This is a genomic window from Methylobacterium sp. E-045 (assembly GCF_022829685.1).
Taxonomy (GTDB): domain Bacteria; phylum Pseudomonadota; class Alphaproteobacteria; order Rhizobiales; family Beijerinckiaceae; genus Methylobacterium.
Genome location: NZ_JAKSYE010000054.1, coordinates 1 through 220,766, shown reverse-complemented (window position 1 = coordinate 220,766; position 220,766 = coordinate 1). Strand labels below are relative to the sequence as shown.

Annotated in this window: 225 protein-coding genes, 1 tRNA gene and 3 pseudogenes; 107 read left to right on the top strand and 122 right to left on the bottom strand. The window is 67.1% G+C overall.

What is annotated here, in order from left to right:
• The first annotated feature begins 100 nt into the window (after window positions 1-100).
• From MKK51_RS06905 to MKK51_RS06895, 3 genes are all read left to right on the top strand, one after another.
• Complete coding sequence (locus tag MKK51_RS06905; RefSeq protein ID WP_243975880.1) at window positions 101-850, top strand: electron transfer flavoprotein subunit beta/FixA family protein; 750 nt, start codon at window positions 101-103, stop codon at window positions 848-850.
• A gap of 126 nt (window positions 851-976) precedes the next feature.
• Window positions 977-1,927 carry an electron transfer flavoprotein subunit alpha/FixB family protein gene (locus MKK51_RS06900; protein WP_243975878.1) on the top strand — a complete coding sequence of 317 codons (951 nt, stop codon included), beginning with the start codon at window positions 977-979 and terminating at the stop codon, window positions 1,925-1,927.
• A 212-nt stretch (window positions 1,928-2,139) separates the two neighbouring features.
• Window positions 2,140-3,021, top strand: a complete 882-nt coding sequence (locus tag MKK51_RS06895; protein WP_018042661.1) for a 3-hydroxybutyryl-CoA dehydrogenase — start codon at window positions 2,140-2,142, stop codon at window positions 3,019-3,021.
• Between the two features lie 98 nt (window positions 3,022-3,119).
• On the opposite strand, the gene MKK51_RS06890 is transcribed toward MKK51_RS06895, so the two are convergent.
• The 4 genes from MKK51_RS06890 to upp form a co-directional block, all read right to left on the bottom strand.
• Window positions 3,120-4,619, bottom strand: coding sequence for a calcium-binding protein (locus tag MKK51_RS06890; protein ID WP_243975876.1), 1,500 nt, complete (start codon window positions 4,617-4,619; stop codon window positions 3,120-3,122).
• A 221-nt stretch (window positions 4,620-4,840) separates the two neighbouring features.
• Window positions 4,841-5,143 (bottom strand): hypothetical protein, encoded by a 303-nt coding sequence (locus MKK51_RS06885; RefSeq protein WP_243975874.1) that lies wholly within the window; start codon window positions 5,141-5,143, stop codon window positions 4,841-4,843.
• A gap of 170 nt (window positions 5,144-5,313) precedes the next feature.
• Window positions 5,314-6,330 (bottom strand): NAD(P)H-quinone oxidoreductase, encoded by a 1,017-nt coding sequence (locus MKK51_RS06880; protein ID WP_243975872.1) that lies wholly within the window; start codon window positions 6,328-6,330, stop codon window positions 5,314-5,316.
• Between the two features lie 85 nt (window positions 6,331-6,415).
• Window positions 6,416-7,078: a uracil phosphoribosyltransferase gene (gene upp, locus MKK51_RS06875; RefSeq protein WP_243975870.1), complete on the bottom strand. Its 663-nt coding sequence runs from the start codon at window positions 7,076-7,078 to the stop codon at window positions 6,416-6,418.
• Between the two features lie 215 nt (window positions 7,079-7,293).
• Between upp and MKK51_RS06870 the strand changes: the two genes are divergently transcribed.
• A complete protein-coding gene (locus MKK51_RS06870; RefSeq protein WP_243975868.1) occupies window positions 7,294-7,623 on the top strand; it encodes a hypothetical protein in 330 nt (109 codons plus the stop codon).
• A gap of 18 nt (window positions 7,624-7,641) precedes the next feature.
• Here MKK51_RS06870 and MKK51_RS06865 read toward each other — a convergent pair whose 3' ends face one another.
• Together MKK51_RS06865 and MKK51_RS06860 are read right to left on the bottom strand one after the other, a co-directional pair.
• Window positions 7,642-8,097 carry a DUF2852 domain-containing protein gene (locus MKK51_RS06865; RefSeq protein ID WP_243975866.1) on the bottom strand — a complete coding sequence of 152 codons (456 nt, stop codon included), beginning with the start codon at window positions 8,095-8,097 and terminating at the stop codon, window positions 7,642-7,644.
• Between the two features lie 83 nt (window positions 8,098-8,180).
• Window positions 8,181-8,813, bottom strand: coding sequence for a TetR/AcrR family transcriptional regulator (locus MKK51_RS06860; RefSeq protein ID WP_243975864.1), 633 nt, complete (start codon window positions 8,811-8,813; stop codon window positions 8,181-8,183).
• Between the two features lie 196 nt (window positions 8,814-9,009).
• Between MKK51_RS06860 and zigA the strand changes: the two genes are divergently transcribed.
• The gene (zigA, locus tag MKK51_RS06855; RefSeq protein WP_243975863.1) at window positions 9,010-10,230 is read left to right on the top strand and encodes a zinc metallochaperone GTPase ZigA; all 1,221 of its coding nucleotides are present in this window, start codon (window positions 9,010-9,012) and stop codon (window positions 10,228-10,230) included.
• Window positions 10,230-10,544 (top strand): hypothetical protein, encoded by a 315-nt coding sequence (locus MKK51_RS06850; RefSeq protein WP_243975861.1) that lies wholly within the window; start codon window positions 10,230-10,232, stop codon window positions 10,542-10,544. Before zigA ends, MKK51_RS06850 begins: the two co-directional genes overlap by 1 nt.
• Here MKK51_RS06850 and MKK51_RS06845 read toward each other — a convergent pair.
• The 3 genes from MKK51_RS06845 to MKK51_RS06835 all read right to left on the bottom strand — a co-directional run bounded on the left by MKK51_RS06845 (window position 10,534) and on the right by MKK51_RS06835 (window position 12,617).
• Window positions 10,534-10,725: a DUF1192 domain-containing protein gene (locus tag MKK51_RS06845; protein WP_243975859.1), complete on the bottom strand. Its 192-nt coding sequence runs from the start codon at window positions 10,723-10,725 to the stop codon at window positions 10,534-10,536. The genes MKK51_RS06850 and MKK51_RS06845 overlap by 11 nt on opposite strands.
• A 29-nt stretch (window positions 10,726-10,754) precedes the next feature.
• Window positions 10,755-11,669 carry an alpha/beta hydrolase gene (locus MKK51_RS06840; RefSeq protein ID WP_243975857.1) on the bottom strand — a complete coding sequence of 305 codons (915 nt, stop codon included), beginning with the start codon at window positions 11,667-11,669 and terminating at the stop codon, window positions 10,755-10,757.
• 81 nt (window positions 11,670-11,750) lie between these two features.
• Window positions 11,751-12,617, bottom strand: a complete 867-nt coding sequence (locus tag MKK51_RS06835; RefSeq protein WP_243975856.1) for a lytic transglycosylase domain-containing protein — start codon at window positions 12,615-12,617, stop codon at window positions 11,751-11,753.
• Between the two features lie 112 nt (window positions 12,618-12,729).
• Between MKK51_RS06835 and MKK51_RS06830 the strand changes: the two genes are divergently transcribed.
• The gene (locus MKK51_RS06830; protein ID WP_243975855.1) at window positions 12,730-14,358 is read left to right on the top strand and encodes an ABC transporter ATP-binding protein; all 1,629 of its coding nucleotides are present in this window, start codon (window positions 12,730-12,732) and stop codon (window positions 14,356-14,358) included.
• Window positions 14,359-14,372: 14 nt separating this feature from the next.
• Window positions 14,373-15,593 (top strand): phosphopentomutase, encoded by a 1,221-nt coding sequence (locus MKK51_RS06825; protein ID WP_243975854.1) that lies wholly within the window; start codon window positions 14,373-14,375, stop codon window positions 15,591-15,593.
• Between the two features lie 33 nt (window positions 15,594-15,626).
• Here the strand turns inward: MKK51_RS06825 and MKK51_RS06820 are convergent, their stop codons facing one another.
• The 7 genes from MKK51_RS06820 to MKK51_RS06790 form a co-directional block, all read right to left on the bottom strand.
• Window positions 15,627-16,052, bottom strand: a complete 426-nt coding sequence (locus MKK51_RS06820) for an acyl-CoA thioesterase (protein WP_243975853.1) — start codon at window positions 16,050-16,052, stop codon at window positions 15,627-15,629.
• 128 nt (window positions 16,053-16,180) lie between these two features.
• Entirely contained in the window at window positions 16,181-16,708 is a 528-nt protein-coding gene (locus MKK51_RS06815) for a hypothetical protein (RefSeq protein ID WP_243975852.1), read from the bottom strand.
• Between the two features lie 169 nt (window positions 16,709-16,877).
• A complete protein-coding gene (locus tag MKK51_RS06810; protein ID WP_243975851.1) occupies window positions 16,878-18,668 on the bottom strand; it encodes a pyrroloquinoline quinone-dependent dehydrogenase in 1,791 nt (596 codons plus the stop codon).
• 35 nt (window positions 18,669-18,703) lie between these two features.
• Window positions 18,704-19,264 (bottom strand): ankyrin repeat domain-containing protein, encoded by a 561-nt coding sequence (locus MKK51_RS06805; protein ID WP_243975953.1) that lies wholly within the window; start codon window positions 19,262-19,264, stop codon window positions 18,704-18,706.
• A gap of 14 nt (window positions 19,265-19,278) precedes the next feature.
• Window positions 19,279-20,349, bottom strand: a complete 1,071-nt coding sequence (locus tag MKK51_RS06800; protein WP_243975850.1) for an SDR family oxidoreductase — start codon at window positions 20,347-20,349, stop codon at window positions 19,279-19,281.
• 115 nt (window positions 20,350-20,464) lie between these two features.
• Window positions 20,465-21,295, bottom strand: coding sequence for a transglutaminase-like domain-containing protein (locus MKK51_RS06795; protein ID WP_243975848.1), 831 nt, complete (start codon window positions 21,293-21,295; stop codon window positions 20,465-20,467).
• Between the two features lie 220 nt (window positions 21,296-21,515).
• A complete protein-coding gene (locus tag MKK51_RS06790; protein WP_243975847.1) occupies window positions 21,516-22,016 on the bottom strand; it encodes a VOC family protein in 501 nt (166 codons plus the stop codon).
• 77 nt (window positions 22,017-22,093) lie between these two features.
• Here MKK51_RS06790 and uvrB point away from each other — a divergent pair, with 77 nt between their 5' ends.
• The 3 genes from uvrB to MKK51_RS06775 all read left to right on the top strand — a co-directional run bounded on the left by uvrB (window position 22,094) and on the right by MKK51_RS06775 (window position 25,962).
• Window positions 22,094-24,781, top strand: a complete 2,688-nt coding sequence (gene uvrB / locus MKK51_RS06785) for an excinuclease ABC subunit UvrB (RefSeq protein WP_243975845.1) — start codon at window positions 22,094-22,096, stop codon at window positions 24,779-24,781.
• Between the two features lie 105 nt (window positions 24,782-24,886).
• Window positions 24,887-25,186 carry a hypothetical protein gene (locus MKK51_RS06780; protein WP_243975843.1) on the top strand — a complete coding sequence of 100 codons (300 nt, stop codon included), beginning with the start codon at window positions 24,887-24,889 and terminating at the stop codon, window positions 25,184-25,186.
• A gap of 38 nt (window positions 25,187-25,224) precedes the next feature.
• The gene (locus tag MKK51_RS06775) at window positions 25,225-25,962 is read left to right on the top strand and encodes a YidB family protein (protein ID WP_243975841.1); all 738 of its coding nucleotides are present in this window, start codon (window positions 25,225-25,227) and stop codon (window positions 25,960-25,962) included.
• Window positions 25,963-25,969: 7 nt separating this feature from the next.
• Here the strand turns inward: MKK51_RS06775 and mutM are convergent, their stop codons facing one another.
• On the bottom strand, window positions 25,970-26,890 hold the full coding sequence (gene mutM / locus MKK51_RS06770) for a bifunctional DNA-formamidopyrimidine glycosylase/DNA-(apurinic or apyrimidinic site) lyase (protein ID WP_243975839.1): 921 nt from the start codon (window positions 26,888-26,890) through the stop codon (window positions 25,970-25,972).
• Between the two features lie 144 nt (window positions 26,891-27,034).
• Between mutM and ubiE the strand changes: the two genes are divergently transcribed.
• The 3 genes from ubiE (at window position 27,035) to MKK51_RS06755 (ending at window position 30,935) form a co-directional block, all read left to right on the top strand.
• Window positions 27,035-27,808 (top strand): bifunctional demethylmenaquinone methyltransferase/2-methoxy-6-polyprenyl-1,4-benzoquinol methylase UbiE, encoded by a 774-nt coding sequence (gene ubiE / locus MKK51_RS06765; protein WP_027174339.1) that lies wholly within the window; start codon window positions 27,035-27,037, stop codon window positions 27,806-27,808.
• A gap of 199 nt (window positions 27,809-28,007) precedes the next feature.
• Window positions 28,008-29,564 carry a 2-polyprenylphenol 6-hydroxylase gene (ubiB, locus tag MKK51_RS06760; RefSeq protein ID WP_243975837.1) on the top strand — a complete coding sequence of 519 codons (1,557 nt, stop codon included), beginning with the start codon at window positions 28,008-28,010 and terminating at the stop codon, window positions 29,562-29,564.
• A gap of 99 nt (window positions 29,565-29,663) precedes the next feature.
• Window positions 29,664-30,935 carry a phosphopantothenoylcysteine decarboxylase gene (locus MKK51_RS06755; protein WP_243975835.1) on the top strand — a complete coding sequence of 424 codons (1,272 nt, stop codon included), beginning with the start codon at window positions 29,664-29,666 and terminating at the stop codon, window positions 30,933-30,935.
• Window positions 30,936-31,430: 495 nt separating this feature from the next.
• Here the strand turns inward: MKK51_RS06755 and MKK51_RS06750 are convergent.
• Window positions 31,431-31,820, bottom strand: a pseudogene (locus MKK51_RS06750) (VOC family protein); the annotation flags it as partial.
• Between the two features lie 53 nt (window positions 31,821-31,873).
• On the bottom strand, window positions 31,874-32,506 hold the full coding sequence (locus tag MKK51_RS06745; protein WP_243975833.1) for a glutathione S-transferase family protein: 633 nt from the start codon (window positions 32,504-32,506) through the stop codon (window positions 31,874-31,876).
• A gap of 460 nt (window positions 32,507-32,966) precedes the next feature.
• On the opposite strand from MKK51_RS06745, the gene rpsT reads away from it, so the two are divergent.
• From rpsT to recF, 4 genes are all read left to right on the top strand, one after another.
• Window positions 32,967-33,233 carry a 30S ribosomal protein S20 gene (rpsT, locus tag MKK51_RS06740; protein ID WP_019907046.1) on the top strand — a complete coding sequence of 89 codons (267 nt, stop codon included), beginning with the start codon at window positions 32,967-32,969 and terminating at the stop codon, window positions 33,231-33,233.
• Between the two features lie 530 nt (window positions 33,234-33,763).
• Window positions 33,764-35,275, top strand: a complete 1,512-nt coding sequence (dnaA, locus tag MKK51_RS06735; RefSeq protein WP_243975952.1) for a chromosomal replication initiator protein DnaA — start codon at window positions 33,764-33,766, stop codon at window positions 35,273-35,275.
• A gap of 176 nt (window positions 35,276-35,451) precedes the next feature.
• Complete coding sequence (gene dnaN, locus MKK51_RS06730) at window positions 35,452-36,573, top strand: DNA polymerase III subunit beta (RefSeq protein WP_243975831.1); 1,122 nt, start codon at window positions 35,452-35,454, stop codon at window positions 36,571-36,573.
• Between the two features lie 38 nt (window positions 36,574-36,611).
• Entirely contained in the window at window positions 36,612-37,778 is a 1,167-nt protein-coding gene (gene recF, locus MKK51_RS06725; protein ID WP_409565633.1) for a DNA replication/repair protein RecF, read from the top strand.
• Between the two features lies 1 nt (window position 37,779).
• Here the strand turns inward: recF and MKK51_RS06720 are convergent, their stop codons facing one another.
• Window positions 37,780-38,406, bottom strand: coding sequence for a disulfide bond formation protein B (locus MKK51_RS06720; protein WP_243975828.1), 627 nt, complete (start codon window positions 38,404-38,406; stop codon window positions 37,780-37,782).
• 10 nt (window positions 38,407-38,416) lie between these two features.
• The gene (locus MKK51_RS06715) at window positions 38,417-38,572 is read right to left on the bottom strand and encodes a DUF5993 family protein (protein ID WP_243975827.1); all 156 of its coding nucleotides are present in this window, start codon (window positions 38,570-38,572) and stop codon (window positions 38,417-38,419) included.
• 142 nt (window positions 38,573-38,714) lie between these two features.
• On the opposite strand from MKK51_RS06715, the gene MKK51_RS06710 reads away from it, so the two are divergent.
• The 8 genes from MKK51_RS06710 (at window position 38,715) to MKK51_RS06675 (ending at window position 47,157) form a co-directional block, all read left to right on the top strand.
• Window positions 38,715-39,326, top strand: a complete 612-nt coding sequence (locus MKK51_RS06710) for a LysE family translocator (protein WP_243975826.1) — start codon at window positions 38,715-38,717, stop codon at window positions 39,324-39,326.
• Window positions 39,327-39,514: 188 nt separating this feature from the next.
• On the top strand, window positions 39,515-41,356 hold the full coding sequence (recQ, locus tag MKK51_RS06705) for a DNA helicase RecQ (RefSeq protein WP_243975825.1): 1,842 nt from the start codon (window positions 39,515-39,517) through the stop codon (window positions 41,354-41,356).
• A 213-nt stretch (window positions 41,357-41,569) separates the two neighbouring features.
• The gene (locus MKK51_RS06700; RefSeq protein ID WP_243975824.1) at window positions 41,570-42,781 is read left to right on the top strand and encodes a hydrolase; all 1,212 of its coding nucleotides are present in this window, start codon (window positions 41,570-41,572) and stop codon (window positions 42,779-42,781) included.
• Window positions 42,782-42,939: 158 nt separating this feature from the next.
• On the top strand, window positions 42,940-45,159 hold the full coding sequence (gene purL / locus MKK51_RS06695; protein ID WP_243975823.1) for a phosphoribosylformylglycinamidine synthase subunit PurL: 2,220 nt from the start codon (window positions 42,940-42,942) through the stop codon (window positions 45,157-45,159).
• Window positions 45,160-45,185: 26 nt separating this feature from the next.
• Window positions 45,186-45,422 (top strand): BolA family protein, encoded by a 237-nt coding sequence (locus MKK51_RS06690; protein ID WP_243975822.1) that lies wholly within the window; start codon window positions 45,186-45,188, stop codon window positions 45,420-45,422.
• Window positions 45,423-45,444: 22 nt separating this feature from the next.
• Window positions 45,445-45,951, top strand: coding sequence for a DUF29 domain-containing protein (locus MKK51_RS06685; RefSeq protein ID WP_243975821.1), 507 nt, complete (start codon window positions 45,445-45,447; stop codon window positions 45,949-45,951).
• Between the two features lie 27 nt (window positions 45,952-45,978).
• On the top strand, window positions 45,979-46,320 hold the full coding sequence (gene grxD, locus MKK51_RS06680) for a Grx4 family monothiol glutaredoxin (RefSeq protein ID WP_243975820.1): 342 nt from the start codon (window positions 45,979-45,981) through the stop codon (window positions 46,318-46,320).
• A 621-nt stretch (window positions 46,321-46,941) separates the two neighbouring features.
• The gene (locus tag MKK51_RS06675; protein WP_243975819.1) at window positions 46,942-47,157 is read left to right on the top strand and encodes a hypothetical protein; all 216 of its coding nucleotides are present in this window, start codon (window positions 46,942-46,944) and stop codon (window positions 47,155-47,157) included.
• 30 nt (window positions 47,158-47,187) lie between these two features.
• Here the strand turns inward: MKK51_RS06675 and MKK51_RS06670 are convergent, their stop codons facing one another.
• Entirely contained in the window at window positions 47,188-47,946 is a 759-nt protein-coding gene (locus MKK51_RS06670; protein ID WP_243975818.1) for a hypothetical protein, read from the bottom strand.
• 214 nt (window positions 47,947-48,160) lie between these two features.
• Here MKK51_RS06670 and MKK51_RS06665 point away from each other — a divergent pair, with 214 nt between their 5' ends.
• Entirely contained in the window at window positions 48,161-48,490 is a 330-nt protein-coding gene (locus tag MKK51_RS06665) for a porin (RefSeq protein ID WP_313898800.1), read from the top strand.
• Between the two features lie 4 nt (window positions 48,491-48,494).
• On the opposite strand, the gene MKK51_RS06660 is transcribed toward MKK51_RS06665, so the two are convergent.
• From MKK51_RS06660 to MKK51_RS06650, 3 genes are read right to left on the bottom strand one after another with little or no spacing between them, the layout of a single operon-like run.
• Window positions 48,495-48,983 (bottom strand): hypothetical protein, encoded by a 489-nt coding sequence (locus tag MKK51_RS06660; protein WP_243975817.1) that lies wholly within the window; start codon window positions 48,981-48,983, stop codon window positions 48,495-48,497.
• Window positions 48,967-49,395 (bottom strand): rod-binding protein, encoded by a 429-nt coding sequence (locus tag MKK51_RS06655; protein WP_243975816.1) that lies wholly within the window; start codon window positions 49,393-49,395, stop codon window positions 48,967-48,969. The genes MKK51_RS06660 and MKK51_RS06655 overlap by 17 nt, the downstream gene beginning before the upstream one ends.
• 40 nt (window positions 49,396-49,435) lie before the next feature.
• The gene (locus tag MKK51_RS06650) at window positions 49,436-50,578 is read right to left on the bottom strand and encodes a flagellar basal body P-ring protein FlgI (RefSeq protein WP_243975949.1); all 1,143 of its coding nucleotides are present in this window, start codon (window positions 50,576-50,578) and stop codon (window positions 49,436-49,438) included.
• Window positions 50,579-50,859: 281 nt separating this feature from the next.
• On the opposite strand from MKK51_RS06650, the gene MKK51_RS06645 reads away from it, so the two are divergent.
• Window positions 50,860-51,291, top strand: a complete 432-nt coding sequence (locus MKK51_RS06645) for a flagellar assembly protein FliX (protein ID WP_243975815.1) — start codon at window positions 50,860-50,862, stop codon at window positions 51,289-51,291.
• Between the two features lie 36 nt (window positions 51,292-51,327).
• On the opposite strand, the gene MKK51_RS06640 is transcribed toward MKK51_RS06645, so the two are convergent.
• Window positions 51,328-54,336, bottom strand: coding sequence for a PAS domain-containing protein (locus MKK51_RS06640; protein ID WP_243975948.1), 3,009 nt, complete (start codon window positions 54,334-54,336; stop codon window positions 51,328-51,330).
• A 478-nt stretch (window positions 54,337-54,814) separates the two neighbouring features.
• On the opposite strand from MKK51_RS06640, the gene dksA reads away from it, so the two are divergent.
• On the top strand, window positions 54,815-55,234 hold the full coding sequence (gene dksA / locus MKK51_RS06635) for an RNA polymerase-binding protein DksA (RefSeq protein WP_243975814.1): 420 nt from the start codon (window positions 54,815-54,817) through the stop codon (window positions 55,232-55,234).
• A gap of 196 nt (window positions 55,235-55,430) precedes the next feature.
• Window positions 55,431-55,607 carry a hypothetical protein gene (locus MKK51_RS06630; RefSeq protein ID WP_243975813.1) on the top strand — a complete coding sequence of 59 codons (177 nt, stop codon included), beginning with the start codon at window positions 55,431-55,433 and terminating at the stop codon, window positions 55,605-55,607.
• A 72-nt stretch (window positions 55,608-55,679) separates the two neighbouring features.
• Here MKK51_RS06630 and flgH read toward each other — a convergent pair whose 3' ends face one another.
• The 4 genes from flgH to flgF are packed head-to-tail and all read right to left on the bottom strand — an operon-like array spanning window position 55,680 to window position 59,132.
• Window positions 55,680-56,432, bottom strand: coding sequence for a flagellar basal body L-ring protein FlgH (flgH, locus tag MKK51_RS06625; protein ID WP_243975946.1), 753 nt, complete (start codon window positions 56,430-56,432; stop codon window positions 55,680-55,682).
• A gap of 50 nt (window positions 56,433-56,482) precedes the next feature.
• Complete coding sequence (gene flgA, locus MKK51_RS06620; RefSeq protein ID WP_243975812.1) at window positions 56,483-57,532, bottom strand: flagellar basal body P-ring formation chaperone FlgA; 1,050 nt, start codon at window positions 57,530-57,532, stop codon at window positions 56,483-56,485.
• A gap of 55 nt (window positions 57,533-57,587) precedes the next feature.
• Entirely contained in the window at window positions 57,588-58,379 is a 792-nt protein-coding gene (gene flgG / locus MKK51_RS06615; RefSeq protein ID WP_243975811.1) for a flagellar basal-body rod protein FlgG, read from the bottom strand.
• A 12-nt stretch (window positions 58,380-58,391) separates the two neighbouring features.
• Complete coding sequence (flgF, locus tag MKK51_RS06610) at window positions 58,392-59,132, bottom strand: flagellar basal-body rod protein FlgF (protein WP_243975809.1); 741 nt, start codon at window positions 59,130-59,132, stop codon at window positions 58,392-58,394.
• A gap of 272 nt (window positions 59,133-59,404) precedes the next feature.
• On the opposite strand from flgF, the gene fliL reads away from it, so the two are divergent.
• The 7 genes from fliL (at window position 59,405) to MKK51_RS27155 (ending at window position 65,204) form a co-directional block, all read left to right on the top strand.
• On the top strand, window positions 59,405-59,902 hold the full coding sequence (gene fliL, locus MKK51_RS06605; RefSeq protein WP_243975807.1) for a flagellar basal body-associated protein FliL: 498 nt from the start codon (window positions 59,405-59,407) through the stop codon (window positions 59,900-59,902).
• Window positions 59,903-59,925: 23 nt separating this feature from the next.
• On the top strand, window positions 59,926-61,143 hold the full coding sequence (gene fliM / locus MKK51_RS06600; protein ID WP_243975805.1) for a flagellar motor switch protein FliM: 1,218 nt from the start codon (window positions 59,926-59,928) through the stop codon (window positions 61,141-61,143).
• Window positions 61,144-61,150: 7 nt separating this feature from the next.
• Entirely contained in the window at window positions 61,151-61,669 is a 519-nt protein-coding gene (locus MKK51_RS06595; protein ID WP_243975803.1) for a DUF6468 domain-containing protein, read from the top strand.
• A complete protein-coding gene (locus MKK51_RS06590) occupies window positions 61,666-62,514 on the top strand; it encodes a MotE family protein (RefSeq protein ID WP_243975801.1) in 849 nt (282 codons plus the stop codon). Before MKK51_RS06595 ends, MKK51_RS06590 begins: the two co-directional genes overlap by 4 nt.
• A 156-nt stretch (window positions 62,515-62,670) precedes the next feature.
• Window positions 62,671-63,354, top strand: a complete 684-nt coding sequence (locus MKK51_RS06585; RefSeq protein ID WP_243975799.1) for an invasion associated locus B family protein — start codon at window positions 62,671-62,673, stop codon at window positions 63,352-63,354.
• 47 nt (window positions 63,355-63,401) lie between these two features.
• Window positions 63,402-63,776, top strand: coding sequence for a hypothetical protein (locus MKK51_RS06580; RefSeq protein ID WP_243975798.1), 375 nt, complete (start codon window positions 63,402-63,404; stop codon window positions 63,774-63,776).
• Window positions 63,777-64,004: 228 nt separating this feature from the next.
• Window positions 64,005-65,204, top strand: coding sequence for a calcium-binding protein (locus MKK51_RS27155; RefSeq protein WP_279601005.1), 1,200 nt, complete (start codon window positions 64,005-64,007; stop codon window positions 65,202-65,204).
• A 92-nt stretch (window positions 65,205-65,296) separates the two neighbouring features.
• On the opposite strand, the gene MKK51_RS06570 is transcribed toward MKK51_RS27155, so the two are convergent.
• The 3 genes from MKK51_RS06570 to MKK51_RS06565 all read right to left on the bottom strand — a co-directional run bounded on the left by MKK51_RS06570 (window position 65,297) and on the right by MKK51_RS06565 (window position 66,143).
• Window positions 65,297-65,509, bottom strand: a complete 213-nt coding sequence (locus MKK51_RS06570; RefSeq protein ID WP_243975796.1) for a hypothetical protein — start codon at window positions 65,507-65,509, stop codon at window positions 65,297-65,299.
• Window positions 65,509-65,634, bottom strand: coding sequence for a hypothetical protein (locus MKK51_RS27150; RefSeq protein WP_279601004.1), 126 nt, complete (start codon window positions 65,632-65,634; stop codon window positions 65,509-65,511). The genes MKK51_RS06570 and MKK51_RS27150 overlap by 1 nt, the downstream gene beginning before the upstream one ends.
• Before the next feature lie 65 nt (window positions 65,635-65,699).
• Window positions 65,700-66,143 (bottom strand): DMT family transporter, encoded by a 444-nt coding sequence (locus MKK51_RS06565; protein ID WP_243975795.1) that lies wholly within the window; start codon window positions 66,141-66,143, stop codon window positions 65,700-65,702.
• A 264-nt stretch (window positions 66,144-66,407) separates the two neighbouring features.
• On the opposite strand from MKK51_RS06565, the gene MKK51_RS06560 reads away from it, so the two are divergent.
• Both MKK51_RS06560 and MKK51_RS06555 read left to right on the top strand, forming a co-directional pair.
• Window positions 66,408-66,656, top strand: coding sequence for a hypothetical protein (locus MKK51_RS06560; RefSeq protein WP_243975794.1), 249 nt, complete (start codon window positions 66,408-66,410; stop codon window positions 66,654-66,656).
• 368 nt (window positions 66,657-67,024) lie between these two features.
• Window positions 67,025-70,411 carry a hypothetical protein gene (locus MKK51_RS06555; protein ID WP_243975793.1) on the top strand — a complete coding sequence of 1,129 codons (3,387 nt, stop codon included), beginning with the start codon at window positions 67,025-67,027 and terminating at the stop codon, window positions 70,409-70,411.
• A gap of 64 nt (window positions 70,412-70,475) precedes the next feature.
• Here MKK51_RS06555 and MKK51_RS06550 read toward each other — a convergent pair whose 3' ends face one another.
• Both MKK51_RS06550 and MKK51_RS06545 read right to left on the bottom strand, forming a co-directional pair.
• Entirely contained in the window at window positions 70,476-71,579 is a 1,104-nt protein-coding gene (locus tag MKK51_RS06550; protein WP_243975792.1) for an alkene reductase, read from the bottom strand.
• A gap of 228 nt (window positions 71,580-71,807) precedes the next feature.
• Window positions 71,808-72,692 carry an HpcH/HpaI aldolase/citrate lyase family protein gene (locus MKK51_RS06545; protein WP_243975791.1) on the bottom strand — a complete coding sequence of 295 codons (885 nt, stop codon included), beginning with the start codon at window positions 72,690-72,692 and terminating at the stop codon, window positions 71,808-71,810.
• Window positions 72,693-72,904: 212 nt separating this feature from the next.
• On the opposite strand from MKK51_RS06545, the gene MKK51_RS06540 reads away from it, so the two are divergent.
• Complete coding sequence (locus MKK51_RS06540; protein ID WP_243975790.1) at window positions 72,905-73,249, top strand: DUF167 family protein; 345 nt, start codon at window positions 72,905-72,907, stop codon at window positions 73,247-73,249.
• Between the two features lie 2 nt (window positions 73,250-73,251).
• On the opposite strand, the gene MKK51_RS06535 is transcribed toward MKK51_RS06540, so the two are convergent.
• From MKK51_RS06535 to MKK51_RS06515, 5 genes are all read right to left on the bottom strand, one after another.
• Window positions 73,252-73,623, bottom strand: a complete 372-nt coding sequence (locus tag MKK51_RS06535) for a tRNA-binding protein (RefSeq protein WP_243975789.1) — start codon at window positions 73,621-73,623, stop codon at window positions 73,252-73,254.
• A gap of 115 nt (window positions 73,624-73,738) precedes the next feature.
• Window positions 73,739-74,566 (bottom strand): FTR1 family protein, encoded by an 828-nt coding sequence (locus MKK51_RS06530; protein ID WP_243975786.1) that lies wholly within the window; start codon window positions 74,564-74,566, stop codon window positions 73,739-73,741.
• A 43-nt stretch (window positions 74,567-74,609) separates the two neighbouring features.
• Window positions 74,610-76,010, bottom strand: coding sequence for a 4Fe-4S binding protein (locus MKK51_RS06525; protein WP_243975785.1), 1,401 nt, complete (start codon window positions 76,008-76,010; stop codon window positions 74,610-74,612).
• Window positions 76,011-76,014: 4 nt separating this feature from the next.
• The gene (locus tag MKK51_RS06520; protein WP_243975783.1) at window positions 76,015-76,350 is read right to left on the bottom strand and encodes a cupredoxin domain-containing protein; all 336 of its coding nucleotides are present in this window, start codon (window positions 76,348-76,350) and stop codon (window positions 76,015-76,017) included.
• An 8-nt stretch (window positions 76,351-76,358) separates the two neighbouring features.
• Complete coding sequence (locus tag MKK51_RS06515) at window positions 76,359-76,922, bottom strand: iron transporter (RefSeq protein ID WP_243975780.1); 564 nt, start codon at window positions 76,920-76,922, stop codon at window positions 76,359-76,361.
• A 269-nt stretch (window positions 76,923-77,191) separates the two neighbouring features.
• On the opposite strand from MKK51_RS06515, the gene MKK51_RS06510 reads away from it, so the two are divergent.
• Together MKK51_RS06510 and MKK51_RS06505 are read left to right on the top strand one after the other, a co-directional pair.
• Entirely contained in the window at window positions 77,192-78,208 is a 1,017-nt protein-coding gene (locus MKK51_RS06510; RefSeq protein WP_243975778.1) for a DUF2336 domain-containing protein, read from the top strand.
• 97 nt (window positions 78,209-78,305) lie between these two features.
• Window positions 78,306-78,665, top strand: coding sequence for a hypothetical protein (locus MKK51_RS06505; protein ID WP_243975776.1), 360 nt, complete (start codon window positions 78,306-78,308; stop codon window positions 78,663-78,665).
• A gap of 29 nt (window positions 78,666-78,694) precedes the next feature.
• Here MKK51_RS06505 and MKK51_RS06500 read toward each other — a convergent pair whose 3' ends face one another.
• The 4 genes from MKK51_RS06500 to MKK51_RS06485 form a co-directional block, all read right to left on the bottom strand.
• Window positions 78,695-79,876 carry a glycosyltransferase gene (locus MKK51_RS06500; protein WP_243975944.1) on the bottom strand — a complete coding sequence of 394 codons (1,182 nt, stop codon included), beginning with the start codon at window positions 79,874-79,876 and terminating at the stop codon, window positions 78,695-78,697.
• Between the two features lie 145 nt (window positions 79,877-80,021).
• On the bottom strand, window positions 80,022-81,368 hold the full coding sequence (locus MKK51_RS06495) for an MATE family efflux transporter (protein WP_243975774.1): 1,347 nt from the start codon (window positions 81,366-81,368) through the stop codon (window positions 80,022-80,024).
• A gap of 218 nt (window positions 81,369-81,586) precedes the next feature.
• Complete coding sequence (locus MKK51_RS06490) at window positions 81,587-82,717, bottom strand: GGDEF domain-containing protein (RefSeq protein WP_243975772.1); 1,131 nt, start codon at window positions 82,715-82,717, stop codon at window positions 81,587-81,589.
• Window positions 82,718-83,305: 588 nt separating this feature from the next.
• Window positions 83,306-83,785, bottom strand: a complete 480-nt coding sequence (locus MKK51_RS06485; protein ID WP_243975771.1) for a gamma-butyrobetaine hydroxylase-like domain-containing protein — start codon at window positions 83,783-83,785, stop codon at window positions 83,306-83,308.
• 174 nt (window positions 83,786-83,959) lie between these two features.
• Here MKK51_RS06485 and moaA point away from each other — a divergent pair, with 174 nt between their 5' ends.
• Both moaA and MKK51_RS06475 read left to right on the top strand, forming a co-directional pair.
• The gene (moaA, locus tag MKK51_RS06480; RefSeq protein ID WP_243975769.1) at window positions 83,960-84,994 is read left to right on the top strand and encodes a GTP 3',8-cyclase MoaA; all 1,035 of its coding nucleotides are present in this window, start codon (window positions 83,960-83,962) and stop codon (window positions 84,992-84,994) included.
• 75 nt (window positions 84,995-85,069) lie between these two features.
• Window positions 85,070-85,936 carry an NAD(P)-dependent oxidoreductase gene (locus MKK51_RS06475; protein ID WP_243975942.1) on the top strand — a complete coding sequence of 289 codons (867 nt, stop codon included), beginning with the start codon at window positions 85,070-85,072 and terminating at the stop codon, window positions 85,934-85,936.
• Here MKK51_RS06475 and miaA read toward each other — a convergent pair.
• Window positions 85,914-86,867 (bottom strand): tRNA (adenosine(37)-N6)-dimethylallyltransferase MiaA, encoded by a 954-nt coding sequence (gene miaA / locus MKK51_RS06470; protein ID WP_243975767.1) that lies wholly within the window; start codon window positions 86,865-86,867, stop codon window positions 85,914-85,916. The two genes, MKK51_RS06475 and miaA, sit on opposite strands and share 23 nt — an antisense overlap.
• A gap of 18 nt (window positions 86,868-86,885) precedes the next feature.
• On the opposite strand from miaA, the gene serB reads away from it, so the two are divergent.
• Window positions 86,886-87,782 carry a phosphoserine phosphatase SerB gene (serB, locus tag MKK51_RS06465; protein ID WP_243975765.1) on the top strand — a complete coding sequence of 299 codons (897 nt, stop codon included), beginning with the start codon at window positions 86,886-86,888 and terminating at the stop codon, window positions 87,780-87,782.
• Window positions 87,783-87,842: 60 nt separating this feature from the next.
• On the opposite strand, the gene MKK51_RS06460 is transcribed toward serB, so the two are convergent.
• The 3 genes from MKK51_RS06460 to hflK all read right to left on the bottom strand — a co-directional run bounded on the left by MKK51_RS06460 (window position 87,843) and on the right by hflK (window position 91,571).
• Window positions 87,843-89,366 carry a Do family serine endopeptidase gene (locus MKK51_RS06460; RefSeq protein WP_243975763.1) on the bottom strand — a complete coding sequence of 508 codons (1,524 nt, stop codon included), beginning with the start codon at window positions 89,364-89,366 and terminating at the stop codon, window positions 87,843-87,845.
• Between the two features lie 82 nt (window positions 89,367-89,448).
• A complete protein-coding gene (gene hflC / locus MKK51_RS06455) occupies window positions 89,449-90,402 on the bottom strand; it encodes a protease modulator HflC (protein WP_243975760.1) in 954 nt (317 codons plus the stop codon).
• Window positions 90,399-91,571 (bottom strand): FtsH protease activity modulator HflK, encoded by a 1,173-nt coding sequence (gene hflK / locus MKK51_RS06450; protein ID WP_243975758.1) that lies wholly within the window; start codon window positions 91,569-91,571, stop codon window positions 90,399-90,401. Before hflK ends, hflC begins: the two co-directional genes overlap by 4 nt.
• 119 nt (window positions 91,572-91,690) lie before the next feature.
• Between hflK and MKK51_RS06445 the strand changes: the two genes are divergently transcribed.
• The gene (locus tag MKK51_RS06445) at window positions 91,691-91,906 is read left to right on the top strand and encodes a hypothetical protein (protein ID WP_243975756.1); all 216 of its coding nucleotides are present in this window, start codon (window positions 91,691-91,693) and stop codon (window positions 91,904-91,906) included.
• A gap of 226 nt (window positions 91,907-92,132) precedes the next feature.
• A complete protein-coding gene (locus MKK51_RS06440; protein WP_243975754.1) occupies window positions 92,133-92,828 on the top strand; it encodes a dihydrofolate reductase in 696 nt (231 codons plus the stop codon).
• Between the two features lie 7 nt (window positions 92,829-92,835).
• Here the strand turns inward: MKK51_RS06440 and MKK51_RS06435 are convergent, their stop codons facing one another.
• Window positions 92,836-93,630 carry a thymidylate synthase gene (locus MKK51_RS06435; protein ID WP_243975752.1) on the bottom strand — a complete coding sequence of 265 codons (795 nt, stop codon included), beginning with the start codon at window positions 93,628-93,630 and terminating at the stop codon, window positions 92,836-92,838.
• Window positions 93,631-93,686: 56 nt separating this feature from the next.
• A complete protein-coding gene (locus MKK51_RS06430) occupies window positions 93,687-94,538 on the bottom strand; it encodes a CPBP family intramembrane glutamic endopeptidase (protein WP_243975750.1) in 852 nt (283 codons plus the stop codon).
• Between the two features lie 272 nt (window positions 94,539-94,810).
• Here MKK51_RS06430 and MKK51_RS06425 point away from each other — a divergent pair, with 272 nt between their 5' ends.
• A complete protein-coding gene (locus MKK51_RS06425) occupies window positions 94,811-95,455 on the top strand; it encodes an SspB family protein (RefSeq protein WP_243975748.1) in 645 nt (214 codons plus the stop codon).
• Between the two features lie 72 nt (window positions 95,456-95,527).
• On the opposite strand, the gene MKK51_RS06420 is transcribed toward MKK51_RS06425, so the two are convergent.
• Window positions 95,528-96,922: a cytochrome P450 gene (locus MKK51_RS06420; RefSeq protein WP_243975746.1), complete on the bottom strand. Its 1,395-nt coding sequence runs from the start codon at window positions 96,920-96,922 to the stop codon at window positions 95,528-95,530.
• A gap of 138 nt (window positions 96,923-97,060) precedes the next feature.
• Here MKK51_RS06420 and fumC point away from each other — a divergent pair, with 138 nt between their 5' ends.
• From fumC to MKK51_RS06405, 3 genes are all read left to right on the top strand, one after another.
• Entirely contained in the window at window positions 97,061-98,485 is a 1,425-nt protein-coding gene (fumC, locus tag MKK51_RS06415) for a class II fumarate hydratase (protein ID WP_243975744.1), read from the top strand.
• 11 nt (window positions 98,486-98,496) lie between these two features.
• Window positions 98,497-98,688, top strand: coding sequence for a DUF4169 family protein (locus tag MKK51_RS06410; protein WP_018042562.1), 192 nt, complete (start codon window positions 98,497-98,499; stop codon window positions 98,686-98,688).
• 150 nt (window positions 98,689-98,838) lie between these two features.
• Window positions 98,839-99,054, top strand: coding sequence for a ribbon-helix-helix domain-containing protein (locus MKK51_RS06405; RefSeq protein ID WP_243975743.1), 216 nt, complete (start codon window positions 98,839-98,841; stop codon window positions 99,052-99,054).
• A 3-nt stretch (window positions 99,055-99,057) separates the two neighbouring features.
• On the opposite strand, the gene MKK51_RS06400 is transcribed toward MKK51_RS06405, so the two are convergent.
• The 4 genes from MKK51_RS06400 to MKK51_RS06385 all read right to left on the bottom strand — a co-directional run bounded on the left by MKK51_RS06400 (window position 99,058) and on the right by MKK51_RS06385 (window position 104,469).
• Window positions 99,058-100,443, bottom strand: a complete 1,386-nt coding sequence (locus tag MKK51_RS06400) for a heterodisulfide reductase-related iron-sulfur binding cluster (protein WP_243975742.1) — start codon at window positions 100,441-100,443, stop codon at window positions 99,058-99,060.
• A 197-nt stretch (window positions 100,444-100,640) separates the two neighbouring features.
• On the bottom strand, window positions 100,641-101,828 hold the full coding sequence (locus MKK51_RS06395) for an FAD-binding protein (protein ID WP_243975741.1): 1,188 nt from the start codon (window positions 101,826-101,828) through the stop codon (window positions 100,641-100,643).
• Between the two features lie 88 nt (window positions 101,829-101,916).
• Window positions 101,917-103,365: a lipopolysaccharide biosynthesis protein gene (locus MKK51_RS06390; RefSeq protein ID WP_243975740.1), complete on the bottom strand. Its 1,449-nt coding sequence runs from the start codon at window positions 103,363-103,365 to the stop codon at window positions 101,917-101,919.
• 102 nt (window positions 103,366-103,467) lie between these two features.
• Window positions 103,468-104,469 (bottom strand): magnesium transporter CorA family protein, encoded by a 1,002-nt coding sequence (locus tag MKK51_RS06385; protein ID WP_243975739.1) that lies wholly within the window; start codon window positions 104,467-104,469, stop codon window positions 103,468-103,470.
• Window positions 104,470-104,683: 214 nt separating this feature from the next.
• Here MKK51_RS06385 and groES point away from each other — a divergent pair, with 214 nt between their 5' ends.
• Together groES and groL are read left to right on the top strand one after the other, a co-directional pair.
• Window positions 104,684-104,971 carry a co-chaperone GroES gene (gene groES / locus MKK51_RS06380; protein ID WP_018042554.1) on the top strand — a complete coding sequence of 96 codons (288 nt, stop codon included), beginning with the start codon at window positions 104,684-104,686 and terminating at the stop codon, window positions 104,969-104,971.
• A 99-nt stretch (window positions 104,972-105,070) separates the two neighbouring features.
• Window positions 105,071-106,714, top strand: coding sequence for a chaperonin GroEL (gene groL / locus MKK51_RS06375; protein ID WP_243975738.1), 1,644 nt, complete (start codon window positions 105,071-105,073; stop codon window positions 106,712-106,714).
• 159 nt (window positions 106,715-106,873) lie between these two features.
• Here groL and MKK51_RS06370 read toward each other — a convergent pair whose 3' ends face one another.
• Complete coding sequence (locus MKK51_RS06370; protein ID WP_243975737.1) at window positions 106,874-107,599, bottom strand: hypothetical protein; 726 nt, start codon at window positions 107,597-107,599, stop codon at window positions 106,874-106,876.
• A 246-nt stretch (window positions 107,600-107,845) separates the two neighbouring features.
• On the opposite strand from MKK51_RS06370, the gene MKK51_RS06365 reads away from it, so the two are divergent.
• Together MKK51_RS06365 and MKK51_RS06360 are read left to right on the top strand one after the other, a co-directional pair.
• Complete coding sequence (locus MKK51_RS06365; RefSeq protein ID WP_409565629.1) at window positions 107,846-108,220, top strand: hypothetical protein; 375 nt, start codon at window positions 107,846-107,848, stop codon at window positions 108,218-108,220.
• Window positions 108,221-108,362: 142 nt separating this feature from the next.
• Window positions 108,363-110,480 (top strand): ABC transporter ATP-binding protein/permease, encoded by a 2,118-nt coding sequence (locus MKK51_RS06360; protein WP_243975736.1) that lies wholly within the window; start codon window positions 108,363-108,365, stop codon window positions 110,478-110,480.
• 10 nt (window positions 110,481-110,490) lie between these two features.
• Here the strand turns inward: MKK51_RS06360 and MKK51_RS06355 are convergent, their stop codons facing one another.
• The 3 genes from MKK51_RS06355 to MKK51_RS06345 all read right to left on the bottom strand — a co-directional run bounded on the left by MKK51_RS06355 (window position 110,491) and on the right by MKK51_RS06345 (window position 112,136).
• Window positions 110,491-111,207 (bottom strand): LrgB family protein, encoded by a 717-nt coding sequence (locus MKK51_RS06355; protein ID WP_243975734.1) that lies wholly within the window; start codon window positions 111,205-111,207, stop codon window positions 110,491-110,493.
• Complete coding sequence (locus tag MKK51_RS06350; protein WP_243975733.1) at window positions 111,204-111,599, bottom strand: CidA/LrgA family protein; 396 nt, start codon at window positions 111,597-111,599, stop codon at window positions 111,204-111,206. Before MKK51_RS06350 ends, MKK51_RS06355 begins: the two co-directional genes overlap by 4 nt.
• 69 nt (window positions 111,600-111,668) lie before the next feature.
• Window positions 111,669-112,136, bottom strand: a complete 468-nt coding sequence (locus MKK51_RS06345) for a TerB family tellurite resistance protein (RefSeq protein WP_243975732.1) — start codon at window positions 112,134-112,136, stop codon at window positions 111,669-111,671.
• Between the two features lie 202 nt (window positions 112,137-112,338).
• On the opposite strand from MKK51_RS06345, the gene MKK51_RS06340 reads away from it, so the two are divergent.
• The 10 genes from MKK51_RS06340 to MKK51_RS06300 all read left to right on the top strand — a co-directional run bounded on the left by MKK51_RS06340 (window position 112,339) and on the right by MKK51_RS06300 (window position 117,045).
• Window positions 112,339-112,414 (top strand) — tRNA-Thr (locus tag MKK51_RS06340).
• Between the two features lie 374 nt (window positions 112,415-112,788).
• Window positions 112,789-113,157 carry a hypothetical protein gene (locus MKK51_RS06335; RefSeq protein ID WP_243975731.1) on the top strand — a complete coding sequence of 123 codons (369 nt, stop codon included), beginning with the start codon at window positions 112,789-112,791 and terminating at the stop codon, window positions 113,155-113,157.
• A gap of 3 nt (window positions 113,158-113,160) precedes the next feature.
• On the top strand, window positions 113,161-113,628 hold the full coding sequence (locus tag MKK51_RS06330; RefSeq protein WP_243975730.1) for a hypothetical protein: 468 nt from the start codon (window positions 113,161-113,163) through the stop codon (window positions 113,626-113,628).
• A gap of 88 nt (window positions 113,629-113,716) precedes the next feature.
• A complete protein-coding gene (locus MKK51_RS06325; protein ID WP_243975729.1) occupies window positions 113,717-114,184 on the top strand; it encodes a hypothetical protein in 468 nt (155 codons plus the stop codon).
• Window positions 114,181-114,756, top strand: coding sequence for a J domain-containing protein (locus tag MKK51_RS06320; RefSeq protein ID WP_243975728.1), 576 nt, complete (start codon window positions 114,181-114,183; stop codon window positions 114,754-114,756). The genes MKK51_RS06325 and MKK51_RS06320 overlap by 4 nt, the downstream gene beginning before the upstream one ends.
• A 51-nt stretch (window positions 114,757-114,807) precedes the next feature.
• Window positions 114,808-115,248, top strand: a complete 441-nt coding sequence (locus MKK51_RS06315) for a hypothetical protein (protein ID WP_243975727.1) — start codon at window positions 114,808-114,810, stop codon at window positions 115,246-115,248.
• Window positions 115,249-115,267: 19 nt separating this feature from the next.
• Window positions 115,268-116,107 carry an ATP-grasp domain-containing protein gene (locus tag MKK51_RS06310; RefSeq protein ID WP_243975726.1) on the top strand — a complete coding sequence of 280 codons (840 nt, stop codon included), beginning with the start codon at window positions 115,268-115,270 and terminating at the stop codon, window positions 116,105-116,107.
• A complete protein-coding gene (locus MKK51_RS27145) occupies window positions 116,104-116,226 on the top strand; it encodes a hypothetical protein (protein ID WP_279601000.1) in 123 nt (40 codons plus the stop codon). The genes MKK51_RS06310 and MKK51_RS27145 overlap by 4 nt, the downstream gene beginning before the upstream one ends.
• Window positions 116,227-116,402: 176 nt before the next feature.
• Window positions 116,403-116,783, top strand: coding sequence for a hypothetical protein (locus MKK51_RS06305; protein WP_243975725.1), 381 nt, complete (start codon window positions 116,403-116,405; stop codon window positions 116,781-116,783).
• Between the two features lie 52 nt (window positions 116,784-116,835).
• On the top strand, window positions 116,836-117,045 hold the full coding sequence (locus MKK51_RS06300; RefSeq protein ID WP_243975724.1) for a hypothetical protein: 210 nt from the start codon (window positions 116,836-116,838) through the stop codon (window positions 117,043-117,045).
• 929 nt (window positions 117,046-117,974) lie between these two features.
• Here MKK51_RS06300 and MKK51_RS06295 read toward each other — a convergent pair.
• The 4 genes and pseudogenes from MKK51_RS06295 to MKK51_RS06280 form a co-directional block, all read right to left on the bottom strand.
• A pseudogene (locus tag MKK51_RS06295) lies at window positions 117,975-118,331 on the bottom strand (FkbM family methyltransferase); the annotation flags it as partial.
• Window positions 118,332-118,990: 659 nt separating this feature from the next.
• Window positions 118,991-119,206 carry a hypothetical protein gene (locus tag MKK51_RS06290; RefSeq protein ID WP_243975722.1) on the bottom strand — a complete coding sequence of 72 codons (216 nt, stop codon included), beginning with the start codon at window positions 119,204-119,206 and terminating at the stop codon, window positions 118,991-118,993.
• A gap of 178 nt (window positions 119,207-119,384) precedes the next feature.
• Window positions 119,385-119,615: a hypothetical protein gene (locus MKK51_RS06285; RefSeq protein ID WP_243975720.1), complete on the bottom strand. Its 231-nt coding sequence runs from the start codon at window positions 119,613-119,615 to the stop codon at window positions 119,385-119,387.
• 165 nt (window positions 119,616-119,780) lie between these two features.
• On the bottom strand, window positions 119,781-120,005 hold the full coding sequence (locus MKK51_RS06280) for a hypothetical protein (protein WP_243975718.1): 225 nt from the start codon (window positions 120,003-120,005) through the stop codon (window positions 119,781-119,783).
• Between the two features lie 600 nt (window positions 120,006-120,605).
• Here MKK51_RS06280 and MKK51_RS06275 point away from each other — a divergent pair.
• On the top strand, window positions 120,606-120,929 hold the full coding sequence (locus MKK51_RS06275; protein WP_243975716.1) for a hypothetical protein: 324 nt from the start codon (window positions 120,606-120,608) through the stop codon (window positions 120,927-120,929).
• A 172-nt stretch (window positions 120,930-121,101) separates the two neighbouring features.
• On the opposite strand, the gene MKK51_RS06270 is transcribed toward MKK51_RS06275, so the two are convergent.
• The 5 genes from MKK51_RS06270 to ptsP all read right to left on the bottom strand — a co-directional run bounded on the left by MKK51_RS06270 (window position 121,102) and on the right by ptsP (window position 129,495).
• Complete coding sequence (locus MKK51_RS06270) at window positions 121,102-122,334, bottom strand: diguanylate cyclase (protein WP_243975714.1); 1,233 nt, start codon at window positions 122,332-122,334, stop codon at window positions 121,102-121,104.
• A 152-nt stretch (window positions 122,335-122,486) separates the two neighbouring features.
• Complete coding sequence (locus tag MKK51_RS06265) at window positions 122,487-123,965, bottom strand: carbohydrate porin (protein WP_243975712.1); 1,479 nt, start codon at window positions 123,963-123,965, stop codon at window positions 122,487-122,489.
• A 151-nt stretch (window positions 123,966-124,116) separates the two neighbouring features.
• Window positions 124,117-125,832, bottom strand: coding sequence for a fructose-specific PTS transporter subunit EIIC (locus MKK51_RS06260; RefSeq protein WP_243975710.1), 1,716 nt, complete (start codon window positions 125,830-125,832; stop codon window positions 124,117-124,119).
• 154 nt (window positions 125,833-125,986) lie between these two features.
• The gene (gene pfkB / locus MKK51_RS06255) at window positions 125,987-126,958 is read right to left on the bottom strand and encodes a 1-phosphofructokinase (RefSeq protein ID WP_243975709.1); all 972 of its coding nucleotides are present in this window, start codon (window positions 126,956-126,958) and stop codon (window positions 125,987-125,989) included.
• On the bottom strand, window positions 126,955-129,495 hold the full coding sequence (ptsP, locus tag MKK51_RS06250) for a phosphoenolpyruvate--protein phosphotransferase (RefSeq protein WP_243975707.1): 2,541 nt from the start codon (window positions 129,493-129,495) through the stop codon (window positions 126,955-126,957). The genes pfkB and ptsP overlap by 4 nt, the downstream gene beginning before the upstream one ends.
• A gap of 165 nt (window positions 129,496-129,660) precedes the next feature.
• Between ptsP and MKK51_RS06245 the strand changes: the two genes are divergently transcribed.
• Window positions 129,661-130,644 (top strand): LacI family DNA-binding transcriptional regulator, encoded by a 984-nt coding sequence (locus MKK51_RS06245; RefSeq protein WP_243975705.1) that lies wholly within the window; start codon window positions 129,661-129,663, stop codon window positions 130,642-130,644.
• 142 nt (window positions 130,645-130,786) lie between these two features.
• Here MKK51_RS06245 and MKK51_RS06240 read toward each other — a convergent pair whose 3' ends face one another.
• From MKK51_RS06240 to MKK51_RS06215, 6 genes are all read right to left on the bottom strand, one after another.
• Complete coding sequence (locus MKK51_RS06240) at window positions 130,787-131,251, bottom strand: hypothetical protein (protein ID WP_243975704.1); 465 nt, start codon at window positions 131,249-131,251, stop codon at window positions 130,787-130,789.
• A 5-nt stretch (window positions 131,252-131,256) separates the two neighbouring features.
• Window positions 131,257-131,829 (bottom strand): NUDIX domain-containing protein, encoded by a 573-nt coding sequence (locus tag MKK51_RS06235; RefSeq protein WP_243975703.1) that lies wholly within the window; start codon window positions 131,827-131,829, stop codon window positions 131,257-131,259.
• Between the two features lie 110 nt (window positions 131,830-131,939).
• On the bottom strand, window positions 131,940-132,176 hold the full coding sequence (locus MKK51_RS06230; protein WP_243975702.1) for a sulfurtransferase TusA family protein: 237 nt from the start codon (window positions 132,174-132,176) through the stop codon (window positions 131,940-131,942).
• Window positions 132,177-132,254: 78 nt separating this feature from the next.
• Window positions 132,255-132,647, bottom strand: a complete 393-nt coding sequence (locus MKK51_RS06225; RefSeq protein ID WP_243975701.1) for a hypothetical protein — start codon at window positions 132,645-132,647, stop codon at window positions 132,255-132,257.
• Window positions 132,648-132,799: 152 nt separating this feature from the next.
• Window positions 132,800-134,167 carry a glutamate--cysteine ligase gene (locus MKK51_RS06220; RefSeq protein ID WP_243975700.1) on the bottom strand — a complete coding sequence of 456 codons (1,368 nt, stop codon included), beginning with the start codon at window positions 134,165-134,167 and terminating at the stop codon, window positions 132,800-132,802.
• A 130-nt stretch (window positions 134,168-134,297) separates the two neighbouring features.
• Window positions 134,298-135,050, bottom strand: coding sequence for a 16S rRNA (uracil(1498)-N(3))-methyltransferase (locus MKK51_RS06215; protein WP_243975699.1), 753 nt, complete (start codon window positions 135,048-135,050; stop codon window positions 134,298-134,300).
• 238 nt (window positions 135,051-135,288) lie between these two features.
• Here MKK51_RS06215 and MKK51_RS06210 point away from each other — a divergent pair, with 238 nt between their 5' ends.
• Both MKK51_RS06210 and ubiA read left to right on the top strand, forming a co-directional pair.
• Window positions 135,289-135,756, top strand: a complete 468-nt coding sequence (locus MKK51_RS06210) for a hypothetical protein (protein ID WP_243975698.1) — start codon at window positions 135,289-135,291, stop codon at window positions 135,754-135,756.
• A gap of 38 nt (window positions 135,757-135,794) precedes the next feature.
• Complete coding sequence (ubiA, locus tag MKK51_RS06205; protein WP_243975697.1) at window positions 135,795-136,751, top strand: 4-hydroxybenzoate octaprenyltransferase; 957 nt, start codon at window positions 135,795-135,797, stop codon at window positions 136,749-136,751.
• A 13-nt stretch (window positions 136,752-136,764) separates the two neighbouring features.
• Here ubiA and MKK51_RS06200 read toward each other — a convergent pair whose 3' ends face one another.
• Window positions 136,765-137,277 carry a DUF6101 family protein gene (locus tag MKK51_RS06200; RefSeq protein WP_243975696.1) on the bottom strand — a complete coding sequence of 171 codons (513 nt, stop codon included), beginning with the start codon at window positions 137,275-137,277 and terminating at the stop codon, window positions 136,765-136,767.
• Between the two features lie 322 nt (window positions 137,278-137,599).
• On the opposite strand from MKK51_RS06200, the gene MKK51_RS06195 reads away from it, so the two are divergent.
• On the top strand, window positions 137,600-138,427 hold the full coding sequence (locus MKK51_RS06195) for a 3'(2'),5'-bisphosphate nucleotidase CysQ (RefSeq protein WP_243975695.1): 828 nt from the start codon (window positions 137,600-137,602) through the stop codon (window positions 138,425-138,427).
• Between the two features lie 143 nt (window positions 138,428-138,570).
• On the opposite strand, the gene MKK51_RS06190 is transcribed toward MKK51_RS06195, so the two are convergent.
• The gene (locus tag MKK51_RS06190; RefSeq protein WP_243975693.1) at window positions 138,571-138,801 is read right to left on the bottom strand and encodes an AsnC family transcriptional regulator; all 231 of its coding nucleotides are present in this window, start codon (window positions 138,799-138,801) and stop codon (window positions 138,571-138,573) included.
• A gap of 202 nt (window positions 138,802-139,003) precedes the next feature.
• Entirely contained in the window at window positions 139,004-139,213 is a 210-nt protein-coding gene (locus MKK51_RS06185; protein ID WP_026175704.1) for a cold-shock protein, read from the bottom strand.
• Between the two features lie 325 nt (window positions 139,214-139,538).
• Between MKK51_RS06185 and MKK51_RS06180 the strand changes: the two genes are divergently transcribed.
• Window positions 139,539-139,928 carry a hypothetical protein gene (locus MKK51_RS06180; RefSeq protein ID WP_243975692.1) on the top strand — a complete coding sequence of 130 codons (390 nt, stop codon included), beginning with the start codon at window positions 139,539-139,541 and terminating at the stop codon, window positions 139,926-139,928.
• Between the two features lie 8 nt (window positions 139,929-139,936).
• Here MKK51_RS06180 and MKK51_RS06175 read toward each other — a convergent pair whose 3' ends face one another.
• Window positions 139,937-140,158 carry a hypothetical protein gene (locus tag MKK51_RS06175; RefSeq protein ID WP_243975691.1) on the bottom strand — a complete coding sequence of 74 codons (222 nt, stop codon included), beginning with the start codon at window positions 140,156-140,158 and terminating at the stop codon, window positions 139,937-139,939.
• A 197-nt stretch (window positions 140,159-140,355) separates the two neighbouring features.
• Here MKK51_RS06175 and MKK51_RS06170 point away from each other — a divergent pair, with 197 nt between their 5' ends.
• Window positions 140,356-140,934: a type 1 glutamine amidotransferase domain-containing protein gene (locus tag MKK51_RS06170; RefSeq protein ID WP_243975690.1), complete on the top strand. Its 579-nt coding sequence runs from the start codon at window positions 140,356-140,358 to the stop codon at window positions 140,932-140,934.
• Window positions 140,935-140,973: 39 nt separating this feature from the next.
• Here MKK51_RS06170 and MKK51_RS06165 read toward each other — a convergent pair whose 3' ends face one another.
• From MKK51_RS06165 to MKK51_RS06135, 7 genes are all read right to left on the bottom strand, one after another.
• Entirely contained in the window at window positions 140,974-142,632 is a 1,659-nt protein-coding gene (locus tag MKK51_RS06165; RefSeq protein ID WP_243975689.1) for a calcineurin-like phosphoesterase C-terminal domain-containing protein, read from the bottom strand.
• A 78-nt stretch (window positions 142,633-142,710) separates the two neighbouring features.
• Window positions 142,711-143,004 carry a hypothetical protein gene (locus MKK51_RS06160; protein WP_243975688.1) on the bottom strand — a complete coding sequence of 98 codons (294 nt, stop codon included), beginning with the start codon at window positions 143,002-143,004 and terminating at the stop codon, window positions 142,711-142,713.
• A 379-nt stretch (window positions 143,005-143,383) separates the two neighbouring features.
• A complete protein-coding gene (locus MKK51_RS06155) occupies window positions 143,384-144,232 on the bottom strand; it encodes an NAD(P)-dependent oxidoreductase (protein ID WP_243975687.1) in 849 nt (282 codons plus the stop codon).
• Between the two features lie 86 nt (window positions 144,233-144,318).
• Entirely contained in the window at window positions 144,319-145,521 is a 1,203-nt protein-coding gene (locus MKK51_RS06150) for a pyridoxal phosphate-dependent aminotransferase (protein ID WP_243975686.1), read from the bottom strand.
• Window positions 145,522-145,702: 181 nt separating this feature from the next.
• Window positions 145,703-147,103, bottom strand: coding sequence for a sulfate adenylyltransferase subunit CysN (gene cysN, locus MKK51_RS06145; protein WP_243975685.1), 1,401 nt, complete (start codon window positions 147,101-147,103; stop codon window positions 145,703-145,705).
• A 1-nt stretch (window position 147,104) separates the two neighbouring features.
• On the bottom strand, window positions 147,105-148,040 hold the full coding sequence (cysD, locus tag MKK51_RS06140; RefSeq protein WP_243975684.1) for a sulfate adenylyltransferase subunit CysD: 936 nt from the start codon (window positions 148,038-148,040) through the stop codon (window positions 147,105-147,107).
• Complete coding sequence (locus MKK51_RS06135) at window positions 148,037-148,834, bottom strand: phosphoadenylyl-sulfate reductase (protein ID WP_243975682.1); 798 nt, start codon at window positions 148,832-148,834, stop codon at window positions 148,037-148,039. Before MKK51_RS06135 ends, cysD begins: the two co-directional genes overlap by 4 nt.
• Window positions 148,835-149,084: 250 nt before the next feature.
• Here MKK51_RS06135 and MKK51_RS06130 point away from each other — a divergent pair, with 250 nt between their 5' ends.
• The 5 genes from MKK51_RS06130 (at window position 149,085) to MKK51_RS06110 (ending at window position 154,924) form a co-directional block, all read left to right on the top strand.
• Complete coding sequence (locus MKK51_RS06130) at window positions 149,085-149,591, top strand: Lrp/AsnC family transcriptional regulator (RefSeq protein WP_243975680.1); 507 nt, start codon at window positions 149,085-149,087, stop codon at window positions 149,589-149,591.
• Between the two features lie 107 nt (window positions 149,592-149,698).
• The gene (locus MKK51_RS06125; RefSeq protein WP_243975678.1) at window positions 149,699-151,468 is read left to right on the top strand and encodes a sulfite reductase flavoprotein subunit alpha; all 1,770 of its coding nucleotides are present in this window, start codon (window positions 149,699-149,701) and stop codon (window positions 151,466-151,468) included.
• Between the two features lie 174 nt (window positions 151,469-151,642).
• Window positions 151,643-153,436 (top strand): NADPH-dependent assimilatory sulfite reductase hemoprotein subunit, encoded by a 1,794-nt coding sequence (locus MKK51_RS06120; RefSeq protein WP_243975939.1) that lies wholly within the window; start codon window positions 151,643-151,645, stop codon window positions 153,434-153,436.
• Window positions 153,437-153,588: 152 nt separating this feature from the next.
• Window positions 153,589-153,786 (top strand): hypothetical protein, encoded by a 198-nt coding sequence (locus tag MKK51_RS06115; protein WP_243975677.1) that lies wholly within the window; start codon window positions 153,589-153,591, stop codon window positions 153,784-153,786.
• A 487-nt stretch (window positions 153,787-154,273) separates the two neighbouring features.
• The gene (locus MKK51_RS06110; RefSeq protein WP_243975676.1) at window positions 154,274-154,924 is read left to right on the top strand and encodes a TetR/AcrR family transcriptional regulator; all 651 of its coding nucleotides are present in this window, start codon (window positions 154,274-154,276) and stop codon (window positions 154,922-154,924) included.
• Window positions 154,925-154,966: 42 nt separating this feature from the next.
• Here the strand turns inward: MKK51_RS06110 and pyrF are convergent, their stop codons facing one another.
• Entirely contained in the window at window positions 154,967-155,677 is a 711-nt protein-coding gene (gene pyrF, locus MKK51_RS06105) for an orotidine-5'-phosphate decarboxylase (RefSeq protein ID WP_243975675.1), read from the bottom strand.
• A gap of 66 nt (window positions 155,678-155,743) precedes the next feature.
• Window positions 155,744-156,364 (bottom strand): uracil-DNA glycosylase family protein, encoded by a 621-nt coding sequence (locus MKK51_RS06100; protein WP_243975674.1) that lies wholly within the window; start codon window positions 156,362-156,364, stop codon window positions 155,744-155,746.
• Between the two features lie 149 nt (window positions 156,365-156,513).
• Between MKK51_RS06100 and MKK51_RS06095 the strand changes: the two genes are divergently transcribed.
• Window positions 156,514-157,335 (top strand): alpha/beta fold hydrolase, encoded by an 822-nt coding sequence (locus tag MKK51_RS06095; RefSeq protein WP_243975673.1) that lies wholly within the window; start codon window positions 156,514-156,516, stop codon window positions 157,333-157,335.
• Window positions 157,336-157,353: 18 nt separating this feature from the next.
• Here MKK51_RS06095 and MKK51_RS06090 read toward each other — a convergent pair whose 3' ends face one another.
• A complete protein-coding gene (locus tag MKK51_RS06090) occupies window positions 157,354-159,570 on the bottom strand; it encodes a xanthine dehydrogenase family protein molybdopterin-binding subunit (protein ID WP_243975938.1) in 2,217 nt (738 codons plus the stop codon).
• 77 nt (window positions 159,571-159,647) lie between these two features.
• Complete coding sequence (locus tag MKK51_RS06085) at window positions 159,648-160,103, bottom strand: (2Fe-2S)-binding protein (protein WP_243975672.1); 456 nt, start codon at window positions 160,101-160,103, stop codon at window positions 159,648-159,650.
• A gap of 259 nt (window positions 160,104-160,362) precedes the next feature.
• Here MKK51_RS06085 and MKK51_RS06080 point away from each other — a divergent pair, with 259 nt between their 5' ends.
• Entirely contained in the window at window positions 160,363-161,910 is a 1,548-nt protein-coding gene (locus tag MKK51_RS06080) for a sensor histidine kinase (protein ID WP_243975671.1), read from the top strand.
• An 80-nt stretch (window positions 161,911-161,990) separates the two neighbouring features.
• Here MKK51_RS06080 and cobT read toward each other — a convergent pair whose 3' ends face one another.
• Complete coding sequence (cobT, locus tag MKK51_RS06075) at window positions 161,991-163,040, bottom strand: nicotinate-nucleotide--dimethylbenzimidazole phosphoribosyltransferase (protein ID WP_243975670.1); 1,050 nt, start codon at window positions 163,038-163,040, stop codon at window positions 161,991-161,993.
• Between the two features lie 100 nt (window positions 163,041-163,140).
• Here cobT and cobS point away from each other — a divergent pair, with 100 nt between their 5' ends.
• The 4 genes from cobS (at window position 163,141) to MKK51_RS06055 (ending at window position 166,055) form a co-directional block, all read left to right on the top strand.
• The gene (gene cobS, locus MKK51_RS06070) at window positions 163,141-163,971 is read left to right on the top strand and encodes an adenosylcobinamide-GDP ribazoletransferase (RefSeq protein ID WP_243975668.1); all 831 of its coding nucleotides are present in this window, start codon (window positions 163,141-163,143) and stop codon (window positions 163,969-163,971) included.
• A gap of 53 nt (window positions 163,972-164,024) precedes the next feature.
• Complete coding sequence (locus MKK51_RS06065; RefSeq protein WP_243975666.1) at window positions 164,025-164,243, top strand: DUF1289 domain-containing protein; 219 nt, start codon at window positions 164,025-164,027, stop codon at window positions 164,241-164,243.
• Window positions 164,240-164,932, top strand: coding sequence for a TIGR02281 family clan AA aspartic protease (locus tag MKK51_RS06060; RefSeq protein WP_243975664.1), 693 nt, complete (start codon window positions 164,240-164,242; stop codon window positions 164,930-164,932). Before MKK51_RS06065 ends, MKK51_RS06060 begins: the two co-directional genes overlap by 4 nt.
• A 238-nt stretch (window positions 164,933-165,170) precedes the next feature.
• Window positions 165,171-166,055 carry an alpha/beta fold hydrolase gene (locus MKK51_RS06055; RefSeq protein WP_243975663.1) on the top strand — a complete coding sequence of 295 codons (885 nt, stop codon included), beginning with the start codon at window positions 165,171-165,173 and terminating at the stop codon, window positions 166,053-166,055.
• Window positions 166,056-166,242: 187 nt separating this feature from the next.
• Here the strand turns inward: MKK51_RS06055 and MKK51_RS06050 are convergent, their stop codons facing one another.
• The 3 genes from MKK51_RS06050 to pdxY are packed head-to-tail and all read right to left on the bottom strand — an operon-like array spanning window position 166,243 to window position 168,738.
• A complete protein-coding gene (locus MKK51_RS06050) occupies window positions 166,243-166,977 on the bottom strand; it encodes an NUDIX hydrolase (RefSeq protein ID WP_243975661.1) in 735 nt (244 codons plus the stop codon).
• Window positions 166,970-167,866, bottom strand: coding sequence for a PhzF family phenazine biosynthesis protein (locus tag MKK51_RS06045; protein WP_243975660.1), 897 nt, complete (start codon window positions 167,864-167,866; stop codon window positions 166,970-166,972). The genes MKK51_RS06050 and MKK51_RS06045 overlap by 8 nt, the downstream gene beginning before the upstream one ends.
• A 23-nt stretch (window positions 167,867-167,889) precedes the next feature.
• Window positions 167,890-168,738 (bottom strand): pyridoxal kinase PdxY, encoded by an 849-nt coding sequence (gene pdxY / locus MKK51_RS06040; RefSeq protein ID WP_243975659.1) that lies wholly within the window; start codon window positions 168,736-168,738, stop codon window positions 167,890-167,892.
• 168 nt (window positions 168,739-168,906) lie between these two features.
• Between pdxY and MKK51_RS06035 the strand changes: the two genes are divergently transcribed.
• The 4 genes from MKK51_RS06035 to MKK51_RS06020 all read left to right on the top strand — a co-directional run bounded on the left by MKK51_RS06035 (window position 168,907) and on the right by MKK51_RS06020 (window position 173,196).
• On the top strand, window positions 168,907-169,428 hold the full coding sequence (locus tag MKK51_RS06035) for a DedA family protein (protein WP_243975658.1): 522 nt from the start codon (window positions 168,907-168,909) through the stop codon (window positions 169,426-169,428).
• Between the two features lie 6 nt (window positions 169,429-169,434).
• Entirely contained in the window at window positions 169,435-170,250 is an 816-nt protein-coding gene (locus MKK51_RS06030) for a cobalamin-binding protein (protein WP_243975657.1), read from the top strand.
• Between the two features lie 50 nt (window positions 170,251-170,300).
• Complete coding sequence (locus MKK51_RS06025) at window positions 170,301-170,786, top strand: MmcB family DNA repair protein (protein ID WP_243975656.1); 486 nt, start codon at window positions 170,301-170,303, stop codon at window positions 170,784-170,786.
• Window positions 170,787-170,907: 121 nt separating this feature from the next.
• Complete coding sequence (locus tag MKK51_RS06020) at window positions 170,908-173,196, top strand: calcium-binding protein (protein ID WP_243975655.1); 2,289 nt, start codon at window positions 170,908-170,910, stop codon at window positions 173,194-173,196.
• Between the two features lie 24 nt (window positions 173,197-173,220).
• Here the strand turns inward: MKK51_RS06020 and MKK51_RS06015 are convergent, their stop codons facing one another.
• Window positions 173,221-174,087: an NAD(P)-dependent oxidoreductase gene (locus MKK51_RS06015; RefSeq protein WP_243975654.1), complete on the bottom strand. Its 867-nt coding sequence runs from the start codon at window positions 174,085-174,087 to the stop codon at window positions 173,221-173,223.
• Between the two features lie 26 nt (window positions 174,088-174,113).
• A complete protein-coding gene (locus tag MKK51_RS06010) occupies window positions 174,114-175,115 on the bottom strand; it encodes an alpha/beta fold hydrolase (protein ID WP_279600998.1) in 1,002 nt (333 codons plus the stop codon).
• Window positions 175,116-175,275: 160 nt separating this feature from the next.
• On the opposite strand from MKK51_RS06010, the gene MKK51_RS06005 reads away from it, so the two are divergent.
• Window positions 175,276-176,631 carry an MFS transporter gene (locus tag MKK51_RS06005; protein ID WP_243975936.1) on the top strand — a complete coding sequence of 452 codons (1,356 nt, stop codon included), beginning with the start codon at window positions 175,276-175,278 and terminating at the stop codon, window positions 176,629-176,631.
• 78 nt (window positions 176,632-176,709) lie between these two features.
• Entirely contained in the window at window positions 176,710-177,507 is a 798-nt protein-coding gene (locus MKK51_RS06000; protein ID WP_243975653.1) for an SDR family NAD(P)-dependent oxidoreductase, read from the top strand.
• Between the two features lie 84 nt (window positions 177,508-177,591).
• Here the strand turns inward: MKK51_RS06000 and MKK51_RS05995 are convergent, their stop codons facing one another.
• The gene (locus MKK51_RS05995) at window positions 177,592-177,924 is read right to left on the bottom strand and encodes an SWIB/MDM2 domain-containing protein (RefSeq protein WP_027174472.1); all 333 of its coding nucleotides are present in this window, start codon (window positions 177,922-177,924) and stop codon (window positions 177,592-177,594) included.
• 541 nt (window positions 177,925-178,465) lie between these two features.
• On the opposite strand from MKK51_RS05995, the gene MKK51_RS27140 reads away from it, so the two are divergent.
• The gene (locus MKK51_RS27140) at window positions 178,466-178,588 is read left to right on the top strand and encodes a hypothetical protein (RefSeq protein ID WP_279600997.1); all 123 of its coding nucleotides are present in this window, start codon (window positions 178,466-178,468) and stop codon (window positions 178,586-178,588) included.
• A gap of 144 nt (window positions 178,589-178,732) precedes the next feature.
• Here MKK51_RS27140 and MKK51_RS05990 read toward each other — a convergent pair whose 3' ends face one another.
• Complete coding sequence (locus MKK51_RS05990) at window positions 178,733-179,110, bottom strand: hypothetical protein (RefSeq protein WP_243975652.1); 378 nt, start codon at window positions 179,108-179,110, stop codon at window positions 178,733-178,735.
• Between the two features lie 664 nt (window positions 179,111-179,774).
• On the opposite strand from MKK51_RS05990, the gene MKK51_RS05985 reads away from it, so the two are divergent.
• From MKK51_RS05985 to MKK51_RS05975, 3 genes are all read left to right on the top strand, one after another.
• A complete protein-coding gene (locus MKK51_RS05985; RefSeq protein ID WP_313898799.1) occupies window positions 179,775-180,227 on the top strand; it encodes a PRC-barrel domain-containing protein in 453 nt (150 codons plus the stop codon).
• The gene (locus tag MKK51_RS05980) at window positions 180,224-181,555 is read left to right on the top strand and encodes an MFS transporter (RefSeq protein WP_243975650.1); all 1,332 of its coding nucleotides are present in this window, start codon (window positions 180,224-180,226) and stop codon (window positions 181,553-181,555) included. Before MKK51_RS05985 ends, MKK51_RS05980 begins: the two co-directional genes overlap by 4 nt.
• 200 nt (window positions 181,556-181,755) lie before the next feature.
• Complete coding sequence (locus tag MKK51_RS05975; protein ID WP_243975935.1) at window positions 181,756-183,519, top strand: ABC transporter ATP-binding protein; 1,764 nt, start codon at window positions 181,756-181,758, stop codon at window positions 183,517-183,519.
• Window positions 183,520-183,523: 4 nt separating this feature from the next.
• On the opposite strand, the gene MKK51_RS05970 is transcribed toward MKK51_RS05975, so the two are convergent.
• The 3 genes from MKK51_RS05970 to MKK51_RS05960 form a co-directional block, all read right to left on the bottom strand.
• Window positions 183,524-183,865, bottom strand: coding sequence for a response regulator (locus tag MKK51_RS05970; RefSeq protein WP_243975649.1), 342 nt, complete (start codon window positions 183,863-183,865; stop codon window positions 183,524-183,526).
• A gap of 207 nt (window positions 183,866-184,072) precedes the next feature.
• Window positions 184,073-185,548, bottom strand: a complete 1,476-nt coding sequence (locus tag MKK51_RS05965; protein ID WP_243975647.1) for a M48 family metalloprotease — start codon at window positions 185,546-185,548, stop codon at window positions 184,073-184,075.
• Window positions 185,549-185,553: 5 nt separating this feature from the next.
• Window positions 185,554-186,363, bottom strand: coding sequence for a DNA-binding protein (locus MKK51_RS05960; protein ID WP_279600996.1), 810 nt, complete (start codon window positions 186,361-186,363; stop codon window positions 185,554-185,556).
• Between the two features lie 315 nt (window positions 186,364-186,678).
• Here MKK51_RS05960 and MKK51_RS05955 point away from each other — a divergent pair, with 315 nt between their 5' ends.
• Window positions 186,679-187,692, top strand: a complete 1,014-nt coding sequence (locus MKK51_RS05955; protein ID WP_243975644.1) for a TerC family protein — start codon at window positions 186,679-186,681, stop codon at window positions 187,690-187,692.
• A gap of 63 nt (window positions 187,693-187,755) precedes the next feature.
• Here the strand turns inward: MKK51_RS05955 and MKK51_RS05950 are convergent, their stop codons facing one another.
• The 3 genes from MKK51_RS05950 to MKK51_RS05940 all read right to left on the bottom strand — a co-directional run bounded on the left by MKK51_RS05950 (window position 187,756) and on the right by MKK51_RS05940 (window position 189,758).
• Window positions 187,756-188,526 (bottom strand): N-acetylmuramoyl-L-alanine amidase, encoded by a 771-nt coding sequence (locus tag MKK51_RS05950; RefSeq protein WP_243975643.1) that lies wholly within the window; start codon window positions 188,524-188,526, stop codon window positions 187,756-187,758.
• A 22-nt stretch (window positions 188,527-188,548) separates the two neighbouring features.
• The gene (locus MKK51_RS05945) at window positions 188,549-189,274 is read right to left on the bottom strand and encodes a TerB family tellurite resistance protein (protein WP_243975642.1); all 726 of its coding nucleotides are present in this window, start codon (window positions 189,272-189,274) and stop codon (window positions 188,549-188,551) included.
• Window positions 189,275-189,488: 214 nt separating this feature from the next.
• Window positions 189,489-189,758 (bottom strand): hypothetical protein, encoded by a 270-nt coding sequence (locus tag MKK51_RS05940; protein ID WP_018042474.1) that lies wholly within the window; start codon window positions 189,756-189,758, stop codon window positions 189,489-189,491.
• A 220-nt stretch (window positions 189,759-189,978) separates the two neighbouring features.
• Here MKK51_RS05940 and MKK51_RS05935 point away from each other — a divergent pair, with 220 nt between their 5' ends.
• A complete protein-coding gene (locus tag MKK51_RS05935) occupies window positions 189,979-190,452 on the top strand; it encodes an urease accessory protein UreE (protein ID WP_313898798.1) in 474 nt (157 codons plus the stop codon).
• A 117-nt stretch (window positions 190,453-190,569) separates the two neighbouring features.
• Here the strand turns inward: MKK51_RS05935 and MKK51_RS05930 are convergent, their stop codons facing one another.
• From MKK51_RS05930 to MKK51_RS05910, 5 genes are all read right to left on the bottom strand, one after another.
• On the bottom strand, window positions 190,570-190,989 hold the full coding sequence (locus MKK51_RS05930) for an FKBP-type peptidyl-prolyl cis-trans isomerase (RefSeq protein ID WP_243975641.1): 420 nt from the start codon (window positions 190,987-190,989) through the stop codon (window positions 190,570-190,572).
• A 58-nt stretch (window positions 190,990-191,047) separates the two neighbouring features.
• The gene (locus MKK51_RS05925; RefSeq protein WP_243975640.1) at window positions 191,048-192,199 is read right to left on the bottom strand and encodes a GNAT family N-acetyltransferase; all 1,152 of its coding nucleotides are present in this window, start codon (window positions 192,197-192,199) and stop codon (window positions 191,048-191,050) included.
• A complete protein-coding gene (locus MKK51_RS05920; RefSeq protein ID WP_243975639.1) occupies window positions 192,196-193,560 on the bottom strand; it encodes a lipopolysaccharide biosynthesis protein in 1,365 nt (454 codons plus the stop codon). The genes MKK51_RS05925 and MKK51_RS05920 overlap by 4 nt, the downstream gene beginning before the upstream one ends.
• A 176-nt stretch (window positions 193,561-193,736) precedes the next feature.
• The gene (locus tag MKK51_RS05915; RefSeq protein ID WP_243975638.1) at window positions 193,737-194,687 is read right to left on the bottom strand and encodes an SGNH/GDSL hydrolase family protein; all 951 of its coding nucleotides are present in this window, start codon (window positions 194,685-194,687) and stop codon (window positions 193,737-193,739) included.
• On the bottom strand, window positions 194,657-195,745 hold the full coding sequence (locus MKK51_RS05910; protein ID WP_243975637.1) for an OpgC family protein: 1,089 nt from the start codon (window positions 195,743-195,745) through the stop codon (window positions 194,657-194,659). Before MKK51_RS05910 ends, MKK51_RS05915 begins: the two co-directional genes overlap by 31 nt.
• A 228-nt stretch (window positions 195,746-195,973) precedes the next feature.
• On the opposite strand from MKK51_RS05910, the gene MKK51_RS05905 reads away from it, so the two are divergent.
• Window positions 195,974-197,518, top strand: a complete 1,545-nt coding sequence (locus MKK51_RS05905; protein WP_243975635.1) for an ATPase domain-containing protein — start codon at window positions 195,974-195,976, stop codon at window positions 197,516-197,518.
• Window positions 197,505-198,545 (top strand): sensor histidine kinase, encoded by a 1,041-nt coding sequence (locus tag MKK51_RS05900; RefSeq protein ID WP_243975633.1) that lies wholly within the window; start codon window positions 197,505-197,507, stop codon window positions 198,543-198,545. The genes MKK51_RS05905 and MKK51_RS05900 overlap by 14 nt, the downstream gene beginning before the upstream one ends.
• Before the next feature lie 10 nt (window positions 198,546-198,555).
• On the opposite strand, the gene MKK51_RS05895 is transcribed toward MKK51_RS05900, so the two are convergent.
• From MKK51_RS05895 to tpiA, 9 genes are all read right to left on the bottom strand, one after another.
• The gene (locus tag MKK51_RS05895; RefSeq protein WP_243975632.1) at window positions 198,556-198,915 is read right to left on the bottom strand and encodes a hypothetical protein; all 360 of its coding nucleotides are present in this window, start codon (window positions 198,913-198,915) and stop codon (window positions 198,556-198,558) included.
• Between the two features lie 23 nt (window positions 198,916-198,938).
• Entirely contained in the window at window positions 198,939-200,537 is a 1,599-nt protein-coding gene (locus MKK51_RS05890) for a S10 family peptidase (protein ID WP_243975631.1), read from the bottom strand.
• 31 nt (window positions 200,538-200,568) lie between these two features.
• Window positions 200,569-201,021, bottom strand: coding sequence for a DNA polymerase III subunit chi (locus MKK51_RS05885; protein ID WP_243975630.1), 453 nt, complete (start codon window positions 201,019-201,021; stop codon window positions 200,569-200,571).
• Window positions 201,022-201,074: 53 nt separating this feature from the next.
• Window positions 201,075-202,244 (bottom strand): glutathionylspermidine synthase family protein, encoded by a 1,170-nt coding sequence (locus tag MKK51_RS05880; protein ID WP_243975629.1) that lies wholly within the window; start codon window positions 202,242-202,244, stop codon window positions 201,075-201,077.
• Window positions 202,244-202,882: a DUF1190 domain-containing protein gene (locus MKK51_RS05875; RefSeq protein ID WP_243975628.1), complete on the bottom strand. Its 639-nt coding sequence runs from the start codon at window positions 202,880-202,882 to the stop codon at window positions 202,244-202,246. The genes MKK51_RS05880 and MKK51_RS05875 overlap by 1 nt, the downstream gene beginning before the upstream one ends.
• A 120-nt stretch (window positions 202,883-203,002) precedes the next feature.
• Window positions 203,003-203,401 carry a DUF350 domain-containing protein gene (locus MKK51_RS05870; RefSeq protein ID WP_243975627.1) on the bottom strand — a complete coding sequence of 133 codons (399 nt, stop codon included), beginning with the start codon at window positions 203,399-203,401 and terminating at the stop codon, window positions 203,003-203,005.
• Window positions 203,402-203,416: 15 nt separating this feature from the next.
• Window positions 203,417-205,045 carry a CTP synthase gene (locus MKK51_RS05865; RefSeq protein ID WP_243975626.1) on the bottom strand — a complete coding sequence of 543 codons (1,629 nt, stop codon included), beginning with the start codon at window positions 205,043-205,045 and terminating at the stop codon, window positions 203,417-203,419.
• Window positions 205,046-205,204: 159 nt separating this feature from the next.
• Window positions 205,205-205,573, bottom strand: a complete 369-nt coding sequence (secG, locus tag MKK51_RS05860) for a preprotein translocase subunit SecG (protein ID WP_227440150.1) — start codon at window positions 205,571-205,573, stop codon at window positions 205,205-205,207.
• 152 nt (window positions 205,574-205,725) lie between these two features.
• Window positions 205,726-206,487: a triose-phosphate isomerase gene (gene tpiA / locus MKK51_RS05855; protein ID WP_243975625.1), complete on the bottom strand. Its 762-nt coding sequence runs from the start codon at window positions 206,485-206,487 to the stop codon at window positions 205,726-205,728.
• Window positions 206,488-206,681: 194 nt separating this feature from the next.
• On the opposite strand from tpiA, the gene MKK51_RS05850 reads away from it, so the two are divergent.
• The 8 genes from MKK51_RS05850 to glp all read left to right on the top strand — a co-directional run bounded on the left by MKK51_RS05850 (window position 206,682) and on the right by glp (window position 215,449).
• Window positions 206,682-208,583, top strand: a complete 1,902-nt coding sequence (locus tag MKK51_RS05850; RefSeq protein ID WP_243975624.1) for a peptidylprolyl isomerase — start codon at window positions 206,682-206,684, stop codon at window positions 208,581-208,583.
• Window positions 208,584-208,590: 7 nt separating this feature from the next.
• Window positions 208,591-210,111: an anthranilate synthase component I gene (trpE, locus tag MKK51_RS05845; protein ID WP_243975622.1), complete on the top strand. Its 1,521-nt coding sequence runs from the start codon at window positions 208,591-208,593 to the stop codon at window positions 210,109-210,111.
• Between the two features lie 98 nt (window positions 210,112-210,209).
• Entirely contained in the window at window positions 210,210-211,130 is a 921-nt protein-coding gene (locus tag MKK51_RS05840; RefSeq protein ID WP_243975620.1) for an alpha/beta hydrolase, read from the top strand.
• A gap of 76 nt (window positions 211,131-211,206) precedes the next feature.
• Entirely contained in the window at window positions 211,207-211,821 is a 615-nt protein-coding gene (locus tag MKK51_RS05835; RefSeq protein ID WP_243975618.1) for an anthranilate synthase component II, read from the top strand.
• A 37-nt stretch (window positions 211,822-211,858) separates the two neighbouring features.
• The gene (trpD, locus tag MKK51_RS05830) at window positions 211,859-212,872 is read left to right on the top strand and encodes an anthranilate phosphoribosyltransferase (RefSeq protein ID WP_243975616.1); all 1,014 of its coding nucleotides are present in this window, start codon (window positions 211,859-211,861) and stop codon (window positions 212,870-212,872) included.
• Between the two features lie 11 nt (window positions 212,873-212,883).
• Window positions 212,884-213,741, top strand: a complete 858-nt coding sequence (gene trpC, locus MKK51_RS05825; RefSeq protein WP_409565627.1) for an indole-3-glycerol phosphate synthase TrpC — start codon at window positions 212,884-212,886, stop codon at window positions 213,739-213,741.
• Entirely contained in the window at window positions 213,738-214,223 is a 486-nt protein-coding gene (gene moaC / locus MKK51_RS05820) for a cyclic pyranopterin monophosphate synthase MoaC (protein ID WP_243975615.1), read from the top strand. Before trpC ends, moaC begins: the two co-directional genes overlap by 4 nt.
• Window positions 214,220-215,449 (top strand): gephyrin-like molybdotransferase Glp, encoded by a 1,230-nt coding sequence (gene glp / locus MKK51_RS05815; protein WP_243975613.1) that lies wholly within the window; start codon window positions 214,220-214,222, stop codon window positions 215,447-215,449. Before moaC ends, glp begins: the two co-directional genes overlap by 4 nt.
• A 24-nt stretch (window positions 215,450-215,473) precedes the next feature.
• Here the strand turns inward: glp and MKK51_RS05810 are convergent, their stop codons facing one another.
• The 3 genes from MKK51_RS05810 to MKK51_RS05800 form a co-directional block, all read right to left on the bottom strand.
• Entirely contained in the window at window positions 215,474-216,169 is a 696-nt protein-coding gene (locus MKK51_RS05810; RefSeq protein ID WP_243975611.1) for an alpha/beta hydrolase, read from the bottom strand.
• Window positions 216,170-216,204: 35 nt separating this feature from the next.
• A complete protein-coding gene (locus tag MKK51_RS05805; RefSeq protein ID WP_243975609.1) occupies window positions 216,205-216,573 on the bottom strand; it encodes a YybH family protein in 369 nt (122 codons plus the stop codon).
• Between the two features lie 82 nt (window positions 216,574-216,655).
• The gene (locus MKK51_RS05800) at window positions 216,656-217,099 is read right to left on the bottom strand and encodes an OsmC family protein (protein WP_243975607.1); all 444 of its coding nucleotides are present in this window, start codon (window positions 217,097-217,099) and stop codon (window positions 216,656-216,658) included.
• Window positions 217,100-217,504: 405 nt separating this feature from the next.
• Here MKK51_RS05800 and MKK51_RS05795 point away from each other — a divergent pair, with 405 nt between their 5' ends.
• Window positions 217,505-217,948, top strand: coding sequence for a PAS domain-containing protein (locus MKK51_RS05795; RefSeq protein WP_243975605.1), 444 nt, complete (start codon window positions 217,505-217,507; stop codon window positions 217,946-217,948).
• A 125-nt stretch (window positions 217,949-218,073) separates the two neighbouring features.
• Entirely contained in the window at window positions 218,074-219,324 is a 1,251-nt protein-coding gene (frc, locus tag MKK51_RS05790) for a formyl-CoA transferase (RefSeq protein ID WP_243975603.1), read from the top strand.
• Window positions 219,325-220,104: 780 nt separating this feature from the next.
• On the opposite strand, the gene MKK51_RS05785 is transcribed toward frc, so the two are convergent.
• Together MKK51_RS05785 and MKK51_RS05780 are read right to left on the bottom strand one after the other, a co-directional pair.
• Window positions 220,105-220,422, bottom strand: coding sequence for a hypothetical protein (locus tag MKK51_RS05785; protein WP_243975601.1), 318 nt, complete (start codon window positions 220,420-220,422; stop codon window positions 220,105-220,107).
• 106 nt (window positions 220,423-220,528) lie between these two features.
• Window positions 220,529-220,766, bottom strand: a pseudogene (locus MKK51_RS05780) (oxalate/formate MFS antiporter); the annotation flags it as partial.

The window sequence follows — 220,766 nt, the reverse complement described above, 5'->3', positions numbered from 1 at the left end:
CTTCTTTCCAGGAGGGTGCCCGGACCTTCGACCGCGTCGAAGGCCCCTCGCGCGTTGCGCCGGCCCTTGCCAAGAAAATCATTGGAGGATTGTGACCGCCATGAAGGTTCTGGTGCCCGTCAAGCGGGTCGTCGACTACAACGTCAAGATCCGCGTCAAGGCCGACGGTTCTGGGGTTGAACTCGCCAACGTCAAGATGTCGATGAACCCCTTCGACGAGATCGCCGTCGAAGAGGCGATCCGTCTCAAGGAGAAGGGCAAGGCGACCGAGATCGTCGCCGTGTCCATCGGCCCGCAGCAGGCGCAGGAGACGTTGCGCACCGCCCTCGCCATGGGGGCCGACCGGGCGATCCTGGTCAAGACCGACGGTCTGGTGGAGCCGCTGGCGGTGGCCAAGATCCTGAAGGCCATCGTCGAGAAGGAGGCCCCCGGCCTCGTCATCCTCGGCAAGCAGGCCATCGACGACGATTCCAACCAGACCGGTCAGATGCTGGCCGCCCTGCTCGACTGGCCCCAGGGCACCTTCGCCTTCAAGGTCGAGTTCGGTGAGGGATCGATCGACGTCACCCGCGAGGTCGATGGTGGCCTGCAGACCGTCACCCTCGCCCTGCCGGCGATCGTGACCACGGACCTTCGCCTCAACGAGCCTCGCTACGCCTCGCTCCCCAACATCATGAAGGCGAAGAAGAAGCCCCTCGAGGAGCTCAGCCCCGATGCGCTCGGCGTCGACGTGACGCCCCGCGTCAAGGTCTTGAAGACCGTCGAGCCGGCCGGCCGCAAGGCGGGCATCAAGGTCGGCTCCGCGGCCGAACTCGTCCAGAAGCTGAAGGGCGAAGCCTCGGTCATCTGAGCGCCCGCCCCGTCCGCGCACCGGCCTTCGAAAGACGGCCGGTGCCGGTCCGACAATCACTTCGGCCGCAGCCCGGCGCGACGCCGCGACGGATGACAGGCCGCACAGCAACGAGGTTCGCACAGCATGGCCACTCTCCTTCTCATCGAGCACGATAACGGCGCCGTGCGCGACGCCAGCCTGAAGGCCCTCACCGCCGCCAAAGAGATCGGCGGTCCGATCCACGCCCTGGTGGCCGGCGCCGGAAGCCGTCCCGCGGCGGATGCCGCGGCGACCCTCGACGGGGTCGACAAGGTGCTGCTGGCCGAGGATGCCAGCTATGACCACGCCCTGGCGGAGCCGACCGCCGCGCTGATCGTTTCGCTCGCGGGCGAGTACGACGTGATCATCGCCGCGGCATCCACCACGGGCAAGAACGTGCTGCCGCGCGTGGCCGCTCTCCTCGACGTGGCGCAGATCTCGGACATCATGACCGTGATCTCGCCCGATACGTTCGACCGGCCGATCTATGCCGGCAACGCGATCCAGACCGTCCAGGCCGCCGAGGGCAAGAAGGTCATCACCGTCCGCATGGCGGCGTTCAAGGCCGCTGCCGCCGGGGGATCGACGGCTCCGGTAGAGCCGGTTTCGGCGAGCGCGCCCGCTGCGTCCAAGTCCACCTTCAAGGGCGAGGAGATCGCCCAGTCGGACCGGCCCGAACTGGCCGCTGCCAAGATCATCGTCTCGGGTGGCCGCTCGCTTGGCTCGTCGGACAAGTTCAAGGAGCTGATCGAGCCGCTGGCCGATGCCCTCGGCGCTGCGGTGGGCGCCTCGCGCGCTGCCGTCGATGCGGGCTACGCCCCCAACGACTGGCAGGTCGGCCAGACCGGCAAGGTCGTGGCGCCGGACCTCTATGTCGCGGTGGGCATCTCCGGCGCGATCCAGCATCTGGCCGGAATGAAGGATTCCAAGGTCATCGTCGCCATCAACAAGGACGAGGATGCCCCGATCTTCCAGGTGGCGGATTACGGCCTCGTCGGCGACCTGTTCCAGATCGTCCCCGAGCTTCAGGCCGAGATCACCAAAGCCAAGGGCTGATCCCGGGCCCCGGGAGACCCCGACAGGACTCCGCCGCCAGCGTCCGCGGCGGAGTACTTTTCCCATTTAAGCGCTTGCCCGGGCTGCACCTCAGCGAGAAAATGATCTAGGAATTTTGTGCGCCGCATTTCAATTGCGGTGCCAACGCCTCGATCGCTAGGCGGGCGTTCTGCGGCCGAACCGGCCGCGCCTCAGGGGTGCGAGTTCAAGCGATGGCCATCGAGATCAAGACCGTCGGAATCATCGGCGCCGGCCAGATGGGAAGCGGCATCGCGCACGTTTGTGCCATGGCTGGGCTGGACGTGAGGCTGAACGACCGCGATACCGCCCGTATCCATAGCGGGCTCGCGACGATCGACGGCAACCTGGCGCGCCAGGTCTCCAAGGGCACGATCACCGACGAGCAGCGGCGCAGCGGCGTCGCCCGCATTCTCGCCGCCGAGAGCTATGACGACCTCGCCCCCTGCGATCTCGTCATCGAGGCGGCGACGGAAGACGAGGCGACCAAGCGCCAGATCTTCACCGCCCTGTGCCCGTCTCTGAACCCGGATGCCATCGTGGCGACCAACACGTCGTCGATCTCGATCACGCGCCTCGCCGCCGCCACCGACCGGCCGGAACGCTTCATCGGCATCCATTTCATGAATCCCGTCCCGGTCATGCAGCTCGTGGAGCTGATCCGGGGCATCGCCACGGCGGACCCGACCTACGTCTCGGCCAAGGCGTTCATCGCCAAGCTCGGCAAGACCTCCACCATGTCGGAGGATTTCCCGGCCTTTATCGTCAACCGCATCCTGCTGCCGATGATCAACGAGGCGATCTACACCCTCTACGAGGGCGTCGGTTCGGTGGAGGCCATCGACACCGCCATGAAGCTCGGCGCCAACCATCCGATGGGGCCGCTGCAGCTCGCCGATTTCATCGGCCTCGATACCTGCCTGTCGGTGATGCAGGTGCTCTACGAAGGCCTGGCGGATTCGAAATACCGCCCCTGCCCGCTTCTCGTGAAATATGTCGAGGCCGGCTGGCTCGGCCGGAAGACCAAGCGCGGGTTCTACGATTACCGCGGCGAAGTTCCCGTTCCGACCCGCTGACGCCATCCGAACCGGAAAGGCGGGCGCTCGGACGTTTCCGCCTCCTGAACGACCCCCCAATCGGGGGATCGTCGAAGGGGCATCCTGGCGAAACTCCGTCAGACGAAGAAACTGGAATTGACCTCGCTCGCCGCGATGTAATCCAGAATGAGCGTGCCGCCGCCCGACAGGGTCAGGACGGCGTTGCCGTCGGAATTCTGGCTCAGGGAATAGGTCTGGCCGGACAGGTCGATGCGGTCGCCTTGGGATTGCTGGAAATCGTAGATCAGGTCGCGGCCGGATTCCGTTCTGAAGACGAAACGGTCAGCGCCCGCGCCGCCGGTGAGGTGATCGGTCCCCTTGCCTCCGACGAGAATGTCGTCACCGCCACGCGCGTTGATCCGGTCGTCGCCGCCCCCGCCCCGCATGACGTTGCTGGCTCCGTTGCCCCAGAGGAAATTGTCGAGGGTATTGCCGCTGACGTTGATGGCGTTCGGTCCCTGCAGGACCACATCCTCGATATGGCTCCCGGAAATGGCGAAGGAGACCTCGGTCAGAACCCGGTCATGCCCGTCATCTCGCCCCTCGACGGCGCGGTCGCCACGGTTGTCCACCGTGTAGATGTCGTCGCCGGCACCGCCCACCATCAGGTCGGCACCTTCCCCGCCGTTGATCGAATCGTTGCCCTCGCCGGATTTGAGCGTGTCGTTTCCCGCCATCCCGAAGATCGTATCGCTCCAGATCGTCCCGTGGAGGGTCTCGGATGCGGTGGTACCGTTGATCATGTTCAGGCCGTCATCGGTCAGCCGATAGATGGTGACGGCCTCGGGGTTGGCCTTCGACTGATACTCGGTCCAGTGCGCCGCGATCTTGTCCAGGCCGTTATCGACGACCTCCATCGGTCCGTTCTGATTGTGACTCGACACGACCGTGAAGCTATGGGGACCACCGTCCCACCAATGCAGCCGAACCACGTCGCCAGGCTGAAGCTCGGATTGCCAATCGGCATTCTCGGCGGTTCCGCGATAGGCGATGCGCCAATATCCGCCCTCGACGTTCTGGGAGGGCAGGCCGTAGGAATGGTTCGGTAGCGGGGCGCCGGCGGACGATGCGATCGTGTCGGCGATGAAGTAACAATCGTTGCCGTTGGGCACATCGTGCTCGGCAGCCGCCAATGCGCGTGCGGCCTTGACGATGTCGGAGGGGTTCACCACGCCGTCATAGGCATCCTGGCCCTTCAGTTCCCCCGGGACGGTCTGAAGACGAAGATCCTGGTATTGTCCGGCGGCGGTCTTCACCGCGATGTCGACATTCGCGTAGATGAGATTGCCGGCTTTCAGCGAATAATCGTCGAGTTGGCTCTGGTTGAAGATCGTATAGGTCTTGTCGGCTTCGAGAACTTTTCCATGGCGCAGCACGGTCGTGGCCGACGGCGCATCGGGATTCCAGTAGCTGAACGGCGTGTAGCCTGGCGTGGTCGCGTAGGAAATCTGGAGCTTGGTGAATTCGGATACGGCTTCCTTGCCGTATGCCTGTTCGAGCAGCGCTCGCAGGCCGATCGTGGCTCCAGGATCGCCGAAGAAGGGGACGGGCAGGCTAGCGGGCGTGTAGGTAATCATCGGCAGGTCTCGAAGGCATCGAACAGACGCCGAGAACTATGCGGATGAAATCCTAACGGAGATTGACTGCAACCAGCCGCATCGGCCGAGCCGAAACAGGTTTTTGGTCGCCGAATACCGATGTCGACGCCATCGGCATTGAGAAAGATGCCACGGTACCGCTCACGGGATGTATCCCCTGGCGCCACCGCGGCATGGTGTACCCTAAGCTTGGGTGACGCTTACTTCTGATTGCCGTTTGCCGCGGGCTTGGCGGGGGCCGGATAGGCCGGGTTCCCGGCCGGAACGTTACCCGTGTTCGAGGAGGACGTCCCATTGCCGGCGCCGGTGACCGAACCCGTCACCTCGCCCCGGGAGGCATCCTGGCTCTTGGACGCGTAATCCTTCGGCGAATTGGCACCCTGCCAGGTCATCAAGCCCGTGATGGCGATGGCCAAGAGGAAGAGGCTTCCGAGCAGCACGTATAGAACCGGCTTGCCTCTCTTGCCCTGACGTGCGTCCTGGCCTTCAAGTCGTTCTGCCATGGGTTACCTTTCGAAGCTCGGCCAGGGGCGGCCGTGATGTTCAATTCGAGACGCTGACGTCTCATCTGGTGAATTGAACGCGACGGCCGAGCCCCCTGTTCCGAGTCGATCGGCTTTGGTGGCGACATCTCACGGAAATGCCGCAAGACGACCCGCGGGGGACCGCCGGTTCAGCGCCCGGTCGTCAGCATGATCTTTCCGAGATGCGCGCTCGATTCCATCAGCGCATGAGCCTCGGACGCTTTGTCCAAGGGGAAGGTGGCGTGGATGATCGGCTTCATCCGGCCGTCGGCGAGGAGGGGCCAGATGTCCCGGCGCAGGCCCTCGGCGATGGCCGCCTTCTCCGCCTTGGGGCGTGCCCGCAGGGTCGCTCCGGTGAAGGTCAGGCGTTTCATCATGATCGGCGTCATGCTGAAGCTCTCGACCTTGTAGCCCTGCATGAAGGCGATCTGGACGAGGCGTCCCTCGATCGCCAGGGAGGCGAGATTACGGGCGAGGTAGGGGGCGCCCACCATGTCGAGGATGACGTCGACACCCTTGCCCTCGGTGAGACGCTTGATCTCCTCCGCGAAATCCGCGTCCCGGTAGTTGATCGCCACGTCGGCGCCGAGTTCCTCGCAGAACGCGCATTTCTCGGCCGAACCGGCGGTGGCGAAGACCCGCGCGCCGTGGAGCTTGGCCATCTGGATCGCCGTCGAGCCGATTCCGCTCGATCCGCCATGGACGAGGAAGCTTTCTCCGGGCTTGAGGCGTCCGCGCTCGATGACGTTGCTGTAGACGGTGAAATAGGTCTCCGGCAGGCCGGCCGCCTCGATCAGCGAGAGCGGGGCCGGGCGCGGCAGGCATTGCCCGGTCTCTGCCACGGCGAATTCCGCATAGCCGCCGCTGATCGTCAGGGCGCAGACTTCATCGCCGATGGCGAACCCCTCCGCCCCCTCACCGAGGGCCGCGATCCGTCCCGCAACTTCGAGGCCCGGGATTTCGGTAGCTCCCTTCGGCGGCGGATACTTGCCCTCGCGCTGCTGGATATCGGGCCGGTTCACGCCGGCCGACACCACTTCGATGAGCACCTGGCCAGGGGCGGGCTGGGGCAGCGGTACCGTCTCGAGGGTCAGGACATCCGGCCCACCTGCTTCCGCGAACCGGATCTGGCGCATGGTCTCGGGCAGGTCTGGGCTTGACGTCATCGCATCACATCTCCGGTTGGCGTGACCCGTCATGTGCGGCCGGAGGGCGGGTTGGCAAGGGAGGAGTTGATCGGTGAGGCGTCACTCAGCGTGTGCCGTACATCCGATCGCCGGCATCCCCGAGGCCGGGCACGATGTAGCCGTGGTCGTTGAGGTGACTGTCGATGGAGGCGGTCCAGACCGGCACGTCGGGATGCGTCGCCTGGAGTTTGGCGACGCCTTCCGGTGCGGCGAGAAGGCAGACGAAGCGCAGGTCGCGCGCTCCGCGCTGCTTCAGGAGGTCGATGGCAGCAATGGCGGAATTGGCCGTGGCCAGCATCGGGTCGAGGACGAGGACGGTGCGGTCGACGAGGTCGGAGGGCGCCTTGAAGTAATACTCGACCGCTTCCAGCGTCTCGGGGTCGCGATAGAGCCCGACATGGGCCACACGTGCCGAGGGCACCAGCGACAGCATGCCATCGAGGAAGCCGACGCCGGCGCGCAGGATCGGCGCCAGGACCAGCTTCTTGCCGGCGATCTGCGGTGCCTCCATCGCTTGTATCGGCGTCTCGATCGTCACCCGCTCGAGGGGAAGGTCGCGGGTGACCTCATAGGCGAGGAGCATTCCGATCTCGTTGAGGATTTGGCGGAAGCCCTTGGTGGACCGTTCCTTCTGACGGAGCAGGGTCAGCTTGTGCTGGACCAGGGGATGGTCGACCACCGTGACCGCCGCACGGCCCTCCGCGCCGAGACTGCCCGTATTGCCCATTGCCTTCCCTCCCCCGAGACCGGTCCGTCACGCCACGACCGGCACGGAACCGCCCCCATGCAGTTGCCGGACTAACGCCCTTATGGCCCCCCGGCGGATGAAAATCCGATAAAGACGCGTGACTTTAACGGGGGCGTGCAGGCGTCCCGGTCGTCGGCACGAAACAAATGGGGCTGTCCGGATCCTCGGTGAAACTTATCCGAAACGGCACGCCCATGAGCAAGTCTGCCCGGAACGATAGAATCCGCTACCGCGCCACATTCCTCACTTCGCTTGGGACATCCCTCGTCATGGTGGTGGGCATCTTCCTGTCGGAGATGCGGCTCTACGAGGGATATGACCACCGCCTGCCACGCTCCGAGACGTGGCGTGTCTCGCTGCGACTCCTCCGGACGGAACCCGGGGCCGTCAGCGTGACTACGCCGAACCTCGGCTTCATGCCTGCATTTCATCGCCTTGCCCCACCCGAAGAACCTTCAGGATTGGTCGATCTGCCGGACGAACGAAAAAGGGCTCCCGGCATCGTTGCCGGAAGCCCTCCGTGACCCCGGATGGGGGATCGGTCAGACGCTCTGCGTCGGACCCGTGTTGCCGCGCTTGGCCATGAACGCATCGAACTGCTCGCGGTCCTTGGCACGCTTCAGTTCTTCCACGAACTCGGCGAAGGCCTTGCTCTCTTCCTGCAGCGCCTTGCGCTGGGCGTCGAGGCGGTCGAGCTCCGATCGGCGGTAATCGTCGAAGGCGAGGTTGCCGGTGCCGCGCAGGTCAGCGGCCTCGAAGGCCTGGGCGAAGCGCGACTTGCGCATGCCCGCCTGCCAATCGGCCCCACGACCGACCATACCGCGCAGTTCGGACAGGGCCGGATAACCCGCCACCTTCCAGGCGATGTAGGCGGCCGCCAGCGGCCACCAATAGATGAACGCGACGACGACGGCGCCGATCTCGAACGAGCGGCGGGGAAACGGGCCGCTGCGGCAGGCTTTGCCGGTGGCCCAGGGAGAGGTCGAGGAAAAGCTCACGGCTCACAGCTCCAATGTTAATGTGAACCACATTTACTTGCTGATGCGACGTGGGGGTTTCAAGGGCCGTTTGTTCATGACCGTCAGGCCGAAGGTCGTGGGCGTCCGGCGCCATGGACGAGGGCGAGCACGCCCGCACGGAGCAGTTCGTACTTGTCGGGCATTCCCGGCCCCTTCGGGAGATGGGCCGATGCCGAGAGCGTGGCCAGCCCATGCGACAGCGCCCAGACTTCCAGGGCGACGAACCGCGGCTCGACCCCGCCGAATCCATCGGGAAAGGTGGATTTCAGCGCTTCGAGCAGAAGATCGAAGGGGCTCGGCCTCGGCGGAACGTCGGACGCCGCCATCGGGGCGCCCCGCGTCTCGAAGATCGCGGCATAATAGCCGGGTTCCTCTTCGGCGAAGGCGAGATAGGCCTCCCCCATCCGGGTGAAGCGCTCGAGAGGCGTCCCGCGCGAGGTCAGGGCGCGGGCAAGCCGCTCGGCGAGATCGGTGAAGCCACGGCCGGCCACCTCTTCCAGCAGAGCTTCGCGTCCCCGGAAATGGCGATAGAGCGCCGCCGGGGTCACACCGACGAGGCGCGCCGCATCCACCAGGGTGAAGCCGCCCACGCCGCGCTCGGCGATGAACCGGCGTGCCGCTTCGATCAGCGCCTCCTTGAGGTTGCCGTGATGGTAGCTGCGCCGGTCTCCCGGTCCTTCTCGCCAGGGTCGCACTGGATTCCATCCTCGGGCGATCGCCGGCCTACGGCTGCGCGTCTGCCGTGACTCCACCGGGATGCGCCCTCCCCTAACACGCCGAGCGCGCTTTTCGACCCTTCTCCGTCAACCGGTGGACAGAGATTTTCGAACGGCGATTGACAGGACCGACCTCATAAAATGTAATAGTATTACATTACATAACGGATGTCCGATGAGTCAGCGTGATCCCCGTCTCCCCGTTACTGTCCTTTCCGGCTTCCTCGGTGCCGGCAAGACGACCCTGCTGAACCATATCCTCAACAACCGCGAGGGACGCCGCGTCGCCGTGATCGTCAACGACATGAGCGAGGTGAATATCGACGCCGCCCTGATCCGCGACGGCGGCGCCAACCTCTCCCGCACCGACGAACGGCTGGTGGAGATGACCAATGGCTGCATCTGCTGCACGCTCCGGGACGACCTCCTGGCCGAGGTCCGGACGCTCTCGGAGGAGGGACGGTTCGATTATCTCCTGATCGAAGGCACCGGCATCGCCGAGCCCTTGCCGGTGGCGAGCACCTTCTCGTTCCGCGATGAGGACGGCGCGGCGCTCAATGACGTCGCCCGGCTCGACACCATGGTCACCGTCGTCGATGCGGTGAGCCTCCTGCGCGACTACGGGTCGGCGGCGTTCCTGCGTGACCGGGGTGAGATCGCGGGCGAGGACGATGCCCGGACCCTCGTCGACCTGCTGGTGGAGCAGATCGAGTTCGCCGATGTCGTCGTCATCAACAAGGCCGGTGATGTCGGTGCGGATCACCTCGCCCTGGTCCGCTCGGTGATACGCGGGCTCAACGCCGATGCCCGCATCGTCGAGGCCGCCTATGGCCGCGTCCCCCTCGATCAGGTCCTGCATACGCGCCTGTTCAGCGAGGAGAAGGCGCAGGAACACCCGCTTTGGTTCAAGGAGCTCTACGGCGCCGCGCAGCATGTGCCCGAGACCGAGGAATACGGGATCGGCTCGTTCGTCTACCGGGCCCGTCGTCCCTTCGCGCCCGCGGCTTTCGACGCCTTCACCAAGGCGACATGGCCGGGCCTGATCCGCGCGAAGGGGCATTTCTGGCTGGCGACGCGGCCGGACTGGGTCGGCGAATTCTCCCTCGCCGGTTCCATCGCGCGGGTGTCGCCGATGGGGGCGTGGTGGGCCTGCGTGCCGAAGGCCCGCTGGCCGGAGGATGCGGAATGGCGCATCCATCTGTCCCGGAACTGGAGCGAAGCCTGGGGCGACCGGCGCCAGGAACTGGTCTTCATCGGCACGGACCTTGATCGCGCGGCGATCACCGCCGCACTCGACGCTTGCCTGATCGGTTCCGAGGATGTGACGCGGTTCGATCCGGCGCCCTACCGCTCCCTGCCCGATCCGTTTCCCGCCTGGCAGCGTGCCGCCGCCTGATGGCGTTCTTTTCCCTGAAGGATGCCCGCGCCCGCTCGGCCGCGCGTTCGGCCGATGCGGCCAGGCTCAAGGGCGAGCTTCGCCTCGGCATGCGTCTTGGCGAGGATGACGTCCTCGCCGTCAACGAGATCGCCTGCGCCGAGCCTGGCTGTGCCGATCGCGAGACCATCGTTCTGGTGATGCGGGCGGGCGAGCCGACGCGAGCCTTGCGGATCGCGCGCGGGATGGATGCGATCGAGGCCGACGATATCGACCGGCTGGGGGCGGAGGAGGATTCCCTGAGGCGGGAGGGCGCGACGTCGCCTACAGCTTGAAGATCGAGGTGGCCCGGTCCATCGCGGTCATCTTGCCCGATTTCGCCGTCTCCAGCCGCTCGATCTCGGCCCGCAGCAGGGCAATCCGCGCGGCGATCTCGTCGAGGGAGAGAGTGTCGAGGCTCTCGCCGATCGTATGGGAGACCGGTCGCCTGGGCCGGTCGGTGTCGTCGTCGCGCATGGCGTATTCCCCTGTCGTCCGATGCTCGCCTAACGGTCCCACCGCGAGACGGAGCGAACGTGCTGCTGAGTGCCGGCATATTGCTTGAGGAAGGTCGTCGTCTCCGACAGTTCCGGCGCCTTCGAGCGGAAGGTGACCGAGAGGGCGAGCAGCGTGTCGGCGTGATCGAGGCCGGGATAGATCCGCTCCTGCACCGGAACGCGTACCGCGCGTAGCCGCGCCGCGAGGCTCTGCGTGTTGCTCGGGCGGACAATGGTGTCGTTGTCGCCCGTGGCGAGGAAGGCGGGCGGCGAATGAGGGCCGGCGAAGGTGATCGGCTGCGTCTCCGCCGGATCCGGGGCCTGTCCGAAGACGTCCCGCGACGTATCTTGGTCGAAAGGATGGAAGTCATACGGTCCGGACAGACCGGCGACGGCCCGGATCACCTTCGGGTCGACGCCGGCCTTGCGCAGGTAACGCGGATCGAGCCCGAGCATCAGGGCATTGTAGGCCCCGGCCGAGTGGCCGGCGAGCACGATGCGGCGCGGGTCGCCACCATATTCGGAAATGTTGTCGCGGACCCAGGCGACGGCGGCGGCGCCGTCATTGAGGAAGTCGGGGAACCGCACCTCCGGGTAGACCCGGTAATCGGGAATGACGGTGACGAAACCCTGTGCCGCCAGGGCCTGACCCACGAACTCATAATCGTCCTTTGTGCCGGATTTCCACGAGCCGCCATAGAAGAAGACCAGGACTGGCGCATCCGCCGCGCCGCCGGCGGGCGTGAACACATCGAGACGCTGGCGCGGATGGGTGCCGAAGGCGGCGCTCTTCTGGGCGAGCCGTCCGCCCTGGTCGCGTGGGCCGATGGCATCGAAGAGGGCGAGGGGCGAACAGGCCGTGACCCCGAAGGCGGCCAGGGCGAGGCAGGCGAGAGTGGCGAAGGCGGCGAAAGCGCGGGTCATGCATCTCTCAAACGGGGAACGAGAACCCGAATGACACGCGCCGCACGGCGGATTCATGACCGGAAGAAGGGTTTTTCGGATTCAGGTGCGCAGCACGATGCAGGCGCCCCCGACCTTGCGGATACGGCCGCACAGGATGTCACCCGCCGCCCGGCTTTCGGCCGGAATGCGGATCCGGTAGAAGGCGCGCGTGCCGCGGTTTCGCAGGCGCGTCCCGATGATCATCGGCCGGACCTCGCCGATCACGCCGGCATAGAGTTTCCGGGTGCGGGCGAAGCTCTGGAGGGCGAGGGACTTCGAGAAATTGCCCGCAAGCTGAATACCCCAGGGGGCGGCAGGCCCCTCGTTGCCGCCGAGGGCGAAGCGATCGCCGCGTGAGGGGATCCGCAACGCGGCGGTGACCTGGAGGCAGGTTTTCGGCGCTTCCGCCTTGGGGGCTTCGGTCTCTCCCTCCGCTCCGTCGACGGCGGCGCCTCCGCGCCAATCCTCCGCGGGCGCGCCCGTGATCGCCATCACATAGGCACGCGTCTCGGCGGGCAGGCCGCCCGTTCCGGCGAGCCAGCCCGAGACCCGGCCGGCGCCGCCGTTATAGGCAGCCGCCGCAAGGCCGAGATTGCCGAACTGGCGGTTGAGATCGGCCAGAAGATGCGCAGCGTGAGGAATGGCCTGTTCCGGGTCGAACGGGTCGGTCAGTCCGCGCTCCCGTGCCGTGCCCGGCATGAATTGCGCAACACCCTGCGCGCCTACAGGGCTCACGGCCGTGACGCGAAAACTGCTTTCCCGCCAGATCAGCCGCGTCAGGAACGGCACCGGCAGGCCGCGCACCTTCGCGGCATCCTCGATGAGGCGGCAGAGCGCCTGCTCCACGGTTTCCGTGGCCACCTCGGCCGAGGCCGGCGCGGCGGCCAGGAGACAACAGAGGAGGATCAGGCTGCGGAGAGATGTCACGGGGCGTTTGTACTGGGGTCTGGCGGCGGATCAATCACCGTTCGCCGATCCCACGGCGCCGCGCTATAAGAAGCGCGATCCCCGTCTCCGTGGACCCGGTACCATCGCCTCGATGACTGACACGCTGCTCGACGTACAGGACCTATCGGTCGCGTTCCGCTCGCAGGAGCGCGAGACCCTGGCGGTGGACCGCGTGAGCTTCACGCTTTGCAAGGGCGAGACGGTGGCCCTGGTGGGCGAGTCCGGATCGGGCAAGTCGGTGACGGCCCTGTCGATCCTGCGTCTTCTCGACGGCGGCGCCGTCCATCCCGGCGGTCGCATCCTGTTCAAGGGACGGGACATCCTGTCCCTGCCCGAGCCCGAATTGCGCAAGATCCGCGGCGCCGACATCACCATGGTGTTCCAGGAGCCGATGACCTCGCTCAATCCGCTGCACACGATCCAGCGGCAGATCGGCGAAGTTCTGGAGATCCATCGCGGCCTGTCCGGGCGCAAGGCTCGCGCCCGCATCCTCGAACTCCTCGAACTCGTCGGTGTCCGCGATGCCGAACGGCGCATGGGCGCCTATCCGCATGAACTGTCCGGTGGCCAGCGCCAGCGCGTCATGATCGCCATGGCGCTCGCCTGCGAACCGGATCTGCTGGTGGCTGACGAACCGACGACCGCCCTCGACGTCACCGTCCAGGCGCAGATCCTCACCCTGCTCGCCGACCTTCAGAAGCGCCTCGGCATGTCGATGCTGTTCATCACCCACGATCTCGGCATCGTGCAGCGCATCGCCTCGCGGGTCTGCGTGATGCTCGCCGGCCGCATCGTCGAAGCCGGCCCGGTGGCGGACATCTTCGCCCGCCCGAAACACGAGTATACTCAGCGCCTGCTCGCCTCCGAGCCGAAGGGTCGCGCGAACCCAGTGGCGGACGATGCCCCGCGCCTGCTGGAAGCCGGTCCGCTCAAAGTATGGTTCCCGGTCCGCGAAGGGCTCCTCCGCCGCACGACCTTCCACGTGAAGGCGGTGGACGGCGTGTCCCTCGCCGTCCGCGAGGGAGAGACGATCGGGATCGTCGGGGAATCCGGTTCGGGCAAGACCACTCTGGGCCTCGCGCTCCTGCGCCTCACCGGTTGCGAGGGGCCGATCGTCTTCCTCGGCCAGTCCATTGCCGGGCTCGGGCCTGGGGCGATGCGGCCCTTCCGCCGCGACATGCAGGTCGTCTTTCAGGATCCCTACGGTTCGCTCTCGCCGCGCATGACGGTGGCCGACATCGTCGCCGAGGGCCTCGTGGTGCAGGGAGCGGTGAAGTCGCGCACGGAGCGGCGTGCCGTGGTCGCCAAGGCGCTCACCGATGTGGGGCTCGATCCGGCCACCATGGACCGCTACCCGCACGAATTCTCCGGCGGCCAGCGCCAGCGCATCGCCATCGCCCGCGCCATGGTGCTGAAACCCCGCTTCGTCGTCCTCGACGAGCCGACCTCGGCCCTCGACCGGTCGGTACAGGCGCAGATCGTCACCCTGCTCCGCGACCTGCAGAAGGAGCGCAAGCTCGCCTATCTCTTCATCAGCCACGACCTCAAGGTGGTGCGCGCGTTGGCGAACTACGTCCTCGTCATGCAGAACGGCAAGGTGGTGGAGGAAGGGCCGGCGGAGGCGATCTTCGCCCGGCCGCAGACGGACTATACGAAGGCCCTGTTTGCCGCCGCCTTCGATCTAAACAGTGCCACCACCGAAGACGTGGTTCCGGCGTAGGCACGACGAGATCCATGGCGCGCGTCCTCCTCATCGTCCTCGATTCGGTCGGTATCGGCGGAGGGCCGGATGCCGCCCGCTACGGTGACGAGGGCTCGGACACGCTCGGCCACATCGCGGATTCCTGCGCTGCCGGGTCGGGGGACCGCGAGGGCCTAAGAAGCGGGGCGCTCGCGCTGCCAAACCTGACGCGCCTCGGCCTCGGCCTCGCCGCGGCAGGGGCGAGCGGCCGCATCCCACCCGGCCTCGAGCCCATGGGCCCGGTGCGCGGGGCCTACGGCCACGCCATCGAAACCGCGCCCGGCAAGGACACCCCCTCCGGACATTGGGAGATCGCCGGCGCGCCCGTCACCGAGGTATGGGGCTACTTTCCCGACACGGTGCCGGCCTTCCCCGCTGCCCTCACCCGGACACTCATCGAACGGGGCGGACTTCCCGGCCTCCTCGGGAATTGCCACGCCGCCGGCATGTCGATCATCGAGCGTCACGGGGCCGAACATGCCCGGACGGGCAAGCCGATCTGCTACACCTCGGCCGACAGCGTCTTCCAGATCGCCGCGCACGAGGAGACGTTCGGGCTCGACCGCCTCTACGAGCTGTGCCGCGTCGCCCGCGACATCTGCGATTTCTACCGCATCGGTCGGGTCATCGCCCGCCCCTTCGTCGGCTCCGATAAGGCCGGTTTCCGGCGCACCGCGAACCGCAAGGATTTCGCCACGCAGCCGCCGGGCGAGACGCTGCTCGACCGACTGAGCGATCAGGGGCGCTCCGTCGTCAGCGTCGGCAAGATCGGCGACATCTTCGCCCACCGCGCCACAGGCCGCGAGATCAAACCGGCCGGCAACGCCGCCTGCCTCGACGCGGCCCTCGCCGCGTTCCGCACCCTCCCCGACGGCGGCCTCGTCTTCTTGAACCTGGTGGATTTCGACACGGAATACGGCCACCGTCGCGACGTGCCCGGCTACGCCGCCGAGCTGGAGCGCTTCGACGCGCGCGTACCCGAGATCCATGCGGTGCTCGAGGAGGGCGATGTCTGCATCGTCACCGCCGACCATGGCAACGACCCGACGTGGCGAGGGACCGAGCATACCCGTGAGCAGGTGCCCATCCTCGCCTTCGGTCCCGGCGTCGCGGCGCGCGCACTCGGGCGAAGGGAGACCTTCGCGGATATCGGCGCCGCCATCGCCCGCCATCTCGGCGTCGGCGAAGTGAAGCGCGGTACGTCGTGGTGGTGAGACGTTCCCGCTCGATCCGGGCGGGACCGAACCTCACACCTCCCAGCTCTCCTCCACCTCCGGCGGGATCGGTCTCGGACGGCGGTCGCTGCCGATGGCGACGAAGGTGAAGAGACCTTCCGTCACCTTCATGGTGGTCTCGCCCTCGCGCTCTCGGCGCCAGACCTCGACCTGGATGCGAAGCGAGGTGCGGCCGACCTTTACGATCCAGGCATAGATGCTGACCTCATCGCCCACGATGACCGGGCGATGGAAGGTCATGGCATCCACCGAGATCGTGGCGCAGCGGCCCCGCGCCCGCCGCGCGGCCACGTTACCCGCCGCCAGATCCATCTGGCCCATCAGCCAGCCGCCGAAAATGTCCCCGGCCGGATTGGTGTCCGCGGGCATCGCGATGGTTCGCACCACGGGAGAGCCGCGGTCGGTGGGCTGTCGCGTCTCGGAAACATCGGTCGACATGGGGTGGTGCGGTCTCGCGTTATCGCTGGCTGGCCGATGCAGGCTGCACGCCGCCTGTGTCTTCCTGTCACATCCGGCATGCTGAGAACAGGTGAGCCGCTCGTGGAGTCGCAGGGGGCGTCATGGTGTCATTGCTGCACGGACTGCCGCATTCCGGTTTGCGTGGAAGAGGGCGGACGCCTGCGCAGCATCACCGCCCCGCCCACCAGCAGGGCGAGGCAAAGCAGGGCGTAGGGCAAGGCCAACAGCAGCAGAAAGAAGCCGGCGCTCGCCTCGCCACCGCCGGCGCCACCGGGATTCCGGTCGAAGAGCCAGCCCAGGACACCCGTGATCGCCAGGAGGACGATCCCGTTCATCAGGATCGCGCTTCCGACGGCGAGGCAGCCCCAGCCCATGCGTCGTCGCTCATCGGCCACGCGGGCAAGGAGGAGCGTCACGACGATCACCACGGTGGCCTGAAGACCGATGGCGAGGAAGGGCAGCACGTCTACAGCGGGTCCCGGCCAGGTTATGGCGGCATCCCGCATTCCAGGGGCGGGCCGGACCATCATACCGACGAGGGCGCTCAGCGCGGGAAAGATCACCCCGCCGATCGCCCAGCCCATGAACAGGCCGAAGACGCCGCTGATGATCCATCGCCGGGTGTTCGGAGTCATGCCATCGCTTCCTGCCGCTGGGCCAACACGCTTCGCCTGGTCGTCGACGACCGGACGCCTGTCGCACGCCGTCTCCTCGATCATGCCGATCCTCGAACCCCTACCACGGTGGTTCGCGACCTCGCAGGCCAAGCTTGCGGCGAACGAGGCCCGGAATGGCGGAAGACCGTCAGTCCGGTAGGGCGAACACCACGAGTGCATCTCCGGTGCCGAAGCCCGAGCCCTTGGTGAAGGAGGCTCCGCCGGCCGCCACGGCCACGTATTGCCGGCCATCCAGGGAATAGGTGATCGGCGGCCCGCCGATCCCGGCACCGCACTGGAACCGCCACAGCATCGACCCGGTCGCCGCGTCATGGGCATCGAGATGGCCGTCCTCTTCGCCGGAGAAGACCAGACCGCCCGCGGTGGCGAGGGTGCCGCCGGAGAGGCGGCTTCCCGCCTTCACCGACCATTTGATCGCCCCATCCTTCGCGAGGTCGACGGCCGTGAGCGTGCTGAAGGAGGGCTCTCCCTTCGCCTCGCTGGTCTCGGTGAAACGGATTTGCGGCCTGTCGCCGGCGGCCGGGACGGTCCTCACCGTGTAGGTCGTCGCCCCGTGCCGGACCTGGGCGTAGGCCATGCTGGTCGTTGGATCGAAGGCGACGGGATGCCAGGAGATCGCCCCGAGGGGGCCTGGGCTGACTACGGTTCCGGTCTCGGTGGGCGGTGCGTAGAGGTTCTTCTGCGTCGTGAGCGGCGCTGACCTGCCGAGGAGGGTCCCCGTCGCCCGGTCGTGGACGTAGAGCCAGCCGGTCTTGCTCGCCTCGGCGACCGCCTTCACCGGCCCTTCCGGTGTCGCGTAATCGAGAAGGAAGGGCGGGCTCGCGACGTCGTAGCCCCATTCGTCGTGCGGGACCTGCTGGTAGTACCAGCGCAGCTTGCCCGTCTTCACGTCCAGGGCGACGAGGCTCATCGTGTAGAGGTTGTCGCCCGGCCGCGAGAGGCCGAAATTCTGCGGCGCAGGATTGCCGGTGCCGACATAGATCAGGCCGAGATCGGCATCGTAGGCGGGGGTCATCCAGAGCGAGCCGCCGCCGACCTTCCAGGCTTCCTTATGCCGGGTTGCGGCCGCCTTCTCGGCGGCGATGTCGCGATTGAGCGGCACCCCGTCGGCGGTTTTCTCCACGAAGCCGCCTTCCCAGCCGTCCTCCTTGGTGACGTACCAGCGCCAGCGCTCCTCACCCGTGGCCGCATCGTAGGCGGCGAGCCAGCCGCGTCGGCCGTAGCCGCCCTCGATCCCGACCACGGCACCGCCGTCGAGGCCGCCCTTCTCGTCCTCCACGTGAAGGCCGTAGCCCGCCCCGGCCACCCCGACGATGACGAGTCCGTCGGCCACGAGGGGCGGCATCTTGAATCCGAGCCGGCTCGATCCCTGGATCGCGCCTGCGCCGAGCTTTCCGGCCAGATCGGAGGCGGTTTCCGACTCGCCCTCCTCCGGGCGGACCGCCTCATGGTCCCACAGGACCTTGCCGGTCTTCGCGTCGAGGGCGATCACCCGCCCGTCCATGGTCGCCTCGAACACCTTGCCGCCGGAGACCGCAACGCCGCGATTGGACGGCGGCCCGAAGATCTTCTCCGTCCGCGCCTTGTGGGTGTAGGTCCACAGGACGCGACCCGTCCGGGCGTCGAGGGCGGCGACGTGGTTCTGTGTGGTTGAGACGTACATCGCCCCGTCGACCACAACGGGCTCGGCCTGGAAGTAGCCGGTTATCCCGGTCTGGAAGATCCAGGCCGGGCGCAGCTTGGCGACGTTGGTCCGGTCGACCGTCACGAGCGGCGAGAAATGCCGGTTGGTATGGTCGCGGCCGAACATCGGCCATTCCTCGGCGTGGACACTCGGCGAGAGCGTCACCGCGCCGGCGAGCAGGGACAGGAACAGGGACAGGGACGAGACGCGCGCGATCGAGAGCCGAGATGCCATGCCACTTCGCCCCTGGTGAGTCATAAAAGCTCGGCTCAATCGATGACGAGCCGGGCGAGCCGCTCGGCGGCCTCGAGCTGAAACGGGGTATCCGCCGCATTCATGGAGCGGGCGAGATCGGCCGCGCTTTGCCCGTTCCCATCGCGCTTGGCCGGGTCGGCGCCCCGCGCCAGCAGTACGTCCACCATTTCGGTGCGGTTGAACATGGCGGCCGTCATCAGCGCCGTGCGCGTGCCGGTTCCGGTGCCGTCGACATCGGCGCCCCTCTCCAGAAGCAGTTCGACGATGGCCATGTCGCCCTTGAAGGCGGCACCGGCGAGAGGCGTCTGCCCCCTGTCGTTGGAGAGTTCGGGGTCGCCGCCGTTGTCTAGGATGAGGCGCGTGGTCTCGACCTGTCCATTATAGGCGGCCAGCATCAGGAGGCTGTCACCCTTGTCGTTGAGGAGGTTCGCCGGAAGCCCCTGCGCGAAGAGCTCGGCGAGTTCGTCCACATGTCCCACCCGTGCATACTGGAAGACCCGGCCGGCGAAGGCCAGGGTCTCCGAGTCGAGTTCGGGAAGCGCGGGGTTGGGCGAGGCCGGCGTTTCAGGTTGCATCGTCATCGTCTGTCTCACGGGATGACTTTATCGGCCCGCAGCCGGCCGAACAGGTCGAGGAAGCTATCATCGCTGGGCTGATAGTCGAGGAAGCCGAGGCGTCGGCTGCGCGCCATGTCGGTGACCACCTCGATCGGCCGGCCGAGATCCGCATCGGTGTGCCATGCGGAGGCGAGACGGTCGAGATCGGACTCGACCAACCCGTGGCGTTTCGCCAGATCCGCCCAGACCGGGCCGTCCTCGGCCATCTGCTCCTCGAGGGGCGTCGGCGCGCCGGGATAGGGAGCCGGCTCCAGGCCGAACCAATCCGCGATGCGGCCCCACATCCACGACCAGCGGAAGACGTCGCCATTCACCACGTTGAATGCCGTGTTCGCCGCGGCGGGATCGGTGGAGGCCCAGGCGAGATGCCGGGCGAGCAGCCTCGCATCCGTGACGTCGGTCAGTCCGTTCCATTGCTGGGGCGAACCCGGGAACAGGAACGGGCGCCCGGTCTCGCGGCACAGGGACGCGTAGACGGCCAGCGTCACACCCATGTTCATGGCGTTGCCCAGGGCATAACCGACGATCGTGTGCGGACGGTGCACGCTCCAGCTGAACCCCTGGCGCTCGGCCCCAGCGAACACCTCATCCTCCTGCACATAGTAGAAATTCTCCACCGGCAGTCGTTCTTGGTCCTCGCGGAACGGCGTCTGCGGCAGGGTGCCCTTTCCGTAGGCTTCGAACGGCCCGAGATAGTGTTTGAGCCCGGTCACCAGCGCCACGTGGCGCAGCGGAGCGGATCGAAGGGCATCGAGCAGGTTGCGGACCATGGTGCCGTTGACGCGGCAATTCTCGGCTTCGGTCGCCTGCCGCATCCAGGTGGTGATGAACACATGCGTCGGCGCGAGATCCGACAAAGCCTCCCGCAAGGAGGCCGGATCGGTCAAATCCGCGGTCACCGGGGTGACGCCCTCGATGGCGACGGGCCGGCGCGCCAGACCCAGGACGTTCCAGCCCTCCCCCACGAGGTGGCGGGCGAGATTGTTGCCGACGATACCGCTCGCACCGGCGATGAGCGCCGTACCCTTGAAACTGTCCGACATGCCGTCTCCGATAGCGGTGCATCCCCCGCGGCCTATGTGACGGATCGATCGGCCGGGACGGGTATGCGTCTATCCGAACGCGGGAGGCCGGATGTCGATCCAGCGCGGGTCCGTGTCAGGCGATGGGGGTCAGTTCGCCGGTCTCGCTGATCTCGTCGGTATGCACATCGAAGCTCGCGAGCAGGGCCGTGCTGAAGCTCGTGGAGATGGCGACATCGGTGGCGTCGCGGCCGCGTGCGATGAGGATGCGCCCGATGCGGCGCTTGTTGTTGCGGGCGTCGAAGGTGAACCAGCGCCCGTCCAGATAGACTTCGAGCCAGGCCGAGAAGTCTCCCGGGGGCACCACCGGCACGCCGATGTCCCCGAGATAGCCGGTGCAGTAGCGGGCCGGGATGTTCATGCAGCGGCAGAAGGCGACGGCGAGGTGGGTGAAGTCGCGGCAGACGCCGATCTTCTGGGTATAGGCTTCGTAGGCGGTGCGGGTGGCGTCGGCCTGCTGGTAATCGAACTTGATGTGCTGATGGACGAAATCGTGGATCGCCTGCACCCGTTTCCAGCCCTCGGGCGTCGTGCCGAAGAGGCCCCAGGCGATGTTCGAGAGCTTGTCCGTCTCGCAGTAGCGGCTACCGAGCAGGAACGGCATCACATCGTCCGGCAGGTCCTGCACCGCGTGCTGCTTCGCCTCTGGGACGACTTCGTCCAATTCCCCCGAATCCTCGATGGTGAAATCGGCCGAGACCGTGATCCGCCCTCCCGGCGCGAGGATGCGGGTACAAACGTTGCCGAACGGGTCGAGATAGCTGTGAGCGTCCACCGGCGGGTCGATCGTCATCGTCTCCGGCGTCAGCAGGTCATCCGCGCGCGAGGGGTGGACGTTGAGCATCAAGGTGATCGGCGTCGGGCCGAACGTGTCGTAGCCGATCGTGTAGCCGGTCCGGATTTTCATAAGGTCGCTCGCATCAGGCAATAGGACAGGTGGAATCGCTACTGGTCTCCACCCGCCGCCGACCCGCTCCCGTGCCCTTCGGCCTTGCTCGAGCGAGGGGCGTCGAGGCGGCGGCGGTCTGATGCCGTCATGCACGCCTCAGCCGCCCTCACCGAGGACGGCACCGTCTGACTCAGCAGGTAGCACACCGGAAGGTTGCCGCCTAACGGTTTGCCGCTCCTCAGGAATGCTCCACGGCCGAGCGGAGATCGGCGAGGTCGAGGCGGCGCGTGAACATGGCGAGACCGCCCTCCGCATCGCGCGGCCATTCCTCCTCCGGCCGGTCCCGATAGAGTTCGACTCCGTTCATGTCCGGATCCCGCAGGTAGAGCGCCTCGCTCACACCGTGGTCGCTGGCCCCGTCGAGGGCGATGCCGGCCCCGTCGAGGCGGCGCAGGGCATCGGCCAGGCTCGCTCGCGTCGGATAGAGCACGGCGAGGTGGAACAGGCCGGTCGTGCCAGGGGCCGGCGGGCCGCCGCCTTCGCTCTCCCAGGTATTGAGCCCGATATGGTGGTGGTAGTCACCGGCGGCGATGAAGGCGGCCTGGGTTCCGTAGCGGGCCTTCAGGGAGAAACCGAGCACCCCGCAATAGAAGGCCAGAGCCCGGTCCAAGCTCGCGACCTTGAGATGGACATGGCCGATCCGCGCCTGCGGATGAATCGGGTTCGATGAGTTCGTCATGATGGGTCTCGCTCCTGATCGTCGCGAAGCGATGGGCCGCCCTTTCCCCTTTCGTTCCGCGGGGCCATATTCCACCCATGCCTCCTGCGAACAAACCCCGCGTCTCCTCGGCGAAGGCTTCGAAGCCCGAGCTGAAACCGCTCGACGAGCATCTTGCGGCCCTGCTGAGCCCGGCGCTCAACCGCAACCGGCTGCCCGCCGTCGAGAATCCTGCGCCGCCGCTTGCGCCGAAGAAGCCCGGCCGGCCGAAGAAGGCCGCGTCGCCGCCCGCCGGCTTCAGCGAGGCGCCGCAGGCCGGGTTCACCCTGGGTGACGCCGCCGAGGTCGACCCGCGCCTTGCCCAGGCGTTAGGGATCACGCCGCCGGAAGACGGTCCTGCGCCCGCGGCGCTGGCGAACGAGGACGAAGGCTCGCTCGCCAGCGATGGCGTGTCCGCTACGGTGGATGCCCTGTCGCGCCTTCTCACCGAGGGCAACCCGCTGTTCCGGGACGGCAAGACCTGGGCGCCGCACCGCCCGGAGCGGCCGAAGAAATCCGAAGGAGGCTATGCCTTCACCTTGAAATCCGAGTTCGAACCGGCGGGCGACCAGCCCCGCGCCATCGCCGAACTGGTGGAGGGCGTGAACAAGGCCGAGCGCGATCAGGTGCTCCTCGGCGTCACCGGGTCCGGCAAGACCTTCACCATGGCCAAGATCATCGAGGCGACGCAGCGACCCGCTCTGATCCTGGCACCGAACAAGACCCTGGCAGCCCAGCTCTACGGCGAGTTCAAGAGCTTCTTCCCCGACAACGCGGTGGAGTATTTCGTCTCCTACTACGATTACTACCAGCCCGAGGCCTATGTGCCGCGCTCGGACACCTTCATCGAGAAGGAATCCTCGATCAACGAGCAGATCGACCGGATGCGCCACTCGGCGACCCGCGCTTTGCTGGAGCGCGACGACGTCATCATTGTCGCCTCGGTCTCCTGCATCTACGGCATCGGCTCGGTGGAGACCTATACCGCCATGTCGTTCACGGTGTCGCTGAACGAGCGGATCGAGCAGCGCCAACTGGTCGCCGACCTCGTGGCGCTCCAGTACAAGCGCATCCAGTCCGATTTCGCCCGCGGCACCTTCCGGGTGCGGGGCGACGTGATCGAACTCTGGCCGGCCCACTTGGAGGACCGCGGCTGGCGCATCGGCCTGTTCGGCGACGAGATCGAGTCGATCACCGAGTTCGATCCGCTCACGGGCAAGAAGATCAACGACCTCAAGTTCGTGAAGGTCTACGCCAATTCACACTACGTCACGCCTCGCCCGACCCTCCAGCAGGCCATCAAGGGCATCAAGACCGAACTCAAACTGCGCGTAGACGAGTTGACCAAGATGGGCCGTCTCATCGAGGCGCAGCGCATCGAGCAGCGCTGCACCTTCGACATCGAGATGATCGAGGCGACCGGCGCCTGCAACGGCATCGAGAATTATTCGCGCTATCTCACCGGCCGCAAGCCCGGCGAGCCGCCGCCGACCCTGTTCGAGTACCTGCCCGACAACGCCATCGTCTTCACCGACGAGAGCCACGTGACGGTTCCGCAGATCGGCGGCATGTACAAAGGCGACTTTCGCCGCAAGGCGACGCTGGCCGAATACGGCTTCCGCCTCCCCTCCTGCCTCGACAACCGCCCGCTGCGGTTCGAAGAATGGGACGCCATGCGACCGCAATCGGTCCACGTCTCGGCGACGCCGGCGAAATGGGAGATGGAGCAGACCGGCGGCGTCTTCGCCGAGCAGGTCATCCGCCCCACCGGCCTCGTCGACCCGGTGATCGAGATCCGCCCGGCCCGTTCTCAGGTGGACGACCTGCTGGGCGAAGTCCGCGAAGTGGCGCAGGCCGGATACCGCACCCTCGTGACGACGCTCACCAAGCGGATGGCCGAGGACCTCACGGAATACCTGCACGAGAACTCGGTCCGCGTGCGCTACATGCACTCGGACATCGATACCCTAGAGCGGATCGAGATCATCCGCGACCTGCGGCTCGGCGCCTTCGACGTGCTCATCGGCATCAACCTGCTGCGCGAGGGCCTCGACATCCCTGAATGCGCCCTCGTGGCCATTCTCGACGCCGACAAGGAAGGCTTCCTGCGCTCGGAGACGTCGCTGATCCAGACCATCGGTCGCGCGGCGCGTAACGCCGACGCGCGCTGCATCCTCTATGCGGACAACATCACCGGCTCCATGGAGCGGGCCATGGCGGAGACCGAACGCCGCCGGCAGAAGCAACTCGCCTACAACGAGGAGCACGGGATCACGCCGCAAAGCGTGAAGCGCGGAATCTCCGACATCCTCAGCAGCGTCTTCGAGGGCGACCACGTCAAGGTCGATACCGGGCTCGCGAAGGACGCCGTCACCATCGGCCACAACTTCAAGGCGGTCATCGCGGATCTCGAGAAGCGCATGCGGACAGCCGCCGCTGATCTCGACTTCGAGGAGGCGGCGCGCCTGCGCGACGAACTCAAACGCCTGCAGGCGACCGAACTTCTCCTCGCCGACGATCCGATGGCTCGGCAGGGTGACGTCGAGCGCGATGCCGGCAAGTACGGCGCGAAGCGGAGCCGTATCTCGAAGCCGAGTCTCGACAATATGGGCCCGGGCACCGACCGGGAATTGCCCGTGGGTGGCGAGGCGCCGGTCTGGGCCGAGCGGCCGAAGCCGCGCTCCACGCAGGGGCTCGGTGGCCAGAAGCCGAAATACAAGGGCGGCGGCGGGCGCAAGCGCGACTGAAACCGGTATCGGCACCGGAACCCCCGGCATAGGCTCGGGCTTGGTGAGGCATGCGATGGCGCCCATCACCGGACGCCTTCTCGTCTCGAACCGACGGAGCACTCTATGCGCAAGGAACCTCTTATCCGGGCCAGCCTGCTCCTTGCTGCCGGCATTCTCGTGGCGCAGACCTTGCCGGCCCAGGCAATCTCCGATCGTCGCGACCAGCCCACGCCGGCCGACGTGCCTTCGGAAACCCGATCGGGCGACACCTCCGGCTCGCGGCCGGTCGGGGATGTGAAGCCGCCGAGCGCCATTCGGCCATCGACGGCCGTGACGGAAGACGACGGCAAGAAGAGCCGCACCAATCCCCTCGACCATCTGCCCGCGCGCGACCGCGCCGGAACCGGTGGACGCCGGGAATAGACTTCGCCGTTGGGGCTGGGTGCACGGGAGGAACGACCATGGGATTGCTCGATCAGGTCATCGGCGGTGTGCTCGGCAACGTCCTCGGCGGCGGCCGGGGCGGCGATCACCAGCAAGGTGGCGGGTCCGGTGGCGGGGCGCTTGGAGGCTCCCTTTCGCCCATCGTCCAGGCCCTATTGATGCTGCTCCTGCAGAAGGGCGGCGGCGGCTTGGGCGAAATCCTCGGTGGTGGCCGGGGAACTCCCGACGAGAGCGAGCAAGGCCGGCGCGGGCCACCCGAACCCTATGATGACGGCGATCAGGGCGGCTTCAACCAAGACCGCGACCGGGGCGGGTATGGCGGCGGATCGCGCGGGTCGTCGCCCGAAGGCGATTTCAGCGATCTGTCGGGGATGCTCGACGGACCCGACGGCCAGGCCTCCGAGGATCGCGGCCCGCGTGCCGAGGGTCATTCCTCCGGCGCGGGACCCTACGGCCGCGTCGACCAAGAGCAGGACGCCGATCTTGGTGGCCTCGACGGGTTGATCGACCGGCTGCAGCGCGGCGGCCTCGGCGACGCCCTCGGTTCTTGGATCGGACACGGCCAGAACCAAGCGGTGGAGCCCAATCGCCTCGCCGACGCCCTCGGCTCGGCCACGGTGAACACGCTGCAGAGCCGCACCGGGCTCTCCCGCGACGACCTGTTGTCACAACTCGCTCAGGCGCTTCCCGGCGTCATCGACGGGCTCACCCCGCACGGTCGCAAGCCCGAGCCGGAGGAGCGTCGCGGCTGGTAGCGCGGCCTCAGGCCCGGCGGACAGCGGGTTTGCCGGGCTTCGCGGGCTGGCAGGTGGCACAGTAGAAAGTCGAGCGGCCGGATTGCACGATCCGCGCGATGGTGCCGCTGCAGCCCTTCGCGGTGCAGGGCTCGCCGGTACGGTCGTAGACCCGGAACGCATGCTGGAACGAACCCGACCCACCGTCGGTATGGGCGTAGTCGCGCAGGGTGGACCCGCCGGCGGCGACGGCCTCGGTCAACACGTCGCGGATCATGCGTGCCAGCAGCCGTGCCTTCGGCGCCGGCCGCCCATCGTCCTTTGCCAGGATTCTCGCAGGCAATTCGGGATGCAGCCCCGCGCGGTGTAGCGCCTCGCAGACATAGATGTTGCCGAGACCGGCGATCAGCCGCTGGTCCAGGAGCGCGGCCTTCAACGGCGTGATCTTGTTGCGGAAGAGGAGCGCCAGACTCTCCGGGCTCATGGCCTCGCTCAGCGGTTCGATCCCCATCGCGGCGAAATGCTTGCAGCCGGCGAGGTTCAGGGACGGCACGAGGTCCATGAAGCCGAAGCGGCGCGCGTCGTTATAGGTGACGGTGGCGCCGTTCGACATCGCCATCACCACATGGTCGTGCTTGGCATTACCCAGCGCCCCCTCGAGGTAGAAATCCCCTGGCGACACATTGCGCCCGTCCGGCAAGGCCACGTCGAAGCGTCCGCTCATGCCGAGATGCAGGATCAGCGTCTCTCCGGTGTCGAGGCCGGCGGTGAGGTATTTCGCCCGCCGCGCCAGATCGGTCACCGTGGCGCCTTCGAGTCGCTGCGCGAAGCGATCGGGGAAGGGAAACCGCAGGTTCGGCCGGCGCAGGGTCACACGGGAGAATCGCGCGCCCACCATGGCGGGGAAAAGCCCGCGACGGACGGTTTCGACTTCGGGCAGTTCTGGCATGGAGGGGGCGAGGCTCTCGATCGGGGGACGGCGCCTGCATGACGAGGGCCGGCATCCGCCGCCGATCGTCATGGACCTGTCGAACCCGGCACATGGCGATCCTTGTCGGCTTTCGCTATGACGCTCGCGCAAGAGGATGGTGACATGAGTTCGGCCGAGCGATCGAAGGACGAGACCAGCACGCATTTCGGGTTCGAGCAGGTTGCGCTCGACGAGAAGCAGGGGCGTGTCGACGACGTGTTCCGCTCCGTGGCGAAGCGCTACGACCTGATGAACGACCTGATGTCGGGCGGGCTCCACCGCGCCTGGAAGTCGCATCTGATCTCGATGCTGCGGCCACCGCGCAACCGGCCTTTCCGTCATCTCGACGTCGCCGGCGGCACCGCCGACATCGCCTTCCGCTGCCTGGAGGCGGGTGGTCCCGAGACCCATGTCACGGTGCTCGACATCAACGAGGCGATGCTGCGCGTCGGCGCCGAGCGTGCCGGCCACCGTTATGACGGGCGAATCGATTTCGTCACCGCGAATGCCGAGTCGCTGCCCCTGCCGAACGAGGCGTTCGACGCCTACACCATCGCCTTCGGCATCCGGAACGTTCCCCGGATCGATTTGGCCCTGGCCGAGGCGCGCCGTGTCCTGAAGCCCGGCGGGCGCTTCCTGTGCCTGGAATTTTCTAAGGTCGACCTGCCGGTTCTCGACCGGATCTACGACGCCTATTCGTTCCACGTGATTCCGCGTCTGGGCGCCAGCGTGGCCGGCGACGCGGAATCCTATCGCTACCTCGTGGAATCCATCCGCAAGTTCCCCAGTCCGGGACGCTTTGCCGGCATGATCGAGGAGGCCGGGTTCAAGCACGTGACTCACCGGCCCCTGTCGGGCGGAATCGTCGCGATCCATTCCGGCTGGAAGATCTCGTGACGCCGGATCGGAGCGATCTGCCCGATCTGGTCCCGCACAGCCCCCAGATCCGGACGTGCCGCGACAGCGGCCTCCAGATCGCACGGCGGCCTCGAGAATCCTCCTTCGAGGCCGCCGCTCCGTGTCGGCACCCCAGGGAGAGCTTCAGGGGTGGGACGAGTGCTGGTCCTGCCGTGATCACGCACCTCGAAAGCACCCCATGCTAGGCGCCATCGTCTACCTCATCCGCGGCGCCGGGGTCGGCTTCGTGCTGGCGCGCGAAGGCGGGCTGTCCTTTATCGACCCCACGGAGTTGCCGCCGCACCTGCGCTTCGCCCTGAAGCTCGGCCGGATGCTGGAGCGGCCGGGCCTCGGTTCCGGCGCGGGGCCGCTCCAGCGTGCCCTGACCCGGCTCGGCCCCTCCTACGTCAAGTTCGGCCAGTTCCTGGCGACGCGGCCCGACATCGTCGGCATGAACGCCGCCCTCGATCTGGAGAAGCTGCAGGACCGGGTGCCGCCCTTCCCGCAGGAGCAGGCGATCCGCGTGGTCGAGGCGGCGTTCGGCAAGCCGGTCCGCGAACTGTTCCTGTCCTTCAGCGAGCCCGTCGCCGCCGCGTCCATCGCCCAGGTCCACAAGGCCCATATCCTCGACGCGAACGGCCTCGAGCGGGTGCTGGCGGTGAAGATCATGCGCCCGGGCGTCCGCGAGCGTTTCCAGCGCGACCTCCAGGTCATGCGCTTCATGGCCCGCGTGGTCCACGCCCTGTCGCCGAAGGCCGAGCGCCTGCGCCCGCGCGACGTGGTCGAGATCCTTGCCCGCTCGGTGATGATGGAGATGGATTTCCGGCTCGAAGCCGCGGCGATGTCCGAGCTCGCCCAGAACACGAAGGACGACGCCGATTTCCGCGTGCCGAAGCCCGAATGGGAACTGACCGCCCGGGACGTCCTGTCGAGCGAGTGGATCGAGGGCATCCGCCTCAACGACCGCGCCGCCATCGTCGCCGGCGGCCACGACCCCAAGGCGCTCGGACTCGCGGTCATCCAGTCCTTCCTGCGGCAGGCGATCCGCGACGGCTTCTTCCACGCCGACATGCATCCCGGAAACCTGTTCGTCGATGCGAGCGGCACGTTGGTAGCTGTGGATTTCGGCATTATGGGCCGGCTCGGCATCATGGAGCGGCGCTTCCTCGCGGAGATCCTGCTCGGCTTCATCCTGCGCGACTACAAGCGCGTGGCGCAGGTGCATTTCGAGGCGGGCTACGTGCCGGCCCACCATTCGGTGGAGGATTTCGCGCAGGCCATCCGCGCGATCGGCGAGCCGATCCACCAGCGCAGGGCCGACGAGATCTCGATGGCCAAGGTGCTGACCCTGCTCTTCGACATCACCGCCCTCTTCGACATGAGCACGCGCACCGAACTGGTGATGCTGCAGAAGACCATGGTCGTGGTGGAAGGCGTCGCCCGCTCCCTCGATCCGCAGCTCGATATGTGGACCGGGGCGGAGCCGGTGGTCCGCTCCTGGATCGCGCGCAATCTCGGACCGCTCGGGCGAATCGAAGGTATGGGCCGCGCCGCGCTCACCTTGTCGGACGTCGTCACCGACCTGCCCGACCTCGCCCAGCGCCTGCGCCGCATCCTCGTGCGCCTCGACGAGAGCGGAACCGGCGACCGCAAGGCGCTGGAGAGCATCGCCCGCAAGGAGCGCCGCCGGGCGCTCTGGTCCACCGCTGCGCTCTGGGCCATCGCGGCGGGGGCGCTGGTCATGGCGTTCCGGTAGGGCGCTCGTGAACGGGGTGGCGGGCATATCGCGGTTCGTCGCCCCGTGCCGGGCCCCTCCTCAGTGGACGATGACGACGAGCGGGAGTAGCCCTCCATCATGACCCTCCCCCTCCAGAACCGACGCATCCTGCTCGTCATCGGTGGCGGTATCGCCGCCTACAAGTCGCTGGACCTGATCCGCCGCCTCCGCGAGCGCGGGGCGCGGGTGCGCCCGCTGCTCACGGCGGGCGCACAGGAATTCGTGACTCCCCTCGCTGCCGCCGCCCTGGCCGGGGAGCGCGCCCATACCGACCTGTTCGACCGGGCGGAGGAAGCCGATATCGGCCATATCAAGCTGGCGCGCGATGCGGATGCCGTCGTGGTCGCGCCCGCCACCGCGAACCTGATGGCGCGGATGGCGAGCGGCGACGCCTCGGACCTCGCTTCCACGGTACTGCTGGCGACGACCCTGCCGATCCTGATCGCTCCGGCGATGAACGTCCGCATGTGGCAGCACCCGGCGACGCGACGGAACCTCGCGACCTTGACGGCCGACGGCGTCCGGGTGGTCGGACCCAATGACGGCGCCATGGCGGAAGCCGAGTTCGGGCCGGGCCGCCTCGCCGAACCCCTGGAAATCGTTGATGCGGTCGAATCCCTGCTCGGTGACGTCGCCAAAGCGACGTCGGCGACGGGCGGAGGATTTGGCTTCCTTGCTGGTCGGTCCCCGCAGAAGCCCCTCACCGGCCGGCGTGTCCTTGTGACCTCCGGCCCGACGCACGAACCGATCGACCCGGTGCGCTATCTCGCCAACCGCTCGTCGGGGCGGCAGGGCCACGCCATTGCCGCCGCCGCCGCCGAGGCCGGCGCGGAAGTGATACTGATCTCCGGTCCCGTGGCGATCGCCGATCCGAAAGGCGTGACGGTGGTGCGCGTGGAGACAGCGCGGGAGATGCTGGCGGCGGTGGAGGCCGCCCTCCCCGCCGACCTCGCCATCTTCGCCGCGGCGGTGGGTGACTGGCGCCCCGCGCAGGATCACGCGTCCAAGATCAAGAAGGACGGTGCTGCCGTGCCGCCCCTCTCCCTCGTGGAGAATCCGGACATTCTCGCCACCATCGCCAGGCGCAGTGAGGGACGCCCGACCCTGGTGGTCGGCTTTGCCGCCGAAACCGACTCGGTGATCGCCCATGCCCGCGCCAAGATCGCTCGGAAGGGCTGCGACCTGCTCGTCGCCAACGACGTCTCCACGGAGGGCGGCGTCATGGGCGGCACCGCCAACACCATCCACCTGCTCGACCGGGAGGGCGGGCTGGAGACATGGCCGACCCTCGACAAGGACGAGGTCGGGCGGCGGCTTGTGGAGCGCTTCGCCGCACGGCTCGCATCGTGATGCGGATCGATTTCGCCGATGCGACGTTAAGACTTGACGAACCCTTCGCACCGCATCATGTGGGCGCAACCGCCTTTGCCCGGCACCGGCTCGGCTCGGCGGATCACAGGAACTTTCGAACCCAATGCCCAGCGACAGTAGTCGATGGACCGCGCCGACTTCGGCCGACAGCGTGTTGAGCGCCTGATCGTTTGATCGGGCTCACCCGCGATCGGCCCTGACGGCCGGTCGAACGAGGTGAGCCCATGACCTTCCAGACCTTTGCTTTCCGCCGTGCCCGCTCGCGCGCCGCTTCGCCCTCCCGCGACAACAGCGTGGCGTTGATCCTCCTCGTGATGATGACGCTGGTCTTCGCGCCCGTCATCGGCATGCATCTCGTAGCGGCCTTCGCCCCCACGTCGCTTCCCTCGACGCTGATGACGCGCTCGACCGGCACGGCGATACCGCCGGGCTGAGCCAGGCGGTCACGATGCCCCTCCAGGATTGCGGCGGAATGGCTGCCGGATCCATGTACATCAGCTCCCAGACGTGACCGTCGAGGTCCTGGAACGAGCAGCCATACAAGAAGCCGAAATCCATGTTCGGCTTCCAGGGTTTGGCACCGGCCGCCAGCGCCTTGGCCAGGGTATCGTCGACCTCCTGACGTGATGGGCAGGAGAGACAGGTCAGCACTTCCGTGGCCTTCGTGGTGTCGCAGATGTCGCCGGTGATGAAGTCTCGAAAGCGTGCTTCCGTCAGCAGCATCACAAAGATGCTGTCCGACACCACCATGCAGGCTGCGTTCTCATCGGCGAAGGCCGGATTGAAGGTGAAGCCGAGGGCGCCGAAGAAGGTCTTCGAAGCCTCGAGATCCTTCACTGGCAGATTGACGAAGATCATCCGCATGTTTGTCGCTCCTTCTCATGGTTCCTGTGGACATGGTGGCGCGCGAACAGGACTCAGTCCGTTTCCTGCTGCTTGGTGGCCAGGGCTGATTCGTCGGCCATGATCTTACGGAAGGAGGGGCGATCCTTCATTCGGGCGACATAAGCCACGATCAAAGGCTCTTCCGGAACGAGTTTGAACGCGGTCATCCAACCGAGCGCGGCACCCCAGAGGATGTCGGCGGCGCTGACTCGCTCGCCCAGAAGATACGGCCCGTTCGACAGGCCCGCGACGATGCTGTCGAGGACCGCGTCGAAGCTGCCATAGGGCGACATGGCCATGGGACCCGGCTCTCTTTCCAAAGCGCGGTCGATTACCGCCGGCTCGAAGCAGGATCCATAGAGGACCATCCAGCGCAGATAGGGGCCGCGCAGCGGGTCGCCGACCGGTGGCGCGAGGCCTTTCTCGGCGAACTCGTCGGCTAGATAGAGATAGATGGCCGGCTGCTCGGTGATGACCGCATCTCCGTGCCGGATGGCGGGGACCTTGCCCAGGGGGTTGATCGCCAGATAGGCGGCCTCGCGATGCTCCCCCGCCCTCATGTTGAGGACATGCAGGCGATGGGGTGCCTGAAGCTCCTCCAGGAGGATTCGGACACCCGAGGAACGGGTATTCGGTGAATGGTAGAGCGTGATCTCGGAGGTCATCGATTCCGTTTCGCGTGCGAATCCTGGAAGGCCACTGTCTCCGTAGCCCGGTCCCGGTCAAACGTCGTCTCATCGAACGGCAAAAAAAGACCGTCGCCGGACGATCGTGTCATTGCCGTGAGGCCCCTCTCGGGGCGCCTCGTTCAACTGTCGAGGCTGCGGACGATCCGTCCGTATCCGGCTGCTATACTTGTCTTCGGAGTTCTGCTTTTGTCCGACCGGGGTCATCCATTGCCGAATCTCGACCACTCGACCGATGGTTCAGCAGCATCCGCGGCACGGACATTCGCATCGGTTGCGTTGACGGAATGCCGGGGCGTGTCTATAGAGCGCGCTTCGCCGACAGGTCGCGCTCAAGCGGCTCGTCGGCTTCGCCATTGCCCGAACAACCTTCGCGCGTAGACCGACACACCAAGCCCGCGGGCTCGTCGGCATCGCCCTACATGAACGAGGATGCCCCATGGCCAACACCGTGTCGGCCAAGAAAATGACCCGCAAGATCGCGAAGCGGACCGCTGTGAACCGCTCGCGCCGCAGCCGTATGCGTACCTTCCTCCGCAAGGTCGAAGAGGCGATTGCCGGCGGCGACCAGACCGTTGCGCTGACCGCCCTGCGGGCAGCCGAGCCCGAGATCATGCGGGCCGCCCAGCACGGCATCGTTCATAAGAACAACGCCTCCCGGAAGGTTTCGCGCCTCGCGGCGCGGGTCAAGGCTCTCGCAGCCTGATCTCTCTTCCTTGGATGACGCGAAAGAAGCCCGGCCTCAGTGCCGGGCTTCTTTCGTTTCAGGCACCATTTTCCACGACACGCTGTCCGCCGCCCGCCGGAATGTCGAGGCGCTGCTCGCGGGCCGACTTCCGCTCAAATCCGAGTCGATGCGTTAACCCTATCTGCGAATCCACCGTGTTGCAGAGTCTAGGGGTGCTGTGTAGATTAATGATCTCTGGCCAAAAACCGGAAAATTTACACTTAATTCAAACCTGCACGAATCGTCCGCAAGATCTAGGGCGTGCCTCGACTCGGTGCGCCGCGGGGAGACTCCATCAGCGCCTCGCAGAGCTTTCCCCATAACTCCCGTTGTTAGGAGAACCGTAGCTAATTGTTGATAGGACGTATTCATCGGCAAAGGCCTGCGGTGGGGGAGTTGACTCCACTGGATCATTATGGGTTCCGCGAATTCCTTGCGGGGCGCGATATCAGTCAAGTGTGCGTACGTTCCGAGCGGCGGCTTACGCCCTCGGTGCGAGGAGAGCGATGATGCATGTCGATGGTAGCGTGGCGGGCAACGCCGAGACCGGCATGGGTGGCGCAAGCGGATCGGACACGGTTGCGGCCTGGGCTCGCGTGAAGCGACGCCTGCGGGCGGAACTGGGCGAGGACGTTTTCGCCAGCTGGTTCGCACGTCTCGAACTCGTCGAGGTGGTGTCCGGGACCGCGCGTCTCAGTGTGCCGACGCGGTTCCTGAAGAGCTGGATCGAATCCCACTATCTCGACCGCGTCCTCGCCACGTTCCGCAGTGAGGTGGAGAGCGTCTCGCTCATCGAGGTGGGCGTGCGCGGAGCCGGTGTCCCCCCCCGCGTCGTTTCGGGCGCGGTGAAGTCCTCCGCTCCCGCCAGCCCTCTCGCCCGTCTCCAGGCCGCCAGCAGCGCGCAGCCGTCAGCCGGCGAGATGAGCTTCCCGGCCGAGGCGGAATTGTCCTCTCAGGCACGCGGAGAGGCCACGGGCGACCTTAACGGCGCCCCCCTCGACAATCGCCTCACCTTCGCAAGCTTCGTCGTCGGCCGCTCCAATGCCCTTGCTCATGCGGCGGCGGAGCGCGTTTCCCGTCACGACGGACAGGGCGCCCTCTACAATCCGCTCTATTTCCATGCCGGTGTCGGGCTCGGAAAGACCCACCTTCTCCATGGCATCGGCCATGCCGCCCGCGAATCCGGCCGCCGTGTGATCTACCTCACTGCCGACCGCTTCATGTATGGCTTCGTCAACGCCTTGAAGACCCAAAGCGCGCTGGCCTTCAAGGAGAAGCTGCGCGCCATCGATCTTCTCATCCTCGACGACGTCCAGTTCATCCAGGGCAAGTCGATCCAGGCCGAGTTCGGACACACCATCAACTCTCTTATCGATGCCGGCCGTCAGGTCGTCGTCGCCTCGGACCGCCCGCCCACCGAACTGGAAGCCCTTGAAGAGCGGGTCCGCTCCCGTCTCGCCGGCGGCCTCGTGGTCGAGATCGGCACGCTGGACGAACAGCTGCGCATGTCGATCCTGTCTGCACGGCTTGCCGCGGTACGGGTGGCGCATCCGAATTTCGAGGTGTCGCCCACCGTCGCGACCTATGTCGCCCGCGCCATTACGGCGAATGGCCGCGATCTCGAAGGTGCCGTGAACCGGCTTCTCGCCCATGCCACGCTCACCGGCACCGCCGTGACCATGGAGACGGCCGAGACCGCGATCCGCGACCTGGTGAAGAACCGGGAGCCCAAGCGCATCAAGATCGAGGACATCCAGAAGCTGGTGGCCTCGCGCTACAACGTCTCGCGGTCCGACATCCTGTCGGAGCGGCGGACCGCAGCCGTGGTGAAGCCGCGCCAGATCGCCATGTACCTCTCGAAGGTGCTGACCCTGCGCTCGTTGCCCGAGATCGGCCGCCGCTTCGGGGGGCGTGACCACACCACCGTTCTTCACGCGGTTCGCAAGATCGACAAGCTGATCGGCGAGGACAACGTGCTGAACGACGAGGTCGAGCTCCTCAAGCGAATGCTGCAGGACTGACAGCCGGGATCGGGGCGATGCGGGTGACGTCACTCCCGCATTGCCCTGGATAGAGCGCTCCCCGCTCTTGCGTTCGGACAGGGCCTTCGCCAAGTTCACCGGCCAAGCCGCCGGCTCCATCCGTCATCGTTTTCGGGGTGGGCGACGTTTTCTTAGAATGACCACGAGTTGTTGCGATGAAAGTCACTGTCGAGCGCGCGGCTCTCCTTCGATCGCTCGGCCACGTGCATCGTGTGGTGGAGCGGCGCAACACGATTCCGATCCTCTCCAACGTGCTCCTGCGCAGCGGACCTGACGGGCTGGAACTGAAGGCGACGGACCTCGACATCGAGGTGACGGAATCCGTGCCGGCCGACATCGTCGATCCGGGCGCCACCACGGTACCGGCTCATGTGATCTACGACATCGTGCGAAAGCTCCCCGACGGCGCGCAGGTCTCCCTGGAGACCAGCGGCGAAACCGGGCAGATGACGATCCGTTCCGGGCGCTCGCGTTTCTCGCTCGGAGCCCTTCCCGAGGGCGATTTTCCTGACCTCGCCGCCGGTGAACTCGGCACGAGCTTCGCGATCGGGGCGAGCGACCTCAAGCGCCTCATCGACAAGACCCAGTTCGCCATCTCCACCGAGGAGACGCGCTACTATCTCAACGGCATCTACCTTCACACGATCGACGTCGACGGTGCTCTCAAGATGCGCGCCGTGGCGACCGACGGCCACCGCCTTGCCCGCGTCGAGATCGATGCACCGGAAGGCAGCCGTGGAATGCCGGGTATCATCGTGCCGCGAAAGGCCGTGGCCGAGATCCAGAAGCTCGTGGAGGACGGCGGAGAGACCGTCGAGATCGATCTCTCGCCCGCCAAGATTCGCTTTCGTTTCGCCAGCGGCGTGACGCTGATCTCCAAGCTCATCGACGGCACCTTTCCGGATTACCAGCGGGTGATCCCCACGGGGAACGACAAGTTCCTCACGGTGCAGCGTGACCAGTTCGCCCGCGCCGTCGACCGTGTCTCGACGATCTCGTCCGAGCGCGGGCGGGCGGTGAAGCTCGCCGTGCAGGAGGGCCGCCTCGCCCTCTCCGTCAACAACCCGGATTCCGGCAGTGCCACGGAAGAGCTCGACGTCGATTACGAGGCCTCCGCCCTCGATATCGGCTTCAACGCGCGCTACCTCCTCGACATCACCGGCCAGCTCGAGGGTGACACGGCCCTGTTCAAGCTCGCCGATCCCGGCTCGCCGACCCTGATCCAAGACCGCGAGGGCGCCTCGGCGCTGTATGTGCTGATGCCGATGCGGGTGTGATCGAGGTCGTAACGCCGATTTCTCCGGAACGTTCGGACATCGTGGATTCATCCGTCGACGGGCCCTCTGTCGTCGGTCTGCGCCTCACCCGCGTCATCTGCCGAGACTTCCGCAATCATGCCGATCTCGACCTCGCCGTCGGGAGCCGCTTCGTTGCGCTGGTGGGAGAGAACGGAGCGGGGAAGACCAACCTGCTCGAATCCATCTCGCTCTTCTCTCCCGGCCGCGGCCTGCGGCGGGCGGACCTGTCGAGCATGGCGCGGAATGCCGGGTCTGGAGGGTTCGCTGTCTCCCTCGCCCTCAGACAGGGTGAGGAGGACCATCGCATCGGCACGGGCTACGAACCGGCCGTCGGCGACGGCCGGGCCGCGCGGCTGTGCCGGATCGACGGCGAGACGGTGGGCTCCCCCGTGGCCTTCTCCGAGTTCCTGCGGGTGGTCTGGCTGACACCGGACCTCGACGGCTTGTTTCGCGGGCCCGCCGGCGACCGCCGCCGCTTCCTCGACCGCCTCGTCCTCGCCGTCGATGCGACGCACGGTGCGCGGGTCAACGCCCTCGAGCGGGCTCTGCGCTCGCGCAACCGCCTCCTGGAGGAGCGCCCAAGCGATGGGCAGTGGCTCGATGCGATCGAGCGCGAGGTGGCCGAACTCGGCGTCGCGGTGGCGTTGGCGCGCCGCGAGACCGCCGAGCGGCTGGACCGTCTCATCGCCGAGACCCGTGACGACGCCCAGCCCTTTCCCTGGGCGGGGCTGAGGCTGGAAGGTGACCTCGACGATCTCGTGGCCGTGTGGCCGGCCCTGGAAGCAGAGGACCGTTTCAGGGCCGCCTTGCGCCAGGGCCGTCACCGCGACCGCGCCGCCGGCCGCACACTCATTGGGCCGCAGGCCACCGATCTCGTGGTCCGTCACGGACCGAAGGACGTGGCCGCCGCCACGGCCTCGACGGGCGAGCAGAAGGCACTGCTCATCGGCCTCGTCCTCGCTCATGCACGTTTGGTTCAGGCCATGTGTGGCCTCGCCCCCGTCATCCTGCTCGACGAGGTCGCCGCGCATCTCGATCCGCGACGGCGGGCCGGTCTGTTCGACGCCCTGGCCGCCCTGCAGGGGCAGGTCTGGATGACGGGCGCCGACCCGGCGCTGTTCGCCGAACTGGACGGCCGCGCCGATATGGTTTCGGTGTCCGACGGACGGATCGTACCCGCCTGAATTACCGGGCGATGAGGCGGTCGAACATCTCGTAGCTCACCGGATTGTCCGGGCAGAGGCCGATGCCGCATTCGGCGAAGGTCGAGCCGGCATTGGCCAGCGCCACGACGAGAAACAGCAGGACGGCGGAGAGGCCGAGCGCTCCGGCCCGGGTGCCGGGAAGGATCGCCGGCGCCGTTCCTGTGGGTTGTCCAAGGATCGAGATGGTCTCCGGGCGCGGCAGGGCGGATTCGGCCGAGAACTGTCCATCCCACAGGCACAGGATGGCAGTGGCGACGACGATGCCGGTGAAGGCGATCAGCGCCCAGACGTAGAAATGCAGGCCGAGCAGATCCGCGCCGTAGGTGCCGGTTCCGGGGACGATGTGCAGGGCCGTCTGACGGGCCGAGATCGCGCCCCCCACCACGGCACTCAGGATGACGATGGCATAATGCGACGGCCTCGGCCGGTCGCAGATGTTGAGGACGAGCCCCAGGCCGACCGCCGTGAAAGCGGCACGCTGAAGCACGCAGAGCGGGCAAGGCAATTCGCCGAGGACGATCTGAAACCAGAACGCGACGAGCAGGATGAGGCTGCAGCCGAAGAGGCCGGCGGCGTTCAGCGCACGGGCGACGGACAATGCGGGCATTCCGCGGCCCTCAGAAGACGAGCGGCAGGGCGTCGGTGGCATGCTCGCGGAACAAGGCCAGCAGCACGGCCAGGGAGAGACCCCAGAAGAGCAGGGCTAAGGCGCGTCTCCCGGCGATCGCCGCACCCGTGGCGCCCGCGAAACCAAGGAAGGGAAGGACCATCATGGGACGACTCGCCGGTCTTTCGTCGGCACGCGGAAAAGCCCCGTTGCCGTTTCGCCACCTTGAGCAGACATCTCCTTTCGGGCGACTTAAGAACAGTAGCCCTGGTCCGCCCGTGTTGGAGCCGTCGACAGGAGCAAGCGCCATGTCCGTCTCGCATCTCGTTGTCTTTGCCGCCATCTATGCGGCCGCCGTGGCCTCACCCGGACCCGGCCTTGCGGCCCTGGTTGCGCGCGTCCTTGCCGCAGGCACGCGCGGCATCAGTGCTTTCATCGCGGGCTTCGTTGTCGGCGACCTCGTATGGTTCGCCGTGGCGGCGGGTGGATTTGCGCTCATGGCGCAGACCTTCGCGCCGCTCATCGTGGCCCTGAAATTTGCCGGCGCCCTGTATCTCGCCTTCCTGGCGTTGAGAGCCTGGACCTCTCGGATCGATGCGATCGACGCTGTTCCTCTCCGCGACGAGGGCGCCTTGCGCCTGTTCGCGGGTGGCCTCGCCGTCACCCTGGGCAATCCGAAGGTGATCCTGTTCTTCCTCGCCCTGCTGCCGACGGTGATTGATCTCGACCGGGTCGGTGCTCTGGGGCTAATGGAACTCGGCACCATCATCGTTCTCGTCCTCGGCACCATCCTCTCCGGCTACGTCCTGGCGGCCGAGAGAGCCCGGCGCGTGATGACCTCCGCCAGGGCGCGACGGCTGCTCAACCGTGGGGCCGGCACGGTCATGGCCGGTGCCGCCGTCGCGATCGCGACGCGCTGACACGCCCGCCATTGAGGACACGCCCGCCATTGAGACGAGGCGACGATCCCGCCGATTGACCTCGCGGCTCCGGGCCGTCAAAGCCACCATCCTGGCAACCGGCTGCCGCGACGGCGGGGGCGCCGTGCCGAGGATGGCCGGCGCGACATCCCCTGCCGCCCTCCCCTGACCGCGATGACGGGCCCTTCATGACCGACCGCCTCGACGAAGCTCGACGCGCCCTCAAGAAAACCTTCGGCTACGACGACTTCCGCCCCGGCCAGGACGAGGTGATCGGTGCCGTCCTCGAAGGGACCGACGTGTTCGCGGTGATGCCGACGGGGTCGGGCAAGTCGATGACCTACCAGCTCCCGGCCCTCGTCGAATCCTCCCTCACGGTGGTGGTGTCGCCGCTGATCGCACTGATGCACGACCAGGTGCAGCAGATGATCGGCTTCGGCGTGGAGGCCGCGACGCTCAATTCCTCGGTGGCGGAGGCGACCTCCCGCGAAACCTGGCGCAAGATCCGCTCGGGCGACCTGCGTCTGCTCTTCGTCTCGCCGGAACGGCTGATGATGGAGGGGCTGATGGAGGCCCTGCGCGGGGCCGGCGTGCGGCGGCTGGCGGTGGACGAGGCCCATTGCGTCTCGCAATGGGGCCACGATTTCAGGCCCGAATACCGCGATCTGTCCCGCGCCCGCGACGCGCTGGGCAACGTCCAGACCCTGGCGCTCACGGCCACCGCCGACAAGGCGACGCGAGCCGACATCACCGAGCGGCTGTTCCCCGCCGGGCGCGAACTCAAGGCTTTCGTCCATTCCTTCGACCGGCCGAATATCCGCCTGACCTTCGCGCCGAAGGACAACCCGACCCGCCAGATCGAGCGCTTCCTGAAACATCGCCGCTCGGAGAGCGGGATCATCTACTGCTCGTCGAGGAAGCGCACGGAGCAACTCGCCGAGACGCTGGCCAAGGACGGTTTCAACGCCCTCCCCTACCATGCCGGCCTGGACCAGGGCACGCGCATGAAGAATCAGGACACGTTCCTGCAGGAGGACGGGGTGGTGATGACCGCCACCGTCGCCTTCGGCATGGGCATCAACAAGCCCGACGTGCGCTTCGTCTGCCACGCCGACATGCCCTCCAATGTCGAGGGCTATTACCAGGAGATCGGCCGCGCCGGCCGCGACGGCCTGCCCGCCGACACGCTCACCGTCTACGGCCTCGACGACATGAGCCTGCGTCGGCGGCAGATCGACGAGAAGGACGTGCCCGACGAGCGCCGTCGCGTCGAGCGGCGCAAGCTCGAGGCGATGATCGCCCTCTGCGAGGGTGCCACCTGCCGGCGTCAATCCCTGCTCGGCTATTTCGGCGAGGCGAGCGAGCCCTGCGGCCGCTGCGACCTGTGCCGCTCGGGGATCTCCCTCGTGGATGCCACCGTGCCGGCGCAGAAGCTGCTCTCGGCCATCGTCCGCACCGGCCAGCGCTTCGGTGCCGCCTATGTCTGCGACGTCGTCCACGGCAAGGAAACCGACACGATCCGGCGCAACGGCCACACGGCGTTGAAGACCTTCGGCGTCGGCGCCGACAAGCCGCTCCCGGCATGGCGGGCGATGCTGCGTCAGCTCTTCGCCGCCGGCGCCGTGGCGGAGAACGATGACGGGTTCGGCGGGCTCTCCCTCACCGAGAAAGGCGAGGCCATCCTGTTCGGCCGCGAGGCGATCCAGATGCGGCCGGATCCGGAGCCGAAAGTGGCCGAGCCGCGCGACCGCAAGCGCGGCAGCGCTGCGCGTGAGGATGCGACCCTCGATCTCGATCCGGCGACGGAGGCTTTGTTCCAGCATCTCAGGGGCCTGCGCGCCACCATCGCCCGCAGCGAGGGTCTCGCCGCCTTCATGGTCTTTCCCGACCGGACGCTGATCGAGATGGCCAAGGCCAAGCCCGTCGATCTCTACGCCTTGCGGACGGTGCACGGCGTCGGCGAGCGCAAGCGCGACGCCTATGGCGACCGCTTCGTCACCGCCATCGCGGAATACCTCTCCCACGGCTAGGGCTAATCCCGACCACGTTAGGCCGGGACACATCTCTGGGCCCTTGTTGTGCTGCGCTCTTTGTTGCCGAACCGGCATCCACCTTGGCGGAGAGTGCTATCGACCCGCACAGCCTGATGCGGTTTCGCACTCGTGTCAGGGCGAGCAGTTCGTGTAGGCAGCGGACTCGATGTCCCATGCGCGGGTCCGCCCGAGCACGTCTCCCACGCACTCATGGATACCAACCCCATCGCTTCGGACCCGTTGGCCCCCGACACCTTCCCTCGCCAGGTCTTCTACATGCCGGGTTTCGACCCGCGTGAGCCCGAGACCTATTGGGGACTCTTCCGGCGTGAGAGCCGGCTGACCGCCGTGAGGCGTGGCATGGCCATCACCGTGAGCGATCCGGTAAGGTCCGCGGACGGATTGCGCCTCGATTGGCGGGTGGACGCGGATGGCGCGCCGACGCGCTACACCCTGCTGCGCTGGGATGACATCGTCCGCGCCCGGTTTCCACGCTCGACCCTGCGTCGACTCGTCGAGGTGCCCGCACTCTGGTGGCGGCTCTCGCGGGACGGGTACCCGAAGCGCTTTCGCAACGAGGCGAAGCGCTTCGCCCGCGTCATCATCGGCGTCCACGCGATTTATGCGGCCCTGGTGGTGCTCTCCCTTATCCTTGCGGCTCTGCCGGCCGTGCTCGGACCGGAGCAGTGGCGCCCGTGGAGTCTCGTGGCGATCCCCGTTCTCGCCTATGCGATCCATCTCGGACTCATGGCGCTGACACGAGGTCGGCCGTTCTACGTCGCCCATCTCGTAGACGACACCGCCTTCACCTACGACCATGCCAGCGGCGCCGAGACCCGTATGCGCGCGCGCCTCGACGCTTTCGCAACGGAGATCCATGCCGCCGAGGGTCGCGCCTCCGAGATCGTGGTCATCGGCCATTCCTCGTCGAGCTTTCTCGGCATCGAGGCCCTCGACCGGATCCTCGCCCGCGATCCGGATTTCGGCCGACGCGGCACGCCCGTCTCCTTCGTCAGCATCGGCAGCGTCATACCATGGATCACCCTCGACGCGCCGGCCGTCGATATGCGTGCGGCGCTCTCGCGGGTGGCGGCGGCACCGGCCATTCGTTGGCTCGACGTACGCGCGAAATGGGACTGGCTCTCGGTCCATGATCGCGACGTGCTCACCGCCTCCGGCGTTCCGTCGCTCCCCGGCCACCAGCCGGTCGAGATCCATGTGCGCATCATCGACCTGATCGAGCGCAAGATCATCGCCCGGCGCAAGTGGAACCTGTTCCGCATGCATTTCCAGCTTCTGATGTCGAGCCTGAACCCGGAGGCGTTCGATTACGTCGCCTTCGTCGCCGGGCCGGAGCCTATCCACAGCATCATCGACCGTTGTCGCGGGGCGGGCGTCCTGCCCCCGTCAAAAGCGGCCTGACGGTGCTTTTTCCGAGAGGGCGCATGGCCGGAGCCCACGATGACGTGTTGCCAGCACAGGCGCTTACACTCTAGAGCCGACCCACCTAGGCTCACCTCGCGCGGCTTCCGTCCATGGGAAGCCGTCCGAGTGGCTCCTGAGCGGTCGAGAGGGCTCGCATGTTCCGCAACGATGTTCCGATCACCCCAGAGCTGGTGCGCCAGCATGGCCTGACGCCGGACGAGTACGAGCGCTTTCGTGGTCTCATCGACCGCGACCCGACGCTGACCGAGCTTGGCATCGTCTCCGCCATGTGGAACGAGCACTGCTCCTACAAGTCGTCCCGCAAGCATCTGCGCGGCCTGCCGACCAAGGCGCCCTGGGTGATCCAGGGGCCTGGCGAGAATGCCGGGATCATCGATATCGGCGACGGGCTTGCCTGCGTCTTCAAGATGGAAAGCCACAACCATCCGAGCTTCATCGAACCCTACCAGGGCGCGGCGACGGGGGTCGGCGGCATTCTGCGCGACGTGTTCACCATGGGCGCACGGCCCATCGCGGCGCTCAACGCCCTGCGCTTCGGCTCGCCGGACCATCCCCGCACACGCCACCTCGTCTCCGGCGTGGTGGCCGGTATCGGCGGCTACGGCAATTCCTTCGGCGTCCCCACGGTCGGCGGCGCCGTCGGGTTCCATCCGCGCTATGACGGCAACATCCTCGTCAATGCCATGGCCGTGGGCCTCGCCCGCACCGACGCGATCTTCTACGCCGCGGCCACGGGCGTCGGGAACCCGATCGTCTATCTCGGCTCGAAGACCGGACGCGACGGCATCCACGGCGCCAGCATGGCGTCAGCCGAGTTCGACGACGCTTCCGAATCGAAGCGGCCCACGGTGCAGGTCGGCGACCCCTTCGCCGAGAAGCTGCTGCTCGAAGCCTGCCTCGAACTGATGGCGACGGGGGCCGTCATTGCAATCCAGGACATGGGGGCCGCCGGCCTCACCTGTTCGGCGGTGGAAATGGGGGCCAAAGGCGATCTCGGCGTGGAGCTCCACATCGAGAAGGTGCCGGCCCGCGAAGAGAACATGAGTGCCTACGAGATGATGCTCTCGGAAAGCCAGGAGCGCATGCTCATGGTGCTCAAGCCCGGCATGGAAGCGGAAGCAGAGGCGATCTTCGTGAAATGGGGCCTCGATTTCGCGATCATCGGCCACACCACCGATACCCTGCGTTTCGTCGTGAAGCACGACGGCGTCGTCATGGCCGACCTGCCGATCAAGGAACTCGGCGACGAAGCCCCGCTCTACGACCGACCGCATATCGCCAACACGCACCAGCCGGTCATCGCCGCTGCCGATGTGCCCGCGCCGATCGGCAATGCCGAAGCCCTGAAGAGACTGGTCGGTTCCCCCGACCTATCGTCGAAGCGATGGGTCTACGAGCAGTACGACCACTTCATCGGCGGTAACACCGTGCAGAAGCCCGGCGGCGATGCCGCCATCGTGCGCGTCGAGGACGGTCCCAAGGGACTCGCCCTGACCGCCGACGTGACGCCGCGCTATTGCGAGGCCGATCCGGTGCAGGGCGGTCGGCAGGCCGTGGCCGAAGCTTGGCGCAACATCACGGCGGTGGGCGCCAAGCCCCTCGCCATCACCGACAACCTGAATTTCGGCAACCCGGAGAAGCCCGAGGTGATGGGCCAGCTCGTCGGTTGCCTGAAAGGTATCGGCGAGGCCTGTCTCGCCCTCGACTTCCCAGTCGTCTCCGGCAACGTCTCGCTCTACAACGAGACCAATGGCGTCGGTATCCTGCCGACCCCCACCATCGGCGGCGTCGGCCTCCTCGAGGATGTGACGAAGCATGCCACCCTGTCGCTGAAGCGCGAAGGCGACATGCTGGTCATGGTCGGAGCCACGGAAGGCTGGCTCGGCCAGTCGGTCTATCTCGCGGTGGTCTCCGGGCGCGAAGACGGTGCGCCGCCGCCGGTCGACCTCGCAGTGGAGCGCCGCAACGGCGATTTCGTCCGCAGCCTCATCGTTTCCGGTCTCGTCGACACCGTGCACGACCTGTCCGATGGCGGCCTCGCCGTGGCCTTGGCCGAAATGGCCATCGCCGGTGGCATCGGCGCGACCCTGCCGGACGCGCCTGCAGATCTTCCGGCGCATGCCTATCTCTTCGGAGAGGACCAGGCCCGCTACCTCCTGAGCGTCGATCCCGAGAACGTACCGGACCTGCTCTACAGTGCGAACGCGCAGGGGATTCCGGCTGCCGTCGTCGGCCTCACCGGCGGGCGGGATTTGACCCTGCCGGCGGGTGAAACCATATCCGTAGCGGATCTGCGCGAGGCGCATGAAGGCTGGCTGCCGACCTATATGGCAACCCGGCCGGCCGCGGTCTGAACGTCACTCGAAAGGAATTGAGTCCGATGCCGATGGATGCGCGCGAGATCGAGGCCATGATCCGTGAGGCGCTGCCCGACGCCAAGATCGAGATCAAGGATCTGGCCGGCGACGGCGACCATTACGCCGCCACGGTCGTCTCTTCGGCGTTCAAGGGGAAGACGCGCGTGGCGCAGCACCAGCTCGTCTACAATGCGCTCCAGGGGCGGATGGGGGGCGTGCTGCACGCCCTTGCGCTCACGACGGGCGTCCCGCAGGATTGAGGGCGATCAACGGGGCGTCCCCATGGACCAGCCGAGCTTGTACGACGTCGATGCGGTCACGTGGGCAACCGAGCAGGCGGCAGCCTTGCGCGCACTTGGACAGCGCCCTGAGTTGTCGAATGTGCTTGATTGGCAGAACGTGATCGAGGAGATCGAAAGTGTGGGGCGATCCGAGATCGATCGCGTCGAAAGCGCGCTTTCACAGATGCTCGTCCACATCTTGAAATACGTTGCTGCGCCCGCCGCTCAATCAACGCGGTCATGGCGCAAGGAGGTCATCGTTTTCCACGCGTCGGCCGCGCGCAACTACCGCCCCTCCATGCGTCTGCGGATCGACTGGCAACGCTTGTGGAATACGTCTGTGAGGCTCGCGGATGCGTCTCTCAATGTGTTTGGCGAAACCTTGCCCGGCGGCCTTCCCGAAATCATGCCATTCACGCCCGAGGAACTCACCGCGGCCGACTTCGATATGGACCGCGGTCTCGATCGTCTCGCAGCCGTATTGAAACCGGCCCCCGACCATCACTAGATCAGGCCAACAACGAGGAACATCGCAATGACCGACGCCAACACTGCCATCAAGGCCGAGATCGAATCCCAGGACGTGGTCGTGTTCATGAAGGGCACGCCGCAATTCCCCATGTGCGGCTTCTCCGGCCAAGTCGTGCAGATCCTCAACTACCTGGAAGTGCCGTTCAAGGGCGTGAACGTCCTCGACGACATGGCGATCCGCGACGGCATCAAGGCCTTCTCTAACTGGCCGACCATTCCACAGATCTACGTGAAGGGTGAGTTCGTCGGCGGGTGCGATATCACGCGCGAGATGTTCCAGTCCGGCGAGTTGCAGCAGTTCCTGACGGAGAAGGGCGTACCCGTGAAGGCGACCGCCGTCGCTTGAAACCCGTCGGGTCCAAATGGACAGATCGATCAAGGGCGCGAGAGCGCCCTTTTTCGTGTCGCATGCCCTGAGGGAGGCGGGGGCCTAGTCTGGACGGGGCGACCGTCCTCAAGGACTATCGCGCCGATCCCCAACGGGCAGCAGAGCTTGCTCGAACCTTTGCGTTGACCGTGTGAGACGCTTGAATCGAGGGTCTGGCGATAGACCTGTGCGGCGCTGATGCCGTTTGTTCGGCTATCTTATCAAGTTGCGAGCACGTCTATGGTATCACCACGTTCGGCTCTCAGCGCGACGAGCAAGGAGGTTATTGATTTTGCCCGGGAGTCTTCACCGAAAGACTGGTGCGTATTCGCTGCCAAGCGTCGGCTTGCCCTAAAGAATTTCTGCGGATGTTGCGGATCTACTGAGGAAAGCTTTTCGAGCGACGAAAGCTTTGAGGGCGCTCACGTAGACCTATAATCAGGTGCGGTTTCGCACTGCGGGAACTTCGTGGCAATGCAAAAGCGAATTAAGCGTAAATAATCGGGGCGATCGGGAACTTGTTGCCGCAATCCCCATTGTTGGCTTATACGAGCCCAACGACCCCTGCGAATCCGCACGGCTCAAGGTCCGGTGACCGCAATGCCAGTGTTCGAAGCGAAGAACCTAGACGCCGACCTCGAAGGCCAGGCCCTCCTGGCGGCCATCCTGTTTCCGACCCAGGAAAGCCAGGATCGTGCTTTGACCCACGGCCGCAACCGCGCCGCGCGTCCCTGTGCCATGGCTCATCCGATGACCATCGAACCGCGCCATCCGTACTCCTTGCACGATCCTGAGATCGAGGTGCAGGTTTCCTGAACCTGTGTCCGGCCGTCTGTTTTGCTCGGATCACCAAGTCTGGCTCGTGATCAATCCTTGCTTGGTCACGACGGTCCAGCCGCGTCCGCGCCGTTCCACCGAATCGACCTTGCCGATATTGGGAATCGTGTCGCCTGGACCGACCTCCACGAGGCGATGGCGGCGGTCTTCGAGGACGGCGACCCCGTTATAGACCTCACGTACGGCCCAGGTCTCGATCACTGCCGGTGCGGTAGCCTTCGGTTTATCCGGAATCGACCCGGTTTCCGCGGGCTCGGCCTGACTGGGCTTGGACGCTTGTGGCGCAACCACCGGAACGGCCGGCGCGGGTGCGGCCGCGCGCTTTTCCAACTGTGCCGTCAGGGCGGCGATCTTGGACGTCTGGTCGCGTTCGGTCTGCTCCTGCCGGTCGGCGAGGCTGGTGATCTTCGTTACGATGGCCTGTTCGGATTTGCCGATCCGGTCGTTGAGCGTCGCGGAACGGTTCTTCGCTTCGCTGCGAACCGATTCGGTGGCGTCCTGGACCTGGGCGAGGACCTTGCCAAGCTTTTCGATTTCGGTCTGCAACCGTCCAAGATCCGCATGGCGGGCATCGAGGCGGGACTGAATCTGCGCCAGCGACTGCGAAGCCCCATCGGCTTTTGAAGACGTGAAGCTCATCGCGCCCGCGCCGATGGCGAGGCCGAGGACAAGCGCCGCCGCCGTCACACCGGCGAGGAGCGGATCGATCGTCGGCAATCGCCTGCGTGCGTCCGGCACGACCGCCGGCTTCGCCTTGGCGCCGCTCACGGCCTGTTTCAACAGCGCTTCCGGCGACCGATCGGACGCCGCCGCCCCGATGACCTTATCCGCCATGACCCATGCTTCCCGTTTGACTGCGTCAGGAAGCATTAAGGACGTTTGTTTACTGAAAGGTTACCGTATCGCCGTGCAGTGCCATCGACCCGTACGCGCAGGTGCGCTATCCAGCTTGGTCGCGCGAGACTGGAGTCGAGGGACTGGCATGACCATGACGTTCAGGGCCTATGGCCTGTTCTTCGGTCTTGTCTCGGCATCGACAACCCACGCCCTCGCGTTCGAGCCGATCCGTCCCGGGCCGCAACAGGCGGCGAAACCCTGCCCCCGTCACGGTTCCGGTTTCGTCCGCATTCCCGGCTCGGACACGTGCATCCGCATCGGCGGTCGGGCGAGGACGGGCCTCGACCTCCGCGCCCGGGACGACGGTCCCGCGTCGAGGCCGATCGTCGGCGGCCGACTGGCCGTCGATACGCGCGTCGATACGGATTACGGCCCGGTTCGAACCTACGTGAGGATCGACGCCGGGAGACGTTGAGTCATCAGAGGCTGCGGGACAGTATCAGGGGCTGGCTCCGTCCCGCCGCACCCCTGCCGTAGGGCGATGGCGGCTGGGAGGGACGGCCGTAAACGGTCGCGGTCCTCGACCGGCTCATGTCCTCTGCCAGGGACTTGACCAGGCTCTCCGAGACCGTGCGCGCCGTCGCCAGGACAATCTGGTTGGTCTCCACCACTCGGGCAAAGCGCATGTGTGCGGATTTCAACCCCTCGATCGAGTCCGGAGCGAAGCGCGCCAGAGCGATGGCATTGGCCTTCGCCATTTCCAGGCCCTGCATGTAGGACGCGCCGAGGGCGGTCTTCCGTTCCGTGTCCGACAGGCCCTGGCGCAGGCGCCCGGCCCGTACGTGGCCGCCCTCCTCCGTGAGGATGACCTCCAGCGACTGCATCGTCTCCATGATATGGGCGATCAGCGCATCTGCGCCGGCCTTGTCGACGATCCGTAGCGCTTTGGTCTCAGATCCGGGGTGCATTGCCGGCCTCCTGCATCTTGATCATCTCACGGTAGACCTGATCGGCAATGCCGATTCCGCCGCTCTTCGCCATCTGACCCGCATATTCCTTGGTCAGCATCGAACGGTAGACCGCTCCGCCGGTGCCGTTATCGCCCAGCGGACCGTCGGTGCCCTCTGAGGTGGTGAGACGCTCCAGCGTCTGCTCCAGGAACATCGTCTCGAATTCGTTGGAGGCCTTGCGGGCCTTGACCTCCGCCGGAGTCTTGGCGGCGGTCGCCGCGAGCCTGGCATTCGCCGAGGTCGACGCGGACTTCGCGTTTTCCTTGGCGGCCTCTTCCTTCAGGCCGTTGCCGACCGACTTGGCGATGTCGCCGACGAGGGCCCGGCCGACGCCGATGGCAGCCTTGGCCGCGAGTGGGGCGAACAGCATGGTCAACGCCTCTTGGGTGCGAGGAAGGGAATCGTCTGCATCACATCACCTCGATGTCGGCCTGGAGGGCGCCGGCAGCCTTGATGGCCTGGAGGATCGAGATCAGGTCGCGGGGGCCGACGCCCAGCGCATTGAGGCCATCCACCAGTTCGCGCAGGGTGACGCCTTCCTTGACCATGGCGAGCTTGTTGCCGTCGCCAGTATCGACCTTGACGCCCGTGCGCGGGACCACCGTGGTCGTGCCGTTGGAAAGTGGCGCCGGCTGGCTCACCTGCGGCTGCTCGGTGATGGTGACCGTGAGATTCCCCTGGGCGATGGCGACGGTGGATACGCGCACGTCGCGGCCCATGACGATGATTCCCGAGCGTTCGTCGACGATGACCCGCGCCGTCTGGTCGGGCTCGATCTTCAGCTGCTCGATCTCGGTGACGAGGCGGATCATGTTGCCGTTGTACTTCGCCGGGATCTGCAGCGTGACGGTGGCCGGGTCGGTGGGCTCGGCGGTGTCGGCGCCCATGAAGTCGTTGATCGCGGCGGCGATCCGCTTCGAGGTGGTGAAATCCGGGTTGCGCAGGGAGAGGCGCAGGGAGCGCATGTCGTTCATCTTGAACGCCGTCTCGCGCTCGATCATCGCCCCGTTGGGAACGCGCCCGTTCGTCGGCACCCCGCGCGTGATCTTGGCCGCATCGCCTTCGGCCGAGAAGCCCGCAATGGCCACCGATCCCTGCGCCAGGGCGTAGACCTCGCCATCGGCGCCGAGGAGCGGCGTCACCAACAGCGTGCCGCCCTGGAGGGATTTGGCGTCGCCCAGGGACGAGACCGTGATGTCGATGCGGTTTCCCTGCGTCGCGAAGGGCGGCAGGCTGGCGGTGACCATCACGGCCGCGAGGTTCTGGGTGCGCATCGTTGCACCCCGGGTGTTGACTCCGAGCCGCTCCAGCATCGCCTGGAGGGATTGCCGGGTGAAGGGGATGTTGTTCAGGGTGTCGCCGGTGCCATTGAGACCGACGACGATGCCGTAACCCACGAGCTGGTTCTGCCGAACCCCCTCGATGCTCGCGAGATCCTTGACCCGCGACAGGGCGAGGGCCTGGCCGCCCAGGGCGAAGACCAGCGCCAGCGTCGCAGCGGCGCAGCGGACGAAAGAGGCGTAGCGATGGGGCCGGGCGGTCGCGATGGGCATGATGCGCTTTGCTGGGCGGCGGGGCATGTCGTGGTCCTGGGACATGCCGGGTGTTCTGCCAGGACCATGCCAACCCGTTCGATCCGTTAAGTCTATGATATAGAACGTTTTTTCTTCAATCGACCGCTGCCCGTGCTCCCGGCGCCGGCGGCTTTCCCTGCCGACCCGGCAGCTTCTGCCGGGTCGTTTACCGATGGTTAACCATCGGGGCGGATTCTGGTGGGCGGAACGATCGTCGTGCCGATGCGCGAAGCGACGCCCTGATTTTCGGAGACGGCACCATGCGCGTCGATAACCGCCTCGTCTCGCAGGCCTCGGCCGCGACCTCGTCGACCGTTCGAAAGACGGATGCGTCGCCATCCTTCATGCTGGGCCAAGACGCCGCCGCGACCTCCTCCGCCGCGACCACTGCACCGACCACATCGTTAGCGGGGCTGGACGCGATCTTGACCCTACAGGGCCAGGGCGAGCAGCCCGGCGAGCGGCGCCGTCGCTTTGCCAAGCGTGGCCACGACCTTCTCGACGGCCTCGACCGGCTGAAGGCATCCCTGGTGATGGGACGGATCCCGACGCGGGAACTCCAAGCCATCGCGACCCGCCTGTCCGAGCGCGCGGGGACGAGCGGCGATCCGCGCCTCGATGGGCTCATCGCCGATATCGAGCTTCGCGCAGCGGTGGAGCTCGCCAAACTGTCGGCGGCTCAAGCCAACTGACGGGTCCTGCCGTCCGAGGCGAAGGCCTTCCGCCGTTCAGGTTTCCATCATCTCGCGGATGCGCCCGGCCAGAACCTCCACCGGGAACGGTTTGGTGATCATTTGCATGCCCGGATCGAGCTGCCCGTTGCCGAACATGGCGTTCTCGGCATAGCCAGTGATGAACAGGACCCGCAGGGTGGGCCGGGTTTCGCGGGCTTGATCGGCAAGCTGGCGACCGTTGAGGCCGGGAAGGCCGACATCGGTCACGAGCAGGTCGACGCGCTCCTGCGTGAGCAGGATCTTGAGGCCTGACAGGCCGTCCGGCGCCGAAATCGCGCGGTAGCCAAGGTCTTCCAGCACGTCGACGATGAGATCGCGCACCACCCCTTCGTCCTCGACCACGAGGACCGTCTCACCTGCGCCGAGGCGGGCGAGTTCCGCGATGGTGTCCGCCGCGCCCGACTCCGTGACCGCTTCGACGGAGCGGGGCAGGTAGAGCCTCACTGCCGTCCCGTGCTCGACTTGCGAATCGATCTTGGCATGGCCGTCCGATTGCCGGGCGAAGCCGTAGATCATCGACAGGCCGAGGCCGGTCCCCTGCCCCAGGGGCTTCGTGGTGAAGAACGGGTCGAAGGCCCGGGCGATCACGTCGGCCGGCATGCCGGTGCCGGTATCCGACACGACGATGCTGACATACGCGCCCGGCTCCACCCCCGGATGCAGCCGCGCATAGGTGCGGTCGAGTTCGGTGTTGGCGGTCTCGATGCGCAGCCGGCCGCCGTCCGGCATCGCATCGCGGGCATTGATGGCGAGGTTGAGGATCGCGTTCTCGAGCTGGTGCGGATCGCACAGGGTCGGCCACAGCCCCTCCCCCATGACGATGTCGAGGGAGATCGTCTCGCCGATCGTCCGGCGCAGGAGGTCTTCGAGGGAAGCGATGAGGGCGTTGGCGTCGACGAGCTTCGGATCGAGCGGCTGACGCCTCGCGAAGGCCAGGAGGCGGTGGGTCAGCGCCGCAGCCCGATTGGCAGAGGACATCGCCGCCTTGGCGTAGCGCTCGATGTTGTCCATCCGCCCCTGCGACAGGCGGGTCTGCATCAGGTCGAGGGAACCGACGATTCCGGTGAGCAAGTTGTTGAAATCATGGGCTATACCGCCGGTGAGCTGGCCCACGGCCTCCATCTTCTGGGCCTGCCGCAGGGCGTCCTCGGCGAGTTCGAGGGCGGCGGCCTGTTCGCGCTCCGCCGTGGTGTTGCGGCCGCTGGCATAGATCCGCCCGTCCTCGAACGCGCCCGTCCAGGCAAACCAAAGGTAGCCACCGTCGGCATGGCGCAGTCGGAACTCGAAGGGTTCGGTCAGCGGTTCGGCGACGATGGCCGAGAAGGTCGCGCAGACGGCGTCGCGGTCATCGGGATGGGCCAGATCCGCGAAGGATCGGCCGGCGAGATCACCGGCGGTCCAGCCCAGAAGCGTCGTCCAGGCGGTGTTGACGGCCGCGATCCGGCTGTCCGCCTCGGTGACCATCAGCAGATCCTGCGACAGGCGCCAGGCCCGGTCGCGTTCCTGGGTCCGCTCCTGGACCTCCTGGGTCCGGGCCTGGACCTGCTGTTCCAGCGTCTCGTTCAGGCGTCTCAGGGCGTCTTCGGCGAGGGCTCGGTCGGTGACGTCGTGCCCCTCGGCGAAGATGCCGGTGACGGTGCCGTCAGCCTCCGTGATCGGCTGATAGACGAGGTTGAGGATGCGCTGTTCGAGACCGCCGTCCCGTCCGGATTGGATCGTCACCGGCATGTTCCGGCCGATGAAGGGCCTGCCCGTGGCGTAGACCTCGTCGAGCAGCTCGAAGAAGCCCTGTCCCTCCACTTCCGGCAACGCCTCTCGGACGCCGGTCCCGATGATGTCGCGGTGGCCGACGAGCTGGAGATAGGCCTCGTTGGTGTACTCGAACACGTGCGCGGGTCCGCTCAGGACGCACATGAAACCGGGCGCGTCCTGGAACAGCGTGCGCATGCGGTCGCGCTCCGCCGTCCTCTGCCGGACTTCCGAGAGCAGGGCATCGTTGGCCTGCCTCAGGGCTTCGGCCGCCTCCTGACGCATGCGAACGGCTTCGGCCAGGACCGCATTGCGCTCGCGCTCGGCCTCATAGGCGGAAACGCTGGCGAGACTCGATGAGATCTGTCCGGCCAAAAGCTTGAGAAAGCTCAGGTAATCCGCGTCGATCGGCCGGTGCGGATTCAGCCCCACCGTGAGGCTGCCCAGCGGCGCGCTTCCCCCCTGTCCGACCAGGGGCAGGGTCACCGCCTGCGCCGGCGGCCTCGACCAGTCGCCGGTCGGCCAGTTCCGGGCCGGATCGAGATCGACGATCGTTTCGCGTCCCGCGCCCCCGGGCCATCCCCCGAGGGGGGTGGTGGGATCGATGATTTCCAACAGGGCGGCATGATCCGCCGACATTCCGATGGTGGCCGCGAGACGGGCGAGGCTGCCCCCGTCGGAGAGATGGATGGCGCTGAAGGGCAGATCGCGGCGGGCCTCGCCGAGGCTGGCTTCCACCGCCCGCAGGACGTCGGAGCGGCTCTCCGCCCGCGCGAGACTCTCGCCGAGGAGGCGCAGGATGCCGAGCCGCCGCTCGCTGATGACCCGGTCCGTCTCTTCGCTGACCGCACAGAACAGGCCGCCCACCGTTCCGTCGTCGTCGATGACCGGACTGTAGGAAAACGTGTGATAGGTTTCCTCGGGATAGCCGTTGCGCTCCAGGAGGAGCAGCAACCCGCGATCCCAGGTCGCCTCGCCATCGTCGTAGACGCTGCGGATGCGCGCCTCGATGTCGTCCCAGATCTCGGCCCAGAGGATTTTCGTCGGTTTCGCCAGGGATTCCGGGTGCTTGAGGCCGAGCGTCGGGCGGTAGGCGTCGTTGTAGAAGAACGCGATGTCCGGCCCCCAGCCGAGCCACATCTCGAACCGCGAGGTCAGGAGGATGCGCAGGGCGACCTTCAGCGCCTCGGGCCAGCCTTCCGGCGGTCCGAGCGGGGTCTGCGACCAGTCCTTGGCCCGCATCAGGGCCGCCATTTCGCTTGCCCCGACGAAGATATCCGAATGTCCGGCTATGGGCTTCGGCAAGGATCGCCTTTCCGGCACTCTCAGGGCCTCGGTTGCGGGCGGCGGACGGGATCGCGCCGTCGGTCCACGGACCGATGGGAACCGACCCTATAGGTCACGGCGCACCGCCCGCAAACCCGCCTGTCTTCTCCGTCCGACGGCGTCCGCAGGGGATCGAACCACCGCCATCCGACGCGATGTCGACCGCCATTAAACGGTCCTCAACACCGCCATCGGACGTGGCTTCGCCTCCGTGATCGCGTGACGCATCCGTCGTCGGGCGTGTCGGAGGCGGATGCACCCGTTGCGTGTTTGTCGCATGTGCCGCGCAACACCACATCCAGGGGGGCTGGGGCCCTCGGGTGCGTTGTAGTGTCGGGCGCCCTCAAGTATAGGCACGCGAAACATCGCCGCGTACCGGCTGTGACGGACTTGCGAAGGGGCGAGGATGGCGACAGTCAAGCTCGAGGACGGTTATGTGCCGTCCGAGGACGAGCCGTTCATGAACGAGCGGCAGCGTGAATATTTCCGCCGTAAGCTGGTGGGCTGGAAGGCTGACATCTTGCGCGAGGCGCAGGATACGCTCGTGGCGCTTCAGACCGAAAACGAGAATCATCCCGATCTGGCCGACCGCGCCTCGTCGGAAACCGACCGGGCGATCGAATTGCGGGCCCGCGACCGCCAGCGCAAGCTCACCGGCAAGATCGACGCGGCGTTGGCCCGGATCGAGGACAGAAGCTACGGATATTGCGAGGAGACCGGCGAGCCGATCTCGCTGAAGCGCCTCGACGCCCGGCCCATCGCCACCTTGTCGCTGGAGGCGCAGGAGCGCCACGAGCGACGCGAGCGCGTCTATCGCGACGAGTAGCCTCGCTCGTCGAACGGACCTGCCGCGACCAACGGTCGTCGTGGCAGGTCTCGGCGTCTGACCTGAAGTTTTCGGCCCGGATCGTCACTCCGAGCATTCAATAGAAGCTTGGCTTTAAGCGATGCTTGCTGATCCGGAACCTTCGTCCTGCGGTCACGATTACTGATACGACTCTGCGTCGATCGAGGATCCTGACATGGACAATGAAGTTCTGATCCTAGTACTCGCGCTCGCGACCTTTGCGCTCGTCGCCGGGGTGGCGATGTGGCAGCGCGGCCGCGTTGCCAAACTGAAGAAGGACCCCGAACGCTCGGCCTTCGTCGACAACCACGGGACCGCCCCGCGCCCCAACCGGCCTGGCACCGAGCATTGACCGAGGCCGTCCCGGTCCCGGCAGGGTCCGGGGCGCGGGACCGGTGAGCGCCGTCGCGAAATCCGCTCGGCCTCAGAACGGCAGCAGGATGTCGACGAGCTGCTGGCCGTAGCGGGGCTGCTGCACGTCGGTGATCTGGCCGCGACCGCCATAGGCGATGCGAGCCTGGGCGATCTTCGAGGAATCGACCGTATTGTCGGATTCGATGTCCTCCGGCCGCACCACGCCGGCGACGATGAGTTCCCGCACCTCGAAATTGATGCGGATCTCCTGCTTGCCCTCCACCACGAGGTTCCCGTTGGGCAGGATCTGATTGACGATGGCAGCGATGTTGGTCGTCACCGTCTCGTTGCGCTGGACCGACCCCGAACCGTCGCTCGACGTGGTCGACGTCCCGTTGATGAGCTTGTCCGGACTGATCCCGGCGGCGGCGACGGCGGCGCTGCTCTCCAGGCCGAACGCGTTGGGGAGTCCGAGGCCCTCCGCATTGGAGCGGGAGCGCTTCGTCTCGTTGTTCAGGTTGGCCCTGTCGGTGACGTTCACCTTGATCGTCACGAGGTCGCCGATCTTGGCGGCGCGCTGGTCCTTGAAGAAGGCGCGCGATCCCGTCCGCCACAGGGAGTTGGGGGCATAGGAGACGGGCTGAACGTCCGGCATCGGCAGGCGCACGGGGCGGTAGCCCGGCTGCGAGGTCGGGTCCTCGATGGAGGAGAGCGCCGGCGTGGCGCCGATCTGCGACAGCCGGTCCACCGTGTTGCAGGCGCCCAGGGCCGAGCAGGCCAGCAGGATCGCGGCGAGGGAGAGCGGCGTCTTGATGAGGGGCATGGAACGGACGGTCATGGAAGCCAGCTTCTTGCGTGAGGATCGGGGCGGTGTCAGCGGCCGGCGTCGAACGCCGCACTGGCCTGGCGGCCGATGCTGGCGGAGGCGCTGACCGAGACGCGACCGGGGCCGATCACGGTGGCGGCGAGGATCTTCTTGGAGACGGGATTGGTGACGGTGATGGCCGCTCCCAGCCGTCCGTTCTCGTTGGCCTGTCCGCGCAGGGAGAGGTTGAGGCCGGGGGTGTCGAACACGATGGTCACCGCCTCGCCGCGCTGGACCAGATCCGCCGGAGCGATGTCGCCGGACCGCAGGATGGAGCCGGCGCTCAGGCTGCGCTGGGCGACCTGACCGACGGAGACCACCGACCCGGCCTGGGCATCCGGGGGAGTCGCCTCGCGGGGGCGGCGCTCGACGGTGACGTCGCCGGCGTTCACGGTGTCGCCGCGGTTGAGCGTGCGGGAGACGATCTGGACCTCGCGGATCTCCTGCACCTGCCCGGCCACGCGCAGGGAGGCCTGGCGCTCGCCCAGGGTGATGAGGGCGGCGACCCGCTTCAGGCGGGGATCGTAGGTGACGTCGAGGGCCGCCGCCTGGCCGTCGAGGTCCAGGGGCGCCAGGAGGACGGTGTTCTCGCCGTCGAGGCGGAGGGCGAGGTTGCGCGGGTCGAGGCCGAAGGCCGTCTCGAGCACGCGCTTGATCGCCGCCTCGATCTCGGTGGGGCCGACGCGCCGGGCGGCGCGCTGCACCGAGACTTGGTTGCGGCCGCCGGTCTCGATCTCGCCGAGGCCGAGGGGGGCCGCCGCTTCGGCGATGCGGCGGGCCTGGATCGTCCCCGACGCGCCCAGCGCCGGGGCGCGGAACAGCGGCCGCTTCGCCAGATCCGCCGGCGCGCCTTCCACCAGATCGCCGAGGGTCAGGATGTCGCCGCGCGCGGTGACGTCGCCGCGCAGGCGCAACCGCTGGCCGCCCTCCTCGGCCAGAACCTGAACCGTCATGAAGCCGAGGGCCGAGAGCGCAATGAAGGCGCGCAGGACGATGCCGGGGGTGAGCATGCCGACGCGGCGCGGCTGGGCGGTGTGGATCTGTCTCAGGGCGTACATGGCGCGACGCTTTCGAAGGCGGGCTGAAACGGGGAGGCGAGGACGGAGGAACCCGTCAGGCGCGGAACATCTGCGAGGTCGTCGAGAGCATCTGGTCGGCCGCCGTGACGACCTTCGAATTCATCTCGTAGGCGCGCTGCGCGGCGATCAGCGACGAGATCTCGGTGACGGCGTTGACGTTCGCCTCTTCGAGGTAGCTCTGCTGCAGGTTGCCGAAGCCCTCCGAGCCCGGCAGGCCGTTGATGGCCGGGCCGGAGGCGGCGGTCTCGATGAAGAGGTTGTCGCCGATGGATTCGAGGCCGACCTTGTTGACGAAGCGGGCGAGCTGGAACTGGCCGAGATTCTGCGGCGCGGTCTGTCCCGGCACCGTCGCCTGGATCGAGCCCTGCGCGCTGATGGTGACGGCGGTGGCGTTGTTGGGCACCGTGATGCCCGGGTCCACGAGGTAGCCGTCGCGGGTGACGAGCTGGCCCTGGGCCGAGAGGTCGAACGACCCGTCGCGGCTGTAGGCGGTGCGGCCGTCGGGCAAGGTCACCCGGAACAGGCCCTCGCCGCGGATGGCGACGTCGTATTCCTTCTCCGTCGAGGTGAGCGTGCCCTGCGACATCGTCCGGGCGGTGGAGGTCGTCTTCACGCCCGAGCCGATGGCGAGGCCGGCGGGAAGCTGAGTGTTCTGGTCCGAGGTGGACGAGCCGGCCCGGCGCAGGTTCTGGTAGAGCAGATCCTGGAAATGGGCGGTCTGCCGCTTGTAGCCGGTGGTGCGCAGGTTCGCGATGTTGTTCGAGATGACCTGGACGTTGAGTTCCTGGGCCGCCATGCCGGTGGCGGCTGCGTAGAGGGCGCGCATGGCCTGGATTCCTTACGCGACGTCGGCGAGGCGGCGGATCGCCGTGCCCCGCAATTCGTCCAGGCGCGAGATCACGCCCGAGACCATGGTGTAGGTGCGGTTCACGTCCATCAGCCGGGTCATCTCGATGACCGGCTTGACGTTGGAGCGTTCGAGGGCACCCGATTCGAGGCGGCCGTTCAGGCCGGCGGCCACCGGGGCCGCCGCCGACCCGTAGAGATTGGCGCCCTCGTTGGTGAGGGCCTGCGGGTTGGCGAAGGTCACCATCCGCACGCGACCGCGGATGCCGAGATTGGTGGAGACCGTGCCGTCGGGCCCGATGGACAGGCCGGTTTCCTGCGGATTGATCTGGATCGGGCCGCCCTCGCCCTGCACGGCGTAACCGTCGCTGGTGACGAGGTTGCCCTGGGGGTCGGTCTCGAAGGCTCCGTTGCGGGTGTAGCGGTCGCCGTTCGGGGTTCGGACCACGAGGAAGGCCTCACCGCGCACCGCCACATGGAGCGGGTTGCCGGTCTGCTCGATCGGTCCCTGGGCGAGGTCGAGGGCCGTGCCCTGATCGATGACGTAGGAGACGCGCCGGTCGGTCCGCTGGAACGAGTCGGCGCTCGCCACCGGCATCAGATATTCCTGGAACCGCGAATTCCGGCCCTTGAAGCCCGTGGTGGAGACGTTCGCCATGTTGTTGGCAATCACGTCGAGTTCACGCTGCAGGGCGACCTGACTGGAGACTCCGACAAACAGCGCGTTCTGCATGGATCGAATAAGCCTTGGGCTGCGGCGACGTTAAGGATACCCGCACGGCCCGTGCCAGCCTTGAGCATTCTGAAAAAACAGCAATTTCAATATCTTGTCGAAATGATTGGGCCGGCGTGACGCCCGGCCGCCGCATCCCCGCGGCAAGAACCACCCGGCAGGTTTTGCCGCCTTAACGACACGTTAACCATCACTGCGGATACATCCCTGCACGGGGTCGCGGGGGATCATCGCCGGTCGCACCCTGGGACGAGATTCGAAGGGGGCGACCCATGGCCAAGAAGCCGAAGACGGTGCCCGCCGCCGACGGGGAGGACGCCGCAGGCGAAGCCCCGAAGGGCGGCAAGAAGAAGATCCTCATCATCGGCGCGGCCGTGCTGCTGCTGGCCGGCGGCGGCGGTTTCTTCATGATGAAGAAGAAGGGCGGCGACGATCACGCCGCCGTCGAGGTGAAGAAGCCCCTCGTCTTCCTCGAGGTGCGGGAGATGACGATCAACCTCTCCAACGAGCCCGGCCAGGACAAGCAGCGCACGGCCAAGGTCAAGGTGTCCCTCGAACTGAAGGACGCCAAGGTGGAGGGCGAGGTGAAGCCCCTGATGCCGCGCATCGAGGACACCTTCCAGGTCTACATGCGCGAGCTGCGCCCGAGCGACCTCGCCGGCTCGGCCGGTTTGTACCGGCTCCGCGAGGAACTGCTCCGCCGGGTCAACGTCGCGATCCATCCGGCACGGGCCGAGGCCGTGCTGTTCAAGGACGTGATCGTCCAGTAACCCCCATCGGTGTCGAGACGGTCATGGCAGGTCCCGAGGACGAGATCGAAGAGGACGATTGGGCAGCCGCCCTGATCGCGGAGAACGCCGAGGGCGGCGAGACCTCGCTGGCCGACGAGTGGGGCGCGGCGCTGGCCGAGCAGGGCACGAGCACCCATGCCAGCGACGTCGCCGCCGAATGGGCGACGATGATCGAGGACGGGGAGACCGACAATCTCCCCGAACTCGCCGGCAACGACCGCATCCTCAACCAGGACGAGATCGACGGCGTCCTCGGCTTCAGCCTGCGCGAATTGTCGGCCTCGGGCGCCGGCGGTGTCCGCGCCATCGTCGATTCCGGCGTCGTCCAGTACGAACGCCTGCCGATGCTGGAAATCGTCTTCGACCGGATGATCCGGTTGCTGTCGACCAGTCTGCGCAACTTCTTCCAGGACAATGTCGAGGTCACCCTCGACAACATCACCTCGGTCCGCTTCGGCGACTATCTCAATGCCATTCCGCTGCCGACCCTGCTCGGGGTGTTCCGGGCCGATGCCTGGGAGAATTCCGGCCTCGTCACGGTGGAATCGAACCTCGCCTATTCGACCCTCGACCTGCTGCTGGGCGGCAAGCGCGGCGGCTCCGCGACCCGCCTCGACGGGCGTCCGTTCACGACGATCGAGATGCAGCTGGTGCGGCGCCTCGTGGAGATCATCCTCAGCGACCTCGAACTCTCGTTCCAGCCGCTCTCCCCGGTCCGCTTCGGCATCGACCGGATCGAGACCAACCCGCGCTTCGCCACCATCACCCGGCCAGCCAACGCCGCCATCCTGATCAGCCTCAAGCTCGACATGGACGGCCGCGGCGGCCAGCTCCAGATCCTGTTTCCCTACGCCACCATCGAGCCGATCCGTGAACTGCTCATGCAGAGCTTCATGGGCGAGAAGCTCGGCCGCGACCATACCTGGGAAAGCCACCTCGCCACCGAGATCTGGCAGGCCGACGCCACCATGGAGGCGGTCCTCCACGAGATGATGCTGCCCTTGAAGAAGGTGCTGTCCCTGAAGGTCGGCGACACGCTGATGTTCGACACCAAGCCCACCGATCTCATCAACGTCCGATGCGGCGACTGGGCCCTGACGCAGGGGCGCATCGGCCGGGTGGACGACAACATCTCGGTGCAGCTCACGCGACCGCTGCGGCGGTCGCGCACCACGCTCCAGGCCTTCGAGGCCTCCATGAACAACCGCAACGACGGGTGACCGCGCCATGAGCCTCCTCGTCACCCTCGCCGCCGACGTCCTCGTCGCCGTCCTCCTCGTGGCCAGCATCGTCTCGTCGGTGCGCCTCAGCCGGCGCATCACCCGGATGAAGGCCGACGAGGCGGCCCTGCGCCAGACCATCGGGGATCTCGTGGTGGCGAGCTCCACCGCCGAGCGGGCGATCATCGGCTTGCGCGCCACCCTGGACGAGTGCGACCGGACCCTGGCCGACCGCCTCGGCACGGCCGAGCGCTACGCCGCCGACCTCTCCGCCCATGTCCGGGCCGGCGAGACCGTGATCGCCCGCATCTCCGCCATCGTCTCCCACGCCCAGCCCTCGCGGATGGCCGTGGTGCCCCCCGTCGAGATCCGGCCCTCCGAGATCCGCGCCGCGCCGGTCGAGGGCGGGGACGCGCCGAAGGCCGCGCCGTCGAGCCCCAACGGTGAGCGCCTCGGCGCTGCCGCCGCCGCCGCCCTCGCCATGTCCGAGCGCGCCCTCGGCCGCCTGCGCAGCCGCGCCGCATGACGACGCCCGGCTCCCTCGTCCGCGCGGGGCAGTCCCGCCTGGGAAAGCTCCGCACCGGCCGGTCGGGCGCCGCACAGGCGCGCCCCTACAAGCTGCGGCTGATCGATGCGGTGACGCTGGCGGCCGTGGGCCTCCTGGTGCTCAAGCTCGGCGCGATCGCCGTCGACGATCTCGGGCCGAGCCCGGCCTCGGCTGAAGCGCAGCTGCCGGACTTCGCACGGGTCCTCGCCAACGCCCGGACCAATTACGAGCCGTCCGACCCGCAGACCACCGGCTCCGTGACGCCCAAGGAGCCGGAAAAGCCGGCGGCCGAACCGGAGCCGCCCGCTCCGCGCCCCCCGCCCCCGGCCGAGCCGATGCCGGCTAGCGAGCGCGCCATCCTCGAGAAGCTCTCCGCCCGGCGCGACGCCCTCAAGCAGCGTGACGAGACCCTGAGCCTGCGCGAGCAGATGCTCGGAACCGCCGAGCGCAAGCTCGAGGAGGGCGTCAAGGACCTCAAGCGCAACGAGGAGAAGCCCGACGGGGCCGCCGCGCAGCAGGCCGAGGCCGAGAGGATGGGCCTGAAGAACATCGTCACCATGTACGAGACGATGAAACCGAAGGATGCCGCCCGCGTCTTCGACCGCCTCTCCCTCGACGTGCTGGTGCCCATCGTCCTGGCGATGAACCCGCGCAAGATGGCCGACGTGCTGGCGCTGATGCAGTCGGAACCCGCCGAGAAGCTCACCGTGGCGCTGGCCAACCGCGCGCGCGGCCAGACCCCGACGCAGCAGCCCGTCGTCATGGGCCTCGGCCCCAACGAATTGCCGGCCATCGACCAGGGCGGTCAGGACAAGCGCCGCTGAGGCTGACAGGGAAAGCTCGCGGGCAGGTTCGGCAATGCTGGCCGGGTCGGATTGCCGGTGGGCGACGAATGGCGGTGCCGGCGGGTCCATTGCGCTCGCGGGCCGGGAGGGCTAGGCGGCAGGTCTGATTTCGTTCGAACGCCGGATGCCCGCTCGATGCGTTGGAGACATGTTTTGCCCCTGGTCGGCGTGATGTCGCTTGCCGCGACGATCACCGCCTGGAACGGCGCCTCGGCGCAGGAGGCCGCGCCGGAGCAGGACGCACCCGCCGCCTCCGACGCGCCCACGAAGCCCAAGCCGAAGCCGAGGCCGAAGCCCGCGCCGAAAGCCCCCGCGCCAGCGCCTGCCGCCGCTGCGCCCGCCGCCGCGTCTGCCCCGGCCAAGGCGGCCTGGCCGGAAGGCGCCAGCGCCCTGAGCGAGAGCTATGGCGACTGGAGCATCAATTGCTCCCGCGAGAACCAGGTCTCGATCTGCTCCGTGGTGCAGGCCCAGGGGTCGAAGCGCGAGAACCGCCGCGAATTCGCCATCGAGCTGAAGCCGCCCGCGAACGATCGCACCGACGGACTGATCCTGATGCCGTTCGGCTTCCAGATCGATGCGGGGTTGAGCTTCAAGATCGACGATGCGGTCCTCGGCAAGGGCGCCCCCTATTACACCTGCAGTTCGGAAGGCTGCCTCGTTCCGGTGAGCCTGCCGACGCTGGCCACCGACACGATGAAGACCGCCAAGAACCTGCTCATCCTCGCCCCGAAGCAGGACGCCACCGAACCCACGACGATCACCGTGCCCCTCAACGGTTTCGGTGCCGCCCTCGCGAGGGCCAGCGCACTCTCGCACTGACGGCAAACAGTCGGGCGATGGGACACACAGGTAGGAACACGCCACGCATGAAGCAGATCTTGATCGCCTCGCTCCTGATGGGAAGCCTGACGCTCCCGCTCGCCGCCCAGCCCGCGCCGGATGCGCCCCCGCCGCCGGACACCAAGGAGGAGCGGCAGAAGAACACCGCTGCCAAGCTCGCCGGGCTGCTCCAGTTCGTCTCGGCGTCCTGCCCCGAGTCGAAGCCGAACTACGAGACGTTTAAGACCGTGGTGCGGGGCCTCGGCATCGAGCCGGATGCCCTCGCGGGCGGCGAGCTGATCCTGCGGGTGAAGGCCTATGCCGACGTCTACGGCAAGGACGTGCCGGCCAATTGCGCCAAGGCCGTCGCCAATTTCGGTGAGAGCGGCACGATCATTCCGGGACTCGTCGTCAAGCAGTGAGACCGTGCCGTATCGCCCCGGCGAGGGGCTTTACGGCATCCCGAGGCGGACCATGTGCGGTTGCTTGCAAGTGTTGGCGTATCTCTGGCGTGTATTCGATTGCCGAATCGGCACGGATCATCGTTGAAAACACGCATATCAAAGATTCGATGAACGAAGTAATGGACAATTCATAGATCCCTGACAGAATTGGGGCGGGCAGAATGTGCCCTCACGGGAAGCAGCGGAATGCCTACGATCGACGTCACTCTTGGCGCTGATTTCAACGCGAATGATGCCACGGTGGTGTTTCCGCCGTTCGAATTCAACGACCACCCGACCGAGGACCTTCTGATCTTCGTCGATGAAGACTTGGGCGGCTACGTCCTCGAGGGTAGCAGCGGAACAAGCGCCCGACTCTATTTCGGCGGTGGATCCACGCTCGTCGATGCCACGCCGGCGACGGGCGGGTATTTCTTCGATTTCTCCGACCGCACCGGGACGGTGACGATCCTCGGCGGTGATTTCGCCGACGTCATCACCGGCGGGTCGGGCGTGAACACGCTGACCGGCGGGGCTGGGAACGACATCCTGACGGGCGGCGTGGCCAACGACGTCCTGGAAGGTGGCGCCGGGGCCGACGTCCTCACCGGGGGCGGGGGAACCGACACCGCCTCTTATGCGGGATCGTCCGACGGGGTCACGGTCAATCTCTTCACCGGCATCAACACCGGCGGCGACGCCGAAGGCGACACACTGAGCGGGATCTCGCGGATCATCGGCAGTGCTCATGAAGACGTCCTCACTGGGGTTGATGCGGCCAACACGCTGATCGGGGGCAGCGTCTACGATTCTCTCTTCGGCATGGGCGGTAACGACCGCCTCGTCGTGTCAGCGACCCCCATGATCGTTGACGGGGGCACCGGCACCGACATCATGATCGTCACCGGTCCGTCCCTCTTCACGGACGAGCTCTTCAAAAATGTCGAAAGGACCTACGTGCGGAACAACGCCTCGGCTGATTTCACGCCGATGACAACAGGCCAGACCGTCGTGTCGCAGAGCACGGCGGGCAACACGGCGGTCATCATTGGTTCTGAGGCCGCCGACCGGATCTATGGCGGACGTGGATTCGACATCCTCATCGGGGGTGCCGGCAACGACAAGATGTTCGCGGGAACGGGCGGAGACACCTTCACCTACCAGAAGCATTACTTGACCGAGCTGCCTGTGGATTTTGGCCGGGACAACATCTACCGGTTCGACGTCACCCACGACCGGTTCGATGTCGGTGACATCGTTGACAGCTTCGATGAGGTGAACATCAGGTCCGTCCACAAGGGACAGGACACCGAGATCACCTTCGCCACGAGCACCAACCCGGCCACCAAGATCATCCTGCACGACGTCCTGTCGACCACCCTCACGGCGGACAACTTCCTGATCTAGGAGTGCCTCCCGAAACCTGCGACCCGTCAGGCGCGATCGGCCGCTCACCCGATCGCACCAGATCCCGTCACCGCCCCGAGGACCGGCACGCGTCAGCGTTTCGGTGTCGCGGTGATGGACGCGTCCGGGCAGTTCGGCAGGATCGCCTTGCCCACCGTGTTGTTCGGATCGCAGGCCGGGACGGCGGGGGCGCCGCCATTCTCGGCCCGTTCGGTGCGAAGCGCGTCGAAATTCCAGACGCCGACCCAGATCACCGCGAGGATCGCGACGAGTCCCAGCAGCACCAGGGGCATGAGGCGGCGCATCAGCGGGGCGCCGTCTGCTGGACGGGCGCGGTATGCGCCGTGTCGCCGTGGCGGACGAAGGCGAACAGGATCCCGACCGCGAGGATCGCGACGACGGCGATGAGGACGGGGAAGTAGCGGTGCATGGGTCTTCCTGGTTGAGGGTAGCGCTATAACGACGGACACCGTGGAGACGGTTCAGTCCGGCGGACTAGAAAAGTGCCACGAGGGCGACGCCCGCGATCATCAGCAGGCCGCCGGCGATACGCCACAGGGTCGCCGGGTGGCGCTCGAACCCGACCCAGCCGAAATGATCGAGCAGGATGGAGGTGGCGACGCCCGCCGTCACGAGCATTCCGAGGAACGGGGCCGCCCCGATCTGGCGGGCCACCATGAGCTGCGTCACGACGATGCCGCCCCCGAGCACGCCACCGAACCAGGCCCACCACGGGACGTCCAGGACCTGGGCGGCGGACGGCAGGGTCAGCTTGCCCGAGGCGAGGCCCGCGAGGGTGATGAAGGTGGCCGTCCCCGCAGCGACGACGAGGCCGGCGCTCAGGGATCCGCCGAGGCTCTTGGCCAGAGCGCCGTTCTGTCCCGCCTGTACGGCATTCGCGATGCCCGCGAGAAGAACGGCGCCGTACAGATACCACATGGGTGTCCGGCTCCGTCGATGAACTCTTTCATCTAGGGCGGCCCTGGCCGGGCGGGGTGCGACATCTGTGCGATGTCCGCGATTCGGGGATGATGTCGGCGGGGTCGCCCGTTTACCCCATACCCTCCGCCCCGAGGGGGATTGTCTGACTTCGCCCCGTCCGGTTCGCGCCGGACGGGGTTTTTACTGTCGCGGTCGTCGTCGTCCGGGAATGGATATTTCGGGTCGTTCTGGCGTTGGTTCACCGGATCGACAGGAGAATTCATGAAGACCTTGGCCCTCACCTTGTGCGCGCTCGCCGTATCGTCCCTTGCCCTGGCGCAGATGACGACCTCCGCCGATGCGCGGCCGCGCCATTCCAAGCGCGGTCTTGGAACGTCCAGCCTGTCGAATAACACCGGCGGCGGGAGCGGTCGCGACAGTTCGGCGGCGGGCGGCAATTCCAGCCAGCCCTCACGCCGGTCCGGGAGCGGGAGCGCCGGTGGCGGCAGCGGCGGAAACGGCGGCCTGTAGGCCGCAACCGCCCCTTTTCGCCCGCCGGCCGACATCGCACCGCCTCGCCGGGGCGGTGGACATGTCCGATTTCCCATGTGGCAAATGTGGGATATCACATGGTACGGTGAGGTCTTCCTCCCAAGGAAGGTCCTTCTGAACACTCCCCCGCCCGGTGAAAGCCGGCGCGGGTTTTTTTCGTTCGGTCATCGGCGGAAGGCCGTCTCCTCGGGGATTCTCTCATGGGCACGCAGTTTCGAGACATCGCAGCGGGCGGGCGTTAGGCGGGCGTTAGCCTCGAAGGTGGAGAGTCCGCGGTGATGTAGCGTGTCGCGGAGCTCGGATTCGGGTTCTTCGCGCAATCCGGTGTGGCGTGACCTGCGATGGGAATGGGGGCCGAAATCGCGAGACGTCGGCGCCGCCTCGTGGCGGGCTTCGTCGCGACCTCGGTCATGGGCGGCGCGCTGATCTCCGGCGGCGAGGCGGAGGCGGCACGCCTCCTCGCCCTGAAGGCCAACCAGATCGGGCGCTATGCCCGGATCGCCATGACCTTCGATTCGGCAATTCCCGTGAAGGCCAGGATCTCGGGCCTCGTCCTCCTTGTCAATTTCGGTGAGCCCAGCACCTCCGCGCCGGAGAAGATCGCGGGCGAGATCCCCGATTTCGTCACCATGGTTCGCCGCGACCCGGACGGGACCGGCCTGCGCATCGCCCTGCAGAAGCCGTATCGCCTCAACGTCCAGACGGCGGGTGAACACGTCTTCGTGGATCTGCTGCCCGAGGACTGGTCCGGGCTTCCCCCGCCGCTGCCCCCCGAGATCGTGGCCGAACTCGTTCGCCGGGCTCAGATCGCGGAAGCCGCCATGCGCGCGGCGAGGCCGGTCGTCGAACCGAAGCGCCTGCCCCTTGAACTGTCGCGTCTTCCCACCCTCACCCGCCTCAGCCTTCGGCTCGCACCGGACACGGTCGCACGGTTCGACGAGGCCGGATTGGCCACGCGGCTGACGATTCCCGGCGCCTGGCGCATCGACGACCTCGCCCCCCGCGGGCGGACCAAACCCGCCATCGAGGCCTTGTCCGTCGAGAACGACGGTGACGGCGCCCGCCTGCTGGTGACGCCCGCCGCCGGCTACGAGATCCGCACCGGACGGGACGAGGACGGCGTGACGCTGGACGTCCTCCGCAAGGCCGCCCCCCCGGAGGCCAAAGCTTCGGACGGCAAGGCATCGGTGGCGGAGGTCAAGGTCGCCGCCGGAGACGCATCCTCGAAACTCGTGACGGCGCCGGTGAGCGCCGCCCCGGCGAAACCGTCCGGGATCCCTGCGCCCACGGTGCCGCAGAAGACCGTCGTCCTGCGCCCGGCCGGCCCCGGCCTCGCCTTTCCGTTCCAACGCCAGCCTTCGGCGGCCCTGTTCGAGCGGGCCGGCATCGCCACCCTGGTGTTCGAGACGCCCGAGACGGTCACCGTCCCCCCCGGAGACCCGGTCTTCGATCTCGTCAGCCAACCCCGGCGGCAGGGTGCCTTCGTCGCCTTGAGCTTCAGGGTTCCCCGCGAGCGGCTGCTCGATCTCGTCCCGATCGGCGATGCCGATGCGCCCACCGGCTGGGAACTCGTCGCCGGCGAGAACCTGTCGGCCAGCGAAACGCTCGCGGCGATCCGCAACACGGAGGCCAGCGGGCGCATCGGCATCGGTATCCGCCTGCCCCACCCCGGCGGGGCGACCTGGATCGAGCGGGGCGGCGAGCGGATCGGCGTCGTCACCGGCTATGGGCCCAAGCCCGCCGGCATCCCCAAGCGGCAGGCCTTCGTGGATTTCGAGCTGCTCCCCAGCCGCCAGGGCGTGGCCGTCCTGGCGAAGGCCGACGATCTCCTGGTGAGGCCGGACATGGACGGCGTCGTCATCGCCCGCGAGGGCGGCATGGCCGTCTCCGGGGTCGCGCGCCCGGCCGAACCGGCCCTCACCGCCGTGAGCGATCTCGCCATCGAACGCCAACCCTGGGACGCGGCGCGGAGCGGCAATATCGGCGAGAACCTGCGCCAGGGGCTGGACGCGGTGGTCGACGCGCCGAGGCCGGCACGAGGACCGCTCCGGCTCGCCCTGGCCCGGAGCATGCTCGCCAACGGCCTCGGCGTGGAAGCCCTCGGCGTGCTTCAGGTGGCGGCCGCCGAAGATCCGGTGATGGCCGGGCAGCGGGAACTCGCGATCCTCACCGCGGTGGCGAACGCGCAGATGGCCCGCGACGCCGATGCGCGGAAGGCCCTCGACACCGAATACCTGCGGGCCGACCCCGAGGCACGGCTGTGGAAAGGCTATCTCGACGCCAAGGCGGGGCGCTGGGCGAGCGCCGATACGGCGTTCCGGGACACGGCCGGCATCATCGAGCGCTATCCCGACGACCTGCAGAGCCTGCTTCGCTCGGCCGCCGCGGAGGCCGCCATCGAGACCGGCGACTGGGCCACCGCAAGCCAGCAGATCACCACCGCGGCGGCGCGCGCGGCCGACCGTTCGGTCGCCGACCGCCTCGCCTTCCTGCGGGCGCGGATCGACGAGGTGACGGGCCAGACGAGCGCGGCTCTCGACACCTATCGGCGGTTGTCCGACAATGCGGACCGGCCGACCGCCGCCGTGGCGACCCTGCGCGGCACGATCCTCGCCCATGCCCTCGGAAAGATACCGGTGGCCGAGGCCATCGAACGGCTCGAAACCCTCCTCCTCACCTGGCATGGCGACGAGATCGAGCAGAAGACGATCGCCGGCCTCGCCAAGCTGAACATGGAGGCCGGGCGCTGGCGCCAGGCCTTCGCCGCCTCGCGCAAGGCGGATGCCCTGGCGCCCGGATCGCCGATCAGCCGCGAGCTCCACGACAGCGCCCAGGACCTGTTCGACGACATCTTCCTCACCGAGAAGGGGGCGCGGATGTCCGGCGTGGAGGCGCTGGCACTGTATTTCGATTTCAAGGACTTCGCCCCGATCGGCCGCCGCGGCGACGAGATCGTGCGCCGCCTCGCCGATAAGCTGGTGGAACTCGACCTGCTCGATTCGGCGGGGGAGCTGCTCCAGCATCAGGTCGATCACCGGCTCTCCGGACCGGCCCGGGCCAGCGTCGCCGCGCGGCTGGCGACGATCCGAATGATGGACGAGAAGCCCCTCCAGGCGCTCCAGGTCATCGACGCCACCTACCAGCCCGAACTGCCCGAGGAGCTGCGCCGCGCCCGTGCGCTCATCCGGGCGCGGGCCCTGTCCGACCTGTCGCGCACCGATCTGGCCCTGGAGACCATCGAGGCGGAGACCGGCGCCGATGCGGAGCGGCTGCGCGCGGACATCCTCTGGAGCGCCCGCCGCTGGCGCGAGGCGGGCGAGGCACATGAGGCCCTGGTCGGCGAGGCCTGGCGCATGCGCAAACCCCTCGACGACACCATGCGCTCCGACATCGTCCGCTCGGCCATCGCCTACGGCCTGGCGAACGAATCCCTCGGGTTGGAGCGCCTGAGGGCGAAGTTCGCCGAACCCATGGCCGAGAGCATCGACGCCCGCACCTTCGCCCTGCTCACCCAGCCGAACGCGGTGCGGAGCCAGGCCTTCCGCGAGGTCGCGCAGCGGGCCACCAAGGCGGAGACGCTCCAGGCCTTCCTGAAGGAGTATCGCAAGCGCTACCCGGAGATGTCGGTGCCGCAACCGGCCAAGGCCGAGGGCGCGCCGGTCGAAGGGGCGCCGGTCGAAGGAGCGCAGGCCGAGGCGAAGGCGGGCGAGCCCCCGCCCTCACCCAAGGGCTGAGGCGCGCCGTCCCGTCCTGAGCCGGTCCCTCCCGAAATCCGGACCCGGCTTTCGGGAGCACGCCTCAGCGCCGGAACGCGACGGGACCGTTCATCCCCGGCCAATCGGAATAGCCGTTGGCTCCCCCGCCATACCAATAGGCCTTCGGAGCCTCGGCGAGCGGTGCGCCGGTGCGGAGCCGCTCGACGAGATCGGGATTGGCGATATAGGGCCGGCCGAAGCTGAAGAGATCCGCCCTCCCCTCGGCGAGATCCTTCTCGGCGAGTTCGAGCGTGTACTGGTTGTTGCCGATATAGGCGCCCTCGAACCGCTTGCGGATCTGGCCGAAATCCACCTCGTCCGGGACGTCGCGGGTCTGCTGGGTCACGCCCTCGATCGTGTGGACGTAGAGCAGGTCGAACCCGTTCAGCGCATCGATATAGGCGCCGAAGGTCGCCTTCGGATCGCTGTCGAGGGGCGTCTTGCCCGGCTCCGTGGTGGCGGGCGACAGGCGGATGCCGACGCGCTTCCCGCCCCAGACGTCCGTGACCGCTTTCACCACGGCGAGGGGAAAGCGCAGGCGGTTCTCGATCGAGCCGCCATACTGGTCTGTCCGCTTGTTGGTGGAATCGCGCACGAACTGCTCGAGCAGGTAATTGTTGGCCGAGTGGATCTCGACACCGTCGAATCCGGCGCGCTTCGCGTTCTCGGCGGCCTTGCGGTAATCCTCGACGATGCCGGGGATCTCGTCCGCCTCGAGCGCGCGGGGCGTCTCGTGCGGCTTCATGCCGGATTTCGTGAAGGCCATGCCTTCGGGCTTCAGGGCCGAGGGCGCCACCGGCGACTGGCCGTTCGGCTGTACGTCGGGATGCGAGATGCGGCCCGTATGCCAGAGCTGCAGGAAGATGCGCCCGTCATTGGCGTGAACCGCGGCGGTGACGGGCTTCCATCCCTCCACCTGGGCGTCGGTCCAGATGCCCGGCGTCAGCGCGTAGCCGACCGCCTGAGGCGAGATGTTCGTCGCCTCCGAGATGATGAGGCCGGCATTGGCGCGCTGGGCGTAGTAATCGACCGCGAAATCCGGGGGGACGCCCTCGTCGGACGACCGGCTCCGGGTCAACGGGGCCATGACGACGCGGTTCTTGAGGGTGAGGTCGCCGAGGGTGAAGGGTTCGAGGATCGGGCTCATGAGTCGGATGAATCCTTGGGGCATTGCGTGGCGAGGAAGACGTCGCCGGACGGCGGTGCCGCCCTCCGGTGCGCTCCCCACTCGTTTGGCCCGACCCGTCCCCACCGGCCTCCCGGAGGAGAGCGACGCGACGGATGGGGCCGGGGGTGAGGCGGGATGAGCGGGCAATCCCGTGCCGCCTCGCCTTGTTCCCCCGCCCGGCCGAACCTTCGCGACGCAGCCCCGACTTCAATACCCCCTGGCGGCGATGGACTCCGACCAGTTCACCGCCCGGCGCGCCATGCTGATATGCTGGCGCTCGTACATGCGGCCCTCGACCTTGATGGCGCCGCGCTTGGCGTTCTCGGGCTTGTCGAAGGCCTCGATCACCAGGGTGGCGCGGCGCACCTCCTCCTCCGTCGGGGCGAAGGAGGTGTTGGCCGGCTCGAGCTGGTTGGGGTGGATCAGCGTCTTGCCGTCGAAGCCGAGGTCGCGGGCCTGGCGACACTCGGTGCGGCACCCTTCGATGTCGCCGATGTCGTTCCACACGCCATCGAGGATGGTGAGGCCTTCCGCGCGGGCGGCGGCCAGGGTGAACATCATCCAGGGCAGCATCGGCACCCGCCCGGGCACGAGCTGCGCCCAGGTGTCCTTGGCGAGGTCGTTGGTGCCGAGGACGAAACAGGTGAGCCGGGTGCGCCGGTCGCGCCGCGCCTTGGCGATGTCCTGGATGTTGAGGATCGCCGCCGGTGTCTCGATCATCGCCCAGACATCGATGCTCTCGGGGGCGTCGAGGGCTTCGAGATGGTTGGCGATGCTCTCCAGCACCGCGGGCGAGGACACTTTCGGCATCAGGATGGCGTCGGGTCGGGCCTCGATGGCCGCCTTCAGGTCGGCTTCGCCCCAGGGCGTCTGCGGAGCGTTGACGCGGATCACGAGCTCGCGGTCGCCGTATCCGCCGCCCTTCACCGCCGCGCAGACCTGCTCGCGGGCCAGCACCTTCTCGTCCGGTCCGACCGCGTCTTCGAGGTCCAAGATCAGCGCATCGGCCTGCAGGGACTTCGCCTTGTCGAGGGCTCGCTGGTTCGAGCCGGGCATGTAGAGGACGCTGCGGCGCAGGCGGAGATCGGACATGAACGCATTCCAGTGGCGACGCGGCAGAGCTTAATGCAACACGCCCGCTGGGACAGCCCTCCGGATCTAAAATGCGTGTCGATGCCGCGCGTTTGACAGGCGCGGGCGATACCCCGGCAGCGACGTGCCGGTCACACGGCATCGACGCGAGCGCCTCGCGGAAGACCATTGGTTCGAGCCAGTCCGGCCCGGCCCACGCACGGAGTGGAAACATGCCGCCATCGACGGAAGCCCGCCCCTATACGGCGACACCGGAGGGCGTCCGCCTCGCCGTGCGCCTGACGCCGCGCGCGAGCCGGACCGGTCTCGATGGCCTCGTGGAGGGGGCCGACGGGCGCCTCTGGGTCCAGATGCGGGTGGCCGCACCGCCGGTGGAGGGGGCGGCCAACACGGCGCTGATCGCCGCCCTCGCGGATGCCCTGCTGATGCGCCGGTCCGACATCCGCATCGTCACCGGGGACACCGCGCGGCTGAAGATCGTGGCGCTCGGCGGCGACCCCGCATCGCTCGCCGCGCGCCTCGACGCCTGGATCGCCGGGGCGGCGCCACGGCGTTGAGCTCAGAACAGTCGGCTTCCGTCCGGTCCGGCATGGTCGGGGCGGAACAGGACGACGGCGCCGTTCGCGTCGGCGAAGCCCAGGGTCAGGACCTCCGAAAGGAACTTGCCGATCTGGCGCGGGGGGAAGTTCACCACGGCGGCGACCTGCCGGCCGACCAGATCCTCCGTTCGGTAATGCTCGGTGATCTGCGCGCTGGAGCGCCGGGTGCCGATGGAAGGCCCGAAATCGACGGTGAGCTTAAGCGCCGGTTTGCGCGCTTCCGGGAACGGCTCGGCGGAGACCACCGTGCCGATCCGGATGTCCACGGCCAGGAACTGGTCGAAGGTGATCGGGGCCGCCGCCGGGGCCGCCGAATCGTGGTTCACATGCATGGCCCGCCTCCTAAGCAGGTTTCGCAGACGTGGCCCCCGCCTCTGCGAAACCTGCGACACGGCAAAGAGGTAAGCAGGGTGAAGCGTTGGCTTGCCAACGCGAACCGGCTTAGGTTCACGCCGTCCGCAGGGTCCGCCGCCTTTTGTCGGCCGACGACCATTGCATCAGCGCCACCATGACCAGGATCGTGCCGAGATAGACGATGACCTGCAGCCCGGTCGGGCGGTCGGTATAGCCGACGAGGGCGTGGAGCACGCGGCCGACCATGCTGCCCTCGGACAGGACGTTCGCGGTGTTCCAGAGCGGCCGGTCGAGGACGGTGATGAGGCCGGCATTGGTGAGGAACTGCGCCGCCTGCGCGGCGAGGCCGGCGGCGAGGAAGATGATCAGCGCGCTGGTGACCGAGAAGACGTAGCGGGTCGGGATCGCGGCAAGGCCGAAATAGCTCACGGCCGACATCAGGACGCCCGCGCCCACCCCGGCCAGGGCCCCGATCTGCAGGTCGGGGCCGGACGTGCCCGAGGCTACGAGGCCGTAGAGGAAGAGGACGAGCTCCGCGCCCTCGCGCAGGATCGCCGCGCCGACGACGAAGGCCAGGGCGGCGGATGTGGTCTCGCCCCTGCGCACGGAGTCGCCGGCGGCCTTCAGCTCGCCCGCGAGCTCGCGCCCGTGGCGGCTCATCCAGGTGTTGTGCCAGATCAGCATGAGGACGGCGGTGCCGAGCACGGCCGCGTTGAGGATGTCCTGTCCCGCGCCTTCGAACGCGTCGGAGATCGCTTCGGCGAAGAGCGCCACGAGGCAGGCGCCGGCAAGCCCTCCGACGACGCCGAGGCCGATCCAGCGGCCGCGCCCGGCGATGCCCCGCGTGGCCGCCAGCACGATGCCGATGATGAGGCCGGCTTCGATGACCTCGCGGAAGGCGATGACGAATGCTCCGATCATGCGGAGATTTCCTTCGATGTCGCGGGCGGGCGGTGCGAGCGCCCTACCAGATCCAGAACAGAAGCACCCAGCCGGAGACCGACAGGGCGGCGGCGGCGGCGATGCAGGCGGTGGCACCCGCCCGGCGCCCACCGCCCGCGGAGAGACCCGCCACCCGCCAGGCGAGCCACGCGCTCCACAGGCTCGCGCCGATGAGCAATCCGGCTCGCATCTCGGCTACGTAGGGAAGTGGAAGCCCCTCCCCGCGCAGGAAGGTGACGGTGAGGGCCGAGAGACCGAGGAAAACGCCGCATCCCGCGATGGGGATCAGCGTCTGCGTCAGGTGGTGGAAGCGCGCCGACGACCAGGGGCCGAGGCAACGCGTGGCAAGCGCTACCAGGGCGGAGAGGCCGACCCCGAGGACGATCGTCGCGGCGCCGATATAGGCCAGCAGCAGGCCGCCATCGAGCAGGGTCATGACGTCGTTGTGCTCGGGGTAGTTGGTGAGCACGAACCACGGCAGGGTGGTCTCGAGCGGCCAGACCATGCCGTGCTCGATGAGCCAGGTGGCGAGCCATTGCTTGGCGTCGATGAACCAGGGGCTCGACGACCATTGGAAGGCGCCGGCCGCCAGGCCCATCATCCCGAACAGGATCAGGACCGTCTGTTCGAGGCTGGGCTCGGAGCCGGCCACATGGACGATTTCATAGGCGGGGGAGCGCCGGGCGAGGCGGACCGCGCCGCGATAGCCGCTACAGCGCCCGCACATATGGCAGGCGCCGGCCCCGCGCATGGTCTTCACCGGCACCAGTGGCGCACAGTTGAAGGCGGCGCCCTGAGGCTTGTCGGAGGCGGCCCAGGCGGGGCGGTCCACCTGGAAACTCACCGGCGCGAGCTTGGCCAGCACCGCGAAGACGCCGTTCACGGGGCAGAGGTAGCGGCACCAGACGCGCTTGTTGCGGCCATAGACGAGGCCCACCGCGATCGCCGCCACGGTGGATCCGCCGAGGACGGCCAGGACCGGCTTCGGGTAGCCGTAGACGCTGACCATCTGGCCGTAGACGGTGGTTCCGGCGAAGGCGATGAAGGGCCAGCCGCCCCAGGTGATCCAGCGCGGCACCGCGCGGCCGAGGCTCCAGCGACTGGCGAATTCGGTGAGGGTCCCCTCGGGGCACAGGACCCCGCACCAGGCCCGGCCGACGAGGACCATGCTCACGAGGACGAACGGCCACCAGATGCCCCAGAACGCGAATTGCGCCAGGACGGTCAGGTTGTTCCAGAGATGGGCGGTCCGGTCCGGCAGCGGCAGGAAGGCGGGCACGGCCACGAGGACGAGGTAGATCGCCACCACGGCCCATTGCACGCTGCGGATGAGTCCGCCATGGCGTTGCAGCCAATGGCCGAGTTCCGCGAGGCGCTGGTCGATCCAGGCTTCACGCAGGTCCGTCGAGACGCTCGCCGTCATCGGGCTACTTCGCCACCAGCTTGGCTTTGGCTTCCGGATGGAAGTCGTCGAACACGTCGTAGGTGCCGGGGTCGAGGGTGCGGAAGACGATTGCCGATGTCGAGCCGGCGGCCAGGGCCTTCTCGCGCTTGAGTTCCATGCTCTCGAACTCCACCGGCGAGGTGCCGGTATTGGTGATCTCCAGCTTGAATCGGGTGTTGGCCGGCACCTCGATGATCTCGGGGATGATCACGCCGTCCTTCATCTCGACCTTGATCACCGGCATGTCGTTGGCCCATGCGGCGCCGGTGTCGGCCGCCATGACGGCGCAGGCGAGGACGAGGCCGCGGACGTGCTGCATCACGGTGCTCAATACGCGCCCTTCTTGCCGGTGCCGGCGAAGGTGAAGTCCTGGATCAGGTCGAACGGCTTGAACCATTCGGCCACGCCCGTTTCCTTATCCACGTGCCGGCCGAAATGCTGGTTCTTGCCGGGGGGCGACACCGTGAGCTTGAGGCGGTAGCGGCCGGGGCCGTTCAGCTTGACGTTGTCGCCGTAATGCGGGCCGTCATTAGCGACCATGGGCATCAGCGAGCCGGTCACCTTCGGGCCCGTGGCGGCCTCGCCCTCGAGCTTCGTGAGTTCGAAGCTCACGTCGAGGGAGGGGAGCCAATCGCCCTCGGCGAATCCGTTGCGGTTGTCCTTGGCCGCGCGGATATCGGCTTCCAGGTGGATGTCGGATTGCGCGGCGGCGCGCATCATATCCGGCGGATCCATCTCGATCGGCTGAAGATAGACCGCCGTCACTTCCAGCCCATCCTTCAGCATGGGAGGACCGATCGGCGTCTCCTTGGCCGAGGCGAAGCCGGTGCCCAGGGCCGCGAAGGCCAGCAGGGAGGCGGAAATCAGGGCGGAGTGAGTGATCTTGCGCATCGTCCCTAGCGCGTAAACCAGCGCTCCGCCGATGCAAAGATGCTTCTTTGCGGAATCGATATATCAGAATGATTCCAATGTTTTGCGGCGGCCCCTGAAACGACGGCCGATGGATCGTCCGCCGGCCTCTATGCCGCACCGGTTGTGCGAAGGGCGAGCGGGCAACCGGTCGTGTCGGCCGGACGAACCGAGCGTTAACGTTGGCGCGGCCAATATCGTGGTCCCGTTGAGACGCTGGCACCTAAGGTTGGCCGGAGACAGCAGCGCCTATGGCGACCCCGATCGTTGCCCTCGTTCAGCAACTCGACCGCACCATGGCGGATGCCTCGACGAAGCGCCGCGAGTCGATCCTGCAGAATCTCGCCGCCCTTTTCGCCGACTACGCGCCGCGCCTCGGTACCGACCACGTCCACGCCTTCGACATGGTGATGCTGCATCTCGCCCGGTCGATGGAAGAGGCCGCGAGGGGCGACCTGTCGCGCCGCCTCGCCCCTATTGCGAACGCGCCGCCGCTCCTGATTCGCGACCTCGCCTTCGATCCCGCCGCCGCCGTGTCAGTCCCGACCCTCGAGGCGGCCCTGCTGCTGCCCCTCGACGACCTGACCGCGATCGCGCGGGTCTGCGGGCAGCCCCAGCTTCTGGCCCTGACCCGTCGGAAGACCCTCATCGCGCTCCTCACCGATATCATCGTCGAGCGGGGCGACGCCGTCGTATCGCGCTCGGTGGCGGGCAATCCCGGCGCGCGCTTCTCCCTCGACGGCTACAGGCTGCTCTTCGGCCGGAGCCAGTCCGATCCGGAACTCGCCGCGCGGCTTCGCCTCCGCGATGACGTCCCGGATATCCTGGCGCGGGAGGATGCCATGTGGGACGGCATCGCCGCGCCATCCCCGGACGATCCGGTCCGCGCGATCTTCGCGGCCGAGGTGTTCGTGGGCGCACAGTCCCGCCAGGGCGAGATCAGCGAAACCCTCATCGTCGGTTGGCTCAATTCGGGTCGCGAGACGGAAGCGTTGGTGGCACTCGCCCGCCTCGCGGGGGTTCCCAGCGCGATGGCCATCGCGGCCTACCAGGCGCCCTCCTACGAGCCGTTGCTCTACCTCGTCCGCTCCGTCAGGTTCGGCTGGACGATCCTGAAGCTGTTCCTGGCCTCGAAATCGGAGCGGGAGACGCCGCCCGAAGTCCTGCGCGGGATGATGGAGGCGTTCCAGGCCCTCTCCGTCGCCACGGCGCAGCGCGTCGTCCGGACGAATGCGGCCCGACGGCAGATCGAGGGCGACCATGACTGATCGGCCCGTCTCCGCCCGCATGCGTGGAACCGGCGCAGCGCCGGACGATCAGCGACCCCCCGTTTTTTCATGATGCTCTGAAGCAAGAGTCGATCTCATGGCGCAGCTCCGTAAAGACATCGGAACCAGTTTCGCGAACGCCCGGCGGAAGGTCGAGGCCTATGCCTCGGCCAGCGAGGACCTGTCCGGCGAGTTGCGCCGCTGGACGGACTATGCCCTCCGGTTCGTCGAGCCCGACCCCACGATCCGCAACCTTCACCGCGTCGTTCTCGAAAGCGCCGACGACCTCACCGGTCTCATGGCCGCGCAGCCCCGGCCGCGCGACTCGTCCATCGCCACAGCCAAAGCCCACCTGACGAAGGCCTTCGACGACCTCGAAGAGGCCATCCTGAAGCACGGCATCCTCACGCCGGGCGGCGAGAAGGTCGGTCTGGGAATCGCCGGCCGGCCGATCTGAGCGCAAGGCTTCGGCCGGTTCTCGAAGTGTCAGCGGGAGACGGGATCGCCCGCCATGGTCTTCGCCTCCGGCAGCAGGGCAGACGCGGGAGCGGCGGACGGAAGACGGCCGCGCAGGGCCGAGGCCGCGCGCAGCACGGCGAGGACAAGGGACGCCGCGCGGATATGGCGGGGCAGCTGCTTCGGCCCGAGGGGGCGATAGACCAGCCTGGGGCTGACACGCTCGATCTCGGCGACGGCGAGGCCGACGAGGGGCTGCTGGGCGATCCGGGCCGCATCCGCCCCCGGGATTCCCAGTTTGCGGGACCAGGCCTGCGTGGTGGCCAAGCACCCCGTGGCGTGGAGGCGGCGCAGGCGACGACGCCACAGATAACGGTAGAGCGCTCGCGGCACCGCTTCCATGCGGGCGTCGCAGAGGCTGTCGGGGATCTCGCACCGGGCCCGGATCGTATCGGCGACGCCGCCGGGCGCCCGGCCGACCAAACGCCCCGATACGGTGACGACCACGTCCTTGGCGTGCCGGACCCTCAATCCGTGCTGGAGCAGGGCCGCCACGAAGGCGCCGTCCTCGCCGAGGGGGATCATCGGCATGCCGCCCACCAGCCGGTAGGCCGAGAGCCGGACGGAGAGCGTGGCGCCGATCGTCGTGCGGTGGCAGGGCCAGGGATCGTGCGGGTCGTGGTCGATCCGCGCTTCCAGCTCGGTGAGACGGTCGCTGTAGGCGTCCTCCAGCTTGCCGCGCGAGCGCAGGGATTGGGGCAGGGCCGCCCACTCGTCCTCGTCGATCTGGATACGCCCGGCCACGGCATCCGCGCCGGCGTCCAGGGGCGCGAGGTTGCGGGCCACCCAGTCCGCGGGGACGCGGCTGTCGGCGTCCGAAGTCAGGATCGTTCCGGCCGTACCGTCGGGGCCGATCCATTCGGCGGCGGCATCCATGGCGGCGCGCCGGGCCCAGCCGGCATGGGCTCCCTCGAAGGTGACGCAGCGGACGCGGACGGGGATCGACATCGTCTGCACGAAATCGGCCACGATCCGGTCCGTGCCGTCGGTGCAGTTGTTGAGGAACAGGTATAGACCGAGGCTGCCCGGCCGCACGCCCTCCTGCGCGTCGATGGCGCGAAGGCAGGCCTCGATCCGCTCGGCCTCGTTGCGGACCGGGATGGCGATGACGGTGTCAGGGGCCGCGTTGGGAAAGCGGGGCGACGTGTCGATCCCGGGGGCGACGTCGGCGAGGGTCGAGTAGGGCACGGAGGACTCCGATGGGGCGGCGCGGGCCAAGCCCGTTTCCGCGTCCCGGCAGGTGAGACGGTCGCACCTTACCGGCGTCAAGCTGAACGGAAGCCGTCAGGCGCGACGATCAGGCGGCGGATGGGCTCGCGAAGGTCCGCCGGGCGAGGCCCGGATAGGCCAAAGCCTGGCTGGCGCCGCGCGCGGCCAGCAGCGTCAGGAAGGCGAGCCAGAGGCCCATATTGCCGTAACCGCCCGCATGGGCGAGGCCGATGGCGAGGGCATAGATGCCGGTGGCCGCGATCATCAGGTTGCGCATCGCCCGAGTCCAGGTCGAGCCGATATAGATCCCGTCATAGGCGAAGGGCACCGAGGCCACGAGGGGCGCGAGGGCGGCGGGGACGAGATAGGCGCGGGCCGTCTCGCGCACCTCCGGGCTCGTGGTCACGGTATCGATGAAGGCCGCGCCGAACGTCAGGAACAGCGTCGCCACCGCCAGACCGAAGGCGACGCACCAGATCAGGCTGAGCCGGGCCGCCCGGCGGAACCCGGCCTCGTCGCGAGCGCCCACCGCCTGCCCGCACAGGGTTTCGGCCGCCGTGGCGAACCCGTCGAGGAAGAAGCCGCCGATGAGGAAGAGATTCCACAGCACCGCATTGGCCGCCAGGACCACGTCGCCCGACCGGGCGCCGAGCGCCGAGAACAGGGCGATGGCGCCGACGAGGAGCAGGGTCCGGATCATCACGTCGGCATTGACGGAGAGCATCCGCGCCAGCGCCATCGGATCGCGAATGACGCGGAACGGTACCGAGAACGGCCGCGAACCGAGACGGGCCAGGAGACCGAGACCGAGGGCGGTCCCGGCGGCCTCGGCCAGGAGGGTGGCGATGCCGGCGCCCGCGACGCGGAGATCGGCCCACAATACGAGGACGAGGGTGAGGGCGATGTTGACGAGGTTGATGGCGACCTGCAGCAGCAGGCCGAGATCGGTCCGCCCTCGTCCGAGCACCGAGCCCAGGATGGCATAGTTCGCCAGGGTGAAGGGCGCCGCGAAGATGCGGATGTGGAAATAGGTGGCCAGCCCCGCGATCACCGCCGGGCTGGCGCCGCTCAGCGCGAAGGCCCCGGCGGCGATCGGCACCTGGGCCGCCGTGATGAGGAAGCCGACGAGAAGGCCCGCCGCCAGGGAGCGCGCGAGGATCCGGTCGATCTCCGCGGCATCTCGCGCGCCGACGGCCTGGGCGGTGAGCCCCGCCGTCGCCATGCGCAGCGAGCCGAAGGACCAGAACACCGCATCGAAGATCACCGCCCCCAGCGCCATGGCGCCGAGAAGCGCGGGATCGCCGAGGCGCCCGATCACCGCCGCCCCGACGAAGCCGAGGAGCGGGGTGGTGACGTTGGCCAGCGTCATCGGCAGGGCCAGGGCCAGGATGCGGCGGCTGGTGGCGGGTGTCGGTGTGCCGCCTCGTGCTTGCATTGATCGAGGGCTTTCGGAAACGGTTGCCGGAGCCGCTCCCGGACGGTGGACGTCCCGGAACGGCCCCGCGCTCATAAGCCGACGTGGCGCCAGCATCTACCTCGAGGGGACAACGATCCTCCGGTCCGTCACCGTACGGCCGAGCGGAGGGCGCACGCCCTCGGCTCCGCCCGGCGGCGTCGGGCAAGGGTCGACCACCGTCCGATCCTCCTCGGACGTCAACCGGCCATTCGGGCCGGCCGGATCTTCTCGTAGACGACACATCGCCCCTTGCCGGCTGCTTTCGCGGCGTAAAGGGCGCGGTCTGCGCTCATCATCATGGTGGTCAGCGGTTCCGTCGGCTCACACTGGCAGACGGCACCGACGCTGACGCTGACGCGAGCGAGAACCCCGGGTTCGATCCGGTAGGGCGCCGCGATCGTCGCGATGATCCGGGCAGCGAGCGAGCGCGTATGCAAGGGGTCCAACCGATCCAGCAGCACCAGAAACTCGTCGCCGCCGAGACGGCAGATCGTGTGATCGGCGCCCACCGTTTCGCGCAGGCGTTGACCGACCTCGTGCAGGAGGACATCGCCGGCGGCATGTCCCAGGCGGTCGTTGACCTGTTTGAATCCATCGAGGTCGAGGTACAGGAGAGCGCGCGCTTCGATCGGCGACGCCATGCGGTCGAACGCTTCTTCGAGGCCCCTCCGGTTGAGGAGTCCGGTGAGAGGATCGGTGACCGCCATCTGACGATTGTCCAGCTCGCCGCGTATGGCCCGGATCGTCATCGTCCGATGCTGGTTGATGATGCCGACATTCACCAGGACGAAGGCAATCGTTTGCCCAGCAATCAGTGGGATGAACTCGGGATGCATCAGTGAGAATGGGATCTTGAAGCCGAGGTCCAGCACCATGACCTGGATCATCGCGTAGCGTGGCGCTGCGAAGTTGCGACTGATGATGCCTCCGATTGTCGCCAGTGCAGAGGCGAGCACGATGACCGTCAAGGCGATATCGCCGGAAAAGACGACGATCCACGTCGTCGCCGCTTGAATCGATACCCAGATCAGTCCGGTTGCGAATATCGGACCTGAGGGCGCGCGGGTGCGCCTGAGGAAGGCCATCCGGCAGCAGAGCAGCACAATGTCCAGGACGGCCAGGACCGCAAAAACCGGGTTTTGCAGGCGCATGCAGGCAACGCCGGCGACCACTGTCGAGTTCAGAGATCCGATCAAAAGCGGCCCGGTGGACACGTAGAACGCCGATCGCATCCGCCGTTGGACTTTGTCTGGAAGATGTGCGCCGATCTCGGCAATCCATCGAAGGGCAGGATGACCCGGGGCGGGATACAGGACACTGTCGCTCAAGGGTTTTCCGCCTCATCTTCGACGCGAGTGATAGGCATCTCCCTTCGAATAAGCGTTGCGGAATTCGAGCGAATTTGAGCGGTCTCACGACACGCGGGCGATCGGCACGAGCCGGCGACCAAGGGAACGTAAGCGCCTCGCGGGATCCCATCGAACGGCGCGGCAGATTTCGGTATCGGCCTGCGTGCCTCGTCCGGATGGTCGCGGATTCCCATGAGAACTGGCTGGTGGATCAGCTTGCCGCGAGGTGCCGCTCGATCACCGCTCCAAACACTCATGCCCGTGCGATCGGCTGGCCGAAGGCCGGCGCAAGCGGCCCGTCAGTCGCGCCGTCCATGGGCGCGTCTTGCAGACGGGGGCGATGGTGTGGACATCGGCGGGCGTGCGGGAACCGGGTCCGCACTCCGTGACGAGGCAAGCGCACGCCCTCGCGACGGAGCCTTCCGCCCCTGAGCCTCGTGGCGCTGCGGACGAGAGCCGACGAGCGCCCGCTCCACATCCGATGCATCGAACGGGTGGGCGGCGCGCGATGAGGCCGGCCCCCTCCACGGAGGTGCCTTGCCTTCCGTCAGTGCCCCGTGAAAGCCTTCAGTGACAGCCGCATCCGCTGCCGCAGCTTCCGCCGCCCGCGGGCTCCTCGGCGGGCTTGGCGGCCTTGCCGTTCCGGTCCCGCGTCAGACCCCGCTCCTCCAGTTCCGACAGGTATGTCGCCCACCGGTTCCGGTATTCCCGGCCGAGGTCGTAGAGATAGGCCCAGCCGAACAGGCCGGTATCGTGCATGTCGTCGAAGGTCAGTTTCACGGCGTAGTTGCCCACCGGCTCCACCGAGAGGATCACCACGTCGCGCTTGCCGCCGATGACCTTGCGCTCCGACGGCGAGTGGCCCTGCACCTCCGCCGAGGGGCTGGACACGCGCAGGTACTCGGCGGGCAGGGCGAACTTGCCGCCATCCTCGAAGGAGACGTTGAGCGTCCGCTTGTCGCCGGACAGGCGGATTTCGGTGGGCCACCGCTCGGGCGGAGCGACCTGCCGGCCGGTGGCGTGGGGATCGGCGTGATGCTGGCTCATGCTGGAAATCTCATGCCCGAAACCGAATTGGATGCAATATATGTGTAGAGCGCGGGGGGCATGCGCCCCAGCCTGCTTGCCCTATCCGCCGTCGCGCCTCATATGCCCGACATGCTAGGTTCATCGCGCGACCACGCTCCGGACGTTTCCCCAGGCCCGAGTCTCGAGTTCCCCATGGGTGTTGCCTTAGCCGAACGCGTCGCATCGAGGGCGCCGGCTCCTTTGATAGACCCCTTCCAGCGTGCGATCACCTATCTTCGCATCTCGGTGACGGATCGCTGCGACCTGCGTTGCGTCTACTGCATGTCGGACGACATGAAGTTCCTGCCCAAGCGCGATCTGCTTACCCTCGAGGAGCTGGACCGGCTCTGCGGCGTGTTCATCGACCGGGGCGTGCGCAAGCTTCGGATCACGGGCGGCGAGCCGCTCCTGCGCCGTGACATCATGCACCTGTTCCGGCGGCTATCCCGCCATATCGGCACCGGCGCTCTCGAAGAGCTGACGATGACGACCAACGGGACGCAGCTCGGCCGTTTCGCCCCGGAACTCGCCGATCTCGGCGTGAAGCGCGTGAACGTGTCCCTCGATACCCTCGACCCCGACAAGTTCCGCGCCGTCACGAGGCGCGGCGACCTGAAGGTCGTGCTCGACGGGATCGAGACAGCGCGCAAGGCCGGGATCAAGGTCAAGATCAACGCCGTGGCGCTGAAGGGCGTCAACGAGGACGAGATCGCCGACATGATCGCCTGGGCCCATGGCGACGGCATGGACATGACCCTGATCGAGGTCATGCCGCTCGGTGAGGTTGAGGGCGACCGCACCGATCAGTTCCTGCCCCTCTCCGTCGCCCGCGCCCGCCTCGAGCAGCGCTACACCATGGTGCCCCTGCCCGACCGGACCGGCGGACCAGCGCGTTACGTTCGCATCGCCGAGACCGGCGGACGGCTCGGCTTCATCACGCCGCTGACCCATAATTTCTGCGAGAGCTGCAACCGGGTCCGCCTCACCTGTACCGGCAAGCTCTACATGTGCCTCGGCCAGGAGGATGCCGCCGACCTGCGCCATGCCCTGCGCGCCTCGCCGGACGACGCCCTCGTGACGCAGGCGGTCACCGATGCCATCGCACGCAAGCCCAAGGGCCACGACTTCGTCATCGAGCGCGCCCGCCCGGCCGCCGTGCCGCGCCACATGAGCGTCACCGGCGGCTGAGGCCGTCTCGCGTTTGACCCTTCCCGTCATCGACTCTAGACCCGCCGCAAACCTCGTGACGGATGGAGACGGATGATGGCGAAGGTCGCGTTCCTGGGCCTCGGCGTGATGGGCGGCCCGATGGCGGGTCACCTCGCCAAAAAAGGTCACGCCGTCACCGTCTACAACCGGACGACGGCCAAGGCGGAAGCCTGGGTCACGGCCCATGGCGGCGCCTTCGCGGCGACGCCCCGCGAGGCGGCGGTGGGTCAGGAGATCGTTTTCGCCTGCGTCGGCAACGACGACGACCTGCGCGGCGTCACCCTCGGTGAGGATGGTGCCTTCGCCGGCATGGAGCCGGGCGCGATCTTCGTCGATCACACCACGGCCTCCGCCGAGGCGGCGCGCGAACTGGCACGTTCTGCGACGGGGCGCGGCCTCGGCTTCATCGACGCTCCCGTTTCCGGCGGGCAGGCCGGCGCCGAGAACGCGGCGCTCACCGTGATGTGCGGCGGGGACGAGGCCACCTATGCCAAGGTCGAGCCTGCGATCCTGAGCTTCGCCAAGGCCTCGCGCCTGATGGGACCGGCGGGCTCCGGCCAGCTCACCAAGATGGTCAACCAGATCTGCATCGCCGGCATCGTTCAGGGCCTGTCGGAGGCGATCCACTTCGCCAAGCGCGCCGAACTCGACGTGGATGCGGTGCTCGACGTGATCTCGAAGGGCGCGGCCGGGTCCTGGCAGATGGAAAATCGCGGCCGGACCATGAATGCTGAAAAATTCGATTTCGGCTTCGCCGTCGACTGGATGCGCAAGGATCTCGGCATCCTGCTGGCGGAGGCAAGGCATAACGGCGCCCAGCTCCCGGTGACCGCCCTCGTCGACCAGTTCTATGCCGACGTGCAGGCCATGGGCGGCAACCGCTGGGACACGTCGAGCCTCATCGCCCGCCTGGAAAAATGAGGCTGGTCGCCACGGCGAGGGCCGCGTCGGGATCGGTCCAGGTCCAGTCCTCGCCCATCTGGTGGCGGAACCAGGTGAATTGCCGCTTGGCGTAGCGCCGCGTATCGCCCTGGCCGCGTTGGATCGCCTCGGCGAGGGGGATCGTCCCGTCGAGATGGGCGATGAGGCCCGGCACCCCGTGGGCGCGCATGATAGGCAGGAGCGGATCGAGGCGGCGTTCCCTCAGCGCCGCAACCTCGTCGAGGGCGCCGCCCTCGATCATGGCGAGGAAACGCCGATCGATCCGGCCGCGCAGGGTCTCGCGCTCGGGAGCGAGGAACAGCTTGACCAGGCGCTTGCCGGCCAGCGGCCCGGCGACGCGCTCACCGTGAAACGCCGAGATCGGCCGCCCGGTGGCGGCGAAGATCTCGAGCGCGCGCATGATCCGGGCGCGGTCGGTGGGCCGCAGCGTGTCCGCCCCGGCGGGATCGACCTCCGCGAGGTCGGCATGGAGTAGCTCGGTAGCACGGTCCTCGGCGCGCGCGCGGAGCGAGGTTCGGATCGCCTCGGGAACCGCGGGCAGGTCCGATAGCCCCTCCTCCAGGGCACGAAAATACAGGCCGGTGCCGCCGACGAAGATCGGAAGCCGGCCGTCAAGGCCGTCGAGGAGGCGGGCGGCATCGCGGGCGAAATGCCCGGCCGAGTAGTTCACCGCTCCATCCACCTCGCCGTAGAGCCGGTGAGGCGCCAGTGCCTCTTCCTCGACGCTCGGCCGCGCCGACAACCGTCGCAGGTCGGCGTAGACCTGCATGGAATCGGTGTTGACCACCACGCCGTCGTGACGGCGCGCGAGTTCCGTCGCAAGGCCGGACTTGCCCGAGGCGGTGGGCCCTGCGATGAGGATCGCCGCCGGGGGCGCCTGTCTGTGTGATCCGTCCGTGACCGGCGGCAAGGCGTGGACACTCCCCCGATGACCCTCGTCGCGACCCTGATAGCAAACGAGAGCCGGCCCGCCATCACCGATGCGGTCCTGGCGGAGGCCCGTTCCGTTCTTCGGACGGAGCATCAGCCGCGCATCCTCCACGGCGAGGTGGCGGCCGAGATCCTGTTTCCGGGCTCCGGGGAGGAGGCTCCCGCGATGGCGCGGCGGCTGCGGGCGGCTTTCGCCGCCGAACCGTTCGACGTCGCCGTTCAGGTGGCCGGCGCCCACCGCCGCAAGCGGCTGTTCCTGGCCGACATGGATTCCACCATGATCGAACAGGAATGCATCGACGAACTCGCCGCCACGATCGGCCTGAAGGACCGCGTCGCCGCCATCACCGAGCGGGCCATGCGCGGCGAGATCGCCTTCGAACCGGCCCTGCGCGAGCGTGTCGCCCTCCTGCGCAACCTGCCGGTCGGCGTCGTGGACGACCTCATCCGGGATCGCATCACCCTCACCCCTGGGGGCCGCACCCTCGTCCGCACGCTGAAGGCCAACGGCGCCCATACCTGTCTGGTGTCCGGCGGGTTCACCCTGTTCACGGGACCGATCTCGGCGACGATCGGCTTCGACGAGGCCCACGCCACCACCCTCGGGGTGAAGGACGGCCATCTCACCGGCGAGGTGCTGGAGCCCATCGTCGGCAAGGAGACCAAGCGCGCGACGCTCATCGCCCTGCGCTCGCGCTTCGGCCTCGACCGCGCGGACACGCTGGCTGTGGGCGACGGGGCGAACGACCTCGACATGCTCGGCGAGGCGGGCCTCGGCGTGGCGTTCCGGGCCAAGCCCAAGGTCGCGGCGGCGGCGGACGTCCGCATCGACCACGGCGACCTGACCGCGCTGCTCTACCTGCAGGGTTACGGGGCGAGCGAGTTCGTCCACTGACGGAAAAAGGCCGCCACCCGGGGGTGACGGCCTCTACGAAGCGCAGGAGTCGGGGGGGGCCTATTCGAGACCGATCGCCACGAAGCGGACGTCGCCCGATGCGGCCGCCACGAGGAGGAGAACGGATTTGCGATTCTCCTTCTTCAGCTGATCGACACGCTTCGTCACGTCGGCGGGCGTCGAGACCGATTCCTGGCCGACCTCGACGATGACTTCGCCGGGCTTGATCTGCTTGTCGGCGGCGGTGGAATTCGGGTCGACGCGCGTGACGACGACGCCTTTCACGCTGTCCTTGATGCTGTAGCGGCGGCGCAGCTCGTCGGTAATCCCCGACAGGTTGAGCCCCAGCGCCTGACGGATGGCAGGCTCCGCGTCCGGCTGCCTGACGTTGGCGAGCTGCGGCTTCTCCGGGTCGTCGAGACGACCGAGGGTGACGGATTTCGTCGTCTCGGCGCCCTTCCGGACGACGATGACCTCGACCACCTTGCCCACCGGCGTGGAGGCGACGATGCGTGGCAGGTCGCTGGAGGACTTCACCACCGTCCCGTTGAACTTGGTGATGACGTCGCCGACCTCCAGGCCCGACGTCTTGGCGGGGCCCTTCTCGTCGACGCCGGCGATGAGCGCGCCCTTCGCCCCGCCCTTGAGGCCGAGGGCATCGGCAGTGGCGTCGTCGACGTTCTGGATGCGGACGCCGAGCCAGCCGCGGCGGACCTCGCCGAACTCGCGCAGCTGGTCGATGACCTGGGACGCGGTGGCGGAGGGGACGGCGAAGCCGATACCCACCGAGCCGCCGGTGGGCGACAGGATCGCCGTGTTGATGCCGATCACCTCGCCGTCCATGTTGAACAGCGGGCCGCCGGAATTACCCTTGTTGATGGCCGCGTCGGTCTGGATGTAGTTGTCGTAGGGGCCGGATTCGATGTTGCGTCCGCGGGCGGACACGATGCCGGCCGAGACCGATCCGCCGAGTCCGAACGGGTTTCCGATGGCGATGACCCAATCGCCGGGGCGCATCTTTTCGGAATCGCCGAACGGCACGGCCTTCAGCGGCTTGTCGGCCTCCGGCTTCACCCGCAGGACGGCGAGATCGATCTTCGGATCCTTGCCGATGATCTCGGCCTTCAGCTTGGTGCCGTTGTGCAGGATCACCTGGATGTCGTTGGCGTCGCCGATGACGTGGTTGTTCGTCACCACGATGCCCGAGGCGTCGATGATGAATCCCGAACCGAGGGAGTTCGACTTGCGCGATTGAGGACGCGGCGAATCTCCCTCGCCGCGCTGGCCGCGCTTGTTGAAGAACTCCTCGAAGAGATCTTCGAACGGCGTGCCCTCAGGCAGCTTTGGCATCGTCCGGCCGGGTGCCTTGGCTTCCACCGTGGTGGAGGCCGAGATGTTCACCACCGCGTCGGTGACCTGGTCCGCGAGGTCGGCGAGGGATTCGGGACCCTTTGCGAGGGCCGGGCTCGCGAGGCCGGTGACGGCCACGGCGGTTGCCAGCGACAGGGCGGCGAAGGCCGAGCGCGCTGAGTGGCTGAATGCCCGGGGACGTCGCGCCGTCGTGGCGCCCGCAGCGGAAATCATGGTCGACCTCTTGTTGGAACGAGGCATTAGATCGTCCGCCGGGGCGGACGATCAAGGGTCGATCGGACGATGAGGCCGGCCCTCAGCGAACCGTGCCGGTCGTCGCGCCCGGCTCCGAAGCTCCGGCGGACCGTGGGGTCGTTGCCGGAGCACGGCCCTGCGGATCGTTGAAGTAGCGGAAGAAGTCCGAGTTCGGATTGATGACGAGGCGCGTCTCCGACCCCTTCAGGCTCGTCTCGTAGGCCTGCATCGACCGGTAGAAGGCGAAGAAATCCGCATCCTTCCCGAAGGCCTCGACAAGGATGCGGTTCCTGTCGCCGTCGCCCTGGCCGCGCAGGGTCTCGGCGGTCTGGTTGGCCTCGGAGAGCAGCACCGTCACGTCACGGTCGGCCTTCGCCTTGATCGTCGCCGAGATCTGGTCGCCGTTGGCGCGGATATCGGCGGCCTCGCGGTTACGCTCCGTGATCATGCGCTTGTAGACGGCGGTGGAGTTCTGCGCCGGCAGATCGACGCGGGTCATGCGCAGGTCGACGATCTCGACGCCGAGTTCCTTGGCCTGGGTGTTCACGTCGGCCTGGATCACGTTCATCAGGTGCGAGCGCTCGGTCCGCACGATGGCGTCGCGGGTGGAGCGGGCCAGCACGTTGCGCAGCGCCGAGTTGGTGAAGCTCGCCAGCAGGGTGTTGGCACGCAGCACGTTGTTGGCCGACTGGTAGAAGCGCAGCGGATCGATGATCCGATAGCGGGCGAAGGCGTCGACTTCGAGGTTCTGCCTGTCGGCGGTCAGGAGTGTCTGGACCGGGAGGTCGAGATCGAGGACGCGCTTGTCGAACAGCACGACGTTCTCGATGAACGGAACCTTGAAGTAGAGGCCGGGCTTCTCGGTTCCCGTCTGGTTGAGGACCGTGCGGACACGGCCGAACTGGATCACCAGGGCCTGCTGCATCTGGCCCACGGTGAAGACCGAGGCGTAGAGGGCGACGGCGATCACCGCGAGGAGGAAGACGCCACCCGTGCGAAGTGCGGAACCGTTCATCGGGCGGCTCCCGTATTGGCGTTGCGGTTGCCGAATTCGGTCAGGGGAAGCACGGGGACGACGCCCGCGCCCGTTGCGCCACCGGCCACGCCGGTTCCGTTCTGGTCGATGATGACCTTGTTGACCGAGCCCAGGACCCGCTCCATCGTTTCGAGGAAGATGCGCTCGCGGCTGATCGCCGGTGCGAGCTTGTAGGATTCGTAGACCTGCTGGAAGCGGGCTGCCTGACCGGTGGCATCCGCCGTCGCCTGGGTCTTGTAGGCCTCGGCCGCCTGGACGATCTGCGAAGCCTTACCGCGCGCCTGCGGAACCTCGCGGCTAGCATAGGTGCGGGCTTCGTTCTGCGCGCGCTCCGCATCCTGCTGGGCCGCGTTGACGTCGATGAAGGCCGGCCGGACGTCCGGCGGCGGGTTGACGGCCACGAGCTGGACCACCTCGATCCGGACGCCGGCGCCGTATTCGTCGAGGGCCTTCTGGGTGATCTCCTTGACCTCCTGGGCCACGCTGGACTGCTCGTTGGTGAGGATCGCCTGGATGTTGCGGCGACCGATCACCTCGCGCATGGCGCTTTCGGAGATTGCCTTGATGGTGCCTTCGGGATTCTCGAGGTTGAAGACGAAATCCGATGCCTTCAGCGGGTTGATGCGCCACTGCACCTCGAAATCGAGATCGACGATGTTCTCGTCGCCCGTGAGCATCAGGCTCTCCTCGGGCAGGTCGCGGGACCGCGACTGCGAGCCGACGCCGGCGCGATAGCCGATCTGGACGCTGTTGACCTGCCCGACATTCGGCTTCGTCACCGCGCCGATCGGATAGGGGAAGTTGTAGTGCGGGCCCTGCCCGGTGGTGTTGGTGTAGCGACCGAAGATCGTCTCGATGCCGACCTGCTGCGGCGCGACCGTGTAGATGCCGGTGGCGAGCCAGACCAGCACGACGATGCCGCCGGCTATGGCGACACCCTTGCCACCGCCCATGGAGCCGCCGGGAATGATTCCGCGCAGGCGGTCCTGGCCGCGACGGAGGATCTCTTCGAGGTCCGGAGGCGTCTTTCCGCCGCCGCCACCGCCGCTACCCCACGGGCCGCCCCCGCCTCCATTGCCGCCGCCGCCACGGCCCCAGGGCCCTCCCCCGTTGCCGCCACCGCCGCCGCTTTGATTGCTCCAAGGCATGCTCGCCGATATCTCCTGCTGAGGCAGTGTCGTTCGCTGCCGACCCGGCGCGCGCTCGCCTCGGGCCGATCCGTCCTACGGTACTGAGTGTCACCACTCCGTCCTGTCAAGGCTGGCAAGTGGGCATCGCGAAGAGGAAAGGCAACAGCGCCGTGCGCTCTTGCGCGATGCGTCGCGGCGTAGAGTTACCGGACCCGTTCCAGATCAACGAACGCGAAGGCGCATTCATCCCGCTCGCCGGGCGGGTGGGCGACGAATCAGATGCACATCTCGTTGAGAACCTGACGGCCAAAATAGATGCAAGCGAAAGCGCGCCTGCCAGTGAAAGCCGGTGAGCTTCAAAGGCCAAGCTGCGCTTTCATGGGATCGCAGGTTTGGCAAGGACGCAAGAATCGCGCACATGAATTTTCACGAAGGTCACCACTGCTACGCTAGGTCGACCTTACGTACCTCTTTGGAGTATAGGATAAAAATCTTTCAAACCCAACCTTAACCGTTTCTACCCACAGTCGATGGTGCTGACGGCCTTGGTCGTCAAAACGAAAAGCCGAAAAGTGTAAAATGAAGCCAATCGATCGCCCTATGCCACCAATTGCGTACATAGTCGCCCGGAGTAGCCCAGGCGGCGTGATCGGCTGCGAAAATAATCTGCCCTGGCGTCTAAAGACTGACATGAAGTTTTTTCGGTCGGTGACAGAAGGCAACGTTGTAATTATGGGGCGAAAGACGTTTGAGTCGCTCGGACGCCCACTTCCAAACCGAACCAATATTGTTTTATCAAATAAGCCGGGGCGAGATCTGGAGAATCTTATTTGGGTCAGGACGCCAGAAATGGCATTGTTCCTAGCGGATTTTTTTTCGATCATCAAAGATCGGCGCCAGATTATCGTAATGGGTGGCGCACAGATATACGAGTTATTTGATAAGCTTTTCACTAAGATCTATCTTACGGAAGTTTTCCATGATTTCAAAAATGGAGATGCATTTTTCAAGAACAAATTTGACATGCGTGAATGGAGTGTGATCGGTCGGAAAAACTATGTAGCTTCTGACGTAGATCAGTACGACTTTCAAATTTCTGTTTTAGAAAGAAAGCTTAAATATACACGAAATAGGGATATATCGGAATTTTATTCACAGAGTAATACCGATATTATCGGAAAAAATCTTCCGAATTTCACGGAAAAACTTAGAAAGCCAGGGGGCATATATGAGGAGCAGTTTCCTCTGCCATTGCCGCAGCTTGTGGCATGTTGAGTAATAGCTAGACCGCCACCGGCGCGCGGATGGCGGGATGCGGGTCATAGCCTTCGATGGCGATGTCCTCGAAACGAAAATCGAACACCGAGCGGACCTCCGGGGCGAGGACGAGACGCGGCAGGGGACGCTGCTCCCGCGTGAGCTGCAGCCGGGCCTGTTCGAGATGGTTCACATAGAGATGGGCGTCGCCGAGCGTGTGGACGAAATCGCCGGGCCGGAGCCCGGTCACCTGCGCGATCATGGCGGTGAGGAGCGCGTAGGACGCGATGTTGAAGGGCACGCCGAGGAACACGTCGGCCGAGCGCTGGTAGAGTTGGCACGAGAGCCGTCCGTCGGCGACGTAGAACTGGAACAGGCAATGGCAGGGCGCCAGCGCCATGCTGTCGAGGTCGGCCGGGTTCCAGGCCGAGACGATCAGCCGCCGCGAATCCGGGTTTCGCCGTATCTCGTCCACGAGCCAGGCGATCTGGTCCACGGCGCCGCCGTCGGGCTTCGCCCACGAGCGCCATTGCTTCCCGTAGACCGGGCCGAGATCGCCGTTCGCATCGGCCCATTCGTCCCAGATCGTGACGCCGTTGGCCTGCAGGGCCCGCACGTTGGTGTCGCCGGTGAGGAACCACAGCAATTCGTGGATGATCGATCGCAGGTGCAGCTGCTTCGTCGTGACGAGGGGAAAGCCCTCCGACAGGTCGAAACGCATCTGGTGGCCGAAGACCGAGAGCGTCCCCGTGCCGGTCCGGTCGTCCTTGCGCGTTCCCTCGGAGAGGATGCGTTCGAGAAGCTGATGATACGCGTGCATCGGGGTCCCATGTTCCGTCTCCCGCGATACCCCGAACGGGGCCGCGAGGCGAGCGGTCAGGCGGGGCCCGGCCACAGCAAGTAGGTGACCACGGCGAGATTGCTCCAGACATGGAGCAGGATGCAGGGCCAGAGCCGCCCGGTCCGCCAGCGCAGCCAGCCGAGCATCAGGGCCAGGGGGATGAGGGAGACCGGGCGGGCGATGCTGCCGACCTGGAGGTGGAGCAGCGCGAACAGGGCCGAGGTGGAGAGGATGGCGCCCCAGGGTTTGAGGAATCGCGACGCCCGCTCGAACATCGCCCCCCGCATCAGCACTTCCTCCGCCACCGGCGCCAGCACGATCGTGAAGGCGAGCCAGGCGACGGCTCCGGTCCGGCTGAGCAGGGGCGACAGGCCGACATGGCGGCCGAACGCCATGTGGAAGACGTCCGCCGTCCCGATCACCCACAGGATGTGGAAGAACGGCCAGAGGAGGAGGATGGCCAGGAGACGCGTGGGAGCGAGGCCCGGCGCCTCGACGGGTGTCAGGGCGAGCTTGGCGCGCCACGCCCCGCCGCCGGACCGGATCGCCGCCCCGACGACGATGGCGACGATGAGGCATTGCCGCAGGATGTCGCTTGCCACCTCGCGCAGGACGAGCTGCTGCGGATACAACCGGGGGCGGCGCGCCTCGGTGGCGAAGGGATCGATGCCCTGCAGGATGTCCGCGCCGACGCGCACGATCAGCAGGGCGGCGATGGCCGCCGCGATCATCACGAAGAGCGTCGCCAGCACGAGGCCGACGGCATCGCGAAAGGCGGCCACGGCGAGGCGGATCGGCGAGCGTCGCGGCGGCGCGCCATCGGTGGCGGCCAGCATTGCGCCGATTGCCCGATCGTCGGACAACTGCACGTCAGGATCGGGCTTCAAAAGCGACGCCTCTCCCTCTATATTCGGTCCGTTCGGTCGAGAGGCCGAACCGGGTGCCTGACAATCTTCGGCGCAAGCCGCTCGATCCCGGCGCTTTCACCAGAATCCCGGGTACGTGGATACGGTGTCAATTCACCGCCCCCCGTGGAGACCACGGTGGGAACGGCGCGATTGAAACCGGTGCCCGAGTCCGGCAAGCCTTCACGTCAATTCACCGACCCGGTGCGCCGTCGGCGCGACATTCCGGCAGGTACCGGGCAAAGCGACAAGCGATGGCAGACGATCTCATCCGTTACGACCTCCTGGTTCAGGATGCCCTTCGCGGCGTCGTGCGCAAGGTGTTGACCGACGCGGCCCGGGAAGGTCTCGCGGGGGAACACCATTTCTACGTTTCGTTCCGGACGGAGGCCCCGGGGGTGCGGATGTCGCAGCGCCTGCGGGAGAAGTATCCCCAGGACATGACCATCGTCCTCCAGCACCAGTTCTGGGATCTCGGCGTCACCGAGCATTCCTTCGAGGTCGGCCTGTCCTTCTCCGGAGTTCCCGAGCGCCTGCTCGTGCCCTTCGACGCCTTGAGCGGGTTCTTCGATCCCTCGGTCCAGTTCGGCCTCAAGTTCGACCTGAACGAGACGGCGGACGAGGACGCCCAGGACGATGCGCCGCAAACTCCGGGCACGAAGAACGCCGCACGCGGCGCGGCTTCCGAGCCGAGTGAAATGATGCCGAAGGGCAATGCCGTCTCGGCGATCGGCGCCAGCGTCCCCAAGCTCCTGCCCGCCCAGGGCGCGAGCCAGAACCTCGACAAGACCGATGAGGATGCGGACGGGAAGTCCGCCCGCCCCGCGGCCAAGAAGGGCGAAGGCGGCGAGGCCGGTGCCGAGGTCGTCAGCCTCGACGCGTTCCGCAAGAAGAGCTGAGGCGAAGGCCGCTTCGCGACTGCGAGCATTGGTCTCCGCCGCTCCCGTCCCGGGGAGGCGTAGCGCCTCGCGTCAGCCCCGCCGCTCCACCTGCATCCGCAAGCCGTGTTCCGGCCGCAGGGTCACCCGTTGCAGCGGCGTGACCGGCGCGTGGTCGGGCGCCAGCGAGAAGCGCGCGGCGCGGGCGATATGCGCCAGCACGATCACCGCTTCCTGCAGCGAGAAGCTCTGGCCGATGCAGACGCGGGGCCCCGCTCCGAAGGGAAGATAGGAGAAGCGCTGAACGGCCGCTCTGTTTTCGGGCAGGAACCGCTCCGGCATGAAGGCCTCCGGATCGTCCCATAGGGTGCGGTGTCGGTGGAGCACGTAGGGCGCCACCATGATCAGCGAGCCCTTGGGGATCTTGATCCGGCCGATCCGGTCTTCCGCGAGGGCCTGACGGCTCAGGAACGGCACCGGCGGGAACAGCCGCATCGTCTCCTCCATCACCGCCTTGGTGAAGGGGAGCGCGTCGGCATCGAACCCGTCGCCCTGCACCGCATCGACCTCGCGCTCCACGCGGGCACGGGCGTCCTGATCCTGCGACAGGCAGTAGAGGGCCCAGGTGAGCGCGTTCGCCGTGGTCTCGTGACCGGCGGCGATGAAGGTGACGATGTTGGCCTTGACCTCGAGATCGCTGAGGCCCTTGCCGGTTTCCGGGTCCTGCGCCTGAAGCAGCAGGGTCAGGAGGTCGGAGGGCGCCGTTCCGGCGTCGAGCTGGGTGCGCCGCCGCGCGATGAGGGCGTTCACCACCTCCTCGAAGAAGCGGATCGCCGGCCGCGCCCGGAGGCGGCCGATGCGCGGCACGAAGGCCGGCACGCCGAACACGTCCATCGGGTCCACCGGCCCGACCGATTCGAGGAACCGGGTGATGGCGCGGCCCAGCGCATCGGGGTCGCTGGACAGGCCTTCGGTGAAGATCGTCCTTTCCAGCACGTCGAGGGTGACGCGGGTCATCTCCAGGGGCACGTCCACGGTGGTGGCGTCGCGCCGGGCGAGGCGGCGGCCGATCCGCGCGCCGGCCTCGTTCATGGGGGCGGCGAAGCCGAGGACGTGGCGGGCGGAGAAGATCGGCGCCAGGGTGCGCCGCTGGAGCTTCCACTCCTCGCCCTCCGCCGTGAGGAGGCCGTTGCCGAGGCCCGGCGCGAGGACCCGGCGCTGCAGGTCGTCCTTGCGGTAATTGGCAGCGTTCTCGACGAACAGGTAGCGGATCAGGGCCGGGTCGCTGACCACGGTGACGCGGCCCATGGCGCCCTCGCGCGCCACCACGGGCTCCACGAAATGCTCGTCGAGCCAGGTTGTGATCGGGTTGGCGCGCACGGCCTTGAGAAAGGCGAGCAACCCCGGCTGTTCGCGCCGGGGGCGCGGGACGGCGGGGCGGAAGCGCGGGAGGGCGTCGGGCTCCAGGGTCGCGGCGTCCAAGGGCATCGGCATTCGTCCTCGTTTCGTCCCGGACGGTGCCTGACTCCGGCACGGTCCTGTGACGCCTTTGAAAGAAAGCACCATCGCGGTTTTCGGCCGCACCGGTTAAGTAGGGCCGCAGACCCTGCCATCTAAGAGGCCACGATGTCGCCGCTCGAAAGCCCCACCGAAACGTCCGCCACCCGGACCGAGTCCGACACGTTCGGCCCCATCGAGGTTCCGGCCCATCGCTACTGGGGCGCGCAGACCCAGCGCTCGATCCAGAACTTCAAGATCGGCACGGAGAAGATGCCGGCGCCCCTGGTCCATGCGCTGGGCATGGTGAAGCAGGCCGCCGCCCTGGTGAACCAGGATCTCGGTGCCCTCGACCCGAAGGTGGCCCAGGCCGTCGCCGCCTCCGCCGCCGAGGTGGTGTCCGGCGAGCACGACCAGGAATTCCCCCTCGCGGTCTGGCAGACGGGCTCGGGCACCCAGTCGAACATGAACGCCAACGAGGTCATCGCGAGTCTGGCCAACGAGCTCCTCGGCGGCAAGCGCGGCGGCAAGTCGCCGGTTCACCCCAACGACCACGTCAATCGCGGCCAATCCTCCAACGACGTGTTCCCCACCGCGATGCACATCGCGGTCTCGCGCGAGATCAACGACCGCCTGCTGCCCTCCCTGAAGCACCTGCACGACGCGCTCCAGGCGAAGTCCGAGGCGTTCTCGTCCATCGTCAAGATCGGCCGGACCCACCTGCAGGACGCGACGCCGGTCTCCCTCGGCCAGGAATTTTCCGGCTACGTCGCGCAGGTGGCGTTGGGCACCGAGCGGGTGAAGGCGACGCTGCCGGGCGTTCTGGCATTGGCCCAGGGCGGCACGGCGGTGGGCACCGGGCTCAACGCCCATCCGGAATTCGCCGAAAAATTCGCGGCCAAGGTTGCCGAGCTCACCGGCCTGCCCTTCACCTCGGCCGCCAACAAGTTCGAGGCGCTGGCCACCCACGACGCTCTCGTCTTCACGCAAGGCGCGCTGTCCGCCCTGGCGGCGGGCCTGTTCAAGATCGCCCAGGACATCCGCTTCCTCGGCTCCGGCCCGCGTTCCGGACTCGGCGAGCTCTCCCTGCCGGAGAACGAGCCGGGCTCGTCGATCATGCCGGGCAAGGTCAACCCGACGCAGTGCGAGGCCCTCACCATGGTCTGCGCCCAGGTGATCGGCAACGGCACCACGGTGAGCTTCGCCGGCTCCCAGGGCAATTTCGAGCTGAACGTGTTCAAGCCGGTGATCGCCAACGCGGTGCTGCAGTCGATCCGCATCCTCGCCGACGCGGCCGTGAGCTTCGCCGACAATTGCGTCGTCGGGATCAAGGCCAACGAGGACAAGATCGCCGACCTGATGAGCCGCTCGCTCATGCTGGTCACGGCGCTCGCCCCCTCCATCGGCTACGACAAGGCCGCCGAGATCGCCAAGACCGCGCACAAGCGCGGCACCACCCTGAAGGAAGAGGCCCTGCGCCTCGGCTACGTCACGGAGGAGGAGTTCGACCGCGTCGTGCGCCCCGAGACAATGCTGGCGCCGAGCGTCGACTGACGGGGACGCTCATGGCCGAGATCATCAACCTGCGCTCGGTCCGCAAGGGCAAGGCGCGGGCCGAGAAGGAGGCGAAGGCGGAGGACAACCGCATCGCCTTCGGTCGGCCGAAGAAGGCCAGGACCCTGGCCGAGGCCAAGAAGGCCATCGAGTTCTCGCGCCACGAGGGCCACAAGCTCGTGGGGCCGGACTCGGACGGGTGAAGCGTCCGGCCACGTCGCCGCCAAACCCTCCCCCCTCTGCGGGGGAGGCTGGCCCGCGCGTGAGCGAGGGTCGGGAGAGGGGAGCGCCCTATCGGGAGAGGTCGTCCCCTCTCCCGCCTGCTTCGCAGAGGGGGGAGGGTTGCGCGTCCGATGACCACCGGCACCACCAAACGCTCGGTGATGATCGCCGGTCACCGGACCAGCGTGTCCCTGGAGACGCCGTTCTGGGAGGCGCTGCGCGAGATCGCCGCCGCCCGCGAGCAGTCGGTTCAGGTGCTGATCGGCGAGATCGACGAGGCGCGTGGCGAACAGAACCTGTCCTCGGCGATCCGGGTGTTCGTCCTGAACGCGGTACGCCGGGCCTGAGCGCTACTCCGCCGCCTCCAGCACCCGCGTCCCGCCTAGGCCCTCCAGCACCGCCGGCTTCGGCCCGCCCGTCGCCCAGTCCAGCAGTTCCACCGTGTGCACGATGGGGATGCTGGTGCCGTTCCCGATCTGCGTCGCGCAGCCGATATTGCCGGTGGCGATGAGGTCGGGGCGCATGCGCTCGATATTGGCGACCTTCCGGTCGCGCAGCCGCCCGGCGATCTCCGGCTGCAGGATGTTGTAGGTGCCGGCCGAGCCGCAGCAGATATGGCCCTCGGGCACGTCCTTCACGGTGAAGCCGGCCTTCTTCAGAAGGGTCTTCGGCTCGGTGCGGATGCCCTGGCCGTGCTGCATCGAGCAGGCGGAATGGTAGGCGACCACGAGATCGCTCTCGAACAGCGGCGGCATCAGGCCGAGGCTCGCCACGTACTCGGTGACGTCCTTGGCCAATGCTGAAACCCGCACCGCCTTGTCGGCATAGGCCGGGTCGTCGCGGAACATGAAGCCGTAATCCTTGATCGTCGTGCCGCAGCCTGAGGCCGTGACGATGATCGCGTCGAGGCCGTCGCCGTCCATCTCGGCGATCCAGGCATCGATGGTGCGCTTGGCCTGGGCGTGGGAGGTTTCCGACTTGCCCATGTGGTGGGTGAGCGCGCCGCAGCACCCCTCCCCCTTCGCCTGCACCACCTCGACGCCGTGGCGGGTGAGGAGACGGACCGCCGCCTCGTTGAAATCCGGCCGCAACACGCTCTGGGCGCAGCCGCGCAGGAGGGCGACCCGGCCGGCGCGGGCGGGCGCGGCCTCGCCCTGGAGCAGGGCGCTGGCTTCCCGCGCGCGGTTGTCGGCGGGGAAGGTGCCGGGACGGTCGGAGGCGGTGCGGTTGGGCAGGAGCGCAGGCGCGAGGTCGAGCATCGCCGCGAGGCGGTTGCCGACGCGGGGCAGCTGGGCGACGAGGGGCCGGAATGGCGAGCCGATCTTGGCGGCGAGGAGCGCCAGGCGGAAGCGGTTCGGATAGGGCAGCACGAAGGCGAGGACGCTGCGCAGGAGGCGGTCGCTCAAGGGCCGGCGATAGGTCTCCTCGATATGCGTGCGGGCATGATCCACGAGGTGCATGTAATGCACGCCGGAGGGACAGGTCGTCATGCAGGACAGGCAGGAGAGGCAGCGGTCCACGTGCTTGACCACCTCGGGGGTCGCCGGCTTGCCTCCTTCCAGCATGTCCTTGATCAGGTAGATACGGCCGCGGGGGGAATCGAGCTCGTCGCCGAGGAGGAGATAGGTCGGGCAGGTGGCGGTACAGAACCCGCAATGCACGCAGGTCCGCAGGATCTTCTCGGACGCCGCCATCGCCGGTTCGGCCAGCTGCGTCAGGCTGAAATTGGTCTGCACGGCGTTTCCTCGGGGTCCCGATACCATCAGCCCGCCCGGCGGTCTTCCGCCGCCCGGCGCTGTTTCCCGCAGCTTAGAGGCAATCTCGACGGAAGCCGAGGCTTGGAACGGCTCTAAGCGGCAGCCTGCCGCACCCACAGGGTGCGGAGATCGCCGGCCTGCGAGCGCACCAAGCTGAAGCGTCCACCACCCGAAACTCAGATCCCCGCATACATCCGGCCGGGGTTGAACACCCCCTTCGGGTCATGGGCCGCCTTGATCCCGGCCGTCATCCGCAAGAGCGGATCGGACAGTGGCTCGAAAACGGCGGTGGCTGCGCGCACCGCGTCCGGCGCCCGCACCAGGGTGGCGTGCCCGCCGGTGGTGCGCAGGACGGCGCGGATGGTCTCGGCGCCGGCATCGCCCTCGGCCGAGGTGGCGAGCCAGACGAGGCCGCCGCCCCAATCGTAGAACCAGCGCGCCTGGCGCTCTGCCGCGATGGCGGCGGTGACGGCGGGACCCTTGGTCGGCGTGGTGGAGATCCGCCACACGGCGGCGGCGCGCGGTTCCGTCAGCGGGATGACGTCGCGGATCGCGGCCCACAGGACGGCGCCGATCCCGTCCTCGATGATCTCCGGCTCGCCGAAGCGACGCAGCAGCTTGCGCAATTCGCCCAGGCGGTAATCGAGGGAGTCCGAAAAGCCCTCCAGGCGCATCAGGGTGCGTGGGCTCGGCCCGTCGAGGCCGCTCGGCAGGTGGGCGGCGCCGGTGAGTTCGAACGGCGATCCGAGGGCGGCCGCCAGGGCCGCGACCGCCGTGGCGTCGTCGAGACCGGAAAAGGCCAGGGTCGCCGTCCGTTCCTGGACCGGCAGGACCTTGAAGGTCACCTCGGTGAGGAGGCCGAGGGTGCCCCACGAGCCCGCCATGAGCTTGACGAGGTCGAGGCCGGTGACGTTCTTCATCACCCGGCCGCCGGACTTGATGGCCTCGCCGCGTCCGTTGACGAAGCGGACGCCGATCAGGCTGTCGCGGGCCGCACCCGCGTTGATCCGGCGCGGTCCGACATTGTTGGTGGCCGCCACCGCGCCGAAGGTCGGCTCGCCGCCCGAGCCCATCAGGATGCGATGGTCCATCGGCTCGAAGGGCAGCATCTGGCCGCGTTCCGCGAGCAGGGCCTGCACCTGCGCCAGGGGGGTGCCGGCGCGGGCGGCGACCACCATCTCGGCCGGTTCGTAGAGGGTGATGCCGGAGAGTTTCAGGGAGGAAAGGGTCGATTCGTCCTGCGCCGGGCGACCGATGGCAGCCTTGGTGCCCCCGCCGACGAGACGCATCGGCTCGGAGCGGCCGGCGGCATCGGCGACGATGGCTTGCGCCTCGCCCTCGTCCTGAGGCTCGTATGTCCGCATCGTTTCCCGCCCGTTGTGATGCTCGCCGGCATCCTTTGCCGAACCATATGCGGGAAGGCAGGCCCTGCTTTCAAGCCGCGCGCCCGTCTCAGGCGGTCGGGGTGACGGTGCGCTGCCGGAGATAGGCGGCGGCGAGGGCGCGCAATCCGGCGATGTCGAACAGGGCCACGAGCAGGGCATAGACCAGCACGCCGAGGGGCAGGCAGATGGCGAGGGCCACGGCCGGGTCTAGGTGCCGGAACGGCGTCAGGCAGGCCATCATCGCCAGGGTGGAGGTGCAGGCGGCGAAGACGTCCCACCAGTCGATCCGCAGGCGCTGCGGTCCGGTCAGAGCCCGGATCGCCAGCCACAGGGTCGAGGCGACGAGTCCGGCGCTCTGCGCCATGGCGATTCCGGGAGCCCCGAAATGCGCGGGCAGGACGAACAGGCAGGCGGCGTTCACGGCGAGGCCGACGATCGCGGCGGCGATGACCGGCACCGTCTTGCGGCGGATCTGGAAGATCGGGTTGAGGCCGAAATTGAGCAGCGTGCCGCAGAGCAGGCCGGGGATGAGGATCAACGCGTAGAGGGCGAAGGGGCCGCGATAGGCCTCCGGAACGACGAGCCCCTGGATCGCCGGAAGCACCGCCCAGAGCCCGCCGGCGCAGGGCACCATCAGCGCCACCACGATGGCCGCGTTGCGGCCGATCTGGGCCTCGGCCGCCACATGGCCCTCGTGCTCGTCCACCCGCACGGCGAGCTGGAACAGGATGAGGTCCAGCGCCGTCCCGACCATGCTGAGGCTGCGGGTGGCGACATCGGCGGCGAGGGTGAAGTAGCCGGCCTCCGCCAGTCCGAACCACATGGCGATGGCGCTGCGGTTGAGGAACGGCGTGATCTGGTAGATCGCGTTCGCGGCGATCAGCGGCAGCCCGTAGGCGCGAAACAGCCGCCAGGTCTCGCCCATGCGGACACGGACGATGGGCACCTTCGGATCGAGGAGAGGCTTGCGCAGTACGACGACGGGAAGGAACTGGCTGAGCCCGCAGGCGACGAGGACCCAGAGCGGTTGTGGAAACAGCCAGGCCGCCCCCGCCATGAGCAGGAAGGAGAAGCCGTTCTTGATGAGGGTGAGCTTCAGGTAGAGGCCGCCGTCGAAGCGCGCCCGCGTCAGGGCCGCGTGATAATCGAACAGGCCGATGCCGAAGGCGGCCAGCCCCGCCCCCGCCGCGATGGCGAAGCGGCCCTGCGTGTTCATCTCCACCGTCGCGCCGATGACGGCGCAGAGGGCGGACGCGACCAGAAGGAGGACGGCGAGGACGGCGTAGGCCCGATCCAGCCCGTGGCGGATCCAGGGTTCCTCGCGCCGGACACGGTTGGAATAGAACCGGGTGGCCGACAGCCGCAGCCACTCGAAGACCAGGGTGTTGAGGACGACGGCGCCGGTGGTGGCCAGCCCGAACAGGCCGAAATCCGCCGGCCCCATGAGTTTGGCCAGGAGCAGGCCGAGGCCGAAATTGAGCCCGGCATTGAGGATGAAGGCGACGATCACGGCCATGCGGTCGACTCTGGTCGCCGGATGCCCGGCTCTGCTCCCGATCCTTGCGCGCCGGCCGGCAAAGATTCTCCTAAATCCCGACCCCGTCCGGTCGGCCCCGCGTCAGAACCATCCGCGCAGCTTGAAGAAGACGATGGGAACGATCGCGCTGATGACGATCAGTGACAGACCATAAGGATAGCCATAGGCCCAGTCGAGTTCCGGCATGTGCTTGAAGTTCATGCCGTACATCGAGGCGATCAGGGTCGGCGGAACTCCCACCACCGACACGACGGTCAGCACGCGGAAGGTGTTGTTCTGTTCGATGTTGATGAGGCCGAGGGTGGCGTCGAGGAGGAACTGCACGTTCTCCGACAGGCGGATCTCGAATTCGTCGAGGGAGGCGATGTCCCGGCGCAGGGTCTCGAAGCGCGGCATCTCAGTGGCGCCGAGGAGGTGCTCGCATTCGCCGGCGACGAAGGGGAGGATGCGTTCGAGACCGAGCAGGCTCGAGCGGATCTTGCCCAGCGCCTTGCCCCGCCGGCCGACGCTGCGGAGGATTCGGCGCAGCGCCAGATCGCGCCGGCGCGGCGTCTTACCGGAATCGCCGGCGACGCCCCCTGCCCTTACGTCGAAATCGAAGATCCGGGTGGAGAGCGCGTCGAGGTCGGCGCCCATCTCCTCCAGGGCGTCGGCGAGGCTGTCCACCAGCTCCTCCACCAGGAGCAGGAAGATCTCGGTGCCGGTCCGGCAATCCCCGTCGCCCTCACCGATGCGCTTCTTGACCTCCTCGAAGGCACGCAACTCGTTGAAGCGCACGGTGATGAGCCGGTCCGGGGTCAGGACGAAGCCGAGCGGGGTCAGCTGTGAATCGACCTTGTCGAAGGTGATCATCGGGGTGGAGAGCGAGAGCCCGTTCTTGAGCCGCCGCAGCCGGCTCGAATTCTCGACCTCGCTCAGGGCCTTGCGCGAAGGCACGCGCAGGCCGGTGGCCGCCTCGATATGCTCCGCTTCCTCGGTGCTCGGATCGTTCAGATCGATCCAGATCGCGTGGCTCGGCACGCCGCCGCCCGTGGCCGCGCCGGAATGTTCGACCGCGCCCTGCGGTCCCTGGAGGCTGATCATGGGGTGATTGTCATCCGTCTGTCAGCGACCGAAGAGCAGAACATGCTGCGGGAACGCGGCATGACGCGTGGTCCGCGTCTTGACTCGCAAGGGTCATGAGCCTACCTCCGCCCTTGCTTTGGCACTCATCGCTCGGGAGTGCTAACAGCCTGGGTTGGGCGAGCCCTTCGGCCGCATCAACGCCATCCATGAATTCGAAGCAAGAGGGCAGCTCATGAAGTTCCGTCCGCTGCACGACCGTGTCGTCGTCCGCCGTATCGAAGGCGAAGAGAAGACCAAGGGGGGCATCATCATCCCCGATACCGCGAAAGAGAAGCCGCAAGAGGGCGAGATCGTCGCCGTCGGCCCGGGCGCCCGTGACGAGGCCGGCCGCGTGAACCCCCTCGACGTGAAGGCCGGCGACCGCGTGCTGTTCGGCAAGTGGTCCGGCACCGAAGTCAAGATCGACGGTCAGGACCTCCTGATCATGAAGGAATCCGACATCATGGGCGTCGTCGCTTAAAGACAGCGACGTCCCCCCTCTTCCTTCTTCCCATCCGAGCCCTTCGAGCGCGCCCTTCGGTGAGCGCCTCAGGGCTTCGAACCTCATGAGGATTTGAACATGGCAGCGAAAGAAGTACGCTTCGGCTCCGATGCCCGCGAGAAGATGCTCCGCGGCGTCGACATTCTCGCCGATGCAGTGAAGGTCACGCTCGGCCCCAAGGGCCGCAACGTCGTCATCGAGAAGAGCTTCGGCGCTCCCCGGATCACCAAGGACGGCGTCACCGTCGCCAAGGAGATCGAGCTCTCCGACAAGTTCGAGAACATGGGCGCCCAGATGGTGCGCGAAGTGGCCTCGAAGACCAACGACATCGCCGGCGACGGCACCACCACCGCCACCGTCCTGGCCCAGGCCATCGTCCGTGAAGGCGCCAAGTACGTCGCCGCCGGCATGAACCCGATGGACCTGAAGCGCGGCATCGACCTCGCCACCACCGCCGCCGTGAAGGACATCACGAGCCGCGCCAAGAAGGTCGCCTCGTCTGAGGAAGTCGCCCAGGTCGGTACCATCTCGGCCAATGGCGACAAGGAAATCGGCGAGATGATCGCCCACGCCATGCAGAAGGTCGGCAACGAGGGTGTCATCACCGTCGAGGAAGCCAAGACCGCCGAGACCGAGCTCGACGTCGTCGAGGGCATGCAGTTCGACCGCGGCTACCTCTCCCCGTACTTCATCACCAACGCGGAGAAGATGGTCGCCGAGCTCGAGGATCCCTACATCCTCATCCACGAGAAGAAGCTCTCGTCGCTCCAGGCGATGCTGCCGGTGCTCGAGGCCGTGGTGCAGACCGGCAAGCCGCTCGTCATCATCGCCGAGGACATCGAGGGTGAGGCTCTCGCCACGCTCGTCGTCAACAAGCTGCGCGGTGGCCTCAAGGTCGCGGCCGTCAAGGCTCCGGGCTTCGGCGATCGCCGCAAGGCCATGCTCGAGGACATCGCGATCCTGACCCAGGGTCAGATGATCGCCGAGGATCTCGGCATCAAGCTCGAGAACGTCACCCTGCCGATGCTCGGCCGCGCCAAGCGCATCCGCATCGAGAAGGAGACCACCACGATCATCGACGGTCTCGGCGAGAAGGCGGACATCGAAGCCCGCGTCGGCCAGATCAAGGCGCAGATCGAGGAGACCACCTCGGACTACGACCGTGAGAAGCTCCAGGAGCGCCTGGCCAAGCTCGCCGGCGGCGTCGCGGTCATCCGCGTCGGCGGCGCGACCGAGGTCGAGGTCAAGGAGAAGAAGGACCGCGTCGACGACGCGCTCAACGCCACCCGCGCTGCGGTGGAAGAGGGCATCGTCCCCGGCGGCGGCACCGCCCTGCTCCGCGCCCGTGAGGCCGTCCGCGCTCTCCAGAGCGACAACCCGGACGTCCAGGCCGGCATCAAGATCGTGCTGAAGGCCCTCGAAGCCCCGATCCGTCAGATCGCCGCCAACTCCGGCGTCGAAGGCTCGATCGTGGTCGGCAAGATCACCGACAACACCTCTTCGATCACCTTCGGCTTCAACGCCCAGACCGAAGAGTACGTCGACATGATCCAGGCCGGCATCGTCGACCCGGCCAAGGTCGTGCGTACCGCCCTGCAGGACGCCTCCTCCATCGCCGGCCTCCTCGTCACCACCGAGGCCATGATCGCCGACGCTCCCAAGAAGGACAGCGGCGCCCCCCAGATGCCGGGCGGCGGCGGCATGGGCGGCATGGACTTCTAAGAAGTCCAGGCTCTCCCCCGGAACGGATGCTCTCGCGGCGGTCGTCGCGAGGGCGGAAAGGGTCGTCGCAAGACGGCCCTTTCTCGTTGTGGGCAGGATTCTGCCGGAGGTGATGAGATCGAGGGAACGGACCGCCGCGATCCGCGATCCCGCCCGCGCCTATCCCGCGCGGCCATGACATCGGATGTAGGATGCGTCGCCCTTGGCGCTCGACCATGTCAGGCGGTTGCCGTCGACCAGCAGCTTCACCTGGGACGACCAGCGCCGGCCGCCGTCGCTGCAGGATGCCGACACGCTCCAGTTCGCGCCGATGCGCCGCCCGTCGCGGAAGGTGCACACGGTGTTGCCGGCCCGGGCGCCGCTCTCGGTGATCCGTGCCGGAATGTATCCCCGCCTCCGCGCGCCCCGGCGGCATGCGCTCTCGTTGGGCCCCCACAATCCAACATAGGCGGCCGGCTCGACGGGGGGCGACGCGGCGGTGAGCGCGTCGGCACGGGGTGCCACCTCGGGATCCTGCCGGAGGGCGACGGGGCGGACGCCCGGCTGGACCGGCGGGGCGACCGTGGCGTCCCGGCCCGACGGACCGGCGCCGATACCCACATCGGACCAGGGCGCGCTGCCTCGGGGCGAGCGCGACCCACCCGCACGATCCTCGAACGGACCCGGCTCGTTGAACGCCGCCTGGATCGTGCCGATCTCCGGGCGCGCCGGCGGGTCGTCGGTGAGCAGAACGGTGCTGTAGCCGAGAAGAGCGCCCCAGCCCATGGCGAGCGAGAGGGGAAGCACCAGGGCACGGCCCGACCTGACCGAGGGCTCCGGCTCGGCCGGCGACGGCGCTCCCTGATCGGTTCTCCCCGCACCCCCGTCTTCGATGCCCGCGGTCATCGTCGTCTCCCGTGAGGCTCCCCCTGGGGCGGAGCCGGTCTTGCAGCGGCGGCGGTCGCTTCACTGGTCCGCGACTTGAGCAAGCCCGGCCCCGTTCGACGAGCGGACGCTGCTGCGCCCGCCAAGCCGGCTTTGGACAGGACAGGCCTGTGACTATTCTGTCTCGGCGCCATCGATAGTGGTGGATAGACTCCGCGAATAGGGCAAGCAAACGGCAAGCCCTTCCCGTCCCTCACCAAAACTGCCATGCTCAAGCTTGTGAGAAACAAGCCAGTTATCCGTGCCATCGTGACGAGACGCCTCGCCTTCGCCGTCTGCGTCACCATCGCAGCCCCGGCCAGTGCTCAAGCACCCCCCTCTACCATGCGGATGGTCTGTGCGGATGCGATGGCGCTCGTGAAGCGGGACGGGTCGGCGGTCCTGTCGTCGCCCGCGGGCAAGGCGGAGAAGCCCGGCAGGGCGGAGCAGCCGGGCCGGACGGAACGGTTCGTCAGCGACCGCAGCCTGTGCGGGATGACGGAAATCGCGGAACTCCGCTTCGTCCCCACCCGCGACAATCCGGAATGCCCGGTCGGCTACCGATGTCGCGAGCCGGATTACGGCGATTGGGATTGGCCCTGATCCGATCTGACGCATCCTGCTGCGACCGCCCCCGCCACGATCTCGCCACGACCGGCCGTCACTGCCGCCGTCACGATCCGGTCCCGATCCGGCGGGCGAAGACCCATTCGCACATTTGAATCACCGACTTGAGGAGACGCCCGTGGCCGTACTCAGGACAGGCCTCGGCCTGCAGGCCGCCATCACGGCGCTCTTCGCCCTCCTGTTGCTGGTGTTGCCCGGTGAATTGTCGCCGCCTCTGTACGTTTCGCTGGCCGGCTTCGCCATGGCGGCGATCCTCATCGCTTCGCGCGACATCTCCGCCTATCTGAAGGTGTTCATCTCGGTCTACGCGGCCGGGTACGTTCTGCTGGCCGGCTCGAAGGCCCTGGCGACCGCGAACCTCCTGCCGGCGACGGTGGCGGCGCTCCTGCCACCGGCCTTTGCGGCGACCGCAGCCGTGGTGTTCGCCCTCATCGTCTTCGCGGTGTCCTTCCTCGAGCCGATCCGAGCGATCACGCGCATCACCGATCCTTATTTCACGAACCGCGACGAGCCGACGCGGGAAATCAAGATGTTCTGCTGGTTCGGCAATACCGAAGGTCGTATCGGCCAGCGCCTCGTGGCGCTCTCTATTTTCGTCAACTTCCTCGACGTTGCGCTGACGCTGCGGTTCAATTTCTACTACCGCGACATGTATAATTCCCTGCAGGAATACAACGCGGCGGTCTTCTGGCACCAGATCGTATGGATCTTCATTCCGCTTGCCGTGATCAACATCGTGCTCGGCATGTTCGATCTCTACGTCGATTCCTCCCTGCATATCCGCTGGAGAACCTGGCTGACGCGCAGCTTCTATCAGCGCTGGCTCGGCAACGGCACGCATTACAGGATCCCGTTCACGGATGAGCATGCGGACAATCCGGATCAGCGCATTCAGAGCGACGTGAACCTGTTCATCCAGCAGACGGCGAGCCTATCGATCCGGCTTCTCTCGCAAGCGGCGCAACTCGTCTCGTTCCTCGTCATCCTGTGGACCCTGTCGCGCGATTTCATCCTTCCCTTCACCGAGGATACGATCGTTCCGGGCTTCCTGGTCTGGCTCGTCATCGCCTACGCGGTGGTCGGAACCTGGCTGACGCATCTGGTCGGCAAGCCGCTGATCGGGCTCGACTTCCGCCAGGAGAAGGTGGAGGCCGACTTCCGGTTCTCACTCGCGAGAAACCGTATCTACAGCGAGCAGATCGCCCTTCTGGCGGGCGAGCGTGCCGAGATCGTCCGCCTGCGCACCTTCTTCCAGTCCATCGTCGAGAACTACATCGACATCATTTTCCGCCGGATCAAACTGATCGCGCTGACCTTCAGCTACCGCCAGGCCAGTGCGGTCTTCCCGCTCGTCCTGGCGGCCCCGTCCTTCTTCGCGAAGAAGATCACCCTCGGCGGCCTTCAGCAGACGGCGAGCGCGTTCGGAAGCGTGCAGGACTCCCTGTCCTTCTTCATCAATGCCTACATCACGATCGCGTCCTACAAGGCTAATACGAACCGTCTCGCCTCCTTCAACCGGGCGATCACGAAGGCGGAAGCGCTCTCCGGTGCCGGATACGGCCTCGTCCAGGGCAGTGGTTCAGGTCCGAACGTCACCGCTTCGGGCCTGACCCTCGCCCTGCCGGACGGCCGCGAGATCGTCACCACCGATACGTTCACCCTCAACAAGGGCGCGGCGACGCTGCTGACCGGTCCGACCGGGTCCGGGAAGTCGACCCTGTTCCGCGCGATCGCCGGCATCTGGCCGTTCGGCAAGGGCCGGGTCGACGTGCCGGAGGGCCAGTCCGCGCTGGTGCTGCCGCAGCGGCCCTACATTCCCCTCGGGACCCTGCGCGGCGCCGTGGTCTATCCGAGCACCACCGACCAGTTTTCCGACGAGGCGATCCGCGAGGCCCTGGTCGCCGCGCAGCTGCCGCAACTCGCCGACCGGCTCGACGAGGTCGATGCCTGGGATCAGCGCCTGTCGGGCGGCGAGCAGCAGCGTCTCGCCATCGCCCGCGCCGTGCTGGCGAAGCCCTCCTGGCTCTTCCTCGACGAATCCACCGCCGCCCTCGACGAGCCGAGCGAGGCCGGCATCTACCGCATGTTGCGCGAGCGCCTGCCGGGGACCACCATCGTCTCCATCGGCCATCGCTCGACGCTGCACGCCCTCCACGACACGCGCATCGACATGAAGCCGGGCCAGGACGGGCGCTTCACGCCGACGGAACTCCCCGACGCCGTGGGCGCCAAGTAGGGCGCCAGCGTCAGCGCAGGAACGTCACCGCGAGCGGCGCCAGGATCGCGGTGATGAAGGCGTTGAGGCCGAGAGCGATGCCGGCGAAGGCGCCGGCCACCTCGTTCACCTGGAACGCCCTCGCCGTCCCGACGCCATGGGCCGCGAGACCCGCCGCGAAGCCCCGCGCGCGCATGTCCTTGATGCGAAGCAGGTTCATCAGCGGGGTGACGAGGATGCCGCCGGTCATGCCGGTGAGCATCACCAGCACCGCCGCCAGGGTCGGATCGCCGCCGAGATTCTGGGCGATGCCCATGGCGACGCCGGTGGTCACCGACTTCGGCACCGAGGCGACGATGACGTCGTGCGGGATGCCCAACGCGGTCCCCAGGGTCGTCGCCGAGATCAGCGCCACCACCGAGCCGACGAGGAGGGCCGCCAGCATCGGCGCCAGCGAGCGGAGCACCGTGGCACGGTACTCGTAGAGCGGGATGGCCAGGGCCACGGTCGCCGGCCCCAGCAGGAAGTGGACGAACTGCGCGCCCTCGAAATAGGTCGGATAGGGCGTCCCCGTGAGCTTGAGGACGCACGCCATCAGGATGATGGCGACCACGACGGGATTGGCGAGGGGATGTCGGTTCGTCGCCGTGGCGATGCGGTCGGCCACCGCGTAGACCAGAAGAGTCACGGTCAGCCACAGCAGGGGCGTGCGCGAGAGATAGACCCAGAGGGCGAACTCGCCGGTCATGTCCGGTCCTCCGGGGCGACCCAGCGCTTCACGGCCACGAAGGTGAGCGCCGTCACCGTCAGGGTGGCCAGCGTCGAGACGACGATGACGCAGGCGAGGGCCACGCCATGGGCTTCGAGCACGTCGAGCCGGCCGACGATCCCGGCACCCGCCGGGATGAACATCAGCGAGAGATGGGCGAGCAGCCCCTTTCCGGAGCGTTCCAGGGTACCGTCCACGAGGGGTGCGGCGAGGATGCGGTCCGCTTGGCCGCGTGACCGGTCGCGAGCCATCATGAAGAGAAGAAGGAGCGCCATCCCGATGACGGGGCCGGGCACCGGAAGCGCCGCTCCCCGTGCCAGGGCCTCACCGACGAGCTGGGCCAGGAGGATCAGCGTGAAGCTGACGATCATCGCGCCACGATCCTTCCGCCACGCCTGATGCGAACCGCCGGGTCCGGGGATCGCGCATGCAAGTCCGCCCTACGATACGGCTCCGGTCTCGGAGCCGGCGCGCGCGAGGCGGATCGCCGTGTCGTCGAACCGGAGCAGGCGGCCGAGCCGCCAGACCAGCGCCTCCTCGAATTCATGAACGGTGCCATCGGCCCCCGCCACGGACCAGGCCATCGACAGCAGCCGCGCCCGCTCCGACTCCCCGAATTCGTGGCCCATCATCTCCACCAGCAGCGCCATGTCGCGGGTCTGCGAATCGACGCTGGCCGCGCGGGCGATGAGCGCCTCGGCCTGCTCGCGGTTACCGGCATAGCGTCCCTCGACGAGGCGGCACAGCCGCTCCGACTCGGCCGCGTCGAGGACGCCGTCCACCCGCGCCACATGGACGAGTAGGGCGATGGCCGCCAGACGCTCGTCGACCGCCCCCGCCTCGTCCGGGCTCGCGGACAGGCCGAACGCGTCGGCGGCATAGGCACGCAAGCGGGCGATGAGGGACATGGCGGTTCCTGAGAGACGCCGCGAGCCTTCGAAGCCGCACCGCCCCGCGTCAAGGCGGCACGGGGGGCCGAGGGACCGGGAGGCGCGGTGCGTGGCACAGTTGCATCAGGAAGACGCCGCGCACCGCCTTGCCATCGGACGATCGGACGGATATGAACCCGCAACGATCCGGCGCGTCACTCAGCGTCACACCACGGATCTCGCCGCAATAGCTCAGCTGGTAGAGCACCTCATTCGTAATGAGGGGGTCGGGGGTTCGAATCCCTCTTGCGGCACCATTCATTTCAAGCAGTTAGCTGACGGTTTTAGAGGGTGCTCAGAGGTTCGCTAGAACCCAAAGCCCTCGCCGCGAACCTGTTACAGGTTCATTTTCGCCCCCCACCATCGCCGCCCTCTACGTCCAGCCCGATGGCTGCTACGCGAACCTTCCCGGCGTCGATGTCTGGGTCCAGGCGCGCGACGCCCGGACCTATGCCGGCCCGCATCCGGTGGTCTGCCATTCCCCCTGCCGGCCGTGGGGCCAGTTCTGGCACGGCAGCACCCGCAAGCCGCATCAGTATGAAAAGGGCGAAGACGACGGGTGCTTCGCCGCGGCGCTGGCTTCCGTGCGACGCTGGGGCGGAGTTCTGGAGCATCCGGCCGAGAGCCACGCATGGGCCGCGTTCAATCTGAACCGCCCGCCGCGGTCTGGTGGATGGTCGCTGCCGACATGCACGGCGGATGGACCTGCGACGTCGAACAGGGACACTACGGGCACTTCTCGCGCAAGCCGACGTGGCTCTACGCCGTCGGGACCGATCTGCCGAACCTGACATGGGGACCGGCCGAGCAGCGCCTGCATCCCATCGCCCTGGAGCGCTACGGCTACGCGAAGGCCCGGCGCATCGGCATGGCCGCGATGATCGGCGGCAAGGACAAGACGAGGATCCGCGAGGCCACCCCGCACGCATTCCGCGACGTGCTGCTGTCGATCGCGCGTTCCGTCGCCTCCCTCCCCGCAACTCATACCGGAGGGCTTTGAGCCATGGGCTTCAACACAGTCGCCGTTCTCTACAACGATCACACCGACGACATCCGAAAGAGCGGCCGGGTCGGCGAGCGCATCGCCGATGCCATGCAGGTCTACACCCCGCATTATGAGCGGTACGATCGACGACTGAACTTCGGGGCCGGTTTCGTCATATCCCTGGCTCACGCCGACTGGTCACAGGTCGTCATTGTCGGGCGCAACACCGGTGTACGCGCCGACGATGCCAGCGATCTGGATTTCGTTGCGCTGGCTCAGATGCAGCAATGCCTGGAGCGCCACGGGTACACCGTGGAAAAAGCCGCCTCGGAAGAAGTCCACCACCGAGGAGGCCGCAGCATGACGCGCGCCAAATCATCGTTGCGATGGCCCTGGAGATCGCCGCCTCTGGCCGTCTCACCGCCCGCAGATCGCTGCAGCTTGCAGCCGAGGCACACCGCGCCTTCCTGGAGGGCAACGGTATAGAGTTCGGAGACGAGGCCTACGCTTGGGACGAGGACGCCGCCCGGCCGATCGCCCGCGAATACGAGATCGATCATTGGGAGTCAGCAGCATGACGATCACCCTCGACGATGTGCTCGCCGGCCAGTTCATCGAGAACGGCCACATAAACTATGGGCCGGACGGCTCCGGCTGGCCGATGCAGCACACCACCATCCCGCGGCTGTCCTGCATCGACCGGATCTACAAGGGCCCCGCGCTCAAGAAGGCCGGCGTGTCGTTTGAGCGCCTGTGGTGCGTAGACGGCGCCCAGGTCGCGAACCTTGAGGCCGCGATCGTCGCGCTCAACGTGCCGCCCGTCTTCACGCACGAGGAGCGCGCCGTGCTGGAGCACGCGCCCGCCGATTGGGTCGAGCTTATCGGCTTTCGGGAGCGCGTCGCGACGGAGACCGGCCTGCGGGTCGGTGCGGCGCTCACCGGGCTTCGTGAGAAGGGTGCCATCGAGAACGAGCTTCGGACAGGCGAGGGCCGTGCGGTGCCGTGCATCCGACGTGCGCTGATCGAGGGAGCATCCGCATGACGACGGCCTACCCGCTCACAAGGTCCGACCACATCCCGCGCGCGACGAAGCGCGAGACCGGTCAGTTCCGCACCGCCCTCGCCGGCGCCCTCGACAACGTCGAAACCAGTCTCAAGGCGTTCGGCCGTGACAGCGGCAAGCCGGTGACTGGAATCGTCCTGTCGTCGAACGTGACCCTCGGCGTCCAGAAGCCCGAGGATCCGGGCGTCGCGGTCTGGTTCACCTGGGACGGCGTGCAGTTTTGCACACCCGTCGACCGGTACGTCTCGCCGGCGGCGAACCTGCAGGCGATCCACAACGTGATTGAGGCACGCCGGACCGAGCTGCGCCACGGGACCCTCGCGCTGGTGCGGGCTTCGTTCCAGGGCCTGCGCGCCCTGCCGTCGCCCGCCCGCGCATCCTGGTGTCAGGTCCTACGCGTCGAGCAGCGCGCCACCATCGCGGACATCGAGGAGGCCTTCAAGCGCCTCGCCCGCGAGCGCCACGCCGACATGGCCGGCGGCTCTGATGCGACGATGGCTGATCTCAACCGCGCTCGTGCCGAAGGTCTGAAGGAGCGGTCCAATGGGTAGCCCCCTCTCCCTCGCGGGATGCACGAACGACCTCTTGGGAGCGGGACGGCGATGATCCGATATGATGAGCGCATCACGCGCGCCATGCTTCGCGCTGAGCCGGACACGTTGTTCGTTTTCGGCGACAACCTCCTCCGCAAGGGCCTCGGCGGCCAGGCCAAGGAGATGCGCGGCGAGCCGAACGCCGTCGGCATTCCGACGAAGCGCGAACCGACGATGAGGCCGGCCGCGTTCTTCTCCGACAACAGGTCGTCAGAGGTCGAGTTCATCCATGCCTCGGAGCCCGATATCGCGAGGCTGCGAGCCCATCTGATGAAGGGCGGAACCGTCGTGCTGCCGGAGGATGGCATCGGCACTGGATTGGCGGATCTGGAACGCCGCTCGCCGCGTATATGGGCCCGGCTGCAATCTGACCTCGCGGAGCTGGCCTCGTTATCCCCCTCCCCGGCGCAGGTCTCGGGCTCACGAAAGACGGAGACTGACCGTGGGTGAGCGGAGGCAGATAGCGGCGATGACCAATCCTGTGACGTGGCTCTGCGACGTTCGACTCACGCAGTACCGCCGTAACATCGGCCAACCGACAATTGAGGAGGCTTGCCGCGAGCTCGGGTATCCGGTCCACGTCGTCGATTTCGACCCAAAGCACCCGTCACAGGTTCCTGAGGTGAAGGACGCGCCAGTCGTCGCTTATGGCACGCATCAGTTTGTCCGAGCGGTCACCAAGGCCCAGCCCCATCTCATCCCCGGCCCATACGCCCGGTACGAGAAGCTCGGATACATGGCGACCGCCGGCAACCTCGGCGATCTCATGCTCAACGACGACTTCATCCTGCTGCCTTATGGCGAGGTTCTGCGGCGCGGATGCGACGGCCTGGGCGAAGCCTTCTTTCTCAAACCGGAGGCTGTCACCAAGGCGTTCACCGGTTTCGTAATGACCCGCGAGACGTGGGACGCCGAGGTGGAGACGATCCACCAGAAGAGCGCTTTGCCCGTGGACGCCCTCTGCGTGGTCGCAAAGCCTAGAGAAATCGAAGGGGAGTTCCGGTTCGTAATCGTTGACGGGGCGGTCGTCACAGGCTCGCAGTATCGCTGGAATGATCGTCTGGATGTGCGCATGGACGTCCTGCCGATTTGTCAGGAGATGGCCGTACGCGTCACCCGGAACCCTTGGCAGCCGGATCGGGTCTCTGTGTGCGACATCGCCCTGCTCGAAGGCCGCACGAAAGCGAAGGTGGTCGAACTCAATTCCTTCTCTACGTCTGGGCTCTATGCCTGCGACACGCGGGCGATCGTCAAGGCGGTCAGCCGCTCAGCGCAGCGCGAGTATGACGGTGAAGATGAGATAGCATGACCCCCACCGACTTCCGCGCCACGATGACGGAGAGAGGCGCCTACATCCCCAAGGATCAGGTTGGCCTCTACGCCGAGGCCTTGCGCGCGCTGGCCGAGAAGCGGGAGAGGGAGAGGTGAGCCGCTGGACAAAAGGCCTTGGCCCAAATCCCGGCTACGGCATCGCGCTTGCTGTCATCATGGCGGTGACCATCGCGCTCGGGTTCTTGTTCGGGCTTATCGGGTGATGCTGCTGAGCCGCCGCCTGTGACGCTCCGGGCGTAGCGACCGGGCTCGCCCTCCCCTATTCCGTGGCCATGTCACCATCACCAGTCTTCAAGACTGAACCGAGTAGCCCGCAGGCCTGGCGCGAGGCGTTCCTCGACATGAAGCCGAGCGTGGTCCCGTGCCCTGGGATGACGCCAGCCGGCTGGCAGGCCGTTCATGCCGCGTCCCTGGATTTCCCCCACAAACACGCCGACGAGGCCGGCCGGCACGGCTGGACGACGATGCAGCTCTTCGGTGTGTATCCTTCCCTCGGCGTGATCCGCTCCGATTTTTGCGGGGCCATGGTCCTGAGCGGCGACCTCGTGTCGAAGGTTGAGGCGGACTTCATCCGGTTCGAACGGACCCGGTGCTTCCGGGATGTGCCGGGCCGGCCGACGGGGGCCGTGCCGATCTGGGCGGTGAAAAGGTAGGCGGCCGGAATGCGTGCCCTATGTCCTCGCGGGCTCAGCCAGGAACCCGACCATGAGCACCGAACGTGACGAGGGCTACATCGAGGCTTTGGCCGATGTCAGGGACACCGTTCGGCGCCGCGTAAACGAGGCCGGAGTCTCGAACGACGCCAAGCTCGAACTCCTCGACCTGCTTTCCCGATTGGACGACATGCTGAAGGGCGGGACGCTGCCAGAGGACCACGCGAACGATGTTCCAGAGCCGCTGAGTGGCAGCTTCTGAGCACCCTACGATCCGCTTCCCCCTCCGCATCACAGAGGTAGGCGACGCCATCGCCGTGCTGGACGCGGTGGGGACGCACCTATCCTATTCGTATTTCGAGGACGAGCCGATCCGCCGGCAGAGTACCAAGCGGGTTTATGAAGTCCGAGGCGGTGGAGATGGCGAAGGTGATCGCTAGGGCGCAGACGGAGGCGTTTGGTGAACCCTAACGAGGCGTTCCCTCCCTCCCCCGCACCGGATTTCGGCTTGCACTTGCGGCGCTCACCGCAGCCAAGCCATCCGGATGGAGGCAGATCATCTCTATTTCTTAGATAATAGCTTTTCCCGGTCTAGCTTGCGTTTATTAAGTAATGTATTATATTCATCAATGCACCCCTGGTTAGGATTACTCATCATTATTTCTTTGCCGATCATGCGCTCTAATCTTGCAATGTCGCCATCTATTTTTCTCAGCTTCCGTCCCGGCCATCGAGCCAACAAGATGTCTGATGCAGAATTTATGAGACGATCAATCACTCTCATCATTGCGGACTGCATTAAATTTCTCTTATCGCTATTTTCCCGGGCTTGTATGGGTAGCGTCGTGCTCGCGCAAGGTTGCATTCGTATTATCTTGCGCGTTTCGACGAACCGTCTGTTTCATGACCAAGCGGGGCGAGCTTTGAACATAAGATGTGGGAAACCGTGGAGGGGAGCCGAGCGCTGAACCCGTATGTCGTAGCGATCATGATCTCGACCACGTTCGGCTACATCAGCTTTGCGCTTGTGGGGATCATCTATGAGATCCCATGGTTTCTTGCTGCCCTGGCGCTGCTCGCCAGGTGCGGATTTACGCCCCGAAGCTGATTCGATCGCAAACGACAAGCCGCCGCGGCGTGAGCCGGGCAGTTTAAAATGTTTAAGCGGTAGATAGACTTTCTGTCTATTTATCAGACATCCTGTTCCTCTAGCTCCTCTGCCCCCTGGTCAGCCACTTCGACCGGGCGAGAAATTTTGAACAACGCGTTGCAGCACGACGCGTTCTTAATTTTCTCGTTTTTAAGCTTTGGGTCGCGATGGATATCGTACAGACCATAAAGCCCATAGCCTTTCTTGAACATAAAGGCCATAAACCGTTGCAGCTCAATATGAACTCTATTAGATGGATCGGTCGCGCCTTCGACTTGCACAAAATTAATCTTTTTAGCATCGAGCATATCTTCGAACCCCTGAAGGACCTTCAGATCCGCGCCTTCAGCGTCGATTTTCAGGGAATCAATGTATGCGATCGCCCGTTCGCGGCAGTAATGATCGCCGGTCTCTCCCTCAACATGCTCGGAAGGTGTTTTCTCGGGGACTTTTTTATAATTCTATTGATGAAGCTGCCCGGCGCTGCCCTCATCAGAACCTTTCCTCTGACATTATTAAGGGCCATTTGGTTTAGGACGACACCTTTGTCCTCCTTGAATCAGTCGTAGAGACCGCTAAACGCTCCAGAAACAGGCTCGAAGGCATGAATTACTGCATTTGGAAATATTTTTTTGTATGTGCAACAGTGCTGCCGCGATTTGCGCCGACATCAAATATAATAGATGGAGTGAAATCTAAATCAGAAAGTTCTGCCTGAGACTTCATTGCGAATTACCCTAGCAAATAGCCGGACCCGGCGGTGAGCACATTATGCAATTTAGTGCGCGAGTCAACTTTTGCGAGTAGAAAAATATCTCTGTTTAGCGCGGATCAATTGTCGTTTTCTTGCCCAACGAAAAACGCCCCGCCCAGCCGAAGTTGAACGAGGCCATTCCGTGCTCTCAGGACAACCGACAGGCGCGGTAGCGCGTCGGGCGGGGGGCTATCCAAACCGCCCCCGCATTCCGGCTGACGCTCGATCAATCAGCCCAAGGAACCACGAGGCGGTATCCTCAAGGACGAACCGGCTGGCCTCGACGTAGTCGGAGATGTCCGGTCAGGTCCACAGTACGATGCAGATCTCCATCACGGCCACGCCCGTGCCCATGCCGAGAACGAAGCGGTTGCGCCGCGGCACCACCCCATCGACAGCGCTAGGCGCCACGATATGCAGGACGCCGGAGATCGCGCTCATCAGGATCCAGAGCGAGTTGGCGTCGATGTTCGTGAACCACATCGGCATGCCGGCAAGGTGGAAGATCACCGAGAACATCGCCTGACAGAACGTGGCGCACCACCCGATGGTCGCCCGGATCGCCCTAAGCCCTCAGGCGACGTAATCCTGATCGCCGCTCCACGCCCGTCTATCGCCCATACCATCGTCTTCCGGCTTGGAAAGTTTCGCGGAAGCGCTCCAGGCTTCCGTTCGATCCGATTTTACTCTTGCGATGTTACGACGCTTTCCATGCGTAAGAGGTAAAGGAAACGTCGATGTTCGTTGTCGTGCCTGCAGGTGTGGTCAGGCTCTGTGTCCAGACCCACAGATTGCTCCAGTCATACTCGACCAGCAGGCCGTTTTTGAAGACCGACAGGGATTGATAGAAGTTGTCGGCGGTCAGGGTGAGCGAGACCGAGCTTCCACCGCTGACACGCTCGATTTCGTGCTTGCGTAGCTCGCGCATCATACTCCTCCGTGCGATCCCTGTTGTCGGTCAGCGGGATGGTTGTCCTGCGAGGATCGGTGCCATGGCACGCGCTCACCCTTGACGGTTTTAACCTTCGCGTCTCGCCCGGCAGCAATGCGCGTGGTGGCAGGCCGCCACCACGCGTCACGGACGCGGATGAGGTCAGACATCCAGACCGATGGAGAACCGTCCGCTCGAAACAGACTGATATTGCGAAATCTGTTCGACAATCAGTCCGTCTTTCCAGTGCGTGAGCACATCAAGGGCCGACTGGCCTTGGATATCGAGCCCAAGCGAGAGCAACCCTCCGCTGACGGCGTGGATCTCGCCTTCGCTCAATTCGCGCAATGCCGCGAGATTGTCGTTCTGAGAATGGATCTGAGACATGTCGTGCCATCCTTTGTTGTCTGAGAGGCAGCATGGCCTGTCGATACAATTCGGATTCTGCTTCGTTTAGTCTTTAACGGTAACTCCCTTGCTTGATAATATTAGACTAGCCAGCCGGGAAAGTGCGTCAACCCACCTCTGTGGGCGACGCGATCCCTCGTGACAAATCGTGGCGGACTGGTCGGATCTTGATGTCGCCGCGTCGAGGCGGTTCTTGCAGAGGGCGTGAGACAGCATACTCACCTTGGAAGCGGCAAAGATTGGCGAAAGTTGATGTTCGCATGGTCAAGCTCGCCAAGAGGCCGTAATAATTTGGGTTTTCGGGTTTTGTCTGACAATTTGTCGCAGTTTGGTCCCTGTCGTCGACGACGCGTTCCGACGGGACGGTTCCTTCGTTCTCAAAGACACGTTCCGGCTCATGGACGTGCACCTGCCGTCGCGCGCGATGGCGGACAGGCTATTCCCCGATGAAGGTCGTATGCCGATTCCGCGACGGTGGCCGACCTGAGCCGGCGTTGACGCAGGTCCCGGTTTTGCCGACGATCGACAGGTCGCGGAGCACAGAGGGCGAGTGACGACGCGGTTAAAGACGCATGATAGGTGGTCCGTCGCGCCTTCCGCTTCCCCCTGTCAGAGAGCATCGTCATCGTCATGGAAGACTGGAAAGACGGCATCAATCCGGAGTTGTTCAACGCGGATTTCAGGCCGCAGGACGAGGTCGTGATCGTCAGCGATATCGAGGCGATCAACCCGCGCGGCGGCAAGATGACCTTGAGGAAGGGAAGCTTCTTCAAGGCCAGAATGATGGGAGGCTTCCTGTTCTGCCGTCCGAAGGGCGGCGGGAAGCACGACGAGATCGCCATACCGCCGGCGGACTTCCGGAACGTTCAGTTCCTGCAGTTGAAGGTCGTGCCCGTGGAATGAGCGGTTGCGAAGCGTTTCGACGGTGTTCGAGGGGGACCAGCGACTGCGCCGCGAAGTCACGAGGTGCTCGCCACTTCCATAAGGGCGGATCAGGCAGCCGATTCGCGGAGCATTCCGGAAACATTCGTCGGGGGTGCCGGTCTTCCTGTCCTGCCCCATAGGACGCGACGGTTCAGGCCGCGTGCTCTGTCGCCCGGCTCGAATTCGCCGGTGGGATCACGGCTTGGAATTCCACCCGGTTTCGGCCCGACCTCTTCGCGGCGTAGAGCGCTGCGTCCGCGGCACGAAGCAAGTGCGGCGAGGTGAGGCCCACATGCCGTGTCGCGCCGTGGGCCGCGGTCACGCCGATGCTCACGGTGACGACACCGCCATCCGGCAGACCGGGATGCGGAATCGCGAGCTCACTCACCGCCAACCGCAGGCTTTCGCCCACATCGCCGATCGTCTCCGCCGTAGCCCCGGGAACGAAGGCGGCGAACTCCTCGCCGCCGTAGCGGCAGACGAGGCCGCCCCATCGGGCGAGATCGCGTTTCAGGGCGTCGGCGACGCTCACCAGGCAGCCGTCGCCCTCCGCATGGCCGGCCGTGTCGTTGAGGCGCTTGAAATGGTCGATATCCACGAGGAGCACGCCGAACCATTCGTGTCGGGTCGCGGCGAGGGCCCAATGCTCGTCGAGCTGCTCGGTGAAGAGCCGGCGGTTGGCGGCACCGGTGAGAGGGTCGGTCCCCGAAAGGACGGTCAGGCGGGCACAGGCCAGGGCCAGTTCGTGCGCCTGTTTCCTCTCTCTCAGACCGAGGAGGAACGTCTTCTTCCTGTCCCATTCTCGCGAATAGGCCAGCTTGATCGGCACCAGGATGAGCGCCGCCACGAGGAGGGGCACGCCCGTATGCCCGTCGGGCCCTAAGCCGGAGACGAAGACGAAGCCCACATAGAGAAGGAAGGCCAGGCCGCAGAACCACAGGCTGTTGCGGAACGACAAGGGCGAGATCATTCCCACGACGAGGGGAACGATGGCGGCGAGGATGAGGTAGGTATCGGCGTGCTCCTGGGGCACGATCCTGGCGCTGTTGAGGATGATCGCCATATCCACGAGCGCCGTGACCGTCGCGGCCGCTCCCTGCCGCCGCAGGGACGGCCGCCCGCGCAGCAACACGACCCAACCCAACGCGAGGGGAATGAAGACACCGAGCGTCAACCCGGCGGGCACGGCGATCGCGTCGCGACCGAACAGATCGAGGTCGATCTTCAACGAGATGATATTGAAAACGACGAAGACCAGAAGCCAGGACTGCATGTAGAGACCACGCGGAGGCACATCCTCGGCATGATACTGAGCTTCCAGGTGCTGCGGCAGGCGAAGGCGATGCCAGGGCCGGCTCAATCCGACCTCGATGGACGAGGGCATCAGCTCACAACGCTCCGGCGCGGTTCGTTCAATCGCCTGGTTCCCTCATAAATTGAGAGCACCATAAACGCAAAGTCCGCCACCGCTCCTCCACCGCTCCGTTTGCCGGTTCGGCCGCATCTCGGCGAGATGCGGCCGATCGGAGGGCCGCATCAGTCGGAGCCGGGGCCGCTCGCCAGACCGGCCAAGGTGAAGAGATCGACAGACAATTTGGCGCCGACGACGACGGCATCGGGAATGTTCTTGCGGTAGAAGGGGAAGCGAGTCTGGTCCGGGTTGACGATGTATTGCAGGTTCGGCGTCAGGCGGATCGCAGGCGTGACCTGGATGCCGTAATTGAGCTCCATCATCACCTGCTGGCGCGGGATCCTGCGGTCGATCCCGAGTGAGGCCTGCGCCAATTGTATGTTCTGCAGGGCGAGGTCGCTGAACGCCTGCGTGTTGATGACGAAGCCCACCGTATCGAACGGCCGGCTGGCGAAGGTGCCGGTCTGGAGCGCGCCGATCTCGAGGAAGTAATCCTCGTTGAGGCGCCCCGACGTGCCGGCCATGGCGACGCCGAACAGGGTCAGCCCCTGGGGAGCGGTGGGGTCGGGGCGCCAGACCATCTGGTCGAACCGGGCATAGATGCCCGAGCGTCCGAACCGGGTGCCGAGGGGAAGACCGGTGAGGACCGCCGGCCGGCCGGTGACGTCGCGCATCGGATCGGCATAGTCGGACGCGTCGTACCAGCCGCCGATGCCGTAGTTGCGCGGCAGGCGATCGTTGGCGAAGGTGGTGGAATAACCGAGCTCGAACGGCATGATCGCGCCGGTGGCGCCCTTGGTGGAGACATCGAGGCCGTTGTCGCCGGGCTGCTGGTGCAGCGGATTCACCTCATAGACGCCGCCATGGACGAACACCGTGTCGGTGAGCCAAGCCTTGGCATGGGCGCCCCAGCTCGCCACCGGCCAGAAGGTGAAGTTCGAGGTCTTGAACACGAAGGTCGGGTTTCCGCAGGCGGAATTCGTCTGAAAATTGCAATAGATCGGCGAGTTGAGGAAGGCGATGTTGGCGACGAGCCGCCCGAACTCGATGTCGACCCGGTTGTCGAACAGCTTCTGCTGGTAGCTGAGCAGGGTCAGCCGCGTGGTCTGGCCGCCGCCGAAGATTTCCTGGACCGAGGTGTTGTTGCCGATGGCATCGTCGGCGAGGTTGCGGCCGTGGCGGTTTGTGACCGCGATGTGGAACGAGCCGCCCTCGATCCCGGCGAGGCGGTTGAGGTCGCCGTCGATGCCGAAGAACAGCTGGCCGGCAAAGGCGGAGCCCTGGCGGATGCCGCCGATCGGGTTCGCGGCCGCCTGTCCCGTGTAGTTGGCGCTCAACGTGATTCCATGGCCGATGTCGAACACGCCCACCGGCAGGGTCGCCGGGGTCGCGCTCTGCCCGAGGGTATCGGCCGCGCCGGCCGCGCTTTCGGCGCCGGTGATGTCCTGGCCGTCCGTACGGGCGGGCGAGCGCAGGGCGGAGCTTGGGCCGGTGTCGGGCAGGCCGATCCCGGCCGCCGCCGCATCCCGTGCCCGCGCCTCCGATCCGAGCGCCAGTGTCGCCAAACTCAGGCCGATGGCGGCCACTCTCGATCTCTTGCCCATCTGTCGTCCCCTCGAAGCATCCGTAGTGTTCGCGTGGCCGGTCTTTGTGCCGGGTGGGTGGTGCTGACCGCCGTGGCGGATGTCGTCCTGCCGAATCAGGTGTTGCGGATCGGGTGCGACCGCCCCTGTGGCTTCGGCGCGTATCGCGCGCTCACGCCGTCCGCTTCTTCAGCAGCCCCACCATCAGGCCCGTGACGAGGGTCCCGGCGACGAGGGCGATCACGGCCCATGGCAGGTTGGTGACGGCGTTGGGGATCGGCAGCACGAACAGGCCGCCATGGGGCACTTTGAGGGTCACGCCCGCGGTAAGGGCAATGGCGCCCGCCAAGGCCGAGCCCGCGACCATGGAGGGGATCACCCGCAGGGGGTCGGCCGCCGCGAAGGGGATCGCGCCCTCCGTGATGAAGGCGGCGCCGAGCACGGCCGCCGCGCCCCCGGCCTCGCGCTCGGGTTGCGAGAACCGGTTCGGGAACAGCCGTGTGGCCAGCGCGATCCCGAGGGGAGGCGTCATGCCGCCGAGCATCACCGCCGCCATCGGAGCATCGACGCCGGACGAAAGGAGGGCCGCGGCCGAGGCATAGGCGGCCTTGTTGATCGGGCCGCCCATGTCGACGGCCATCATCCCGCCGAGGATGAGCCCGAGGACGAGGGCGCTCGCCCCCTGCATGCCCTTCAGCCAGTCGGTGAGCCCGGCGAGGATCGCGGCGACGGGCACGCCCACCACGTAGATCATCATCAGGCCGGTGATGGAGGTGACGAGCAGCGGCAGGATCAGGACGGGTTTCAGGCCTTCGAGATTCTTGTGCAGCCGGATATGGCGATTGAGGAAGCGCGTGGCGTAGCCGGCGATGAAGCCCGCCGCGATGCCGCCGAGGAAGCCCGCCTGGAGGTTGGCCGCCAGCATGCCGCCGATCATGCCCGGCGCGATGCCGGGCCGGTCGGCGATGGAATAGGCGATATAGCCGGCCAGAGCCGGGACGATGAGCGCGAAGGCCGCTTTGGCGCCGATCTCGCCCAGCGCGTAGCCGAGGCCGCCGGCATGATCCGGCTTCATCGCGTCGATGCCGCCGACGGCGAAGGCCAGCGCGATGAGGAGGCCGCCCGCCACCACGAAGGGCAGCATGAAGGAGACGCCGGTCATCAGGTGCTTGTAGGCGCCGGCCCTGCTCTCGGCGGCGGCGGGCCGGGCCGGGCCATCATCCTTCACGGTCACGTCCGCCTGGACCTGCGCCTCGGCGAGAGCCGTGGCGATCAGACCCTTGCCGTCGCGGATCGCCGCCTTGGTGTTGGTGGCGTAGAGCCGCTTGCCGGAAAAACGCGAGCGATCGACCCCGGTATCGGCGGCGATGAGGACGATGTCGGCGGCGGCGATCTCGTCGGCGGTGAGCGCGTCGCGGGCGCCCACGGAACCTTGCGTCTCCACCCTCACCTCGTGGCCCAGCGCCTGCGCGGCGGCCTGGATGCCTTCCGCCGCCATGAAGGTGTGGGCGATGCCGGTGGGGCAGGAGGTGATGGCGACGATCCGCGTCTTGCCGCCGGCCTTCGGTGCGTCCGGCACGGCGCCGCCGGCCGCCAGGAAGCGACCGAGCACCGATTCGGCGTCGGTCAGCACGTCCTCGATCCCGATCCTGACCCGGCGCATGGTGCCGAAGCGACCCTCCCCGAGATCGCCCTCCCCGATCAGCAGGACGGAGTCGCCCCGGGCGATGGTGGATTCGGACAACGGATGGCCACCGACGCCCTTGCCCCTGAGTTCGAGGTCGAGGGCCTGTCCGACGCGCGCGGCGGCCTTGCGCAGGGCCTCGCCCGCCAGCACCGCATGGGTGCCGAGATCGCCGCCCCCGACGACGGCCAACAACTGGGCCATGGTTTCCTCCGCCTGTTCTACGGTGTGTCGGTGGTTCCACTATCCCGCCCGACGACCTCATCCGGAGGCGACGGAGCGAGGCGCAGGCCTCGAAGGAGGGGGCCGTTCGCCAGGCGATTCCTGGCCTCCTCCCTCGAGACTGCGTCGCAGCAGTTCAGGGTGAGCTCGGAGGCGGGATGTCCACGCGTTCGACCCGCACCGTCTCGACGATGGCGAGGATGGTGCCGCGACTGGGCAGGTTCGCGCCGGGCTGCTTGAGCTTTCCGGCGGCGAAGGCCAGGGCCAGCCGGGCGGTCTCGACCATGGGCAGACCCGCATGCAGCGCCGCGACGAGGCCCGCCACCAGAGCATCTCCGGCTCCCACCGTACTCGACACTTGCGTCGGTGGCGGATGGGCATGGAGCGCCTCGTCGCGCGTCACGAAGAGAGCGCCGTCCGCTCCCAGCGACACGACCACGAGGGGGATACCCCGCGCGACGAGGCCGCGCGCCGTGCCGGCGACCTCCGCCAGGGTGTCGAGGGGCCGGCCGGCCCAGTCCGCCAGTTCCTGGCGGTTGGGCTTGATCACCTCGGGTAGACTTCTCGACGCGAGGGCTGCCGTCAGGGCCGGCCCGGACGCGTCGAGCACCACGCGGACGCCGCGGTCCTTCAAGAGCTGCGTCAGCATCGCGTAGGTCTCGTCGCCGAGCCCCCCCGGCAGGCTGCCGGCAAGGACGACGAGGCTCCCCTCCGTGGCGACCTGGCGCAGGACCGCCCGGATGGTGTCGAGGGCACCCGACGTCGCGGCGAGGCCGGGCAGGTTGATGTCCGTCGTCTCGCCGGTGGCGGCGTCGAGGAGCTTCAGGTTGGTGCGGGTCTCGCCGGGTATCCAGGCGAAGCGGTCGTCGATCCCCTTGCGGGCGAACACGGCTTCGAACGGAGTGGCGTTGTCCGAGCCGAGGATGCCGGTGGCCGAGACCTTCAAGCCCCAATCGGCAAGGCAGGAGGCGACGTTGACGCCCTTGCCGCCCGCATCCGAGCGCACGGCGCACGCCCGATGGACATGGCCCGGCGTCAGTGCGTCGAGGGTGACGGTCTGGTCGATGGCCGGGTTGAGGGTGACGGTCACGATGGCGGGGGCGCTCATGCCGCGACTCCTTCGAGGGCGCGGACGGCCGCTGCGTCCTCCTGGTCGCAGGCGCGGGCGGCGAGCGCCCGCAGCTCGCTCATCTCCGATGCCCGGAGCCGCGCCTTGACGGCGGGGACGTCGGGGGGCGTCATCGAGAGTTCGTGGACGCCGAGGCCGGCGAGAAGGCTCGCCACGAACGGATCGCCGGCGATGCCGCCGCAGACGCCGACCCAGCGCGCGTGCCGCGCCGCGCCCGCGCAGGTCATCCGGATCAGGCGCAGGACGGCCGGGTGCAGGCTGTCGGCCTCCGGCGCGAGCTCGGTGTTCTGGCGGTCGATGGCAAGGGCGTATTGAGTGAGGTCGTTGGTGCCGATGGAGAAGAAGTCGCAATATTTCGCCAGGGCATCGGCCTGGATCGCCGCGGCCGGCACCTCGATCATGATGCCGATGGGCAGTTCCGGAGCGTCGAGTTCGGCGCGGATCCGGTCGCAATGGCCGCGCAGGGTCATGATCTCGGGAATCGACGTGATCATCGGAAACATGATCGACAGCGGGGCGTCCTTGCCCCCGGGCGCGTCGGCCGCGATGCCGTCCCTGGCGGCGCGGTAGAGGGCGCGCAGCTGCGGCTCCATCAGGTCCGGCCGCCGCAGCAGGAGGCGCGCGCCGCGCACGCCGAGGAAGGGGTTCTCCTCCCTGGGCAGGTGGAGATGCGCCACCTGCTTGTCGCCGCCGATATCCAGCGCCCGCACGATCAGCGGTCGCCCCGCCAGGGCCCGCAGCATGGCGCGGTAGGTGGCGTATTGGTCGTCCTCGGAGGGGGTGTCGCCGCGCTCGAGGAACAGGAACTCGGTGCGCATGAGGCCGACGCCCTCCGCGCCCTGGTCGAGGGCCAGCGGCACCTGCTCGGACGTGTTGACGTTGCCGCCGATGGCGACGGAATGCCCGTCCCTGGTGCGGGCGGGGAGCGCGCGCTCCCGCGCCTCCTCCTCGGCGATGGCGCGCTGACGGTCGCGCCAGTCGCGGGCCGAGGCGAGGTCGGCTTCGCTCGGATCGAGGTAGAGCCGGCCTGTGCCGCCGTCGAGGATCGCCGATCCGTGGTTCTGCAGGGCCATCAGCCCCTGCCCGCCGGCCACCATCGCCGGGATGCCGAGGGTGCGGGCGAGGATCGCGGTATGCGAGGTCGGGCCGCCCTGGGCCGTGGCGAGGCCGATCACGCGGGTGGGATCGAGCCCGGCCGTGTCGGAGGGTGCGAGATCGGCGGCGATCAGGATGCAGGGCACGTCGGGCAGGTCGTGACCGCTCTTCAGGGAGGGGTCGATCTGCGCCAGCACCCGCCGGCCGACATCGCGCAGATCGGCGGCACGGGCGGCCAGAACCGGGTTGCCGAGGGCGGAGAGCCGCCCGGCCATCCGCTCCACCGCCGCGTTCCAGGCGAAGGCGACGCCGTGGCCCTCGACCATGAGCTGGCAGGCCAGCGTGATCAGGTCGGTATCGGCGATGAGTTCGCCCTGGGCGCGGAAGATGCCGGCATCGGCCTTGCCGAGGCGGCGCTCGGTATCGTCGGCCAGCGCCCTCAACTGGCCGCCGGTGGTGGCGAGCGCCGCGTGCAGGCGATCTCCTCCCGTGGTGAGCGGCTCGGGCTGGTCCGGCACCGCGATCTCGGCGGTGGCCAGCACGTGGATCGGGCCGATGCTGATGCCGGGGCTCGCGCCGATTCCCGCGATGGTGCGCGGCGCATCGGACGGGTTCCAACCGGCCACCGGCCCGGCCGCCTTGGCGGCCGCGTCCTCGGCGGCCCTGGCGGAGGCCTTCTCGGCCGCGGTGAGGGAGGTCACCGCGGCGCAGACCTTGGCCAGCGCTCCGGCCTCGTCGTCGCCCTCGGCCGATATCGTCACGTCGTCACCGCAGCGCAGGCCGAGCTGAAGCAGGGCGATGAGGTTCTTGGCGTCGGCGATCTCCGATCCGTGCCGGACCTGGATCCGGGCCGGGCACAGCCGCGCCACCTCGACCCAATGCGAGGCCGGCCTGGCATGGAGGCCGGTGGGATAGTCCACGGTCCAGTCGAAGCGCTGGCGCAGATCGGCGGCGGGGCCGGCCGAGCCGGTGACGGGCGCATCCTCGGAAAGCGCCGCCGCGATGTCTTCCTTGGCATCGGTATTCCGCAGGCTCGAGAGACGCGCCTCGTCCTGGATCAGCCGCGTGAGCCGGCGCAGGATGGTGATGTGAGTGTCCGACTGCGCCGCGATGGCGACCACGAGATGGGCGATCTGGCCATCGTGCCAGGCGACGCCGCCCGGCACCTGAAGGATCGCCAGCCCGCTCTCGCGCACCAGATGCCGGTCGTCGACCATGCCGTGGGGAATGACCACGCCGTGGCCGAGATACGTGTTCGCCACGGTCTCCCGGCGCAGCATACTTGCACCATAGGCCGCATCGATACAGCCCCCCGCCACCAGCAACTGCGACGCCTCGCGGATGGCGTCCTCCTTGGTCGCGGGCGTCGCGCCGAGGCGGATCAGCAATCGGGGTGTCAGGACCGGCGTCGGTGCGAGCATGGCGTGCCCTCCCTGTTGTCGTTGATCGCAATGAAAACGTTTTCATCGCTTCTGTCAACGATCTCCGGTGAAATAATTCATTGTGTCGCCTTGTCGCCCGTGGATGGGAGTGCAAGAACGTCATCATGATGCTGAAAACGTTTCCTGTCCGGTGAGGCCGATTCCATGACGATCGGCATCCGCGACGTCGCCCGCGCCGCCGGCGTTTCCACCGCGACGGTCTCCCGCGCCCTCGGGCGCGGGCCCGTCAGCGAGGCCTTGAAGCGCCAGGTGGAGGAGGCCGTGCGCCTCACCGGCTACCGCCCGAACCTCTCGGCGCGGCGCCTGCGCTCGCAATCGACCCGGACGATCGGCCTGATCGTCGCCGACATCCGCAACCCGTTCTTCACGGCGGTGAGCCGCGCCGTCGAGGACGCGGCCTATGCGGCCGGCATGCGGCTGATCCTGTGCAACACCGACGAGGATCCCGACCGCGAGGCGATGTATCTCCGGCTGATGGAGGAGGAGCGCGTCACCGGCGTGATCTTCGCGCCGACGCGGATCACGGCGGACAGGCTCGCCGCCCGCGACCTCGACGTCCCCGTCGTCTTCATCGACAGGACCGGGCCGCCCGGCACCCATGACAGCGTCGTCCTCGACAACGGGGCCGCCGCATCCCTCCTCGTGGACCACCTGATCGGGCGCGGCTACCGGCGGATCGGCGGCCTGTTCGGCTCCACCTCGTCCACCGCCCAGGAACGCCGGGCCGGCTACGAGACGGCGATCCGGCGCGCGGGCCTCGTGCCCGACATGCGCTCGGCGCCACCCAACGCCGCCGCGTCCGAAGCGAGCGTCGGCCGCTGGCTCTCGGAGGCGACGCCGCCCGACGCGCTGATTCTCTCCAACGGGCTGATGCTGATGGGGGCGGTGCGCGCCGCCCGGACGGCGGGCCTCGGCGTACCGGACGATCTCGGCCTTGCCGGGTTCGACAACGATTCCTGGACCGACCTCGTCGAACCCGGCCTCACGGTGATCGAGCAACCCGTCGCCGAGATCGGCGCCCAGGCCATGTCGCTCCTGTTCGACCGCCTGAAGGCGCCGGACCAGCCGATCCGCAAGGTCGTCCTGAGCGGGCGGCTGGTGGTGCGGGGGTCTTCGTCGAGAACGTGACGTGGTGGTGGGACAAGTCTGAATGAGTTGTTGGTGGCTCGGTTGCCGTCGACCGAACTTTCTCACTGGAAGCCGAGAGGGGAGATCGATCCAAAATCTCAAAGATCAAGCAGGGTCAGCGAGGTCTTTCAGGTGCCGAAAGCTACCAAATTTCGCTTATATTGCAGAGGATCATTGTGAAGTCCTTCCAAGTCCCCGGTAGTTCGTATTCACGCGGCGTGCCGAGGACCGGCCCGTCGTACTGGCGCCACATGCTACCCGCGATGGAGTGAAACGGTCGGCACAGTCGGTCCTGCTCCGGTCCCGCCTCTGCCGCACGACAAGCGGAAAGAGCTCGGAAGCGTGGTGTCGCCTCATTGTGAAAGTCGCCCGGACACGCCGGTCGGTCGCTGATGGGTGCCGATGAATCCCTGCCACTTTCGGCCATCGCAGCACCGCCATTGGCGATCATCAGTACCGATGAGGCCAGTACGAGCACGTCGAGCGACATCATGAACTTCGCCGACGCCATTCGTGGCAGGCGGTCTTTTGGCGGGGCGTCGATCGTGCCGTCGTCATTTTCGAAGCGGGCGATCATCGGACAGAGGAGTCCCTTCACCACCGCCATTCCCCTTACGCCTCCGCAAACAGCTCCGGCCGACGCAGCCGCAGGGCGAAGAGCAGCAGCAAGGTCTTCATGTCGGTGATCTCGCCCCGGTCGCTCATGGCGGCGAAGGTGGCGAGGGGCATCTCGTGGACGGTGATGGTCTCGTGCTCGTCGGCGAGGCCGCCGCCGGGGCCGGAGCGGTCGGCGGCGGTATAGGCGCCGAGGAAGAGATCCATCTGCTCTGTGGAGATGCCGGGCATGGACCAGCCGGTCGTCAGACGTTCGAGGGCGCCGAGGCGGACGCCGGTCTCCTCGAAGGCCTCGCGGCGGGCGCCGTCCTCGGGCTCGGATTCGTCGAGGAGCCCGGCCGGGACTTCGAGGAGCGACAGGGTGCCGGCGGCAAAGAAGGTGGGGGGCCGGAACTGCTCCACCAGCAGGGCCACGCGGCGCTCGGGATCATAGGGCAGCACCGCGACCGCGCGGCCGTGATCCTCGATCTCGCGGGTCAGGCGCGTGCCGTCCGGCATCGTGACTTCGGCCACGAGAAAACGGCTCCAGCCATCGTGCAGGATGCGGGTGCCACGGATCACCGGCGCCATATAGTCGTTCCCGTCTTCCGGCCGCGGGCGGTCGCGCGGCCTTCTTCGGGATCACCTAACCGCGAGTTGCCGCATCATTGAGGCGAAGACGGCGCGGAATGAACGCGTTTTCAGGCGCCGCCTTTCTCGATGGTGAAGCTGAAGACGCCGTCGTCCCGACCCTGAGCCACGAGACGGTCACCCTCCTGGGTGACGAGATGGGGGATGTCGATCACCGAGACCGGGTCGGTGCAGAGGACGGTCAGCACCGCCCCGGCCTCCAGGCCACGCATGGCCTTGCGGGTGCGCAGCACCGGCAGGGGGCATTTCAGGCCGCTGAGATCGAGGACGGGCGACGCGTCGGTCATGTCTGCCCCGCGATACGAAAAGCCCCGCCCGAGGCTGGAACCTGGAGCGGGGCCGGAGACGGAGTTCTGTAGATGACGTTAGTAGCCGTAGGCAGGATAGCCGTAGGCCGGGGCGTAGCCATAGGCCGGGGCATACCCGTAGGCAGGTGCGTAGCCGCCCTCGTAATAGCCGTAGCGGGGAGCCTGGCTCGCCGCGATGGCACCGCCGATGATGCCGAGGGCCGCACCCGCCGCGAGGGCCCCACCGATCCCGGGGCCACGGCGATAGCCGCCGCCGTAATAGCCGCGGCGGTAGCCGTAGCCGCCGCCGTAGTAACGGCCGTAGCGCACGGTCTCCACCGCCGAACCGCTGCCGGCGACCTGCGCCGATGTCAGCGCGGGCATCGGGGCGGCCTGTGCGCCGGAGAGAGGAGCTGCCGCCAGACCGACGGCGGTCGAACCGGCAAGGACCAGGGACATGATGCGCGACATGCGTGCGATCTCCTAAATCGAGTAAACCTGATCCGTTAAAACACTATCTCGGATGAACCGTTCCGGAACAGACGAGGCACTATCGGCTGAACGTGTGCCCCGGCACAATTGTCGCGGCGCGGCGACATGGTTTCATAGTCAATAGCGTCTCTTCAGAATACGCATTCGGTGAAGGCTGGCTCCACCGTGCGCCGCCACGGACCTTCGTAATCGGCGAGCCTGTCCTCCGCCCGCGAGCGGCCACTGGCGACGATGCCTTCGAGCGGTTGCAGATAGTGCGTCTCGTCGCGCCCCTGCTCGTCGCGGCGGCCGCGCGCTTCGAGACCCTTGCGGGCGATGGCCAAGGCTTCCGCCGCCACGGTCCCGAGACTGCGGCCTGCGATCGGCGTGGCAAGGCCGAGGCGCGGAACCATGGCGCGCAGGCATTCCCGCTCGGAGTCGCTCCAGGCCTTGGCGATGTCCCAGGCGGCCGCGAGCCCGGCCTCGTCGTAGAGAAGGCCGACCCAGAACGCCGCCTGCGCGACAATCATGTCCGCGCCGCCCACATCCGAACCGCGCATCTCGATGTAGCGCTTCAGCCTCACCTCGGGGAAAGCGGTGGAGGCGTGGTTGGCCCAGTCGGACATCGTGGCCCGCTCGCCGGGAAGGGCTGCGAGGCGTCCGTCCATGAGGTCGCGGAACGAGGCGCCGCTGACGTCGTGATAGGTCTCGCCGCGCTTGACGAAATACATCGGCATGTCGAGCAGCCAGTCGACATAGGCCTCGTAGCCGAATCCGGCCTCGAAGGCGCGGGGCAGCATGCCGGTCCGGTCGGCGTCGGTGTCGCGCCAGATCTCGGAGCGGCGGGAGAGGAAGCCGTTGGGGCGGCCATCGGTAAACGGGGAATTGGCGAAGAGCGCCGTCGCCACCGGCTGCAGTGCGAGGGCGACCCGCATCTTCGCCGCCATGTCGGCCTCGGAGGAGAAGTCGAGATTCACCTGGACGGTGGCGGTGCGCAGCATCATGTCGAGGCCGAGGCTTCCGACCTTCGGCATGTAGCCCGCCATGATCTTGTAGCGGCTCTTGGGCATGACCGGCGTGCCCTCGCGGGTCCATTTCGGGCTCATGCCGAGGTCGAGGAAGCCGATGCCGAGGGGATCGGCGGCCCGCGCGGTGGCTTCGAGATGCCGGCGCAGCTCACGCTCGGTGGCGTGGACGTCCGGGAGCGGCGCGCCGGACAGTTCGAACTGCCCGCCGGGCTCGAGTGAAATCGCGCCGCCATCCCCGCCGGCGAGGCCGATCAGGTGGCCCGCATCCTCGATCGCCTCCCAGCCGGTCTCGCGCGCCACGCCCTCGAGCAGGGCGCGGATGCCGGTCTCGCCTTCGTAGGGGACAGGGCTGTTGCCGTCGCGATAGAATGGAACCTTCTCGTGCTCGGTACCAACGGCGAAGCTCTCGCGCGGTTTCTCGCCGTCGGCGAACCACGCGATCAGCTCGTCCCGCTTCGTCAGCGGTGTGGTGTCGGACGTATCGCGCGCCATGCGCTGCCTCGTGGTGAAGGTCGTTTGTGATGAGAGGCGCGCCGGACCGCAGCGGAGGTGCCTCCTGAAGAGATGGCGACTCCTTAGTCCAGCGGCGAGGTCGGAACAACGTAGGCCACGGGAGGCCCGCTCAGCGTGTGTCGCCGAGCACAGACTGTACCAGAGCTAGTGCCACCACGGCGGCGGTGTCCGCGCGCAGGATGCGTGGTCCGAGCGACAGGGCCACGGTGTTCGGCCGGGCCGCGATCATGTCCCTCTCCTCGGGCGAGAACCCGCCCTCGGGCCCGATCAGTACGGCGAGCGGCGGTGGCGCCGCCGGGTCCGCCGCTCCCCGAAGAGCCGCGATCGGGTCGGTGACGGGGGCGTCTTCGTCGCAAAAGACGAGGAGCCGGGCGGGGGCGAGCTCCGCCAGGGCGACGGGGAGCCGGACCGCATCGGGGAGATCGGGAATCGCCAGGATGCCGCATTGCTCGGCCGCCTCGATGGCGTTGGCGCGCAGGCGATCCAGGTTGATTCGCTCGCCCTGGGTGTAGCGGGTGAAGACGGGTCGGATGGTGCCGGCACCCATCTCCACCGCCTTCTGGGCCAGATAATCCAGCCTCGCGGTCTTCAGCGGCGCGAAGAGGTAGTGCAGATCCGCCCGCCCGGGCTGCGGGCGCAGGAGCTCGACGACGGTGAGTTCCGCGCTCTTGCGACCGTTCTGGGCGATACGGGTGCGCCACTCGCCGTCGCGTCCGTTGAAGACCAGGACCGGGTCGTCCGGACCGCGTCGCAGGACGTTCAGCAGGTAGTTCGCCTGCGCCCGCTCCAACGGGAGGACCGTCCCTTCGCGAAGGTCGGGCTCGACGAAGAGGCGCGGGGCGGTGAAATCGTAATGTGCCATGGATCGGGGTGGTCTCGCCCGCGGCTCAACACCTGTCAACGCGCGGCGGAAGCCGGGGTGATGCGGAAGGGCAACATGGCCGGATTATGTGGCGTTTCCCCACGCGCATTTCTTACCGCCCGTTTACGTCTCGAAAGACGCCACATTCCTATGGCGAGACATCTCGCAGGATAGGCAATCGCTCCGGCGGCCACGAACCGGGCACCGGCGGCGATTGGGGGAGAGGGAAGCCTAGATAATGTCATCGAAGACCATCGCGGCGGTCGCCGGAGCCCTTCTCGGCTCCGCCCTCCTCGCCGGCCCTGCTTTCGCGCAGAACGCGGAATGCGGCGACATCCAGAAGACGCTTCAGTCGCGCAAGGATCTCGTGGCCAAGGCGAATGCCGCCTCGAACTCGAAGAAGAAGATGACGCCGGCCGAAGCCTGTGCCCTGTTCGGCAAGCTGCAGGCCAACGGCAACGAGGGCGTCAAGTGGATCGCCGCCAATAAGGAATGGTGCTCGATCCCCGATTCTTTCGCCGAAGGTTTCAAGGCCGACCACATGAAGGTCGCCGGCATTCGCACCAAGATCTGCGGCGTCGCCGCCCAGGCCGCGAAGATGGAGGCCCAGGCACGGGCACAGGCCCAGAACGGTGGCGGTGGTGGCGGCATGCTCGGCGGCCCCGGCCTCACCGGCAGCCTGAAGATGCCGCAGGGCGCGCTCTGAGCCTTGGCTGAGTCGCCGCTCCACGGCCTCGTTTCCGCATGGCGGGCGTGACCTCCCGGCACGGTGCGGATGGCAGGGTCGCGGATGCGGTTGCCGGGCACTGGGTCGATCGCCTCGCCCCGCGCGGCCTGCGCCCCTATCTCAGGCTGGCCCGGATCGACCGGCCGATAGGCTGGTGGCTCCTGCTGCTGCCGTGCTGGTGGTCGGCCGCCCTCGCCGCGATCGCCGGTCACAGGGTGTTTCCGGACCCCGCCCATCTCGTCCTGTTCCTCATCGGCGCCATCGCCATGAGGGGGGCGGGCTCGACCTACAACGACATTGCCGATCGCGACCTCGACGCTCAGGTGGAGCGCACGCGCTCGCGTCCCCTCCCCTCCGGGCAGGTGCGGACACGCTCCGCCGCGGTCTTTTTGGTGCTGCAGGCTCTGGTGGGACTGGCGGTGCTGCTGCAGTTCAACTCCACCGCCATCCTCGTCGGCATGGCGTCGCTCCTGCCGGTGGCGATCTATCCGTTCATGAAGCGGGTGATGTCGATGCCCCAGGCGGTGCTCGGCCTCGCCTTCTCGTGGGGGGCGCTGATGGGCTGGGTCGCCGCTTTCGGCGATCTCGGTGCCCCGGCGCTGCTGCTCTATGCCGGCACAGTGGCGTGGGTCGTCGGCTACGATACGATCTATGCGGTGCAGGACATCGAGGATGACGAAATCGCCGGCATCCGCTCCTCGGCCCGCCTGTTCGGACGCGGTCTACGGCCGGCCATCGGCCTCTGCTACGCCGTTTCGGTCGCGGCCGTCGCCGCCGCCTCGTATCTGGCAGGGGCCGGTCCCGTGGGCGCCCTCGGCGTCGCCCTCTTCGCCCTCCATCTCGGATGGCAGGTGGTCCGTCTGAAACCCGGCGACGGGCGCGGGGCCCTGACGCTCTTTCGCTCCAACCGCGATGCCGGCCTGATCCTCTTTGCCGGACTGGTGGCCGATGCCGTCTGGCAGGGTCTGTCCTGAGGCCGATCCGGTTTCAGGACAGGGCGCCGCCAACGATCTCGTTCTCGCCGCGATAGATCAACGGACGCACCGGCAGCACGCCGGTCTTGCGGCGGACGAGGAAGCGCGGGCGGCGGCCGTTGAGGAGACCGTGGCGGCGGCGGGTGCGCGTGGTGCCGAGGGCGACCCGGCCGAGCTGGCGCGAGACGACGGCGAGGGTACCGTCCTCGCGCACGATCATCCGCGGCAGTCCCGTCCGGGCCGAGCAATCCCGCCAGATCGCCACGACGTCGTCGTCTCCGTAAGGACCGAGGCGGCCGAGCGTGGTGCCGGCGCCATCCACCAGGAGGAGCGCGAAGCGGTCTTCGTCGCACGCATCGCTGTCCTCGGAAGCGAAGGCCAGGGCGACGCCGACGGCCTCGGTGCCGCCGGAGACACGGCCGGTGATCGGAAGCGGCGACGGAGAGAACGTCATCGTCGGCTGCGAGATGCCGTCCTGAACGCATGTTTCCGCGACGATGCCGACATTTGTCTCGGTCTGGTTCATGTTTGAGAAAGTGTTCATTGGACCGACGCCCTGTTGGTGTGATCGGCCTCTTCAGGGCCGTCTCTTATGACAAGCAGATTCGCGTCTAACCCCCTCAGACCAGCTTAATAGCCAGAGTTAAGCGATAGTGGATGGGCGGGAAGCGTTCGGAATGCTCAACATTTCCTTGCCGCATTCGTCAGGATCCGCCGGCATCGCCGGCGCGCGATCCTTGTGAGTGTCGAAGGCGCACCCTACAAAGAAATCGATCCCTCGCGCCGTCCTGCGCCGGGAAGACCGATTCGCCACCGCCACCGCCAGAACACCGACGATCCGGAGACGCATGTCCGACACGATGTCGACCAAAGCCGCCCAGGCGCTTCTTCCCGCCCTGAGGGAGGCGATCCGCGAGGCGGCGTCCCTGGCCCTGCCCTTCTTCAGGTCGGGAGCGCAGACGACCGCGCGGACATGGTCGAAAGCCGGCGGTTCGCCGGTGACGGAAGCCGACGTCGCGGTGGATACGTTCCTGAAGATCCGCCTCAGCGCGCTCCTGCCGGCGGCGGCCTGGCTGTCCGAGGAGACCAGCGACGATGCCATCCGGCTCGGCTCGGACCTCGTCTGGATCGTCGACCCCATCGACGGGACGCGGGCCTTCCTCACCGGCCATCCGGATTGGTCGATCTCCGTGGCGCTGCTGGCGGGCGGGCAGCCGATCCTAGGCTTCGTCCACGCGCCGGTGACCGACCGCTTCTACGAGGCCGTGGCGGGAGGCGGGGCGACCTGCAACGGCGTGCCGCTGTCCGTCTCGCACCAGGCCGTCCTCACGGGGGCGAAGGTGACGGGACCCAAACCGATGATCGACAAGCTTGCGCGCGGCGGCTCGACGAACGGCGAAGCCCTCGACGTCCGGATCGTCCCGCGTGTGCCCTCCCTCGCCCTGCGCGTGGCGCGGGTCGCCGAGGGATCGATCGATGTCGGTCTGGTCTCGTCCGACGCGCGCGACTGGGATCTTGCCGGCGCCGATCTGCTCCTGCGCGAGGCCGGCGGCTCGGTGAGCGACCTGAAGGGACTCCGCACGACCTATAACCGCCCGGACCCCGTTCACGGTGCCCTCATTGCGATGTCAGACGGTCTGCGCGACGATGTCGTCGCGGCGCTGGACCGGGGATGATGTCGTCGCGTCGCGTCTCCCCCTGAGCCGGATCGGGTCAGGGGCGGACGGGATCCGGACACGCGAACGCCGAGCCCGGTGAGGAACTCGGCGTGAAACGTCATCGACGCGAGGAGAATATCCCCGGCACGGAGAAGGCCCTATCAGGCGTGTTCGCGAACCGCGACCACGTCGGGAGCCACGCCCAGCCGTTCGGCGAGATGCCACCGCAATTCGCGGGGCGAATGGTAGTTGTAAGAGGTGTCGATGAGGTGGCTGAGGTCGATGTCCTGCGCTTCACGCGACGTCGTCTGCTTCAGTTTTCCCACCTTGAAGGTCGCCGCATCGGTGATGGGCGAGCGGGCGCCACGGCGCCGGGTATATTCGAACAACATGTTTTCTTGTGATCTTTCAGATTTTTCTTGGTGTCGAAACGACGAGCTTTGCCTCTCGTTCCGTGAGTCAAAAGATTTTGTGGTTGCGGATGGGTCATCCCTGAACCGAACTCGTCTCCCCAGAGGAGCGCGTCGGGATGCCAGCGAAGCCGGCGCTTGACGCCGGTGATGACGCCAGCCCCGTGGGCTGGCGCCGGGTGCGTCAGGCCGCCTGGAGGTTCCCAGCCGAATCCTTGCCGCTGCGCTTGTCGGTCTGAATCTCGTAGGAGACCTTCTGACCTTCAATGAGATTGCGCATTCCCGCGCGCTCGACGGCGGAGATGTGAACGAACACGTCCTTGCCGCCGTCATCGGGCTGAATGAAGCCGTAGCCTTTGGTTTCGTTGAACCACTTAACAGTGCCGGTATTCACGAATAGAACCTCGTATCGTTCGTCGACCAAACACGCGCGTCTGCTCAAGACACCCGGTGCCGGTCCTCTATTACATTTGACGGGATCAGCGGGTCGTGAGACGTGCGATGCACGTTGCGTTCGGCTCACTGATGCCCGCTGACCTCCATGTAGGCGCATTGTGCGGCGGCAACAAGGCACCCGGCCGGATCTTGCCGGCCGCATCGACGCACCGCCCTCTCACGCCGGCCTCAGAGGGCCGTATGGCGAACCCCGTGTTTTTCGGTCCGCGACGTGCATATATGAGTTCGGTTCCAGGCGGTTAGGCGACGCAATCAGGCGGTTCATGGCGGGCATCTCGGTTTCCCTCGAAGGCGCGAACATTCAGCTCTCGTTCCAGAAGGACGATCAGGCGACGGCCGTCGTGATGGACGCCCGGGCCGCCCGCGCGCTCGTACGCGCGGTTGGACATCTGCTCACCGCGATCGATGAGCCGGACGAGGTCGACCCGCCGGACGACCTCAACGACGATGACATCGCCATGCTCGAAGTCACCTCCTCCGCCATCGAGGTGGGGACCGACGAGAAGGGGCAGGCCGTCGTCGCCCTCCAGGCGGGGCCGCTTCCTCCCTTCCAGCTGCGCCTGACGGACGAAGAGGCCCGTCACGTGGCGACGAGCCTCTCCGAAATCCTCAATGCTCCCCGCGACGTCCGTGCGTCACACGGGGACCACTGACCTAGGGATCACATCCTGACGCCCGGGTCCGTCGGCCCGCCGGGCAGGTAATCGGGCTCGGAGCCCGGCCCTGCCGGTTCGTCGATGCCGGGGTCGTCGACGGGATAGGGGGTCCGTGGGCCGGTCGGCCCGATATCCGGAGTTTCGTCCGGCGGCAGCGGCGGGGGTGGCAGGTCGCCGGGAATTCCCCCCGGCAGCGGCTCGGGGATCGGTAGGCCTGGATTGGCCATGCAGCGTCTCCTTCGCTTTGAGGTGGGTCGATCGGTGTGCCGGAGAAACCCGCCCCGGCATTCGCCAGTTCCAGGCGGACGCCGATTCGAGGGTTGCGCTGCGACCGAGGCTGCATTGCATCGTCCCGGAGCCAGGAACCCGCCCCATCCACGACCGGTTCTTCCGCCAACATTCGAGATACGTGCGGAGATCGATCATGCCCGACATCACTCAATCGAAGATTCTCATCGTTGCGACCGATGGTTTCGAGGAAACGGAGCTGACGGTTCCCCTGCACACGCTCAAGAGCGCTGGAGCCAGCGTCGTCGTTGCCGCGCCGACATCGCGCGAATCCCGGGAATCCATTCGTGCCTGGGACAAGACGGATTGGGGCAAGAACGTCGCGGTGGACCGGGACCTCGAAGATATCGATCCGGCGGAGTACGACGCCTTGGTGCTGCCGGGCGGTCAGATCAACCCCGACAAGCTCCGACTCGAGCCGAAGGCCCTCGAGGTGATCAGGGAATTCCTCGTCTCCGGCAAGGTGGTAGCCGCGATCTGCCACGCACCGTGGCTGCTCATCGAGGTGGGGGCCGTGAAGGGTCTGAACCTGACGTCGTTCTCGTCGATCCGGACTGATGTCATCAATGCCGGTGGCCAATGGCATGATGAGGCGGTGGTGACCGACAAGGGCATCGTCACGAGCCGCAATCCGGGCGATCTCGATGCCTTCTGCGCCAAGATCGTCGAGGAGATAGAGGAGGGCAACCACGGCGCCCGCCGCTTGGCCGCCTGACACCGCCCTCCGTCGGCCCGCTCCCCATCAGCGGGCGCCTCAGCCCCGCGAAGGGCTGTCCTCACCGGTGACTTCGAGGACCATTCCGGACGAGAACGGGCGCCCGTACTCGTCCCAGACCTCGACGGTGATGCGATGGCTGCCGGCCGGAATGTCGCCGCCAAGGCGCGCGACCCAGATGTGGCTCGACGGCTCGGCCTTCACCCATGGCTTCTTCGCTTCCGGATAGCGGAGGAAGACCTCGCCCACGAACGGGTCGGGCCGCCGCGTGCGCGGCATCTCGACGGCGGGACCGTCGCCGAGCCGGTACCGGACGCGGGTGCGCGGACCGCCGTCGAAGACGTTCACCACGAGATTGGTGGCCCCGACGCTCTCGCGCGGCACGGGAGAGCGCAGGGTCTGCATCGGCCGGTAATCGCGCAGGACCTCACCGGCTCCTCCGCGATACTGGCTCTCCAGGACGATCCTCATCCTCTCTTCGGGCTCGCCCTGTGCCGGGCGGTAGCGGGTGGTGTAGCCGGCGCCGTCGATGGACAGGATGTGGAAGCCGTTGGGCGTCCCGTCGCGGCTGTCGGCGGAGGGAATGCCGGTGCGGGTGGAGGGGCCGCTCCACCACGAGCCGGAGACGGCGGTGAGGACGTGATGGTGGTGGCTCCCGGCCCCGTCGGCGCGGGGGTAGTGATGCTCCGTCGTGTGGGTGTGGCCGGCGAGGCTGAGCACGGGACGGTCGCCGAGGAGGTCGAGCAGGCGCTCGCGGTCCATGACGTTCTGGCGCGGATCGGCCGGGTCGAGATCCGTATAGAGCGGGATATGCATGGCGATGACGACGAGGCTGTCCTTGGGCGTCAGCGACAGCATGTTGGCGATGAAGGCGAGTTGCCGATCGCCGATCCGCCCCTCGTAGCGGCCGACACCGTCGCCATTGCCCGATGCCGCGCCGAGGTAATGCACGGTGTCGAGCATCAGGAAGAGGGCCTTGCCGTGGTGGAAGGCGTAGTAGGGCGCGCCGAAGACCCGCTTGTAGGTCTCGCGGCTGTACCGTGCGTCGGGGGCCTCGAAGTTGAGATCGTGATTGCCGCCGATATGGAACCAGGGGATTCCGATGCGTCCCATGATGCGGTTCGATCGGCCGTAGAAGGAGAGGTCGTCGAACAGGATGTCGCCGGTCGTCATCCCGAAGGCGGCCTTCGTACCCAGGACCCGCGTCACCGCCGAGTCGCGGACATGACCGAGTTCCACCGGACTTTCCGGCTGCGGATCGGTGAACAGGATGACGTCGAACGCGTCCGGCTCCGGTTCGCGCGTGAGGGCGAAATCGATGGAGGGGGGAAGCGGTCCGGTCGGATCGATGCCGCGATAGCGCAGGCGCAGATCGGGTGGCGTGCCCTGCGGCTGGTGGATGTAGCTGAAACGCGGGATGTTGTTCTCGTCGCGAGGCAGGGCATAGCCTGCGGGCTTCACCACGAAGACGATGTCGCCGTCCGAGACGTCGAGGGCGTAGCGGCCCTGGCCATCGGTGCGGACCACGTCGCGACCGTTGGAGACGGACACGTCCGGGATGCCCGCCCTTCCTCCGGGGCCGACCTCGTAGACGAACCCGGTCGCGCGCTCGACTGCCCGCGCGGCAGTGGGTGCCAGGGCGAAGGCGGCGGCGCCTGCCATGGTTTCGCGGCGGGTCAGAGCGGGACGGTCTATCATGCGGCAGCCTGTTGCGATGGGTCGGCGGTACCGAACCACGGCCTCTTGACCATCGCGTGACGGCGGACGCGTCCGGCCTCAGTGCCGGGCGACGGCCTTCTCAACTCTGGGTTTGTTCATTCCGGCGCCCGAGATCAATTCGCCGAGGCGTTTCTGGTCTAGACCGGAGGTCACGTCAGCGACCCGATCCACGGTCGGGGATCCCCCGCTCCGGGTCTGGATCGAACCCGTGGCGACCGGATCCTTTACCGCTGCGACGGGGGCCGGGGCGGTGGTGGGCGCGCGCTGCACGCGCATGGCCCAATGGGCGGCGGTGGAAAGCGCGGCAATGGCGACGATCGCCTTGATGCCACCGGTGAGAAGGCGTCGCATGCTGAAAAGCCCGAGACTACGCGGAGGAACGCGGCCGGTTCCCCGGCCCGTCTCACTTGTGCGTGAAGTCGGTAAACCGTTTGGCTTACGACCCCGCCCGGAGCGTGTCCTGAAATGGTGCGATCCGGCCGGCGGTACGATGAGTGTGGGCCATCAGCCACGACGACGGTTCCTGTTCCCCGCGCCCGTGACACACCTGCCGCGACCCGGCCCACGAGGCCTCACAGGATCGGCGAAGAGAACTGGTCCGCACCGCCCCGTCACGACAAGCCCTGCAACCACGCCAGTCCGAGAGGGTTCGCGAAACCATCGGACGCATCGGCTGCGGGGATCGCGGATGTAGCCATCCTGAGCCGAGCCGGCAACCGACCCGGCAGCCTCAGGGCCTTTCCGCCGCAGCGGCGAAGGCCCTCAGCCGCCCGATTTCGTCACCGTCACCGTCGCTATCGGCGGCGAGGCGATCGTAGACGCGCCCCGCGCCTTCGAACATTCGCCGCCCACCCTCGTCTTCTTCGAGAAAACTGGCGATTTCGTCCATTTCGGCGACCCAGCGATAGGCTTTCGGCACCATGTCGGGCAGGACGCGAGAGAAGCGCGCGAGAAGCTCGGGCTCGCTTTCGGCGAGTTCGGCATGCAGGGCTTCGCCCGCACCGGCACGGCCTGCCGCGAGAACCATCACGGCGGCGAGCGCCGTCAGCCCCTTGTTGATGCCGGCATAGGACATCTTGAGCGCGGACGCCGCGCCGACGCCACCCTCCACGGGGCGGACGTCCAGCCCCAATTCGCGCAACGCCACGGACGCCGCGAGATCGTCGCCGGAGACGTAGAACCGCGGCCCCTTAACATTGGGCTTCGGCGGAGCTCCGATGATGGCGGCATCGATGAAGGGCGCGCCGGCCTGTCCGATCACGGCGGCTACGCCACGCTTCGTCACGACGTTAAGGGCATTGCAGTCGACATAGACCGGCTTGCGCCCTGCCGCGGCGAGCATGGGAGACAGGCGGAGGGCGAGGCTCGTGGCCTGCGCGGGCGGGACGATGGAGAGGATGAGGTCGGCCTCGACGAGGGCCTCCTCGTCCACGCCTTCCATGCCGGCATCCCGAGCCCGCGCGACGGTGGCTGCGCTGCGCCCGGCCAGAGCCGTGAGGATCCGGGCGCCGTTCCCGTGCAGGCGGGCTGCGATCGCGCTACCCATGGCACCGGGTGCGATGACGGCGATCGTCGCCATGAGCGTGTCCTTCGACTCGTATCACCTTCCTCGCATCTCACTCGCGGACGACGCGAGCTGTCAAGCCGCGATCGTCCTTCGGTTGCTCAGCTCAGCGAGCCGCAGAAGCGCTGGATGCGGGTGCAGGCTTCCTCCAGGGCCGTGTTCGACGTGGCGTAGGAGATGCGCAGGTTCGGGCCGAGGCCGAAGGCCGAACCGTGGACGGCGGCGACGCCCTCCGCCTGCAGCAGTTCCACCACGAAATCCTCGTCGGACTCGATGACCTTGCCCGACGGGGTCTTGCGCCCGATCGTCTCGGCGCAGGACGGATAGACGTAGAAGGCGCCTTCCGGCGTCGGACATTTCAGGCCCTTGGTCTGGTTCAACATCGAGACCACGAGGTCGCGACGCTCGTGGAAGGCGGCGCGGAAGCGGGCCAGATGCTCCTGCGTGCCATCGAGGGCCGCCACCGCCGCCCATTGCGAGATGGAGGATGCGCCGGAGGTCTGCTGTCCTTGGACGAAATCCATCGCCTTGATGAGGTGCTCGGGTCCGGCTGCGTAGCCGATGCGCCAGCCGGTCATGGCATAGGCCTTCGAGACGCCGTTCATGGTCAGCGTGCGGTCGTAGAGGCCGGGCTCGACCTGGGCCGGGGTTACGAACTCGAAATCGCCGTAGCAGAGATGCTCGTACATGTCGTCGGTGAGCACCCAGACATGGGGGTGCCGCATCAGCACGTCGGTGATCTTCTTCAACTCGTCGCGGGCATAGGCCGCGCCGGAGGGGTTCGACGGCGAGTTGAGGATGATCCACTTGGTCTTCGGCGTGATCACCCGCTCCAGCTCCTCCGGCTGCAGCTTGAAATCATGCTCCATGTCGGTCTCGGCGAAGACCGGGGTGCCACCGCACAGCACCACCATCTCTGGATAGGACACCCAGTAGGGGCGTGGGATCACCACTTCGTCGCCAGGGTTCAGCGTGGCGAGGAGGGCATTGTAGATGACGTGCTTGCCGCCGGTGCCGACGATGGTCTGGCTCGCCTTGTAGTCGAGGCCGTTCTCGCGCTTGAACTTCCGCACGATCGCTTCGCGCAGGGGCACGATGCCGGAGACCGGCGTGTACTTGGTCTCGCCGCGCCGGATCGCATCGATGGCCGCGTCCTTGATATGGTCCGGCGTATCGAAATCGGGCTCGCCCACCGACAGGCTGATGACGTCCATCCCGCCGGCTTTCAGCTCGCGGGCCTTCTGCGTCATCGCGATGGTCGCGGACGGCTTCACCTTGGACAGGGCGTCGGCGAGAAAGCCCATGATGGCGTGCTCCGATAGGGTCTGACGGGCACCGACGGGCGCCCTCTGAAAAGCGCGCGGACCCTAGTCCCCGTGGTCCGGGCGGGCAAGGCTGCCGGACATGACAAAGCGGCCATCCCGCTGCGCGATGACGCTCTGGGATGGCCGCATTGTCGAGGGGGAGACCGGTGGAGTCGGGAAGTCAGATGCCGCCGAAGACCCAGCGCAGCTTCGACAGGAACCCTCCGCCGGATTTCGCGGCGCGGACCGACTCCGGCTCGTCCTTCACCGTCGCGGCGGTCTTGTCCGCATGGATCAGACCGAGGGCCGCCGTGTCGGTGGTCTCGCGGTCGATGAGGATGAAGCCGCCGGTGTCGCGGTTGGCGCCGTAGGCATCGACGGCCACGGCCCGGTCGAGGGTCAGGGTCACGTCGGCGATGTCGTTGGCGACGAGCCGGGCGGCGGGCGCCGGGTTTCCGGTCTCGGGGTCGATGCGGTTCCCGATCGCCGTCACCGTGGCGTTGACGGTCACCGTGCCGATCTTGGCGAGCAGCGTCGAACCGGGAAGCAGCTCCGTCTCCGCCGCCCAGAACAGGCGGGCCTCGAGACGGTCGGTGACGCGCATGGGCGCATCGGCCGTGACGATCACGGAGCCGCGCGAGGCATCGATCTCGTCGGCGAGGACGAGGGTCACCGACTGCCCCTCCACCGCATGCGGCAGGTCGCCGTCGGCGGTGAAGATGCGGGCCACCGTGGAGGTGCGGCCCGAGGGCTCGACGATGATCGCATCGCCCGGGGCGATGCGGCCACTGGCGATGAGGCCGGAGAACCCGCGGAAATCGGAGTTCGGGCGGTTCACCCACTGAACCGGAAGACGGAACGGTGCGGCCTGCTCCTCCACCCGCACCGGCACCTCTTCCAGGTACTGAAGCAGCGGCGTTCCGGTGTACCAGGGCACGGCGGCTCCGGGCAGGACGACGTTGTCGCCGTTCTTGGCCGACAGCGGGATCGGACGGATCTCGGTGAAGCCCAGCGGCGCCGCGAACGCATGGAACGCCGCCGTGATGGCCTCGAACGTGTCCTGCGACCAGCCCACCAGATCCATCTTGTTCACGGCGAGGGCGACGCGCTTGATCCCGAGGAGCGAGACGAGGAGCGCATGGCGCCGGGTCTGGCGGGTGAGGCCTTGCCGGGCGTCCACCAGGATCACGGCGACGTCCGCCGTCGACGCGCCGGTGGCCATGTTGCGGGTGTACTGCTCGTGGCCGGGAGTGTCGGCGACGATGAAGGAGCGCTTGTCGGTGGAGAAGAACCGGTAAGCGACGTCGATGGTGATGCCCTGTTCCCGCTCGGCCTGGAGACCATCCACGAGGAGGGCGAGATCGATCTCGGCGCCCTGCGTGCCGTGCTTGCGCGAATCGCGCTGCAGGGCGGTCACCTGATCGTCGAAGAGCTGCTTGGTGTCGTGCAGGAGCCGGCCGATCAGGGTCGACTTGCCGTCATCGACGGAGCCGCAGGTGATGAAGCGCAACACCTCCTTACTCTGGTGCGTGGCAAGGAAGCTGTCGTAGCCGAAGGTCTCGGGTGGCTGATGGATCGTCATCTCAGAAATACCCCTCCTGCTTTTTGCGCTCCATGGCGCCCGACCCGTCCTTGTCGATCACGCGGCCCTGACGTTCGGAGGTCCGGGCGGACAGGGTCTCGCCGATGATCTCGGGCAGGGAGGAGGCGTCGCTCTCGACGGCGCCGGTGAGCGGATAATCGCCCAGTGTCCTGAAGCGCACGGACAGGTTCCGCGGCGTCTCGCCGGGATTCAGCGGCAGGCGCTCGTCATCGACCATGATCAGCTGACCGTCGCGCTCCACCACCGGGCGGGGCTTGGCGAAGTAGAGCGGCACGATCGGGATCTGCTCCTGCTCGATGTAGAGCCAGACGTCGAGCTCGGTCCAATTCGAGATCGGGAAGACGCGCAGGGATTCGCCCCGCTTCTTCTTGAGGTTGTACAGGTGCCAGGGCTCGGCCCGCTGACGCTTGGGATCCCAGCGATGCTGAGCCGTCCGCAGGGAGAAGATCCGCTCCTTGGCGCGCGAAGCCTCCTCGTCGCGGCGAGCGCCGCCGAAGGCCGCGTCGAACTTGTGCTTGTCGAGGGCCTGACGCAGGCCCTGCGTCTTCATCACGTCGGTATGGACCTCGGATCCGTGGCTGATCGGGCCGATGCCGCGTGCCAGGCCCTCCTGGTTCGTATGGACGATGAGGTCGAGTCCGAGGTCCTTGGCGCGCTGATCGCGAAACGCGATCATCTCCTTGAACTTCCAGGTCGTGTCGATGTGCATCAGCGGGAACGGCAGGCGGCCTGGCGCGAAGGCCTTCAGCGCCAGATGCAGCAGCACCGACGAATCCTTGCCGATGGAATAGAGCATCACCGGGTTTTCGGTCTCGGCGACCGTCTCCCGCATGATGTGGATGCTCTCGGCTTCGAGGCGCTGCAGGTGAGTCAGACGCTCGGGCAACGTCGCGGCCAGGGCGGTGGCGGCGCTCATCGGGCCATCTCCAGATTGTTGTTGCGGGATGTCGATTCGAATGCGGCGGCTTCCTGGCCCGGCTGGACGTTCGCCTCGGGCTGATGCACGTGAAGGCCGCATTCCTTCTTGGATTCCTGCTCCCACCACCAGCGGCCGGCACGCTCGGATTCACCGATCTTCACGGCGCGGGTGCACGGGGCGCAGCCGATCGAGGGAAAACCGCGATCGTGGAGGACGTTGTAGGGAATGTAATTGTCCATGACGAAGCGGTCGACGTCGGCTCGGGTCCAGTCCGCGAGCGGATTGATCTTGATGAGCCCGCGCGCCTCGTCGGCCTCCGCGAGGGGCGTGTCTGAACGATTGGCCGACTGACCCGCCCGCAAACCCGTCAGCCAACCGGCCGCACCATCGAGGGCACGGCTCAGCGGCTCCACCTTGCGAAAGCCGCAGCAGGCCTGCCGGGCGGCGACGGAGTGGCGAAATCCGTTGATGCCCTCGTCGCGGACGAACGCCTCTTCGGCGAGCCGTTCCGGGGCATAGGCCCGGATGCGGATGCCGTAGGCCGACTCGGTCTCCGCCCAGACATCGTAGGTCTCGGGGAAGAGACGGCCCGTATCGAGGGTGACGATCTCGGTCCGGCCCTTCGCCATGGCCAGGGCATGGGTGAGCGCCTGGTCCTCGATGCCGAGGCTGGTGGTGAAGACCAGCCTGCCGGGGATGGCGGCCTCGATCGCACGGATGCGCCCCTTGAGATCGAGGCCGGCCAGAGTGGACGCGAGGTCCCGCGCCGTTCGTTCCAGGGAAGTACTCATGAGCGTGTCCCGTGCGCCTGCCTTGTCAGATGCCTGCTTGTCTGGCACCTGAAATGTTCGCTATAACGAACGCTGTCAAGGCATGGCCGGTATCGCACCGCGGCATTCCCCCGCTGCGGCCAATATGGTTTGTCCCGGTGTGGACGCCCGATGGGTTGCCCGCCAAGGAATATTCTTCTTAATCCGCTGGTCGACGCCGAGCCCTAGCGCATCTCGGCGCCGCCGACCGGAACCACAAAGCGAGGTCAATGTGGACTCGATCGATCTCAAGATCCTGGCACTGCTTCAGAACGATGCCACCCTGTCGATCGCGACGATCGGCGAAAAGGTCGGCCTGTCGCAGACGCCGTGCTGGAAACGGATCCAGCGTCTCGAAGCGGATGGCGTGATCGACCGCCGGGTCGCCGTTCTCGATCCGGTCAAGCTCGGCCTCGGCCTCACCGTTTTCGTTTCCATCGAGACGTCGGACCATTCGCGCGACTGGCTCGAGCGCTTCGCCTCCACCGTCTCTGCCATGCCGGAGGTGCTGGAATTCTACCGAATGGCGGGCGATGTGGATTACATGTTGCGGGTCGTTGTCGCCGATATGCAGGCTTACGACACCTTTTATAAGCAACTGATCGCGACTTTGCCTCTGAAGAACGTGACATCGCGATTCGCCATGGAAAAAGTGAAGTCGACGACGGCACTTCCGCTCCCGTCAGCGCCACCGAACGGGCGTTTCGTACCGACGCTCTCCGTGGTGGCGGGGGAATAAACTTCTGTTTTGCGCTGCAAGCATAGGCAGCTCCTTCTCTCATGACGCCGTTCTGTAAAACGGACATCCCGTTGACACGCGGCCCCGCAGCGCGACATGGCTTACCGATGGCACGACAAGCGATACTCCCCCGCACCGCCCCGTTCGACGACAGCGAACGCGCGAGCCTCGACGCCGTCCTCGGAGCGGCGACGCCGATCCAGCGCGCCTGGCTCGCAGGCTTCCTCGCCGGTCTCGACGCGGCCGGGGGACAGCCCGCTGCTCTTCCGGCTGCTCCGCCGAAGGCCGTCGAGCCGCTGACGATCATCTACGCCAGCGAATCCGGCAATTGCGAAGCCCTGGCCGGGTCCGTCGCCAAGCTCGCCAAGAAGGGCGGCTTCAAGCCGAAGGTGGTGGATTTCGCCGACCTCGACATCGCCACGCTGGCGGGAGCCAAGAACCTCATCGCCATCGCGGCGACCTGGGGCGAGGGCGAGCCTCCGGCCCGCGCCACCCGTGCCTACAACGAATTGATGGGGGACGGCGCCCCCCGTCTCGACGGCGTGACCTTCGGCGTGCTGGCGCTGGGCGATACCTCCTACGTGGAGTTCTGCGCCATCGGCAAGGCGCTCGACGCGCGGTTCGAAGCCCTGGGCGGCAAGCGTGGCGCCGAGCGGGCCGATCTCGATCTCGACTTCGACAAGCCCGCCGCCGACTGGATCAAAAACACGCTGAAGGCTCTCGCACCCGCGCCAAGCGCCGACAACGTCGTCGCGGTGGATTTCGCCGGCCGCGCCGCCGCCGAGGACGACGATGACGAGCCGAGCCGCGAGCCGGTGGTGGTCGAGGTGGTGGATCACATCAATCTGAACTCGTCGCTCTCCGACAAGGAGACGATCCACCTCGCCCTCGAATTCGAGGACGGTGCCCCGGCCTATGAGCCGGGCGATTCGCTCGAGATCTACCCCGAGAACGATCCGGCCCTCGTCGAGGACATCCTGAAGGCGACGAACCTCACCGGCGACGAGGCCCTGCGCAAGGCCTTGCTGTCCGAGCGGGACATCACCACGCTCTCGGCCACCACCGTGGAGCGCTTCGCCAAGGCGACGAGCCATGCCGAGGCGCAGAAGCTCATCGACAGCGGCGAGGTGCGGGCCTGGATCGAGGGGCGCCACCTCATCGACCTGATCGAGACCTTTCCGGCCACCCTCTCGGCCGAGCATCTCAACACCATCACCCGGCCCCTGCCGCCGCGCGCCTATTCCATCGCCTCCTCGCGCAAGGAGGTGGGCGACGAGGTCCATCTCGCCATCGTCGCCGTTCGCTACGACACCCATGGCCGTTCGCGGTCGGGCGTCGCCTCTGTCCATGTGGCAGACCGGATCAGGAACGGCGCCAAGCTGCGGGTGAAGCTGAAGCCGAACCGGCATTTCCGCCTGCCGCAGGACCCGGCCACCGACATCATCATGGTCGGGCCCGGCACCGGCGTCGCCCCGTTCCGCGCCTTCGTGCAGGAGCGCCGGGCCATCGAGGCCCCCGGCCGTTCCTGGCTGTTCTTCGGCGGCAGACACTTCCTCCACGACTTCCTCTACCAGCTCGAATGGCAGGAGGCCCTGGAGGACGGCTCGCTGACGAAGATCGACGTGGCCTTCTCCCGCGACCAGCCCGAGAAGATCTACGTGCAGGACCGCATCCGCCACCACGCCAGGGAACTGGTCGAATGGCTCGACGGCGGCGCCAGCTTCTACGTCTGCGGCGACGCCAACCGGATGGCCAAGGATGTCCGCAATGCGGTCGTCGGTGCCTACCAGGAGGCGAAGGCGCTCAGCCCCGCCGACGCCGAGGCGGCTGTGGCCGCGCTGGAGCGGGCGCATCGTTACCAGCAGGACGTCTACTAAGGCACGAACACGACCTTCCCCCCGCTGCGGGCGCAGCAGACGGGAGAGGGGGCGACCTTTCCGGACGGGACGCTTCCCTGCCCCGACCCGCATTGTGGGCCGCCGTCTCCCGGAGGGGGAACAAGGATGCGTACCGACGACATCGAGAACACGCGAACGAACCGGAACATCACCATGGACGACCTGACCCCTCCCCGCACCTACGAGACCCCGCCGACCGCCCGTCCCATCGATGAGGCGGAAGCGGCGCGCGAGGCGGGCCTCGCGCATAACGAGCACATCAAGATCGCGAGCGGCTTCCTGCGCGGAACCCTGGCCGACGGTCTTCTCAAGCACGCCACCGGGGCGATCTCCGAGGATGACGGCCAGCTCGTGAAGTTCCACGGGATGTACCAGCAGGACGACCGCGACCTGCGTCCCGAACGGACCAAGAAGAAGCTCGATAAGGCCTACAGCTTCATGATCCGCCTGCGCATCGCCGGCGGGGTGGTGACACCCAAGCAGTGGCTCGTCCTCGACGACATCGCCACAACCTATGCCAACGGCACCCTGCGGGCGACCACGCGCCAGACCTTTCAGTATCACGGGGTCATCAAGTCGAACCTCAAGCGCACCATGGCCGCCATCGACGGCGCCCTGCTCGACACCATCGCCGCCTGCGGCGACGTCAACCGCAACGTGATGGCGGCGACGAATCCGGCCCAGTCGGGTGCCCACAAGGCCGCCTACGAACTCGGCAAGGAGATCTCCGACAGCCTCCTGCCGAAGACCAATGCCTGGCGCGAGATCTGGCTCGACGGCGAGAAGGTGGTCGGCGGCGAACCGGAATTCGAGCCTGTCTACGGCAAGACCTACCTGCCGCGTAAATTCAAGATCGTCATCGCCGTGCCGCCCTCGAACGAGGTCGACGTCTTCGCCCACGATCTCGGCTTCATCGCCATTCTCGACAAGAAGAACAGGGTGACCGGTTGGAACGTCACCGTCGGCGGCGGCATGGGCATGACCCATGGCGAGCCGGACACATTTCCGCGCACCGCCGACGTGATGCTGTTCTGCAAGCCCGACGAGGCGGTGCGCGTGGCCGAGGCGGTGATGACGGTCCAGCGCGACTGGGGCAACCGCAAGAACCGCAAGAACGCCCGCCTGAAATACACGATCGAGCGGTACGGTCTCGCCGCCTTCCGCGCCGAAGTGGAGAAGCGTGTCGGCACGAAGCTCGCCGATCCCAAACCTTTCGCCTTCACGGGGAACGGCGACCGGTATGGCTGGACCGAGGGCGATGACGGCCGTCATCACCTGACGCTCTATGTCCCGTCAGGCCGGATCAAGGATGTGGAGGGCGACGGCCCGAAGCTCCTGACCGGCCTTCGCCGGATCGCGGAGATCCACGAGGGCGATTTCCGCCTCACCGGCAATCAGAACGTCATCATCGCCAACGTGCCGGCCGAAAAGCGTGCCGAAATCGAGGCGCTTGTGGACGAGTACGGCATGCAGAAGGGAGCAGGTGCCCTGCGCCGCAATTCCATCGCCTGCGTCGCCCTGCCCACCTGCGGCCTGGCCCTGGCCGAAAGCGAGCGCTACCTGCCGGACCTGATGACGGAACTGGAGGAAAGCCTCGCCTCGCACGGCCTGCAGGACGACGAGATCACGATCCGCATGACCGGTTGCCCCAACGGCTGCGCCCGTCCCTTCATCGCCGAGATCGGCTTCGTCGGTCGCGGCCCGGAACGCTACCACCTCTATCTCGGTGCGGCCTTCGACGGCTCACGCCTCGGCAAGCTCTACGCGGAGGACGTGACCGCCTCCGAGATCCGGACGATCCTCGATCCGCTGTTCGGAGCCTACGCGCAGGGCAAGGCTCCCGGCGAGCGGTTCGGCGATTTTCTGATCCGCGCCGGGTACGTGGCGAGAACCTTCAACGGGCCGGATTTCCACACGAATATCGGCGCGCTCAAAGGCGTCGCCTGACCCTCGTCGAGACGTGCATTGCTTCAGCGATGCTGCAGTGCACGTGTTGCGGACCTCGTGGCCAAGCTTAGGCGAGACGCGAATATAAGTCCGGTATCGCTGAACTCTGGGGCGGCTTGACGGTTGATCCGGCAACTCGACCGGAGGCGGCGATGGCCAAGCACGATATCCTGAATTTCTTCGAGCATCGCCGGGACGGCGCCTGGATCTGCGTGAAGCCGTTCACCCTGACGACGAAGCAGAGCAGCGTCGATATCCGTCAGGGCATGCGGTTCGACTATGGCAAACGCGTCGGCGGCGTCGATCTTGCCGAATATCTGGAACAGCTCGGTTCACAGTTCGGCTCGTGAGCCGGCATCGACCGGCCCAGGCCTTCAGATACTGAGTCCGGCTCACGGGTAGTGGGGCTCATCTGGGCGGGGCCGGGTACCGGGACGGCGTCAAAGTTTCGCTCCTGCCGTGTCGTCACAGCGGCGCGGTGATGGGTCGGGGCCGCCCGCGACCAGCTTTTCACTGCGTTTTCGACCTGATGGGCCGCGATGTCTCGTACGTTGCAACACGGTCTGCGTTGCGCCGGCATTTTGTCGAAGAAATTTGCAGCATCAACCCGGCCTTGATCATCGGGCGGGCTTCGATCCCTGAAACTCGGTTTTCGGGGCGTCGTAGAACCGTCGACACGAGTTGATAGCTCCGTTTCGTCCGTCTTCCGCAGACGCGGATCGGCAGGAGTGCCGATGAGCCGATTTCGTTCCCGCCGCGTTCATCCCTCGTATGCGAGGGCGCTCTCATCCATGCCGTGTTTTTGACGGCCAAGGGCAGGAGACTTAGGGTCGATCTATGACAATCACCGCCGATCCGTTGCAGGCGAGCCTGGAGGCCGCCGCACCCACGACCCGATGCAGGATTTTGGCGGCGGCAGAGGGATTCTTTCGCGAAATCGGCTACCAGAAGACGACCGTCTCCGACATCGCCAAGACGCTCGGGATGAGCCCGGCCAACGTCTACCGGTTCTTCGACTCGAAGAAGGCGATCAACGAGGCGGTGGTCGAGCGCGTGACCCGCGAGGTCGAGGCGCTCATCGCGGGTATCGCCGTGGCGCCGGGCCTCAGCGCGGATCAGCGGGTGGCGGAGATCATCCGGGAGCTTCACCGCGATTGCATCGAGCGCTGCAAGGACAATCCCCGCATCCACGAGATGGTGGAGGCCGCCATGTCGGAAAGCTGGGGGGTGTGCCGGCACCATATCGACCGGATCGGCGCGGCCCTGGAACGGGTGGTGACGGACGGGGTCCGCAGTGGCGAGTTCCAGGTCGAGGATCCCGCGACCACCGCCGCGTGCCTCCATGTGGCCATCACGCGCTACTGTCATCCCGTCCTCGTGAGCCAGTACCCGAATGCGCCGGCTCCCCCCATCGACGCCATGATCGCCTTCCTGCTGCGCGCGCTCCACGAGCCCGCCCGGGACACTGCCCCTGCGATGGTGAGGTAGCCGTCCCGGTCGCTATGCGGAGACGACGGCGCGCCGGGGGTGTCAGCTCATCTCGGCCAGGATCGTCTGCGCCGCAGCGCGAGGATCGGCGCTCTGGGTGATCGGTCGGCCGACGACGATGTGGTCGATCCCCGCTGCCATCGCCGCCGCTGGCGTCAGCACGCGCTTCTGGTCGCCCAGATCGTCGCCCGCCGGCCGGATGCCGGGGGTCACGATGAGCCGCGACGGCCCTATGGCCGAACGCACGGACGCTGCCTCGGCGGCACTGCAGACGATACCGCCGATTCCGGCGTCAGCCGCCTGCCGCGCGCGCAGGGCCACCAGATCCGCGATGGGCATGGCATAGCCGGCCTCGTCGGCATCGGCCTGATCGTAGGACGTCAGCACGGTGACGGCGAGGATCGTCGGGCCGTCGCCGCCCCTGCCCCGCACGGCGGCGCGCATGGTCTGCGGGTAGGCATGGACCGTGAGGAAGGTCACGCCTAGATCGGACAGCGCCCGGACGCCGTCCTCCACGGTGTTGCCGATGTCGTGCAGCTTCAGATCGATGAACACCTTGAAGCCTGCGCGGGACAGACGCTGGACCAGGGCGAGGCCGCCTGAATAGGCGAGCCGATAGCCGATCTTGTAGAAGGTTGCGGCATCGCCGATCCGGTCCACCATCGCCTCGGCTTCGTGGACGCTCGGCAGGTCGAGGGCGACGATGAGGCGATCGCGCGGATCGCTGGCGGCTGGTGACGCGGCGTGGGACATGGCGGGCTCCGGAGGATCGGGTGACGGATCGCCGCCCAGGCTCCCCATGTCAACGCGGAGGCAGGGTCACCCGCGCGTCATCACCCGGGAAACCTCCTCCCTGAGCACCGGTAGCAACTCCTCTTCGAACCACGGATTGGTCTTGAGCCAGCCGTTGTTGCGCCAGGACGGGTGCGGCAGGGGAAGGACGCGCGGACGCCGCGGCTCGGCGAAGATGGCGCGCCAGTTCCGCACCATGGCGGTGAGGCCCCCCTCGACCCGGCCGAGATGCCAAGCTTGCGCATACTGACCGATGACGAGGACGAGATCCATTTCGGGCAGGCCGGCAAAGAGCGCCTTGCGCCAATGCTCGGCGCATTCGCGTCGGGGCGGCTTGTCTCCGCCTTTCGCATCGAGCCCCGGAAAACATGCGCCCATGGGGACGATGGCGAGCCGCGAGGCGTCGTAGAAGTCCGGCTCGGACAGGCCGAGCCACGACCTCAGCCGGATGCCCGACGGGTCCATGAACGGGATGCCGCTCCGGTGGGCCCTGTTCCCCGGTGCCTGACTGGCGATGGCGAGACGCGCGGAGGTCGAGCCCTGCACGATGGGCTTCGGCTCCTGCGGCAGGGGTGCGCCATACCGGGGCGAGTCGCGGCAGATGCGGCAGGCGCGCAGGGCGGCGGCGGTCGATTCGAACGAGGTCATGCACCCGAACAGGTAGTGTGGGCACAGCGTCCTGGGAGTGCGGGGCGTGGGAACGGGAAGCCGCACCCGGCGCTTGAACCGCAAGAGGAGTCGGCATTGCCTGGCTCATCCCCGAACACGACCGACCGAGGAATGCAGGGAGCAGCCCCATGGCCTTCATCACCGCGCCGGATGGCACGAGCCTCTATTACAAGGACTGGGGCAGCGGACGGCCCGTGGTCTTCCTTCACGGTTGGCCTCTCGATGCGGACATGTGGGAGTACCAGATGGTCCCCGTCGCCGAGGCGGGTTTCCGCGCCATCGCCTATGACCGCCGGGGCTTCGGACGCTCGGACCAGCCGTGGCAGGGCTACGATTACGACACCTTCGCCGACGACCTGAAGGCGGTGCTCGACGAACTCGATCTCACCGACGTGACCCTGGTCGGCTTTTCCATGGGCGGCGGCGAGGTCGTCCGATACCTGTCGCGGCACGGCGGTGACCGGATCTCCCAGGCGGTACTGATCTCGTCGGTGACGCCGATGATGCTGAAGACGCCGGACCATCCCGACGGCGTCGATGCCAGCGTTTTCGAGGAGATCATCGACGGGCTGAAGATGGACCGGCCCTCCTTCCTCGCCAAATTCAACAAGGGCTTCTTCGGTGCGGGTGTGTTCAGCTCACCCGCGTCGTCGGAGATGATTGCCTGGGCCGGGCAGATTGCCATGCTGGCTTCGCCGAAAGCCACGATGGCCTGCGTGCGTGCCTTCTCGCAGACTGATTTCCGGCCCGACATGGCGAAGGTCACCGTACCCTGCCTGATCATCCACGGTGATGCCGACCAGACCGTACCCATCGATGTGACCGCACGGATGGCGGCCTCGGCCGTGCCGAGCGCGGAGTTCGAGATTTACGACGGCGCCCCGCACGCCATCCCGCTCACCCATCACGAGCGGCTGGCTGCGGACCTGATCGACTTCCTCAGGCGATGAGCCCAAACGAGGCCGGCCTCAGACTCCCTTGAGGCCGGAGAGATCTAGGGGCAGCGAGCGCAGTCGCTGCCCCGTCGCGGCGAAGATCGCGTTGGAGATCGCCGGGGCGATGACGGGCACGCCCGGCTCGCCGATACCGGTCGGAGCGGCATCGGAGGCGACGATATGCACCTCCACCACCGGCATCTCGCTCATGCGCGTCGGCTCGTAGGCGTCGAAATTCTTCTCCTGGACCACCCCGTCCGTCAGCGTGATCTTGTTGCGCAGGACCGATGACAGCGCGAAGCCGACCGATCCCTCCACCTGGGCGCGGATCACGTCAGGGTTGACGGCGACGCCCACATCCACCGCCGCGACGATGCGGTTGACCTTCACGTGGCTGCCATCCGCCGTGATGTCGGCCACCATCGCCACGTAAGAGCCGAAGGATTCGTGCGCCGAGATGCCGAGGCCCCGGCCCTTGCCGCCGCTGCCTTTGGCCCAATCCGCCTTTTCGGCGGCGAGCTTCAGGACATTCGACAGGCGCGGCGCGCCCGTCAGCATGCCCAGGCGGTAGGCCAGAGGATCGGCGCCGGCGGCGTGGGCCAACTCGTCGATGAACACCTCCATCGCCTGCGCCGTATGAGTGTGACCCACCGAACGCCACCACAGGACGGGCACGCCCTCGCGGGCGTTGTGGACCTCGAATCGGTAGGCCGGGATGGCATAGGGCGTGTCCGACGCGCCCTCCACCGTGGTGGAATCGACCCCGTTCTTCACCAGCATCGCCTCGAACGGTGAGCCGATCATGATCGATTTGCCCACCATCCGGTGCTGCCATCCGGTGATGGCGCCCTTGGCGTCGATGCCGGCCTTGAGGGTGTGCAGCACCATCGGGCGATAATACCCGCCCGCCATGTCGTCCTCGCGGGTCCAAACCAGATGAACCGGCGCCTTGCCGCCGGTTGCCTTCATGATCGACGCGGCCTCGGCGATGTAATCGGCGGTGGGGGTCGCCCGTCGCCCGAACGATCCGCCCGCCCATTGCGTATGCAGCCTGACCTTGTCTGCCGTCACACCGAGGGTCGCGGCGGCCACCGCCTGCTCGATCGTCTGGAACTGCAGGCCGGCATAGATGTCGTAGGAGCCGTCGGCAGCCCGCTCGATCGTGGCGTTAAGGGGCTCCATGGCCGCATGGGCCAGATAGGGGAAGGTGAACTCGGCCTCGATGACCTTGGCCGATCCGGCGATGGCGGCGGCGGGATCACCCTTCTCCGATGCGACGATTCCCGGACGCTTGGCCGTCTCGCGATACTCGCTGAGGATGGCGTCGGAAGACCGCTTTTCCGCCGCGCGCTCGTCCCAGGTGACCGACAGGGCGTCCCGGCCCTTCATCGCCGACCAGGTGTCCCTGGCGATCACGGCGACCCCGGTGGGGATCGTCACCACGTCGATCACGCCGCGAACGGCACGGGCGGCCTTGTCGTCGACCTTCGACACGGTGCCGCCGAAGCGCGGGGCATGCGCCACCACCGCCGTGACCTGGCCCGGCCGACGGATATCCATGGCATAGATGGCGGTCCCGTTGGTCTTCGCTACGGAATCGAGGCGCGGCCGCTTCTTGCCGATATGGACCCACTGGCTCGGGTCCTTGAGCTTCGGCTGCTCGGGGACGGGGATCGCCGCGGCGGCCTCGGCCAGGGCACCGAACCGCTCCTCGCGCTTCGAGGCCGCGTGACGGACCGTGCCGTTCGAAACCGTGATCTCGGAGGCCGGGACGGACCATTTCTCGGCTGCCGCCGAGACGAGCATGGCGCGGGCGGCCGCCCCCGCCTTGCGGAGCTGGAACCAGGAATTGGCCACCGCCGTCGAACCGCCGGTCCCCTGGATCGGGCCCATCAGCAGATTGTTGTAGAGCTTGGCATCGGCGGGCGCGAAGGCGACGCGCACGCGGGACCAGTCGGCGTCGAGCTCGTCGGCCAGGATGGTGGCGAGGCCCGTCGTGTTGCCCTGCCCCATGTCGAGATGCTTGATCAGCACCGTGACGGTATCGTCGGCCGCGATCCGCACGAAGGCGTTGGGCTGGGCGGGGGCCAAGGACAGGTCGGGTCCGGCCGCCGCGCGCACAGGCTTGGCGGGGTCCAGGGTGAATCCGATCACCAGGGCTCCGGCGGCTACCCCGGCCCCGCCGAGGAAGGAACGGCGCGAGGGACGGGGAGCAGCCGCCTCGGATTGGGTCTGACGGACCTTCAGCATGGCTTCCTCCACGGCGACGATGACGCGCACGGTATCGAGCGAACGAGGCCGGCCCAGGGGCCGGCCTCGCATTCGGATCAGGCGAGGGAGCGGGCGGCTTCGTGGATCGCGGCGCGAACGCGCTGGTAGGTGCCGCAGCGGCAGATGTTGCCGTCCATGGCCCCGTCGATCTCCGCGTCGCTTGGCTTGGGAGTGGTCGAGAGCAGGCCGATGGCCGACATGATCTGGCCGGACTGGCAATACCCGCACTGAACCACGTCGAGGCTGCGCCACGCGGTCTGGACCGCGTCCGCCACCCGCCCGGACACGCCCTGGATCGTGGTGACCTTCGCCTCGCCCACATCGCCGATGCGGGTCTGGCAGGAGCGGACGGGCTGGCCGTCGAGATGCACCGTACAGGCACCGCATTGGGCGATGCCGCAGCCATACTTCGTCCCGGTCTTATCGAGATGATCGCGCAGCGCCCACAGGAGCGGCATGTCGGGATCGGCATCGACATCATGCGACACACCGTCGACATTCAGTTTCAGCATGACGTCTCTCCGACTTCAGTATCGACTTGTTCTAAATACCACATCCTCTCTGAAAATGTGCGCCTGCACACATCGATCGGAGATCGGCGTCGGCCTTTCATCGGGCCTCGCCCGGTCGATCCGCCCGATTTGGAGACAAGTGTCGCGACCGGGTCAGGCCGATCTTAACCTATCGCGCGCAGCTTCGTGTGGTCGCAGCGCCGACGGGTGACGGTCCTTCCGACCGTCGGCTTTCCTCCTAAAGATCCTCAAGACGGTGATGGCCGACCTGACAGCGGAGATGGTTCAGCGTGGACGCGGTCCTTCGGCACCGGAATCTGCTCGCCGCCGCAAGGTGGCCCGCGACATCCGATCGGCGCGCGAGCGCTTGACCTCGACGAGCGGTCTGGAACGCGCCTTCGATTACGAATTGATCCGGATCTACGCCGAGTACCGCGCCGGTGCCGGCCTGACCCATGCCGTCCTCGGGCTTCTGATCGCCGGGGCCTCGTCGCTCTGGGTGCCGGTCCCCGTCGCCCTGTCCTGGGCCGTCTGCCTGCTCTGCGGCGTCGGTCTGTCGATGGGGCTGACCAAGCATTTCCTGCGTCAGCCGGCGGACGCCGTATCCGTCAGGCGCTGGCGCAGCGCCTTCATGCTGAGCGAGATCGTCCAGAGTACGTCATGGGCGCTCATGGTCCTCGTGGCCGCTCCCAGTGCCCGCATCTTCGTCCTGTTCGGCCTCGTCATCGCCGCCGCGGTGGCCGCGATGCTGGCGGCGACCCTGCCGGCCGCCGCCGCCGCCGCGCTCCTGCCGCTGATCCTGGCCGCGCTCTCCCTTCTGGCGTTCTCGCACGACATGGACACGATCTTGCTCGTGACCATGGTGGTCGGCTCACAGATCTTCTTCATGGGCCTCGCACGCCGCGTCTACGCCTCGGCGGTGGGCGCGCTGAAATCCCAGGCGGAGAAGGACGCCATCTTCATCGAGCTCGAACAGGCCAAGGCCAATTCCGATGAGGCGCGGCGGCGGGCGGAAGAGGCCAATCTCGCCAAGTCCCGTTTCCTCGCGACCATGAGCCACGAGTTGCGCACGCCGCTGAACGCCATCCTCGGCTTTTCGGAGGTGATGAAGAACGAGGTCTTCGGCGCTCATGTCGCGCCGTCGTACAAGGAATATGCGGGCGACATCCACGACAGCGGGATGCACCTTCTCAACCTCATCAACGAGATCCTCGACCTCTCGCGGATCGAGGCCGGACGCTACGAACTGAACGAAGAGGCGATCCAGCTCGCCCATGCGGTGGACGAATGCCGGCACATGGTCGCCCTGCGCGCCCGCGGCAAAGGCCAGGCCTTCCACGAGTTCATCGATCCCGACCTGCCCCGTATCTGGGCGGACGAGCGCGCTTTGCGCCAGATCGTACTGAATCTCCTCTCGAATGCCGTGAAGTTCACGCCGCCGGGCGGCGACATCACGATCAAGGTCGGCTGGACGGCCTCGGGCGGGCAGTATGTCAGCGTCAAGGACAGCGGGCCCGGTATCCCCGAGGACGAACTCGGTACGGTGATGTCCTCGTTCGGCCGGGGCTCCCTGGCGATCAAGACGGCCGAACAGGGTTCGGGGCTCGGCCTGCCCATCGTTAAGGGGCTGGTGGACCTGCACGGCGGCAACTTCCACCTGAAGTCCAAGCCGCGCGAGGGGACCGAGGTCGTCGTGATCTTCCCAGCGAGCCGCGTGATGGACACCCTGCCCGCCCTGAACCTGCCCGCCGAGGCGGAGTCGATCACGGCCATGGGCGGCAGGCGGAGCGCGGCGCGGGCGGCCTGACCGGCGCATCCGCCTTTCCGGGGACCGCCACCGTCTATCCGCCGGGCCATTACGGACCCGACGTTCCCGATGGGGCCGCCTCAGCCGTCGCTGCGTCCCGACACCCCCGCCTGGGCGAATGTCGCCATGTCGCGATGGCAGGCGAGCGCGCCCTTGAGCAGGCCGATGGCGAGCGCGGCGCCGGATGCCTCGCCGAGGCGCATGCCGAGGGCCAGGAGCGGCACCAGTCCGAGGCGTTCAAGCACTTCGGCATGGGCCCCTTCCGCCGAGACGTGGCCGGCGAGGCAATGGTCGAGCATCGCCGGATCGATGGCGTGAAGGATCGCCGCCGCCGAGGTGGCGACGTAGCCATCGATGACCACGGGGATGCGCTGCATCCGCGCCGCCAGGATGGCGCCGGCCATGGCCGCGATTTCGCGGCCTCCGAGGCGCGACAGCACTTGGAGCGGGTCGTGGAGGTGACCGGCATGATGCGCCAGGGCGGCGTCCACCGCCGCGACCTTGCGCTCGATCCCGGCCGCATCGACGCCGGTGCCGCGACCGACCCAATGCGCCGCCCCCCCACCGTAGAGCGCCGCATAGATCGCCGCCGCGATGGTGGTGTTGCCGATCCCCATCTCGCCGAGGCCGAGGCAGTCGGTCCCGGCGGCGATGGCCTCCATGCCGAAGGCCATGGTGGCCACGCATTCCTTCTCGGTGAAGGCCGGGCCTTCGCAGATGTCGCCGGTGGGAAGGTCGATGGCGAGATCGAAGACCTTGAAGCCGAGGCCGTAGGCGGCGCAGAGCTGGTTGATCGCGCCGCCGCCCGCGGCGAAATTGTCGAGCATCTGGCGGTTCACCTCCGCCGGGAAGGCGGAGACGCCGCGTTTCGTGACGCCGTGACTCGCGGCGAAAACGCAGACGAGGGGGCGGTCGAGGCTGGGCTGGCCCTTGCCCTGCCAGGCCGCGAGCCATTCGACGAGGTTCTCGAGGCGGCCCAGCGCGCCGGCCGGCTTCGTCAGCATCGCATCCCGCTCACGCACCATCGCGACGGCATCGCGGTCCGCGCCGGGCACGGACGCGATCAGGCGACGGATGTCGGAGAACGGCGTCTCGTCGGTATGATCGTGATTCTGGGGCGTCTGGGTCATCGCGCGAAACTTGCCTTGGGTCTCGGCGCGTCCGGTATGGCGGCCTGCCTGTGGGGCGAGCTATAACCAACGGGACGCGGGCGGTGAAGGCAGAGCCTCGATGACGCAAGGCTGGGATCTGGAACCGGACGATGCGTTTCCCGGCGCGCCCATGGCCTACGATCTCGCGGCGTGCCTGCGATTCTATTCGCGGTTGCCGGTGCCGCGCCTGCCCGGCGAGGGGGATCCGCATCGGGTGCCGGACTTCCGCATCCTGCCGCGCATGCTGCCCCTGGCCGGTCTCATCCTCGCCCTGCCCTCCGCCCTCATCCTGCTCGTCGCCTGGGCGCTGGATCTCGGACCGTTCCTGGCAGCCACCCTCGCCGTGGCGTTGGCGACGCTGGTGACCGGCGCGCTGCACGAGGACGGTCTCGCCGACGTGGCGGACGGATTCGGTGGCGGCTCGACGCGCGAGCGCCGTATCGAGATCATGCGCGACAGCCGCATCGGCGCCTATGGCGGCGTCGCCCTCGTCCTGTCGTTGGCCTTGAGGATCGGAGCCCTCGCGACCCTGCTCGATCGCACCGGGGCGCTGGCCGCGTTGGCCCTGATACTGGCCGCCTCCCTCTCGCGCTGCGCCGCCCTGGCGCCGATGGTGCTGCTCGGACCCGCACGCCCCGGCGGGGCGGGGGCATCGGTGGGATCACCCGATCGCCGGACCATCGAAATCGTCAGCCTCGTCGCCGTCGCCCTCGTCGCCCTCGGCTGGAGCGCCGGCCTGCCGCTCGCCGGCATGATACTCATGCCGGCCATGGCGCTGGCGGCGTCCCTCGTGCTCACCGCCCTGGCCCGCGCCAAGATCGGAGGGCAGACCGGCGACGTCATCGGAGCCTGCCAACAGGTGGCGGAGATCGCGGCGCTTCTCGGCCTCGTGGCGACGGCCCCGCGCTGACCATGGTACTTTGCACCTTGATCGCGACCCGCGCCTGAGGGCATGGAACGGCCATGACCCAGCCTGTCGCCCCGAGGCCCTCGAGCCCCTGCACGAAACTCTGCATCCTCGACGCGGCGACCGGACTCTGCGAAGGCTGCGGCCGCACGCGCGACGAGATCGGGTTGTGGGGCTCGATGTCGGAGCCGAAGCGGCAGGCCATCATGGCGACCCTCGGACATCGCCTCCGCACCGCCTATCCGCTGCGGGAGAAGGCCCTGGCCAAGCCATGATCTACGCTGCCGTCGCGGACCTGCTCGGCATCCTCGCCTTTCTCCTGTTCTCGGACGGAGAGAGTACCGTCGCCGGTCTGGACAAGGACCAGCTCGCGCGGCTCGCCTTCAGCGGCACCTTGCTCACGATCTTCCTCGCCGGATTTTGGCACCGGTTCCGCGAGCAGATCGGCACCAACCTGAAGGCGCTCCTGTTCTGGGCCGCCCTCACCGTCGTCCTTGTGGCGGGCTACGCCTACAAGGAGGAGGCCGGGGATGTGGGCAACCGCCTCGTCGGGACGCTGCGGCCCGGAAGCGCGGTCACGTCGGGCGACGGAAGCGTTACGATCAACCGGAAGGCCGATGGCGATTTCTCCGTCCGGGGGGAGGTGAACGGTCGCCCACAGGTCTTCCAGTTCGACACGGGCGCGAGTTCCGTCGTTCTCACGGCGGAGAACGCCGCCGCGATCGGGATTTCCCCGGCGGAGTCCGACTTCTCGATCCGGGTCTCGACTGCCAACGGCGTCGCCATGGCCGCGCCGGTCTATCTCGACAGCGTCACGGTCGGCACGATCACCGAACGCCGGGTCTCGGCCCTGGTGAGCCGTCGCGGGGCCTTGTCGGGCAACCTTCTCGGCATGAGCTTCCTCGACAGGCTCGGTTCCTACGAGGTGCGCGGCGACCGACTGGTGTTGCGCCCGATACGGTAGAGCGCTCTCCATCGAATTGGATGCCGGTTCGGCGAAAAACAGCGCGGCTAAACGGGGGTCTGGAGATGAAGCCCGGCCCAACGTGGTCGGGCGCGGCTCTAGCGGTCGACGTCCATTCCCTCAAATCGTCCGCCAGGATCCAGACCGGTCGCACGAGATGGTGTCTTTGCTGCTAGAGAGCAGACGTGAGCACCCCTTCCCGCGGATGGCGGAAGCGAGCTGAAACGGGAAGGCGCCTGTGTCCCTGTCATGGATCCTGGTGTCGGCGGGCGGGATCCTGGCCGGCTTGGCGCTGGTCTCATCCTTGCCCCGGCGCCGCGCCAGCCGGCACCGGCGCGGACATCTCGTCCGGCTCGAAGCGAGGCAGATCCGCGTCGACGGCAGGACGATGCATGCCCGCGTCTCGCTCGATGCCGTGCCGGATGACCGTATACCCGTCATCCTCGTCCACGGGCTCGGGATGTCGAGCCGGTACATGGTCCCGCTCGCGAGGCATCTCGCCCCTCATGTCCACGTCTATGCTCCCGACCTGCCCGGTTTCGGCTTGAGCGAGAAGCCCCACCGTGCGCTCACGGTTCGCGAACTCGCGGATGCCCTGGCGGCCTTCATGACAGCGGTCGGGGTGCAACGCGCAGCCTTCGTCGGGAATTCCCTCGGCTGCGAGGTGCTGGTCGAACTGGCGCTGCTTCACCCCCATCTCGTGGACCGCCTCGTGTTGCAGGGGCCCACGCCGGACCCGGAAGCGCGCAACCTCGCCCGGCAGGTGTTGGGCTTTCTCGCCATCGCGCCGTTCGAGCGCTGGTCGCTCGCCTGGGTGGCGCTCGCGGACTATGCCCGTGCCGGTCTCGGACGCTACCTCCAGACCTTGCGCAGCATGGTCGACAATCGCATCGGAGAGAAGGCGCGGCGGGTCGAGCAGCCAACGCTCGTGGTCTGGGGCACGCGTGACTACATCGTCCCCCATGCCTTCGTCGTGAGCCTCGCAGGCTCCCTGCCTCGGGGCCGTCTTGCCGTCATTCCGGGAGCGGCCCACGGAATCAACTACTCGCATCCCGAGGCATTCACCGCCGTCCTCCTTCCATTCCTCCTTGATAGGAGCGAGAGGCCTTCCGCACTGAGTTGAACCCCGGCTGTCAGCGCATCGTAGCGCGACGTGTCGGTGGCCCGACGGATGGGGCCGCCTTCGTGTCCTCCGCCCGACAGCGGAGCGGCGGAACGCCATCCCCCTCGGACGTTCGGCGACGGGTACCACGTGTCGGACGTCGAGCACTCGGACGGGCCGTTCGACGCCCGCGGGGCCTGGCCTCGGTTCAGCCGTTCCGCGACGCGAAGGGGAGCGACGACCGGAATGCGTGCCGCAGGTAGGCCCGTACGAAGTCGGGCATCGAACAGGGGTCGATCGCGCCGCCGGAACCGACCGTGACGAAACCGGCGAGTTCCGGCGCGATCTCCGAGAGGCGATGGCGCTCCATCGCCTCGCGCAGCGCGTCCGCCCGTTCGCGGAACATCACGGGCCGCAGAAATGCCGCCTGGGTCCGTCCGCGCAGCAGAAACCACGTTTCCGGGGAGTCGGCCGGGAGCGCCATTCCCGTCTCCTCCACGAACTCCCGCTCGGCGCTGCCGGCAAGATCGACCGCCACGCCATCCCGCACGTCATCGAGGTCCGGCGTCCCGCAGGGGAAGTACGCCTGTCCGGCATTGGCGGTGTGAGCGCCCATGACACCGAGGAGCACGGCGCCGTCCGACCCATGAGGGACGATGGCGGCGAAGGCGTTGAGGACATTCGGGTCGGGCCAGCCCAGGTCCTTGTGGATGGTGAAGCTCGCGTAGGACGTCTCGAACAGCGTGACGGAACAGGACGCCCCCTCGATCCGGCACGATGTCGCGAGGAGGACGCGCCCGTCGAACAGCCCCGACCGTGCGGCGCACCGGCGGGCCCAGTGTTCGGCGATGAAACCCGCGTTGTCCCGCGCCCAGTCCCATTCGAACGGCACCAGACGGGCCGTCACCTCCTCGATCCGCGTGAGGGTGAAACCGTCAGACAAGCAGGGTCCCTTCGCTCATCACCACGGCCGAGCCGCCGATCTCGACGGATTGGAGGGCCCCGGATTCGACGACCAGTTGAAGCTCGATCTCGCTCGGGCGGCCCATGGCGAGCCCCTGGCGGATCAGGACATCGTGCTCGCCGTCGCCGAGGGGTTCGAACTCCATCATCACGCCCGCGAAGGCAGCCGCGGCGGAGCCCGTCGCCGGATCCTCCATCACGCCGAGATGGGGTGCGAACATCCGGGTCTGGAAACGGAGGCCCAGACCTTCCGGGTCGACGGCGTAGAGATAGAGCGCGGTCTGAGGATCCAGGGTGGAGATGGCGGCGAGGTCCACACGGGCCGCATCGAGCTTCGCCCGCGTGTCGACCGGCACGAACAGGAAGGACGGCCCGGCCGTGTGCCGGCTCGGCGCGTGACGCCCGAAGCCGATGTCCTGCGTCTCCAACCCGATCATCTGGGCGAGGAGCGTCGCGTCCGGCCCCTCGCCATCGTAGTGCGGCAAAATCGGGAGCTTGAAGCGTCCGCGTCCCTTCCCCTCCCCCGCCTCGACGACGCAGGCCACGGTGCCGATCGTCTCTTCGAGGCCGAAGGCGGTGGCGTCGGTGAGATCGGATTTCGCATCGCGCAGGGCCAAGAGGATCGCCGCCCCGAGGGTCGGGTGGCCGGCGAAAGGCAGCTCGCGGACCGGTGTGAAGATGCGCAGACGCGCCTTGTGGCGCTGGTTCTCCGGCGGCAGCACGAACACCGTCTCGGACAGGTTGAACTCGCCGGCGATCCGCTGCATCGCCGCGTCGTCGAGCCCCTCCGAATCCAGCACCACGGCCAGCGGATTCCCGGCAAAGGGCGTGTCGGTGAAGACGTCGAGGGTGACGAAGCGGCGGCTCATCGGCTTTTCCTTCTCGCTGACCATCAGACCGGCTCCACGGGAAACGTCTCGCTGGGTGCCACGAACTCGTCCTGCGCGTCGACGGTGAGGATCTCGCGCGAGCCCGCCTCCGCCGTCCGGCGCAGGAGACCGTAGACCGAGGCACCGGCCATGCCCAAAGCCAAGGCCGCCGAGCCCGTGCGGGCGTAATGGACGAGGAACAGGGCTGCGATGGCGTCGCCCGCACCGTTCACGTCGAGGTCGAGGCGCGGCGTGCGCAGGCGCCAGAACAGCCCGCCCTCCCCCGCCATCAGGTCGATGGACTCGGACGGGGTGTCCTCGGTGACGAGGGACGTCACCAGCACGACGCGCGGCCCGAGGGCCTGGATCGCCGCCAACGCGGCCTTGGCCTCTCCGAGCGTGCCGGTGGGCAGGCCCGACAGGAAGTTCAGCTCGAACTGGTTCGGGGTGACGATGTCGGCGGCGGGCAGGGCCTGGTCGCGCAGGAATTCAGGGATTCCGGGGCGGACATAGATGCCCCGGTCGGTGTCGCCCATGACCGGGTCGCAGCAATACAGCGCCTTCGGGTTGGCGCTCCGTACCGCCGCCACGGCGCGCACGATGGCGGTGCCGATATCGGCCGAGCCCATGTAGCCGGACAGGACGCCGTCGCATCGGCCGAGGACGCCGCGCTCCGAAATGCCCAGGACGAGATCCTCGATCATCGGCCCGTCGAACACCCGGCCGCGCCAGGCACCGTAACCGGTATGATTGGAGAACTGCACGGTATGGATCGGCCAGACCTCGACGCCGAGCCGCTGCATGGGAAACACCGCCGAGGCATTGCCCACATGGCCGAAGGCGACGTGCGACTGGATGGACAGGATTCTCATCGGCGTATCCGGCCTTGCTTCGACGGGTGCGAGCGCGACGGCCAGCGTCCTAGCCGGTTTTGCCCCGCGGTGCATTCACAACCGACGCCAGGCTCCCGACGTGACGAGATCGCCGCTTGCCGGAAGGGCGACGTTCCCGCACATCGGGCGCGACACGCAGGGGCATGCATGGATTTCGAAGCGCTGAAGACCACGATCCTGACCTTCGTGGAAATCCACAAGGAATGGGCGCCCCTCATCGTCGGCGTGCTCGCCTTCTGCGAATCCCTGGCCTTCCTGTCGATCCTGGTCCCCGCCACCGTGCTTCTGGTGGCCATCGGCGCGCTGATCGGTGCCAGCGGCATCCCGTTCTGGCCGATGGTGATCGCGGCCGGTATCGGCGCCGGGCTCGGTGACTGGGTGTCCTACGAGATCGGGCGCTACTTCCAGCACGGGGCCAAGTCGATCTGGCCGATGAGCCGTTATCCGCAGATGGTCGCCAAGGGCGAGGATTTCTGTCGGCGCTACGGTGCCTGGGGCATCGTCATCGGCCGGTTCATTGGCCCGGCCCGCGCGGTGGTGCCGCTCATCGCCGGGATGTTCGAGGTGGCGCGCCTGCCGTTCCAGTTGGCCAATTGGAGTTCGGCCTTCGTCTGGGCCTTCGTCTGGCTCGCGCCGGGCGCGGGCGTCATCAGTTTCTTCAACTCCTGACGCCGCATGCGCCGGTTCCCGCCCGAACGCATCGTTTGCCTCACCGAGGAAACCGTCGAGACCCTCTACCTGCTGGGAGAGGAAGACAGGATCGTCGGCGTGTCCGGCTATGCCGTGCGCCCCGCCCGCGTGCGCAAGGAGAAGCCGCGCGTCTCGGCCTTTACCAGCGCCGACCTGCCGAAAATCCTCGCCCTGCAACCGGATCTCGTCCTCGCTTTCTCCGACTTGCAGGCGGATATCGTCGCCGACCTCGCCCGCGCCGGTATCTCGGTCCACCTCTTCAACCAGCGCGACGTCGCCGGCTGCCTCGCCATGATCCGCACCGTGGGCGCCCTGGTCGGCGTGAGCGAGAAGGCGGATGCCCTGGCCCAGGGTTACGCCCACCGCCTCGGCGCCGCCGCCCTCGACAATGCCGGCCCGCCCCGGCTGAGCGTCTATTTCGAGGAATGGGACGAGCCGATGATCTCAGGCATCGGCTGGGTCTCCGAACTCATCGGCTATGCCGGCGGCGATGACGTCTTTCCCCACCTCGCCCGCCAGCCGGCGGCCAAGGACAGGATCGTCACGTCGGAACAGGTGATCGCCGCGCGGCCGGACGTCATCCTTGCCTCCTGGTGCGGCAAGCGGGTGAATGTGGCGCGCATCCGCGAGCGGCCGGGCTGGGACGCGATCCCCGCCGTGGCGGCGGGACGTATCCACCAGATCAAGTCGCCGCTGATCCTGCAGCCGGGGCCGGCGGCGCTTACCGATGGTTTCGATGCGATCCGCGCCGCATTGGCGGGCGGGCAGGCTGCCGCAGGTGACAAGGGCGGGCCGACCTGATTCCCTGGCGGGAGCGTCGATTCGAGACCGCATTCTCCCCGAGCGAAGCCATGTCAGCAGCCCTCGCCCATCTCGTCATGCCCCCGGACCGCCGGCAATCGGCGACCGCGCTTCAGGTCCAGCGCGGGGTCCGCCGGCTGTTCGCCGATCTCGGCCATGTAACCATCCCGGAATTCTCCCTCGCCAATGGCAGGCGGGCGGACATCATCGCCCTGTGCCCGGCGGGTCGGCTGACCATCGTCGAGATCAAATCCAGCGTCGCCGACTTCCGCGCCGACAAGAAGTGGCCGGATTACCGGGACTATTGCGACCGCTTCTACTTCGCCGTTCCCGACTCTCTGCCCGAAGGGCTGACCCCCGACGAGGCCGGGCTGATCATCGCGGACGGCTACAGCGCCGCGATCCTGCGCGACCCGGCCGACCATGTGCTCAGCGGCGCCCGCCGCAAGGCGGTGACCCTGCGTTTCGCCCATTCCGCCGCACGAGTGTTGCACGCCTTGGCCGATCCGGGGGGCGTGCGGGAGGGGGCTCTGTAGACCAGCCGACGGGTTGCAGAAACAGCACGCATCGGCGCTGACGGAACCGACATGCGATCCGCGATTGAGATTGTATGAGCGCCGCTTTACCACCTGCCGCAACCATTGACGGGGAGCGGACATGTCGGCGGTGCTGGTAGCGAATGGAGAGCCGATCGACGTCGCGCCGGTCATCGGCACCGACAGTCTCGACCTGATCGTGCCCAAGGGGAAAGCCGGCTTTGCCCTGCTGACCAGCAGCTACGTTCCGAGCCCATCCGGCGGAGCCGGCACGCACCCTGCAACCCTGACCAGCTTCGGGGCGACCGGCGTTCCGTCGAAAGGGCCGCTTTCCCTCGGCGATCTGCAGGTAGAGGCGTTATCCTACCAATCCGACGGATCGACCGTCATTGGGGTCTATGACGGTACCTATGTCGCCAATAAGCCGGGCGAATTTCCATTTGAGATCCAGAAGGCGAAATACTCCCTCGGCACCGTGGACGCGAAAGGGACCTTCACGCCCTTCTACACCACGAAGATCACCTCCCTGTCCGATACGGACGAGCCGTTCCTGAGCGCCTACGACAACAGCGTCGCGTTCGCCGAGAATGGTGCGATGGCCGTTGCGCATATCGCCCAGGGATCGACGAGCAAGATCCGGACGGTCGATCTCATCGACGCGGACCACCGCTTCGTCGCCACCGCCGTGGTCGACCGTGCGGTGAACGACGACCAGACCCATTCCACCAGGGTCACCGCCCTCTCGGACGGTCGCTATCTCGCCACCTGGGTCGATACAACCCGTACCGTGTCGACCCTCATGGGGCGGGTGGTGACCGCAGACGGAAAGGTGCCGGGCGACGCATTCAAGCTCGGCCAGGTCAAGGAGTTCGCTGGCGGGTACGAGACCAAGGTGACCTATTCCATCACCGCCGACCATGACGGCGGGTTTGCCGTCGCCTTCGAGGGACGAGACGTCCAGAAGGCGGCCGGGGGCGTCCAGACCGATCTTCTCACCGACATCCAGGGGGCGACATACAAGGCCGGTCCCGGCGGGAGCTTCAAGAAGGCCGTCGATCTCGTCCAGGATCACGCGTTCGACAACGCGTATGTTCTCTCCCTGACGACCTTGTCGAACGGACAGCTGCTCGAACTGGTCGTCGGCGCATCCGATATTGCGGACGGCAAGATCCTCACCAGCGCGCGCGGATTGCTCTACGACGCCGACGGTTCCTATACCGGCCAGGCCTTCGATTTCTATTCCGAGGCGATCGGCAGCGGATATCGGGGTGGACAGCCCCGGATCGTCGCCCTCGAGAACGGCACCTTCGCTCTCATCAAGTCGGGCTATGAATCCGGGATCGCGCGGACAGACCGCGACACGGATGTCCAGATCTATTCCGTCTCCACCGCCGACCCGTTTCACGTGAAGGGCGCGACATCGGGCGCGGACCTGCTCAAAGGCGCCGTGGCGTCCGCCAGGAACGACCGGATCGACGGTCTCGGCGGCGACGACACGCTCCACGGTTTTGCCGGCAGCGACCATCTCATCGGCGGAGCGGGCGACGACACCCTCGACGGCGGCAAGGGTATCGACCGGATGGAAGGCGGCACGGGCAACGACACGTTCGTCGTCGATCATTTCGGCGACGTGGTGATCGAGAAGCGGGGTGCGGGCTCGGACCTCGTGCTGTCGTCGATCGATCATACGCTGTCGGCCCATGTCGAGAACCTGACGCTTACCGGCAAGGGCGATATCGGCGGCGTCGGCAACGCGCTCGCGAACACGATCACCGGCAATGCTGGCAACAATCGTCTGGATGGCGGCGCCGGAATCGACGTGTTGAAGGGCCTTGGCGGCGACGACGATTACTACGTCAGCAGCAAGCGGGATCAGGTCATCGAGGCCAAGGACCGGGGCACCGATACGGTCTATGCAAGCTCCGATTTCACGCTGGCCAAGGACCAGTCCATCGAGTTCCTGATCGGCAGCCAGGAAGCGCCCTTGCTCGACATCGCCCTTACCGGCAACAACCTTGCGAACGCGATTGCCGGCACTTACGGCGATAACGTCATCAATGGCGGGCTGGGGATGGACGTGCTGGCGGGCTCCGGCGGCAGGAACACGTTCGTGTTCGACACGAAGCTCGGGAAAGATAACATCGACAGCATCACCGATTTCGTTCACGGGACCGATACGATCAGACTCGAGAACGCCATCTTCAAGGGCCTGGTGGACGGCGACTTGACCGGCGCTGCGTTCAAGAACGTTAGCACCGGTACCATCGATGCGAACGATCGTGTCCTCTACGATCAGTACACGGGTGCCCTCTCCTACGATGCCGACGGCAACGGCGCCGAGCAGGCCGTCCAGTTCGCGACGGTCAGGAGTTACGGTGCTTTGACGGCGTCCGACTTCCTCGTTTCGTAGAGCCCCGGCGAAGCGGGCCTGCCGTCAACGCCCGCTTCGCCGGACCGAGACCAGCGCCAGGGCCGCGAGATCCTTGTCGCCGTCGCCGTGGCTGACGGCGTCGATGAGATTGTCACGGAGCACGCTGGCGAAGGGCATCGGCACGCCGGCCTGACCCGATGCGGCGAGGGCGAGGCCGATATCCTTGAGCCCGAGCCGCAAGCCGAAGCCCGGCGGCTCGTAGCGTCCGGCGGCGATGGACGCGCCGTAGCCCTTGTGGACCGGCGAGGCGAACAGAGTGTTGGTGAGGAGGTCGAGGAGATCGGCACCGGCGACGCCATGCCCTTCGGCGAATGCGGCGGCTTCGCCCATCGCCTCGATCGCCGCGATCAGCATGAAATTGCCGGCAAGTTTCACCGCATTGGCCCGGTACGGCTCGGTTCCGAAAGGCCATGTCTTCGTGCCCATGGCATCGAGCAGCGGTTGAGCCCTCTCGATGACGGCGTCCTCTCCGGCGACGACGATGTTGAGGGCCCCGTTCTGCGCCACGTCCGGCCTGCCGAAGACCGGGGCGGCGATGTAGGGCACGCCGGCCCGTTCATGGATCGCGGTCAGTTCCCGCGCAAGCGCCACCGAAATCGTGCTCATGCTGAGATGCAGGCCGGGCCGCGTGCCGGAATCGAGAAGCCCGCCCTCGACGAGGACTGACCGCAGGGCGGCGTCGTCGGCCAGCATGGTGATCGCCGCATCCCCGGCGAAGGCGTCGGCCGCATTTCGCACCACCGTGATGCCGTCGAGACCCTCGGCGGCGGACGCGGTCCGGTTCCACACCCTCACCCGATGTCCGCCCCGGACGAGGCTCTGCACCATGCCCCGGCCCATCCGGCCCAATCCGATCACGCCGACATCCATCTGAGCGATTCCTTGTTTGTCCCGGCTCAATGGCCGTCGAGAAATTCGAGCATCGTGGCGTTGAAGCGATCGGTCGCTTCCATATGGACGAGGTGACCGATGCCGTCGAAGACCACGGCGCGGCCGTCGGGCATCCGTGCCGCCAGCGCTTTGGCATGGCCGGCATTGTCGCCCATGCCGGCGCGCAGGGTCTCCGGGGCGAAGGGCTTGCCCGGCGCGTTGCGGTCGTTCCCACCCATGACGAACAGGGTCGGCACCCCGATCAGCGGGATCTCGTGCACCACCGGCTGTCCCCAGATGATCTGGTAGGAATTGACGAAGGATTGGAGCCAGCGCGGATACTCGCCCGAGCCTTTCACGCGCTCGCGGATCGAGACGAAGGGCTCGATTGCCGATGTGGGAAGCGACAGGGCGTAGTTCGTCATCAACTGACGCCGGTAGACGTCGGCGGTGACACCGCCCTCGATGCGCAGGAGCGTGTCGTTCGAGACGGGCGGGACCGTGAAGCGATAATCCTCGAGGCCGATCGGTGCTTCCAGGACGAGGCTGTTCACCCGGTCCGGCGCGTTGCGGGCCAGACGGGCGGCCAGCATCCCTCCCATGGAATGAGCGACCACGTCGACACGGGGAAGGTTCAGGGAATCGAGGAGCGCCACCGTTTCCGCCGCCATCCCATCGAAGCTGAACGGTCCCACCGGCTTCGACGATTTGCCGAAGCCGAGTTGGTCGGGAACGACCACGCGGTAGCCCGCGCCGGCCAGGGCGCCGATCACAGGCTCCCAATAACTCGAGGGGAAATTGCGGCCGTGCAGCAGGAGCACCGTACGTCCGTTGGGCGTGCCTGTCGGTGTGACGTCCATATAGGCAAGGCGCAGACGCTCGTTGTCCCGGCTCAGGTCGAGGAACCAGACGGGATAAGGATAGGCGAACCCTTCGAGCCCGATCCCGAGCGGGCCGGTATCGTCGGCTCGCGTAGCGGCAGCCGACAGGGCGAGAAGGCCGCCGAGCAGGAGTGTCGCCAGACGCATGTCATTCCTCCGTGGGACGCGACGATACCATCCCCCCCTCAACGTGGGGTGACATAGGGCACTTGCCGAAGCGAACAGGGATCGTCCACGGCTCTGTGCGATGACGCACGAGGCGATTCCCCCCACCGGCGGCACGAGTGAGCCGGGCCCCGCCAAACCGATGGACGGCCTGCCGGTGCGCGAGCGCATGCTGGCGCTCCTCGCCATCGGGCTCGCCATGACCATGGCGGTGCTGGACGGGGCCATCGTCAACGTGGCCCTGCCGGCCATGGCGAAGGATCTCGGGGTCAGCCCGGCCTCCGCGATCTTCGTGGTCAACGGCTTTCAGATCGCGGTGACCGCATCGCTGCTGCCACTGGCCTCCCTCGGTGACATCCTCGGCTACCGGAAGGTCTATCTCGGCGGCCTCGCACTGTTCGTCGCGGCGTCCCTCGCCTGCGCGCTCTCATCATCCTTGACGGGCCTCATCGTCGCCCGGATCGCCCAGGGGTTCGGCGCCGCCGGCATCATGAGCGTCAACATCGCGCTGGTGCGGTTCATCTACCCGCATCGCATGATCGGCCGGGGGGTCGGCAACGTGGCTCTCATCGTCGCCATGGCCTCCGCCACCGGCCCCACCGTCGCTGCCGCGATCCTCTCCGTGGCGACATGGCCGTGGCTGTTCCTGGTCAACCTGCCCGTCGGCCTCGTGGCCCTTGCGGTGGCGGCGCGGACCCTGCCGCTGACGCCCGTGAGCGGCGCGCGGTTCGACGTACCGAGCGCGATCCTCAACGCCCTCACCTTCGGCCTCCTCATCATCGGGCTCGATGGAGTCGGCGAGGCGAACGGGCGCTGGCTCGCCCTCGCCGAGATCGCCGCCGGCCTCGCGATCGGTACCGTGTTCGTGCGATATCAGGCGCGGCTCACGACGCCCCTGCTGCCGGTAGACCTGCTCCGCATTCCCGCCTTCGCCCTGTCGATGGTGACGTCCATCGCCTCGTTCGGGGCGCAGATGATGGCCTATATCGCCCTGCCCTTCTATTTCCAGGATGCACTGCACCTCTCCGCCACCGAGACCGGCTTCCTGATGACTCCCTGGCCCATCGCCATCGCGATCACGGCGCCGATTTCCGGCCGCCTCGCCGACCGCTACGCGCCCGGCATCCTCGGCGGCATCGGACTCGCGCTCATGTCCGGCGGCATCGCGGCGCTGGCCCTGCTTCCGGCCGTCCCGACGCTGGTCGATATCGCTTGGAGACTGACGCTCTGCGGTATCGGATTCGGTCTGTTCCAGTCGCCGAACAACAAGGTGATCGTCACCAGCGCCCCGCGCTCTCGCAGCGGTGGGGCCAGCGGCATGCAATCGACGGCGCGGCTGACCGGGCAGTCTCTTGGCGCGGCCCTCGTCGCGGTCATCTTCGGCCTCACCCATGCCAGCGGTACGGCCGTCTCCATAGGTGCCGCCCTGTGGTGCGCCTGCGCCTTGGCGGCGGGGGGGGCCGTCTCCAGCGTCATGCGACGGCAGCCGGGTGGTTAGGCAGGAGGTCGCGACGATGCGCAGCCCCGCATCGTCTCGGGCGTTGACCTCCGTGGCCGTCAACGGAGGAGAACACGCATGGATATGAATCTGAAGGGGCGACGCGCACTCGTGACCGGCTCGACCGGCGGTATCGGCTATGGCATTGCCAAGGCGCTTGCCGAAATGGGCGCCACCGTCGCCATCAACGGCCGCACACCGGACCGGGTCCGGGCGGCGATCGGGCGTTTGACGGAGGAGACCGGCACGACCTGTTTCATCGCGGCGCCCGGTGACATCGCCACGGCCAGCGGTGCGGACGCGGTGGTGAAGGGGCTACCGACGGTCGACATCCTGGTGAACAACACCGGCATCTTCGAGCCGAAGCCCTTCTTCGAGATACCCGACGAGGATTGGCTTCGCTTCTACGAGACCAACGTCCTGAGCGGCATTCGCCTCTCCCGCGCCTACACGCCGGCCATGGTCAAAGCGGGGTGGGGGCGGGTCGTGTTCATCTCCAGCGAGTCCGCCCTGAACATCCCAGTGGAGATGGTGCATTATGGGATGACCAAGACCGCACAACTCGCCGTGTCACGCGGTCTCGCCGAGACCGTGGCCGGCAGCGGAGTGACGGTGAACAGCGTGCTGCCCGGTCCGACCCTCTCGGAGGGGGTTGCGGATTTCATGGCGAAGATGGCCAAGGATACCGGCGAGGTCGATCTCGACAAGATGGGTCGAGACTTCGTGGCCGAGCATCGCTCCACCTCGCTGATCCGACGTCTCGCGACGGTCGAGGAGGTGGCCAGCATGGTGGCCTACATCTGCAGCCCGGCTGCGAGCGCCACCAGCGGCGCCGCCCTGCGTGTGGACGGCGGGGTCATCCGCAACATCGCCTGAGGGCAGCGCATCCGAATCCAGGACGCCCGTAAAAGGACGTCACTTGCCTGCCCGGCGCCGTCGAAGCGCCGGGCCGCATCGGCATCAGGCCGATTTGAGATGGGCCGCGAGGTGCTTGTTCATCTCGAACATGGTGCACTTGTCCTTGCCGAAGACCTTCTTCAGCTTGTCGTCGGCCAGGATCTCGCGCTTGTTCTCCGGGTTCTGGAGATTGTGCTTCTTGATGTATTCCCACACCTTGCTGACGACCTCGCCGCGCGGAAGCGCTGCGGCGCCGACCACGGCTGCGAGTTCCTCCGAGGGCTTCAGCGGCTGCTGCAGCGCGTTGGGCTTGGCGGCGCCTTCGGCCTTCGGAGCAGCGGTCTTCTTGGCGGCGGCTGGCTTGTCGGCTGCCTTCGTGGTGGTCTTGGTTGCCATGAGTTCCTCCGGATTGTGGCTCTGAGCGCCGTCACGCCCACGGCCAGGGGCCTCGGAGCGCATAGCTGCAACAACTAAGCGGTGCTGAGAGCGTTCCAAGAGGGAAACACATCGTCCGACCACCCATCCACAGAAGGGACGGGGATAACGGGGACCCTTGAGCTCTTTCAGCCCCGGATCACGCACGATCATCACCGCATGGGCAGTCGCGCGTACAGCCACGCTTCGGATTTGACCGACGAGGCGCCACCGCGAACAGAGACCGGGAAGCGTTCGGAAAAGATATATATAAACAAGAGCTTGTTTGGATGCCGACCCCGCGGAGGTGCGCTTGCGCGACCGAGCGGTCGTCCGCGGCACCGCGATGAGGCCGGTGCGAAGCGCGCGGGCTTCCACAGGCGTTCCGAAGGAGTCAGCGCCATCCTGACCATGGCGCGCCAGGACGGATTTTTTTTCGACCGGCCCTCACCGAAGACCAAGGGGCATGGCCCGACCCGGACAATGCAACGATCCCTTAAACTCGTTGAGGAACACTCCGCGCATGATCATCGCAGTCGCCCTCCTCGCCATCGTCGCTTCCGGCGCGTTCCTCGCGGGTCTTGCCGGACTCGTCGCCGCCGAGAGTCGGGTTGGAACCGATACGCGCGGTGCCGATCTGATCTGACCGTCGAGATCGCGCCGTGCCGTGTTCCGCATGCGGCGTTGCCGCCGTGCGGATCCGGAACGGGCTTCCCGGTTCTCTTTCGTGAAACGGCTGCGTCGCCGAGATCCGGACGCGGCGGTGACCGGGAGTTTCGTCAGACCTTTTTTAGAACTTGCCGCCGAGGCCGACGCTGCCGCCCGAACCCATCTGTGGTGCGAGTCCGCCGGAGCTCGATCGGCTGGTCGTCTCGCCTTCGATATCCTCGCGGCGGATACGCCGCTCCGACTCCGCCTGTGCGCGGGTCTGGCCACCAGCCGATTTCGGCAGGTCGAGCCGCCGCGTCGGCGTCGTCTGCAGAGGCACGCCATCGGGATCCACCTCGGCCGCCCGCGGGCGCTGGGCGCCTGGAACCGAACCGCGCATGGACGGAGGAGGCCCGACTTCGCTCTCGGGCATGACGCCGGAATTGCCGGACAGCGCCTGACATCCGCCCAGCGCCGCCGCGATGAGCGCCACGGCGCAGGCGTTCGATGAAATGCGCATCGACTTGATCCTCAAAAGTATTCCAACTTGGTCCGCGCGGGTGGTCCGGCACGCTTGGTCCGCGCGGGTGGTCCGGCACGCTTGCGCGCATCTCTACGATGCACAAAAGGCGAAAACCAGACGATCGCTGGGCGTTTGTCACACCTCTCCCCTCGGTGTGAGGGAAAATTCGGGGTGATCGTCCACCGGATCGTCTGGACACCCCCCATACTCCGCGCCACCATGGCCGCGACGGTCCGGTTCTTGCCAACTCGACATCGCGGCGAGCCGCGTCGTCGCCGATCGACCCGCCTTCATCCACAACTTCGCCTTGGTCCGCCCTCATATGCCGTCCGTCCCATGGCAGGTGGGAACTCATCGGAATGGCCCAGGTTGAGCGGGAGCCGGCGAGATGCTTCTTCGGGGAACGCACGTGTTCAGAACTGTCCGGATGGTCGCCGCCGCGTCGATCACCCTTTGGGCCGCCGCCGCCGCAGCGGAGGGGAACGCCCCGGTCAACGGCCAGGCGAGCGACGCAACTCCGGTCGCTCCTGCGGCCCCTCCCGTTCCGCCGCCCGCACAGGCTCCGCTGCCTGGGGCGCCTCCCGCACAGCCCGCGGCCACCGCACCCGTGCCCCCGACGGGCACGCCGGCGACCGTCTTGGACACCCAGGATTACGAGGGCGTGCTCGGCAAGGCGGTACGCAGTTCCACCGGCGAGGATATGGGCCGGATCATCGACATCATCCTCGACAAGGACGGCCGGCCGCGCGCCGCCATCATCGATTTCGGCGGCTTCCTTGGGGTCGGCTCCCGCAAGATCGCCGTGGACTGGCGTTCCATGCGTTTCTCGCCCGACGGCAAGCCGAGCCGTCTGGTCCTGCAATTGAGCCGCAATCAGGTGCGCGTCTCGCCGGAATACAAGCCGGGAGAACCCATCGTCGTCCTCGGACCCGCCAGCCCCGGCGTTCCGCCCGATGGCGAGCCGACAGCGGCGACCGCATCGAGCCAGGTTCCGGCGGCTCAAGCGCCGGCGGCCCAGCCAGCGGCGCCTGGCCAGGCTCCCGCGGCGTCGCCGCCGAGCGCCGCCTCCTCTCCCGCGCCCGACAAGCCGGCTGAGAAAACGCCGGACAAATGACGGCATCCCGCTCGCAGAATCGACGCGTCATCAAGCCCCGTGAATTGCCGCGGTCGGAATTTCGGCCGCGCGGGCCTGTTCGGCGCGACGCTTATGCCGAGAAGCCCGGAGAGGTTTCCACCGACATGCAGGCTGTTTCGGTGAGGAGCAGCCGGGGGCTCGACGCCTTCGCGTTTTTTGTGGCGAACCTCCAGACCGGGTTCGGTCCGTTTCTCGCCGTGTACTTCACGCAGGCGCAGTGGACGCAATCCGACATCGGTTTCGCACTGACCGTCGGGAGCCTCGTGAGCCTGCTCGGACAGGTGCCGGGCGGTGCGTTCGTCGATGCCGTCCGCTCGCGACGCTTTGCGGCGGGGCTCTCGGTGGTGGCGATCTCGCTCAGCGCCTTCGCTCTCGCCATGTGGCCGAGCTTTCTCATCGTCCTGCTGGCGATGGCGGCCCATTCTGCGGCGAGTTGCATCCTCACACCGGCCATCGCGGCCATCAGCATCGGGCTCGTCGGCCATAAACGGGCCGGCGAGCGGCTCGGGCGCAATGCCAGTTTCTCTGCGCTCGGCAACGCGGTGGCGGCGGCGCTGATGGGGGCCTGCGGCTATTACCTGTCGAACGACGCGGTCTTCTACCTCACCGCCTTCCTCATGATCCCGACCCTGATCGCGCTCTCGTTCATCCGCCCCGGGGCGGTGCCGATACACGCGCGCCACTCCGAAGCGGTGGAGACAGGTGCCAAGGAAAGCGCACTGAAGGCCATCGTCACCAACCGCGCCCTGCTGTGCTTTGCCGCCTGCATGACCCTGTTCTTCCTCGCCAACGCCGCCATGCTGCCGTTGGTCGGGAGCATGCTGACCCTGCGTGCCAGCGAGACCGCCACGGCGCTCATCGCCGCCTGCATCGTGGTGCCCCAGGTCGTCCTGGCGATTTCCGGACCGGCGGTCGGACGGGCCGCCGAAAAGTGGGGCCGCCGCCCTCTCCTCCTGATCGGTTTTGCCGCCCTGCCGATCCGCGGCCTGCTCTTCGCCTATACCGACAGCCCGGAGCTCCTCGTCGCGATCCAGGTCTTCGACGGCATCTCGGCGGCCGTGTTCGGCGTCATGGTTCCCCTCGTGGTATCCGACGTCACCCGCGGCACCGGGCGTTTCAACCTCGCCCTCGGAGCGGTCGGGACCGCCATGGGGATCGGCGCCGCCTTGTCGACCTCGCTGGCGGGAATCATGGCCGATCACCTCGGCAGTCACAGCGCTTTCCTCGGCCTCGCCATCGTCGGTCTCGCCGGCTTCGCGCTGCTCGCCCTGATCATGCCGGAAACCCGTCAGTCCGAGGTGGCCTGAGGGGTGGGACGGCACCGAATTCGCTTGCCGCTCAACGTCCGTTCAGGTTTCCTCTCTACAAACGGGCAAGCTTGACGGCAGCCTGCAACGCTTGGACGAGATTGGCGTTGCGACCTATAAGTTCACGGTTTCGTGCGGCCTGCTTGCAGGGTCGCGCCTGTATCCGACAATGATAAACGAGAACCGGGATGGTCACCCATATGGAAGACCTCTGCGTCTACGCCGACAGGCCCTTCGCGTTCGTCGCCCGCTATCTCAAGCGGCGGGCGCTGCCGCATCTGGTGATCCTGTTCGCCGTCCTCGGAGCCGTCGGGTTCTCGGTGAGCACGGATTACGCACTCAAGGGGGTCGTTGATGCCTTGAGCAAGGGGCCCAGCGCGGGCCTGATCTGGGGTGCTCTGGCGGTCCTCATCGCCTTCATCGCCGCCGACAACATGCTCTGGCGTGTGGCGAGCCTCGTGGGATCCTTCACCTTCGTCGGTGTGACGGGCGATATCCGCCGCGACCTGTTCCGGCACATGACCGGCCATTCGCCGTCCTTCTTCGCCGACCGGCAGCCAGGTACACTGGCGTCGCGCATCACGGCGACCTCGAACGCGATCTTCACGGTCGAGAACATGTTCGTGTTCAACGTGATGCCGCCCTGCGTGGCGGCCTTCCTGTCGATCGTCTACATCGGCACCGTCAACCTCACCATGGCGGGCGTCCTGGCCGGCATCTTCGCCGCCGTCGTCGTCCTGATGTTCAAGATGGCGGCTGCGGGGAAGCCGCTCCATCACGACTTCGCCGCCAAGGCCGCGAGCGTCGACGGTGAGATGGTCGACCTCGTCGGCAACATGCCGCTCGTCCGCGCCTTCTCGGCGTTCAAGCGAGAGTACAAGCGGTTCGACGGCACGATCGGCGTCGAGATGCGGTCGCGCCGCTCCTCGCTGCTCTACCTCGAAAAGCTGCGGATCGTTCACGCCATCCTCACGGTCTTCGCCGTGCTGGGATTACTCTACTGGGCCATCACCATGTGGGAAGCGGGGCAGGCCACCAACGGTCAGGTGGTCCTCGTCTGCACCCTCGGCATCCGCATCCTCGCCGCCACTCGCGACCTCGCGGTGGCCCTGGTGGATGCGACCCAGCACACGGCGCGGCTCGCGGAGGCCCTGCATACGCTGCTTCAGCCGCATGACCTGATCGACCATCCGGAGGCCATGCCGCTGTCGGGAACGGGCGCCGAGATCGATTTCGATCATGTGGCCTTCTCCTATCCCGATGGCCGCGCGGTGTTCACGGATTTCAACGTGAAGATCGAGGCCGGCCAGCGCATCGGCCTCGTCGGCAAGTCGGGTGGCGGCAAATCCACCTTGTTCTCGCTGCTCCAGCGCTTCTACGAGGTGCAGGGTGGGAAGATCCTGCTCAACGGCCAGGACATCAACCGCGTGACCCAGGATTCCCTGCGCGAGGCCATCACGGTGGTGCCGCAGGACGTCTCGATGTTCCACCGGACGCTGCGCGAGAACATTCGCTACGGGCGTCCGGACGCGTCGGACGAGGATGTCTGGAAGGCCGCCGCCGCGGCGCACTGCACCGATTTCATCGAGGCGCTGCCGGAAGGGTTCGACACCATCGTGGGCGACCGCGGCGTGAAGCTGTCCGGTGGTCAGCGGCAGCGCATCGCCATCGCCCGCGCGATCCTGAAAGATTCGCCGATCCTGCTGCTCGACGAGGCCACTTCGGCCCTCGACGCGGATTCCGAGGAGGCGATCCGGCACGCGCTCGCCAACCTGATGAAGGGGCGCACCGTCATCGCCATCGCTCATCGTCTCTCGACGCTGAAGGATTTCGACCGGATCGTGGTGCTGGAGGGCGGCCGCATCATTCAGGACGGCTCACCGGACAAGCTCACGCATCTCGATGGCTTCTATCGCGAGTTGATGAAGAAGGAATCGATGTCGATGGCGCTCGCCGCCGCTTGACCGATCAGCCGCGCGAAGCTGCCCCGACCCCCTCGATCGCGCGGCCGAGTGTCTGAAAGAACACCGCACCCTCCACCATCCGGGGTGGGGTTAGGGAAAAGCCGGTGGCATAGATCACCGGCAAGGTCGGTCGGATATTTCGATGGGCTTCGGCGGGTTGCCACCCATCCATCGCACCCGCTAACCGGATATCCGTGAACAGGATGTCGATCCGGTCTCCGCTCATCAGGATGTCGAGGGCGATCTCGGCGGTGATGGCCGGGACCACGTCGTATCCGACATCGTCGCAGTGAGCCGTGACGACGTCGAGACGCAGCACCTCGTCCTCCACGATGAGGGCTCGCATGGCGGATGCTCGATCTTCCGCCGACGCCCCCGTTCGGGTGAGGCGCAGGTCTGATACACGGGAGAGCCTCTTTCCCCGTCACCCGCACATCGACCGCCGTAGAGCAAAATCACCCGCGCGGGGTGAGTGTCGCAGCCGGCCGGCATCCGAGCGTGAACGATCCGTTCGGAATGCGAAACGGCCGCGCCGGACCGCAGTCGCGTTCGGCTACTCGACGACGAGCTTGTAGCTTTGTCCCGCCCGGATGACGGCGCCACGCTCCAACTCGTTGAGGACGAGGAAGCGGTCCAGGGGACGATCGGGAACCACCATCCTGCGGGCCATCTCGTCGGCCGTATCGGCCGGCCCGGCGGCCACGACCTGGATGCGTAGGGGGCGCAGGGACTTCACCTCGTCGGGGCCGATGCCGGACAGGCTTTCGGTCCAGCGCCGGAATGCATTGTCGGGATCCGTGCTGCCCTTGGCGGCCATGATCATGCGGAAGGTGGTCTCTCCGACACGGATGGCGGCGAGGCGGAAGGTCCAGTCCTTGCCGCGCGACATCGCCGTCACCGCCGAGTTGCCGGCGATCATGCGATTCTCCACCGAGCTTGCCTCGATGCTGTCGCTCCAAGTGGCGCGCAGCACTTCCTCCAGGCTCTGGCCCACATGGCTCTCGACCTGATCGAACAGAAGGCGGCGGCTCCCCTCCCCCGTGGTACCGAGGACAGCGTTGCGCGTGTTCTCGATGGTGAACCCCTCCGGCACCTCGAAGGCGATACCGAGGCTCGGATGGAGGAAGCGACGGCCCTTGACGATACCGTCACCCGGATTGTCGCCATAGGCGATCCCGTCGATGGCGGTGAGGTAGCGGGCACGCTCATCGACACCGAGGCCCGGCGCACCGATGAGGCGCGCGGCGCGGGTGACGAGATTGATCCGTTCACTGGTGCCGGGATGGGTGGCGAGCATGTCGGGCTCACCCGCCATACCGGTCCCGGTCTTCATGTTGGTGGTACGGTTGAGGGAGTTGAGGAACCGCCCCGCGCCGAATGGATCGTAGCCCGCACGCGCCAGGGTCCGAACGCCGATCCCGTCCGCCTCGAGTTCCTGATCTCGGGAGAAACGGGCCAGGGCGAACTTCGACTGGCTCTGGAGTTGCGCGCCCGTGGCCGGATCGTTGAGCACGTCGGCGACCACCCGGCTCACCAGCTGGGAGCGCAGGGCGAGTTCGGTGCGCGCCGTGGCATGGCGCAGGGTAACGTGGGCGATCTCATGGGCGAGGACGGCGGCGATCTCCGACGTGTCGCTGGCGAGCGCGAGCAAGCCCCTCGTCACGTAGAGACGGCCATTCGGCAGCGCGAAGGCATTGATGACCGGCGAATCGAGCAACGTGACCGCGTAGGTCTCTTCGGGGCGGTCGGTGGCCTTCACCAGCCTGTCGGTCACCTCGGTCAGCAGGCGTAGAGCCGCCGGCGAGCGGTACTCCCCACCGAAGGACGCCACGAGCTTGGCATGGTCGGCATCGGACGCGGTCCGCTCTCGGCCGGTGGTCCGGGGCGCCTCGATGGGAACCTTGATCGCCGCCGGTTGCAGGACCACGCCGCCCTGGTCGGAGCTGCATCCGGTCAGGATGAGTGTCGAGACGAGCAGCCCGGCTCGGACCGCCCCATATCCGCGATGTCGTGTCTGCCCCCCGCTCATACCGTTCAGCGCCGAAGCGTCCGCTCCTCATCCAGAACTTCGATCATGTCCGCGCTCGCGATGTCGAGGGTGGGGCCGCGCCACGCTTCGACGATCCCCCGAACCCTAACGAGGCGTCCCCGCAGCGTGGCCACACTCAGACCACGTTCGTGCAACCGCCGCCAAGTGCGCTTCGACACTGTGACCGTCAAGCCGTCCTCGCCCCGTCGGACGAAGTCGAGATAAGTCCGTGTCGGACGCTCGCCGACATTCACGACCCGGCCTTGCGCCACGATGAAATGCCCCGTCTGCTCCCGCAACGCGGCACCGTCCCGGCCCTCGCGAACACCCGCACGCCACAACCCGCGCGCTGCCGAACGAGCCCCGGATTCCAGGGCCAGAAGCGCCGGCCGGCAGAGCGTATCGCGTTCCCCCGCATCCGCATAAGCGAGCCCCTCAGCGATCAGGCCACCGGCCAGATCGACGGCCTCGCCGGAAACGGCCGCATCCACATGGACGCGTCCCCAACGGTCGATCTCGCCGCGCGGCACGAGGGTCAGCGTACGGTCCCGATAGTTGAGCATCCAGACACGCGCCGCGCCATCGTCCTCCACCGGCCAGCGGATCCCATCGAGAACGGCGCGGTCACCCGAGGTCAGTATCATCTCGCCGCGCTCCCCGAGCCCGGTGAGCGCCTCCTGTCGGGTCGGCCCGCTCCTGCATTCGGGCGCGACGGAGCGTGCCGCCTCGGCTCGCGCCGCCCCGGCGAGGACCAGCGCCACGCTCGCTCCCCTCAGGATGCGTCCAGTCCGCCGCCCGATCCTCACGCGCCGCATCCTCGTCCGCCCGGTTCCGTACCGGATCCACCAGACACCATTGTGCGGCGTCGCAGCGCAGCAAAACAAGGAAGCGAGGGGACGGCCGGCTGGTTTACCCCGTTCTGCGGCCGGTAAGTCACACCGGTCGAACGGCCCGAACCTCTTCGCCGGAGACGTCACGGCGACGCGGCGGGGACATCCCTTGATTCCCTTCCCGGCGGTTCCCACCTGACGGCGATCGGCTGCGGGCCCCTCTGGCGGATGCGCGTCCACGCCTTCCGTGATGTCGGAGCCGATGCTTTCCTGCGTCTCGCAAAGCATCGACGGTCCGAAATGGTCGACTTCCTCTTCATCGAATGGCTCGGCAAGCCTGTCTGGATGTGGCTCGGCTTCCATGCCCTGGTCGCGGGCCTTCTCGCCTTCGATCTCGGCCTATTGCACCGGGACAAGGATCACGAGATCGGCGTGAAGGAGAGCCTTCTCCTCACGGCGTTCTATTTCAGCCTCGGCCTCGCCTTCGGCGGCTGGATCTGGTGGTATTTCGGCGCCCAGCCGGCGCAGGAATATATCGCCGGCCTCGTGGTCGAGAAGTCGCTGTCCATGGACAACGTCTTCGTCATCGCCGTCATCCTTACCTCCCTCGGCATTCCCCGCGCCGCCCAGCACAGGGTTCTCGTCTGGGGCATCCTCGCGGCCGTTCTCCTGCGCGGGCTGATGATCGGGCTCGGCGCCGCCCTGGTGCATCAGGCCGCCTGGGTCCTGTCGATTTTCGCCGCCTTTCTGATCTTCGCCGGCCTCAAGATGCTGTTCGGCAGGGAAGAAGAGGCCGGCGACATCCAGGACAACGCGATGGTGCGGATGTTGCGCAAGGTGATGCGGATCACCCCCGAGATGCACGGCCAACGCTTCGTCGTCCGCAAGCCGGATCCCGAGACCGGCAAGTCTGTGTTGTGGTTTACCCCCCTCGCCCTCGGTCTGATCCTGGTGAACGGCGCCGACGTGATCTTCGCCGTCGACAGCGTCCCGGCGATCTTCGCCATCACCACCGACACCTTCGTCGTCTACACCTCGAACATCTTCGCGATCCTCGGCCTGCGCGCGTTGTATTTCGCTCTGGCCGCCATGGTCGACCGCTTTGCCTACCTAAAGACGGCGCTCGCTTTCATCCTCATCTTCATCGGCACCAAGATCGTCGTCGCCGACACGTTCGACCTCGTCCACGTACCGCCATGGGTCTCGCTGGCGGTGACGCTGGTGCTCCTTGCCGGAGGCGTCGGCTACAGCCTGTGGCGCACGCGGGACATTGCCAAGCACGAGAGCGCCGAGGGCGTGTCGCAACGCGCCTGACGGGATGGACCCCGTCATTCCAGCGTCCGCATTCACCTGCGCGACGCCGTGTGACGGCGCCGCTTAACGTGACGGCAATCCGGCCAGGAGGTCTCGCAACGTCGTGATGGTGGACGCATCGGCGACGCCGTCCACGCGGTCCTGCCTGAACCTGCGCTGGAAAGCGGTGACCACGGCCTTCGTTCGCGGATCGAAGATCCCGGTTACCGGAATGGCGTAGCCATAGAGCGCGAACATCGCCTGCAGCGCTTCGATCGGCTGGCCGGCATCGCCCTCGGCGAAGAAGCGTCCATCGCGAATGGGTGCCGCCGGGACGTGATGTCCGACCCCGGCGGCCGCCAGGCGATCCCAGGGGAAATGCTCGCCGGGATCCTCCTTGCGGTCCGGCGCCACGTCGGAATGCGCCAACACCTGCCAAGGTGCGATGCCCCAGCGCACGATGATGTCCCGGCAGAGCGCGATCACCGCGTCGATCTGTACGGTGGGGTAAGGCGGCAAGCCGCCGACATGCCCGCCATTGACGATCTCGACCCCGATGGAGCGCGAGTTGATGTCGCGCTCCATTCCTGAGGCCGTGCGGCCCCATGCGCCCGCGCCGGCATGCCAGGCGCGGCGCGATTCAGGCACCATCTGAATGACCCGTCCGTCCTCCAGTACGACGTAATGCGCCGAGACCTGTGAGATCGGATTCGCGAGGCGCTGCAGGGCGGCGGCCGCATTCTCCATCCCGGTATAATGCAGAAGCAGCATGGTCGGCGGGCCGCCCTTACGTTCGCCGTGGTTGGGCGACGGCATCACGCTGGTCCCCACCGGACTTTCTGGCGTGGGCTTCATGCGGCTGCTCTCCCGTTGCGCGTCAGCGCAGCCGTCGCTCGGCGGCGATCCGGTCATAGGCGGCGTTGATCGCGGCGAGCCGCGCGGTGGCGATCGTCACCGCCTCGGGCGGAACGCCGCGGGCGATCGCCCGGTCGGGGTGGTTCTCCATCGCCAGGGCGCGATGCCGGGCTTTCACCTCGGCGTCGCTCGCCTCACGGTCGAGATCGAGGACGAGGTAGGGATCGTCGGCGAGACGCACGTGACGCGCCGCGATGCGCCGGAAGGCGACATCGTCGAACCCGAAGGTTTCGGCGACGGCACGGAGGTAGCGCTCTTCCGCCTCGTGAATCGCACCATCGGCCTTGGCGATGTGGAACAGGCCGTCCAGGACGTCTTCCAGCAGGGCCGGTTCATCGCGAAACGCCGTCGCCATCTGTCGCGCATAGGCCTCGAACCCTGCCGAGGTGCCCTTGGCGAGGTCGAACAGGCGCTGGACCCCGGGCTTCTCCCGTTCGCTCACCTGGACGACCTTGGCGAAGGCTTCGACCTCGGAGGGCGTCACCACCCCGTCGGATTTCGCCATCTTGGCCGCGAGCGCCACGAGGCCGGTGGTGAAGACCACGTCCCTCGGCGTCGCGCCAAACAGTGCCCCTTCCCGATCCACCAGGAAGTGCCCCGCGACCCCGCCCACCAACCCGCCGATCGGTCCGCCGATGGCGAGACCAATTCCGGCGCCACCGAGCTTGCCCCAGATGCCGACGCTCACGCCGCGCCACCATCAACGGCACGGGAAACGCTTCGGAAAAAGGGAATGAGAGGGTCGTGAGGCAGCATCGGCATCGCGGGGTATCGTCGACCGGCCATCCGCCGGGTCAGTCCCGCATACGGCAATTTTCCCCTATCCGTCCTGTCCCCGACACATGAAAAAGGGCCGAGGCATGCGCCCCGGCCCTCGACTCCTCCCCGACAGGGGACCGATGTCAGCGGCAGTACACGTCGCCGTAAGCGTCGCGGTAGGTGCCGTAGGGGCAGCGCGGGGCCGTGCCGGCACCGATGATCGCACCGCTGGCTCCGCCGATGGCCGCACCGGCCAGAGCGCCGCCCGCACGACCGGTGGCAGCGCCGCCGATGGCTGCGCCGGCCAGAGCGCCGAGGCCGGCGCCGCCGAGAGCACGATCCTGCGGCGTATTGCAGGCGCCGAGGGAGAGGGCGAGCGCCCCGGCGAGGGTAGCGGCAATGAGCTTCTTCATGGTCCCGAGACTCCCTTGTGCGTTTTGTGGCCCGGCTTATCGCCGTGGTGACCTTGCGCAACTTAGCTTAGCCATTCCTTTCGTGGAATGCACAGGGTGAGGGTACGGTTCCAGCCACGCTTTCCGTTCCGGCAAAAAACCCTCTACTGATGCCCGCCAGACACCTTGGGCGCCCATCGCCGGACGCCCGGAAGTAACCCAGGACTGTTTCGAGGAAGTCATGCTGCGTGCCACCGCTATCGTCCGCAAAGCCGCCATTCGCCCCGATTCCGTGGCGGACACCGTGACTCTCGATCATGCGGGACGCCAGGGAGCGGCCGCGATCCTCACCGGTGCAGGAGGAGTGAGCTTCACTCTGGCGCTGGCGCACGCTGCCTCTGTCGAGGATGGCGATGCGTTTCGTCTCGAGGACGGGCGCCTTGTGACCGTTCGTGCGGCTTCGGAATCCCTGCTCGAAGTGCGGGCGGAGAATCCGGCTCGCCTGTTGCGGCTGGCTTGGCAGCTCGGCGGCAACCACGTCCCGGCGGAGATCGGTTCCGAGGTCCTGTATGTGCCGGCGACGTCGGCCAACGCCGAACTGGTCCGTGGGCAGGGCTGCGCCGCGACCCCTGTGTCGCGGGCCTTCAAGCCCGAGCGCGATGCGCACGACCACAGTCAGTGCGGACATGATCATGGGCACCACCACCATCACTGAACCGCCTGAAAAGGGTGAGGGTGATGAGGCTCGCAACCCGCCTCATCACCCTCAAACAGATCGAACGGTCCTGTCGGGCGCCCTAAGATTGGTTCAGCGCCATGCGCGACCCGGCTTTCAGTTCACGCCGAGCAGTTCGACGTCGAAGATGAGCGTGGCGTTCGGCGGGATCAGGCCACCGGCGCCGCGCGCGCCATAGCCGAGGTCGGAGGGGATGATGAGCGTGCGCTTGCCGCCGACCTTCATCGTGGCGACCCCTTGGTCCCAGCCGCCGATGACCTGTCCGACGCCGAGGGTGAAGCTGAAGGGCTGGCCACGGTCACGTGAGGAATCGAACTTCTTGCCGGGCTTGCCACCCTCGTCGAGCCAGCCGGTGTAGTGGACGCTGACCTTCTTGCCGGTCTGCGGCGATGGGCCGGTTCCGACGACTTCGTCGCGATATTGCAGGCCCGAAGGCGTGGTCACGGTCTCGGCGGATGCGGAAGCGGTCATGGCGATCAACAAGGCTCCGGTAAGGGCAAGAAGCGGACGACGCATGCGGATGGTTCCTGTCTGGCGTGCCGAACCGGCCGAGTAGCACGGCTGTGCCCGCGCGTCAGCGCCTGCCCAGAATCCGCTTGATCAGCGCCTTGGCGTCCCGTTCGATCATGGCGAGGCGAATGCGCGGATCGACGGGGAACAGGCGGGACGCCCCGCTCGGGGCGGCGACGATCTCGCAGATCGTCTCCCGGTCGGGAAAGACATCCTCCAGGACGGAGCCCGCCAGCGTCGCCGAATCGAGGCGCCGGGCGAATTCCGTCTCGTGCAGCGTCGCGATGATCTGTGCCTCCAGCACGAGTCCCGGAGCGCTGGAACGCTCGGTCTCGTCGTAGGTCGTCTTCAACAGGGTGGCCGTGCCGCCCGCCAGGAGGGCGAGGCTGATCGACAGGGGACGGCCGTCCAGCCGAAGGGTATCGGCGCGCAGGCCGACCGGGCCGTTCGCATCGGCGAACAGGGCTCGCGCGAAAGCCTCGTGCTGCGGGCGACAGGACAGCGCCGTCCCGGCCCTGCCCTTCCATCCCGCCCGTTCCAGGGCGAGGAAGCCGGCGACGGCATCGCGCAGGGATTGGCCGTGAGTGGCGACATCGAGGCTGACCGTGCCACGCTTCGACAGGCGCCGATGGCGACGGCGCAGATCCTTCATACGCGACCGGTGCGGATGGCCTGCGAGGAAGGCGGCGTGTGACGTACGGCGCTCCAGGATCGGCCGCTCGAAACGGTGGGCGATACCGTACTGCCAGCCCGCGCGATCCATCGCTGCCAGAAGTTCGCCACCGAGCTTTGTCGAGGTGGGAAGCAGCGGCCAGCGCCAGACGCGGCCCTCGGAGGCGGATCGCAGACCCGTCACCAGCAAGTCGAGAATCTCCGGCAGATCCGGGTCGTCGGCGACGAGCGGGCTCGTCTGCGTGATGAAGGGCGAGAGGAAGGGCCGCGCCACCTTCGATCCCAGTCCGCTGACATCGCGCTTGAATCCGAAGGGCAGCAGCGCATCGAGGCCGCCCGGCCCTCGCACCGCAACGAAGGCGAGGCTCGCATCGGCGAGTCCCGCAATGCGGTGGGCCGCCATCACATGGCGGCTGTAGTGCGGATGCGTGGTGAGCGCCCGGCCCATCAGCGCGTCCCAGGCATCGGGGTCGGCGGCCAAGTCCGCGTAGGACACGATCGAGACGGAGCGTCGACCCTTCACCCCTTGAAGGTCCGTTTTCATGAATGGGCGCGGCCGGAAAACGGGAGGACCGGCGTGACGATGCCGTGCACGAGGAAAGCCGCCACCGCCATGCCAGCTCCGCGAAGGGCGGTGGCCAGCGCCATGGCGATGGCGGCTCCCATGACGCCCATCGCCGGGACGAGGGCCACACATAGGAGGGCTGCCACGGCCAGCATCGCCAGGGTGATGGCGGCGCCGAGACGCTCGCCATCGATCATGGTCAGCAGATCCTCGCCGGGCCCGAACAGGCTGGCGCCGACATGACCCGCCACCAGCACGGCAAGGAGCGGGACGCTCCCGCCGAATTCCGGCCCGAACATCGCGAGCAGGAATGGCCCCGCTGCGACGATGATGAGACCGACCGTCACCGTGGCGGCCAAGGTGAGCCGAGCCTGGATGCGGACGAACCGTTTCAGACCCGCACCATTCCCGGATGCATGGATGGCGGCAAAGCGCTGAGCGGTGGCCGCGGACGCCGCATACTGCACGAAGGGGACGAATTGCTGGATCCGCGTCGCGACGAAGTAGAGGCCCACCGCCGTCGGCGGCATCAGCATACTGAGGACGACCACGTCGATCATATTGAAGGCCGAATGCGCGAGATCCGCCACTCCGATCGGGAGGCAGGCGCGGAGCCAGGCCCGCCAACGATAGCGCGGGATCTCCGAGGACAGGATCGCGCGAAGACGAAGGATCACGATCCATGCCTGGACCGCCAGGGCGATGCCCGTGGCCGCCAGGGTGCAGGCGACCGCAACCCACGCCTCGGCGGGTGCACCGATGGCGACCGCGCCCAGCATGGCCGCCATGATGAGCCCCTGGCGGAGGAGATAGGGTGGCGCGATGGCGAGCACCGCCCAGTTCTGGCTGCGGGCGACGCCCTCGAGATAATCCTGAAGGGTGAAGAACGGCAGCACGAGCGCGGCGAGGAGCAACGGCCCGGCATACGGCCCGTTGAGAAGGGTACCGTGCATCCAGACCAGCGCGAGACCGAGGCATGCGACGGCGCATGCGCACGCACCGGTCACCCATGCGCCCCCGATGAGGAACCCACAGACATGGGCAAGGTCGCCCCTGGCCTGATCGGCGGGCAGAAAGCGGCAGGCGCCCTGGGCGAATCCCAGGGTCGAGGAATGACCCAGGATGGCGATCCAGACCCAGATCGAGGCGAAGATACCGTATTCCGTCCGCCCCATCACGCGCGCCATCAGCACCTGCGCCCCGTAGGCGAAGAGGGCGGCCGCGATACGGATGGCGAAGACGTCAAGGGCTGCCCCCGCGGCACCTGCGCGGAACGTCCTGAAGCGGACGATCGCCGCGCCGAGGGTACGCCTCGTCGTCCCGTCCGTCGCTAATCCCACGTCGCCCCTCTGAGATCTGAAGTCCGATCCTGGTGCCTCATTCCGGAAACGGGAGCCAGTTCTCGGACATGGTCACGCAATACGGGGACTTTTACGGTTTCGTTCTGCCGCCGATCTGGAAGGCGAGGCCCGTTGGGATGGCGAACGGAAACGCGGCGCGCCGGAGCCGGTGCGCGTCACGGTTTATCCTGAACCGACACACCGTCGCTCCGTGGCTGCGACGGCGGCTTGACCGACGCATCCTTCGGCGGTGCGACGATCAGGGCCGGTGAACCGGCCGTCCCCGTCGCGGCCGGGTCGGGCTGGAGCAGCGAAAGCGTGATCGCCCGCGTCACATGTTCGGCCATGCAACGCAGACCGAGGTCGTTGAGGCGAAACTGACGCCCCAGCATGTGCGCTTCGCCCTTGTCACTGCTCCCGGACAGGTAGCGCATCGCCTCGTAGCGCTGCACCAGGGGAACGCCTTCGCGCAAGGCCACCTCCTGCACCTTGCGGACGATGCTGCTGTAATACTCGTCCTGCGCCAGCGACGCGGTATAAACGGGATTGACCAGCACCACGTCGATCTCGTGCGACTTGATCCACTGAACCGTTTCGTCGAGGGCACTCGCGAAGGCATCGAGATCGACCCGGGCGAGTGCATCGTGGGTGCCGACCTGCCAGACCACGAGGTCGGGCTCCACCTCCGCCACCATGCCGCGCAGGCGCTCCGCCGCGCCGGAGGCGATCTCGCCCTGCATGCCCCGGCTCTCGACCTCCACATCCACGTTGGGAAGCGACCGTTCCAGCGCCGTCTCCAACTTGACCGGATAGGTCGCCGAGGCTCCGGCACCGGCCGAAGACGATCCGATGGCGAGGACCCGCACCGGACGCTTCTCCTTGAGCGCCGCCTTCACCGAACTCAAGCGGGCGAGGGTGTAGAGCTTCGAGCCAGGAACCCGGCATTCGGGGGACAGGCTCACATCGACGGCCTCCGACGCCTCGCCGCCGGGAGCAGGCGCCGCCGCGGTCGGCGGTGAGATGATCGTCGCGCCGCCTTCCGCCCCGGCCTGCGATGATCCGGCGATCATTCCCAGGGAAGCGAGGCCGAGGGAGATCAGGAGTGCCGAGGTTTGCGCGAGCGCCATTCGACGAACCATGCAGTGAAGCCCAGAGCGAACAAACCGAATCCTATGACGCCGACATCCACCAGGATGCCGCCCCCCGTCCAAAACCGCACGAGTTGTGCGGCAAGGCTCAGGAGCGAACCGATGGAGAAGACTGCCAGTGAATTACGACCAAGTCCCGTCAAATATCGACCGACCGCACCGACATGCGGGATGACGAGGGCGTAGACGCCCTGGAAGGCCAGCAGCACCCCGATGAAATGGATGAGCCGGGCGGGCGACAGGTAGGTCTTGTCGAAGGAGAAGACGAGGCGCGGATCGGGAACGAGCAACGGATCGGGCCTAAGGTCGAACACCGACAGAACGATACCGAGCACGACGATGACGACACCCAAGGGCATCAGCCGCCGCGACCAGCGCCGGAGCGTGTCGGATCGGCGGTTCAGATCCTGCCCGACGAATCCGAGTACGAGCAGGAGCTGCCAGCACAAGGGATCGAAGAACCAATCCCCCTCCCCCGGCCAGGATGGCAGGTTCCATTCGAAGACGAGGCTCGCGGCATAGAGGGCGAAGGACAGGCCGAGCGCCGCGATCCGGCTCACCCGAGCCAGCAGGATGAAGACGGGTGCAATGCCCAGGAGCACGACATAGAGCGGCAGGATATTGAAGAAGCCGAGCTGATGCGTGAGCAGCACGAATCCGACGGTGGTCTGGATAGGGTCCGCGAAGAAGCCGCCGGCATTGTGCCATTCGAGGAGAAGAGGGTTGTCGAGAATCAAAGCTGTTCCGGCGATCATGGCCAGAGCGATCGCCATCGTCGTAATCTGAGCGCGGTAGACTTCGATGGTGCGAGAGAGGAGGCGGAGGACGCTCTTCAGGCGTGGTTCCGGTTGTCCGTCGCGCCCGCGCGTGGCGATCCCGATCGACCATCCGGCCAGGAACACGAACAGTTCCGCCGCATCCGAGATGCCGTATTGCGAATAGGTGTAGCGCTCGAACGTGTTGCCCGGGATGTGGTTCACGTAGATCGTCACGAGGGCGAGGCCGCGCCAGAAGTCGATCGCGTTCGGTTCGCGCATAAGGGATCCGAACTCCGGAATGTCGGGCGGGTTGGCAGGGTGCGAAGCGGAATCGGTCACCCCCTCGCAGCGTCACGGAACGGTCTGATAAGGCGGTACGCGGCAATCTGCAAAGGCCGTTTCCCGGCGCTGTCGCATGGGATGATTTCGCACTGTGGCGGATTTATCGGGGACAGGGACGGCGCGGAAACTTATGTTCAGCCGATGCCGTATCCACCGGACGTGTTGATGTCAGCCAGCCCCCCCCACGACGCCCAGCCGATTTCCACCGGGGTTCCTGGTCTCGATGCGATCCTGTCGGGAGGGTACGCCGCCCAGCGCGCCCATCTCGTCGAAGGACGGCCCGGCAGCGGCAAGACGACCCTCGGCCTCCAGTTTCTTCTCGACGGCGTCGCGACGGGCGAGACATGCCTCTACATCACCCTGTCGGAGAGCCGCCGCGAGTTGATGTCCGTGTCCGAGCGGCATGGCTGGTCGCTGGAAGGGATCGAGATCTACGAGCTCGTTCCACCGGAACTCAGCTTGGATTCGAAACTGCAGCAGAGCCTTGTCCATTCGTCCGACCTCGAACTGGGCGAAACCGTGCGGATGGCTCTCAGCGAGATGGAGCGGGTGAAGCCGAGCCGCGTCGTGTTCGACAGCCTGTCGGAGATCAGGCTTCTGTCACAGGGGTCGCTGCGTTACCGCCGCCAGGTCCTCGCGCTGAAGAGCTACTTCCTCCTTAACGACGTGACCGCGCTGATGCTCGACGATCTCAGCGCCGAACATGACGACCTCAACCTGCATTCCATCAGCCACGCCGTGATTCGCCTCGAACAGGTCACGCCGGCCTACGGTGCCCCGCGGCGGCGCGTCCACGTCATCAAGATGCGCGGCACGGAATATCAGGGCGGCTATCACGATTTCGTCATCCGGAAGGGCGGCATCCTAGTGCATCCGCGCCTGGTTGCCAGCGACCATTCATCCAGGTTCGAAACGGGCTCGGTGGAAAGCGGCGTCGCCGAACTCGATCAGGTTCTGGGCGGCGGCCTCGACCGGGGAACGACGAGCCTCATCATAGGGCCATCGGGCGCCGGCAAATCCACACTCGCCATGAGCTACCTGGTGGCCGCCCTCGACCGCGGCGAACGCGGCCTCATCATCAGCTTCGACGAAACGCGCGGCATCCTGCTGCAACGCGCCCGAAGCGTGGGAATGCCCCTGGTGGATTTCGTCGAGGCCGGATCGCTGCAGATCGAGCAGATCGATCCCGCGGACGTATCGCCCGGCGATTTCGCGGGGCGCATTCGGACGGCGGTCGAGCAGGACGCGGCCCAAATCGTCATCATCGACAGCCTGACCGGCTATATGACCGCCATGGCCGGCCAGCCCCACCTCGTCTTGCAGATGCACGAGCTCGTCACCTACCTGAACCAGCAGGGCGTCGTGACGATCCTAATCCTCGCCCAGCACGGCATGGTGGGGAAAATGGAATCGCCGGTTGACCTGACCTATGTCAGCGACACAGTCGTGATGCTGCGTTTCTTCGAGGCCGGCGGCCGGGTTCGCCGGGCCTTGTCCGTTCTCAAGAAGCGGACCGGTCCGCACGAGGACACGATCCGCGAGTTCAAGATCGATGCCGGCGGATTGCGGGTCGGCGAGCCCCTGCAAAAATTCCGCGGCGTTCTGACGGGCGTGCCCACCTATGACGGGAGTGGCGACAATCTCCTCGTCGAACGGATTGGGGCGGATGGAGAGACCCTGAACGAGCCCGGACGCGATGCCGCATCCTGAACCGGTCGTCCTGATCCTCGCGCCCCTGGGACGTGACGCGACGGTGGCCTCGGCGATTCTGGCGGAAGTGGGTATCGCCTCGGAGGCGATCTCGACCCTCGACGCCCTGGTGGCCGGCCTCGATGGCGCCGCCTGCGCGGTGATGACCGAGGAAGCCTTGCTGCGCTGGGACCGCAACGCCATCGCCCAATGGGTCGAAAGGCAGCCGCCCTGGTCGGACTTTCCCTTCGTGCTGCTCAGCTCACGCGGCGGTTCGCCGGATGTACGGTTGACCGAACTCCTGGGCAACGTGACCGTACTGGAACGGCCGTTCCACCCGGCGGTGCTGGCGAATGCGGTGCGCTCCGCCCTGCGGGCCCGGCGGCGGCAGCGCGAGGTTCAGGCCTATCTGGAGGAACGCCAGCGGACGCACGAGCGGCAGGCGCTGCTGATCCGTGAGCTTCATCACCGCGTCAAGAACACGCTCGCCACCGTCCAGGGGCTTCTCGGAGCGACCGCGCGCTCGACCAAGGACGTGAACACGTTCTATCAGTCGTTTTCGGACCGGATCGTCTCGCTGGGCAAGACGCATAACCTGCTCACCGAGGATTACTGGCAGACGGCCCCCTTGCGCGAACTGCTTCAGAACGAGCTCGGTCACTACAACGATGCGACCACGAGCCGGATCGTGCTCGATGGACCGGCGATCGAACTGGCCGCGGATCTCGCCGTCCCCACCGGCATGGCCATCCACGAACTGACCACCAATGCGACCAAGCACGGCGCGCTGTCGCTGCCCTCCGGTCGGATCGCGGTTCGCTGGAGCGTCGACCGGCGAGAGGCCGGGCGGGTGCTCGATCTAAGCTGGACGGAAACCGGCGGCCCTCCCGTGAAGCCGCCGGAGCGCAAGGGATTCGGCTCGACGCTGCTCCAGCGCGTCCTCGCGCAGCAATGCAATGCCGAAGTCGTCATCGCCTATGACGCCGAGGGTCTGCGGTTCCGGATGATCGCCCCCCTGCCGGAAGACCGGCTGGTGCCCGCCTACTGACCCGCCGGGATCAGGATTTCACGATCCGGTCGAGGCGGCCGTTGACGAAGAAGTACAGTTCCTTGGCGCCCGGCTCGCTGTAGAGCACCTGGACCTCGCGGCCGGAACGCCCCTCTCCGACCAGCACGTCCGTCGCGGGCTTTCCCTTGAGCCGGACGAGATCGCACTCGCCGATCCCGGGTTCGATCACGGTCGCGGTACCCGGCGCGGCCTGACTGCAGCTTCCATCGGCATTGAGGACCGGCCCCGTGACGCTCGGCGACGGGGACGGCGTGACGGCGACCGGAACCGGCACTCGCACCGGTGCTTCGCGCTCGCTGGTGGTGCAGGCACCGAGGAGAGCGAGGCTCGCGATATACGCGGCGGCCATTCTCAGGCGAGGCGAGGCGTTCGTCACTTCACGTCTTTCGCAGTGCCGCCTCGCGCCTTCAGCGCAGCGGCGTAGAGATCGGAGGCATCCTTGTGGAAGGCCGCGCGGGAATCGGGCCGCGAATAGAACATATGGCCGCCCGGATATACCGCGAGGTCGATCCGCCTGTCGCCGCCGAAGGCCGGGAGTTGGTCGATCAGAAGCTTCGAGACGAAGTACGGCGTCACGAGATCGGTGAAGCCGTGGGCCACGAGGACGCGCAGGTTGCCGTCGAGGGCCATGACGCCGCGAAGGGCGCCGAGGGATTCCGGGGCCATGCGCCCGCCGCCCCAACCCCAGCCCCGGCTGACCGCGCCGTTGAGAAGTTCGTAGCGCAGGTCCGGCACGCGGTAGTTCAGTTTCGAGGCGTAGAGTTCGATCATCGCGCTCGTCAGCGGCGCCTGCATCGCGGTGAGCAACGGGTCCTCGAAGCCGGAGAAGGTCGCGGCCGGGTCCGGATCCCATCCGGTGATGCCGGTATCGTAGGCGCTGGCGACACGGCCCTCCTCCGCGCCGATCTCGCGCTGGACGCTGTTGGAACTCAGGCGACCAGCCTGACGCCGGACGAAGGCCGGATCGAGACCGGTGATGGCCCCCACCCTGTCGCCGAGCCGTGCCAGAGCCGTCTGGTCGGACGGGCCCTTGAGCAGGTCGGCGAGATAATCGCCGGTGGCATAGGCCTCGGTCTCGGCCAGAGCCTTCCGACTCGGCGTACCCCCGGCCCGCTCGATGGCGCCGGCGGCGTAGGACGGCAGCTTCGTCACGTGGCCCCAGGGGGTCGTGCGCGGCGATTGCAGCCAGGCGAAATCGAGGACGGGCGACAGGAGAACCATGCCGGACAGGCCGATGCCGATCTCCTCCTGCAGCTTTGCCGCGATGAGCGGCCCGCGAAAGCCGCCATAGCTCTCACCGACGAAGAACTTGGGCGCAGCGATCCGGTCGTTTGTGCGCAGCCATCGGGCGATGGCCGAGGACAGCACCGACGCATCGGCATCGACGCTCCAGTAGCGCTTGGCGTCGCCATCCGCCGCGCGGCTGTATCCCGTGCCCACGGGATCGATGAAGACGAGGTCGGTGAAATCCAGCCACGTGCCGTCGTTGGGGACGAGGCTCACGGGCGTGGACGGGCTGATGCTCGTGCCGTCGAGGGGCAGGCGCCAGGGTCCGATCGCGCCGATATTGAGATAGGCCGAGGCCGCGCCGGGGCCGCCGTTGATCGCGAAGGTCACGGGCCGGGTCGCCTCGCTCCGGTCCGCGAGACGATAGGCGATGAAGGCGATCTCCGCCTGGAGCTTTCCGCCCTCATCCACCAGGGGCAGGCTGCCGGCGGTGGCGGTGAAGCGCAGGGTGCGGCCATCCGGCAGGGTGACGCTGTGCTCGGTGGTGACGTCGGAGGGAAGCTTGCGTCCTTCCGGCCCTCGCGGCTCGGTGGTCCGCCGCTCCTGCGGCCTGTCGCCCGCTTGAGGCGATTGTGCCATGCCCGGTTGAGCGGCGACGAGGGCGATGGCGGACAGGGCGAGGGCGAGTAGCCTCGCGCCGCCATCGCGACGGCTCGGGGTCGAGATGATCGAACCTCGGATCATGCGGCTCCCTTTGCGGTGATAGGCGGCGTGGTCACGCCTTTTTCTGCCAGCGGCCGGATTCGTCCTGCTGCCAGTAGGCGATGGTATGGCCTGCTTCCTTCGCCTGCTTCCACTGCGCCCGCGCACCGAGCAGCGCGTCCTGATCGTTGCCGTCGAACAGAACGCAGATGCGCTGATACTCCGACGCATCGGGCGGCAGCGGCGCGCCGTCCACGAGAAAACGGATGGCGGCGGCGTTGGGGTTGCCCTCCTGCAGGGTCAGCACGACGGGCTGGCTCGCCGCCTGCGGGTCACGGTCCGTCCCGTGCGGCAGGAAGCTGTCGTCGCTATAGGTCCAGAGATGATCGTCGAGGGCCTGGAGCCGCTCCTCTCCCGATACCTGGATCGCCGCGCGCCATTGGCGCTCCAACGATCGCTCGACGAGGTTCGGAAGAACCTTTTCGAGGGGCTGCTGCTGGAGATGGTAGAACAGGATCTCGGTCACGCGGCCCAGGATAGGCCAATGCCGCTGTTTTGAAAGCGGCGGGATGCCGCTCTTCAGGCGGGCACGATGAAATGAGGGACGAACAGGGCGGCGTTGTCGGTGATCGGCCCCGCGCTCTCCCGGATGCAGAGGCCCGCCGCCTCGTCCCCCACCATCCACGAGCCGATGACGGGCCGGCGGCCTGCGAAGTCCGGCAGTACGGCAAGCGCCTGGCGGATATGCCGCCCGCCGCCGTAAGGGCCGTGATCCTGTGCCAGCACGGCACCGTCGCGCACCATGAGGATGTTCGCGCCTTCCCGCGAGACCAGGGGTTTCTTGACGAAGGACGTCCCGAGGGAAGCTTTTCTCGGATCCTCCTCGAAGAAGGCCGGCAGCAGGTTTGGGTGACCGGGTTCGCGGGCATGGAGATGCGCGAGCAATCCCTTGTTCGACAGGATGGCCTTCCACGGAGGCTCGATGAACCGGGTCGTTGTCACGTCGAGTTCCGCACCGAAGGCATCCGCGAACGCCCATTCCCAGGGGTAGAGCTTGAACAGCCGCGGGATCGGCGCGTGAACGCGGTCGACGAAACGTCCGTCCTCGTCCCGCCCGATATCGGCGAGGTCGAGGAAGCGGGTCGCGAGCCCCGCTTGGCGCGCGCAATCTTCGAGATAGGCCACCGTGCCCCTGTCCTCGGGCGCATCGGCATAGGCGGTGAAGGCCAGCGCGCCGTCACCGCGAAGCGCGCGGAAGCGGGCCACCAGCTTCTCGTGGAGGGAGTTGAACTGGTCGGCCGCCTCGGGCAGCGTGCCGGTTCGCAGCCCCTCTTCCAGCCAGAGCCATTGAAACACGCCGGACTCGTAGAGGGCGGTGGGCGTGTCGGCATTGTATTCGAGAAGCTTGGCCGGCCCGGCGGATGCCCCGCCATAGGAGAAGTCGAGGCGCCCGTAGAGGGAGGGGTCTCCCCGTTTCCAACTCGCGCGGATCGCATCCCGGGCATGGAAGGGAATGTCGAGGGAGGCCAGGATCCGCTCGTCCTCGACGGCATCTGCGACGAAGGCGAGGCACAGGGCGTGGATCTCCGCGCTCGGCCCTTCGAGATCGGTCTCGATCTCGGCCAGCGTGAAGGCGTAGGCGTGGCTCTCGGACCAGTACGCCGCGCCATCGAGGGTGTGGAAGGTGAAACCATGCCGGCGGGCGGTGTCTCGCCAGTCCGGTCGTTCGCCGATGGCCACGCGCCGCATCAGCCGCCGCTTCCATGGCTCGAAAAGCCATGCGACGAGAACGAACGGCCGGTGCTTCCAAAGCCGCCGTATGCGACTTGGCGCACCGTTGACGAGGCGACCCGCGCAGTGGAGGACGCACCGCCCGAAGACGTGGTGATCCGTCCGCCCCAAGCCGTGCAATAGCCCGCGCTACCCGAGTGGCCGGCGCTGACCGCACTCACGGACGTCGGCGCATGGTCGAAGATCGGCTGGGGCGTGAGTTCCTGATCCGCCCGCCTGCCGATGACGTAGCCGGCCATCCTCGGAACGAAGCGCCCGGTCGCACTCAGGACGATGCCGTCCCCGGGCAGGCAGTGGGACGCGCCGTGATGCGCCTCGCAATCGATCATCGTCGCGTAGAGCGGTGCGGCTCCGGGATAGCTCGCGCGGGCCGTGAGATACTCGTCCCGGCAATCCGCGTCCGTCCGAATGCGTCCGGCCATACAAGCCTCCGCATTCGGGTAGACGAGCACATCTTCCTCGTTCTGCGACGGATCGATGCGCGCCAGACCGAAGGCGGCTGCGCCTGCTCCCGCCAGCATGACGAGGGTGACCGTCTGCGAGCGCATGAGGCGCGGCGGCTTGACGGGTGTCGGTGATCTGGTCTCGGATGGCATCCCGGTATGGGTCGCCTTCCGACGACCTGCTCCCTCACGGCACGATGCCGCATGGACCTGAATGTAGGATCGAGCTTGACCGTTTGAAACGGGCGGCGGAAAAATTCGCCGATCGCCGGCTCAGTAGGTCATGGATGCAGCGTTGACGATGCCGCCCGCCAGGGACGACGCGGCAAGCAGGATGGACGCGGCCATCTCCCCGCCCTCGATGCGCCGAGACAGATCCGGCAGGATCAGCCGAACGACGAAATAGACCAGGATCTGCACGATGAGGGCGACCAGCCCCCAGACGATGCAGTCGAGGATCGATTGCGCGTTGTAGATCGCCACCGAGAGCGGCAGCGTGTATCCGATGAGGCTTCCGCCCAGCGCGATGGCGGCCGAGGCGTTGTTCGCGCGGATCAGCGCGATCTCGCGATGAGACGTCGCCGACAGGTAGACCGCGAGATAGACCGCCACTAGGCCGAAGGCCGCCGCCACGTAGGCGATGAAGGCGGGCAGACCCGAGATCGAGACCATGCGCCCGTCCCGCGCTCAGACCAGCCGGCTCTGCACGATGGCGGCCGAGATGAAGCTCTTGAATAGCGGGTGCGGCTCGAACGGCCGCGATTTCAGTTCCGGGTGGAACTGCACGCCGATGAACCAGGGATGGCCGGCATGTTCCACCGTCTCGGGCAGGAGGCCGTCCGGTGACAATCCCGAGAAGCGCAGGCCCTTGGCCTCCAGCCGCTCGCGATAGGCCATGTTGACCTCGTACCGGTGCCGGTGACGCTCGGAGATCTCGGTGCCGCCGTAGATCTCGGCGATCTTGGTATCCGCACCGAGAGTCGCCTTGTAGGCGCCGAGCCGCATGGTGCCGCCGAGATCGCCCTGGGCCGCGCGCCGTTCCAGTTCATTGCCCTTGAGCCATTCGGTGAGCAGGCCGACCACTGGTTCTTCGGTTTCCCCGAACTCCGTGGAATTGGCGTCCTCGACCCCGGCGAGGGAGCGGGCCGCCTCGATCACGGCCATCTGCATGCCGAAGCAGATGCCGAAATACGGGATCTTGCGCTCACGAGCGTAGCGCGCCGCCCGGATCTTGCCTTCGGCGCCGCGCTGGCCGAACCCGCCGGGGACCAGGATGCCGTTGATACCCTCGAGGAAGGGCGCCGGATCACCGCCCTCGAACACCTCCGACTCGATCCATTCGAGGTTCACCTTCACCCGGTTGGCGATGCCGCCATGGGTGAGCGCCTCGGACAGCGATTTGTAGGCGTCCTTCAGGCCGGTATACTTGCCGACGATGGCGATGGAGACCTCGCCCTCGGGATTGCGCACGCGCTCGGAAATCGTCGTCCAGCGCACGAGATCCGGCTCACCCTTGGGCTCGATGCCGAAATGCGCCAGGACTTCCCGGTCGAGGCCGGCCTCGCGGTAGGAGAGCGGCACGTCGTAGATCGAGGCGACGTCCCGCGCCTCGATGACGGCAGTCTCGCGCACGTTGCAGAATAGGCCGAGCTTGCGCCGCTCCTCCACCGGGATCGGACGGTCGCAGCGGCAGAGCAGGATGTCGGGCTGGATGCCGATGGAGCGCAGTTCCTTGACGGAGTGCTGCGTCGGCTTGGTCTTCAACTCGCCGGCCGAGGGGATATACGGCAGCAGCGTCAGGTGGACGAAAGCGACGGTGCCGCGCGGCAGTTCCTGTCCGAGCTGGCGGATCGCCTCGAAGAAAGGCAGGCCCTCGATGTCACCCACCGTGCCGCCGATCTCCACGAGGACGAAATCGAACGCCTCGTTGCCCTCGAGCACGAACGCCTTGATGGCGTTGGTGACGTGCGGGATCACCTGGATCGTCGCGCCGAGATAGTCGCCGCGGCGCTCCTTCGTGATGATGTCGAGATAGATCCGGCCGGTGGTGATGTTGTCGGCCTTGGTGGCGGCGAGGCCGGTGAAGCGCTCGTAATGGCCGAGGTCGAGATCGGTCTCCGCACCGTCGTCGGTGACGAACACCTCGCCGTGCTGGGTCGGGCTCATCGTGCCCGGATCGACGTTCAGGTAAGGATCGAGCTTGCGCAGTCGGACCGTGTGCCCGCGCGCCTGCAGGAGGGCCGCGAGGGCGGCGGAAGCGAGACCCTTGCCGAGCGAGGAAACCACGCCGCCGGTGATGAATACGTACCGCGTCATGGGCTTCGGCTCATAAACAAGGGTGAGTGATTCGCCAAACTTCAAACGACCCCGCCGCCAACGGCGGCAGGGCGGAATCGACGCGAACTGTGGACAAGGCGGACCGGCGACGGTTCGAAGCGAGTTGCGGCCGGTCCGACACGCCTCGCGGGGCCGTCATCAGCGCGACTGGGGCGCCTCGGGGGTCGCGGGCTGGGCCGCGCCCTGACCCGGACGAAGGGTCTCGAGCAGATTGCCGTTGGGCGCCACCGGCTGGGTCGTGGCGGCTCCGTCGAGGATCGACTTCGGTGCGGCGCTGCGATGGGAGATGACCGCCAGCGTCATGCTGGTGGTGAAAAACAGAGCGGCCAGGATCGCCGTGGCCCGTGTCAGCGCGTTGGCCTGTCCGCGCCCGGTCATGAAGCCCGACACGCCGCCGCCGCTGCTGCCACCGCCGAGTCCGAGACCACCTTCCGAGCGCTGCAGCAGGACCACGGCGATGAGGGCGAGAACGACGATGAGGTGAATCGAGATCAGGACGGCATTCATGGCAATTCAGTCCGATGTTCCTGGTCCGTGAACCGCGAGGGCTGCCATCCGGCGGCCGGCGCGACCCGTCGAGGAACGTCTGCGAAGGGCAGGCTCCTACACGAGATGGTGTCCCGCGCCAAATCCCGCATGGCGTATCAGCGGAGGTCGCCTCAGGCGTAAGCGGCCGCGATCCCCAGGAAGTCGGAGGCCACGAGACTCGCGCCGCCGACCAGCGCCCCGTCGACATTCTCCACTGCCATCAATTCGCGGGCATTGCCCGGTTTGACCGACCCTCCATAGAGGATGCGCACCTTCGCCGCTTCCGCTCCGATGAGCTGGCCCAGCATTTCGCGCAGCGAGGCATGGACCTCGGCGACGTCCGAAGGCGTCGGGGTCAAGCCGGTGCCGATCGCCCAGACGGGCTCGTAGGCGATGACCGTATCGGAGGCCTTGGCACCCTTGGGGACGCCGATGGCGAGCTGGGCACGGACGATGTCGAGGGTGCGACCTTCTTCGCGCTCCTCCTGCGTCTCGCCGACGCAGATGATGCCGCAGAGTCCGGCACGGCGAGCGCCGAGAGCCTTGGCATGAACGCCGTCATCGGTCTCGTGGTGATAGGCGCGCCGCTCCGAATGCCCGACGATGACGTAGCTCGCGCCGAGATCGGCCAGCATCTCGGCGGAAATGCTGCCGGTGAAGGCGCCGCTGGCCTTGGCGTGCAGGTTCTGTCCGCCGATGGAAACAACCGACCCGTAGACGGCCGCCACGCAGGACGAGATCAATGTCGAGGGCGGGCAGATGAGGACGTCGATCCGAGAGCAGAGTTCGGGCGATAGCCCGTCGCGGATGGCCTCGACCACCGGAACCGAACTGCGCAGGCCGTTCATCTTCCAGTTGCCGGCGATCAGCGGCCGCCGTCCCGACTTCGACATCGTATCCCTCGCGCTCAGATGCTGCTGTCCCGGCTTCACCGGATCGTGAGCGGGGCCGTAACAGAGCCGACTTGCCGGCGCAAACATAGAGCCCTGGATCGCCCCGGCCTTTGCTGAGGCGAGCGGATGGTCTATCGCGGACGGCTTGGAGCCGTGCCCCGGCACGCCATCACGACGGATTTTCGAACGTTCCGATGCTGCAGAACATGCGTAGTGCGAGCCAGCATTGGCTCGGCAAGATCATTCTCACGGTGGTCTTCACCTTCCTCATCGCCGGCGTCGCGATTTTCGGCGTGGAAGATTTCTTCCGCTCGAACTCCGCCACGACCGTGGCCACGGTGGGAAAGACGCAGATCACCTCGGAGGCGGTGCGGTCGGCCTACCAGCTGCAGCTGCAGCGCTACCAGAGCCAGCTCCAACGCAGCCTGACGCCCGAACAGGCCAGGGGCCTCGGTCTCGACCGGCAGGTTCTCTCGCAGCTGATCAGCGAGGCCTCCCTCGACCAGCAGGCCAAGGACCTGGGTCTTGTGATCCCCGATGCGGCGGTGTTGCGCGCGATCCAGGAAGAGCCGACCTTCAAGGGGGCCAACGGCTCCTTCGACCAGACCCTGTTCTTCCAGACGCTGCAACGCGCAGGGATCAACGAGGCGATGTTCGTGCGCGACCAGCGCGCCGCCGCCGGACGGCTCCAGATCGCCGAGGCCGTGGCCGCTGACGTTCACGTCCCCGCAGCCCTGCGCGAGGCCGTTCACCGCTACACCACCGAGCGCCGGGCGGCCTCGTTCCTGATGCTGCCTCCGTCCGTAGCGGGCGACATTCCCGCACCGACGGACGAGGAGGTGAAGGCCTTCTACGACGAGAACAAGAGCTCCTTCCGCGCGCCGGACTATCGGGCCGTGACCCTCCTCGCCCTCGATCCGCAGGCGATGGCCAAGCCCGACGCGGTCACGGACGAGGACGTGCAGAAGCGATACGACCTCGCCAAGGCGCAATACGGCACGCCGGAGCGGCGCACGATCCAGCAGATCGTGTTCCCCGACGAGGCCTCTGCCGAGACGGCGCGCAGGGAGATCGAATCCGGCGAGAAGCCGTTCGAGGCCGTTGCCCTCGCGCGCGGCGTCGATGCGAAGGAACTGTCCCTTGGGAACCTGACGAAGGCCGAACTGTTCGACCCGGCGGTGGCCGATGCCGCGTTCTCGCTGGCGCAGAACACCGTGAGCACGCCGGTCAAGGGTCGCTTCGGCACTGTACTCCTCCGCGTGACCGCCATCGAGCCCGAGACACGCAAGCCCCTCACGGAGGTGGCGCCGGAGATCCGCAAGACGATCGCTCTCGAGCGCGCCAAGACCGCCGTCGAGAAGGACCACGACACGATCGAGGACGAGCGCGCCAACAGCAAGCCGCTGGCCGAGATCGCCAAGGAGCGGGGCCTTACCCTCGTGACGGTGCCGGCGGTGAGCGCCCAGGGAGTGGATCCGTCGGGTCAGCTCGTGGATTCCATCCCGGATCGGGAGACGACGCTGCCGATCGTGTTCCGCTCCGAGATCGGGAGCGACACCGAGGCGCTTCGTCTCAAGTCGGGCGGCTACGTCTGGATCGACGTCACCGGCATCGACCATGCCCATGACAAGCCCCTCGACCAGGTGCGGGATCAGGCTGCCGTGCAGTGGCGCGCCGCCGAGGTGGCCAAGCGCCTGTCGGAGAAGGCCCGCAGCCTGACCGAGCGTCTGGACAAGGGCGAATCCATCGACGCGCTGGCGACGGAGGTCGGCGTGCAGGTGCAGACCTCAACGGACATCGCCCGCAGCCAGGGCAAGGACGGCCTCTCGGCCGACGTGGTCAACCGCCTCTTCGCCGTTCCGGTGGACAAGGCCGTCTCGGTGGAATCCGGCGAATCGCGCGTGGTGGCCAAGGTCACGGCGGCGACGATGCCCGCCTTCGTGCCCGGCAGCCCTTCCGACGAGGCGATCTCCAAGCGGTTCCAGGCGACCCTCATCGACGACATCCTCGGCGAGTACATCGCCGACGTTCAGAAGAGCGTCGGGATCACCGTCAACCAGACGGCGTTCCGGCGCGCGATCGGCGGCGAGTACTGAACCGACCATGTTTCAGGAGCCGGAATACGCCGCCTTCGCGGAAGTCTACGAGGCAGGGCGGCCGTCCCTCCTCAACCTGACTCTGGTGGCCGATCTGGAAACTCCAGTCGCCGCATTCCTCAAGCTGCGGGCGGTTCATGCCGGCGCGGCCTTCCTCCTCGAATCCGTCGAGGGCGGTGTGGTACGCGGCCGCTACTCGATGATCGGCCTCGACCCCGATCTCGTCTGGCGCTGCCGTGACGGCCGGCCGGAGACCGCACGGGGCAGCGACCTGTCGGTGTTTGAACCCGACGACGCCTCGCCGCTGGCGAGCCTGCGATCGCTCATCGCCGAGTGCGCCATCGGAGCCGATGACACCACCGAGCTTCCTCCCATGGCGGCGGGCCTCTTCGGCTATCTCGGCTATGACATGGTCCGCGCCATGGAACGGCTCGGCGAGTCGAATCCCGATCCCCTTGGCGTTCCCGACGCGATCCTCGTCCGGCCGCGCATCATGGTGGTGTTCGATGCCGTGCGCGACATCATCACCGTGGTCGCCCCGGTGCGTCCGGGTGCGAATGTATCGGCGCGTTCGGCCTATGAAGGCGCCCTCGCCCGTCTTGAGCGGGTGGCCGATATCCTGGAAGGTCCGCTTCCGGTGGAGTCGCGGATCGACCCCCGCTCCATCGCTCATCCCGAGCCGATCTCGAACACGTCGCCGGACACCTATCTCGACATGGTCGCGCGCGCGAAGGAGTACATCGTCGCCGGTGACGTCTTCCAGGTCGTGCTATCCCAGCGCTTCGAAGCGCCGTTCACGCTGCCGGCCTTCGCTCTCTACCGTTCGCTGCGCCGGACCAATCCCGCCCCCTTCCTGTGCTACCTCGATTTCGAGGCGTTTCAGGTGGTGTGCTCGTCGCCCGAGATTCTCGTGCGCGTGCGCGACGGTCGCGTCACGATCCGCCCCATCGCCGGGACGCGCCGGCGCGGCGCCAATCCGACGGAGGACAAGGCCCTGGCCGAGGAACTGCTGGCCGATCCGAAGGAGCGCTCCGAGCACCTTATGCTGCTCGATCTCGGCCGCAACGATGTCGGCCGGGTCTCGCGCATCGGCAGCGTGACCGTGACGGGGTCGTTCTTCCTGGAATACTACAGCCAGGTCATGCACATCGTCTCGAATGTCGAAGGCGATCTCGATCCGAGCCACGATGCGCTTGATGCCCTTGCGGCCGGGTTTCCGGCAGGCACCGTCTCCGGTGCGCCCAAGGTCCGGGCGATGGAGATCATCGACGAACTGGAGCGCGAGAAGCGCGGACCCTATGGCGGCTGCATCGGCTATTTCGGTGCGCGCGGCGAAATGGACACCTGTATCGTTCTCCGTACTGCCATCGTGAAAGACGGCCGGATGCACGTTCAGGCGGGCGCCGGCATCGTCTACGATTCCGATCCGGCCTCCGAGCAGCAGGAATGCGTGAACAAGGCGAAAGCCTTGTTCCGCGCGGCGGAAGACGCGGTGATGTTCGCCAGCCGGGCGCGGCGCGGGCAGTAAGGCTTCCGCGCGAGAAATCAACGCGCAGCATGTCCCGCGATTGCCGATAGACATCGAATCGGTTGTACATCGGCCGGGCTCAATCGCGGGGGAGCGTGATGGCGGGGACCGAGATCGAGGCTATCAGGGCACTCCTCGCGGCCAGTCCACGGTCGTCGAACCTCGCTGAGCGCCGCGAGCGGCTCGACGGGTTCGGCGCGCATTATCCCCTCCCCCACGATGTGACGGTCGCACCCGTCGATGCCGGCGGCGTGCCGGCCGAATGGACCGTGACCCCTGAGGCCGACCCGGCTCGCGTCGTCCTGTTCCTGCATGGCGGCGGATACGTGTCCGGCTCGCTCGACAGTCACCGGCACATGATGGCCGAGACGGGCCGCGTCGCCCGGGCGCGCACGCTGGCGCTGGCGTATCGGCTCGCGCCGGAGCACCCGTTTCCTGCAGCCCTCGACGATGCCCTGGCGGGTTACCGATTCCTCCTCGAATCGGGCCTCAGCCCCGACAACATCGTCCTGTCCGGGGAGAGTGCCGGCGGCGGGCTGGCCCTGGCGACGGCCCTCTCGCTGCGTGATGCCGGCCTGCCGCTGCCGCGCTGTCTCTGGCTCGCCTCGCCCTGGGTCGATCTGGAGATGACCGGCGCCAGCATGGACACCAAGGCGGCGGTCGATCCCCTGATCCAGCGGGAATACCTTACGGAACTCGCCGAGGCTTATCGCGCCGGGAGGGATGCTGCGAACCCGCTGATCTCGCCGCTCCACGCCGATCTGGAAGGCCTGCCGCCGATGCTGATCCAGGTCGGCACCACCGAGACCCTGCTGGACGATTCCCTTCGCCTTGCCGGGTTGGCCGCCTCGGCGGACGTCGCGGTGACGCTTCAGGCCTGGCCGCACATGATCCATGCCTGGCACATGTTCTATCCGCAGCTCGCCGAGGGGCGGCAATCGCTGGCGAGCGCCGGTGCCTTCATCCGCGCGCATCTGGGAGACGGCACCGCCGTCCGGCATCCGACGATCGGGGCCTGAGAGCGGGCGCGGCACGAGAACGCTTGACCCTCCCCCCTCACCTCGTCACACGAGGGGGATCAAGAGAAGCGCGATCATGGCCAACGTCCTCGTCATCGACAATTACGATTCCTTCACCTGGAATCTTGTCCATCTCATCGGGCCCCTCTGCGGATCGATCGACGTCGTGCGCAACGACCGGATCACCATCGATGAGATCCGCGAGCGCGCGCCCGACGCTGTGGTCCTGTCGCCGGGGCCGTGTACGCCCAACGAGGCCGGCGTGTGCCTCGATGTGGTGCGCGATCTCTCCGGCGACATACCGATCTTCGGTGTCTGCCTCGGCCTCCAGGCGATCGGGCAGGCTTTCGGCGGCGACGTGGTGCGCGCGCCAAAGCCGATGCACGGCAAGGTCTCGAGCATCACCCACCGGGCCACGGGGGTCTTTCGCGGTCTGAACGGCCCCTTCGATGCCACGCGGTATCACTCGCTCGTGGTGAAGCGCGACGGCTGTCCGCAGGACCTCGTCGTCACGGCGGAAGCGGACGGGCTCATCATGGCGCTGGAACATTCCACGCTGCCGGTCCACGGCGTCCAGTTCCACCCGGAGAGCATCCTCTCGCATCACGGTTCGCAGATCCTGCGCAACTTCCTCGACATCGCCGCCGCATGGAACGAGGCACGTGACAATCGAAGGGCCGGCGTGCATTGACGCGTCAGTCAGAACTGACTTACCGCGTCGAACAGCCATGGACACTTTCAAGCCGCTCCTCGCGAAAGTCGCGGCCGGGTCGAGTCTCGACCGGGCCGAAGCACGCGCCGCGTTCGACGACCTGCTCTCGGGAGAAGTGACGCCGGTCCAGGCCGGCGCCTTCCTCATCGCCCTGAAGGTGCGCGGCGAAGCCGAGGACGAGATCGTCGGCGCGGTGGAGGCCATGCGGGCGCGGATGGTGCGGGTGGCCCCCGTACCCGGCGCCATCGACATCGTCGGCACCGGCGGCGACCATTCCGGCAGCTACAACGTCTCGACCCTGGCGGCGATCCTCACGGCGGCCTGTGGCGTACCCGTGGCCAAGCACGGCAACCGCGCGGCCACCTCGCGCTCCGGCGCGGCCGACGTCCTGGTCTCCCTCGGCGTCAAGATCGGTCTCGCCCCGGAGGGACTGGCCCGCTGCCTCGCGCAGGCGGACCTCTGCTTCATGTTCGCCCAGACCCATCACGCCGCCATGCGCCACGTGGCGCCGGTGCGCTCCGAACTGCCGACACGGACCATCTTCAACCTGCTCGGCCCGCTCTCGAATCCGGCCGGTGTCGAGCGCCAGCTTTTGGGCGTGTCCACCGAAGCCTGGGCGGAGCCCCTGACCCGCGTCCTCGGCGAACTCGGCAGCACACGGGTCTGGACGGTGCACGGGTCGGACGGGCTCGACGAGATCACCGTCACCGGCCCGACGCGGGTGGTCACGCTCGAGAACGGGCGGATCGGCCGTTTCACCATCGATCCGCGGGAGGTCGGCCTGCCGCTCTGGACCCTCGAGGATCTGCGCGGGGGCGATCCCGACCATAACGCGCACGCGCTGAACGCCGTCCTCGCGGGCGAGCGCAACGCCTATCGCGACATCGCCGTTCTCAATGCGGGGGCCGGCCTCGTGGTTGCCGGTGCCGCACAGAGCTTGCGCGAAGGCGTGGCGCGCGCGGCATCCGCCATCGATGAGGGCACGGCCAGAGCGACCCTCGCGCGCCTCGTCGCGGTCTCCAACTCATGAAAGAGGCGTCGATGAGCGAGGCGAAACCCATGGCGGACGTCGGTTCGGCTCCGGCTGCCACAGACCGGCGAGACGTGCTCGCCCGGATCGAGGCCTACAAGCGCCGCGAGATCGCCGAAGCCAAGCTGCGCGTCCCCCTCGCGAAGCTGGAGAAGCGGATCGAGAAGGCCGCGCCGGTTCGGCCCTTCGCCGATGCCATCGCCGCCCATATCGCGAAAGGGCGTCCCGCCCTCATCGCCGAGGTGAAGAAGGCCTCGCCGTCCAAGGGCCTGATCCGGGCGGATTTCGACCCCGCCACCCTGGCGGCGGCCTACGAGGCGGGTGGCGCCACCTGTCTCTCGGTGCTCACCGACACACCCTCCTTCCAGGGCAAGCCGGAATACCTCACCGAAGCACGCGACGCCTGTTCGCTCCCCGTTCTGCGCAAGGACTTCCTGTTCGAGCCGTACCAGGTGTTCGAGGCCCGGGCCTGGGGCGCCGATTGCGTGCTGGCCATCATGGCGTGCCTCGACGACGACGAGGCGCTGGCCATCGTCGAGACCGCGCACGATCTCGGCATGGACGTGCTGGTGGAAGTGCATGACGAAGAGGAACTCGCCCGCGCGATTCCACTGGGTACCCGGCTGCTCGGCATCAACAACCGCAACCTGAAGACCTTTGAGGTTTCCTTCGATACGGCGATCCGTGTGGCCAAAGGTGTGCCGTCCGACCGTATCGCCGTCGCCGAGAGCGGTATCACCGGCCATGCCGACGTTCTTCGCCTGGAGAAGGGCGGGCTTCGCACCGTCCTCGTCGGCGAGAGCCTGATGCGGGAAGCGGACGTGACCAAGGCGACGAAGCGCCTTCTGTTCGGTAAGGCCGGCAAATGAGCGCCCTCACGCATCTCGATGCGGCGGGCGCCGCCAACATGGTCGATGTCTCCGACAAGGCCGCCACCACCCGCACGGCGCGCGCCCAGGGCGTGGTGGTGATGTTGCCCGAGACCCTGCGCCTGATCCGCGAAGGCGATGCCAAGAAAGGCGACGTGATCGGCACGGCACGGCTCGCGGGCATCATGGCCTCGAAGCGCACGCACGAACTCATTCCGCTGTGCCATCCGCTGCTGATCTCCAAGGTCCGGGTGGAATGCGAGCCGGACGATTCGTTACCCGGCCTGCGCGTCACCGCCGAGGTCAAGGTGATCGGCCCGACAGGGGTCGAGATGGAGGCCCTCACCGCCGTCTCCATCGCCTGCCTGACGATCTACGACATGGTGAAGGCCGCCGATCGCGGCATGCGGATCGAAGGCATTCACCTCCTTGCCAAGGATGGCGGAAAGTCCGGCTCGTACCGGGCCGAGGACGCCTCGTGAGCAAGCTCATTCCGGTAGAGGAGGCGCTCGCGCGCATCCTCGCCAGTGCCGCCGAGCCGGTGACGGCCGAGACGGTGGCGGTGGCAGAGGCCTTTGGTCGGACGCTGGCCGAGGATGTGTCCGCCCTGCGCACGCAGCCGCCCTTCCCGGCTTCCGCCATGGATGGCTATGCGGTGCGTGCCGAGGATGTCGCAACCGTTCCGGTGACGCTGAAGCTCATCGGAATGAGCGCGGCGGGCCATGGCTTTTCCGGCACGATCGGCCCCGGCGAGACCGTGCGGATCCTGACGGGGGCTCCGGTGCCGGCGGGGGCCGACACGATCCTCATTCAGGAGAATGCCGAAGTTTCGAACGATCTGGTCACGGCGAAGGAGACGGTGGCGGCCAAGCGCCATATCCGCGTTCCGGGCCTCGACTTCCGCTCCGGCGATCCCCTCCTGCGGGCGGGCGAGAGCCTGGATGCGCGCCGCCTCGCCCTGGCGGCGGCCGGCGGCCACGCCACCCTTTCGGTTCGTCGCAGGCCGCGGGTCGCGATCCTCGCCACCGGCGACGAACTCGTGGCACCGGGCGAACCGGCCCGCTGGGATCAGATCGTCGCCTCGAATGGGCTGGCGGTGGCGAGCCTCGCCCGTGAAGCGGGCGCCGAACCGATCGATCTCGGCATTGCCGGCGACAGCCTCGCATCCCTCGAAGCGGCCCTCGCACGGGCGCGGGACGCGAAAGCCGATCTCCTCGTGACCCTCGGCGGCGCCTCGGTGGGCGATCACGATTTCGTCCAGGCGGCCCTGCATCGCGAAGGGCTGGAACTCGGTTTCTGGCGCGTCGCCCTACGCCCCGGCAAGCCACTGATGCATGGGCGCCTCGGGCCGATGATGGTCATCGGGTTGCCGGGCAATCCGGTCTCTGCTGTCGTCTGCGGCCTGCTCTTCGTCGTGCCGGCGATCCGCGCCCTCCTCGGCGACCCCAAGGCCGGGGCCGACCGCAGCGAGCCGGCGATCCTCGGCGCCGACATGCCGGCCAACGACATCCGACAGGATTACATGCGAGCCCGGGTGGAGACCAAGGTGGACGGCTTTCCCACGGTCCATGCCGAGACGCGCCAGGATTCCTCGATGCTCTCGGTCCTCGGCCAGTCCGAGGCGCTCCTCGTGCGCCCGCCCGGCGCTCCGGCGGCAAAGCGCGGCGACCCGTGCCGGATCATCCGGTTGGACCGGGCACTTCTCTGATCGACGCCTGCCGGTATTGGCATTCTAAGGACCCTCACCCTCAGGCCCGAACACGAAATCCACGGCCTGCGCCACGATGGCCGGCTGGTAGGCATGCGGGCCGTCATACTCCACCGACGTCACGTCGTAGCCGGCCTCTCTCAACCGGGCCGTATGCACCCGCGCACTGCGATCGATAGGGATCTGCTCGTCCCGTGTCCCGTGCGAGATGAAAATGCGCGGTGATCCGGATTGCAGGTGCACGGAAAGGAATCCCGCCGACGACACGACGAGGTGGGTCACCACATGGCCGTTGGCGAGGCCGGCGGAGAGGGCGTAACTGCCCCCATCCGAATGGCCGGCGAAGACGATGTGCAACGGGTCGAGCATGTAGCGCGACGCCACATCCGTCAGAGCGAGATCGAGCCGTTCGCGGTCCGGCCCATGACCGCCGATGACGAGATCCCAGGTCGGGAACAGGGATTGCGGAACGAGAAGAAGAAATCCACGTGCAGCGGCGTGCTCCTCGAGCATGGGCAAGATCTTCTCCGCGCTGCCGCCTCCGCCATGGAAGAGAACGACGAGTGGTGTCGGCCTGCGTGGATTGATTCCCGGCGGGACCACCAGAATGGCGTCGCGCTCGTCGAAGACGCCGAGGGGATGGCGGCCCGGCGGCATCGGTTCCCTGGTTGCGAGGCGATGCGCGAAGGTGAGCCGCCCGGCAAGTCGTGGATCGATCATGTGGTGAACCTCGCGGCAGCCCGTGTCATGTCGCGCTATTCCGGCTTGGACTCGGTTGCCGGCTTGATCTTCAGCTGGTCGATGATCCAGAGCCAGCCGCCGTCGTCCTGCAACCGTGCCGTCTCGACCGAGATCGTTCCGTTCGGCAGACGCGCGAAGGTCATCGCGACAGATCCGTTACGGATGCTTGGGAGGGCCTCGGCGGCCGGAAACTCGGAGCGACGGGCCAGCAGATCGGTGTAGAAAGTGCGGATCTCCTGCTGCCCCGTCGCCACCACCTTTCCGGCGGCAAGTACCGCGTCCTGTTCGTAGAGAGCGACCAGCCCCTCCACGTCGCCGGCATTGGCCCGCTCGTTGAAGAGACGGGCGAGGTCTTCGGGAGATTGCGCACGCGCGTGTGCCATGGCGTTTCCTTCCGGTTGTCTTACGGGTCTTCTTGAACGCTTCGGTCCTTGAGGCTGAAACATTGCGTTCCCTGGTTTTCAGCTATTTCAACAAGGTACCTTCCGAGTCGCGCACCGCCACGGTGACGGGAATCCCCGCTTTCACGCTCTCGGAGACGGTACAGAAGCGCTCGAACTGTTCGAGAACCTGATCGAGCCGCGGCATCGTCTCCGCCGAAGCGCCAAGCGCGATCCCCACCTCGATCCCACTGATCCTGAGTCGGCCCTCCGCATTGCGCTCCACGCGAAAGCTTGATCGTGCGGCGAGCCCCGGGGCGTCCTGTTTGAACTTTCCGAGAGCGAAGACCAGGCTGGCGCAGAGGCAGTTGGTGACGCCCGCAACCAGTATCTGCTCGGGGAAGGGCCCCTCCCCCCCGCCATACGGCGGAGCCTCATCGACGGCGAGGTTCGGGAAAGCCTCTCCGAAATCGATCTCGAACCGATAGCCCTCAATCTGCCTGATGGTGATGCTGCCGTCACTGCCCATCCGGGACGTCTCCTCGAGGCTTGCTTCGCCGCCGCCTCCCGGACGTGGCGGCAAGGCAACGATCGGCGAACGTGGTCAAGTTCCCTTTCATTCGCCGCTCCCGCATCCGTGTTGACAGCCGTCGATCATTGGCATACCAAATACCAACAGTAGACGCACAGAAAAAGCAAGTGCGCGGAACATCTCTCGGGCGGGGTTTGACCTTTCCGCGAAATGGAGGAAGCGATCACAATGATGCATTGCAGCATTCGTACCCGCAGCATGTCTTGGGCAGAAGCTTGTCTTCGGACGACGACTTCGGGCTTGGCGCCGTGGAGCCTCGGCGAACCGTTCCATCGCGCCTGACCGCCGGGCCGGCCGGCGACGTCAATGAACGCAGTTTCCATCGAAGACGCGAAGCAAGTCATGTCGGACCAAGCTGTTCACGCCGGCATCGACGTCTCGCAACTCGTCGAAGCAGCCGGGGATGCCATCGTCGTCTCCGATCCCGACGGAGCCATCGTCGTCTGGAACGCGGCGGCGGAACGGATCTTCGGCTTCTCGTCGTCCGAGGCGCTCGGCCAGTCCCTTGACCTGATCACCCCCGAACGCCAGCGCCAGCGTCACTGGGATGGTTACGCCAAGACGATGCGGACCGGCATCACCCGTTACGGCACCGAGGTGCTGCGCGTGCCGGCGCTCCACAAGGACGGCCGATCACTCTCGATCGCCTTCACCGTTGGCCTCCTCCACGGTCCCGACGGCACGGTGACCGGTATCCTCGCCATCATCCGCGATGAGACCCGGCGCTGGAACGACGAACGCCAGATGCGCAAGCGTCTGAGCGAGCTCGAAAGCGCCGCCGCTTAGGTGGTGGCACGCAGATCCAAAGGTTTCGCCAGACTAGGGGCCAACACGAGTTCCGGATCAGAACCGGGCATTCGAGCTATCCGATCCATTATCGTTGCATGACGATCGAAAGGGAGAACGTCGAGATGAGCAAGCCGCTTGAAGGCACCAAGATCATCGATTTCACGCACGTCCAGGCTGGCCCGGCCTGCACGCAGCTCCTCGCCTGGTTCGGCGCCGATGTGATCAAGGTCGAGCGTCCCGGTTCCGGCGACGTGACTCGCAACCAGCTTCGCCACGTGGACGATGCCGACGCGCTCTACTTCACCATGCTCAACTCCAACAAGCGTTCGCTGACGCTGGACACGAAGACCCCCGAGGGCAAGGAAGTCCTCGAGAACATGATCAAGCAGTCGGACGTGATGGTGGAGAATTTCGGACCCGGCGCGCTGGACCGCATGGGCTTCTCATGGGCCCGCATCCAGGAACTCAACCCGGGCATGATCCTGGCCTCGGTGAAGGGCTTCTCGGACGGCCACCATTACGAGGATCTGAAGGTCTACGAGAACGTGGCGCAGTGCGCCGGCGGCGCCGCCTCCACCACCGGCTTCTGGGACGGCCCCCCCACCGTGAGCGCCGCAGCGCTCGGCGATTCCAACACCGGCATGCATCTGGCCATCGGTATCCTCACGGCGCTCCACCAGAAGAACAAGACCGGCAAGGGACAGAAGGTCGCCGTGTCGATGCAGGATTCGGTGCTGAACCTCTGCCGCGTGAAGCTGCGCGACCAGCAGCGCCTGGACGCCCTCGGCTACCTCGAGGAGTATCCCCAGTATCCGCACGGCGAGTTCACTGACGTGGTGCCGCGCGGCGGCAATGCCGGCGGCGGCGGCCAGCCTGGCTGGGTGCTGAAGTGCAAGGGCTGGGAGACCGATCCCAACGCCTACATCTACTTCACGATCCAGGGCCATGCCTGGGCTCCGATCTGCAAGGCGATCGGTCGCGAGGAGTGGATCGACGATGCGGCCTACAACACCGCCCGTGCCCGGCAGGACAAGATCATGGACATCTTCGGCACGATCGAAGAGTGGCTCGCCGACAAGACCAAGTTCGAGGCCGTCGATATCCTGCGCAAGTTCGACATCCCGTGCTCGCCGGTCCTGTCGATGAAGGAACTCTCGGTGGATCCCTCGCTTCGCGCCAGCGGCACCATCGTCGAGGTCCAGCACCCGAAGCTCGGTTCGTATCTCACCGTCGGAAGCCCGATCAAGTTCTCCGACATGCCGGTGGAGATCAAGTCGTCGCCGCTCCTCGGCGAGCATACCGACGAGGTCTTGCTCGACCTCGGCTATACCCAGCAGCAGATCGAGCGCCTGCACCAGGCCCGCGCCGTCTGAGGGGGATGCACGGCGGCCCTGTCCCGGGACGGGCCACGGAATCGAGAAGGACGGCGCGCCGCGAGGCGTGCCGTTTTCTTTTGGAGTGGGACGGGCGGACCCATCCTCATGTCCGCCCATGACAGGGCTCGGCGATCGGGCGGCCCTGTCCAGGCGAAGGATCGACACGCGGAACCGGTGGCTTCCTGCCCCAACGACGTCCTCACGCACCGCAGGCCGGCGACGAGGACCAAACAATGGAGCGGCGCGACCGGCAGCCTATAGGCCGGACTGAACGCCCTGCGGACGACGACCGACGAGGTGATCGTGAGACGATGGCCGATGGTCGCGAGACAGATCACCATGTCAAGGTGTGGGTCCCGAGCGGTGAGGGCCTACATATCCGTGGCGCCCTCTTCCAGGTGAAGAGATCCAGCCTGTCGCTCTCGCGGGCAAGCCGCCGTCGTTCACCGCAAAAAACAGCCGATGGCCCTCACGTCACAGGGCGCCACGATTGCATCTCTCAGGCGGACGGCAAGCGCCATGAGCGGTCGCGGTTCTGAGGCCATGACATTCCTGGCGTGGATCGGGATGGCGGTCGACGAGGGGACGATCGATCGCATGTCGTCATCAGCGAGCTTATCGTTTGGGCGCGGAATGCGAACTGGCGAGTCGGCAACCAAGCACTCTCTGCCATGTCATCGGTGGGTCAGCCTTGGCATGACCAGCGTGGAGAGTTGGCTCGGTTGGTGGGCGGAACGAGCGCGGCCTCAGCCATGCCGGGTCCGGCCGCCGTACGGTCTATCCCCCGAGAGATGTGGTGCGGCCCTGATGCCTTGCGACGGGACGGGAAGCCGGGAGACCGCGAACTGTGTCATCCGGCGCCGCTGCGTCCTCTTCATCAGCCACGAGTGCTTCGTAGGGGAGCCAACCGGCGAAGGGTTCCAGATTGTTCGGCTCGGCCGGTCGATACCAGCGCCAGACCTGTCGGGCCGCGCTCGGGGCGTACCAGCGGCCGAGGCGGCCCTCGGCCAGGATCGGGCCGAGGGTCCGATGATTGAGCCAGATCCGCTCGACGATCTGCGGGGCCGTGTGCATCGGGCGCCAGGTCGGCGGCATCGGACATCTCCTGCGGGGGCAAGCACGGGGGTCTGAAACGGGTGCGGGGGCCAGGACGTGGCGTCCGGCCCCCGCACTCAGTCATGGTCGGTCGCTCGGCCTGAGATCAGGCTGCGACCACGCGGGGGGCCGGCTTGGCCTCGTCGGAGACGGCCAGTGCCTGGGCCACCACACGCTTGCGCCATGGCTTCAGCACGGCGATAGCGAGGAGGGAGGCGAGGATGTTGGCGCCGGCTGCGACGAGGAAGACGCCGTCCCAGCTGTTTGTGGCCTGCTGGAGGTAGTTGGCCACGGGCACGAGGAGGGCGGCTGTTCCCTTGGCGGTGTAGAGCAGTCCGGCATTG

Excerpts from the sequence above, each read along its gene's own strand:
- MKK51_RS06570 (WP_243975796.1), bottom strand. The coding sequence starts at position 65,509 with ATGCGCCGCCTCATGCCCCTGGTGCTGCTGGGACTCGTCGCGATCCTC.
- MKK51_RS06245 (WP_243975705.1), top strand. The coding sequence starts at position 129,661 with ATGACGATCGGCATCCGCGACGTCGCCCGCGCCGCCGGCGTTTCCACC.
- MKK51_RS06540 (WP_243975790.1), top strand. The coding sequence starts at position 72,905 with ATGCCGCCATCGACGGAAGCCCGCCCCTATACGGCGACACCGGAGGGC.
- MKK51_RS06120 (WP_243975939.1), top strand. The coding sequence starts at position 151,643 with ATGGACGACCTGACCCCTCCCCGCACCTACGAGACCCCGCCGACCGCC.
- frc (WP_243975603.1), top strand. The coding sequence starts at position 218,074 with ATGAGCAAGCCGCTTGAAGGCACCAAGATCATCGATTTCACGCACGTC.
- MKK51_RS05935 (WP_313898798.1), top strand. The coding sequence starts at position 189,979 with ATGCTGCGTGCCACCGCTATCGTCCGCAAAGCCGCCATTCGCCCCGAT.
- MKK51_RS05950 (WP_243975643.1), bottom strand. The coding sequence starts at position 188,526 with ATGAAGCCCACGCCAGAAAGTCCGGTGGGGACCAGCGTGATGCCGTCG.
- MKK51_RS06565 (WP_243975795.1), bottom strand. The coding sequence starts at position 66,143 with ATGTGGTATCTGTACGGCGCCGTTCTTCTCGCGGGCATCGCGAATGCC.
- MKK51_RS06795 (WP_243975848.1), bottom strand. The coding sequence starts at position 21,295 with ATGAAAATCCGGACCGGCTACACGATCGGCTACGACACGTTCGGCCCG.
- MKK51_RS06240 (WP_243975704.1), bottom strand. The coding sequence starts at position 131,251 with ATGGCGGTGGTGAAGGGACTCCTCTGTCCGATGATCGCCCGCTTCGAA.
- MKK51_RS06260 (WP_243975710.1), bottom strand. The coding sequence starts at position 125,832 with ATGGCCCAGTTGTTGGCCGTCGTCGGGGGCGGCGATCTCGGCACCCAT.
- dnaA (WP_243975952.1), top strand. The coding sequence starts at position 33,764 with ATGCATGTCGATGGTAGCGTGGCGGGCAACGCCGAGACCGGCATGGGT.
- MKK51_RS05915 (WP_243975638.1), bottom strand. The coding sequence starts at position 194,687 with ATGGCGCTCGCGCAAACCTCGGCACTCCTGATCTCCCTCGGCCTCGCT.
- MKK51_RS06815 (WP_243975852.1), bottom strand. The coding sequence starts at position 16,708 with ATGACTCCGAACACCCGGCGATGGATCATCAGCGGCGTCTTCGGCCTG.
- MKK51_RS06330 (WP_243975730.1), top strand. The coding sequence starts at position 113,161 with ATGGGCTTCAACACAGTCGCCGTTCTCTACAACGATCACACCGACGAC.
- serB (WP_243975765.1), top strand. The coding sequence starts at position 86,886 with ATGACCCTCGTCGCGACCCTGATAGCAAACGAGAGCCGGCCCGCCATC.
- MKK51_RS06585 (WP_243975799.1), top strand. The coding sequence starts at position 62,671 with ATGCGTTGGAGACATGTTTTGCCCCTGGTCGGCGTGATGTCGCTTGCC.
- MKK51_RS06830 (WP_243975855.1), top strand. The coding sequence starts at position 12,730 with ATGACTGACACGCTGCTCGACGTACAGGACCTATCGGTCGCGTTCCGC.
- MKK51_RS05840 (WP_243975620.1), top strand. The coding sequence starts at position 210,210 with ATGGCGGGGACCGAGATCGAGGCTATCAGGGCACTCCTCGCGGCCAGT.
- MKK51_RS06685 (WP_243975821.1), top strand. The coding sequence starts at position 45,445 with ATGGACCAGCCGAGCTTGTACGACGTCGATGCGGTCACGTGGGCAACC.
- MKK51_RS06015 (WP_243975654.1), bottom strand. The coding sequence starts at position 174,087 with ATGGATGTCGGCGTGATCGGATTGGGCCGGATGGGCCGGGGCATGGTG.
- MKK51_RS06135 (WP_243975682.1), bottom strand. The coding sequence starts at position 148,834 with ATGAGTACTTCCCTGGAACGAACGGCGCGGGACCTCGCGTCCACTCTG.
- MKK51_RS06870 (WP_243975868.1), top strand. The coding sequence starts at position 7,294 with ATGAGCAAGTCTGCCCGGAACGATAGAATCCGCTACCGCGCCACATTC.
- MKK51_RS06110 (WP_243975676.1), top strand. The coding sequence starts at position 154,274 with ATGACAATCACCGCCGATCCGTTGCAGGCGAGCCTGGAGGCCGCCGCA.
- MKK51_RS06115 (WP_243975677.1), top strand. The coding sequence starts at position 153,589 with ATGGCCAAGCACGATATCCTGAATTTCTTCGAGCATCGCCGGGACGGC.
- MKK51_RS06090 (WP_243975938.1), bottom strand. The coding sequence starts at position 159,570 with ATGCTGAAGGTCCGTCAGACCCAATCCGAGGCGGCTGCTCCCCGTCCC.
- MKK51_RS06125 (WP_243975678.1), top strand. The coding sequence starts at position 149,699 with ATGGCACGACAAGCGATACTCCCCCGCACCGCCCCGTTCGACGACAGC.
- MKK51_RS06755 (WP_243975835.1), top strand. The coding sequence starts at position 29,664 with ATGACCCTCCCCCTCCAGAACCGACGCATCCTGCTCGTCATCGGTGGC.
- MKK51_RS06820 (WP_243975853.1), bottom strand. The coding sequence starts at position 16,052 with ATGTCGACCGATGTTTCCGAGACGCGACAGCCCACCGACCGCGGCTCT.
- MKK51_RS06175 (WP_243975691.1), bottom strand. The coding sequence starts at position 140,158 with ATGGCCAATCCAGGCCTACCGATCCCCGAGCCGCTGCCGGGGGGAATT.
- MKK51_RS06420 (WP_243975746.1), bottom strand. The coding sequence starts at position 96,922 with ATGCCCTTGGACGCCGCGACCCTGGAGCCCGACGCCCTCCCGCGCTTC.
- fliM (WP_243975805.1), top strand. The coding sequence starts at position 59,926 with ATGGCAGGTCCCGAGGACGAGATCGAAGAGGACGATTGGGCAGCCGCC.
- MKK51_RS06215 (WP_243975699.1), bottom strand. The coding sequence starts at position 135,050 with ATGGCACATTACGATTTCACCGCCCCGCGCCTCTTCGTCGAGCCCGAC.
- MKK51_RS06165 (WP_243975689.1), bottom strand. The coding sequence starts at position 142,632 with ATGATAGACCGTCCCGCTCTGACCCGCCGCGAAACCATGGCAGGCGCC.
- MKK51_RS06690 (WP_243975822.1), top strand. The coding sequence starts at position 45,186 with ATGCCGATGGATGCGCGCGAGATCGAGGCCATGATCCGTGAGGCGCTG.
- MKK51_RS27145 (WP_279601000.1), top strand. The coding sequence starts at position 116,104 with ATGACCCCCACCGACTTCCGCGCCACGATGACGGAGAGAGGCGCCTAC.
- MKK51_RS06365 (WP_409565629.1), top strand. The coding sequence starts at position 107,846 with ATGCTCAAGCTTGTGAGAAACAAGCCAGTTATCCGTGCCATCGTGACG.
- dksA (WP_243975814.1), top strand. The coding sequence starts at position 54,815 with ATGGCGACAGTCAAGCTCGAGGACGGTTATGTGCCGTCCGAGGACGAG.
- flgG (WP_243975811.1), bottom strand. The coding sequence starts at position 58,379 with ATGCGCGCCCTCTACGCAGCCGCCACCGGCATGGCGGCCCAGGAACTC.
- MKK51_RS06780 (WP_243975843.1), top strand. The coding sequence starts at position 24,887 with ATGCGCAAGGAACCTCTTATCCGGGCCAGCCTGCTCCTTGCTGCCGGC.
- MKK51_RS06170 (WP_243975690.1), top strand. The coding sequence starts at position 140,356 with ATGCCCGACATCACTCAATCGAAGATTCTCATCGTTGCGACCGATGGT.
- MKK51_RS05875 (WP_243975628.1), bottom strand. The coding sequence starts at position 202,882 with ATGCCATCCGAGACCAGATCACCGACACCCGTCAAGCCGCCGCGCCTC.
- MKK51_RS06560 (WP_243975794.1), top strand. The coding sequence starts at position 66,408 with ATGAAGACCTTGGCCCTCACCTTGTGCGCGCTCGCCGTATCGTCCCTT.
- MKK51_RS06305 (WP_243975725.1), top strand. The coding sequence starts at position 116,403 with ATGTCACCATCACCAGTCTTCAAGACTGAACCGAGTAGCCCGCAGGCC.
- cysN (WP_243975685.1), bottom strand. The coding sequence starts at position 147,103 with ATGACGATCCATCAGCCACCCGAGACCTTCGGCTACGACAGCTTCCTT.
- fliL (WP_243975807.1), top strand. The coding sequence starts at position 59,405 with ATGGCCAAGAAGCCGAAGACGGTGCCCGCCGCCGACGGGGAGGACGCC.
- MKK51_RS06325 (WP_243975729.1), top strand. The coding sequence starts at position 113,717 with ATGACGATCACCCTCGACGATGTGCTCGCCGGCCAGTTCATCGAGAAC.
- MKK51_RS06715 (WP_243975827.1), bottom strand. The coding sequence starts at position 38,572 with ATGATGGTCCTTCCCTTCCTTGGTTTCGCGGGCGCCACGGGTGCGGCG.
- MKK51_RS06385 (WP_243975739.1), bottom strand. The coding sequence starts at position 104,469 with ATGATCAGCCTCCAGGGACCGCAGGGCGCGGTCGAACATTCCGGCGCG.
- MKK51_RS05965 (WP_243975647.1), bottom strand. The coding sequence starts at position 185,548 with ATGAGCGGGGGGCAGACACGACATCGCGGATATGGGGCGGTCCGAGCC.
- MKK51_RS06775 (WP_243975841.1), top strand. The coding sequence starts at position 25,225 with ATGGGATTGCTCGATCAGGTCATCGGCGGTGTGCTCGGCAACGTCCTC.
- ubiA (WP_243975697.1), top strand. The coding sequence starts at position 135,795 with ATGGCGGGCGTGACCTCCCGGCACGGTGCGGATGGCAGGGTCGCGGAT.
- MKK51_RS06530 (WP_243975786.1), bottom strand. The coding sequence starts at position 74,566 with ATGATCGGAGCATTCGTCATCGCCTTCCGCGAGGTCATCGAAGCCGGC.
- MKK51_RS06230 (WP_243975702.1), bottom strand. The coding sequence starts at position 132,176 with ATGACCGACGCGTCGCCCGTCCTCGATCTCAGCGGCCTGAAATGCCCC.
- MKK51_RS05955 (WP_243975644.1), top strand. The coding sequence starts at position 186,679 with ATGGTCGACTTCCTCTTCATCGAATGGCTCGGCAAGCCTGTCTGGATG.
- MKK51_RS06395 (WP_243975741.1), bottom strand. The coding sequence starts at position 101,828 with ATGCGGACATACGAGCCTCAGGACGAGGGCGAGGCGCAAGCCATCGTC.
- MKK51_RS06520 (WP_243975783.1), bottom strand. The coding sequence starts at position 76,350 with ATGCAGCACGTCCGCGGCCTCGTCCTCGCCTGCGCCGTCATGGCGGCC.
- MKK51_RS06640 (WP_243975948.1), bottom strand. The coding sequence starts at position 54,336 with ATGGCGGCCCTGATGCGGGCCAAGGACTGGTCGCAGACCCCGCTCGGA.
- MKK51_RS06320 (WP_243975728.1), top strand. The coding sequence starts at position 114,181 with ATGACGACGGCCTACCCGCTCACAAGGTCCGACCACATCCCGCGCGCG.
- MKK51_RS27155 (WP_279601005.1), top strand. The coding sequence starts at position 64,005 with ATGCCTACGATCGACGTCACTCTTGGCGCTGATTTCAACGCGAATGAT.
- MKK51_RS06660 (WP_243975817.1), bottom strand. The coding sequence starts at position 48,983 with ATGCACCCCGGATCTGAGACCAAAGCGCTACGGATCGTCGACAAGGCC.
- MKK51_RS06000 (WP_243975653.1), top strand. The coding sequence starts at position 176,710 with ATGGATATGAATCTGAAGGGGCGACGCGCACTCGTGACCGGCTCGACC.
- MKK51_RS05995 (WP_027174472.1), bottom strand. The coding sequence starts at position 177,924 with ATGGCAACCAAGACCACCACGAAGGCAGCCGACAAGCCAGCCGCCGCC.
- MKK51_RS06890 (WP_243975876.1), bottom strand. The coding sequence starts at position 4,619 with ATGATTACCTACACGCCCGCTAGCCTGCCCGTCCCCTTCTTCGGCGAT.
- flgF (WP_243975809.1), bottom strand. The coding sequence starts at position 59,132 with ATGCAGAACGCGCTGTTTGTCGGAGTCTCCAGTCAGGTCGCCCTGCAG.
- MKK51_RS06150 (WP_243975686.1), bottom strand. The coding sequence starts at position 145,521 with ATGGGCTTTCTCGCCGACGCCCTGTCCAAGGTGAAGCCGTCCGCGACC.
- MKK51_RS06650 (WP_243975949.1), bottom strand. The coding sequence starts at position 50,578 with ATGCCCATCGCGACCGCCCGGCCCCATCGCTACGCCTCTTTCGTCCGC.
- MKK51_RS06200 (WP_243975696.1), bottom strand. The coding sequence starts at position 137,277 with ATGAACCAGACCGAGACAAATGTCGGCATCGTCGCGGAAACATGCGTT.
- rpsT (WP_019907046.1), top strand. The coding sequence starts at position 32,967 with ATGGCCAACACCGTGTCGGCCAAGAAAATGACCCGCAAGATCGCGAAG.
- MKK51_RS06095 (WP_243975673.1), top strand. The coding sequence starts at position 156,514 with ATGGCCTTCATCACCGCGCCGGATGGCACGAGCCTCTATTACAAGGAC.
- MKK51_RS05930 (WP_243975641.1), bottom strand. The coding sequence starts at position 190,989 with ATGCGTCGTCCGCTTCTTGCCCTTACCGGAGCCTTGTTGATCGCCATG.
- MKK51_RS06495 (WP_243975774.1), bottom strand. The coding sequence starts at position 81,368 with ATGCAAGCACGAGGCGGCACACCGACACCCGCCACCAGCCGCCGCATC.
- MKK51_RS06825 (WP_243975854.1), top strand. The coding sequence starts at position 14,373 with ATGGCGCGCGTCCTCCTCATCGTCCTCGATTCGGTCGGTATCGGCGGA.
- MKK51_RS06155 (WP_243975687.1), bottom strand. The coding sequence starts at position 144,232 with ATGGCGACGATCGCCGTCATCGCACCCGGTGCCATGGGTAGCGCGATC.
- MKK51_RS06270 (WP_243975714.1), bottom strand. The coding sequence starts at position 122,334 with ATGCCCTCGTCCATCGAGGTCGGATTGAGCCGGCCCTGGCATCGCCTT.
- fumC (WP_243975744.1), top strand. The coding sequence starts at position 97,061 with ATGTCGCCGCTCGAAAGCCCCACCGAAACGTCCGCCACCCGGACCGAG.
- MKK51_RS06885 (WP_243975874.1), bottom strand. The coding sequence starts at position 5,143 with ATGGCAGAACGACTTGAAGGCCAGGACGCACGTCAGGGCAAGAGAGGC.
- MKK51_RS06845 (WP_243975859.1), bottom strand. The coding sequence starts at position 10,725 with ATGCGCGACGACGACACCGACCGGCCCAGGCGACCGGTCTCCCATACG.
- MKK51_RS05940 (WP_018042474.1), bottom strand. The coding sequence starts at position 189,758 with ATGAAGAAGCTCATTGCCGCTACCCTCGCCGGGGCGCTCGCCCTCTCC.
- MKK51_RS05925 (WP_243975640.1), bottom strand. The coding sequence starts at position 192,199 with ATGAAAACGGACCTTCAAGGGGTGAAGGGTCGACGCTCCGTCTCGATC.
- MKK51_RS06355 (WP_243975734.1), bottom strand. The coding sequence starts at position 111,207 with ATGACCGGCGAGTTCGCCCTCTGGGTCTATCTCTCGCGCACGCCCCTG.
- MKK51_RS06630 (WP_243975813.1), top strand. The coding sequence starts at position 55,431 with ATGGACAATGAAGTTCTGATCCTAGTACTCGCGCTCGCGACCTTTGCG.
- ubiB (WP_243975837.1), top strand. The coding sequence starts at position 28,008 with ATGCTAGGCGCCATCGTCTACCTCATCCGCGGCGCCGGGGTCGGCTTC.
- MKK51_RS06700 (WP_243975824.1), top strand. The coding sequence starts at position 41,570 with ATGGATACCAACCCCATCGCTTCGGACCCGTTGGCCCCCGACACCTTC.
- MKK51_RS06335 (WP_243975731.1), top strand. The coding sequence starts at position 112,789 with ATGGGCCGCGTTCAATCTGAACCGCCCGCCGCGGTCTGGTGGATGGTC.
- MKK51_RS06180 (WP_243975692.1), top strand. The coding sequence starts at position 139,539 with ATGGCGGGCATCTCGGTTTCCCTCGAAGGCGCGAACATTCAGCTCTCG.
- trpD (WP_243975616.1), top strand. The coding sequence starts at position 211,859 with ATGGACACTTTCAAGCCGCTCCTCGCGAAAGTCGCGGCCGGGTCGAGT.
- MKK51_RS05990 (WP_243975652.1), bottom strand. The coding sequence starts at position 179,110 with ATGCGCATTTCATCGAACGCCTGCGCCGTGGCGCTCATCGCGGCGGCG.
- MKK51_RS06645 (WP_243975815.1), top strand. The coding sequence starts at position 50,860 with ATGCGCGTCGATAACCGCCTCGTCTCGCAGGCCTCGGCCGCGACCTCG.
- MKK51_RS06665 (WP_313898800.1), top strand. The coding sequence starts at position 48,161 with ATGACCATGACGTTCAGGGCCTATGGCCTGTTCTTCGGTCTTGTCTCG.
- MKK51_RS05880 (WP_243975629.1), bottom strand. The coding sequence starts at position 202,244 with ATGCGGCGCGTGGCCATCGGCGAACGACCGGACTGGCGAGACACCGCC.
- moaC (WP_243975615.1), top strand. The coding sequence starts at position 213,738 with ATGAGCGCCCTCACGCATCTCGATGCGGCGGGCGCCGCCAACATGGTC.
- MKK51_RS06020 (WP_243975655.1), top strand. The coding sequence starts at position 170,908 with ATGTCGGCGGTGCTGGTAGCGAATGGAGAGCCGATCGACGTCGCGCCG.
- pyrF (WP_243975675.1), bottom strand. The coding sequence starts at position 155,677 with ATGTCCCACGCCGCGTCACCAGCCGCCAGCGATCCGCGCGATCGCCTC.
- MKK51_RS06190 (WP_243975693.1), bottom strand. The coding sequence starts at position 138,801 with ATGTTGTTCGAATATACCCGGCGCCGTGGCGCCCGCTCGCCCATCACC.
- dnaN (WP_243975831.1), top strand. The coding sequence starts at position 35,452 with ATGAAAGTCACTGTCGAGCGCGCGGCTCTCCTTCGATCGCTCGGCCAC.
- MKK51_RS06315 (WP_243975727.1), top strand. The coding sequence starts at position 114,808 with ATGATCCGATATGATGAGCGCATCACGCGCGCCATGCTTCGCGCTGAG.
- trpE (WP_243975622.1), top strand. The coding sequence starts at position 208,591 with ATGTTTCAGGAGCCGGAATACGCCGCCTTCGCGGAAGTCTACGAGGCA.
- MKK51_RS05805 (WP_243975609.1), bottom strand. The coding sequence starts at position 216,573 with ATGGCACACGCGCGTGCGCAATCTCCCGAAGACCTCGCCCGTCTCTTC.
- MKK51_RS27140 (WP_279600997.1), top strand. The coding sequence starts at position 178,466 with ATGATCATCGCAGTCGCCCTCCTCGCCATCGTCGCTTCCGGCGCGTTC.
- MKK51_RS06195 (WP_243975695.1), top strand. The coding sequence starts at position 137,600 with ATGTCCGACACGATGTCGACCAAAGCCGCCCAGGCGCTTCTTCCCGCC.
- MKK51_RS05910 (WP_243975637.1), bottom strand. The coding sequence starts at position 195,745 with ATGCGCGAACCGAACGCGATCGACTTCTGGCGCGGCCTCGCCCTCGTG.
- pdxY (WP_243975659.1), bottom strand. The coding sequence starts at position 168,738 with ATGAGAATCCTGTCCATCCAGTCGCACGTCGCCTTCGGCCATGTGGGC.
- purL (WP_243975823.1), top strand. The coding sequence starts at position 42,940 with ATGTTCCGCAACGATGTTCCGATCACCCCAGAGCTGGTGCGCCAGCAT.
- MKK51_RS06100 (WP_243975674.1), bottom strand. The coding sequence starts at position 156,364 with ATGACCTCGTTCGAATCGACCGCCGCCGCCCTGCGCGCCTGCCGCATC.
- MKK51_RS06525 (WP_243975785.1), bottom strand. The coding sequence starts at position 76,010 with ATGACGGCGAGCGTCTCGACGGACCTGCGTGAAGCCTGGATCGACCAG.
- MKK51_RS06805 (WP_243975953.1), bottom strand. The coding sequence starts at position 19,264 with ATGCAACCTGAAACGCCGGCCTCGCCCAACCCCGCGCTTCCCGAACTC.
- MKK51_RS06370 (WP_243975737.1), bottom strand. The coding sequence starts at position 107,599 with ATGACCGCGGGCATCGAAGACGGGGGTGCGGGGAGAACCGATCAGGGA.
- MKK51_RS05795 (WP_243975605.1), top strand. The coding sequence starts at position 217,505 with ATGTCGGACCAAGCTGTTCACGCCGGCATCGACGTCTCGCAACTCGTC.
- MKK51_RS06390 (WP_243975740.1), bottom strand. The coding sequence starts at position 103,365 with ATGGCCGTGATCGTCGCCTTCATCCTCAATGCCGGGCTCAATTTCGGC.
- mutM (WP_243975839.1), bottom strand. The coding sequence starts at position 26,890 with ATGCCAGAACTGCCCGAAGTCGAAACCGTCCGTCGCGGGCTTTTCCCC.
- MKK51_RS06850 (WP_243975861.1), top strand. The coding sequence starts at position 10,230 with ATGGCGTTCTTTTCCCTGAAGGATGCCCGCGCCCGCTCGGCCGCGCGT.
- MKK51_RS06475 (WP_243975942.1), top strand. The coding sequence starts at position 85,070 with ATGGCGAAGGTCGCGTTCCTGGGCCTCGGCGTGATGGGCGGCCCGATG.
- MKK51_RS05895 (WP_243975632.1), bottom strand. The coding sequence starts at position 198,915 with ATGGCCGCCGCGTATATCGCGAGCCTCGCTCTCCTCGGTGCCTGCACC.
- ptsP (WP_243975707.1), bottom strand. The coding sequence starts at position 129,495 with ATGCTCGCACCGACGCCGGTCCTGACACCCCGATTGCTGATCCGCCTC.
- MKK51_RS06435 (WP_243975752.1), bottom strand. The coding sequence starts at position 93,630 with ATGCACGCGTATCATCAGCTTCTCGAACGCATCCTCTCCGAGGGAACG.
- MKK51_RS05890 (WP_243975631.1), bottom strand. The coding sequence starts at position 200,537 with ATGATCCGAGGTTCGATCATCTCGACCCCGAGCCGTCGCGATGGCGGC.
- MKK51_RS06160 (WP_243975688.1), bottom strand. The coding sequence starts at position 143,004 with ATGCGACGCCTTCTCACCGGTGGCATCAAGGCGATCGTCGCCATTGCC.
- grxD (WP_243975820.1), top strand. The coding sequence starts at position 45,979 with ATGACCGACGCCAACACTGCCATCAAGGCCGAGATCGAATCCCAGGAC.
- MKK51_RS06045 (WP_243975660.1), bottom strand. The coding sequence starts at position 167,866 with ATGAGCCGCCGCTTCGTCACCCTCGACGTCTTCACCGACACGCCCTTT.
- groES (WP_018042554.1), top strand. The coding sequence starts at position 104,684 with ATGAAGTTCCGTCCGCTGCACGACCGTGTCGTCGTCCGCCGTATCGAA.
- MKK51_RS06210 (WP_243975698.1), top strand. The coding sequence starts at position 135,289 with ATGTCATCGAAGACCATCGCGGCGGTCGCCGGAGCCCTTCTCGGCTCC.
- MKK51_RS05865 (WP_243975626.1), bottom strand. The coding sequence starts at position 205,045 with ATGACGCGGTACGTATTCATCACCGGCGGCGTGGTTTCCTCGCTCGGC.
- MKK51_RS27150 (WP_279601004.1), bottom strand. The coding sequence starts at position 65,634 with ATGCACCGCTACTTCCCCGTCCTCATCGCCGTCGTCGCGATCCTCGCG.
- MKK51_RS06720 (WP_243975828.1), bottom strand. The coding sequence starts at position 38,406 with ATGCCCGCATTGTCCGTCGCCCGTGCGCTGAACGCCGCCGGCCTCTTC.
- MKK51_RS06880 (WP_243975872.1), bottom strand. The coding sequence starts at position 6,330 with ATGACGTCAAGCCCAGACCTGCCCGAGACCATGCGCCAGATCCGGTTC.
- MKK51_RS05810 (WP_243975611.1), bottom strand. The coding sequence starts at position 216,169 with ATGATCGATCCACGACTTGCCGGGCGGCTCACCTTCGCGCATCGCCTC.
- hflK (WP_243975758.1), bottom strand. The coding sequence starts at position 91,571 with ATGCCTTGGAGCAATCAAAGCGGCGGCGGTGGCGGCAACGGGGGAGGG.
- MKK51_RS06235 (WP_243975703.1), bottom strand. The coding sequence starts at position 131,829 with ATGGCGCCGGTGATCCGTGGCACCCGCATCCTGCACGATGGCTGGAGC.
- MKK51_RS06405 (WP_243975743.1), top strand. The coding sequence starts at position 98,839 with ATGACCACCGGCACCACCAAACGCTCGGTGATGATCGCCGGTCACCGG.
- MKK51_RS05835 (WP_243975618.1), top strand. The coding sequence starts at position 211,207 with ATGGCCAACGTCCTCGTCATCGACAATTACGATTCCTTCACCTGGAAT.
- zigA (WP_243975863.1), top strand. The coding sequence starts at position 9,010 with ATGAGTCAGCGTGATCCCCGTCTCCCCGTTACTGTCCTTTCCGGCTTC.
- MKK51_RS06900 (WP_243975878.1), top strand. The coding sequence starts at position 977 with ATGGCCACTCTCCTTCTCATCGAGCACGATAACGGCGCCGTGCGCGAC.
- MKK51_RS05980 (WP_243975650.1), top strand. The coding sequence starts at position 180,224 with ATGACGGCATCCCGCTCGCAGAATCGACGCGTCATCAAGCCCCGTGAA.
- MKK51_RS06290 (WP_243975722.1), bottom strand. The coding sequence starts at position 119,206 with ATGTTCTCGGTGATCTTCCACCTTGCCGGCATGCCGATGTGGTTCACG.
- MKK51_RS06555 (WP_243975793.1), top strand. The coding sequence starts at position 67,025 with ATGGGGGCCGAAATCGCGAGACGTCGGCGCCGCCTCGTGGCGGGCTTC.
- MKK51_RS05975 (WP_243975935.1), top strand. The coding sequence starts at position 181,756 with ATGGAAGACCTCTGCGTCTACGCCGACAGGCCCTTCGCGTTCGTCGCC.
- MKK51_RS06800 (WP_243975850.1), bottom strand. The coding sequence starts at position 20,349 with ATGTCGGACAGTTTCAAGGGTACGGCGCTCATCGCCGGTGCGAGCGGT.
- groL (WP_243975738.1), top strand. The coding sequence starts at position 105,071 with ATGGCAGCGAAAGAAGTACGCTTCGGCTCCGATGCCCGCGAGAAGATG.
- MKK51_RS06535 (WP_243975789.1), bottom strand. The coding sequence starts at position 73,623 with ATGCATGTGAACCACGATTCGGCGGCCCCGGCGGCGGCCCCGATCACC.
- MKK51_RS06485 (WP_243975771.1), bottom strand. The coding sequence starts at position 83,785 with ATGAGCCAGCATCACGCCGATCCCCACGCCACCGGCCGGCAGGTCGCT.
- MKK51_RS06515 (WP_243975780.1), bottom strand. The coding sequence starts at position 76,922 with ATGCGCAAGATCACTCACTCCGCCCTGATTTCCGCCTCCCTGCTGGCC.
- MKK51_RS06840 (WP_243975857.1), bottom strand. The coding sequence starts at position 11,669 with ATGACCCGCGCTTTCGCCGCCTTCGCCACTCTCGCCTGCCTCGCCCTG.
- cobT (WP_243975670.1), bottom strand. The coding sequence starts at position 163,040 with ATGACCCAGACGCCCCAGAATCACGATCATACCGACGAGACGCCGTTC.
- MKK51_RS06710 (WP_243975826.1), top strand. The coding sequence starts at position 38,715 with ATGTCCGTCTCGCATCTCGTTGTCTTTGCCGCCATCTATGCGGCCGCC.
- MKK51_RS06440 (WP_243975754.1), top strand. The coding sequence starts at position 92,133 with ATGAAGCCAATCGATCGCCCTATGCCACCAATTGCGTACATAGTCGCC.
- MKK51_RS06310 (WP_243975726.1), top strand. The coding sequence starts at position 115,268 with ATGACCAATCCTGTGACGTGGCTCTGCGACGTTCGACTCACGCAGTAC.
- MKK51_RS06225 (WP_243975701.1), bottom strand. The coding sequence starts at position 132,647 with ATGTCGCGCATCATGTCCCTGGTCCTTGCCGGTTCGACCGCCGTCGGT.
- MKK51_RS06080 (WP_243975671.1), top strand. The coding sequence starts at position 160,363 with ATGGCCGACCTGACAGCGGAGATGGTTCAGCGTGGACGCGGTCCTTCG.
- MKK51_RS06285 (WP_243975720.1), bottom strand. The coding sequence starts at position 119,615 with ATGCGCGAGCTACGCAAGCACGAAATCGAGCGTGTCAGCGGTGGAAGC.
- MKK51_RS06025 (WP_243975656.1), top strand. The coding sequence starts at position 170,301 with ATGTCAGCAGCCCTCGCCCATCTCGTCATGCCCCCGGACCGCCGGCAA.
- MKK51_RS06655 (WP_243975816.1), bottom strand. The coding sequence starts at position 49,395 with ATGCTGTTCGCCCCACTCGCGGCCAAGGCTGCCATCGGCGTCGGCCGG.
- MKK51_RS06065 (WP_243975666.1), top strand. The coding sequence starts at position 164,025 with ATGACCCAGCCTGTCGCCCCGAGGCCCTCGAGCCCCTGCACGAAACTC.
- MKK51_RS06350 (WP_243975733.1), bottom strand. The coding sequence starts at position 111,599 with ATGATCGTCAGCTTCACGCTGATCCTCCTGGCCCAGCTCGTCGGTGAG.
- MKK51_RS06010 (WP_279600998.1), bottom strand. The coding sequence starts at position 175,115 with ATGCGTCTGGCGACACTCCTGCTCGGCGGCCTTCTCGCCCTGTCGGCT.
- MKK51_RS06425 (WP_243975748.1), top strand. The coding sequence starts at position 94,811 with ATGGCAGACGATCTCATCCGTTACGACCTCCTGGTTCAGGATGCCCTT.
- secG (WP_227440150.1), bottom strand. The coding sequence starts at position 205,573 with ATGAATGCCGTCCTGATCTCGATTCACCTCATCGTCGTTCTCGCCCTC.
- MKK51_RS06580 (WP_243975798.1), top strand. The coding sequence starts at position 63,402 with ATGAAGCAGATCTTGATCGCCTCGCTCCTGATGGGAAGCCTGACGCTC.
- MKK51_RS06005 (WP_243975936.1), top strand. The coding sequence starts at position 175,276 with ATGGACGGCCTGCCGGTGCGCGAGCGCATGCTGGCGCTCCTCGCCATC.
- MKK51_RS06060 (WP_243975664.1), top strand. The coding sequence starts at position 164,240 with ATGATCTACGCTGCCGTCGCGGACCTGCTCGGCATCCTCGCCTTTCTC.
- MKK51_RS06265 (WP_243975712.1), bottom strand. The coding sequence starts at position 123,965 with ATGGGCAAGAGATCGAGAGTGGCCGCCATCGGCCTGAGTTTGGCGACA.
- MKK51_RS06460 (WP_243975763.1), bottom strand. The coding sequence starts at position 89,366 with ATGATTTCCGCTGCGGGCGCCACGACGGCGCGACGTCCCCGGGCATTC.
- MKK51_RS06505 (WP_243975776.1), top strand. The coding sequence starts at position 78,306 with ATGGCGCAGCTCCGTAAAGACATCGGAACCAGTTTCGCGAACGCCCGG.
- MKK51_RS06085 (WP_243975672.1), bottom strand. The coding sequence starts at position 160,103 with ATGCTGAAACTGAATGTCGACGGTGTGTCGCATGATGTCGATGCCGAT.
- MKK51_RS05800 (WP_243975607.1), bottom strand. The coding sequence starts at position 217,099 with ATGGGCAGTGACGGCAGCATCACCATCAGGCAGATTGAGGGCTATCGG.
- MKK51_RS06035 (WP_243975658.1), top strand. The coding sequence starts at position 168,907 with ATGGATTTCGAAGCGCTGAAGACCACGATCCTGACCTTCGTGGAAATC.
- MKK51_RS06595 (WP_243975803.1), top strand. The coding sequence starts at position 61,151 with ATGAGCCTCCTCGTCACCCTCGCCGCCGACGTCCTCGTCGCCGTCCTC.
- MKK51_RS06675 (WP_243975819.1), top strand. The coding sequence starts at position 46,942 with ATGCCAGTGTTCGAAGCGAAGAACCTAGACGCCGACCTCGAAGGCCAG.
- trpC (WP_409565627.1), top strand. The coding sequence starts at position 212,884 with ATGAGCGAGGCGAAACCCATGGCGGACGTCGGTTCGGCTCCGGCTGCC.
- MKK51_RS05870 (WP_243975627.1), bottom strand. The coding sequence starts at position 203,401 with ATGGTCTCGATCTCGGGTCTGCCCGCCTTCATCGCCTACGTGGCGGCG.
- MKK51_RS06745 (WP_243975833.1), bottom strand. The coding sequence starts at position 32,506 with ATGACCTCCGAGATCACGCTCTACCATTCACCGAATACCCGTTCCTCG.
- MKK51_RS06905 (WP_243975880.1), top strand. The coding sequence starts at position 101 with ATGAAGGTTCTGGTGCCCGTCAAGCGGGTCGTCGACTACAACGTCAAG.
- MKK51_RS05900 (WP_243975633.1), top strand. The coding sequence starts at position 197,505 with ATGCCGCATCCTGAACCGGTCGTCCTGATCCTCGCGCCCCTGGGACGT.
- flgH (WP_243975946.1), bottom strand. The coding sequence starts at position 56,432 with ATGCCCCTCATCAAGACGCCGCTCTCCCTCGCCGCGATCCTGCTGGCC.
- MKK51_RS06895 (WP_018042661.1), top strand. The coding sequence starts at position 2,140 with ATGGCCATCGAGATCAAGACCGTCGGAATCATCGGCGCCGGCCAGATG.
- MKK51_RS06810 (WP_243975851.1), bottom strand. The coding sequence starts at position 18,668 with ATGGCATCTCGGCTCTCGATCGCGCGCGTCTCGTCCCTGTCCCTGTTC.
- MKK51_RS06410 (WP_018042562.1), top strand. The coding sequence starts at position 98,497 with ATGGCCGAGATCATCAACCTGCGCTCGGTCCGCAAGGGCAAGGCGCGG.
- MKK51_RS05970 (WP_243975649.1), bottom strand. The coding sequence starts at position 183,865 with ATGCGAGCCCTCATCGTGGAGGACGAGGTGCTGCGTCTCGACGTCGTC.
- MKK51_RS06550 (WP_243975792.1), bottom strand. The coding sequence starts at position 71,579 with ATGAGCCCGATCCTCGAACCCTTCACCCTCGGCGACCTCACCCTCAAG.
- flgA (WP_243975812.1), bottom strand. The coding sequence starts at position 57,532 with ATGTACGCCCTGAGACAGATCCACACCGCCCAGCCGCGCCGCGTCGGC.
- hflC (WP_243975760.1), bottom strand. The coding sequence starts at position 90,402 with ATGAACGGTTCCGCACTTCGCACGGGTGGCGTCTTCCTCCTCGCGGTG.
- cobS (WP_243975668.1), top strand. The coding sequence starts at position 163,141 with ATGACGCAAGGCTGGGATCTGGAACCGGACGATGCGTTTCCCGGCGCG.
- MKK51_RS06345 (WP_243975732.1), bottom strand. The coding sequence starts at position 112,136 with ATGTCCCTCATCGCCCGCTTGCGTGCCTATGCCGCCGACGCGTTCGGC.
- MKK51_RS06280 (WP_243975718.1), bottom strand. The coding sequence starts at position 120,005 with ATGTCTCAGATCCATTCTCAGAACGACAATCTCGCGGCATTGCGCGAA.
- tpiA (WP_243975625.1), bottom strand. The coding sequence starts at position 206,487 with ATGTCGAAGTCGGGACGGCGGCCGCTGATCGCCGGCAACTGGAAGATG.
- cysD (WP_243975684.1), bottom strand. The coding sequence starts at position 148,040 with ATGAGCGCCGCCACCGCCCTGGCCGCGACGTTGCCCGAGCGTCTGACT.
- MKK51_RS05905 (WP_243975635.1), top strand. The coding sequence starts at position 195,974 with ATGTCAGCCAGCCCCCCCCACGACGCCCAGCCGATTTCCACCGGGGTT.
- MKK51_RS06510 (WP_243975778.1), top strand. The coding sequence starts at position 77,192 with ATGGCGACCCCGATCGTTGCCCTCGTTCAGCAACTCGACCGCACCATG.
- MKK51_RS06590 (WP_243975801.1), top strand. The coding sequence starts at position 61,666 with ATGACGACGCCCGGCTCCCTCGTCCGCGCGGGGCAGTCCCGCCTGGGA.
- MKK51_RS05785 (WP_243975601.1), bottom strand. The coding sequence starts at position 220,422 with ATGCCGCCGACCTGGCGCCCGATGCACACGGCCCCGCAGATCGTCGAG.
- uvrB (WP_243975845.1), top strand. The coding sequence starts at position 22,094 with ATGCCTCCTGCGAACAAACCCCGCGTCTCCTCGGCGAAGGCTTCGAAG.
- MKK51_RS05960 (WP_279600996.1), bottom strand. The coding sequence starts at position 186,363 with ATGCGGCGCGTGAGGATCGGGCGGCGGACTGGACGCATCCTGAGGGGA.
- MKK51_RS05850 (WP_243975624.1), top strand. The coding sequence starts at position 206,682 with ATGCTGCAGAACATGCGTAGTGCGAGCCAGCATTGGCTCGGCAAGATC.
- upp (WP_243975870.1), bottom strand. The coding sequence starts at position 7,078 with ATGGGCAATACGGGCAGTCTCGGCGCGGAGGGCCGTGCGGCGGTCACG.
- ubiE (WP_027174339.1), top strand. The coding sequence starts at position 27,035 with ATGAGTTCGGCCGAGCGATCGAAGGACGAGACCAGCACGCATTTCGGG.
- MKK51_RS06545 (WP_243975791.1), bottom strand. The coding sequence starts at position 72,692 with ATGTCCGATCTCCGCCTGCGCCGCAGCGTCCTCTACATGCCCGGCTCG.
- MKK51_RS06030 (WP_243975657.1), top strand. The coding sequence starts at position 169,435 with ATGCGCCGGTTCCCGCCCGAACGCATCGTTTGCCTCACCGAGGAAACC.
- recQ (WP_243975825.1), top strand. The coding sequence starts at position 39,515 with ATGACCGACCGCCTCGACGAAGCTCGACGCGCCCTCAAGAAAACCTTC.
- moaA (WP_243975769.1), top strand. The coding sequence starts at position 83,960 with ATGGGTGTTGCCTTAGCCGAACGCGTCGCATCGAGGGCGCCGGCTCCT.
- pfkB (WP_243975709.1), bottom strand. The coding sequence starts at position 126,958 with ATGAGCGCCCCCGCCATCGTGACCGTCACCCTCAACCCGGCCATCGAC.
- MKK51_RS06220 (WP_243975700.1), bottom strand. The coding sequence starts at position 134,167 with ATGGCGCGCGATACGTCCGACACCACACCGCTGACGAAGCGGGACGAG.
- MKK51_RS06300 (WP_243975724.1), top strand. The coding sequence starts at position 116,836 with ATGAGCACCGAACGTGACGAGGGCTACATCGAGGCTTTGGCCGATGTC.
- MKK51_RS06790 (WP_243975847.1), bottom strand. The coding sequence starts at position 22,016 with ATGACGAACTCATCGAACCCGATTCATCCGCAGGCGCGGATCGGCCAT.